Origin of the sequence: Candidatus Sulfotelmatobacter sp. (assembly GCA_035504415.1) — a bacterium.
Classification (GTDB): Bacteria; Vulcanimicrobiota; Vulcanimicrobiia; order Vulcanimicrobiales; family Vulcanimicrobiaceae; genus Vulcanimicrobium.
Window position 1 is genome coordinate 1 of record DATJRY010000005.1, and the last position, 225,060, is coordinate 225,060.

Annotated in this window: 216 protein-coding genes and 2 tRNA genes; 55 read left to right on the top strand and 163 right to left on the bottom strand. The window is 70.1% G+C overall.

Going from position 1 to position 225,060, the window contains the following annotated elements; all coding sequences use genetic code 11:
* The 5 genes from VMD91_01320 to glpX all read right to left on the bottom strand — a co-directional run.
* Positions 1–521: NAD(P)-dependent oxidoreductase (locus VMD91_01320; GenBank protein HTW82688.1), on the bottom strand; the 521-nt coding region annotated here is incomplete at its 3' end.
* Positions 522–743: 222 nt separating this feature from the next.
* The gene (locus VMD91_01325) at positions 744–1,595 is read right to left on the bottom strand and encodes an NAD+ synthase (GenBank protein HTW82689.1); all 852 of its coding nucleotides are present in this window, start codon (positions 1,593–1,595) and stop codon (positions 744–746) included.
* Positions 1,576–2,490: a nitrilase-related carbon-nitrogen hydrolase gene (locus VMD91_01330; GenBank protein ID HTW82690.1), complete on the bottom strand. Its 915-nt coding sequence runs from the start codon at positions 2,488–2,490 to the stop codon at positions 1,576–1,578. Before VMD91_01330 ends, VMD91_01325 begins: the two co-directional genes overlap by 20 nt.
* Positions 2,474–3,907: a dihydrolipoyl dehydrogenase gene (locus VMD91_01335; GenBank protein ID HTW82691.1), complete on the bottom strand. Its 1,434-nt coding sequence runs from the start codon at positions 3,905–3,907 to the stop codon at positions 2,474–2,476. Before VMD91_01335 ends, VMD91_01330 begins: the two co-directional genes overlap by 17 nt.
* A 19-nt stretch (positions 3,908–3,926) precedes the next feature.
* On the bottom strand, positions 3,927–4,910 hold the full coding sequence (gene glpX, locus VMD91_01340) for a class II fructose-bisphosphatase (GenBank protein ID HTW82692.1): 984 nt from the start codon (positions 4,908–4,910) through the stop codon (positions 3,927–3,929).
* Positions 4,911–4,965: 55 nt separating this feature from the next.
* Between glpX and VMD91_01345 the strand changes: the two genes are divergently transcribed.
* From VMD91_01345 to VMD91_01355, 3 genes are read left to right on the top strand one after another with little or no spacing between them, the layout of a single operon-like run.
* On the top strand, positions 4,966–6,480 hold the full coding sequence (locus VMD91_01345) for a mannosyltransferase family protein (protein ID HTW82693.1): 1,515 nt from the start codon (positions 4,966–4,968) through the stop codon (positions 6,478–6,480).
* A 1-nt stretch (position 6,481) separates the two neighbouring features.
* Positions 6,482–6,892: a GtrA family protein gene (locus VMD91_01350; GenBank protein ID HTW82694.1), complete on the top strand. Its 411-nt coding sequence runs from the start codon at positions 6,482–6,484 to the stop codon at positions 6,890–6,892.
* On the top strand, positions 6,868–8,595 hold the full coding sequence (locus VMD91_01355) for a glycosyltransferase family 39 protein (protein ID HTW82695.1): 1,728 nt from the start codon (positions 6,868–6,870) through the stop codon (positions 8,593–8,595). The genes VMD91_01350 and VMD91_01355 overlap by 25 nt, the downstream gene beginning before the upstream one ends.
* Here the strand turns inward: VMD91_01355 and VMD91_01360 are convergent.
* The 6 genes from VMD91_01360 to proS all read right to left on the bottom strand — a co-directional run bounded on the left by VMD91_01360 (position 8,514) and on the right by proS (position 14,112).
* Entirely contained in the window at positions 8,514–9,296 is a 783-nt protein-coding gene (locus VMD91_01360; protein ID HTW82696.1) for a DUF4239 domain-containing protein, read from the bottom strand. The two genes, VMD91_01355 and VMD91_01360, sit on opposite strands and share 82 nt — an antisense overlap.
* Entirely contained in the window at positions 9,293–9,862 is a 570-nt protein-coding gene (locus tag VMD91_01365) for a tetratricopeptide repeat protein (GenBank protein HTW82697.1), read from the bottom strand. The genes VMD91_01360 and VMD91_01365 overlap by 4 nt, the downstream gene beginning before the upstream one ends.
* A gap of 67 nt (positions 9,863–9,929) precedes the next feature.
* Positions 9,930–10,844, bottom strand: a complete 915-nt coding sequence (locus VMD91_01370) for a DUF2837 family protein (GenBank protein ID HTW82698.1) — start codon at positions 10,842–10,844, stop codon at positions 9,930–9,932.
* Positions 10,845–10,857: 13 nt separating this feature from the next.
* Positions 10,858–12,114 (bottom strand): pitrilysin family protein, encoded by a 1,257-nt coding sequence (locus VMD91_01375; protein ID HTW82699.1) that lies wholly within the window; start codon positions 12,112–12,114, stop codon positions 10,858–10,860.
* A complete protein-coding gene (locus VMD91_01380) occupies positions 12,111–12,650 on the bottom strand; it encodes a hypothetical protein (GenBank protein HTW82700.1) in 540 nt (179 codons plus the stop codon). The genes VMD91_01375 and VMD91_01380 overlap by 4 nt, the downstream gene beginning before the upstream one ends.
* Positions 12,651–12,678: 28 nt before the next feature.
* Positions 12,679–14,112 carry a proline--tRNA ligase gene (proS, locus tag VMD91_01385; GenBank protein ID HTW82701.1) on the bottom strand — a complete coding sequence of 478 codons (1,434 nt, stop codon included), beginning with the start codon at positions 14,110–14,112 and terminating at the stop codon, positions 12,679–12,681.
* Positions 14,113–14,171: 59 nt separating this feature from the next.
* Between proS and VMD91_01390 the strand changes: the two genes are divergently transcribed.
* Entirely contained in the window at positions 14,172–14,795 is a 624-nt protein-coding gene (locus VMD91_01390; protein ID HTW82702.1) for a cob(I)yrinic acid a,c-diamide adenosyltransferase, read from the top strand.
* 13 nt (positions 14,796–14,808) lie between these two features.
* Here the strand turns inward: VMD91_01390 and VMD91_01395 are convergent, their stop codons facing one another.
* Positions 14,809–15,348, bottom strand: a complete 540-nt coding sequence (locus tag VMD91_01395; protein ID HTW82703.1) for an NUDIX hydrolase — start codon at positions 15,346–15,348, stop codon at positions 14,809–14,811.
* On the opposite strand from VMD91_01395, the gene VMD91_01400 reads away from it, so the two are divergent.
* Positions 15,340–15,861 (top strand): STAS domain-containing protein, encoded by a 522-nt coding sequence (locus VMD91_01400; GenBank protein ID HTW82704.1) that lies wholly within the window; start codon positions 15,340–15,342, stop codon positions 15,859–15,861. The genes VMD91_01395 and VMD91_01400 overlap by 9 nt on opposite strands.
* Before the next feature lie 5 nt (positions 15,862–15,866).
* Here the strand turns inward: VMD91_01400 and VMD91_01405 are convergent, their stop codons facing one another.
* The 4 genes from VMD91_01405 to VMD91_01420 form a co-directional block, all read right to left on the bottom strand.
* Positions 15,867–16,787: a phosphoribulokinase gene (locus tag VMD91_01405; GenBank protein HTW82705.1), complete on the bottom strand. Its 921-nt coding sequence runs from the start codon at positions 16,785–16,787 to the stop codon at positions 15,867–15,869.
* A 96-nt stretch (positions 16,788–16,883) separates the two neighbouring features.
* Positions 16,884–18,401 (bottom strand): amino acid permease, encoded by a 1,518-nt coding sequence (locus VMD91_01410; GenBank protein HTW82706.1) that lies wholly within the window; start codon positions 18,399–18,401, stop codon positions 16,884–16,886.
* 40 nt (positions 18,402–18,441) lie between these two features.
* Positions 18,442–19,473 (bottom strand): class I fructose-bisphosphate aldolase, encoded by a 1,032-nt coding sequence (locus tag VMD91_01415; protein HTW82707.1) that lies wholly within the window; start codon positions 19,471–19,473, stop codon positions 18,442–18,444.
* Positions 19,470–19,814 (bottom strand): hypothetical protein, encoded by a 345-nt coding sequence (locus tag VMD91_01420; protein ID HTW82708.1) that lies wholly within the window; start codon positions 19,812–19,814, stop codon positions 19,470–19,472. Before VMD91_01420 ends, VMD91_01415 begins: the two co-directional genes overlap by 4 nt.
* A gap of 220 nt (positions 19,815–20,034) precedes the next feature.
* Here VMD91_01420 and VMD91_01425 point away from each other — a divergent pair, with 220 nt between their 5' ends.
* Complete coding sequence (locus tag VMD91_01425) at positions 20,035–20,697, top strand: hypothetical protein (GenBank protein ID HTW82709.1); 663 nt, start codon at positions 20,035–20,037, stop codon at positions 20,695–20,697.
* Positions 20,698–20,703: 6 nt separating this feature from the next.
* On the opposite strand, the gene VMD91_01430 is transcribed toward VMD91_01425, so the two are convergent.
* Both VMD91_01430 and VMD91_01435 read right to left on the bottom strand, forming a co-directional pair.
* Positions 20,704–21,423, bottom strand: coding sequence for a LytTR family DNA-binding domain-containing protein (locus VMD91_01430; protein ID HTW82710.1), 720 nt, complete (start codon positions 21,421–21,423; stop codon positions 20,704–20,706).
* Positions 21,423–22,490, bottom strand: coding sequence for a histidine kinase (locus VMD91_01435; GenBank protein ID HTW82711.1), 1,068 nt, complete (start codon positions 22,488–22,490; stop codon positions 21,423–21,425). Before VMD91_01435 ends, VMD91_01430 begins: the two co-directional genes overlap by 1 nt.
* 18 nt (positions 22,491–22,508) lie before the next feature.
* Here VMD91_01435 and VMD91_01440 point away from each other — a divergent pair, with 18 nt between their 5' ends.
* The gene (locus tag VMD91_01440) at positions 22,509–23,237 is read left to right on the top strand and encodes a 2-phosphosulfolactate phosphatase (protein HTW82712.1); all 729 of its coding nucleotides are present in this window, start codon (positions 22,509–22,511) and stop codon (positions 23,235–23,237) included.
* A gap of 348 nt (positions 23,238–23,585) precedes the next feature.
* On the opposite strand, the gene VMD91_01445 is transcribed toward VMD91_01440, so the two are convergent.
* From VMD91_01445 to VMD91_01530, 18 genes are all read right to left on the bottom strand, one after another.
* Entirely contained in the window at positions 23,586–23,708 is a 123-nt protein-coding gene (locus VMD91_01445; protein ID HTW82713.1) for a hypothetical protein, read from the bottom strand.
* Positions 23,705–23,881 carry a hypothetical protein gene (locus VMD91_01450; protein ID HTW82714.1) on the bottom strand — a complete coding sequence of 59 codons (177 nt, stop codon included), beginning with the start codon at positions 23,879–23,881 and terminating at the stop codon, positions 23,705–23,707. Before VMD91_01450 ends, VMD91_01445 begins: the two co-directional genes overlap by 4 nt.
* Before the next feature lie 199 nt (positions 23,882–24,080).
* Complete coding sequence (locus VMD91_01455; GenBank protein ID HTW82715.1) at positions 24,081–25,427, bottom strand: cupin domain-containing protein; 1,347 nt, start codon at positions 25,425–25,427, stop codon at positions 24,081–24,083.
* Between the two features lie 46 nt (positions 25,428–25,473).
* Positions 25,474–27,663: a xanthine dehydrogenase family protein molybdopterin-binding subunit gene (locus VMD91_01460; protein ID HTW82716.1), complete on the bottom strand. Its 2,190-nt coding sequence runs from the start codon at positions 27,661–27,663 to the stop codon at positions 25,474–25,476.
* Positions 27,660–28,646 (bottom strand): xanthine dehydrogenase family protein subunit M, encoded by a 987-nt coding sequence (locus VMD91_01465; GenBank protein ID HTW82717.1) that lies wholly within the window; start codon positions 28,644–28,646, stop codon positions 27,660–27,662. The genes VMD91_01460 and VMD91_01465 overlap by 4 nt, the downstream gene beginning before the upstream one ends.
* Positions 28,646–29,248 (bottom strand): 2Fe-2S iron-sulfur cluster-binding protein, encoded by a 603-nt coding sequence (locus VMD91_01470; GenBank protein HTW82718.1) that lies wholly within the window; start codon positions 29,246–29,248, stop codon positions 28,646–28,648. Before VMD91_01470 ends, VMD91_01465 begins: the two co-directional genes overlap by 1 nt.
* A 57-nt stretch (positions 29,249–29,305) precedes the next feature.
* Positions 29,306–29,644 (bottom strand): hypothetical protein, encoded by a 339-nt coding sequence (locus VMD91_01475; protein ID HTW82719.1) that lies wholly within the window; start codon positions 29,642–29,644, stop codon positions 29,306–29,308.
* Between the two features lie 34 nt (positions 29,645–29,678).
* Positions 29,679–30,122, bottom strand: a complete 444-nt coding sequence (locus VMD91_01480) for a copper amine oxidase N-terminal domain-containing protein (GenBank protein ID HTW82720.1) — start codon at positions 30,120–30,122, stop codon at positions 29,679–29,681.
* Between the two features lie 10 nt (positions 30,123–30,132).
* The gene (gene ispG / locus VMD91_01485; GenBank protein HTW82721.1) at positions 30,133–31,287 is read right to left on the bottom strand and encodes a flavodoxin-dependent (E)-4-hydroxy-3-methylbut-2-enyl-diphosphate synthase; all 1,155 of its coding nucleotides are present in this window, start codon (positions 31,285–31,287) and stop codon (positions 30,133–30,135) included.
* A gap of 159 nt (positions 31,288–31,446) precedes the next feature.
* Entirely contained in the window at positions 31,447–32,547 is a 1,101-nt protein-coding gene (locus VMD91_01490) for a M50 family metallopeptidase (GenBank protein HTW82722.1), read from the bottom strand.
* Complete coding sequence (gene dxr, locus VMD91_01495; protein ID HTW82723.1) at positions 32,544–33,698, bottom strand: 1-deoxy-D-xylulose-5-phosphate reductoisomerase; 1,155 nt, start codon at positions 33,696–33,698, stop codon at positions 32,544–32,546. Before dxr ends, VMD91_01490 begins: the two co-directional genes overlap by 4 nt.
* Positions 33,695–34,576: a phosphatidate cytidylyltransferase gene (locus tag VMD91_01500; protein ID HTW82724.1), complete on the bottom strand. Its 882-nt coding sequence runs from the start codon at positions 34,574–34,576 to the stop codon at positions 33,695–33,697. The genes dxr and VMD91_01500 overlap by 4 nt, the downstream gene beginning before the upstream one ends.
* Positions 34,573–35,307, bottom strand: a complete 735-nt coding sequence (gene uppS / locus VMD91_01505; GenBank protein HTW82725.1) for a polyprenyl diphosphate synthase — start codon at positions 35,305–35,307, stop codon at positions 34,573–34,575. Before uppS ends, VMD91_01500 begins: the two co-directional genes overlap by 4 nt.
* A gap of 328 nt (positions 35,308–35,635) precedes the next feature.
* Complete coding sequence (gene frr / locus VMD91_01510; GenBank protein ID HTW82726.1) at positions 35,636–36,193, bottom strand: ribosome recycling factor; 558 nt, start codon at positions 36,191–36,193, stop codon at positions 35,636–35,638.
* Positions 36,186–36,938 carry a UMP kinase gene (gene pyrH, locus VMD91_01515; protein ID HTW82727.1) on the bottom strand — a complete coding sequence of 251 codons (753 nt, stop codon included), beginning with the start codon at positions 36,936–36,938 and terminating at the stop codon, positions 36,186–36,188. The genes frr and pyrH overlap by 8 nt, the downstream gene beginning before the upstream one ends.
* Positions 36,939–36,941: 3 nt before the next feature.
* Positions 36,942–37,550 carry a translation elongation factor Ts gene (locus VMD91_01520; protein ID HTW82728.1) on the bottom strand — a complete coding sequence of 203 codons (609 nt, stop codon included), beginning with the start codon at positions 37,548–37,550 and terminating at the stop codon, positions 36,942–36,944.
* A 37-nt stretch (positions 37,551–37,587) separates the two neighbouring features.
* Positions 37,588–38,337, bottom strand: a complete 750-nt coding sequence (rpsB, locus tag VMD91_01525) for a 30S ribosomal protein S2 (GenBank protein ID HTW82729.1) — start codon at positions 38,335–38,337, stop codon at positions 37,588–37,590.
* Between the two features lie 230 nt (positions 38,338–38,567).
* Entirely contained in the window at positions 38,568–40,520 is a 1,953-nt protein-coding gene (locus VMD91_01530) for a LamG-like jellyroll fold domain-containing protein (protein HTW82730.1), read from the bottom strand.
* 201 nt (positions 40,521–40,721) lie between these two features.
* Here VMD91_01530 and VMD91_01535 point away from each other — a divergent pair, with 201 nt between their 5' ends.
* Entirely contained in the window at positions 40,722–42,098 is a 1,377-nt protein-coding gene (locus tag VMD91_01535; GenBank protein HTW82731.1) for a tetratricopeptide repeat protein, read from the top strand.
* Here the strand turns inward: VMD91_01535 and VMD91_01540 are convergent.
* From VMD91_01540 to VMD91_01595, 12 genes are read right to left on the bottom strand one after another with little or no spacing between them, the layout of a single operon-like run.
* Positions 42,095–42,787 carry a sulfotransferase family 2 domain-containing protein gene (locus VMD91_01540; GenBank protein HTW82732.1) on the bottom strand — a complete coding sequence of 231 codons (693 nt, stop codon included), beginning with the start codon at positions 42,785–42,787 and terminating at the stop codon, positions 42,095–42,097. The genes VMD91_01535 and VMD91_01540 overlap by 4 nt on opposite strands.
* The gene (locus VMD91_01545) at positions 42,787–43,479 is read right to left on the bottom strand and encodes a sulfotransferase family 2 domain-containing protein (GenBank protein ID HTW82733.1); all 693 of its coding nucleotides are present in this window, start codon (positions 43,477–43,479) and stop codon (positions 42,787–42,789) included. The genes VMD91_01540 and VMD91_01545 overlap by 1 nt, the downstream gene beginning before the upstream one ends.
* A gap of 6 nt (positions 43,480–43,485) precedes the next feature.
* Positions 43,486–44,307 carry an NAD-dependent epimerase/dehydratase family protein gene (locus VMD91_01550; GenBank protein ID HTW82734.1) on the bottom strand — a complete coding sequence of 274 codons (822 nt, stop codon included), beginning with the start codon at positions 44,305–44,307 and terminating at the stop codon, positions 43,486–43,488.
* On the bottom strand, positions 44,304–45,041 hold the full coding sequence (locus tag VMD91_01555) for a CmcI family methyltransferase (protein HTW82735.1): 738 nt from the start codon (positions 45,039–45,041) through the stop codon (positions 44,304–44,306). Before VMD91_01555 ends, VMD91_01550 begins: the two co-directional genes overlap by 4 nt.
* Positions 45,038–46,858: a glycosyltransferase gene (locus VMD91_01560; protein HTW82736.1), complete on the bottom strand. Its 1,821-nt coding sequence runs from the start codon at positions 46,856–46,858 to the stop codon at positions 45,038–45,040. Before VMD91_01560 ends, VMD91_01555 begins: the two co-directional genes overlap by 4 nt.
* A complete protein-coding gene (locus tag VMD91_01565; protein ID HTW82737.1) occupies positions 46,855–47,625 on the bottom strand; it encodes a TylF/MycF/NovP-related O-methyltransferase in 771 nt (256 codons plus the stop codon). Before VMD91_01565 ends, VMD91_01560 begins: the two co-directional genes overlap by 4 nt.
* Positions 47,622–48,131, bottom strand: coding sequence for an acyltransferase (locus tag VMD91_01570; protein HTW82738.1), 510 nt, complete (start codon positions 48,129–48,131; stop codon positions 47,622–47,624). The genes VMD91_01565 and VMD91_01570 overlap by 4 nt, the downstream gene beginning before the upstream one ends.
* Positions 48,124–48,666 carry a dTDP-4-dehydrorhamnose 3,5-epimerase family protein gene (locus VMD91_01575; protein HTW82739.1) on the bottom strand — a complete coding sequence of 181 codons (543 nt, stop codon included), beginning with the start codon at positions 48,664–48,666 and terminating at the stop codon, positions 48,124–48,126. Before VMD91_01575 ends, VMD91_01570 begins: the two co-directional genes overlap by 8 nt.
* Positions 48,663–49,721 (bottom strand): CDP-glucose 4,6-dehydratase, encoded by a 1,059-nt coding sequence (rfbG, locus tag VMD91_01580; GenBank protein HTW82740.1) that lies wholly within the window; start codon positions 49,719–49,721, stop codon positions 48,663–48,665. The genes VMD91_01575 and rfbG overlap by 4 nt, the downstream gene beginning before the upstream one ends.
* Complete coding sequence (rfbF, locus tag VMD91_01585) at positions 49,706–50,473, bottom strand: glucose-1-phosphate cytidylyltransferase (GenBank protein HTW82741.1); 768 nt, start codon at positions 50,471–50,473, stop codon at positions 49,706–49,708. Before rfbF ends, rfbG begins: the two co-directional genes overlap by 16 nt.
* Before the next feature lie 7 nt (positions 50,474–50,480).
* Positions 50,481–51,386, bottom strand: a complete 906-nt coding sequence (locus VMD91_01590) for a glycosyltransferase family 2 protein (protein ID HTW82742.1) — start codon at positions 51,384–51,386, stop codon at positions 50,481–50,483.
* Positions 51,386–53,680 carry a glycosyltransferase gene (locus tag VMD91_01595; GenBank protein HTW82743.1) on the bottom strand — a complete coding sequence of 765 codons (2,295 nt, stop codon included), beginning with the start codon at positions 53,678–53,680 and terminating at the stop codon, positions 51,386–51,388. The genes VMD91_01590 and VMD91_01595 overlap by 1 nt, the downstream gene beginning before the upstream one ends.
* A gap of 96 nt (positions 53,681–53,776) precedes the next feature.
* Here VMD91_01595 and VMD91_01600 point away from each other — a divergent pair, with 96 nt between their 5' ends.
* Positions 53,777–56,671, top strand: coding sequence for a glycosyltransferase (locus VMD91_01600; protein ID HTW82744.1), 2,895 nt, complete (start codon positions 53,777–53,779; stop codon positions 56,669–56,671).
* On the opposite strand, the gene VMD91_01605 is transcribed toward VMD91_01600, so the two are convergent.
* Genes VMD91_01605 through VMD91_01615 form a run of 3 tightly spaced genes read right to left on the bottom strand, consistent with a single transcriptional unit; the run spans position 56,641 to position 60,331 of the window.
* Positions 56,641–57,405, bottom strand: coding sequence for a TylF/MycF/NovP-related O-methyltransferase (locus VMD91_01605; GenBank protein HTW82745.1), 765 nt, complete (start codon positions 57,403–57,405; stop codon positions 56,641–56,643). The genes VMD91_01600 and VMD91_01605 overlap by 31 nt on opposite strands.
* Before the next feature lie 7 nt (positions 57,406–57,412).
* Positions 57,413–58,531, bottom strand: coding sequence for a glycosyltransferase family 4 protein (locus VMD91_01610; GenBank protein ID HTW82746.1), 1,119 nt, complete (start codon positions 58,529–58,531; stop codon positions 57,413–57,415).
* A gap of 9 nt (positions 58,532–58,540) precedes the next feature.
* Complete coding sequence (locus VMD91_01615; protein ID HTW82747.1) at positions 58,541–60,331, bottom strand: glycosyltransferase; 1,791 nt, start codon at positions 60,329–60,331, stop codon at positions 58,541–58,543.
* A 113-nt stretch (positions 60,332–60,444) separates the two neighbouring features.
* Between VMD91_01615 and VMD91_01620 the strand changes: the two genes are divergently transcribed.
* From VMD91_01620 to VMD91_01630, 3 genes are read left to right on the top strand one after another with little or no spacing between them, the layout of a single operon-like run.
* The gene (locus tag VMD91_01620; GenBank protein ID HTW82748.1) at positions 60,445–61,365 is read left to right on the top strand and encodes an AAA family ATPase; all 921 of its coding nucleotides are present in this window, start codon (positions 60,445–60,447) and stop codon (positions 61,363–61,365) included.
* Complete coding sequence (locus tag VMD91_01625) at positions 61,362–62,750, top strand: hypothetical protein (GenBank protein HTW82749.1); 1,389 nt, start codon at positions 61,362–61,364, stop codon at positions 62,748–62,750. The genes VMD91_01620 and VMD91_01625 overlap by 4 nt, the downstream gene beginning before the upstream one ends.
* A complete protein-coding gene (locus VMD91_01630) occupies positions 62,747–63,517 on the top strand; it encodes a glycosyltransferase (protein HTW82750.1) in 771 nt (256 codons plus the stop codon). Before VMD91_01625 ends, VMD91_01630 begins: the two co-directional genes overlap by 4 nt.
* Here VMD91_01630 and VMD91_01635 read toward each other — a convergent pair.
* From VMD91_01635 to VMD91_01760, 26 genes are all read right to left on the bottom strand, one after another.
* A complete protein-coding gene (locus VMD91_01635; protein ID HTW82751.1) occupies positions 63,514–63,894 on the bottom strand; it encodes a hypothetical protein in 381 nt (126 codons plus the stop codon). The two genes, VMD91_01630 and VMD91_01635, sit on opposite strands and share 4 nt — an antisense overlap.
* Complete coding sequence (gene fliS, locus VMD91_01640; GenBank protein HTW82752.1) at positions 63,878–64,303, bottom strand: flagellar export chaperone FliS; 426 nt, start codon at positions 64,301–64,303, stop codon at positions 63,878–63,880. The genes VMD91_01635 and fliS overlap by 17 nt, the downstream gene beginning before the upstream one ends.
* A gap of 12 nt (positions 64,304–64,315) precedes the next feature.
* Positions 64,316–66,394 (bottom strand): flagellar filament capping protein FliD, encoded by a 2,079-nt coding sequence (gene fliD, locus VMD91_01645; protein ID HTW82753.1) that lies wholly within the window; start codon positions 66,392–66,394, stop codon positions 64,316–64,318.
* A gap of 1 nt (position 66,395) precedes the next feature.
* Positions 66,396–66,734 carry a flagellar protein FlaG gene (locus VMD91_01650; protein ID HTW82754.1) on the bottom strand — a complete coding sequence of 113 codons (339 nt, stop codon included), beginning with the start codon at positions 66,732–66,734 and terminating at the stop codon, positions 66,396–66,398.
* 50 nt (positions 66,735–66,784) lie between these two features.
* Positions 66,785–68,722 (bottom strand): hypothetical protein, encoded by a 1,938-nt coding sequence (locus tag VMD91_01655; protein HTW82755.1) that lies wholly within the window; start codon positions 68,720–68,722, stop codon positions 66,785–66,787.
* The gene (locus VMD91_01660) at positions 68,719–70,983 is read right to left on the bottom strand and encodes a hypothetical protein (protein ID HTW82756.1); all 2,265 of its coding nucleotides are present in this window, start codon (positions 70,981–70,983) and stop codon (positions 68,719–68,721) included. Before VMD91_01660 ends, VMD91_01655 begins: the two co-directional genes overlap by 4 nt.
* 7 nt (positions 70,984–70,990) lie before the next feature.
* Positions 70,991–72,967: a glycosyltransferase gene (locus VMD91_01665; protein HTW82757.1), complete on the bottom strand. Its 1,977-nt coding sequence runs from the start codon at positions 72,965–72,967 to the stop codon at positions 70,991–70,993.
* A 95-nt stretch (positions 72,968–73,062) separates the two neighbouring features.
* Positions 73,063–74,295 carry a flagellin gene (locus VMD91_01670; protein HTW82758.1) on the bottom strand — a complete coding sequence of 411 codons (1,233 nt, stop codon included), beginning with the start codon at positions 74,293–74,295 and terminating at the stop codon, positions 73,063–73,065.
* An 87-nt stretch (positions 74,296–74,382) separates the two neighbouring features.
* Positions 74,383–74,664 carry a carbon storage regulator CsrA gene (csrA, locus tag VMD91_01675; GenBank protein HTW82759.1) on the bottom strand — a complete coding sequence of 94 codons (282 nt, stop codon included), beginning with the start codon at positions 74,662–74,664 and terminating at the stop codon, positions 74,383–74,385.
* A gap of 51 nt (positions 74,665–74,715) precedes the next feature.
* Complete coding sequence (locus tag VMD91_01680; GenBank protein HTW82760.1) at positions 74,716–75,210, bottom strand: flagellar assembly protein FliW; 495 nt, start codon at positions 75,208–75,210, stop codon at positions 74,716–74,718.
* Between the two features lie 23 nt (positions 75,211–75,233).
* The gene (gene flgL, locus VMD91_01685) at positions 75,234–76,541 is read right to left on the bottom strand and encodes a flagellar hook-associated protein FlgL (protein ID HTW82761.1); all 1,308 of its coding nucleotides are present in this window, start codon (positions 76,539–76,541) and stop codon (positions 75,234–75,236) included.
* Positions 76,542–76,545: 4 nt separating this feature from the next.
* On the bottom strand, positions 76,546–78,720 hold the full coding sequence (gene flgK, locus VMD91_01690; GenBank protein ID HTW82762.1) for a flagellar hook-associated protein FlgK: 2,175 nt from the start codon (positions 78,718–78,720) through the stop codon (positions 76,546–76,548).
* A gap of 79 nt (positions 78,721–78,799) precedes the next feature.
* Positions 78,800–79,276: a hypothetical protein gene (locus VMD91_01695; protein ID HTW82763.1), complete on the bottom strand. Its 477-nt coding sequence runs from the start codon at positions 79,274–79,276 to the stop codon at positions 78,800–78,802.
* 76 nt (positions 79,277–79,352) lie between these two features.
* Positions 79,353–79,652 carry a flagellar biosynthesis anti-sigma factor FlgM gene (locus tag VMD91_01700; protein HTW82764.1) on the bottom strand — a complete coding sequence of 100 codons (300 nt, stop codon included), beginning with the start codon at positions 79,650–79,652 and terminating at the stop codon, positions 79,353–79,355.
* 96 nt (positions 79,653–79,748) lie between these two features.
* Positions 79,749–80,105: a rod-binding protein gene (locus VMD91_01705; GenBank protein ID HTW82765.1), complete on the bottom strand. Its 357-nt coding sequence runs from the start codon at positions 80,103–80,105 to the stop codon at positions 79,749–79,751.
* Complete coding sequence (locus VMD91_01710; protein HTW82766.1) at positions 80,105–81,232, bottom strand: flagellar basal body P-ring protein FlgI; 1,128 nt, start codon at positions 81,230–81,232, stop codon at positions 80,105–80,107. The genes VMD91_01705 and VMD91_01710 overlap by 1 nt, the downstream gene beginning before the upstream one ends.
* A gap of 18 nt (positions 81,233–81,250) precedes the next feature.
* The gene (locus VMD91_01715; GenBank protein HTW82767.1) at positions 81,251–81,856 is read right to left on the bottom strand and encodes a flagellar basal body L-ring protein FlgH; all 606 of its coding nucleotides are present in this window, start codon (positions 81,854–81,856) and stop codon (positions 81,251–81,253) included.
* A gap of 2 nt (positions 81,857–81,858) precedes the next feature.
* Positions 81,859–82,599 (bottom strand): flagellar basal body P-ring formation chaperone FlgA, encoded by a 741-nt coding sequence (gene flgA, locus VMD91_01720; GenBank protein ID HTW82768.1) that lies wholly within the window; start codon positions 82,597–82,599, stop codon positions 81,859–81,861.
* The gene (flgG, locus tag VMD91_01725; GenBank protein ID HTW82769.1) at positions 82,599–83,387 is read right to left on the bottom strand and encodes a flagellar basal-body rod protein FlgG; all 789 of its coding nucleotides are present in this window, start codon (positions 83,385–83,387) and stop codon (positions 82,599–82,601) included. Before flgG ends, flgA begins: the two co-directional genes overlap by 1 nt.
* A gap of 18 nt (positions 83,388–83,405) precedes the next feature.
* Positions 83,406–84,221: a flagellar basal-body rod protein FlgF gene (flgF, locus tag VMD91_01730; GenBank protein ID HTW82770.1), complete on the bottom strand. Its 816-nt coding sequence runs from the start codon at positions 84,219–84,221 to the stop codon at positions 83,406–83,408.
* A gap of 164 nt (positions 84,222–84,385) precedes the next feature.
* Positions 84,386–85,375, bottom strand: coding sequence for a serine/threonine-protein kinase (locus VMD91_01735; GenBank protein ID HTW82771.1), 990 nt, complete (start codon positions 85,373–85,375; stop codon positions 84,386–84,388).
* 34 nt (positions 85,376–85,409) lie between these two features.
* On the bottom strand, positions 85,410–85,766 hold the full coding sequence (locus VMD91_01740) for a flagellar hook-basal body complex protein FliE (GenBank protein HTW82772.1): 357 nt from the start codon (positions 85,764–85,766) through the stop codon (positions 85,410–85,412).
* Positions 85,766–86,257, bottom strand: a complete 492-nt coding sequence (gene flgC, locus VMD91_01745) for a flagellar basal body rod protein FlgC (protein ID HTW82773.1) — start codon at positions 86,255–86,257, stop codon at positions 85,766–85,768. Before flgC ends, VMD91_01740 begins: the two co-directional genes overlap by 1 nt.
* Positions 86,258–86,264: 7 nt before the next feature.
* Positions 86,265–86,714, bottom strand: coding sequence for a flagellar basal body rod protein FlgB (gene flgB, locus VMD91_01750; GenBank protein HTW82774.1), 450 nt, complete (start codon positions 86,712–86,714; stop codon positions 86,265–86,267).
* An 83-nt stretch (positions 86,715–86,797) separates the two neighbouring features.
* Positions 86,798–87,427, bottom strand: a complete 630-nt coding sequence (locus tag VMD91_01755) for a TMEM175 family protein (GenBank protein ID HTW82775.1) — start codon at positions 87,425–87,427, stop codon at positions 86,798–86,800.
* A complete protein-coding gene (locus VMD91_01760) occupies positions 87,427–89,154 on the bottom strand; it encodes an ABC transporter ATP-binding protein (GenBank protein HTW82776.1) in 1,728 nt (575 codons plus the stop codon). The genes VMD91_01755 and VMD91_01760 overlap by 1 nt, the downstream gene beginning before the upstream one ends.
* Positions 89,155–89,334: 180 nt before the next feature.
* Here VMD91_01760 and VMD91_01765 point away from each other — a divergent pair, with 180 nt between their 5' ends.
* Entirely contained in the window at positions 89,335–89,829 is a 495-nt protein-coding gene (locus tag VMD91_01765) for a hypothetical protein (GenBank protein ID HTW82777.1), read from the top strand.
* Here the strand turns inward: VMD91_01765 and VMD91_01770 are convergent, their stop codons facing one another.
* Positions 89,830–91,245: an aminopeptidase P family protein gene (locus tag VMD91_01770; protein HTW82778.1), complete on the bottom strand. Its 1,416-nt coding sequence runs from the start codon at positions 91,243–91,245 to the stop codon at positions 89,830–89,832. It lies immediately after the preceding gene.
* Between the two features lie 115 nt (positions 91,246–91,360).
* On the opposite strand from VMD91_01770, the gene VMD91_01775 reads away from it, so the two are divergent.
* Positions 91,361–91,588: a hypothetical protein gene (locus VMD91_01775; protein HTW82779.1), complete on the top strand. Its 228-nt coding sequence runs from the start codon at positions 91,361–91,363 to the stop codon at positions 91,586–91,588.
* Positions 91,589–91,591: 3 nt separating this feature from the next.
* Here VMD91_01775 and VMD91_01780 read toward each other — a convergent pair whose 3' ends face one another.
* Together VMD91_01780 and VMD91_01785 are read right to left on the bottom strand one after the other, a co-directional pair.
* Entirely contained in the window at positions 91,592–93,007 is a 1,416-nt protein-coding gene (locus VMD91_01780) for a deoxyribodipyrimidine photo-lyase (GenBank protein HTW82780.1), read from the bottom strand.
* A gap of 90 nt (positions 93,008–93,097) precedes the next feature.
* Entirely contained in the window at positions 93,098–93,487 is a 390-nt protein-coding gene (locus tag VMD91_01785) for a cytochrome c (GenBank protein ID HTW82781.1), read from the bottom strand.
* 96 nt (positions 93,488–93,583) lie between these two features.
* Here VMD91_01785 and VMD91_01790 point away from each other — a divergent pair, with 96 nt between their 5' ends.
* On the top strand, positions 93,584–94,072 hold the full coding sequence (locus VMD91_01790; GenBank protein ID HTW82782.1) for a hypothetical protein: 489 nt from the start codon (positions 93,584–93,586) through the stop codon (positions 94,070–94,072).
* Positions 94,073–94,228: 156 nt separating this feature from the next.
* Here VMD91_01790 and moaA read toward each other — a convergent pair whose 3' ends face one another.
* The 11 genes from moaA to VMD91_01845 all read right to left on the bottom strand — a co-directional run bounded on the left by moaA (position 94,229) and on the right by VMD91_01845 (position 102,166).
* Positions 94,229–95,248: a GTP 3',8-cyclase MoaA gene (gene moaA, locus VMD91_01795; GenBank protein HTW82783.1), complete on the bottom strand. Its 1,020-nt coding sequence runs from the start codon at positions 95,246–95,248 to the stop codon at positions 94,229–94,231.
* 118 nt (positions 95,249–95,366) lie between these two features.
* Complete coding sequence (locus VMD91_01800) at positions 95,367–96,008, bottom strand: hypothetical protein (protein HTW82784.1); 642 nt, start codon at positions 96,006–96,008, stop codon at positions 95,367–95,369.
* Complete coding sequence (queG, locus tag VMD91_01805; GenBank protein ID HTW82785.1) at positions 95,963–97,129, bottom strand: tRNA epoxyqueuosine(34) reductase QueG; 1,167 nt, start codon at positions 97,127–97,129, stop codon at positions 95,963–95,965. Before queG ends, VMD91_01800 begins: the two co-directional genes overlap by 46 nt.
* A gap of 13 nt (positions 97,130–97,142) precedes the next feature.
* On the bottom strand, positions 97,143–97,991 hold the full coding sequence (locus VMD91_01810; protein ID HTW82786.1) for an aldo/keto reductase: 849 nt from the start codon (positions 97,989–97,991) through the stop codon (positions 97,143–97,145).
* Positions 97,988–98,515 carry a dTDP-4-dehydrorhamnose 3,5-epimerase gene (rfbC, locus tag VMD91_01815; protein HTW82787.1) on the bottom strand — a complete coding sequence of 176 codons (528 nt, stop codon included), beginning with the start codon at positions 98,513–98,515 and terminating at the stop codon, positions 97,988–97,990. Before rfbC ends, VMD91_01810 begins: the two co-directional genes overlap by 4 nt.
* Positions 98,516–99,634, bottom strand: a complete 1,119-nt coding sequence (moeB, locus tag VMD91_01820) for a molybdopterin-synthase adenylyltransferase MoeB (protein ID HTW82788.1) — start codon at positions 99,632–99,634, stop codon at positions 98,516–98,518.
* Positions 99,635–99,641: 7 nt separating this feature from the next.
* On the bottom strand, positions 99,642–100,403 hold the full coding sequence (locus VMD91_01825) for an alpha/beta fold hydrolase (GenBank protein HTW82789.1): 762 nt from the start codon (positions 100,401–100,403) through the stop codon (positions 99,642–99,644).
* Positions 100,400–100,849, bottom strand: a complete 450-nt coding sequence (locus VMD91_01830) for a molybdenum cofactor biosynthesis protein MoaE (protein ID HTW82790.1) — start codon at positions 100,847–100,849, stop codon at positions 100,400–100,402. The genes VMD91_01825 and VMD91_01830 overlap by 4 nt, the downstream gene beginning before the upstream one ends.
* Positions 100,849–101,094 carry a MoaD/ThiS family protein gene (locus VMD91_01835; GenBank protein HTW82791.1) on the bottom strand — a complete coding sequence of 82 codons (246 nt, stop codon included), beginning with the start codon at positions 101,092–101,094 and terminating at the stop codon, positions 100,849–100,851. Before VMD91_01835 ends, VMD91_01830 begins: the two co-directional genes overlap by 1 nt.
* Positions 101,095–101,096: 2 nt before the next feature.
* Positions 101,097–101,354, bottom strand: coding sequence for a hypothetical protein (locus tag VMD91_01840; GenBank protein ID HTW82792.1), 258 nt, complete (start codon positions 101,352–101,354; stop codon positions 101,097–101,099).
* A complete protein-coding gene (locus VMD91_01845; GenBank protein ID HTW82793.1) occupies positions 101,354–102,166 on the bottom strand; it encodes a Cof-type HAD-IIB family hydrolase in 813 nt (270 codons plus the stop codon). The genes VMD91_01840 and VMD91_01845 overlap by 1 nt, the downstream gene beginning before the upstream one ends.
* A 108-nt stretch (positions 102,167–102,274) precedes the next feature.
* Here VMD91_01845 and VMD91_01850 point away from each other — a divergent pair, with 108 nt between their 5' ends.
* The 3 genes from VMD91_01850 to VMD91_01860 are packed head-to-tail and all read left to right on the top strand — an operon-like array spanning position 102,275 to position 104,853.
* Entirely contained in the window at positions 102,275–102,646 is a 372-nt protein-coding gene (locus tag VMD91_01850; GenBank protein ID HTW82794.1) for a hypothetical protein, read from the top strand.
* A 60-nt stretch (positions 102,647–102,706) separates the two neighbouring features.
* Complete coding sequence (locus VMD91_01855) at positions 102,707–104,143, top strand: hypothetical protein (protein ID HTW82795.1); 1,437 nt, start codon at positions 102,707–102,709, stop codon at positions 104,141–104,143.
* Positions 104,144–104,193: 50 nt separating this feature from the next.
* Positions 104,194–104,853 (top strand): DUF1345 domain-containing protein, encoded by a 660-nt coding sequence (locus tag VMD91_01860; protein HTW82796.1) that lies wholly within the window; start codon positions 104,194–104,196, stop codon positions 104,851–104,853.
* Here the strand turns inward: VMD91_01860 and VMD91_01865 are convergent.
* Genes VMD91_01865 through phoU form a run of 3 tightly spaced genes read right to left on the bottom strand, consistent with a single transcriptional unit; the run spans position 104,850 to position 107,040 of the window.
* Entirely contained in the window at positions 104,850–105,989 is a 1,140-nt protein-coding gene (locus VMD91_01865; GenBank protein ID HTW82797.1) for an aminotransferase class V-fold PLP-dependent enzyme, read from the bottom strand. The two genes, VMD91_01860 and VMD91_01865, sit on opposite strands and share 4 nt — an antisense overlap.
* Positions 105,986–106,414 (bottom strand): stalk domain-containing protein, encoded by a 429-nt coding sequence (locus VMD91_01870; protein HTW82798.1) that lies wholly within the window; start codon positions 106,412–106,414, stop codon positions 105,986–105,988. Before VMD91_01870 ends, VMD91_01865 begins: the two co-directional genes overlap by 4 nt.
* Entirely contained in the window at positions 106,411–107,040 is a 630-nt protein-coding gene (gene phoU / locus VMD91_01875) for a phosphate signaling complex protein PhoU (GenBank protein ID HTW82799.1), read from the bottom strand. The genes VMD91_01870 and phoU overlap by 4 nt, the downstream gene beginning before the upstream one ends.
* A 59-nt stretch (positions 107,041–107,099) precedes the next feature.
* Between phoU and VMD91_01880 the strand changes: the two genes are divergently transcribed.
* On the top strand, positions 107,100–107,879 hold the full coding sequence (locus tag VMD91_01880; GenBank protein HTW82800.1) for an enoyl-CoA hydratase-related protein: 780 nt from the start codon (positions 107,100–107,102) through the stop codon (positions 107,877–107,879).
* A 44-nt stretch (positions 107,880–107,923) separates the two neighbouring features.
* A complete protein-coding gene (locus VMD91_01885) occupies positions 107,924–108,163 on the top strand; it encodes a type II toxin-antitoxin system HicB family antitoxin (protein ID HTW82801.1) in 240 nt (79 codons plus the stop codon).
* A 1,125-nt stretch (positions 108,164–109,288) separates the two neighbouring features.
* Here the strand turns inward: VMD91_01885 and VMD91_01890 are convergent.
* Positions 109,289–109,828 (bottom strand): TlpA disulfide reductase family protein, encoded by a 540-nt coding sequence (locus tag VMD91_01890; GenBank protein ID HTW82802.1) that lies wholly within the window; start codon positions 109,826–109,828, stop codon positions 109,289–109,291.
* 54 nt (positions 109,829–109,882) lie between these two features.
* Here VMD91_01890 and VMD91_01895 point away from each other — a divergent pair, with 54 nt between their 5' ends.
* Both VMD91_01895 and VMD91_01900 read left to right on the top strand, forming a co-directional pair.
* A complete protein-coding gene (locus VMD91_01895; protein ID HTW82803.1) occupies positions 109,883–110,830 on the top strand; it encodes a DUF2249 domain-containing protein in 948 nt (315 codons plus the stop codon).
* Between the two features lie 14 nt (positions 110,831–110,844).
* A complete protein-coding gene (locus tag VMD91_01900) occupies positions 110,845–112,962 on the top strand; it encodes a prolyl oligopeptidase family serine peptidase (protein ID HTW82804.1) in 2,118 nt (705 codons plus the stop codon).
* Between the two features lie 8 nt (positions 112,963–112,970).
* Here the strand turns inward: VMD91_01900 and VMD91_01905 are convergent, their stop codons facing one another.
* The 11 genes from VMD91_01905 to VMD91_01955 all read right to left on the bottom strand — a co-directional run bounded on the left by VMD91_01905 (position 112,971) and on the right by VMD91_01955 (position 120,925).
* The gene (locus VMD91_01905; protein ID HTW82805.1) at positions 112,971–113,507 is read right to left on the bottom strand and encodes a YbaK/EbsC family protein; all 537 of its coding nucleotides are present in this window, start codon (positions 113,505–113,507) and stop codon (positions 112,971–112,973) included.
* A 1-nt stretch (position 113,508) separates the two neighbouring features.
* Positions 113,509–114,060: a hypothetical protein gene (locus tag VMD91_01910; protein ID HTW82806.1), complete on the bottom strand. Its 552-nt coding sequence runs from the start codon at positions 114,058–114,060 to the stop codon at positions 113,509–113,511.
* 82 nt (positions 114,061–114,142) lie between these two features.
* Positions 114,143–114,661 carry a pantetheine-phosphate adenylyltransferase gene (coaD, locus tag VMD91_01915; GenBank protein ID HTW82807.1) on the bottom strand — a complete coding sequence of 173 codons (519 nt, stop codon included), beginning with the start codon at positions 114,659–114,661 and terminating at the stop codon, positions 114,143–114,145.
* Positions 114,658–115,215, bottom strand: coding sequence for a 16S rRNA (guanine(966)-N(2))-methyltransferase RsmD (gene rsmD, locus VMD91_01920; protein HTW82808.1), 558 nt, complete (start codon positions 115,213–115,215; stop codon positions 114,658–114,660). Before rsmD ends, coaD begins: the two co-directional genes overlap by 4 nt.
* Before the next feature lie 5 nt (positions 115,216–115,220).
* A complete protein-coding gene (locus tag VMD91_01925; GenBank protein ID HTW82809.1) occupies positions 115,221–115,934 on the bottom strand; it encodes an HAD family hydrolase in 714 nt (237 codons plus the stop codon).
* Positions 115,931–118,060 carry an ATP-dependent DNA helicase RecG gene (gene recG / locus VMD91_01930; protein HTW82810.1) on the bottom strand — a complete coding sequence of 710 codons (2,130 nt, stop codon included), beginning with the start codon at positions 118,058–118,060 and terminating at the stop codon, positions 115,931–115,933. The genes VMD91_01925 and recG overlap by 4 nt, the downstream gene beginning before the upstream one ends.
* A complete protein-coding gene (hisIE, locus tag VMD91_01935) occupies positions 117,946–118,593 on the bottom strand; it encodes a bifunctional phosphoribosyl-AMP cyclohydrolase/phosphoribosyl-ATP diphosphatase HisIE (GenBank protein HTW82811.1) in 648 nt (215 codons plus the stop codon). Before hisIE ends, recG begins: the two co-directional genes overlap by 115 nt.
* Positions 118,590–119,372, bottom strand: a complete 783-nt coding sequence (gene hisF / locus VMD91_01940) for an imidazole glycerol phosphate synthase subunit HisF (protein HTW82812.1) — start codon at positions 119,370–119,372, stop codon at positions 118,590–118,592. Before hisF ends, hisIE begins: the two co-directional genes overlap by 4 nt.
* 16 nt (positions 119,373–119,388) lie before the next feature.
* Positions 119,389–120,768 (bottom strand): SpoIIE family protein phosphatase, encoded by a 1,380-nt coding sequence (locus VMD91_01945; GenBank protein HTW82813.1) that lies wholly within the window; start codon positions 120,766–120,768, stop codon positions 119,389–119,391.
* Positions 120,769–120,842, bottom strand: a tRNA-Cys gene (locus tag VMD91_01950).
* Between the two features lie 9 nt (positions 120,843–120,851).
* A tRNA-Gly gene (locus VMD91_01955) sits at positions 120,852–120,925 on the bottom strand.
* 140 nt (positions 120,926–121,065) lie between these two features.
* On the opposite strand from VMD91_01955, the gene VMD91_01960 reads away from it, so the two are divergent.
* Both VMD91_01960 and VMD91_01965 read left to right on the top strand, forming a co-directional pair.
* Entirely contained in the window at positions 121,066–123,117 is a 2,052-nt protein-coding gene (locus VMD91_01960) for a M13 family metallopeptidase (protein ID HTW82814.1), read from the top strand.
* Positions 123,114–123,659, top strand: coding sequence for a peptidylprolyl isomerase (locus VMD91_01965; GenBank protein HTW82815.1), 546 nt, complete (start codon positions 123,114–123,116; stop codon positions 123,657–123,659). Before VMD91_01960 ends, VMD91_01965 begins: the two co-directional genes overlap by 4 nt.
* Here VMD91_01965 and VMD91_01970 read toward each other — a convergent pair.
* Positions 123,649–124,200 carry a MarR family transcriptional regulator gene (locus tag VMD91_01970; GenBank protein HTW82816.1) on the bottom strand — a complete coding sequence of 184 codons (552 nt, stop codon included), beginning with the start codon at positions 124,198–124,200 and terminating at the stop codon, positions 123,649–123,651. The genes VMD91_01965 and VMD91_01970 overlap by 11 nt on opposite strands.
* A 137-nt stretch (positions 124,201–124,337) precedes the next feature.
* On the opposite strand from VMD91_01970, the gene VMD91_01975 reads away from it, so the two are divergent.
* From VMD91_01975 to VMD91_01985, 3 genes are read left to right on the top strand one after another with little or no spacing between them, the layout of a single operon-like run.
* On the top strand, positions 124,338–124,805 hold the full coding sequence (locus VMD91_01975) for a sigma-70 family RNA polymerase sigma factor (protein ID HTW82817.1): 468 nt from the start codon (positions 124,338–124,340) through the stop codon (positions 124,803–124,805).
* Positions 124,802–128,068 carry an efflux RND transporter permease subunit gene (locus VMD91_01980; protein ID HTW82818.1) on the top strand — a complete coding sequence of 1,089 codons (3,267 nt, stop codon included), beginning with the start codon at positions 124,802–124,804 and terminating at the stop codon, positions 128,066–128,068. Before VMD91_01975 ends, VMD91_01980 begins: the two co-directional genes overlap by 4 nt.
* 25 nt (positions 128,069–128,093) lie before the next feature.
* Positions 128,094–128,606, top strand: coding sequence for a metallophosphoesterase family protein (locus VMD91_01985; protein ID HTW82819.1), 513 nt, complete (start codon positions 128,094–128,096; stop codon positions 128,604–128,606).
* Between the two features lie 5 nt (positions 128,607–128,611).
* Here VMD91_01985 and VMD91_01990 read toward each other — a convergent pair whose 3' ends face one another.
* Complete coding sequence (locus VMD91_01990) at positions 128,612–130,642, bottom strand: right-handed parallel beta-helix repeat-containing protein (GenBank protein HTW82820.1); 2,031 nt, start codon at positions 130,640–130,642, stop codon at positions 128,612–128,614.
* 145 nt (positions 130,643–130,787) lie between these two features.
* On the opposite strand from VMD91_01990, the gene VMD91_01995 reads away from it, so the two are divergent.
* On the top strand, positions 130,788–132,215 hold the full coding sequence (locus tag VMD91_01995) for an MFS transporter (GenBank protein HTW82821.1): 1,428 nt from the start codon (positions 130,788–130,790) through the stop codon (positions 132,213–132,215).
* Here the strand turns inward: VMD91_01995 and VMD91_02000 are convergent.
* The 4 genes from VMD91_02000 to VMD91_02015 all read right to left on the bottom strand — a co-directional run bounded on the left by VMD91_02000 (position 132,184) and on the right by VMD91_02015 (position 136,736).
* Positions 132,184–133,467: an MFS transporter gene (locus VMD91_02000; GenBank protein ID HTW82822.1), complete on the bottom strand. Its 1,284-nt coding sequence runs from the start codon at positions 133,465–133,467 to the stop codon at positions 132,184–132,186. The two genes, VMD91_01995 and VMD91_02000, sit on opposite strands and share 32 nt — an antisense overlap.
* 3 nt (positions 133,468–133,470) lie before the next feature.
* Positions 133,471–134,331: a TauD/TfdA family dioxygenase gene (locus VMD91_02005; protein ID HTW82823.1), complete on the bottom strand. Its 861-nt coding sequence runs from the start codon at positions 134,329–134,331 to the stop codon at positions 133,471–133,473.
* Entirely contained in the window at positions 134,328–136,424 is a 2,097-nt protein-coding gene (locus tag VMD91_02010; protein ID HTW82824.1) for a HAMP domain-containing methyl-accepting chemotaxis protein, read from the bottom strand. The genes VMD91_02005 and VMD91_02010 overlap by 4 nt, the downstream gene beginning before the upstream one ends.
* Before the next feature lie 111 nt (positions 136,425–136,535).
* The gene (locus VMD91_02015) at positions 136,536–136,736 is read right to left on the bottom strand and encodes a TOBE domain-containing protein (GenBank protein ID HTW82825.1); all 201 of its coding nucleotides are present in this window, start codon (positions 136,734–136,736) and stop codon (positions 136,536–136,538) included.
* Between the two features lie 168 nt (positions 136,737–136,904).
* Here VMD91_02015 and VMD91_02020 point away from each other — a divergent pair, with 168 nt between their 5' ends.
* Together VMD91_02020 and VMD91_02025 are read left to right on the top strand one after the other, a co-directional pair.
* Positions 136,905–137,594 (top strand): response regulator transcription factor, encoded by a 690-nt coding sequence (locus tag VMD91_02020; GenBank protein ID HTW82826.1) that lies wholly within the window; start codon positions 136,905–136,907, stop codon positions 137,592–137,594.
* A complete protein-coding gene (locus VMD91_02025) occupies positions 137,591–138,928 on the top strand; it encodes a HAMP domain-containing sensor histidine kinase (GenBank protein HTW82827.1) in 1,338 nt (445 codons plus the stop codon). Before VMD91_02020 ends, VMD91_02025 begins: the two co-directional genes overlap by 4 nt.
* Before the next feature lie 8 nt (positions 138,929–138,936).
* Here VMD91_02025 and VMD91_02030 read toward each other — a convergent pair whose 3' ends face one another.
* Positions 138,937–140,553 (bottom strand): hypothetical protein, encoded by a 1,617-nt coding sequence (locus tag VMD91_02030; protein HTW82828.1) that lies wholly within the window; start codon positions 140,551–140,553, stop codon positions 138,937–138,939.
* 108 nt (positions 140,554–140,661) lie between these two features.
* On the opposite strand from VMD91_02030, the gene VMD91_02035 reads away from it, so the two are divergent.
* The 5 genes from VMD91_02035 to VMD91_02055 are packed head-to-tail and all read left to right on the top strand — an operon-like array spanning position 140,662 to position 142,347.
* Positions 140,662–141,225 (top strand): Uma2 family endonuclease, encoded by a 564-nt coding sequence (locus tag VMD91_02035; GenBank protein HTW82829.1) that lies wholly within the window; start codon positions 140,662–140,664, stop codon positions 141,223–141,225.
* A 15-nt stretch (positions 141,226–141,240) separates the two neighbouring features.
* Positions 141,241–141,429 carry a hypothetical protein gene (locus tag VMD91_02040; protein ID HTW82830.1) on the top strand — a complete coding sequence of 63 codons (189 nt, stop codon included), beginning with the start codon at positions 141,241–141,243 and terminating at the stop codon, positions 141,427–141,429.
* 33 nt (positions 141,430–141,462) lie between these two features.
* A complete protein-coding gene (locus VMD91_02045) occupies positions 141,463–141,843 on the top strand; it encodes a hypothetical protein (protein ID HTW82831.1) in 381 nt (126 codons plus the stop codon).
* Entirely contained in the window at positions 141,833–142,096 is a 264-nt protein-coding gene (locus VMD91_02050; GenBank protein ID HTW82832.1) for a DUF5985 family protein, read from the top strand. Before VMD91_02045 ends, VMD91_02050 begins: the two co-directional genes overlap by 11 nt.
* Positions 142,093–142,347: a DUF5985 family protein gene (locus tag VMD91_02055; GenBank protein HTW82833.1), complete on the top strand. Its 255-nt coding sequence runs from the start codon at positions 142,093–142,095 to the stop codon at positions 142,345–142,347. Before VMD91_02050 ends, VMD91_02055 begins: the two co-directional genes overlap by 4 nt.
* An 82-nt stretch (positions 142,348–142,429) precedes the next feature.
* Here the strand turns inward: VMD91_02055 and rplL are convergent, their stop codons facing one another.
* Both rplL and rplJ read right to left on the bottom strand, forming a co-directional pair.
* Positions 142,430–142,801 (bottom strand): 50S ribosomal protein L7/L12, encoded by a 372-nt coding sequence (rplL, locus tag VMD91_02060; GenBank protein ID HTW82834.1) that lies wholly within the window; start codon positions 142,799–142,801, stop codon positions 142,430–142,432.
* Positions 142,802–142,822: 21 nt separating this feature from the next.
* Positions 142,823–143,359, bottom strand: a complete 537-nt coding sequence (gene rplJ, locus VMD91_02065; protein HTW82835.1) for a 50S ribosomal protein L10 — start codon at positions 143,357–143,359, stop codon at positions 142,823–142,825.
* Positions 143,360–143,811: 452 nt separating this feature from the next.
* Between rplJ and VMD91_02070 the strand changes: the two genes are divergently transcribed.
* Both VMD91_02070 and VMD91_02075 read left to right on the top strand, forming a co-directional pair.
* On the top strand, positions 143,812–144,594 hold the full coding sequence (locus VMD91_02070; GenBank protein ID HTW82836.1) for a GNAT family N-acetyltransferase: 783 nt from the start codon (positions 143,812–143,814) through the stop codon (positions 144,592–144,594).
* A 53-nt stretch (positions 144,595–144,647) separates the two neighbouring features.
* Positions 144,648–144,965 (top strand): STAS domain-containing protein, encoded by a 318-nt coding sequence (locus tag VMD91_02075; GenBank protein ID HTW82837.1) that lies wholly within the window; start codon positions 144,648–144,650, stop codon positions 144,963–144,965.
* A gap of 2 nt (positions 144,966–144,967) precedes the next feature.
* Here the strand turns inward: VMD91_02075 and VMD91_02080 are convergent, their stop codons facing one another.
* The 3 genes from VMD91_02080 to rplK all read right to left on the bottom strand — a co-directional run bounded on the left by VMD91_02080 (position 144,968) and on the right by rplK (position 147,977).
* A complete protein-coding gene (locus tag VMD91_02080) occupies positions 144,968–146,629 on the bottom strand; it encodes a hypothetical protein (protein HTW82838.1) in 1,662 nt (553 codons plus the stop codon).
* 211 nt (positions 146,630–146,840) lie between these two features.
* Entirely contained in the window at positions 146,841–147,548 is a 708-nt protein-coding gene (gene rplA / locus VMD91_02085) for a 50S ribosomal protein L1 (protein HTW82839.1), read from the bottom strand.
* Positions 147,549–147,977, bottom strand: a complete 429-nt coding sequence (gene rplK, locus VMD91_02090; protein HTW82840.1) for a 50S ribosomal protein L11 — start codon at positions 147,975–147,977, stop codon at positions 147,549–147,551.
* A gap of 365 nt (positions 147,978–148,342) precedes the next feature.
* Between rplK and VMD91_02095 the strand changes: the two genes are divergently transcribed.
* Positions 148,343–150,973: a TonB-dependent receptor gene (locus tag VMD91_02095; GenBank protein HTW82841.1), complete on the top strand. Its 2,631-nt coding sequence runs from the start codon at positions 148,343–148,345 to the stop codon at positions 150,971–150,973.
* Positions 150,970–152,997, top strand: coding sequence for a TonB-dependent receptor (locus tag VMD91_02100; GenBank protein HTW82842.1), 2,028 nt, complete (start codon positions 150,970–150,972; stop codon positions 152,995–152,997). Before VMD91_02095 ends, VMD91_02100 begins: the two co-directional genes overlap by 4 nt.
* A gap of 57 nt (positions 152,998–153,054) precedes the next feature.
* On the opposite strand, the gene VMD91_02105 is transcribed toward VMD91_02100, so the two are convergent.
* On the bottom strand, positions 153,055–153,291 hold the full coding sequence (locus VMD91_02105; GenBank protein HTW82843.1) for a hypothetical protein: 237 nt from the start codon (positions 153,289–153,291) through the stop codon (positions 153,055–153,057).
* A gap of 295 nt (positions 153,292–153,586) precedes the next feature.
* Positions 153,587–154,558 (bottom strand): NADP-dependent oxidoreductase, encoded by a 972-nt coding sequence (locus tag VMD91_02110; GenBank protein ID HTW82844.1) that lies wholly within the window; start codon positions 154,556–154,558, stop codon positions 153,587–153,589.
* A gap of 77 nt (positions 154,559–154,635) precedes the next feature.
* On the opposite strand from VMD91_02110, the gene VMD91_02115 reads away from it, so the two are divergent.
* Entirely contained in the window at positions 154,636–157,110 is a 2,475-nt protein-coding gene (locus VMD91_02115) for an excinuclease ABC subunit UvrA (protein HTW82845.1), read from the top strand.
* A 19-nt stretch (positions 157,111–157,129) separates the two neighbouring features.
* Here VMD91_02115 and VMD91_02120 read toward each other — a convergent pair whose 3' ends face one another.
* The gene (locus tag VMD91_02120) at positions 157,130–158,989 is read right to left on the bottom strand and encodes a hypothetical protein (protein ID HTW82846.1); all 1,860 of its coding nucleotides are present in this window, start codon (positions 158,987–158,989) and stop codon (positions 157,130–157,132) included.
* A gap of 145 nt (positions 158,990–159,134) precedes the next feature.
* Here VMD91_02120 and VMD91_02125 point away from each other — a divergent pair, with 145 nt between their 5' ends.
* Entirely contained in the window at positions 159,135–159,707 is a 573-nt protein-coding gene (locus tag VMD91_02125) for a hypothetical protein (protein ID HTW82847.1), read from the top strand.
* Between the two features lie 87 nt (positions 159,708–159,794).
* Positions 159,795–160,748, top strand: coding sequence for a hypothetical protein (locus VMD91_02130; GenBank protein HTW82848.1), 954 nt, complete (start codon positions 159,795–159,797; stop codon positions 160,746–160,748).
* Here VMD91_02130 and VMD91_02135 read toward each other — a convergent pair.
* The 9 genes from VMD91_02135 to VMD91_02175 all read right to left on the bottom strand — a co-directional run bounded on the left by VMD91_02135 (position 160,745) and on the right by VMD91_02175 (position 172,380).
* On the bottom strand, positions 160,745–162,604 hold the full coding sequence (locus tag VMD91_02135; protein ID HTW82849.1) for a feruloyl-CoA synthase: 1,860 nt from the start codon (positions 162,602–162,604) through the stop codon (positions 160,745–160,747). The two genes, VMD91_02130 and VMD91_02135, sit on opposite strands and share 4 nt — an antisense overlap.
* Positions 162,605–162,663: 59 nt before the next feature.
* The gene (locus VMD91_02140; protein HTW82850.1) at positions 162,664–164,574 is read right to left on the bottom strand and encodes a carboxypeptidase-like regulatory domain-containing protein; all 1,911 of its coding nucleotides are present in this window, start codon (positions 164,572–164,574) and stop codon (positions 162,664–162,666) included.
* A gap of 4 nt (positions 164,575–164,578) precedes the next feature.
* On the bottom strand, positions 164,579–166,120 hold the full coding sequence (locus VMD91_02145) for a PKD domain-containing protein (GenBank protein ID HTW82851.1): 1,542 nt from the start codon (positions 166,118–166,120) through the stop codon (positions 164,579–164,581).
* A gap of 207 nt (positions 166,121–166,327) precedes the next feature.
* Positions 166,328–167,911 carry a fused response regulator/phosphatase gene (locus VMD91_02150; protein ID HTW82852.1) on the bottom strand — a complete coding sequence of 528 codons (1,584 nt, stop codon included), beginning with the start codon at positions 167,909–167,911 and terminating at the stop codon, positions 166,328–166,330.
* Positions 167,908–169,680, bottom strand: coding sequence for a hybrid sensor histidine kinase/response regulator (locus VMD91_02155; protein HTW82853.1), 1,773 nt, complete (start codon positions 169,678–169,680; stop codon positions 167,908–167,910). The genes VMD91_02150 and VMD91_02155 overlap by 4 nt, the downstream gene beginning before the upstream one ends.
* Positions 169,677–170,693, bottom strand: coding sequence for a SpoIIE family protein phosphatase (locus VMD91_02160; GenBank protein HTW82854.1), 1,017 nt, complete (start codon positions 170,691–170,693; stop codon positions 169,677–169,679). The genes VMD91_02155 and VMD91_02160 overlap by 4 nt, the downstream gene beginning before the upstream one ends.
* Complete coding sequence (locus VMD91_02165; protein HTW82855.1) at positions 170,681–171,073, bottom strand: anti-sigma regulatory factor; 393 nt, start codon at positions 171,071–171,073, stop codon at positions 170,681–170,683. Before VMD91_02165 ends, VMD91_02160 begins: the two co-directional genes overlap by 13 nt.
* A 33-nt stretch (positions 171,074–171,106) precedes the next feature.
* Positions 171,107–171,529 (bottom strand): STAS domain-containing protein, encoded by a 423-nt coding sequence (locus tag VMD91_02170; protein ID HTW82856.1) that lies wholly within the window; start codon positions 171,527–171,529, stop codon positions 171,107–171,109.
* Positions 171,526–172,380, bottom strand: coding sequence for an STAS domain-containing protein (locus tag VMD91_02175; GenBank protein ID HTW82857.1), 855 nt, complete (start codon positions 172,378–172,380; stop codon positions 171,526–171,528). The genes VMD91_02170 and VMD91_02175 overlap by 4 nt, the downstream gene beginning before the upstream one ends.
* A gap of 176 nt (positions 172,381–172,556) precedes the next feature.
* On the opposite strand from VMD91_02175, the gene VMD91_02180 reads away from it, so the two are divergent.
* The gene (locus tag VMD91_02180) at positions 172,557–173,915 is read left to right on the top strand and encodes an MFS transporter (protein ID HTW82858.1); all 1,359 of its coding nucleotides are present in this window, start codon (positions 172,557–172,559) and stop codon (positions 173,913–173,915) included.
* 3 nt (positions 173,916–173,918) lie between these two features.
* Here VMD91_02180 and VMD91_02185 read toward each other — a convergent pair whose 3' ends face one another.
* A complete protein-coding gene (locus tag VMD91_02185) occupies positions 173,919–174,383 on the bottom strand; it encodes a MarR family transcriptional regulator (GenBank protein HTW82859.1) in 465 nt (154 codons plus the stop codon).
* Positions 174,384–174,425: 42 nt separating this feature from the next.
* On the opposite strand from VMD91_02185, the gene VMD91_02190 reads away from it, so the two are divergent.
* Together VMD91_02190 and VMD91_02195 are read left to right on the top strand one after the other, a co-directional pair.
* On the top strand, positions 174,426–175,673 hold the full coding sequence (locus VMD91_02190) for a flavin-dependent oxidoreductase (protein HTW82860.1): 1,248 nt from the start codon (positions 174,426–174,428) through the stop codon (positions 175,671–175,673).
* A gap of 31 nt (positions 175,674–175,704) precedes the next feature.
* A complete protein-coding gene (locus tag VMD91_02195) occupies positions 175,705–178,209 on the top strand; it encodes a SpoIIE family protein phosphatase (GenBank protein HTW82861.1) in 2,505 nt (834 codons plus the stop codon).
* Here the strand turns inward: VMD91_02195 and VMD91_02200 are convergent.
* From VMD91_02200 to VMD91_02215, 4 genes are read right to left on the bottom strand one after another with little or no spacing between them, the layout of a single operon-like run.
* On the bottom strand, positions 178,206–178,667 hold the full coding sequence (locus VMD91_02200; GenBank protein HTW82862.1) for a GAF domain-containing protein: 462 nt from the start codon (positions 178,665–178,667) through the stop codon (positions 178,206–178,208). The two genes, VMD91_02195 and VMD91_02200, sit on opposite strands and share 4 nt — an antisense overlap.
* Before the next feature lies 1 nt (position 178,668).
* Positions 178,669–180,828, bottom strand: coding sequence for a SulP family inorganic anion transporter (locus tag VMD91_02205; GenBank protein HTW82863.1), 2,160 nt, complete (start codon positions 180,826–180,828; stop codon positions 178,669–178,671).
* Positions 180,829–180,888: 60 nt separating this feature from the next.
* Positions 180,889–182,853, bottom strand: a complete 1,965-nt coding sequence (locus VMD91_02210) for an oligopeptide transporter, OPT family (protein HTW82864.1) — start codon at positions 182,851–182,853, stop codon at positions 180,889–180,891.
* Between the two features lie 43 nt (positions 182,854–182,896).
* Positions 182,897–183,865 (bottom strand): 2-dehydropantoate 2-reductase, encoded by a 969-nt coding sequence (locus VMD91_02215; GenBank protein ID HTW82865.1) that lies wholly within the window; start codon positions 183,863–183,865, stop codon positions 182,897–182,899.
* A gap of 84 nt (positions 183,866–183,949) precedes the next feature.
* Between VMD91_02215 and VMD91_02220 the strand changes: the two genes are divergently transcribed.
* Positions 183,950–184,600 (top strand): FMN-binding negative transcriptional regulator, encoded by a 651-nt coding sequence (locus VMD91_02220; GenBank protein ID HTW82866.1) that lies wholly within the window; start codon positions 183,950–183,952, stop codon positions 184,598–184,600.
* A 3-nt stretch (positions 184,601–184,603) separates the two neighbouring features.
* Here the strand turns inward: VMD91_02220 and VMD91_02225 are convergent, their stop codons facing one another.
* Positions 184,604–185,734 (bottom strand): FAD-dependent monooxygenase, encoded by a 1,131-nt coding sequence (locus VMD91_02225; GenBank protein ID HTW82867.1) that lies wholly within the window; start codon positions 185,732–185,734, stop codon positions 184,604–184,606.
* Between the two features lie 36 nt (positions 185,735–185,770).
* Positions 185,771–187,504 carry a serine hydrolase gene (locus VMD91_02230; GenBank protein HTW82868.1) on the bottom strand — a complete coding sequence of 578 codons (1,734 nt, stop codon included), beginning with the start codon at positions 187,502–187,504 and terminating at the stop codon, positions 185,771–185,773.
* On the opposite strand from VMD91_02230, the gene VMD91_02235 reads away from it, so the two are divergent.
* Together VMD91_02235 and VMD91_02240 are read left to right on the top strand one after the other, a co-directional pair.
* On the top strand, positions 187,503–187,937 hold the full coding sequence (locus tag VMD91_02235; protein HTW82869.1) for a winged helix-turn-helix domain-containing protein: 435 nt from the start codon (positions 187,503–187,505) through the stop codon (positions 187,935–187,937). The two genes, VMD91_02230 and VMD91_02235, sit on opposite strands and share 2 nt — an antisense overlap.
* Before the next feature lie 11 nt (positions 187,938–187,948).
* Positions 187,949–188,968: a tetratricopeptide repeat protein gene (locus VMD91_02240; protein ID HTW82870.1), complete on the top strand. Its 1,020-nt coding sequence runs from the start codon at positions 187,949–187,951 to the stop codon at positions 188,966–188,968.
* 5 nt (positions 188,969–188,973) lie between these two features.
* On the opposite strand, the gene VMD91_02245 is transcribed toward VMD91_02240, so the two are convergent.
* Genes VMD91_02245 through VMD91_02280 form a run of 8 tightly spaced genes read right to left on the bottom strand, consistent with a single transcriptional unit; the run spans position 188,974 to position 196,236 of the window.
* Positions 188,974–190,488: an AMP-binding protein gene (locus tag VMD91_02245; protein HTW82871.1), complete on the bottom strand. Its 1,515-nt coding sequence runs from the start codon at positions 190,486–190,488 to the stop codon at positions 188,974–188,976.
* Positions 190,489–190,498: 10 nt separating this feature from the next.
* Positions 190,499–190,912, bottom strand: a complete 414-nt coding sequence (locus VMD91_02250) for a Zn-ribbon domain-containing OB-fold protein (protein ID HTW82872.1) — start codon at positions 190,910–190,912, stop codon at positions 190,499–190,501.
* Positions 190,909–192,084 carry a thiolase family protein gene (locus tag VMD91_02255; GenBank protein HTW82873.1) on the bottom strand — a complete coding sequence of 392 codons (1,176 nt, stop codon included), beginning with the start codon at positions 192,082–192,084 and terminating at the stop codon, positions 190,909–190,911. The genes VMD91_02250 and VMD91_02255 overlap by 4 nt, the downstream gene beginning before the upstream one ends.
* Positions 192,081–192,884: an enoyl-CoA hydratase/isomerase family protein gene (locus VMD91_02260; GenBank protein ID HTW82874.1), complete on the bottom strand. Its 804-nt coding sequence runs from the start codon at positions 192,882–192,884 to the stop codon at positions 192,081–192,083. Before VMD91_02260 ends, VMD91_02255 begins: the two co-directional genes overlap by 4 nt.
* Positions 192,885–192,893: 9 nt before the next feature.
* Complete coding sequence (locus VMD91_02265) at positions 192,894–193,646, bottom strand: ABC transporter ATP-binding protein (protein ID HTW82875.1); 753 nt, start codon at positions 193,644–193,646, stop codon at positions 192,894–192,896.
* Positions 193,643–194,470 (bottom strand): ABC transporter permease subunit, encoded by an 828-nt coding sequence (locus VMD91_02270; protein ID HTW82876.1) that lies wholly within the window; start codon positions 194,468–194,470, stop codon positions 193,643–193,645. The genes VMD91_02265 and VMD91_02270 overlap by 4 nt, the downstream gene beginning before the upstream one ends.
* The gene (locus VMD91_02275) at positions 194,445–195,437 is read right to left on the bottom strand and encodes a hypothetical protein (GenBank protein ID HTW82877.1); all 993 of its coding nucleotides are present in this window, start codon (positions 195,435–195,437) and stop codon (positions 194,445–194,447) included. The genes VMD91_02270 and VMD91_02275 overlap by 26 nt, the downstream gene beginning before the upstream one ends.
* 31 nt (positions 195,438–195,468) lie before the next feature.
* Positions 195,469–196,236 carry an IclR family transcriptional regulator gene (locus VMD91_02280; protein ID HTW82878.1) on the bottom strand — a complete coding sequence of 256 codons (768 nt, stop codon included), beginning with the start codon at positions 196,234–196,236 and terminating at the stop codon, positions 195,469–195,471.
* 211 nt (positions 196,237–196,447) lie between these two features.
* On the opposite strand from VMD91_02280, the gene VMD91_02285 reads away from it, so the two are divergent.
* The 4 genes from VMD91_02285 (at position 196,448) to VMD91_02300 (ending at position 200,337) form a co-directional block, all read left to right on the top strand.
* The gene (locus VMD91_02285; protein HTW82879.1) at positions 196,448–198,931 is read left to right on the top strand and encodes a TonB-dependent receptor; all 2,484 of its coding nucleotides are present in this window, start codon (positions 196,448–196,450) and stop codon (positions 198,929–198,931) included.
* A gap of 82 nt (positions 198,932–199,013) precedes the next feature.
* The gene (locus VMD91_02290; protein HTW82880.1) at positions 199,014–199,220 is read left to right on the top strand and encodes a (2Fe-2S)-binding protein; all 207 of its coding nucleotides are present in this window, start codon (positions 199,014–199,016) and stop codon (positions 199,218–199,220) included.
* Between the two features lie 18 nt (positions 199,221–199,238).
* On the top strand, positions 199,239–199,736 hold the full coding sequence (gene bfr, locus VMD91_02295) for a bacterioferritin (GenBank protein HTW82881.1): 498 nt from the start codon (positions 199,239–199,241) through the stop codon (positions 199,734–199,736).
* A 19-nt stretch (positions 199,737–199,755) separates the two neighbouring features.
* Positions 199,756–200,337 carry a hypothetical protein gene (locus VMD91_02300; GenBank protein HTW82882.1) on the top strand — a complete coding sequence of 194 codons (582 nt, stop codon included), beginning with the start codon at positions 199,756–199,758 and terminating at the stop codon, positions 200,335–200,337.
* Here the strand turns inward: VMD91_02300 and VMD91_02305 are convergent.
* The 11 genes from VMD91_02305 to bluB form a co-directional block, all read right to left on the bottom strand.
* On the bottom strand, positions 200,306–201,982 hold the full coding sequence (locus tag VMD91_02305; protein HTW82883.1) for a thiamine pyrophosphate-binding protein: 1,677 nt from the start codon (positions 201,980–201,982) through the stop codon (positions 200,306–200,308). The genes VMD91_02300 and VMD91_02305 overlap by 32 nt on opposite strands.
* Entirely contained in the window at positions 201,979–203,325 is a 1,347-nt protein-coding gene (locus tag VMD91_02310; protein HTW82884.1) for an MFS transporter, read from the bottom strand. Before VMD91_02310 ends, VMD91_02305 begins: the two co-directional genes overlap by 4 nt.
* Positions 203,322–204,728, bottom strand: a complete 1,407-nt coding sequence (locus tag VMD91_02315) for an aldehyde dehydrogenase family protein (GenBank protein ID HTW82885.1) — start codon at positions 204,726–204,728, stop codon at positions 203,322–203,324. Before VMD91_02315 ends, VMD91_02310 begins: the two co-directional genes overlap by 4 nt.
* A complete protein-coding gene (locus tag VMD91_02320; protein HTW82886.1) occupies positions 204,725–205,564 on the bottom strand; it encodes an enoyl-CoA hydratase-related protein in 840 nt (279 codons plus the stop codon). Before VMD91_02320 ends, VMD91_02315 begins: the two co-directional genes overlap by 4 nt.
* Positions 205,561–207,084 (bottom strand): AMP-binding protein, encoded by a 1,524-nt coding sequence (locus VMD91_02325; GenBank protein HTW82887.1) that lies wholly within the window; start codon positions 207,082–207,084, stop codon positions 205,561–205,563. Before VMD91_02325 ends, VMD91_02320 begins: the two co-directional genes overlap by 4 nt.
* Positions 207,084–207,575, bottom strand: coding sequence for a (2Fe-2S)-binding protein (locus tag VMD91_02330; protein ID HTW82888.1), 492 nt, complete (start codon positions 207,573–207,575; stop codon positions 207,084–207,086). Before VMD91_02330 ends, VMD91_02325 begins: the two co-directional genes overlap by 1 nt.
* Positions 207,572–208,441 (bottom strand): FAD binding domain-containing protein, encoded by an 870-nt coding sequence (locus VMD91_02335; GenBank protein HTW82889.1) that lies wholly within the window; start codon positions 208,439–208,441, stop codon positions 207,572–207,574. The genes VMD91_02330 and VMD91_02335 overlap by 4 nt, the downstream gene beginning before the upstream one ends.
* Positions 208,438–210,882, bottom strand: coding sequence for a xanthine dehydrogenase family protein molybdopterin-binding subunit (locus tag VMD91_02340; protein HTW82890.1), 2,445 nt, complete (start codon positions 210,880–210,882; stop codon positions 208,438–208,440). Before VMD91_02340 ends, VMD91_02335 begins: the two co-directional genes overlap by 4 nt.
* Positions 210,879–211,667: an IclR family transcriptional regulator gene (locus VMD91_02345; GenBank protein HTW82891.1), complete on the bottom strand. Its 789-nt coding sequence runs from the start codon at positions 211,665–211,667 to the stop codon at positions 210,879–210,881. Before VMD91_02345 ends, VMD91_02340 begins: the two co-directional genes overlap by 4 nt.
* Positions 211,664–213,058, bottom strand: coding sequence for a UbiD family decarboxylase (locus tag VMD91_02350; protein HTW82892.1), 1,395 nt, complete (start codon positions 213,056–213,058; stop codon positions 211,664–211,666). The genes VMD91_02345 and VMD91_02350 overlap by 4 nt, the downstream gene beginning before the upstream one ends.
* A gap of 274 nt (positions 213,059–213,332) precedes the next feature.
* Positions 213,333–213,965, bottom strand: a complete 633-nt coding sequence (gene bluB / locus VMD91_02355; GenBank protein HTW82893.1) for a 5,6-dimethylbenzimidazole synthase — start codon at positions 213,963–213,965, stop codon at positions 213,333–213,335.
* A gap of 85 nt (positions 213,966–214,050) precedes the next feature.
* On the opposite strand from bluB, the gene VMD91_02360 reads away from it, so the two are divergent.
* Complete coding sequence (locus VMD91_02360) at positions 214,051–215,268, top strand: divalent metal cation transporter (GenBank protein ID HTW82894.1); 1,218 nt, start codon at positions 214,051–214,053, stop codon at positions 215,266–215,268.
* Between the two features lie 175 nt (positions 215,269–215,443).
* Positions 215,444–217,330: a hypothetical protein gene (locus tag VMD91_02365; protein HTW82895.1), complete on the top strand. Its 1,887-nt coding sequence runs from the start codon at positions 215,444–215,446 to the stop codon at positions 217,328–217,330.
* On the opposite strand, the gene urtE is transcribed toward VMD91_02365, so the two are convergent.
* The 7 genes from urtE to VMD91_02400 all read right to left on the bottom strand — a co-directional run bounded on the left by urtE (position 217,320) and on the right by VMD91_02400 (position 224,291).
* Positions 217,320–218,024 carry an urea ABC transporter ATP-binding subunit UrtE gene (gene urtE, locus VMD91_02370; protein ID HTW82896.1) on the bottom strand — a complete coding sequence of 235 codons (705 nt, stop codon included), beginning with the start codon at positions 218,022–218,024 and terminating at the stop codon, positions 217,320–217,322. The two genes, VMD91_02365 and urtE, sit on opposite strands and share 11 nt — an antisense overlap.
* The gene (gene urtD, locus VMD91_02375) at positions 218,011–218,769 is read right to left on the bottom strand and encodes an urea ABC transporter ATP-binding protein UrtD (protein HTW82897.1); all 759 of its coding nucleotides are present in this window, start codon (positions 218,767–218,769) and stop codon (positions 218,011–218,013) included. The genes urtE and urtD overlap by 14 nt, the downstream gene beginning before the upstream one ends.
* Positions 218,766–219,818, bottom strand: a complete 1,053-nt coding sequence (gene urtC, locus VMD91_02380) for an urea ABC transporter permease subunit UrtC (protein ID HTW82898.1) — start codon at positions 219,816–219,818, stop codon at positions 218,766–218,768. Before urtC ends, urtD begins: the two co-directional genes overlap by 4 nt.
* Positions 219,818–220,732 (bottom strand): urea ABC transporter permease subunit UrtB, encoded by a 915-nt coding sequence (urtB, locus tag VMD91_02385; GenBank protein ID HTW82899.1) that lies wholly within the window; start codon positions 220,730–220,732, stop codon positions 219,818–219,820. Before urtB ends, urtC begins: the two co-directional genes overlap by 1 nt.
* 1 nt (position 220,733) lies before the next feature.
* Positions 220,734–221,942 (bottom strand): urea ABC transporter substrate-binding protein, encoded by a 1,209-nt coding sequence (gene urtA, locus VMD91_02390; GenBank protein ID HTW82900.1) that lies wholly within the window; start codon positions 221,940–221,942, stop codon positions 220,734–220,736.
* A gap of 147 nt (positions 221,943–222,089) precedes the next feature.
* The gene (locus tag VMD91_02395; protein HTW82901.1) at positions 222,090–223,367 is read right to left on the bottom strand and encodes an ABC transporter substrate-binding protein; all 1,278 of its coding nucleotides are present in this window, start codon (positions 223,365–223,367) and stop codon (positions 222,090–222,092) included.
* Positions 223,368–223,637: 270 nt separating this feature from the next.
* Positions 223,638–224,291, bottom strand: a complete 654-nt coding sequence (locus tag VMD91_02400; GenBank protein HTW82902.1) for a hypothetical protein — start codon at positions 224,289–224,291, stop codon at positions 223,638–223,640.
* A 92-nt stretch (positions 224,292–224,383) separates the two neighbouring features.
* Here VMD91_02400 and VMD91_02405 point away from each other — a divergent pair, with 92 nt between their 5' ends.
* Complete coding sequence (locus VMD91_02405; protein HTW82903.1) at positions 224,384–224,956, top strand: hypothetical protein; 573 nt, start codon at positions 224,384–224,386, stop codon at positions 224,954–224,956.
* Positions 224,957–225,060: the final 104 nt, after the last annotated feature.

Here is a 225,060-nt window from a genome sequence, read left to right on the forward strand (position 1 = left end):
CCCTGCGCCGCCTCGATCATCGCCCGCCGCCGGATCCCCGACTCCTGCTCCGCCGGATGCTTCTCGCGAATCGCCTCGCGCTGCCGCGCAAGCTCCTCGACGAACCCGGCAAACCGCCCATCCATCGCCCGCTGCAACGCCTCCTTGAGCATCTTCCCAACCCGCGGCGCCAGCCCAGCCGTAGAAATCGCCACGCGCACCGGCCCCGCCTTCGCAATCGCCGCCATCGCCACGAAGCCGAAGCGCGGCTGATCGATGCAGCACAATAAAAAACGGTGCCGGTCCGCCCACTCTCGCAACCGCGCCGACAGCACCGCGTCCTGCGGCGTCGAGATCACGAAGAACGCATCCGCGACATCCTCCTCCTTAACCGAAGCAACGTCGGCGATCCACCGAACCTGGGCCCCGCTCTCGCGCAGCGCTGCCTCCTTCTCGATCGCCTCGCGGTCGTTCGCCTCTCCAATCACCACGCACGCCCGCCCGTCGAGATTGAGCGAAACGGGAAAAAACGGCTTCCTCATGACCGGTGGCGATGCGTCCGCCTGGAGTGGCCGGCGAACTTCGGGCTCGGCCGGAGTCGGGACACGCTCCGCGAACATCCTGTTCGCGGAGCTCTGCTCGTCTCGCGGGGAACAACGTTTTGAATTTGTCGCGCATCCTGCGCACCCCGGGCTCCTCGCCACGGTCCCGACCCCGGCCGAGCCCGAAGTTCGCCGGCCACACCAAGCGGACGCGCAAGCATGCTAATAGTCCACAGGGCGAAGATAGAATTCGTTGATCGCCGTGTTGGTCAGCATTGCGGTCGTGGGCAGGTGGCGTTTCCAGTGCGTCGAGTCGACGCGGCGGCGGACGAGCAGAACGTCGGAGGCCGCGAACCCGCGCTCGATCAGCTGTGCGTCGGAATAGCCGAGCAGCAGCAGCGATAGGATCGCGTCGGCTTTCGCATAGGTGATGCCGAGATCGCCTTCGTCGGTTTGGCCGGCTTCGAGGTCGGCGCTGGGCGCTTTATCGATGAGCTGCCCGGGAACGCCGAGGTAGCGCGCAAGATCCCAGACTTGCGTTTTGAAGAGATCGCCGAGGGGATTGAGTGGGGGCGTGTCGTCGGCGTGCCAGGTGAAGTAGCCCAGCATGCGTTCGGTTTTGTTGCCGGTGCCGATCGGCAGCGCGTCGAGCTTGGCGGATTGGTCGAAGAGGATCACCATGCGCGTGCGCGCCATCACGTTGCCGCGGCGGCGCGCATCGGCGTCGGGCTCGAACTGCAGGTAGCCGTCGACGGCGCCGGTGATCTCGATCGTGCGGCTGTTGATCCCCAGCGCATCGACGACCAGCTGCGCGTCGGCGAGGCTCGCCGGGCTCGACGTCGCATACGGGAGGCAAAACGCGTACACGTTGCTCGAGCCGAGCGCGCGCGCGCAGAGGTACGCGGTGACGGCGGAGTCGACGCCGCCGGAGAGGCCGACGACGGCGCGGGTGACGGCGCGGCGGCGAATCAGTTCGTCTTGCAGAAACGCCACGAGCCAATCGGTTGCGACCGCGGCGTCGATGCCGGGGGGGCTGGGCGCGCCGCTGGGAGCTTCAACGACCGGAAACGGCACCGGCACCTCGCGGGAGCGGCAGTTCGTCGTCGAGCAGCAGGTCGGCGAGCGCGGCGCCGAGATCGCCGAGCAGCGGCAGGCTCGCACGCGCGAGATCGATCTCGCGCAGGTCGATCGTGGCGCGGACGATGCAGGCCTCGGTCGCCGGGCCGACGACCACGACCTCGCCGCGCGGATCGATCACGCACGACGAGCCGGTCATCCCCTTGCCGCCTTCGAATCCCGTCAATCCCGCATACAAGACGTAGATGCCGTGCTCGGCCGCGATCGTGCGCAGGATGTCGCGCCAGCGTGCGATGCTGGTGAGCTCGCCGGCGCCGTCGATGCCGCGGCCCGGCGCGGCGCTGGGAACGATCAGCAGCCGCGCGCCTTTGATCGCGGCGATGGCGGGAACCAGCGTATGCCAGGCGTCTTCGCAGATCACGATCGCCGCGCGCCCGAAACGCGTCTCGAAGACGCCCAAGTGGCGCCCGCGCGAAAGGAAGCGCTCCTCGTCGAAGACGCCGTAGGTCGGCAGAAACATCTTGCGATGGCAGTGCACGATCCGTTCGCCCGACCGATCGACGTGCAGGTAGAGCGCGGAGTTGTAGTACGTGCCGCCGTCGTTCTCGTAGAACCCGGCGACGATGTCGGCGGGCGCGTCGCCGCAGGCGTCGCGCCACGTACGCGCCAGATCGGCGGCGAAGCGCGCCGCGGGGAGCGCAACGTCGTAGACGCCGCCCTCCAGAAAGTAGCCGGTCAGGCCGGCCTCGGGCAGGACCAGCAGGTCGGGCGCGTCGCCGGCGAGCTGCGCGAAGGCTTCGCCGGCATCGCGCAGGTTCTCGGCGTAGCGCCCCTTGTGCGGCTTGGTCTGCACCAGCGCGACCCGCACGGCCGGATCAGTCGCCGCGCGCACTGGTCGCAACCTCCAACGCTTCGTCGCCGGGCCGGCGCTGACCGCACCGTGCGGCGCACTCCTCGGCCGGATACGTCCAGATCTCCGCGAGGGTCGGATGCAGGTGCGGAATGCGCGTGAACTCGGCGGCCGTCGCACGGTAGGTCATCGCGACGATCACTTCGTGGATCAGCTCGGAGGCCTGCGGACCGAGAATCGACGCGCCCAAGATGCGCCCGCTCGCCGGATCGGCCATCATCTTCACGAAGCCCTTGGTTTGATTCAAGCAGATCGCCTTGCCGTGCTCTGCGAAGTCGTAACGCCCGGTGACGTACGGCTGGCCGCGCGCGCGCAGCGACTTCTCCGATTCCCCGACCGCCGCGTACTGCGGATCGCTGAAGACCGTGTGCGCGCTTGCGATGGTGTAATCCGCCTCCTCGGCGCCGTCCTGACAGGCGTTCCGGGCGGCGATCTCACCCTGGTAGATCGCGACGTGAACCAGCAGATACTCGCCGGTCACGTCGCCGACCGCGAAGACGTGCGGCACGTTGGTGCGCAGCGTCGCGTCGACGCCGATCCCGCGGCGCGCGTCGTAGGCTACGCCGGCTCGCTCGAGCTCGAGGCCGGCGACGTTGGGCACGCGCCCGAGCGCGAAGAAGATCTCGTCCGCGACGGCTTCGCGCTCTTCTCCCGCGACGCGGTAGCGAACGACCTTCTTGCCGCCGCTGCGGCGCGCATCGAGCAGCGTCGTGTGCGCGACGACCTCGATGCCCTCGTCGCGGTAGTACCCCGTGAGCGCTTCGCCGATATCGTCGTCGGTCTCGGTAAGCAGATGGCCGCTGCGGATGAGCATCGTCGTACGGGCGCCCATGCGCGCGAGAAACTGGCCGAGCTCGCAGGCGGTATAGCCGCCGCCCAGCACGATTGCGGATCCCGGAATCCGCTCGAGCTCGAGCACCGCGTCGGTATCCAGGTAGCCCGTCTCGCGAAGGCCCGGCAGCTCGGCCGGCTGGACGACGCTGCCCGTCGCGATCACGAACTTCTCGGCCTCCAGCACGACGTCGTCGCCGACCGCGAGCTCGCCGGGCGAGAGAAAGCGCGCCGGCCCGCGGAAGAGCGGAAACTTCTCGATGCCCTCGATGCGGTAGTCGGCGAACTCCTTGACGAGTTCGCGCTTCCGCCGCGCAATGAACGGCATATCGGTCGTGACGTCGCTCGCATGGACGCCGAGATGGCCGCCCTCGCGGACGGCCGCCAGCAGATCGCTGCTCGCGAGAAGCGCCTTGCTCGGCATGCAGCCGCGCAGGATGCACAGCCCGCCGAGCGGTCCGTGGTCGACCAGTGCGACCTTGCAGCCGAAATCGTGCACGGTGCGGGCGGCGGCGTACCCGCCCGATCCGGCGCCGACGACGACGACCGCGTATCGATGGCGCGCCATGGATGCCGCGCGAGCCACCCTAGCGCGCGGTCGGCCGCGCGCCCAGGCGATGGATCGATTCGATAAAGCGGACCGTCCCGCTCGAGTGCACGACGATCGAATGCGTGCGCGCCTGGTTGCCGTAGAAACGCACGCCGTGCACGAGATCGCCGTCGGTGATGCCGGTCGCCGTAAAGACGACATTGTCGCTCTTGACGAGATCGTCGATCGAGAGCACGCGATCGAGATCGCCGAAACCCATCGCCTTCGCCCGCTCGGCCTCGGCTTCGTTGCGCGGCTGCAGGCGGCCCATGAAGTTGCCGCCCAAACATTTGATCGCCGCCGCCGCCAGCACGCCCTCGGGCGCTCCGCCGGTGCCCATCGCGACGTGGATGCCGGTCGCCTCGATGGCGGTCGCGATGCAGGCGTCGACGTCGCCGTCCGAGATCAGCTTGATCCGCGCCCCCGCGTCGCGCACCTCGCGAATCAGCTCGGCGTGCCGCGGCCGGTCCAAGATGACGACGCAGACGTCGTTGATCGGCTTCTCGAGGGCGTTGGCCACGGCCTCGAGGTTCTCGCGCACCGGCGCGTCGATATGCACGTAGGGCGCGGCTTTGGGCCCGACCGCCAACTTCTTCATATAAGAGTCGGGCGCGTGCAAGAGGCCCCCTCGCTCCGAGATCGCCATCACCGCGATCGAGTTGGGCAGGCCGTTGGCGACGAGATTCGTCCCCTCGACCGGATCGACCGCGATGTCGACCTCGATCCCGCCTTGGCCGACCTCCTCGCCGATGTAGAGCATCGGCGCCTCGTCGCGCTCGCCCTCGCCGATGACGATCCGGCCGGAAATCTCCATCTCGCCCAGCCACTCGCGCATTTTCTCGACCGCAGCGCCGTCGGCCGCGTCGCGTTCCCCGCGGCCCATCCAGCGGGAGGCCGCCAGCGCCGCATGCTCGGTCACCTTCACGAAGTCGAGGGAATGGACCGGATGCGCGAACGTGCTGCGAGCCGTAGAGCGTACCATGGCGGTGGGCTACAAGGGAAGCGGCTCATTTCCTGTTAAAAAGGAGCGGCTACCGGTGTCCGCACGCATTCGCATCCCACCAACGTCGCAATCACTGCGCCTCGGCGAAATCGCCGGCGGCCGGGCTCCGCTTGCGGCCGTCGCCCTCGCCGGACTCAGCCTCGGCTTCTTCGCCTGGTACGCGGTCGTCATTCCGCGCCACCTCGGCCCGGCCGCGAACGAGCTCGCACTCATCGGCGCCGTCGCCGCCGGCCTTGCCGGTACGCTGCTCGCGTGGGTCGGCTACGCGCGCTACTTCTCGCGGCGCGCCGGCATCGCGCGCGCGCGCTCGCTGCAGTTCGACTCCCTGACGTGGGTGCCGTTCCTGCTGCTTTGGCTCACCTTCGTCCTGCCGCCCCAAGTCACGCACGGCGCCCGCATCTTCGTCGTCGCCGCGGGTCTCGCGTGCGTGGGCAAGCTCCTGATTGCGGCGCGCTTCAATCAGACCGTCCGAGAGGTCCTGGTCGATTTCGTCGCGACGCGCGCCGCGATCATCGTCATCGCGGAGCTGGCCGCCGTCATGATCGGCCAGCGCGCCGGAACCCACGTTCAAGAGTCGTCGCACGTGCTGCTCGCGGTATGGGGCCGCTGGGACGCCGTGCACTACCTCGACATCGCGACGCACGGCTACGCCGGCACCGACATGGCGTTCTTCCCGCTCTATCCGCTGCTGATCCGCATCGTGGGCGCCCTCGCCGGGAATCATCTCATCGCCGGCCTGCTCATCTCGAACGCTTCGTTCTTCTTCGGGCTGCTCTTCCTCTACAAGCTGCTCGAGAAGGAGTACGATCGCTCGGTCGCACGCCGCGCCATCTTCTACGTCTCGATCTTTCCTTCGGCGGTCTTCTTTTCGGCCGTCTACACCGAAGCGCTCTTCTTCATGCTGACCGTTGCGGCGTTCTACTACATGCGCGCGCGCAAGTGGTGGCTGGCCGGCGCGATCGGGCTCTTCGCCTCGATGACGCGGGTCGAAGGGGTTCTGCTCGTCATCCCCTTTGCGGTGGAATGGTATTCGCAGTATCGCGCCGCCCCGGGGCGCGGCCTAGCCAACTTGGCCGCGGGCGCCCTCATCCCGGTCGGCCTCGCCCTCTACATGGCATACCTCTGGGTGCTGCGCGCCGACCCGCTCTACTTCTCGCACGTGCAGATCCACTGGAACCGGCACTTCGCCATGCCCTGGGTGAGCGTCTGGAACGCTTTCGAGAAGATCGCTCACGCGACCGCCGGTCTCACGGTCGCCAATCAATCCCTCGAGCTCGCCTTTACCGCGCTGATGCTCGCGGTCCTCATCGGCGGATGGCGCAGCCTGCGGCCTTCGTACATCGCCTACATGGGGCTCTCGATCTTGGTACCGATGTGCACCTCGAGCTTGATGTCGATGCCGCGCTTTGCGCTCGTGCTCTTCCCGATGTTCGCCATCCTCGCGCGCTGGGGCGAAAGGCCGTGGGTCAACAACGTCATTCTGGCCTTCTCGCTCCCGCTGCTCGGGCTCTACACCGTCCTCTTCGCCAACTGGTATTGGGTTGCCTAAGATGAGTTCGCTCGGAGCGATCGCGCAGCGCCGCGGCGTGCGCCAGTTCGTCAAGTTCGGGATCGTGGGCGCCTCCGGGCTGGCCGTCAACTTCGTCATCGCCCACGCACTGCAAAAGACGACCAGCCTCTCCGGCTTCGAAGACTTCGCCATCGGCTTCATGGCCGGCGGCGTCTCGAACTACGTGCTCAACCGCATCTGGACGTTTCGCTCTCAGCGCAATCCATTCATCGAAGGCGTTCAGTTCCTGGTGGTCTCCGCGATCGCTCTCGTGCTCGGCAAGGTCGTCTTCGTGGCCGCGGACCACTACGGCTTCCACCACTTTACGCTGACGTGGTTCGCCGCAACGATGGCCGGCATCTTCGTCAACTTCTTCTTGAACAAATATTGGACGTTCAAGCACACCAACTGACGGCGCCGGATACCGCCGGCGACGGGCGCGCGAAGTGGTGGTGGATCGGCCTCGGGCTGATCCTGCTGCTCGGGCTGCTGCTGCGCCTCAAGGGCATCCACGACCCGATCCTGGATCATCCCGGCTGGCGGCAAGGCGACACGGCCAGCATCGCGCGCAACTTCGCGCGACTGCAGTTCAACGTCATGTATCCGCAGACGACCTACAACGGGCCGCCGCCCCATTACGTCGAGCTGGAGCTGCAGATCGTCCCGTTCTTGGCCGCGTCGCTCTACAAGCTCTTCGGCGTCCATCCGATCTTCGGGCGCCTGATCTCGATCGCGTTCGGCTTGGGAACGATCGGCGTCCTGGCGCTCTTCGGCCGCTGGCTCTTTAGCAGCCGCGCCGCCGGATTGATCGCCGCTTTCTTCTTCGCCGTCTTGCCCGGGAGCGTCTACTACGGGCGAACCTTCACGCCCGACGGCGCCATGGTCTTCTTCCTCACCGCCGCGCTCTACGCGTGCGCCCGCTTCCTCGACGAAGACCAGACGCTTGCGCCGCGCGCCTTGGCCCGCGTCACGGCGCTGCTGACGTTCGCCTACCTCGCCAAACCGGTCGCCGTCGTCGCGCTCCTGCCGCTGGCGACGATGGCCTGGGAGCGTGCCCGCTCGGGGAAACCGACGCGCGCGACCGCGATCGGCGTGCTGATCGTCGTTCCGCTGCTCGTTCTTTGGCTCTACGACCGGCGCGTCGCCTCTTACGCGGAGTGGCACTGGGCCAGCGGCATCACGCAACTGCACGTTCTGCCCTCGCTGCGAGCCGCGCTCACGCATCCGGGCGCGTTCTTCGACAAACTGCGCGACTTCGCCACCGCGCTCGGCTTGTTCCGCGATACGATCGCGGGTTCGCTCGCGTTCCTGCTCTCGATCCTCGCCTTCCTCGCGCTGCCGCGGATCGAGATGCGCAGCCGGACGCTGCTCTGGGCTTGGCTGGCCACGGGCATCGTCTACGCCTACGTCGTCGTGACGGTCGAACGCGTCGACTACTACCTGCTGCTCCTGCTGCCGCTCTGCACCCTCGCGCTCGGAGGCGCACTCGCGCGTTTCGTCGCCCTGGTGCTCGACGCCGAGGTGATGCCGCCGGCGCGGTACGCGGTTCTCGCCGCCGTCGCGGCCGTCGCGCTGGCGGTACTCGTGCAAAGCCGCAGCGCCGCCGCGCCCTACTATCGCTACAGTAAGGCGACGTACGCGAACGCCGTCCTGCTGGCGCGAACGCTGCCGCCCGGCGCGCTGGTCGTGATCGGCCACTACGGGCCCGACGTCCAGTACTACATCGATCGCTTCGGCTGGGAGGAGGATCCGGCCGTATGGACGCCCTTCGACGAGGAGAGTGCGATCGCCAAAGGCTCGCGCTACTTCATCTCGATCGAAGACGCGCGCCTGCACCGCGACAATCCCGAGCTCTGTGCCTGGCTCTCGCGCTTTGCGCTCCTGCCGTCGCGCTCGGCGTGGCCGGTCTATCTCACCGATCCGCGGCTCGTGCGCCCCGGCGCGCAGGCGTTTTGGCGCGGCTACCGCCGCGCCGAGCAAAACGGGGCCGGGCGCGCCTATCTCGACGCGCACCGCGTCTGCCTGCTGCCCGGTCAGCTCCCGACGACGCGGAAGGTTTCGAGCGCTTTCAAGAGAGCCTCCGGCGGCACGACGACGCCGCCGCGAAACGGATAGTCCAGCGCAACCGTCAGAAAGAGCACGAGCCCGATCAGCACGCCGAGCGAACCCGTCATCACGTAGCGCATCGCCTCGTGCCGAAAACCGAAGAGATAGGTAAAACCGACCGTCACCACCGCTCCGATCAACAGCACCAACCACATGACGCCGTCGATGCCCGTCGCGTCCATCGAGAGGCGCGTCTCCCGATCGGTCAGCGCCTCGTTCATAGCGGCGAGCATCTGCTGGTGCACGTCCGCTTGCGCCATCGTTCCAACCGGCAGCCCACGGATCGAGCGATCGATCCGTTCGATCAGCAGATTCGCCTCTTCAGACTGCTCGCCGCGCTGCATGGCCGGCCATTCCCGCCGGACGACGAGCGAGACGTAGCGCGTCAGCGAGGCGCGCAGCGCGGTCGTCTGCTGCGGAAAGTTCCCGACGTCGCGATAGACGATCGCAAGCGAACTCGCTTCATCGTACGCGCGCGCCTCGGCCTGGTTGAAGCGCTCCCACACGCTCACCGCGACGAAGGCCAGCAGCACGGCGTAGACGACGCCGATGACCGCCAAGATGAACCCGGCCAGATCGTTGTGCTCCACGCGAACCTCGTGGGGAAAGAGCACGTCGATCAGCCAGCCGATCCCGAGCGTGAGCACGAGAAAGCCGCCCACGACGATGACGCCCGTGCCGAAGATCGGCAACGATTCGAGCCAGGTCACGGGAGCGGCAGCAGCGACGTGGTCGTACCGCTCTCTTCGGGTTCGAGCGACGGCGTGCCCGACGTCACGACTTGGCGATAGGCGATCAGCCGGTTGGTGTTCTTGGCCAGATCCAGCTGCAGCTCGTAGCTGCGCTTGATGGCGTCGGTGAGATCGTCCGCGTCGAACGTGTAGCCGAAGCGGTGCAGGCTGCGCAGCAGCAGCTTGTTGATCGTGTCGAGCTGCGCGTAGGACTGCTGAATCTGCGCTCCCGTCTCCTTGTACGACGGATAGTTCGAGATGACGATCTCTCGTTTGAGTTTGGCCGTCTCGATCTCGGTACGCAGCGCGTCGAGCCGCACGCTCGACGGGTCGATGGCGAGGCCCTCGCGGATCGTCGCCAAGGCGTCGTCGAAGGTGCCGCGGCTATACTCGCTCTGCGCGAGGCCGGCGGCCGCCTCGACGAATCCGGTGCGCGCTTGCGGATTCTTCGGATCGACGCGCAGCGCCAGGCGATAGGCCAGCTCGGCGTCGCGCACGTCGCCCCGCTCGAGCGCCACGTCGCCCTGGTGAATCCGCGTATCCACGATCCAGCGCTCGATCGAACCCGCGCATCCCGCGGTAGAGATCAGCGCAACGATCGCGAGCGTTCTTTTAAGCCCGAACATGATTGAAGAACCTCGCCGCCTCCTCGATCAGCCACGCCGACGGATAGAAGATCGCCTGGGAGAGCAGCGTCCCGAGGATCGCCGTCAGCGAAAGATAGAACACCATCGACCGGACTTCCTCGATGCTGCGCTTGCCGTGAATCGCCTGGTCGGTGATCATCGACGACGTCGGGTCGACGAAGAGCGTAAAGGCGATCGTGCCGATGCCGTTGATGATGCCGGAGAGCCCGAGCGCCGTACGCGCCGCGTCGATGTCGAGCACGGAGGCATAGTACGAGGCTTGGACGCCGATCGCGTAGACTCCCGTAACGAGCACGTTGAAGATCAGCATGCGTTTGGGCAGCCCGCGCCAGTCGAAGCGCCGCAATGCGGCCGGCCCCGGAAGACGCTCGGCGCGGAGCACCTCCCACACGACGCGTGGATCCAGCAGGCGCGCCAGCGAGTGCGGAACCGAGCCGCGGTGCTCGAACGAGGCGATACCACGCCGGAAGAGATACGTGAACATCGGCAGCAGCAGCGCGAACGCCACCATTCCGGCGGTCCCCGCCAGGATCACGAAGCGCAGCTGTATCTCGAAGTTGTGCTGATAAGCCGCTACGCCGCTCGGATCGCCGGCGTCGCGCAGCACCCGAACGGCCTTCCCGGCGCCGTCCGAGAGCGGGCCGATCATCACCGCCGAGAAGAGGTTCGCGAGCCGCCCGCCGGTCATGAACAGGTTGAAGAGCGAGATCGAGGTCGCGATCCGCCGCGCCTGCACGCCGGCCAGGCGCGCGGCGTAGGCGCCGATCGTGACCCCTTGCACGACGAACGTAATCGCCATCGCGCCCACCACGCGCCACGTCCAGAGAACGGGCACGCCCACGCGCAGGGCCGCGGCGCCGTGCATCGAGGGCGGCAGCACTAGTGAGGGGCCACTACGCCGCGTCGCGATTCCAGGCGATCGCCGATTCGTCCACCGGACCGATGATGCACAAGCCGAGCTCTTCATCGCGCAGCAGCTCGTCAGCGAGCTCGCGCACTTCGTCGGCGGTCACGGCGTCGATGCGCTCCTCGATCTCCTCGGGCTCGACGTTCCGGCCGAGAGCGAACTCGTTGCGGCCCAGGCGAATCATGCGGCTCGAGGTCGACTCGAGCGAGAGCGTCAGGCTGCCTTTGATGTGTTCTTTTGCGAGCGCGAGCTCTTCGTCGCCGACCGGCGTCTCGCGCAGCGTGCGGAACTGCTCGCCGATCACGTCGATGCATTCCTGAACGTTCTCGGGCGAGGTTCCGGCGTAGACGCCGAAGAGGCCGGCACGGCGGTAGCCGGCTTGAAAGGAGTAGACGGTGTAGACGAGCCCGCGCTTTTCGCGAATCTCCTGAAAGAGCCGGCTCGACATCCCGCCGCCGAGCACGGTGTCGAGCAGCGAGAGCGCGTAGCGCCGCTCGTCGCGCAGCGAGAGCCCCGGCGTACCGAGCATGACGTACGCCTGTTCGGTCTCGTCGACGGTGACGTCGAGCGCCGGGGTGAAGCGCGGTCGCTCGGGCACCGGCGGCTGCGCCGGCCCCGCGAAGCCGGCGAAGGCCTCGGCGACCAGCGCGACGACGGCGTCGTGCTCCAGGTTGCCGGCGGCGGTGACGAACATCGTCGCCGGCGCGTAGCGGCTGGCGCGCCAGTCGAGCAGGTGCTCTCGCTCGAGCGCGCCGACGGTCTCGGCGAAGCCGATCGTCGGATCGCCCAGGTTCGCGCCGCGCCACAGCGTCCGGGTGAAGCGGTCGTGCAACACCTCGGAGGGCGCGTCGTCGTACATCCGGATCTCTTCGAGCACCACCTGACGCTCGCGCCGCACGTCTTCCGCGGCGAACAGCGCGCGCTGCAGCATGTCGGCCAGCACGTCCAGCGCCAGCGGCAGATGCCGGTCGACGACGTGAGCGTAGAAGCAGGTCGTCTCCTTGTCGGTCATCGCGTTGAGCTCGCCGCCGACCGCGTCCATCTGCTCGGCGATGTCGCGCGCCGTACGGCGCGGCGTTCCTTTGAAGACCATGTGCTCGAGCAGGTGCGAGACACCGCGCCGCTCGGCCGGCTCGGTCGCCGAGCCGACATCGCACCAGATGCCGATCGTCGCCGAGCGCACGTGCGGCATCGCTTCGGTCAGCACGGGCAGACCGCTCGGGAGGGTGGAAATCCGGATCATCCGTCGGTCCCCTTCGACAGCGACGCCCGGAAGGCCGGGTCCCAAAAGACGCCCTGCCCGGAGCGCAGCCGCGCCGCGACGGTGGCCCGCCCGGCGCGGGGGACGGTGATCGAGAAGACGTTGGCCGAGGTCGGCTGCGCGTAGTCGCCGCTGACGACCTCGCCGCGATGAGCCGTCAAGGGGACGGTCGCCCAACAGTCGATCTCGTCGGCGCTCGGCTCGGCGGCATAGGCGCCGGCCAGCAGCGCGCTCACCTCGGCGTCCCAGCTCGCCAGGTCCAAGCGCCGGTGGAACTTGACGCCGCTGAGGATCAGCCCGCAGTCCAGGTGCGGCCCGACCCGCTCGCAGCGTACTTCGAGCAGCTGCGCCGCCGGCGGACGAACCAGCAAGGCCGCGGCGATGCGGCGCGCCGCGCCCAGGTCGGTTCCCTTCGCGCGGGCCAGCACGCGCGGATCGTCGACCGCACGCGCCGCGCACGGCACGAGCGCCAGCAGCAGCGCTACCGCAAGCGCGGCGGAGCGCAGCGCAGCGAGCACCGCGACGGGTTCGCCGAAGGCGAAGCCACTAATACGATTGGGCGAAATAGGCCTGGTACCGGGCCGGCTCACCGCACGGAACGCACGTGGGCGCGCGCGCGGGCTCGCGCAGGTTGCGGGTGGTCGCGCCGGTGGCCTCCTTCACTGCCGCCTCGCAGGCCGGATCGCCGCACCACGGGACGTCGATCATCCCGGCGCGCTCGCGCAAGAGCCGGAAGAACTCGTCGCGGTCGAGCGTCGCGATCGTGTGATCCTGCAAGAACGTCTTGGCCTGCGCGAACAGGTTGTGCTGGATCTGCTCGAGCACGGTCGGGATGAAAGCGACGACCTGGTCGAGCGGAACCTGCTGCTTCTGCCCGTCTTCCTTGACCGCTTTGTCGCGGCGCACGAGGGTGACGACCCCCGCGTCGAGATCGCGATTGCCGAGCTCCAGGCGGATCGGTACGCCGCGCATGTCCCACTCGTTGAACTTGTACCCCGGCGACTGCCCCGGCCGATCGTCGAGCTTCACCCGCAAGCCCGCGTCCTTGCAGCGCCCGAACAGCTCGCGCGCGGCCGCGTCGAGCGCGGTCGTGTCGCCGCGCGGGATCGGCACGATGACGACTTCGGTCGGCGCCATCTTCGGCGGGATGCGCAGGCCGCGATCGTCGCCGTGCGTCATGATGAGCGCGCCGAGCATGCGCCACGACATCCCCCACGAGGTCGTCCAGCAGAACTGCTCGGTTTGGTCTTCGGCGCTGTACGTGATGTCGTACGCGCGCGCGAAGTTCTGTCCCAGCTCGTGCGAGGTCGCCGACTGGAGCGCGCGCCCGTCGGGCATCAGCGCCTCGATCGAGAACGTGTGGTTCGCGCCGGCGAAGCGTTCCGCCGCCGACTTCTCACCCTTGTAGACGGGGACGGCGCAAACGTCTTCGGCCACCTCACGGTACACCTCGAGCATGCGCGCCACTTCTTCCGCCGCTTCTTGCTCGCTGGCATGCGCGGTGTGGCCCTCCTGCCACAGGAACTCGGCGGTGCGCAAGAACGGGCGCGTGCGCTTCTCCCAGCGCATGACGTTGGCCCACTGGTTGATCAGCACCGGCAGGTCGCGGTACGACTGGATCCACTCCGCGTACATCACGCCGATGATGACTTCCGAGGTCGGCCGGATGGCGAGCCGCTCGGTCAGCTTCTCGTTGCCGCCTTCGGTGACCCAAGCGACTTCGGGCGCGAAGCCCTCGACGTGTTCCGCCTCGCGCACGAGCAAATGCTCGGGGATCAGCAGCGGGAAGTACGCGTTCTCGTGGCCCGTCTCTTTGAAGCGGCGATCGAGCTCGGCTTGCAGCCGCTCCCACAAGCCGTAGCCGTACGGTCGCAGGACCAGGCATCCGCGCACCGGCGCTTGGGAGACCAGCTCGGCACGGTAACAGGTGGCCTGATACCACTCGGAGAGATCGTCGGCTTTGGGCGGGATGCGTTCCATGACCAAACGCCCCGGGTTCGCGCAGGTCGGCGACCGTCCTCTCCGAAGCTCGCGGGGCGATGCCGAAGCTCACCCGGATCTACACCCGCACCGGCGACGACGGCACGACCGGCCTGGTCGGCGGACAGCGCGTCAAGAAGAGCGCGCCGCGCATCGAAGCCTACGGCACCATCGACGAGCTCTCGTCGGCGATCGGCCTCGCGCGCACGGCGCTGGCGGACGTGCGCCGCACGCGCCCGGTGCAGGACCTGGCGCGCGCGCACGCCGTGGCCGAGGAGCTTGACGGCTGGCTGGCCTGGACGCAGGACGCCCTCTTCAACCTCGGCAGCGACCTGGCGACGCTCCCGGCCGACCGCTGGGAAGGGATGCCGCTGATCGTCTCGTCCGACGCGCAGGCGCTCGAACGCGCCATCGATCGCGCCCAAACGGACCTCGAGCCCCTCGATACGTTCATCCTGCCCGGCGGCTCGTTGCCGGGCGCGTTCCTGCACCTGGCGCGCACCGTCTGCCGCCGCGCGGAGCGGCTGCTGGTGATGCTGCGCGAGGACGAGACGGTCTCGTCAGACGCGGTGCGCTACGTCAATCGCCTCTCGGACGCGCTGTTCGTGTGGTCGCGCTGGATCAACCACGCGCTCGACCAACCCGAGCACCGCTGGAATCCGAACACCGCGCCGCCGGGCTGACGAACCCGCGCGGTCAGCCGCGCAGCACGCGCGCCGCACGCAGCAGCGCCAGCGCCGTCACGGTGTCGTCGAGACGACCGTCGGCGCAGGCAGCGAGCGCATCGTCGAACGGCATGCGCACGATGGCGATCTGTTCAACCGCTTCCGGCGGCAGCGGCGCCGCCGTGAGCTCGCGCGCGAGAAACAGCGCGACGGGATCCTGCACGAGCGAGGGAATCTCGTAGGCCTCGCCGAGGACGTCCCAGCGCGCGGCGACGACGCCCGCCTCTTCGCGCACCTCGCGCACCGCACACGCCTGCGCGTCCTCGCCGGGGTGGCGGCCGCCTTTGATCACCTCGAGCACCTCGCGGTCGAGTGCGAAGCGCGCCTGTCGCGCCAGCAGCACGTCGGTGCCGTCGAGCACCACCACCGCGCACGCCGGCGGCGTGATGATGAGCCCGTGCTCGCCCGGCACGCCGGTCGGATGGACGATCGCGTGCGCTTCGAAGCGCACCCACGGATTTTCGTAGACCACGCGGTGCGCGGTGCGCCGGTAGCCGGTCGAATGGTTCACGACCGGCGTCTTCTTCGCGGTGCCATGTTCTTCGTTGTCGGCTCGAGCCGCGCGCTTGGCAACATTGCGCACGCTCGCTTATGCTCGGCTCGCGCGCACGAGGAGAACGTACGCTGGCGTACCGAAGGTCGGCGTAATCTCAGTATTCATGGCATGCACGCGGGTATGCAGACTTCCGACGAGACCGTGCACAACGACTTTCAAGTACTCTCCTTTCGCGGCGACCTCGACATCTCGCGCTACCCCGAGTTCCGAGCGGCCTTCACGGACGTCGGGCACGCGGCGCCGGTTCTCGTCGATCTCACCGAGGCGACGAGCGTCGACTCCACCTTCCTTTCCGAGCTGCTGCTGTTCAAGCGGCGCCGCCACGGATCGGTCGCGATCGTGATCGCGCCGGCCGGATCGGTTCCGCGCATCTTCGCGCTCGCCAACATCGGCGAGCGAGTCGGCGTGTTTCGCACGCGCGAAGAAGCGATCGACTTCCTGTTCGAGCGCTCCCCCGACGTGACGTAGCGGCGCTACGCGGCGATCGCGTCGGCCAGCTCGTCCAGCACCAGACAGATTCGGCGCGCGATCAACAGCTGCGCGAGCGCCAACGGGTGCGAGATGCGCTCGCGCGCGCCGTCGCTGAACCGGCCGACGCCGTCGACGTCCAAGCCGGCATGGCGCCACCCGAGATGGCCGACGATCTCGGCGCGGACGGCCCGCGCCGTCTCGTCGTCGATGTCGCCGTCGAGCTCGATGACGGTGGTCGGATAGGATCCTTCACCCTCGCTGGTCTGCCGCAGATGCGTCGAACGGCTGGCGAAGTGCGCGTAGTCGAGCGGACGAAAGCGCGGGCCCTTGACGATCTGCGCGTCGAGCCGCGCGTTGTCGACCTCGGGCGCGCAGCGCGAGAAGCGCACGCGCAGGTCCGCGTGCGCTTGCTGCGGACTGATGTGGGCGTCGATGTCCGCTTGGCGGCGGGCGATCTCGGCGCGCACGCCCGGTTCGGTGTAGCCGCGCTGCGCGAGGTCACGTTGGATCTTCCACGCGATCTTGAGCTCGAGCTGCGGATCGAGCCAGACCGAGACGTCGAACAACGAACGCAGGGTGCGCGTGTAGAGCGGGAAGAGTCCGTGCACGATCACGATCGGTTTGGCCTCCAACCGCTCGCGCGCCCCGAAGGTCCCGTCGCGATGGTCGTAGACCGGTTTCTCGATCGTCTGCCCGTGGGCGATCCGCCACAGATCTTCTTCCATCGTCGCGAAGTCGTTGGCGCGCGGGTTGAGCGCGGTCAAGCCGACGGCCGCCCGCTGGGCGCGATCGAGGCTGTGGTAGTCGTCCAAGCAGACCTCGGCGATCCGCTCGGGGCCGAAGATCGCGTGCAAGCCCGCGCAGAGCGTCGTCTTGCCGGTGCCGGAATCGCCGCCGACGGCGACCATGATCGGTCGGTGCATCACGAGCCTAGCCTACCGGCCGGCGCCGTGCTCGTCTCGCCGGCCACCCCGAACTGCGCGAAACGGCCCGCGACCTGCGCGGAATCCGCCGCGGACCTAGGCGTACTCCTCGAGGCCGGCCGGCTCGACGACGGCTTCGATCTGCTCGGGGTTCGACTTCCAGAACCCGTAGCTGAAAAAGAACACCAGCCCGACGACCAGCGCCAGCACGAACCAGATCCAGGTCGTGCGCGAGAGCCCGAAGATCGCCAGGAACAGCGAGAACACGATTCCCAGGATCGGGAAGAGCGGGACGAACGGGACGCGGAACGCGCGCGGAATGTCGGGCTTGCGCGCGCGCAAGTAGAGCACGCCCGCGCACACGACCGTGAACGCGATCAGCGTGCCGATGTTGACCAGGTTGAGCAGCTCGTTGAGCGGGACGATCAGCGCCAGGATCGCGACCGCGATCCCGGTCAGCGCGGTCGTCGCGACCGGCGTCTTGAAGCGCGGGCTGACGTGCGCGACCGCCGGCGGCAGCATCTTGTCACGCGCCATCACGTAGAAGATGCGCGACTGTCCCAGCAGCGAGGCCAAGGCGACGCTGGTCGTGCCGGCGAGCACGCCGATCGTGATCACCCAGGTCAGGATCGGGAGGTGCAGCGGCGCCAGCGCGTAGACCAGCGGGTCCTTGGCGGGGACGTGCGTCCACGGCACCGCGCCGACCAGCACGATCGCGGTCGCGCAGTAGATCACCGTCCCGATCGCGAGCGCGCCGATCACGCCCAGCGGCACGTCGACTTGCGGGTTCTTGCATTCCTCGGCCGTCGTCGTCGCGGTGTCGAAGCCGATGTAGCTGAAGAACACGAACGCGGCGATCGGGATGATGCCGTACGGCTGTGAAGACTCGACCGCCCCGCCGAACGGCACCAGCGCGCCCCAACCCTTGGGGTTGAATTGGGCGAGGTTGGCGCCGTGGAACAGGAAGAAGCCGGCGATGATGAAGACGATCAGCGCGGAGATCTTCAGCACGACGAAGACGTTGTTCGCGCTGGCGGACTCGCGAATCCCGATCGCCAGCAGCGCGCTGAGCGCGAGCACGAACGCCGCGCCGACCACGTCGCACTGCGAGTGGGCCAGGTCGTAGCTGCCGGGCAGCCACCACGGCCCGTTGATGACCAAGTTCGACTGCTGCGCCCAGGTCGGCAGCACCATGCCGATCCCCTTGCCCAGGTCCTGCACCGCGGCCGAGAACTGCTGCGCGACCGGCGCCGCGCTGATGCCGTACTCGAAGATCAGCGCGAAACCGATGATCCAGGCGAACAGCTTGCCCATCGTGGCGTACGCGTAGGTGTAGGCGCTGCCGGCCACCGGGACCATCGCACCGAGCTCCGCGTAGCACAGCGCGGCGAAGAACGAGGTCAGTCCGGCGATCAGATACGAGATGATCACCGAGGGGCCGGCGCCCTTGACGCCGGTCCCGATGGTGGTGAAGATGCCGCCGCCGATCATCGTGCCGAGCCCGATCGAGACCAGGTCCTTGGCCGTCAGCGCGCGCCGGAGCGTCTTGCTCTTGCTCTGCTCGCGCAGCTTCTCGACGGAACTGGTAGCAAACAGGCGGGAGGCAAACGACATTCCGGGGTGGCTTCGCAGGGGGCGCCCGTCCCCCTCCGGCTCAGGCTGCGAGTGGGAACGCGAGCGTCCGCGGGTCCTCGAGCTTCGCGCTGTACGCGCCGCACGCGGCAGCATTGGCGCAGTAGGCGCGGTGCAGCAGCAGCCGGCGCGCGTCGGCGACGCGCTCCTCGCGCCCGCGCCACGTCTCGAGCGCGGCGGTGCGCAGCGCGGCACCGTACGAGAACGTGAGCGGCCAGGGGCGCCGCCGCGGCATCGCGCGATTGAGCGCGCACAGCCGCTGCGCCGCCAGCGCCGGCGGTTGTCCGTCGATCAGAAACGCGATCCCCGCCACCGCGACCGGGACCGTCGCTCCGAGCACGCGCAGCGTCTCCGCCACGACCTCGGTGACGTCGTCGTTGGCCGGGGCGGACCGTCCGGCGGCCACCATGGTCGGTGCCAGCAGCAGCCCGTCGAACGCGACGCGTGCCGCGGCCAGCTCCGCAATCGTGCGGCGCAGGACGCGCTCGGCCGACGCCGCCGCGACGGTGACGTCGTGATCGCCCTCGTCGCGCAGCTCGAGCTCCAGCACCGGGACGAGCCCGTTCTCTTGCGCCAGCGCGGCGCAGCGCGCCAAGGCGTGCGCGTTGGCCGCGACGGCCTCGTCGGACGGTTCGGCGCGAAACACGGCGCGCCAGGTTCCGAAGCCCGCGCCGAGCAGCGCGTACTCGGTCAGCCGGCGGCGCAGCCCGTCGAGCCCTTCGGTGACCGGCTCGCCGAGCGTCCCCGGCAACGGCGCGGCGCCGGCGTCGAGCGCGACGCCCGGCACGATCCCCCGCGCGCGCAGCGCCGCGACGACGCTGCCACGCGCGCCGGTGCTGCGGATCGACTCGTCCGAGAGGATCGCGCCGCCGGCGAAGCGCTCCCAGCCGGGCGCCTCGAGGGCGACCTCACGCCAGGCGCGCCGCACCTCCGCCGTGTCGGGCAGCTCGAGTGCCGCGAAACGGCGGCTGCGCGCCGGTTCGTCCAGCGCGACCACGCCGCGCCCGCCCGCGACCAGCGCGGCGGCCAACGCCGCGACGCGATCGGCCCTCATGCCGCCGCTCCCGCCCGCGCGCCCAGCGCGCGAGCGCGGTCCGCGACGAAGCGCACCGCGTCGCGCGCGCCGACCACGGTGCCGTCGCGCGCGACGATCCACACGCCGCCGTCGTACCGCACCCGCAGGTCGGCCAGGCGCGCTTCCGGGGCGACGCCCTCACCCTCGAGCCAGACGGTCAGATCGAAGGCGGCGCGGAGCGTCCGCGAGACGACGCTCCCCGAGCCGCGCACCACGCGCGCGTGGACGCCGCGCAGCTCGGCACCCAGGTCGGCGGCGAACGCGTGGATCTGCTCGGAGACGTCGCCGGCGACGGCGATCAAGATCGGTCGTGTAGGCACGCCACCACGCTACCGTCGCCGGGCAGCCCCGTCTCGCCGCGGTGCGCGAAACGGCCGAATCGCGGCGCGAAATGCGCACCGCCGGCCCCGGGCTCGCTCGATCACCTCCCCGACCAAAGCGCAGAAACCGTGTTCGAGCGCACGCCGGGCGTCAAACTAAGGTCAAGTCGGGCCAAGATGGTAGTCAGGTGGAGGGTTGTTTGCCGATATCTCGTGTAGCATGGGAGCAGTGCAGCTCTTCGATCAGCTCTTCGGCAAGCGCGACTCGCTCTGGTTCGAAAACGGGGCTGCCGGCGCACGCCAAGGGAAGTTCCAAGCCATGGCCATCAGCGGCGGCCGTTCGGTCACCGTCATGGGCATGGCCCTGGCCCGCGAAGGGCTGGCGTTCGTCTCGCCGGTGCTCTTGGGCGAGCCCGAGCTGCAGATGACCTTGGCCGTCCGGGCCCGCCGGATCGCCACCCGCGTCCGCGTCGACCGGACCGAACCGATGAAGTCGCCCGACCGCATCGTGCACCGCTACTTCTGCAGCTTCATGGCGATCGCGGCCGACGATTGGGATGCGGTGGTCCGCTACGTCGAGAACAAGCCGGAACCGAAGACCGTCGAGTTCGCTCCGACCATCGACGACGATTTCCGCTCGCTGCCGATGTCGGTCCAGAACGACATCGTGCGCTACCTGGTGCGCCAAGGACGACTGCAGCCGCCGGGTCAGGGCCAAGCGCCGCTGATCCGCGTCGAGACCAGCGCCCCGCGCGACCTCGGCAACGGCCGCGTCGCGCGCGACGTGCTGATCCACAGCCGCATCACCAAGCACCAAGAGACGCACTCGTTCGACACGCGGTTCCGCGTCTTCTCGACCAACCAAGTCCAAGCGCTCGACTGACGATCCCTAGAGGCCGAGTGCCCTTCTGACCGCCGGGAGGTATCCGCGCGAGACGGGGACCTCGCTGCGCTGCTTGTCGTCGACGCGCAGCAGGTACGTGCCGCCGAAATAGGGCTCCACCTCGGTCACCCGCTCGGGGTTGACCAGGTAGGCGCGATGCACGCGCAGGAACCCGGCCGGCTCGAGCCGCCCGGCCGCGTCGGCCAGCGCGCCTTTCCAGCGCAGCTCGCCGTCGAACAAGCGCGCGGTCACGACGTGACCGTTGGCCTGCACGTAGCGGATCTCGGCGATCTTCACGAGGCGCGTGCGCTCGCCGTCCTCGAGCGCGACGCGCGAGAGCGGCTTGCCCGCGTCGCGCGCCACCGCGCCGCGCGAGGCGCGCAGCCGCTCGATGGTGCGCGCCAAACGTTCCTGCGAGACCGGCTTGACGACGTAGTCGGCCGCCGCCAACTCGAACGCGTCGACCGCGTGCGTATCGTGCGCGGTGACGAACACGACCTGCGGCGCGGCCGGCATCGCGTTGATGACCTTCGTCGCCTCCAAGCCGCTGAGCCCCGGCAAGTTGATGTCCAGGAAGACGACGTCGTACGGCTGGGCGGCCAACGCCGCCAGCGCTTCGACGGCGTCGCCGGCCTCGGCGATCTCGACGTCGTCGGCGACCGTGCCGAGCACGTAGACCAGCTCGCTGCGCACCAGCGGTTCGTCGTCGACGATCAGCGCGCGCATCAGCGCGCCGCTGCCGGCATCGACGCGGGCACGTAGAAGCGCACCGTCGTCCCCGCGCCCGGCCGGCTCGTCACCCGCAGCCCGCTGGCCGGACCGAACAGCTTGGTCAGGCGCTGGTTGACGTTGTCCATCCCGATGCCGTTGCCGCTCGGAACCGCCGTGCCGGGCGAGAAGCCGACGCCGTCGTCGCTGACGGTGATCTCCGTCCCCTCGCCTGCCGGACGCGCCCCGATGCGCACCGTGCCGCGGCCGCCCTTGGGCGCCAGGCCGTGTCCGATCGCGTTCTCGACCAGCGGCTGCACCGAGAGCACCGGTACGGGCGCGACGCGCGCGCGCGGATCGACCTCGAACGCGACGTGCAGTCCGGCGAAGCGCGCGTGCTCGAAGCGCAGGTACTGCTCGACGTGCTCGAGCTCCTCGTCGAGCGAGACGAACTCGCTGTGCGGCGCGAGCGAGTCGCGGAAGTACTCGGCGAAGTCGACCACGAGGTCGTGCGCGCGAACGGGATCGGTGCGGGTCAACGACGCGATCGTCGTCAGCGTGTTGAACAAGAAATGCGGCGAGACGCGCGCGCGCAGCGCGTCGAGCTCGGCCTTGGTGACCAGCGCCTCGCGCGCGTCGAGCTCCGCCGCTTCGAGCGAGACCGAGAACACGCGCGCCAAACCGATCGCGACCCGTTCGTCGTCGGCCTCGATCGGCGTGCCGGCGCGGTACAGCTTGAGCGCGCCGACGACGGTCCCGCGCACGACGAACGGCGCGATCGTCACCGACGTGAGCGGACAGGTCGCCTCCGGACACCCGATCTCCTCGCGCGCCCGTGCGGTGATGACCTCGCCGGTTGAAAGCGCGCGGTGGGTCAAGCCCGTCAACGAAGGGCCACCGACCAGATGATGGTCCTCGCCGCGTCCGACGTACGCCAACACGTGCTCGACGTCGACGACGGCGCACGCGTCCAGGCTCAAGTTCTCGTAGAGCAAGCGCGCGGTGAACCCGGCGGACTCCGGGCCCAGGCCGCCGCGCAGGTGCGGGATCGCTTCGACCACCAGGTCCAGGACGTTATGGCTCATGAGGCGCAGTAGCGCCGGATGCGCCGCTCGATCGACGTCCTCCTCGCACCGCCCTGGCCCCCGGAGAACCTGCGCGGTACGCAGACGGTCGTGTTCGACGTGCTGCGCGCGACCTCGACGATCGCCGCCGCGCTGGCCAACGGCGCGTCCGGGGTCATCCCGGTCGTCGAGCCCGACGAGGCCGTCGCGCTCGGCGCGCGGCTGGGCCGCGATCGCGTGCTGCTGTGCGGCGAACGCAACGTGACCCGCTTGGCGGGCTTCGACCTGGGCAACTCGCCGGCGGCGATGACGCCCGACGTCGTCACCGGCAAGACGATCGTGATGACGACGACCAACGGCACGCGCGCGATCCGCGCCGCCGCGAACGCGCAGGCCGCGTCGGTTCGAACCTGTGCGCTGCTCAACCGCACCGCCGTCGCGGACGCGCTCGCCGTCGACGACGGCCCGATCGCGATCGTCTGCTCGGGCGAGAAGGGTGCGTTCGCGTTCGAAGACGCCATCGGCGCCGGCGCGCTGGTCGACGCGCTGCTCTCGCTGATCGACGAACCGGAGCTGCACGACGGAGCGCGAGCCGCGGCGTTGCTGTACCGTTCGGTCGCGAGCCGTTTGGCCGACGCGATCGCCAGTTCCGACCATGCGCAAGAGATCGCCGCCAAGGGCTTCGCCGCCGACTTGACGCGCTGCGCGGCGCTCGACCGTCTCGCCGTGGTGCCGACGCTGCGCGAGGGCGTGCTGACGGCCGGCTGACGCCGGCTTCTCATCGAATTCTCTCGTGCGCACGCAGGCGCCGCACGGGGCGGCGCGGGAGTAGTCGCGATCGTGCTGCCCATCGTGTTGGCGCTCGCCGTCTCGAGCGCGGCGCCGTTGTCGGCGTTCGCCGCCTCAGACCCGGTCTACGCGACGGTCACCATCGGCGGAATGACGAGCAGCGGACGCGCGGGCTCGGCAGAGTTCGGTGCCGGCGAGATCGTCGCGCGGCGCGCCGACGGGACGCTGCTGGTGCTGACCGCGAAGCACGTCGTCGCCGACCTGGCGGCGCCGCGCGTGTACTTACGCGACGACGTGCCGACCGGCAGTTGGGTGCAGCGCTTCTTCTCACCGCGGACCGGACGCGCCGCGGCGATCGTCGCCGTCGCGCGCGCGCAGGATCTCGCCTTGCTCGCGGTGCGCCCGCTGCCTGGCGACCGGTACGCGATCGCGCGCTTCGGCGACGATCAACCGGCGGGCGGCACCGTGATCGGCGATCCGTACGGCGCCGCCTGGACGACCTCGACCTTCGCGCTGCTGGACGCGCCGCCCGGCGAGCTGCTCGTGCGCTGCGCGCGCTGCGGCCCGGGCGATTCCGGCGGCGGCGTCTTCGACGCCGACGGACGGCTGGCGGGGATCCTCATCCAGCGACAGACGCGCATCGTCGACGGCCGTTCCGACGCGACCGGCGTCTTCAAGGCGATCGCATTGGCGCCGGTGCGGCGTTTCGTCGCCGGCGTCGCGCCGCGACGGATCCCGGCACGCGCGCTCGCGAACGCCGGCGGCGTCGCGAACAGCGCGGCCTGGGCGCGCTTTCGCGCCGCTCGCGGCGGTCCGGAGCGCTCAATCCGCCGGCGCGTCCTCCAGCAGCCCCGCTTTCGCGAGGTTGGTGAGCAGCGTCTGCACGTCGTCCCACGCGTAGGCCGCACCGTTGTCGCTCCACTGCGCGGCGTCGGCGGCGCGGAACTCGCGCGCGGCCAGGACGCGGCGCACGAAGTGCACCGCCGGCCCGACCAGCTCCAGCTCGCGGTTCGTCCCGATCAAGAGGCACAGCGTCCGGCCGCCGTCGGCCAGCGTCGCGGTGAGGTTCCCGTCGGAGCGCACGCGCAGGCGCTGCTCCGGCTGCACCGGCGTCGTCACGTGCGCCTGCGCCAGCGGCATCGCGGCGGCGACGGTGCCGTTTTGCACGAACGACTGCCACAGCCGCACGACCGCGGCCGCGTCGCCGCTGAGCGATTGCAACACCTCGGCCGCGCGCGCCAGCTGCGCCGAGATCGCGGCGACGCCGTCGGCGTCGACCTCGCCCGGCGTCGCGCCGGGCAGCACCGGCGCGGGTCCGCGCCAACCCGCTTCGGGCAACAACGCCGCGTCGAGCAGCTTGCCGACCAGCTGCGTGTACGAAACCGGCGTGAACGAAAGGTTGAGCGCCAGTGAGCCGCCGCTGCCGCCGCACGCTTCGTGCCACACGCCGGCCGGCAAGATCAGCAGATCGCCCGGCTCCATCAGCACTTCGGTGACGTCGTCCTCGTCGAACGGCGTCAGTCGCTCCCACGGCTGCGCGCTGACCGATGGGTCGGCGTATTGCGGCGTGCCGTCGGCGCGGATGCTTCCGTTGGCGCGCGGCCACGTCAACGCGGGGTGATTCGAGAAGCGCCAGGTCTTGGTGCCTTCGATCTGCAGCGTGCTCGCGATGCGCCCGTCGAAGTGCCAGTTGTATCCCGAGCCCTCGGGCGAAAGATAGGCGTTGAACGAGACCTTGCCCGGAAACCCGAGCTGACGCTTGATCGCGGCGACGAACGGCGCGAGTTCGGTGACGCGGGTCTCGATCTGCGAGACGCACAGCGTCGCACCGGCGTCGAACAGCGGCACCGCTTGGTCGAGGCCGGCGCGAAACGCGCTCGAGCGCAGCTCGCCGGCGGCGCGCGGCGCGCCCGACGTGCCCGCCTCGGTCTTCTGGTCGAAGCTGGCGCGCAAATAGTCGGGTGCGACCGGGCCCGGCGCGAGCGCGCGACCGAAGGCCTCGCGGTCGAAGAAACCGGCATACTTGCCGGGAAAGCCCTTCACGTAGAGCGGCTTGCGCGCAAAGTACTCGCGCACGAACGTCTCGGGCGTGACCGGCGCCAGCCAGGCCCGCAGCTCCTCGCCGCTTTTCGCGGCCACCAGTGGGGTGGGGGAAACGCTCGTCGTCATCGCGGTGCGCTCACCGTTCGGCGCGACGAGCGCCCCTGCCCCTGCCCTAGGCCGTGAGCAGGGCCGCCGGCGTGATCGGCAGCACGCGCACGCGCACGCCGGTCGCATGGTAGACGGCGTTGGCCGTCGCCGCCGCGCTGCCGACGTTGCCGATCTCGCCGATCCCCTTGATGCCCAGCGGGTTGACCTGCGGGTCGGCTTCGTCGACCAACACGATCTCGACGCTGCCGATGTCGGCGTTGACCGGGACCAGGTAGTTCTCGAGCGTCGCGTTCATGATCCGGCCGCTGCGCAGGTCCTCCTGCGAACCCTCGTGGAGCGCCATCGAGACGCCCCAGACCGTGCCGCCCAGGAACTGGCTGGTCGCGGTGCGCGCGTTGACGATGCGGCCGGCGGCGAACGCGCTGACGACGCGCGCCACCTTGACCATCCCGAAGTCCGGGTCGACGTGCACCTCGACGAAGTGCGCGCCGAACGCGTGCGCCGCGTACGGCTTGGGCGTCGAGCGATCGGCGACGGTCTTCGCCGTCCCCGTGATCGACGTTCGGCCGGCGCGCTGCAAGATCGCCGGATACGTCTCGCTGCGGCCGGCGTCGTGCGCGAGCGCGACGCGGCCGTCGGCGAAGACCAAGTCGTCGTAGCTCGCGCCGTGCAGCGGCCCGTCGGCGCCCGAGACCAGCGCGGCGAGCTTGCGGCGCAGGTCTTCGCCCGCCGCGGCGACGGCGTTGGCGACGCTGGCCGTCAGCTGCGAGCCGCCGGCCACCGGCGCGTCCGGCAGCTCGGTGTCGCCCAGCACGAACCGCGCCCGGCTCACCGGCACGCCGGCCGACTCGGCCGCGATCTGCGTGAACGCGGTGTACGCGCCGGTGCCGATCTCCACGCCGGCGCTCGAACCGACCACGCTGCCGTCGGCGTTGAGGGTGACGTTCGCGGCCGCGGTCGACCGGTTCGACGGATACGTCGCGGTGCCCATGCCCATCCCGACCAGCAGCCCGTCCGGCGTGCGCATCGAGCGCGGCGCCGCCGTGCGACGCGACCAGCCGAACCGCTCGGCGCCCTGCAGATAGCACTGGCGCAGCGACTTCGAAGACCACGGTTTGCCGCTGTCCGGATCCGACTCGGCGTAGTTGCGCAGCCGCAGCTGCACCGGATCGACGCCGGTCGCGTAGGCCAGCTCGTCCATCGCCGACTCGAGCGCGAACGACCCGCTCGACTCGCCCGGCGCGCGCATGTAGGTCGGCGTGACCACGTCGTAGCGCACGCCACGGTGGGTGGTGACCTGATTGGGGACCGCGTACAGCATGCGCGTGATGACCGCGCAGTTCTCGATGAAGTCGTCGTAGCGCGAGACCGACGTGCGCACGTCGTGCGCCAGCGCGACCAGCGTGCCGTCGTGCCGCGCGCCGATGCGAATGCGCTGCTCGGTGTGCGGCCGGTTGCCGAAGCCGCCGAACATCTCGGGCCGCGTGAGCACGATCTTGACCGGGCGCCGCACGATCTTGGCCACCATCGCGGCCAGCAGCGTGTGCGGGTTCGTACCGCCCTTCGACCCGAACGCGCCGCCGACGAAGCGGGTGATGACGCGCACGTCGGCCGGCGCGATGCCGAGCACCTTCGCGATCGAGTCGCGCCGCGCATCGGGCCCCTGCGAGGCGTCGTAGACGGTCAGTCGCTCGCCGTTCCAGACGGCCTGCGTCGCATGCGGCTCCATCGGGTTGTGGAACTCGCGCGGCGTCACGTAGTGCAGGTCGAGCTGCACCGGCGCGCCCGCGAACGCGGCGGCGAAATCGCCACGGCTGGTGTCGGGCGGGTTGCGGTTGGCGCTCTTGGGCGTGAACTCGTCGGCGCCGCGGCCGTCGATCGTCGTCGTCGGCGGCTGTTCGACGTAGTGGACGCGCAGGCGCGAAGCGGCGTCGGTCGCGCGTTCGAACGTGTCGGCGACGACCAGCGCCACCGGTTGACGGTCGTACCACACGCGGTCGTCCTGCAGCAGCTTGAGCTTGCGATCCCCCGCGTCGGCGTTGACCTTGGGCGCGTTCTTGAAGGTGAGGATCTCGAGGACGCCCGGTACCGCGCGCGCTTCGCGCTCGTCGATCGCGACGATCCGGCCCAGCGTGATCGCGCTGGGGACGATGACGCCGTAGACGACGCCCGGCAGCGGCTCCTCGTACGAGTAGCGCGCCGCGCCGGTGACCTTGGCGACGCCGTCGACGCGCGGGACGCCCGGCCCGATCACGCCGCACCCCCGACCAGCGCCAGCGCGCGCACCATCGCGTTGCGCGCCAGCGTCGTCTTGAAGGCGTTGAGCCGCTGCGGTTTGGCGGCCGCCAACTCCGCCTGGGCGGCGGCCAGGTACGTCGCTCGGCTCGCCGGCTTGCCGATCAGCGCCGCCTCCGCCGCATGGGCCCGCCAGGGCTTCGCGGCCACGCCGCCGAGCGCGAGCCGCGCGGCGCGGATGACGCCGTGGCGCACGTCCAGCCCGGCCGCCACCGAGACGAGCGCGAAGGCGAACGAGTTGCGATCGCGCACCTTGAGGTACGCGCTGTTGCGCGTCAGCGCGGTGGGCACGAAGCTGATCGCTTCGATCAGCTCGTCGCGGCCGAGGATCGTGTCGCGCTCAGGGTCCTCGCCCGGCAGCCGGTGGAAGCCGTCGAACGAGAGGGTGCGCCGGCCGTGCGGGCCCAGCAGATGGATCGTCGCGTCGGCCGTCAGCAGCGCGACGGCCAGGTCCGAGGGATGGACGCAGATGCAGCGCGGGCTGGCCCCGAAGATCGCCATCTGCCGGTCGTCGCCGCCGATGGCGGTACAGCCCTCACCGTTGCGGCGCTTGTTGCACGCTTGGGTCACGTCGCGGAAGTACACGCAGCGCGTGCGCTGCATGACGTTGCCGCCGATGGTGGCCATGTTGCGGACCTGCGGCGAGGCGCTCAGCGCCAGCGCCCGCGCGATCGCCGGCGCCGCGGCGCGCACGTGCTCATCGTCGGCGACGTCGTTCATCTTGGCCAACGCGCCGATCCGCAGCGTCCCGTCGGATCGGGTCTCGATCTGCGCCAGCGGCAGCGCGCCGATGTCGATCAGCGTCGCCGGCGTCGCGCAGCCGATCTTCATCAGGTCGATCAGCGTCGTGCCGCCGGCCAAGAACGCGGCGTGCGGCTGCGTCGCGAGAGCGCGCTGCGCCTCGTCGGCGCCGGTGACGCGCACGTAGGCGAACGGCCGCATCAGCCGGCACCGCCGGCCGCGCGCACCGCCGCGACGATGTGCGGGTAGGCCCCGCAGCGGCAGATGTTGCCGCTCATCTGCTCGCGCACGCTGTCCGCGTCGAGCGGCCGTTTCTCGTTGAGCAGGCCGACCGCCGAGCAGATCTGTCCGGGCGTGCAGTAGCCGCACTGGAACGCGTCCTGGTCGATGAACGCCTGCTGCACCGGGTGCAGCGTGCCCTCGTGCGCCAAACCCTCGATCGTGGTGACGGCTTTGCCTTCGACCGCGATCGCCAGCGTCAAGCAGCTGTTGACGCGGCGGCCGTCGACCAGCACCGTGCAGGCGCCGCACTGGCCTTGATCGCAGCCCTTCTTCGTCCCGGTCAACCCGAGCCGTTCGCGCAACGCGTCGAGCAGCGTCACTCGCGGCTCGATGGTCAGCGCACGCCGCTGGCCGTTGACCGTGAGCGCGACCGCGACCGGGCGCGGGCCGCGCGGCGCGACGGTGACGGCGACGATTTGACGCGCAACGAGCAGCTGCGGTCGCAGCCCGATGCCGAACGCGACGGCCGGCAGCGCGGAAGCGACCAGAAACCGGCGGCGCGAGAGCTTGCCTGACGGCACGAGCGATCCTCCCTGACAGATCGCTGCTGGTATACCCCGCGCGGCGGGGCCTCGACGCTAAGGAGCCGTCGGCCGGCGCAGCTCGACGTTCCCGCGCGGCGGGAACGTGAGCGCATTTTTCCCCGGGATCCCGACCGAGGTGTAGGTGTCGCCGGTGCGCACCCCGACCGCGAACGCCGGCCGCACGTCCGGCCCCTCGTCGGCCCATCGCCGGGTGGGCCCGAAGCAGATCTCGACCCGATCGCCGGTGCGCACGTTCTTCAAGAACCCCTTGCCGTTGTCGTCGCCCCAGACCTCGAAGGCCGTGCCGTCGGCGAGCGTGACCTCGCCGACCTGATAGTGCGCCGGTCCGGTCGGCTGTCGAATCGCGGCCACCGGCCCCGCATCGCAGATCACGGCGTCATTCTAGCGACGAATCGTGTGGAGCGCGTTACGGTTCGTCGTCGGAGGCGCCGGCGACGAAGACGCCCGGCGAGCGGACGACTACGCGATCGCGGCGCGCGTCGAAGCGCACCGTCGAACCGAAGGCCGTCGCGATCGTCGCGCTGGCGACCATCGTGCGGCCGCGGACCGTGAACGGCGCGTGCGCCAAAACGATGCGGTGCCCGTTGAGGTTGGCGCGATCGGTCCCGGCACGCATCACGAGCACGTCGGTGCCCTTGCGCACCGTGATCGCGCCGCTGTGCGTATCGAAGCTCATCTGGGCGCCCGAGGCTTCGGCGACCGCGCGCAACGGCAAGAAGGCGCGGCCGTCCGCGGTGGTGACCGGCGAGACGTCCGAGGCGATCCGCTGCCCGTCGACGCTGACCGAGGCCGGGGTCGACAAGGCGACCGCCAGTGACGCGACCAGGGCGGTCACGGCGGTGGCGATCACTAGGCGGAGGCTAGGCAGTAGCTGGCTCACGATCGACCTCGTGGAGAAAGTCCGGGTATTGTTCCCGAATTACCTTCTCTATTTCTTCACGAAGCTTGGCCAGCAGTTCGACTTCTGGATAGGTGCCGACCAGCTCGCCTTTGCGGTAGATCGCTCCCTTGCCCTTGCCCCCGGCGATCCCGACGTCGGCCATCTTCGACTCGCCGGGGCCGTTGACGACGCAGCCCATGACCGCGACCTTGACCGGCGCAGTGTACTCCTTGGCGATCGCCTCGACCATCCGGGCCAGGTTGACGACTTCGATCTCGGCCCGGCCGCACGAGGGGCAGGCGGTGATCTCAAAGCCCTTCTCGCGGATCTGGAGCGCCTTGAGGATGCCCCAGGCCACCGGGACCTCTTCGACCGGGTCGGCCGCCAGCGAGACGCGCAGCGTGTCGCCGATCCCCTCGAACAGCAGCACCCCCAGGCCGATCGACGAGCGGATCGTCCCGTCGAACGGGAGCCCGGCCTCGGTCACGCCGAGGTGCAGCGGGTAGTGGGACCCGCGCGCGTCCAGCTCCTTGGCCAGCAGGCGGTACGCGTAGATCGTGTTGACGGCGTCATGGGCCTTGACCGAGATGATGACGTCGGTGTGGCCCAGGTCCTCGAGGATGTCGACGTGGCGCAGCGCCGAGGCGACCAGTGCCTCGGGCGTGTGGCCCATCGTCTCCTCGAGATCGCGCGCCAGCGAGCCCATGTTCACGCCGATGCGGATCGGGGTCTTGGTCGCGAGCGCGGCCTTGACGACTTCGACCGTCTTCTCGCGGCTGGTGATGTTGCCGGGGTTGAGGCGCAGCTTGGCCACGCCCGCGTCGAGCGCCGCCAGCGCCATCTTGTGGTCGAAGTGCACGTCGGCGACGATCGGGACCGGCGAGCGCGCGACGATGTGCGGCAGCCCGGCGGCGTCCTTGGGGTCCTGACAGGTGACCCGCACGACCTCGCAGCCGGCCATCGCCAGCGCGTAGACCTGCTCGAGCGTCTTCTCGTAATCGGCCGTGTCGGTGGTCGTCATCGACTGCACGACGACCGGGTGGTCGCCGCCGATCCAGACCTTCTTGGCGTCCTTCGACCAGCTCGACTTGTTCTCGAGCAGAATCGGCTTCGTCTTACGCCGCAAACGGATCACTTTAACGGCGCTCCGCCCCAGGCTCCGCGCCCCCCACGCCATGCGTGGGGCCCCCGAACCGCCCTCGCCGCGACGTGTCGAAGCGGGGACGATTCTTCTGCGCTCGGTCCATCACGGTAATCTCTACGAGAAACACGGGCTGTTCGACCTTCCCTGGCGTTAGAACGCCGTTTGGCCCGCCAGGGCCGAGGCGATGTCGTGGAACGAGACCAGCAGCATCAGCACGATCAGGACCGCGATGCCGCCGAAGTGCACCAGCGCCTCCTTCTCGGGGTCGACCGGTTTGCCGCGCAGCATCTCTACCACGATGAACGCACCGCGACCGCCGTCGAGTGCCGGGATCGGCAACAAGTTGAAGATGCCCAGCGAGGTCGAGATCATCGCCGCGATCGCGACGAAGAAGAACGGGCCGAACTCCTGTGCCTGACTGGCCGCGCGCGCCATCCCGATCGGGCCTTGCACTTGGCCGATGACCGACGCGGGGTGGACGATCAGACCGCCCAGCGCGCCGAGCGTCGCCGACCACACGAAGGCGAACTCGCGCCAGCTGTAGCTGAGCGCCTCGGCGATGCCGACCCGCTGCGTGGTGGGCAGCGGCGTGAAGCCCAGGTGCCCGTTCTTCGGATCCGCCGCCATGCCGACCGGCGTGAGCGTGAGCGCGTGGTCGACGCCGTTGCGCTGATAGACGACGCGCAGTGGCTTGCCGAGCGCGCCGTGGATCGTTCGCACCAGCACGGTTCCGTCGGTCATCGGCTTGCCGTCGATCGAGACGATCTTGTCGCCGGCTTGCAGGCCGGCGTTGGCGGCCGGCAGGTGCGGGACCAGCTCGTAGATCGTCGTCGTCGGCGCTTCGGCCGGAATCCCGAACGCGAGCGCGCCGCCGAACAGCAGCACCAGCGCGACGATGAAGTTGGCGATCGGCCCGGCCAGCACGATCCCCAGGCGCGTCAACGGCGTCTTGGCCTGGAAGTTGTCGGGATCGTGCTTGACGCCGGTGCGGAACTCGCGCTGCTGCTCGGCCTCGTTGGTCTTGCCGTCCTCGCCCTTCATCTGGCAGTAGCCGCCGATGGGGAGCAGGTTGAAGCGGTAGTTGGTCCCACTGCGCGGCGAGGTCCACTTGGCCAGCGTCGGCCCCATCCCGACCGCGAAGTCGGTGACCTTCACGCCGGAACGGCGGGCGACCAAGAAGTGGCCGTATTCGTGGAGCACCACGAGCACAGAGAGCATCAGCAGGTAGACGACCAGGCGTTCGAGGGTCATGAGCTCCGTACGGTTCCGGCCGCCCGCGCGTCCACGAACGCTCGCGCCGCTTCGCGAGCCGAGCGGTCTGCGACGCGCACCGCTGCCAGACTCAAGTCTTCATAGTCGACCCGTTCGAGCGCGGTTTCGATGCACGGGGCGATCTCACCGAAGCGTAACGTCCCCGCGACGAACGCGGCGACCGCCACCTCGTTGGCGGCCGAGACGACCGCCGGCGCGGTCCCGCCGCGGCGCAGCGCCTCGTAGGCCAGTCCCAGGCACGGGAACCGTTCGAGGTCGGGCCGTTCGAAGGCCAGCGTCGTGGCCGGCATCCCGCGCTCGCCGCCCAGCGCCGCCAGCGCGTCCGCGAAGGGACGGTCGGCGAGCCGGTCCGGATAGGCCAGGGCGTAGCCGATCGGTAGCCGCATGTCCGGCGCGGCCAGCTGGCCCAGCACGTTGCCGTCGGTGAAGACGACGAAGCCGTGGGCGACCGAGGTGCGGTGCACCAGGACCTGGACGCGCTCGCCGGGGACTCCGAACAGCTGCGAGGCTTCGATGACTTCGAGCCCCTTGTTCATCATCGTCGCGGAGTCGATGGTGTTCTTGACACCCATCTGCCAGGTCGGGTGGGCCAGCGCGTCGGCCACCGTCGCGTCGGCCATCTCCGCGCGGCTGCGCGTCCAGAACGGGCCGCCGGAGGCGGTCAGCACGATCGCGGCGACCCGCTCGGGCCGCGCGCCCTGCAGGCACTGGAAGATCGCCGAGTGCTCGCTGTCCACCGGCAGCAGCTTGGCCCCGCTGCGCGCCGCGTGCTCGACCAGCAAATGGCCGGCGGCGACGATCAGCTCCTTGTTGGCCAGCGCGACGTCGGTGCCCCGATCGACCGCCGCGAAGACGGCTTCGAAGGCGACCGCGCCGTCGGTGGCGGCCAGCACGACGTCGGCGCCGGTGCGCGTCGCGACCGCCATCAACCCGTCCGGCCCGTCGCCCGCGGTGGTGGCGATCCGCGGGCCATGCCGGGCAGCCTGCTGCGCCAGCAGCTCGGCGTTGCGCCCCGCCGCCAGCCCGACCACCTCGAAGCGCTCGGGGTGCCGTTCGATCACGTCCAGCGCCTGCCGCCCGATGCTCCCCGTCGAGCCGAGAATGGCGACGCGCTTGCGCGAGCCGGTCATGAATTGTCCCAACGGTACTGCGAGATCACGCCGATGAGATACAACGCGAAGTAGAACGCGATCCCGCCGAACAGGTAGGAATCGAAGCGGTCCAGGACGCCGCCGTGGCCGGCGATCAGCGAGCCCGCGTCCTTGACCTTGGCGTCGCGCTTGAGGGCGCTCTCGACCAGGTCGCCGGCTTGCGCCGCGATCGAGGTGATCGCCGCGACAATCATCCCCTGCCACCAGGAGACGTGCACCCACGGCACGAGCACGATCGCCGCACCCGCCGCCAGCGCCGCGACGAAGCCGCCCAGCGCGCCCTCGACGGTCTTCTTCGGCGAGAGGCGGGTGAGTTGGTGACGGCCGATCGCGCTGCCGACCAGCATCGCGAAGATGTCGGTGAAGGCGATGATCACGATGATCCACGACGTCCACACGATCCCGTCGTGCAGCGCGCGAATGGCGATGAAGTACGTGATCAGCTTGCCGACGTAGAGCACGCCGAGCAGCGTGAACGCGCTGCGCGCGAGGTAGCCGGAGTCGGCGGTGAAGGTCGCGACGCCGAGCGCGACGACGATCGTCGCGCCGAGCAGAATCCCCTCGTAACGATGAATGAGCCCGAAGTGCGTCAGCACGACGTACGCCCACGTCGCGGCCATCGCGACCGGCAGCTCGAGCTGCGCGCCCTTGCGGGCGGACAACCCGGCGAACTCGTACAGACAACCGGTCGCGATCAGCAGCACCAGCACGGTGAACGCCGGCGACCAGGCGACGCACGCGAAGCCGACGGCCGCGAGCAGCAGCCCGATCAGGATGCGCCGCGCGCCGATCCCGCCCGAACGGCGCGGTTCGTTGGCTGTGGTCGCGGCCGGCGCGGTCGTGGTCGTGGTCGTCACGATGCGGCCCGCCGGCGCTGGAACTCGGCGATCGCCTCGGCGAAGCGGTCGCGGTCGAAGTCGGGCCAGTACGTCTCGCGCAGGACCAGCTCCGCGTGCGCGACTTGGTAGAGCAAGAAGTTCGAGAGCCGCGACTCGCCGCCGGGCCGGATAACCAAGTCGGGGTCCGGCATCCCGGCGGTGGTCAGATAGCTCGCCAGCGTCTCTTCTTCGATCCCCTCGGGCGCCAGCCGGCCGGCGCGCACGTCGTCCATCATCCGGCGCACCGCGTCGCGCAGCTCGCTGCGCGCGCTGTAGTTGACCGCCAGGTTGAGCACCAGCCCGGTGTTGCCGGCCGTCGCCGCGGCCAGCTTCTCGAGCGCGTCACGCGAGGCGCGGGGGAACTGCTCCCAGCGGCCGATCAAATTGACCCGCACGCCGTTACGCGAGAGCTCCGCCAGCTCCGTTTGCGCGAAGTACACGCTCAGGTCGAGCAGCAATGAGATCTCGGTCGCCTCGCGCTTCCAGTTCTCGGTCGAAAAGCCGTACACGGTCAGCATCGGGATGCCCCAGTCGCTGGCCGCGCGCGTGACCTCGCGCAACGCGATGATGCCGCGCCGGTGGCCCTCGATGACGGGAAGCCGGCGGCGGCGCGCCCAGCGGCGGTTGCCGTCCATGATGATCGCGACGTGCGCTGGGAGCCGGCTGGGGTCGAGGGTCACGCCGCGCGGCGGCCGCAAGAGCGCGGGCATCAGAGACGTTCGTACCCGTCGTAGCCGACCGCGAGCTCGAAGGCGCCGTCGTGCGCCCCCGTCAGCGGGCGTACCCGCAGCAGACGGAGCACCCCCAGGCCCAGCGCCGGATACGGCGGGGCCACGACCCGGAGGCGAAGGGGGTGATCTCCGAGCGCAGCGCGAGCCTGCGTCCACGGGAGCATCGTGAGTGATTCGAGGTTCATGGGGTCATTTCATCGGCGGATCGGCCGCGGCCGAACGGCGACGGCGGATCGGCCGCAGGCCGAACGCGACGGCGGATCGGCCGCAGGCCGAACGCGACGGCTTCCGACGCAGTCGGAAGCCACTATACTTCCATGATCTCTTTTTCTTTGCCGGTGACCAGCTCGTCGATCTGTTTGGTGAACTTGTCGGTCAGCTTCTGGACCTGGTCCTGACCGCGTTTGATCTGATCGTCGGTGATCGTTCCGTCCTTGGCCAGCGCCTTGACGTCGTCGATCGCCTTGTGGCGCACGTTGCGCACCGCGACCTTGTGCTCTTCGGCCTTCTTTTTGACCAGCTTGACCAGCTCTTTGCGGCGGTCTTCGGTCAGCGGCGGAAACGAGAGGCGGATCGAGGCGCCGTCGACGTTCGGGTTGAGGCCCAAGTCGCTGGTCTCGATCGCCTTGCGGATCGCCCCGATGGTGCTCTTGTCGAACGCGGTCACCAGCAGCGAACGCCCGTCGGGCGAGTTGATGCTGGCCACCTGTTTGAGCGGCACGGCCGAACCGTAGGCTTCGACCTGCAAGCGGTCCAGCAGCGCGGGCGCGGCACGACCGGTGCGGATCGAGGCGAAATCGGCGCGCGTCGCCTCGAGCGCCTTGTTCATCTTCGCTTCCGTGTCGCGGTAGACGTCGTCAAGCATGCGTCACTCCTTCGGCGGCGGCGCGCCCGACACTCCGTCCGACGGTCGTCCCGATCGCCTCGCCCATCACGACGCGGCGGATGTTGCCGGGCACGTTCATGTCGAACACGATGATCGGCAGCGCGTTGTCCATACACAGCGTCAGCGCGGTCGAGTCCATGACTTCCAGACCCAGCTCGAGCACGCGCAGGTAATCGAGCTGGACGAAGCGCGTCGCCGAGGGGTCCTTGAACGGATCGGCGCTGTAGACGCCGTCGACCTTGGTGGCCTTGAGGATCGCGCTCGCCCCGACTTCGACCGCGCGCAGCGCGGCGGTCGTGTCGGTGGTGAAGTACGGGTTGCCGGTGCCGGCCGCGAAGATGACGACGCGGCCCTTCTCCAAGTGCCGCAGCGCGCGGCGGCGGATGTACGGCTCGGCGATCGCGTTCATCGCGATCGCGGTCTGCACGCGGCTGGGGACGCCGATCCGCTCGAGCGCGTCTTGCAGCGCCAGCGCGTTGATGACCGTCGCCAGCATCCCCATGTAGTCGGCGGTGGCGCGATCCATCCCGGCGGCTTCGTGCATCTTGCCGCGCCAGATATTGCCGCCGCCGACGACGACCGCGACCGAGACGCCTTCGGCGTGCACGGCCGCGACTTCGCGCGCCATGGCGACCGTCGTGTCGACGTCGACGGAGTTGCCGCTCCCGGCGAACGCCTCGCCCGACAGTTTCAGCAGGACGCGATCGTACGCCGGGCGTTGCAGATGCTAGTCCTCGCCCAGCCCGAACTTGGCGTAGCGGCGCACGGCGATCTTCTCGCCGAGCACGCCGCTGACCGACTTGACCAGCTCGCCGATGGTCTGCGCGTCGTCCTTCACGAACGGCTGCTCGAGCAGCGTGTGGTCCTCGTACCACTTGTTGAGCTTGCCTTCGAGGATCTTTTCGACCACGTTCGCCGGCTTGCCGGGCGGCACGGTCTTCTCGAGCTCGAGCTTGACTTCGGCCAGCACGTCGGAGGGCACCGAGTCCCGATCCAGGTAGGCCGGCGACATCGCCGCGATGTGCATCGCAACGTCGCGCACGAGCTCCTTGAAGCGCTCGTTGCGGGCGACGAAGTCGGTCTCGCAGTTGATCTCGACCAGCACGCCGATCTTCCCGCCGGAGTGGATGTACGAGCCCACCAGACCCTCGTTGGCGGTGCGCTCGGCGGCCTTCTTCTCGGCCTTCGACTGTCCGAGCTCGCCCAGGCGGGCCTTGGCCTTGTCCTGATCGCCCTCGGCCCACAGCAGGGCGTTGCGGACGTCGGACATCCCGGCGCCCGTCTCCTCGCGCAGGCGCTTGATCTCGTCGGCGGTCGGCTTGTATGCGGTATTCACGTGTTTCTCTTCGGCAGCTTGCGGTGGTCGGTGGTCGTCAGACGCCGGCCTCGACGGGCTCGGGCGCCGCTTCTTCGGCGTACTGCTGGTCGTACTCGGCGGCGTCGTAGGAAGACTCGGTCTCGGTCTTGCCTTCGATGATCGCGTTGGCGAGCGTCGAGACCATCAGGCGAACGCTGCGGATCGCGTCGTCGTTGCCCGGCACCGCGTAGTCGATCTCGTCGGGATCGCAGTTGGTGTCGATGACGGCGATGATCGGGATGTGCAGCTTACGCGCCTCGGCGACGGCGATGCGCTCCTTCTTCGGGTCGACGATGAAGATCGCGTCCGGCAGACGGTGCATGTCCTTGATGCCGCCCAGGAACTTCTCGAGCTTCTCAAGCTCGTCGGTCAGCCGCGCGACTTCTTTCTTGGGGAGCAGATCGAAGGTGCCTTGCTGGCGCATCCCCTCGAGCTCGCGCAGGCGCGAGATGCGCTTCTGAATCGTCGCGAAGTTGGTGAGCGTGCCGCCCAGCCAGCGCTGGTTGACGAAGAAGGTGCCGGCGCGCTCCGCCTCTTCCTTGACCACGTCCTGGGCCTGCTTCTTGGTGCCGACGAAGAGAATGACGCGACCTTCGCGCGAGAGCTGCTTGACCGCGTCGTAGACGTGGTTGAGCATCGTCAGCGTCTTGCCGAGGTCGATGATGTAGATACCGTTCCGCTCTTGGAAGATGTACGGCTTCATCTTCGGATTCCAGCGGCGGGTCTGGTGTCCGAAGTGGACGCCCGCCTCCAGAAGAGCGCGCATGGTAACGCCTGAGGCCATGATGGGATAGGGTCCTTTCTGAGCCCGCGTCGACCGTCCGTGGTCCCGTGGTGGGCGCATGCACCCCGGCCGCTCCGGGCCGGTGAAATGGTCGCCGCGAGCCGAGGGCCCGGGGCGCAACCGCTCGAGTATAGCACGAAGGCGCCCCCGGGCCCAATGGGTCCGAGGCCGCTCGGCAGGACGCTCGCTTGCTTTTGTCCGGGAGGGGGCGGCTAGTAGGTGCCGACCATCGTGAAGAGCTCACCGCCCGAGCCCTGGAGTTGGAACTCGCAGCTCAAGGCACCGCCGGCGTTCGCGTCGCCGAGGGCGTCGATGTCCCACTGCGCGGCCTGGTACGGCGGATTCACGCCGGGGGTGAAGTACTCGATCGGCATGTAGGCCGGCCCGGTACCATACCCGTTGTCCGCTGTGCCGGGCAGGTAGCAGGTATTGCCGAGGATCGTGAACGTGCCGTTGCTCTCGTCCGCGTTGATCGTGCCGAGCGGGGCGATCTGAGCGGTCACGTCGAGGTTGACGCTCTGGGTCACGGGGCTGCCGGCGACGACGTTCCAGGTCTGGCCGAGCATCGTGACGTTCAGCGGTCCCGGCGGAGCCGGCGTCGGCGAGGGGCTGGCTGTCGGCGTGGGGGCCGGAATGGGCGTGCCGGGTGCGGTCGGCTGATAGAGCGCCGCCACCTGCGCGGCGGTGAGGGCGCTGGCGAAAATCGCGTAACCGCCGATCTCGCCCGCCAGGCCCGCGCCGCCGGCCGAATACGACACGCGGCCGCTGATCGAGGCGTCGCTGGCGTACATGATGTCGTTGCTGCCGCCGCAGGGTTCGAGTTCGCTCAACGTCTGCACGCCGTCGACGTAGAGATACATTTGGCACCCGGCGGCGCCGGTGTAGTGCACGGTCTCGGCGATGAAGTGCGCGTTTCCGTCCGCGAACGTCGTGGCCGTGGAGGTCCAATTGTTGGTGGGGTAGAGCCCGATGAACGGCTGCGTCCCCGCGGTGGAACCGTTCTTCCACACGCCGATGTAGTAGTCGTTGATCTCACCGAACTCCGCGATCTGCGCGCCATTGGGCTTCGCCCAGAGCGCCACCGAGAAATCACTGGCCCACGCGCCGCTGCTTTGTTTCGCAAGCGGCATGGTCGGCAGCGCGACGCGTGGTGCGGCCGGACTGGGGAGCGCCGCGAAGCTCTCGAACGAATCGCTCAAACCCGGCACGATGCTGGTCTGACCGAGCAGGTAGTTCGTTCCGCTCTTGCCCTTGTAGGTGCCGTTGCGACCGTTGCCGGACGAGTCATAGGCGATGGTTCCGGTCGTCTCGTCGAGACGATAGTACGCATACGGCTGCAAGAACTGCACCGCGGCGTCGTAGCCGATGCCGGCCGGCGGAGTCGGTGCCGGCGTGGGCGTCGGCGTCGGCGTCGGCGGCCCGGCGCCGTACAAGCCTGCGATCTGCGAGGCCGTCAGTGCGCTCGCGAAGATCGCGACCCCGCCGATCTCACCCGCGAGCGGGTCGTAACCGGCTTGATAGGAGACGCGACCGCTGACACCGGCGTTCGAATTCGCATATCGGATCACGCCGGTTCCGCAGCTCGTCTCTTGCGTGCTGCCGGCGAGCGCGCCGTCGACGTAGAGCTGGTCCAAGCAGCCCGAGCCGCCGTTGTGCACGGTCATCGCGACGAAGTGGATGCCGCCGTCGGAGAACGTCGCCGAGGGCGCGGTGACGGTCGCGCTCGGATAGTCTTGCATCACCGGGGTCGTGCCCGACTCGCCCAGCCAGAAGTCGTTGACCTCGACGAATGACGCGGTCTGCGCCGTTGCGCCCGGAAGAACCCATGCGGCGACGGTGAAGTCGCTCTCCCACGTCCCGCCCGACATGCCCAGCGGCATCCACGCCAGCGCGATGCGCGGAGCGCTCAGCGCGCTCGACGTGGTCTTCACCGACCACGGCAATCCCGGCGCCACCGGGTTCTCTGCCAGCAGGTAGTTCGTACCGGCCGTGCCTTCATAGGTTCCGTTGAGGTTGTTGCCGGACGCGTCGTACGCGACCGTCCCGCTCGTCTCGTCGAGCCGGTAGTACGCATACGGTCCAAGCGCGAGTACCGCTGCGTCGTACGTGCTGCCGGGGACGGCCGAGGCGATCGCCGCTGCGTGTCGACGCGCATCGTCGGGCACGGCTTTGCCGGCCCCCGTGTGGCCGCCGGGGGAACACGCCGCAGCCAGGGCAAAAAGACCGAGGGTACCGGCCAACCACGACGCGCGCACCCGTGCTGACGGCTTCATAACGATACCGCCTTCGGCCCCGGCAAGGCTGGCCTTTGCCGAAAGCGACGTTTCCAGGTCCGTCCTAGCAATATTGGTAATCAAAGCCGCAACGTGCAGCTCGATATCCCGGCGCAGCTCGCAGCCGCGCGTGCCTGCGCCGAAAACGGACGACGCGCCGACGCCATCGCCGCCTATGCGCGCCTCCTGCGCGATGCACCGGGGACGCTCGACGCGATGCTGCCGCTGGCCGGGTTGTTCGTCGCCGAGCGGAACCTGGCGTTTGCGCGCTCGGTGCTCCTCGAGGCCGCTTCGCTCCACTCCGAGCGCGCCGACGTGTGGGCGCTGCTCGCCAACGTCCTGGTCGACCTCGACGAACCGGCGGCCGCGCGAACTGCCTACGAGCGCGCGCTGCAGGTCGATCCCGACCTGACGGTCGCGCACCTTGGCCTCGCGGTGCTTGGTGAGCGTGCCGGCGACGCGGAGGCGGCACGCCCCCATTGGCAGCGCGGCTATGCGCGCGGCGTCACCGCGGGCCCGAACTGGCATGCCCCGGGCGTGACGCGCATCCTGTTGGTCAGCTCGGCGGTCGGCGGCAACGTCCCGCTGCTGCCGATCCTCGACGATCGGCGCTTCGTGCGCGCCGAGATCTTCGCCGAGGGCTACACGCCTGCGATTCCGCTGCCGCACGACGCGCTGATCGTCAACGCGATCGGCGACGCCGAGCGGAGCGGGCGCGCGCTGGACGCCGCGGACCGCATCATCGCCGATCTGGCCGGCCACGTCGTGAACGCGCCCGGCCGCGTGCGCGCCACGACCCGCGTCGCCAACGCCGCGCGGCTGGCCACGATCGACGGAGTCGTCGCTCCGCGCGTGCGCGCGTTCGCGCACCAGCAGCTCACGGGCCCCGGCGGCGCCGAGCTGCTCGCAGCCGCGGGCTTCGCGTTCCCGTTGCTGTTGCGTGCGCCCGGCTTCCACACCGGGATGTACTTCGTGCAGGTCGAGAACGCCGACGCACTGGCCGGCGCGGCCGCGCAACTGCCGGGGCCCACGCTGCTGGCGATGGAGTTCGTCGACACCGCGGCAGCCGACGGTACCTACCGCAAGTACCGCGTGCTCGGGATCGACGGCGCGCTCTACCCGCTGCACCTGGCCGTTTCACGCAGCTGGAAGGTCCACTACTTCAGCGCGGCCATGGGCGAGAGCGAGCACTATCGCGAGGAAGAACGCGCGTTCCTCGACGCGCCGCGCGCGGCGATTGGTGCCGGCGCGTACGCCGCGCTCGAACGCGTCGTCGACGCGCTTGGGCTGGATTACGGCGGCGTCGACTTCGGCCTCGACGCCACCGGCCGCCTCGTGGTCTTCGAAGCCAACGCGACGATGCTCATCGCGCCGATCGACGCCGACCCGCGCTTCGCGTACCGGCGTCACGCCTTCGCCGCCGCGACCGAGGCGGCACGGGCCATGCTCGTGGCACGCCGACCCGCCTAGAACTCGTAGCCGAACATCTCGATCTCGCGGGCGAATTCCCGCGCCACCAGCTCGCGTGTGTGCGGCGTGTAGTACTCGCGATAGTTGGCCCGGGGCAGCCGGTTGAGATGGGGCAACGCGATCTCGCGGCCGATCCGCCGCCCGATCTCGGCCATGTCGGCGTCGACGGTCTCGACCCGTCCCACGAAGTCGACGATCAGCTCGCCGCGCTTGTCGGTGATGAACGGCAGGTACCCCGGCTCACTCGCGAAGTACGGCCGAGCCCGAACGTAGTTCGAGAAGTCGACGTTGGTGCTGATGAACGCGATGTCCGCAGCCGTCTTCGCCGTCTCGGGATACTGCTTGAAGATCTCGTGGAAGTACACGTACGTCGAGACGACCAGGTCCCACGGATTGCGCACGAAGGCGAACTTGAAGTAGTTCGACCAGACCTCGGCCGGAACCATCTGACGCAGGATGCGCGCCGGCAGGTGCTGCTCCATGAAATGCGAGATCTGGTTGAGCGCAAAGAATCCGCGCATGTCGCGGAACATCTCGACGCCGTTCGGGCTCTCGAAGAAGCGCGGCCACGCGTTCTGGTTGAGGAACTCCCACGCGGCGTCTTCGGTGTGCAGAGCCTGCAGCATCGAGCTGCCCGCGGTCTTCGGGATGTGAATGAAGATGAACTGGTAGCCGTGCGAGACCGGCATCAGAAGCGGTACCCGAAGCGTTCGATCTCCGGGGCGAAGTCGGCAGCGACGATCGCGCGGGTCTCGTCGGTGTAGTACTCGCGGTACTGCGCGTGCTCGGAGCGGTTGCGGTGCTCGAGCGGGATGTTCAGGCCGACTCGGCGGCAGATCTCGGCGAGGTCCGCCTCGATGTTCTCCACCTTGCCGACGAAGTCGACCAGCAAGTTGCCGCCCTGGTCGGTGACGTGCGGGAGCAGGCCGATGCTGTTCGCCATGAATTTCCGCGCCCGCACGAAATTCGTGAAGTCGACCGACGCCATGATGTACGCAACGTCGATCGCTTCCATCGCGACGCGCGGATCCTCGCTGAAGGTCTTCTTGAGAAAGAAATAGCTCGAGACGACGAAGTCCCATGGGTTGCGCACGAAGGTGAACTTGAAGTAGCTCGACCAGACCTCGGCCGGAACCATCTCGCGCAGCACGCGTGCCGGATAGTGCTGCTCAGGAAACAACGCCATCGGGTTGAGCGGATAAAAGACCCGAAGTTGCCGGAACAGCTCGGCGCCGCGCGGGTGCGCGAACAGCCGCGGCCAAGCGTTGCGCGCCATGAAATCCAGATTCGGCCGGACGGTCAAGAGCGACTCGACGATCGAGCTCCCCGCGGTCTTCGGGATGTGGATGAAGATGAACCGGTCGTCGTGCGAGATGGGCACCGTGATCTACTTTCCGATCGCGAGCGGCAGGGCCGCCTGGAAGGCCTTGAAGTAACCGGGCAGCTCTGCCAGCGGATCGCGCAGCGCGCGCGGGAAGGTCGCTTGCACCAAACCGGCGTCGATGGCGGTGACGACGATCTCGGGCGAGGCGTCGGCCACGACGACGCTGACCGGTGCGATGCGGGTGAGGACGCCCAGCAGCTCGCCGTGCGCGAGATTGCGGCCTGCCGCGAGGTTGAGGATGCGCGGGCCGCCGGTCAGCGCGAGATCGACCGTCCATGCGGCCACGTCCCGCACGTCGATGTAATCCTTCGACGAGGTCAGCGCACTGCGTACGCGCACGATGCCCTCGCTCGCGGCCTGCCGCAGGATATCGCTGAGGAACAGCTCGCTGCGCACCGACGGGCCGGCCACGTTCGAGAGGCGCGCGACGAACGCCCGCGGCGAGACCGCCAGGACCGCGCACTCGCCGGCGACCTTGGAACTCACGTAGGGATCGCTCCCGCCCGGGAGCACGCGGACACGCGCGTCTTCCCGGGTCGCGTCGGCCCCGTCGTAGACGCGCGTCGAGCTGAGGTAGACGAAGGAACGATGCGGCACCGCGGCCCAGCGCACGGCGTCGCCGACGTGGCGGCGGAACGCGAGCTGCGGATCGCGTGCGGCGCCCGACGCCACGCCGCCGGCGTAGACGATCGCGGCGTCGGCGTCGCCGGCGGCTTCGTCGTCGGTACGCCGCTCGAGTACCGCGAGCCCACGCGCGCGCGCTTCCGCGACGATCGCGCCGCCGACGAAGCCGCGCGCTCCGACGACGATGACGTGCGTGCTCACCGCAGGCGGCGCAGGTACCCGCCGGGGGCGTCGCTCAGGACGAGCCGATCGTCGACGTCGCGTGCCACGGCGAACTCGGGGTGCTTCGGCAGCCAGTCCGCCAGCGCCGTGCCGGGATTGCGCTCGGGCCCCCACGGGCGGTTCAGCGCGAGGTCTGCGGGCAGATCGGCGACCGAGGTACCGTAGACGATCAGGTAGCTGCCCGGCGTCACGAAGGGCGCGTAGAGGTCCAGCTCCTCGGCGACGTGCTCGTGCGTATGGTGCGAGTCGAGGATCACCAGCGTGCGGGCGGAGTCTCGCGCACGCGCCGCGACCTGCGCGACGATCGCCGGATCGGTCGACGAACCGTCGAGGATCGTGATTCCGGCGGCGAGGGGGTGAGCGTTCAGCCGCGCGCGGTTCGCATCGCGCATCGCGAGCTCGACGCCGACGACCTGCGGCTCGATCCCGGCCAGCCGCAGGATCGACGCGTACAGCACGAGCGCGCCGCCGAAGGCGACGCCGGTCTCGACCACCAGTGTCGGCTTCACTTCCCAGAGGATCTCGACCAGCGCGAGCACGTCTTGCGGCCACTGGATGATCGGGATGCCGAGCCATTCGAAGTTGCGGTGGTAACCGTACTCGAACCCTTTCGCCATCAAGGTGTGGCGGGCGTCGCCGACCGCTCGATCCTCGCGCATGGCGCGCAGCAGGTCGGGGTTGCGGGGATCGTTCGGCGAGCGGGGCGGTGTCACGGGTATTGCGATCCTCTCATCGTCGTCTCGAGCACGGGGGCATGCTGCAACCACGGTTTCATGGCCAGCCCGGCAAGTTGCACGGTCCCGTCCAAGACACGCGTCGGTTCGCGCAGCGACGGTACGCATGCGGCGAGGGCGGCGAGATAGGCCGCGCGTGCCGGCGCGAGCCGGCCGTCCTCGCCGGCCGCGCGCTGGTGGACCAGGCCGACGGACGCCGCGAGATGCGGCAAACGGCCGGCTTCGATCTGATCGTACACGGCCGGCCGCCAGTGCCGCTCCGCCGTGCGGGCATGCGTGAAGGCAGCCCGCGTCTGGGGAGCGATGCGCGCCAAAAAGTCCCAGCCTTCGTCGATCGCCAAGCCAGCGGCAAAGGGCCCGTACCGGTCGACCAAGCTGCGCCGGTGCGCGACCGCCACCAGCGGCACGCACGGCGCGACCGCGAGCGCCGCGCCCCACGTCTCGGTCGGATACTGCCACGCCACGCTCGCGAGCGGCACGAGCCGGCCCGAGAAGTGGCTCTCGCGCGCTTCGACGAGCAGGCTCACGTCTGCGAGCGCGACGTCGGCTCCCGCGACGATCGGAGTGACGAGCGTGGCCAAATGGGTGGGCGCGAACCGATCGTCATCGTCGAGATAGGCCACCACGGTGCCGGCCGCCAAACGAAGCGCGGCGTTGCGCGCGCTCGCCGGTCCGCCCCCACCCATCGCTCGCACGAAGCGCAAGCGCGGTTCGCCGACATACCGCGCGAAGACCGCGCTCAAGTCGGCGTCGCCGTCGTTGACGACGACGGCTTCCCAGTGCGCGTACGTCTGCGCTCGCACCGACTCGAGCGCCGTCAGCAGCTCTCCGATTCGTTTGCCCGCGGTCGGGATTACGACCGACACCAGCGGCTCGGTCGGAAACGGCCGCGCATCGGATGCTTGCAGCAGTGCGCCGATCTGCGCGATGGCCGGACCGCAATCGCGCGCGGTGGCGGCACGATGCTCGGGAGCGACGTTCCGCAGGTAACCCCGCAGCATCGCCGTGATGGCGAACTCCCGCTCGCGCACCAGGTCGGGGTGCGCCGCGATCACGCGCTCGTAGATCCGTGCGAAGTCGCGCACCAGGTCGCCGGACCGCATGAAATGCTCGCCGGACGGATTCGTCCCGTGGAACCGAATGCACACCAACGCACGGTTGAGAAACGCGACCTTCTTGCCCATCGCGATGAGCCGCAGCTGCAGGTCAAAGTCCGCGGCGACGTTCACGGATTCGTCGAAGCCGCCCGTCTCGTCCAGGAACGAACGCCGCAGCAGCATCGTCGGAAGCCACATCGAGCTGCTGCTGGCGAGCAGGTCGGCGAACTCGTTACGGCCCGGGCCGTACTCCTCGACCTCGATGACGCCGAGCAGCTCGTTGACTCGAATCGGCCGCCCCTCGGCATCCACCTCGACCGCTCGCGCGTAGGTGAGGTCGGCGCCGGGGTACCGGTGCACCAGGTCCTCGAGCGCGTCGAGGTGCCCGGGTAGCAGAAAATCGTCAGCCGAAAGGAAGACGACGTACTCCCCGCCGCTGTGGCGCCAGCCGATGTTGTGATTCGCGTTGCGCCCGACGTTCTCGGCGTTGAAGATCAGCCGGACGCGCGGATCGCTCGCGTACCGCTCCATGACCGCGCGTGAGCCGTCGGTCGACGCATTGTCGACCACGACGAGCTCCAGGGCCGGGTACTCCTGGGATAAGACGCTCTCGATCGCCTGGCCCAAGAAACGCTCGTAGTTGTACGATGTGATGACGACGCTGATCGTCGGTCGCACACGCACGGTATCGGCGCTCATGCCGGCGGCTTCAAGAGCAGCGCCTGCCCGGTCGGCATCGAGAGAATCACGCATCCCTTCTCGCGCGCGAACGCGTCGAGCGCGGCGCGCTGCGCCTCGTGTCCCGGAACGTACGCGTAGTCGTCGAACACGACCGGAGCGCCCGGCACGAGCTTGTCCCAGAAGTACTCGATCGCCGCTCGTTCCGGCACGACGGCGTTCATGTCGATCATCAGGTAGGCGACCTTCTCCGAGCGAACCTGCGTCAGCGTCTCGGGAACACGTCCCTTCACGAGCACGACGTTCGGGTAGGCCGCGAAATTGCGACGCACCAGCTCGTACGTGTCGCCGTAGTACGCGTCGTAGTACTCTTCCAGGCCAGCGGCCCGCTCGGCGTCGGTGAGCTGCTCGGCCGGAAACCCCGCGAACGTGTCGAGCAGGTAGAAGCGGCGATCCGAAAGCCGCTCGAAGCCGACGTACGAGCAGACTGCCCGGGATACCATCCCGGTGTCGACGCCGCACTCCACGAAGTCGCCTTCGAGCCGGCTAGCCAGTGTCGCGGCCCAGCACGGCAGGTAGATGCGCCACTCCACGTGCAGGTTCGCGCCGAAGCGGTGGCCGCTCGAAACGGCCGCTTCGTACGCCCGCACGAAGCGCGGATCGTGCATCCACTCGACCGAATGGCGCGTCGCCATCCCGTCGGTGTTGTAGCTCAACGGCCCACGCACCAGCGTGCGGCCGTCCGCCAACGGAAAGCTCAGCGTGATGTCGAGGCGGTCGAGGCTCATGCCGGGGTCCTTTCGTCCTGGCCGCGGACGCCGACCGGGACGGCGCGGTTGCCGGCGACGATCGTGAAGGGCGGGACTTCGCCGCGCACGACCGAGCCGGCCGCGACGACCGCACCGCGGCGCAGGATCGTACCGTCGAGCAGTACCGAGCCGGCACCCACCCAGACGTCGTCCTCGATCGTGATGCCGCCCCGGCTGGGGCGAAACCCTTGCAGCCGCACCGGAACCTCGCGGTCGCCGTATTCGTGATCGGTCGGCGCCAGCACGCAGTTCGCCGCAAGCAGCACGTCCCGCCCCATCGTGATCCCGTTGCCGGAGTAGAGCACGCAGCCGCTGTTGACGTAGCACCAGTCGCCGATGATGACGTCGCCGAGGCCGCCCGAGAAGACGACCTTGACGAACGCATCGATCATGACGTGCTCGCCGATGACCAGGCGCGACCCCTTCACGCTGTCCTCGAGATCGCACAGGGGCGAGATGCGCGCCGTGGCGGCGATGCTATGCACGCAAGAACTCCGCGAGGCTCGGCGCGGCGGCGTCGCGCGGCGAAACGATCGGATCGGCCAGCGGCCAGGCGATGCCGAGCGCGGGATCCGACCAGCGGATCGAGCGGGCCGCCTGCGGGGCATACCGGCTGCTCATCGCGTACAGCACGTCGGTCTCATCCTCCAGCGTTTGATAGCCGTGCGCGCAACCGGCCGGCACGAACACGGCGTCGCCGCGCAGCGCGTCGAGCACGACCGCGACACCCTGCAAGTACGTCGGCGATCCCGGCCGCAGATCGACGAACGCGTCGAAGATCGCGCCGGCGACGCAGCGCACGAACTTCGCCTCGGCGTGCGGTTCGACTTGCAGGTGCATTCCGCGCAACGTCCCGCGACGCGTGCTGCGCGCCAGCGACTGCTGGACGAAGTCGACCGCGATGCCGGCACCCGCGAGCTCGTCGGCGCACCACGTGCGGGCGAAGAAGCCGCGCTCGTCCGCGACCGGCTCGAGACGGGCCAGGAACGCCCCCGTGACGGCGAGCGGCTCGAAGATCACCGCGGCACCAGCGCGCCGAGCTGTTCGAGCGTCAGCGCGGTCAGGTCGTCGCGGCCGCCGCCGGCGGCGCGATACCACGCCGCCGTCGCCGCGGCCGCCGCGGCGACGTCGTAGCGCTGCCGCCAGCCGAGCTCGCGCTCGGCCAGCGCCGGGTCGAGCGCCAGCGTCGGCGCTTCTTCTTTCCCGTCGGCGCGGGGCACGATCTCGATTCCGACGCCACCGCCGAGGCCGTCGATGAGCGCGCGGGCCAAGTCGGCCACGCTGCGACGATCGCCGGGCGGCGGTCCGAAGTTGTACGCACCCGACGCGACACCCGTTCCGTCCAGCAGACGCTCCGCGATCAGCACGTAGCCCGACAAGGCGTCGGCGACGTGCTGCCAGGGGCGCACGGCGGTCGGATTCCGCAGCACGACCGGCTCGCCGCGCTCCCAGGCGCGCACGATGTCGGGGACGATCCGGTCCGCGCTGCGGTCGCCGCCGCCGATCACGTTGCCGGCCCGCGCCGCGACGACCGGCACGCCGAACGCCGCCCGGTACGATGCGGTCACGAGCTCGGCGCACGCCTTGCTGGCGGAATAGGCGTCGATCCCGCCCAGCGGATCGTCTTCGCGAAACGCGCGCCCGGCGCCGTCGTTGCGATACACCTTGTCGGTGGTGACCATTACCACGGCGCCCACGCCGGCCCGGCGCGCCGCTTCGAGCACGTTCAGCGAGCCGACGACGTTCGTCGTGTACGTTCCGAGCGGATCGTCGTACGAGGCACGCACGATCGGCTGCGCGGCGAGATGGAACACGATCTCGGGCCGTGCCGCCGCGAACGCGGCGGCAACCGTGGCGGGGTCGCGCACGTCGCCGATGCGCGAGTCGACGCGGCGGCCGATCGCGAGCTGTTCGAACACCGACGGATCGGTTGCCACCGGCAACGCCAGTCCGGTCACCCGCGCGCCGTGCTCGTGCAGCCAGAGCGCGAGCCAGCCGCCCTTGAATCCGGTGTGGCCGGTCAGCAGCACGCGCCGGCCGCGCCACAACGCGGTCCGGCTCACCAGGTCCGCCACGGAGCCTCGCCGCTCGCCCAGTGCTCTTCGAGGATCGTCTTGTCGCGCACGGTGTCGAGCGGGTGCCAGAAGCCTTCGTGCCGGTATGCGGCCAACCGCCCTTCGGCCGCGAGCCGCTCGAGCGGCTCGCGCTCGAAGTGCGTCTCGTCGCCGGCGATCACGTCGAACACCTCGGGCTCGAGCACGAAGAAGCCGCCGTTGATCCAGCCGCCGTCACCGTCGGGTTTCTCGCGGAAGCGCTCGACCAGCGACCCGTGGATCTCGATCGCGCCGAACCGGCCCGGCGGCTTGACCGCCGTCAACGTCGCCGATGCCCCGGCCGCCCGGTGGTGCGCGAGCAGCGCACCCAGGTCGACGTCCGACACGCCGTCACCGTAGGTCGCGTAGAACGTCTCACCGGCCACGTAGTCGCGAACGCGCTTGAGCCGTCCGCCCGTCATCGTCGTATCGCCGGTATCGACCAGCGTCACCCGCCACGGCTCCGAGGCGGTGCGATGGACGGTCACGTCGCTGTTCGAGAGGTCGACGGTGACGTCCGAGTTGTGCGCGTAGAAGTTGAGGAAGTACTCCTTGATCGCGAACCCCTTGTAGCCCAGGCACAGCACGAACTCGGTCACGCCTTGCTGCGCGAACCCTTTCATGATGTGCCACAGAATGGGCCGACCGCCGATCTCGACCATCGGCTTGGGACGCACGGTGGTCTCCTCGCTGATGCGCGTACCCAGCCCGCCCGCCAAGATGATCGCTTTCATAGCCCTTTCACGCGGCCTCGACGACGGTGCGGAGCAGCCGCAACCGCGCGAGGTCGTCCACTTCTCCGGGCACCAGACCGTGCTCGCGCAGGATCACGGTGCACAGCACGTTGTTTTCGAACGCGACCGTGCGCGCGAGCGTTCCGAGCACGTCGCGTTCCACCGCCACGCCGAGCGCGGCACGGCGCACCGCGGCGGCGACGCCGCGCAGCATATCCGTATGCGGTCGGGTCGGCGTCGTCGTTCCCGGGTCGAACTGCGCGATATAGGTCGCGGGGTCCTTACCGCCGCTGCGCTCACGAAAGATGAACAGCGGTTCGGGGACGCGCACGACGTCGCCGGCCAGCAGCCACTCCGCCGTCTTGACGACGTCGGCGCCGAACGCTTTGCCGAACGGGCCGCACGCCACCAGCTTCTCGCGCCGCGCGACGCCGTACGTCGCGTACCAGCCGAAGGTCGCGAGGTGGACGTGCATCCGCTGCTCGGACGTCAAGCCGACCATGTCCGGCTGCGCGATGATGCGCTTGGGCACGCCGCGCTCGTCGACGGCGCAGACGTCGGCCGCGGCGATGACGGCGTTCGGGTGCGCCAAGAGCGCCGCGCGCGTGCGTTCGAGGAACGTCGGCGCGCACAGGTCGTCGGCCGCGAACCACGTGAACAGCGGCGTGCGCGCCTGGGCCAGGACGTACTGGAAATTCTCGATCGCGCCGCGGTTGTGCGGCTGGCGCACGACGTGCACGCGCGGGTCGCGGCGGGCGTACTCGGCGAGGATCTCCGGCGTCTGGTCGGTCGAGGCGTTGTCGCTGACCAGGATCTCGAACGCCTCGTACGTCTGCGCCAAGAGCGCGTCGAGCGTCTCGCGCAGCGTGCCCGCCGCGTCGTAGACCGGGATGCCGACCGTCACGTCCGGCATCACGCCGACACCAGCCCCATCGCGCGTTCGCCGATCAGTCCGTGCACGGCCCGCGCGTCCAGCGGCCCCGCGCGCCGCGCCAAGCGCGCGCGCAAGCGCTCCGCCCCGAGCTCCGCTTCGAGCGGCTCGGCCAGTACGCGGCGCAGGCGCTCGGGCAGTTCGTCCGGCTCCGCGATCTCGGCCTCGAGGCGATCGGCGATTGCCCAACCGCGCGCCGCGCGCGGCGTGCACAGCAGCGGCAGACCCGCCCCGACGTAATCGGCGATCGCGTACGAGATACCGCTCGGCGCGGCGGACGGATGGACGGCCAGGTCGGCGATCGCGAACACGGTCGCGAGCGTGGCGGCGTCGTTGCCGGCGAACTGCACGTTGCCGGGCAGCTCCGCGCCGAGCGCGGTGCGCGCCGCCGGCGCCGCGGCCCCGACGACGACGAACAAGACGTGCGGCGTCTGCGCCGCGATTCGGCCGAGCGGCGCCAGCGCCGACGCGTCGCCCGGCGTGGCGAGCACGCACACCGCGACGGTCCGGCCCGCTAACGTCGAACCGGCCTTCGCGGCCTCGCGCTGCGCCCGGGAGGCATACGGCGGCGCGCCCGCCAGGCCGGGCGGCACCACGGTCACGCGGGCGGGATCGAGATCGTAGAGCGCGACCAGCAGCTGCGCATCCTCCTCGCACGCGCACAGCACCGCGGCGGCGTCGCGCGCGCACGCGCGCTCCGACTCGGCCACCCGCTGCAGCGACGCCGCCGGCGCGGCCGTCGCGAGCGCGGCGAGATACGCCACCTGCGGCGCGTCGTAGACCAACGGGCCAGGCCAGGTCGCGCGCAGCGCGCGATGGGCGAACGGGCCGACGCTGACCGCGAGCACCGCACCGAGCGAGGCGTGCGCCAGCGCGTCGGTGAACGCCGGGTTGAGCCACGGCACATCCGACCCCGCCGCACCGCGCGCCGTTTCGACGCTCGTCGGCGGCACCCGTCGCACCAGGACGTCGGACACCACGAGCTCGTCGGCCTCTTGGACCGCGTCGGTGCGGCTGCACACGACGACGTCGAGCGCGTCCTGCCGTGCCCCGTAGCGTGCGATCGCGCGCCCGGAGTCGGCGCCGGCCGCCACCACGACGCGGGGCACGGCCGCGCGCGAGCCTGGACCGGCGACGGCCACCAGCTCGCGCAGACAGCCGGCGAGGGCGCCGACGATCGGCCCGCGCCCGTGCACGCTCGCGAGCGCGCGCTGCGATGCGTGCACGCGCGCTTCGAGCTCGGCGTCCGGCGCCGCCAGGACGCGCTCGATCGCGGCCGGCCAGCCGTCGGGCGCCGCGACCTCGACGCTCGCGCGCAGCGCGCCGAGCGTATCGAGCACGGCCGGCGCGACCACCACGGCTGCGCCGCCGGCGACCGCGTCGAGCACGGTTCCGGTCTCTCCGGCCAGCGGGCAGAGCGCGACGTCGACGGTCGAGAGCATCCAACGGTAGCTCTCCTCGTCGTCGCCGTCGACCAGCGTGACGCCGGCCGGAACGCCCCTGCCGGCCAACGAGCGCGCCGCCTCACCGCCGACGATGAGCTGCACCGCGGGGAGTGCAGCGGCCGCGAACGCGAGCCGTTCGGCTGCCGCCCCGACGTCGGCGCCGGCGTCGGCGTCGGCGTAGAACAGCGCGACGGGTCCGCGGGCGTAGGACTGTCGCTTCAGCCGGCGCGGGGCGCGCTCGACGCTGCGAAATCCCGCCGGGTCGACCAGTATCGGAACGACCACGATCGCGTCGCGCGCGACCACACCGTGCGCCGCGAGCACATCCGCCTCGTCCGCCGACGCGGCGAGCACGAGCCCGGCGCGCCGCACGCCGCGCAGCTCGAGCGCGTGCAGCGCTCGCCCGTAGGTCGTTCGATCGCTCGACGATGCGCCCGCCGCATCGTAGACGAACGGACCGTCCCACGACGCCGCGACCGACTCGACGAGCGCGGGGCCGTTGACGATCGCGACGTCGGCGGCGCGGAGCGCGTCGCGCAGCACCGCACCGAAGCGCGGCGTCAGGCTCAGCGCGTCGACGGCGACCAGCTCCTCGCACGGGCGGCCGAGTTCCGCCGCGACCCGCGCGTCGGTGGCGGCGTGCTCGTCGCTGCGCGCGACCACGACCTGTCGAACGCCGTGCGCGAGGCGGGTCCAGCGCGTCCCGGTGCCGCTCGCGCCCAGCGCGACGACGGTGACGTCGATCCCCTGCTCCGCTAACGCGACGCACAGCGAGGCCATGCGGCGGCCGGAGCCCCCACGCAGCGGACCAACCGCTCGGGTCGTTACCACGACCACCCGCAGCGCCATATCCCTTGAGTGATCGGCAAAAGGGCACATCGCCCCTACAGCGGGTTCGCCCGACCGGCGAGCCAATAGGGCAGGCGCATGAACCGGCTCGACCTGCGCTTTCGGCTGCGCGACGGACCGCCGCGGTTGCGCACGCTGGCGGCGGCGCGGTTGCGTTCGCTCGGTCTTTCGCCTGCCGAGGCGGCCGCGGACGAGCCCGAGGTGCTCGCGACCATCGACCCGCGCGCGATCCTCGACGTCGACGACCTGCGCGCGGCGGCGGCCGCGGCGGTGGCCGGCCGCCGCACGATCGAGCACGCGGCGTACGACGTCGATCGGTCGGCACACGGCATCGCGGTCACGCTCGCACCGCGCGCGAGCGAGGGCGTCGTCCACGACGGTGTTCCGCTGGGTGTCTGGATGCCGGGACCCGATCCGTTGCAGCTTCCCGCGGGCCCCGCGCAAGCGACGATCTACGGCATCTTCGACGAAGCGACCGGATACGCGGCGGTGGGGCGCAATCTGGTCTTCGGGTTGGCCGCGCACGGGATGGCCGTCGCGGCAAAAGCGGTCTGGTGGCCCGAGGCGCGCAACGCCGGTCTGCCGCCGGGCGAACACGCGATGCTCGCGCACGCGGCCGCGCTTCCGGCCGACCGAGCCGGACCATCGGTGCTGCTGCGTCCCGCCGGCGATGCGAGCGGCAGCCCGTCGTTCAGCGAGTTCGCCGCCACCCGGCTGAGCGGGCTGACCTGCGCGTACACGATGTTCGAGTGCGACGACGTGCCGGGGCTGTGGGTGCGCACCCTGCGCGAGCTCGATCAGGTCTGGGTGCCGAGCACGTTCAACCTCGAGACGTTCGCGCAGGCCGGCGTCCCGGCGGAAAAGCTGCGCCTGATCCCGATCGGCATCGACACGCCGCTGTTCGCACCCGACGGTCCGCAGCTCGAGCTGCCGAACCGGCGTCGCACCGCGTTCCTCTCGGTCTTCGATTGGAACGAACGCAAGGGGCCCGACGTCCTGCTGCGCGCGTGGGCGCGCGCGTTCGGTCCCGACGACGACGTCGTGCTGTATCTGCGCACCGGGCGCAGCACCGTCGGCGCGCACGGCGGTCCGCTCGACGAGGTTCGCGGTCTGGGCCTGGACCCGGCGCGCATGGCGCCGGTCGAGATCATCACCGCGCCGTTGCCCGTCGACGCGTACGCGGCGCTGTTTCGCAGCGTCGATGCGTTCGTGCTCACCTCGCGGGGCGAGGCGTTCTGCATCCCGTTGCTCGAAGCGATGGCCAGCGGCTTGCCGGCGATCGGGACCGGCTACGGCGGCAGCGCCGACTTCCTCGACGAGGATACCGGCTATCCGATTCCGGCGCGGCTCGTCCCGGTCGCGCGCAGCCTGGCCGACCGTATCCCGTACTACGCCGGTCAGCGCTGGTCCGATCCATCGGTCGATGCGACCGCGCAGGCGATGCGCCGCATCGTCGACGATCCGCACGACGCGCAGGCCCGCGCGGCGGCCGGCTTCGCGCGCGCGCACGCCGCGTTCGATCGGCGCGCCACCGCCCGCTTCGCGCAGCGCGCGCTGCGCGAAGCGCCGCCGGCACGGACGGTGCGCACGGCCGGGCGGACGCTGCTCGCCGGTCCGGCTCTGGCCGACGCAAGCGCCGGGCGGGCAACGCGCGGGCTGTTCGCGGCGCTCGAAGCGACCGGCGCGATGCCCCGTCTGCTGACCGTGGGCGCACCGGGCGTCGAGCTGGACCCGGTGCAGGCGCGCCACCTGCGCCGCGGCGCGCGGTTGGCGCCGCATCCGAACGAGGCGCTCATCACCGTCGATCACGTGCGGCCGGGCGCGCGCGCCGTCTTCGTGAGCAGCGTGCCCGACGACGTGCGCGCGCTGGCCGGCGCGGAGCGGATCTGGACCGACGATCCGGCGGTGGCGCGCGCGCTGCACGCCGCCGGGATCCCACCGGCGCGCATCACGCACGTGCGGCTGCCCGTCGACGTGACCGCCTGGACGCCCGATGCGCACGGCGCGATCCCGCCGCAGCGGACGGTCTACGTCGCGCCGGAGCCCGATCGCATCGCGGCGCTGAGCGCGTTCGCCCGGCTCGTGCAGCCCGACGAGGACGTCGTCCTGTTCCTCGCTCCCGCCGCGGACCGGCCGCTCGTGCCCGCGCTGTTGGACGCCGAGCTGGACCGGGCGATGCGCGACGCCGGCGTCGCGCGCTGGAATCCGCGCGTCATGGCGCTGCCCTCGCCGCCTCACGCGCGCGAGAGCGTCGCGGCGCTGGCCGGCGCGACGCTCGCCATCGCCGCCGATCCGGCCTGGCGGGACCATGAGCTCGCCCGCGCGTGCGGCGTCCCCGTCCTCGGACTCGACGAGCTCGAGCGTGCGCGGCTGTTGCTCGCCGACGCCGGCGCGCGCGATCTCGCCGGCATCCAGACGCGGCGCGCCGCCGTCGCGCAGGCGCGCTCGGACGCCGCCGCGCTGCGGGCCGCCTTCGACGCGATCGCGCTGCTTGCGCCGGTCGAGCGCGCGGTACGCCCGATCCGCATCGCGGCCGTCTTCTCGCCGGAGGTCGCGGAGCCGGCGCGCGTGATGGCCGAGCTTTGCGCCCGGGCGATGCACGAGATCGTCGGCGTCGAGGGCGACTTGCGCGGGATCGACTACGTCGTGCGCGTCGAGCGCGCGGTCGAGACGGTCGACGGGTGGGACGAAGCACTGATCAACGCGTTGGAAGCACACGGCGTCAACGTCGCCGAGAGCTTCGATTGGGACGCGATCGCACCGAACTTCCCGGACACGAGCTTCGAGCAGCTACGCGAGAGCGCCTTGCTGGCGCGCAACTGCGAGGCCGGCGCCAGAGTGGCGCGGGCGTCGGGCGCGCTGCAGCTCGTGCGCGCGGTCGACGCGACCGCGGTCGGACCCGCCTGGCGCGCCGTGGCCGGCGCCGTTCGTCCGCTGGCCGCTCAGCGCGGCGGTTTGATCAGGAACGCCTGACCCGTCGGCATCGAAAAGATATCGACGCCGCGGCTCGCCGCGAACTCGCCGAGCACGTGACGCTGCTCGACGTGCTCGGCGAAGGCGAAATCGTCGAGCACCACCGGCGCACCGGGAACGAGCTTGTCCCAAAAGAACTCCAGCGCCGCGCGCTCCGGCACCGCCGCGTTCATGTCGATCAACAGGCAAGCCACCTTCGTCGCGGGCACGTCGGCGAGCGATTCGGGGATGCGCCCCTTGATCAGCTTGACGTTCGGGTAGTCGCGCATGTGTTCGCGCACCAGTTCGTACGTGTCGCCGTAGAGGTGCGTATAGCCGCCCAATCCCAGCGCGCGCTCCTTCTCCGTGAGCTGTTCGACGGGATACCCGGCGTAGGTGTCGAGCAGGTAGAGCGTGCGATCGGGGAAGCGCTCGAAGCCGACGTAGGAACAGATCGCGCGGGCGAACATTCCGGTGTCGACGCCGCACTCGACGAAATCACCTTCGAGCTTGATGCCCACGGCGGCCGCCCAGCACGGTAAGTAGACGCGCCACTCGATGTGCAGATCCGCGCCGAACCGGTGCCCGCTGCTCATCGCGAGCTGATAGGCCTTCGCGAACCGCTCTTCGCGCATCCAGTCGACGGCGTGCGTGGTGAACAGCCCGTCGGCGCTGTAGGTCAACGGGCCTTTGACCAGCGTGCGGCCGTCCGGCAGCGGAAAGTTGACCGTCAGGTTGAGCTTCTCGTCGTTCATCGCTTCCTCAGCGGGGGATGGCGGCGGCCAGCCGCGTGCGTTCGGCGGCAACCGCGGCGCCGCGCTCCCACGTCCACGCGGTTCGCGCGCGTCGCGCGGCCGCCGCGCCGAGCGCCGGCAGACGCCACCGCTCTTCGACCACCAGACGCATCACCCGGCTGAGCAAGGTGACGTCGACCTCGAGGGTCCATGGCGGTTCCACCGTCGCCGGCATGTCGCTCATCTCGATCGGCGTGCGCTTGGCGGGCAACAGTACGCCCACGCTGCCGTCGACGAAGTCGTCCGTCGCGCCGCCGGCGCTGACCAGCGGCGGCGTTCCGCAGGCCATCGCCTCGAGCGCCGTCAGCCCGAAGCCTTCGCCACGGTACGGCAGCACCAAGACGTCGGCGGTACGGTAGAGCGCCGCGAGCGAAACGTCGTCGAAGACGTCGTCGCTGTAGATGATCTCGGGCAAGTCGGCGCGCCCCAGCAGCGGCTCGATCGACGGCTTCATCGTCTGATCCTTGTAGACGGAAGAGCCGCCGACGTCCTTGACGATCAAGCTCACGTCGTCGCCGGGGCCGAACGCGTTCAAGAACGCGTTGATCGCGAGGTCCGCGCCTTTGCGCCAGATCGCGCCGCCGACGTAGAGGAAACGGAACGATCCGCGCGTGGGCAGCGCGGCGAGCGGGCCGTCGGGGCGGAACACCGCGGGATCGACGCCGAGCGGAACCGTGATCAATCGCTCCGGCGCGAAGCCGGCACGCTCGTACATCCCGCGCACGAAGCTGCCATAGCACCAGATCTCGTCGGCGCCCCGCAAGCCGTCGATCCACGCGCTGGGCAGCTCGCCCAACTCGTACGGCTGGACGTGCGCGTAACGCCCGTACTCGGGCCGCGCGAACTCGGGCGGCCAGCGGTGACGCACCGTCAGGTCGGGCGGCCGGTCGAGCGCGATACCGGTCAGCGCGACGAGCCGTTCGACCTCGGGCGTCGCGCGCTGCAGGTAACTGCCGAGCAGCGGCGCCGACAGCGCCAGGTCCACCTCGCCGCGGCGGAGGAGCGCCAGCACCAGTTCCCGGTTGACCCGCGCCAGCGAGATCTCGGAGAAGACCTCGCCGTCCAGGACCAGCAGCGGGCGTGCCAAGGCGCCGGGTCAGCCGGCCGCGACGGCTAAGCCGCGGCCCGCCAGCGCGCAGGCGAACTCGGCCAAGCCGCGCGTCGTCGCGGTGCGCTCGGTCAGTTCGCCGAGGAGCTGCGCGATCGCGGTACGGTGCCGCCGCCGCTCCTCCTCACGCGCGGCATCGACCGGATACGCGGCATGGATCGCGTCCATCGACGCCAGCAGCGCCGCACGGCGGTCGCCGACGCGCTGCGCGACCAAGCCGATGCGCGCGCTGACCGACAGCGTCGCCGCGCGCGTCGGGGCGACGCGCGTCCCGCGCGTGAGGCGCAAGGCGAAGTCCCAATCGTCGAACAACGGCGCACCCGGATTGAAGCGGCCGACGCGATCGAACAGACCTCGGTAGACGACCAGCGCGTCGAGCGGGACGCTATGCGCGATCTCGAGTGCCGCGAGGTCTTCTTCCCCGCCGCCGAAGGGCGCGATCACACCCAAGTCGTGCCAGACGATGCCGTCGCCGTCCGCCTGTTCGAAGACGAGGCGGGAGGTCGCGAGCACGGCTTGCGTCCGCTCGCGCGCGATCGTCTCGACCGCGCTCGCGAGGTGCTCGGGGGCGAACCGGTTGCCCGGCTCGAGGAAGGTGACGTACTCGCCGCGCGCCATGCGCAGGCCGAGGTTGCGGGCCGCGCCCGCCGGCTGCGTGGACTCGAAACGAATGTGGGACGTGCGCTCCCAGACCGGGTGCGCCCGCAGCAGGCCTTCCAGCGGGACGAACCCGTGGTCGACGACGACGAGCTCCCAGGCGGGCCACGTCTGCGCGACCAGCGTATCGAGCGATCGCGTCACCAGCGCCGGCGGCGCGCTCGTCTCCATGACGACGGTGATGGTCGACTCGTGCACGCGCGCCGGCTCGTAGACGACGGCGCGCGACAACAACCGCTCCTGCAAGTCGCGCACGCGAGCCTGCTGCTCCTCGTCCAGCCGCGTCGTGCCGCCGTTGCGGTCGGCGTTGTCGCGCAGCAGGGTCGCGAACAGTTGCGCGACGCCGATCTCGCGACCGCGCATGCGCCGCACGAACTCCGGGTGGTCCATGTAGCGCTCGACGAACGCGGCGAAGTCCAAGATGTTCGTCCCCGGACCGTGATACGCGGCGCCCGAGTGTTGGTCGTCGTGCAAACGCACGGCGACGCTCGGCTCCGCGACGTACGCGAAACGCCGCCCGGCGAGCGCCAGCCGGATGACGATGTCCCAGTCGGAGGCGATCACCGTGCTGCCGGACGTGCTGGCGAAAGCGTAGCCGCGAAGCGCCTCGCGGCGCACCAGCATGCACGGCATGCAGACCGGACAGGTGGTGGTGAAGTTCTCGACCAGCTCGTCGCGCGCGTCCGTGTAGCTGACGGGGAACTGGCCCGCCATGTTGCGCACTCGGAAGACCAGGCCGTCCGCCCGCGCGAAATAGGCGTTGCCGTACACGACGTCGAGGGTGGGGTTGGCGAGGAAGCGCGTCATCAGACGCTCGACGTGCGTCGGGTAGAGCACGTCGTCGGAGGAGAGCCACATGACGAACTCGCCGCGAGCCAGCTCCAGCACGCGGTCGAAATTCGGTCCGATGCCGAGGTTGCGCTCGTTGCGCGACAGCCGCACGCGCGGTTCCTGGCCGAACCGCTCGTTGAGCAGCTCCCAAGCGCCGTCGGTCGAGCAGTTGTCGCTCACCACGACCTCGACGTTCGGGTAGGTCTGACCCAGCGCGCTGGCGACGGCTTGCTCGACGTACTGCGCGTAGTTGTAGTTCGGGATCAGGATGCTGACCAGTGGGAGGTCCACCACAGTGATATCGGCCACTGGCCAGGGCCTCCTTACGGACACGCTTGGTCGCCGGCCCTCCCACGGCGGCCGCGAATGTCCGGTCGTGCGGGGCGTCGAAGCCAGCTTCCCGGATGACGCCTTATTTCCGGCACTTCGGGTTGGAGCGCGATCCGTTCCTCGACACGGCGGACCCGCACTTCTACCGGACGACGCCCGCGCTCGCCCGAGCCCGGACGCGGTTGATCGGCGGGGTGCTCGAATCGCGCGGGCTGCAGGTCGTCGTCGGCGATCCCGGGACCGGCAAGACCAGCCTGATGGCGCAGGTCGAACGCGAGCTGCTGGGCCGGGACGAGGTGCGGCTGGCGAAGATCCTGGACCCGTCCTTCGCGAGCGAGACCGAGTTCTTGCTCGGCGTCGCGCGCGCGTTCGGCTTGGCCCTCCCACCACGTTCGCCGGCCGCGCTGAAGAACGCGCTCAAGAACTATCTCTACGACGCGGCGGTGCTCGACGGGCTGACGTTGGCGCTGCTGATCGACGAGGCGCAGAACGCCAGTGATGAGATATTCGAAGTCATCCGTCTCTTGCTGAACTACGACGTGCCGCAGCGCAAGCTGCTCAACGTCGTGCTGTTCGGCCAAAGCGAACTGCGCGCGCGGGTCGAGAGCCGCCGCAACCTCGCCGATCGCGTCGACGGCTGGATCTCGCTCGATCCGCTCGATGCCAGCGAGTCGCGCGCGCTGTTGGCCTATCGACTCTCACGTGCGGGCGCTGGCGATCTGACCGCCTTGTTCGACGAGGACGCGGTCGAGGCGATCGTGGCCAGCGCGGGGGGGACGCCGCGGCGCCTGCTGACGCTGGCTCACGCCTCGTTGCGCGACGCCGCGACGCAGGGGCGACCACGGGCAACCCGGCTCGACGCGGACGCCGCGGCGCGAGCGCGCGGCTTGGCCGCCGGGGCGCAGCGGCGCGGAGGACGCCCCGCGGCGATGGCCGACGGCGCGGCCGTGCCGCAGCGGCGGCGCTTCCCCTGGCTGCCGCTGCGGGCGCGATGAGCGGTCGCGAGACCGACGTCGACGCGCTCTTCGAGCGCGACGCCGACGCGCGTCTGCTCGACCGCCGCCGCCGAGAAGAGCTCGGATTGCCCTCGACACCGCAGCCGCCCTCCGCCGCGTCGCCACGGTTCGGCGCCGAGTCGCTGGCCGAGGACGACGACTCGCCGCGGCTGGTACGGCCCGCTGCGTTGCGACTGGCGCTGGAGGCGCGGCCCGATCGCGAGCTGATCCCCGGCGCGCTCGTGACCGTCGTCGCGACGCTCCACGATGACGGTGACCGCGAGGTATCCGACGCGACGCTGCGGGTCACCGTCCCGCCCGAGGCCGAGCCCGTTCCGGGATCCTTCTCCCGCGACGAGGTGCAGATCGACGGCGAGGCACTGCTCGGAATCGGCTTGCGGCTGGGCACGATCCCGCCCAACGGCGCGGTCCGGCTGCGCTTCGCGCTGCGGATCCTACCGGGGACCGCGCCGCTCGACGTCTTGGCGACGGTCTGGGCAGAGGGCGTGCCGGCCGTCGCGCCGCCGGCGCTCCGCTTGCGCCGCCGCGCCGGCCACGCCGCTTACGAGCAGCCGCGACCGTTCTACGAGCTCGAGGAAGGCGAGGGGCTCGACCTCGGCGAGACGGCACCCGCGCCTTCCGTCGTCGACGCGCGCAGCGTCGCTCCCGCCGCCCCCGAACCGCCACCGACGCCCGAGCCCGTGCTGCCGCCGCCACCGCCCGAGCCCGTGCTGCCGCCGTCCGCGGCCCTGCCGGTGCTCTACCGGCGCATCGACGGCGACGAGGTACGAGCGCTCGAGCGCGTCTACACGGGCGCGCTGCCGCACGGCCTGGCTGCACTCGCGCTGCTTTCGTCGATCGCCGCTGCCGACGGCGCGGTCGGCGAAGCGCTGGGCCTGAGCACCTTCGCGCGCAGCGTCTCCGCCGCGCTGCCGCGCGCGCTGGTCGCCGCGCGGATGGGCCGCCCGACGCCGCCGGTGGTGACCGAGGAGGCTCTGGCGGTGCTCCGTCCCGCCGGCGCCCCGCCGCTCACGCCGTCACCGGCCCCGGAATCCCTCGGCCCGCACCTCGTGGTCGCGCTCGACGCGCATGGCCTCGAGGGACTGCGCGGCGTGCTCGGGCGGCAGTTGGCGGACCCGTTTCTGCGTGGCGTCCAGGTGCTCTTGGCGGTCGCGCCACGCCGCATCGACGGCGTCGGCGCGCCGACGGTGCGCTTCGAGGACGCCGTGGCGGCCTTTCGGGTCGCGGCCGGAGGCTGGCTGATGCGGGTGACGGTGCGGCGAACCGTCGACCGGCGCTTCGATCCGCTGACAGCCGACGATGCGGGCCTACACGCCGCCGGCCGCAGCGTCGTCGAAGCGCTGCGCGAGGTCATCCCGACATGAAGCTCCTCATCGGCATCCCGACCGGCGGTCAGCCGACACAGCCGTTCCTCGACGCGGTCCCGCACCTCGCGTTGCCGCCGGGCGCGCTTGCGGACCGGCTCATCTGGAGCGGCAACTCCGTCGCCGTGCAGCGCGAGATGATCGCGCGCCACGCAGTCGCAAGCGGCGCCGACATCCTGCTCATGATCGACGATGACGTCGTGCCGCCTCCGGACGCGCTCATCGCCCTCGTGCGCGCGCTCGAGAACGATGCGCGCGCGGCGGTCGCGGGCGCGCTCTACTACAGCCGCGACGGCGCCCGGCCGATGGCTGTCGCGCGCTGGAGCTCGACCGACACGACCGAGGGCGCGATTCCCGCCTTTCGCAACGGTGAAGTGACCGACGTCGACGGCGTCGGTTTCGGCTGCGTCGCGCTGCGGGTCTCGGCGCTGCGAGCGTTCTCGACGCCGTACTTCGCGGCGCACGTCTTCGTCAACGAGGCGACGCGCTCGGTCCGGCAGGCCGACGAGGACTACCTGTACTGCGAGCGCGTGCGCACCGCCGGGTGGCGGGTTCTGCTGCACGCCGGCGTCCGCGCCGGTCATTACGACCGTGCCACGAACCGGCTCTCCCCCGAGCGCTGGGAGGACGACGTCCAGACCGACCGCTTGCGCATGATCGTCCGCGACGCGGACGGGCGAACGCGCATGATTCCGTACGACGCGGCGCACCCGCGCGCGGACGAGCGCCAGGAACCGTTCCCGCTGACGCTGCTGTTCGGCGCCTAGTAGGTGCTGTTGACGACGTGCGCGGTCGGGGGACGTTTGCCCACCGCGCGCGAGAGCCGGCGCATCTTCCCGATCGACTGCAGACGCTCGGCCAGGTTGTCGCGATACGCCTGCAGCCGCCGCAGCTGGTCCTCGCGATAGGCGTACACGCCGCGCAGCCGCTGCGCGACTTTGGCGTCGGCGGCGGGCGCGACGTCGGGCACCGCGGCGAACAACGCGGCCAGTTCGTCCGTCAGCCGCCGCTGCGTGCCGAACGCCTTACGCACGTCCGGCCAACGCCGCTCGACCAGCGCCGCCTCGGCTTCGAGGCAGGCACGCTCGAGGGCGATGATCGTGCGAACGGCGATCGCGTGCGGAGTCTCAGCCGACGAGGGCATCGAGCTGCGGCGCGGTGGCGGCCTCGGTGCGATACCGCTTGACCGCTTCGGACCAGGTCTCGCGCAGTTCGGTGACCATCGGCAGCAGCTCGCGCACCCGCTGCGGATCGCCGTGCATGTTGGCGGCGACCAGCTGGTGGTGCCAGAACTCGTAGAGCCGGAACAGGTTGCGCGGCAGATCCCCACCGACCTCGAACCGCAGCGAACCCATCAGGAGCGCGCACGCGCGCTGCGCCTTGCGCAGCAGGCGATGGCGCGCTTCGATGTCGCGTGGGCTCGTCTCCATCACGTCGATGGCCTGCCGTGCGAAGAGCAGCAGCGCATCGTAGATCTTCACGATCAGCTCTTCGGGGCTGGCCGAGTTGATCGACGCTTCGAGATAACGCAGGTTGGGGTTCGCGATCGGCATGGTTGGTATCCGCTAACTGCTGGTGCTGAAGAGGTCACCGAGCGAGGACTGCATCTCTTGCAGCTGCGCGATCTGGACTTCGCTGTCGGTGAACTGCGCCCGCAGGATGTTCGCCTGCATGTTGGCTTGATTGGTCACCGACGAGATCGTCTGCTGCAACGACTGAATCTGATCCTGACCTTCGGTTTCGATCGTCTGGAACAGCGACTGCGGCGGCGCGGTTCCGACCACCGAGTTGGCGAGCTGCGTCGGCAGCCCGGTCACCGTCGCCAGGTAGGTCCCGACCGAGTTGAGCAGGCCGCCGCTGCTCGTGAAGATCGACGCGACGGCGCTCGGATCGTCTTGCAGCGCGGATTGCAGCGCCGTTACGTCGAGCGGCTCTAATTTTCCGTCGGTACCGGCGTAGGTCTGCGAACCGACTTGATTGGCGTCCGACGTGTTGGTCGCCGTCGTGTCGGTTGAGGAGGAGTCGGAATCCGACGCGCCGTTGGAGGCGGTGCCAACCGTGAACGAGCTGTCGAGCTGCAAGCCGATAGCCGAGAGCGAGTTGTACTTGCTGCTGCCGGTTTGAAACAGCCCCGTCACCATGTTGACGAGCTGCTGCTTGAGCCCCTCGACGTCGATGTTGTTGAACAAGATGCCGCCGGAGGTCAATTGCACGCCCTCCTGCGAGCCGGTCGCGCTATCGCTTTGCGACCCGATGACGGGGGCGGCGGTCGCGGTGTTGATCTCGCCGATCACCGCGTTGTAGCTCTTCACGAACGCGTTGAGCGCGGTCTGCAGCGCGCTGCTGCTCTCGGCGACGTCGACCGTTACCGGGGCGATGCCCGTCGCGCCGCCGATGGCTTCCTCCAGCGTCAGCGAGACGCCCGGCACGACGTTGTTCACGGCATTCGTATTCGAGTAGACCGTTTGGCTTTGGCCCGAGGCGTCGGTGTACGTGATCGCGGCGTCTTGGCCGATCGTTTGGTCGGCGCCGGCGTAGAGCTGACCCGGTGTCTGGTAGTTGGCGAGCAGTCCGACTGCCTGCAAGAAGTTCGAGGTGTCGCCGGCCGAGCCCAGTTCGATGCTCTGCGGTCCGTCGTTCTTCGACGTCAGCACCAGCTGCGAGGTGGTCTGATCGTAGGTCGCGACGACGCCCGCAGACGATTGATTGATCGCGTCGATGATGTCCGCGAGGTTGTTGCCCGACGCGTCGACTTTGAAGTTGACGCCGTTGATCGAGAACGAGCCGCTCGTGACCGCCGTCGCCAAGCCCGCGTTCTGACCGGTGTCGAAGGTCGCGCCCTCGTTGAGTCCACCGAGCGGACCCGAGCTGGTGATCGAATACGTGCCGGCGTTGTCCTGTTCTTGCGCGGTGTCGAGCTTGAGCATCGCGAGCGCGTTGCCGGTATCGTTGGCCGAGCCGACGCTGATCGGAGAGCTCGACGAGAGGCTGAACGTCTGAGTCGCCGCGTCGAAGTTCACCGTCACGCCGACGCCTGCGTTCGTCAGCGCGCTTTGCAGCTGCGAGGTGAAATCGGCCATCGTGATCGAGCTGGGATCGTACGTGAATGCGACCCCGTCGACGGTGATCTGCGCTTGGTTGCCGTTGCTCCCGCTCGTCCCGGCCTCGGGCGAAATCGCCAAACCCGCCTGATCGAGCGGCGAGGTCGTGCTGATCGTGCCGGCGGCCTGCGTCGAGCTGGCGATCTGCGTCGCGGTCGCGAGCGTCGCGGCGGTGATCGTGTACGCGCCCGGCGTCGCCGTCTCTCCCGAGATCGACGAGACGCCGACCGCCGAGGTGTTGCTCGAGCTCGGCGCGGTGGCGTTGAACAAATCGGGATTGCTGAGCGCCTGGAAGCTGTCTTGGAATTCCGTGACCAAGTTCTGGATCTTGATCAGCTCGGTCTGCTGTTCGTTGAGCTTGGTGATCGCGGTCTGATCGGGCTTCTCTTGCTCCAGCGTGAGGTTGACGTACTTGTCGATGATCGCGTTGTAGTTGATGCCCGACGCGATGCCCGGGAACGAGACGGGCGGGACGTTGGTCCCGTAGACGGTCGAGTCGGCGCTGCTCGAGCTCGACGTGCCGGTCGAAGAGACTCCACTCATGCTAGGCGCTGTGATCCAGAACGGCGCCGGCCAGTTTGTTGAAGAACTGAGCGATCAGCACCATCGACTCGGGCGGGAACTGCGTGATCACCTGTCCGGTCTGCGCGTTGGTGAAAACCGTGACGATCTCGTTGGGATCGTGCACGACCCGAAACTGCACGGAGACCTGCGAACCGTTGCCGACCAGCTGGGAGAGCGCGCTGTGCAGCGTCTCGTCCTGGGGCGCGTCGACAACGGGCGTGCCGCCCTGCGGGCCGGGGTCGGCCGGCTGCGCCAACTCGCTGGGCGGCGCCGGGGCCGCGGCGGCCGTCGCCGCAGCGTCGACTGAGAGAACGTCCATGTTCGTGCAGAATCCTCCACTTGCGATATCGGTCGGCCAGGCCGCCCGATTTAGGTGACCCCGGCGGCGGCTTCGGCGTAACCGCGAACGATGCCCCGGATGACCATCGCCGGCATCAAGGCCCCGGTCGCTTCCGCCGGAGGCACCGGCGGGAAGCGCCGCCCTTCGTCCCAGGCCTCCCCGAGGGCACGGGTGAGCGCGCCCAAGTCGCCGGGGTCGAACCGTTGGGGGACGATGCCGGGGATCGCGAACGAGCGCCGCTCCGCAACGGCCAGACGGGCTCCGGCGAGCACCGCCGCGGCCAGGCGCGCTGACCCCTCGCCCAGCCACGCCGCGTCGACGACGACCGCGGCGGCCATGCGCAACCCGGCGGCCTGGGCAGCCGAGGGCTCGGGCAACACGATCAGGTCGCGGCCGCCGAACTCGCGCACCCGTTCGAGATAGCTGGCATCGAGCACCGGTCCCGCCAGGACCAACGGGATGCCCGCCGCGGCGGCGCTGCGGGCAACCAGAAGCTGGTTGGCAGCCGGAGCGATCGGGGCGTGGACGAATGCGAACGGATCGGGACCGACCAGCTGCCCCACCGCGGCCGGTTCGTGGATCGCGACCAGCGGCGGAACCACGGCGAGCGTGGTGCGGCGGCCGCTCCGGCGCAACACGCGCTGCGCTTCCTCGTCGGAGGCGACGAAGACGATGGCGGCGTCGCGCAGCGCGGCCGCGCTCTCCTCGAGCTCGGCCTGCGGCGGCGCGTAGGGGGCGTCGGCCGTCGCCTCGCCGACGCTGACCGCGCGGCGCGCGAGCATGGCGAGGTACCGCTCGACCGACGCCTCGTCGGCGCCGTATTCGAAGCACAAGCGCGCGACCGTGGCACCCCACCACAATCCCGCCGCCGCATCTTCTTCGTACGCGTGGATCGCGCTGGGGATGCGCGCCCGGCGGGCGGCGTCGACGATGCCGCGGACGCGCCGGCCGTCGCGAACGCCGATGATGTGGACGAGGTCGGCGCCGGCGACCTCGTCCGGATGCACGCCGTACGCGACCTCGAAACCTTCGGCCGTCAGTCCGGCGGCCAGCGCCGCCGCCTCGTCGGTATCGGCTCCGGGTTCGTTCGCCGCGTCACTGCGCCCGAGCACGATCACGATGCGCCCGGCCGAGCCGCCCTGGACCCCGCCGGTAGGCGGGAGCGGGGCCCGCCGTTGCGGCTCGGCGACGCGCTCGACCACGAACGAGCGGCGCGGCGGTCCTTCGGCCGCGTCGTAGGCGAAGCCCACGTCGACCGGCAGCGGATCGACCACCCCGACGGCGCCGGGCCCCGCGGCATCCAGCCGCAAGACGGTCTCCGCCGAGCTCGGCGCGGCGAGACCGTCGCCCAGCACCACGACCGTCGCCGCCGACGAGGACGGCGGCTCGCCGTACCATGCCATGGCAGCCGCATCGCGGCTCCCCGGCGCGACGCCGACCGTGCCGAGATCTCGCAGCACCATCCAACCGCCGACCGCGTCGGGCGCGTCGAGCAGGACCTCGCGACCGCGCACGTACCGCCGCGCCCAATGATACGGGGCCAACCGTACGAGCGCGTCGCGCAGCGGGGCGGCGCCGAACGCACCGATGGCCCGCGCCGCCTCGAAGCGAGGCGCAGCCGCGAAGGCGACGACGTGCTCGCCGAACAGCATCCCGGAACGCATCAGGGCGTCGAGGTGCGGCAAGATCCGTTCGGCCAGCGCGGTCGCGAAGCCGTCGCCGCCACGGAATCCGGCCGGGAACAACAGGGGGTCGCGCTCGCGCTCGACGATCAGTTTCGGTTCGACGAAGACGCCGGGGACGACGGTGTCGCCGTGCTCGCCGGCAAGATAGAAGTCGAGCAGCAGCGCGTTGTGCCGTTGGCGCACGACCGGCTCGATGCGGACCGCGGCGAGCCGTTGCGGATCGTCGACGGGCGTGCCCGTGCTCCAGGGCGCGATGACGTCGAAGACGCGATGGGTTCTCATCGGGCCGCGCGCACCACGTCGTCCAGCGCCTTCGCCGCGCGGACCTCGGCTCCGGCGAAGGCCGCGCGTTCGTGCCCGGCCGCGACGATCAGACGCTCGTCGGGCGCCACCGCGGCGCGCCAGGCCGCCAAATCGCCGACCCGCTCGACGCGAACCGAAAGCGCCAGCGCCAGCGACTTGCCGCCGGCGACCAGGAGCGCCCGGACACGTGCCGCGACCACGGCCGTCGGGATCCCGCCCTCGAGCAGCAGGTCGAGCCGCACGGGGTCACTGGCGTCGAACGTGCCGGCCATCTCGGCGACGAACGCGAGCGCTCGCTCGAGCTCGGCGTCGTCGGCGACCGCGAGCACGATTGCGACCCGCGCCGGTGTCGCGACAACGGCCGGGACGACGAACGGCACGCGCGTGGCCGGATCGAAACCGCGCGCGCGCGCGCCGGCCCGGTCGGGGACCGCCACCAGCGGCTGCACGAGATCGGCCGCCGCGGCGGGATTGTGCGAAACGCCCGGATCGAAACGGTGGACCAACGTGTCGTCGCAACGCACGACGGTATACCCGGCGGCGCGCAGGCGCGTGACGAGATCCGCGATACCGCGCCGCGTCGGTCCGAGCGCCGGATCGATGCCGCCGACCGCGTCGAGCGCTTCGCGCGCGATCAGGATCGCGGGAGTCGCCGACAGCTCGATCGGGGTGCAGTCTCGCGCGTGGTCGCGCGCCCGGCGTTCCGCGACGTGCTGCAGCTCGTTCAGGTTTCCGTAGCTGACCTCTTTGACGCCCTCGCCGCTCAGGAGCGAAGCGGTCTGCGGCACCGAGGGTACCGCGGCACCGAGCGCCGGGACACGCGCAAACGCCGCGCGGAGGCGATCGAGCGTGTCGGCGGGGATCAACACGTCGTCGCTCAACAGGAAGGTCAGCTCGGGCCCCGCGCCCAGCGCGCGGTTCGCGGCGCCGACGAGCAACGGGTCGACCTCGTCCAACTCGATCGACGCGATCGCGTTGGCGCCGAGGATCCTGCGCGCGGTCTCGTTGCCGGCGGCGCACACCGCGACCAGCTCGTCGCCGGTGCGCGTCGCCGCCAGGGCGGCGTCGAGCGTCGTCCGCAGGACGTCGGGCGAGGACGACGCCAGGAAGACGCACCGCACGTGCTTGGTTCCGGCACCTGCCCGCGGACCCGCGGCACGGCCCGGCGCGCGCACCGCCCTGCCCGCTGCTTCGACGCCGGCGAACAGGGCGTGCAACGACGCGGCGAGCGGACCGTCGCCGGGCTGCACGTGTTGCGGAAAGCGACCGGCCGCGAGCAGGACGCAGTTCCCTTCGAGCGCCGCGACGCTCGGCGCGACCGCCGCGACGTAGGTGGCGTCTTCGAGCCGCTCGACCAGGAGCGCGAGGGCGTCGGCATCCGGCAATGCGGCCGACGCGGCGATCAGCACGTTACGCTCGCCGCGCACGCCGAGCTCACGGCGCAACGCCGCCACCGGCTCGTCGACGGCGCTCGCCGCGACGACCGCCGGCAACGCGCTTGCGCGACGAGCGGCGTCGCGTGCGTCGGGGCCGTGGACCAAGACCGTCAGCGGCGGCATCGGCATGCGCACGCGTCGTCGCAGGCCGCCTTCGAAGCGCGTCTCGCGCTCGATCGTGCGCCGCCGAACGGCGAGCGGCAAGCGCGAGCCGCCCACGAGGGCGGGATGGGCCTCGCTCACCGCGCGCAGCGCCGAGCGGCGCCCGCGATCGTCGGCGCTCTCGGTCGGGATCGCCCAGGCGAACGACGGCAAACAGGACACCTCGAGCCCGCGTTCGCGCGCGCGCGCCGCGACTTCGACGAGCGCCGCCACCGCATCGAACGGCAACGGCTCGAGCAGCAGCGAACGCTCGGCGAAGAACGCACCGGGCGCCGGCACGTCGATCGGACCGCGCAGCTGCGCCTCGATGCCGCCCTCACCGTGCCCGATGCGGATCGGCCACAGCTCGAAGGGCAGCGCACCGGCTTCCGACGGCCCGAGCATCCAGCCGTAGTGGCGCCAACTCTCCGAGTACGCCGCGCCTCCCAGCACGGCCGGACCGGCATCGAGCGCGGCGCGCACGCCGCCGAAGGCTCCCCCCAACGGCGCGGCACCGGGCAATACCACGAGCAGGTACGGATCGTTCGCCGCACGCGCCGCGAGCGCGAGAGCATCCGGATCGGCGACGGTCACGACCGCCGACGCCCGCGCGCGGGCCTCACGCAGATCGCTGCTCGGCGCCGCCAGGATCGTGAAGTGCACGGAGGACTTAGTCGAGCGCGAGCGCCGCGATCCCCTGCGCGTCGGCGACGCGGCCGGCCGCCAAGAGGTCGGTGGCCAATCCGACGGCCGTCGTCTTGAGCGTGGAAGCGTCCGCCAGCGGCAGCGCGCGCATGCGGCGCACGGTCGCGACCGCGGCGTCCAGATCGTTCGAGCGGCGTTCGATCTCGGCGCGCAACGCCAAGGCCGCGCCGGCGTGGCCGTCGGCATCCGGCACGTGTGCGAGGTGCGCGAGGGCGTCGGCATCGCGGTGCAGCCGTGCTGCCGCCAGCGCCGCGTTGAAACGCAGCACCGGGTCGAGCGGGGCGAAGGTCAGCGCGTCTTCGGCGACCGCGAGCGCGTCCTGGGGCCGCTTCTCCTCGAGCAGCCGATGCGAGCGGCGCGCGAAATCGCCGACCATCACCAGCGGCGCGTCCAACTCCTCGGCTCGCAGGCGCGCGCGCCGCTCCTGATCGCCCCGCCGCAGGCACAGCTCGTCGATCAGTCCGAGAATACGGCCGTCGCCCGGCGCGAGCGCCAGCGCGCGCTCCGCGTAGGGCAGCGGGTCCCCCAACGCCTCATCGCGCAGCACCTTGGCCGCCGAGAGCAGGAGCGTCGCGCGCGCCCGAGCGCCGACGATGTCGCTGCGCCGGTCGATCATCTCGAACGCCTCGTCGAAACGCCGGCGCCGAATGAGGAAGTTCGCGTAGTTGACGAAGCCGGTGCTGCCGTCGATCTGTGCGCCTTCGCGGAACAGCCGCTCCGCGTCGTAGACGCGGCCGACGCTTTCGTAGGCGTGCGCCGTCGTACTGCGCAGCAGCGGCGAATCCGGCTTGGACGCGAACGCGCGCTCGTACCATGGAAGCGCTTCTTCCCAGTTGTCTTCCTTGACGTAGGTCGACGCGATGTTCAAGCTCGCTTTCCAGCTCGCGATCTCGTCGTCGACCATGAAATACGCGCGCGCACCGGCCCCCAAGTGCATCGAGCGGCGATACGATTCGCGTGCCTCCTCGTAGCGCTTGCCCAGTGCGAGCAGATATCCACGTGTGAAGAGCAGGTTCGGATGATTGGGCGAGCCGGCCAGCCCGCGGTCGAGCAGCTCGATCCCGCGATCGATCTCGCCGCGCCCTTCGGCGTACGCCGTCGCGAGCATGACGTACGCGGTCCAGATGAAGCCGCGCACGGTCGTCTCCATCGCGAAGACCTTTTCGAGCGCCTCGATCCCGACGCCGATGTCGCCGGCGACGACGGCGTTGACGCCGAAATTGTACCAGGAGAAAGCGTCGTCGCCGTTCTCGCGGATCGCGCGCTCGAGCAGCGGCTTGTTGCGTAGGCCTTTCTCGCGCGAACCCAAGATCTCTTTGGTATAACCCTTGTGGAGAACGCGCACCGTGCTGACGATCCCGGGCAGGTGATCGGCGCCGTGCAGGACGACGTTCTCGTGGATGACGCCGTGATAGCGAATGCGCGGGGTGGTCGGAAAGATGCGCGGCAGGATGTGCGACATCGTCGATCCCGCGCCGGTCTCGTCGTCGACGAGGTTCTCGATCTTCAGGTAGACGGCGGTGTAGTCGGCCGGCGTCTCGCGCAGCGCGCGCAGCGTCGCCAGCGAGTCGGGCGTGATCTCTTCGTCGGCGTCGAGCACCAGCGTCCAGCGCCGAGTCGCCATCTCGAGCGCCTGGTTGCGAGCCCAAGCGAAGTCGTTGCGCCACTCACGGAAGATCACGTTCGCGCCGAACTCGCGCGCGATCTCGACGGTACGGTCCGTCGAGCCCGTATCAACGACGTTGAGCTCGTCGACGACGTCGCGGACGCTCGCCAGGCACTCGGCGAGGAAGCGCTCCTCGTTCTTGACGATCATACACAGGCTGATGCCGACCGGCAGCTGCTCGCGCTCGGGCGGCGGGACCGGCAGGTTGAGCAGCAGCCCCGTGTGGTTGCGGGCGAACGTGCTCTCCCGGTACTCGTCGACGATCGCTAGCGGCATCGCATCACCATCTCCCTGGGTATCGGCGCGACCGCAAAAAAAGAAGAGAGCCCGCCGGAGCGGGCTCTCTCTGGTTGGTGCGAGGGCTATTCCGCTTAGCGGAAGAGCGCCAGGACCGACTGGGCGTTGCTGTTCGACTGCGCCAGGACCGAGGTACCGACCTGGACCAGGATCTGGTCGCGGGTGTACTCGGTGGTCGCGCTGCCGATGTTGAGGTCGCGGATGTTCGACTCGGAGGCCTGCAGGTTGGTGGCCGCCGTGTTGTCGTTGTCCTGGTCCTCTTGGAGGCGGACGATGACCGCGCCGAGCTGCGAGCGCTGGCTGAGCAGCGTCTGCAGGGCGTTGTCGATCTGGCCGATCGCGTCCTCAGAGGCGAACGAACCGTAGTTCGTGTTGCCGATGAGGTTGATGTTCGCGATGCGCAGCGAGTTCGTCGAGGTGCTCACGAGCCCGATCTGGATCGTGTCGCCTTCCTCGGCGCCCGACTGGAAGTTGAACGCCGGCGCGTTCGGGTTCGAGTTGGCCGAGACGTACTGGCTGACCTTGATGTACGAGGTCACGCCGACGTCGAGCGTACCAGCCTGGCCGAAGGTCACGGTGACGCCGTCGACCGAGATCGCGGCGACCGTGCCGGCCGCCGGGACGGTCAGCGTCGTGACGACGTGGCCGGCCTGCGCCGCGCTCGAGAAGAACGAGACGACGAGGCCCTGCTGGTCCGAGTTGAGCTGCGCGACCTGAACTTCGATCGAACCGTCGACGATCGTGGTGCTGGTGCCGGACAGGGTGACCGATCCGACCAGCGTCTGCGTCTCGCCGTTCGCGCCCGGGGTCGCCAGGTCCGAGTTGGCCGTGATCGTCGCAAACGCGTCGACCTGCTGCTGGAAGCCGGCGTGCGAGCCGTCCAGCAGGTTCTGACCGTTGTAGCTCGTGTCCTGAGAGATGCGGTTGACTTCGAGGAGCAGCTGCTGCACCTCGGCCTGCAGGTTCGCACGATCGTCGGTCGAGGTCAGGTCGGACGACCCTTCGACGGCCAGCGTGCGGATGCGCTGCAGGATGTCGGTCGTGGTTCCGAGCGCGCCGTCGGCGATTTGCGCCGCGTTGGTCGCGTCCTGGACGTTCTGCGCGCCCTGGTCGAAGCCGTTGACCTGCGACTGCAGGGACTCGGCGATCGCCAGACCGGACGGATCGTCAGCGGCCGAGTTGATGCGGAGACCGCTGGAGAGACGCTGGACCGTCGTGGACAGGTCGGCTTGCGTCTTGTTGAGGTTCAGGCTCGCTTCGTTGGCCAACAGGTTGTTGGCGATTGAGAGCCCGCCGATGCCAGGCATGTAGTTCCTCCATGAATTACGTTCACACGTGTGATGGAAGGGGGCTTCCTACCCCACTCCCGCTATACGTACTTGGTGATCGTCAAATTAGGGTCTGGACTTTAGGTTCTTCACGTTTTTGGGGCCGGCGGCCTGCGCCCCCTTCCCCAGGTCGGCGATACGGGCCCGCTCGGCGGGCTTCGCCGGCTCTCCAGCAGCCGCTCGGTTGGTCCGTTGGATCTCGTCGTAGACCTCGGAACGGTGGACCGGGATCGAGCGCGGGGCTTCGATCCCCAGCTTGACGGTGTCCCGGTCGACGGAGACGACCACGATCCGGACGTCGTCCCCGATCATGATCGCTTGGTTGAGTTTACGACTGAGAACCAGCAACGTCCGGCGCCCTCCGTGGCGGAGAAAGTTGCGCGGTTCCCGGTCGGGCGGTCAGGCTCCCGCCGTAGCCGTCGTCGACGCCTGAGCGGGCGCCGGCGCCTTGCGCGGAACCGGAGTCCGCACCGAGTATCCGCTCCCCTCCAGCGTCACTTGACGGCCGGTCCGAGTGCGCAAGTTCACGATGACGGGAGCCAGCAGGTTCATCGTCATGTCGGACGCGTTCGGACCGACGATCACGATGCCGAGGAAGACGAATTCCTCGGGCCGTTTGAGGTCGAGGGAGCTCACCGCGTATTCCGGCAGCTTCACCTGGTAGTCCGGAAACATGTGGAACGGGTTGCAGGTCGGGAGAGCGACCGAGGGGTCGTCCAGGCTCTGCAGCCAGATGAAGTGTTCTTGCTCTTCGAGGTGCAGGGCCAGGAAGCGCCGGAGGTGGCCGAAGCCCGGGAGGCCCCAAGGGAACGTCAGGACCTCGTCCTCGCGGAAGGTGCACGACCCAAAGCGCGGCAGCTCCATGGTCGTCGTCTCGATCTGCGTGGTATCCACCATCGTCTCCGTCATGTTTTCGCTCACTGCAGGTAGTTGAAGAGCGTTTGTTGTTCGAGCCGCGTCGTCGTCGAGTAGGCGGCCTCGAGGGCGGTCTGCGTCTGGGTGAACGCCGTGGTCGTCGAGGCGACGTTGGTGTCCTCGATGCTCGACTCTACGTTCGTGTTATCGGTCACGTTGCTCTGAAGTTGACTCGCCAGCGAGGTGAGCGTCTGCAAGTTCGCGCCCACTTGCGCGCGCGCCGTCAGCACGACGTTCAAGGTATTGCTGATGTCGCCGAGCTGGGTCGAGATCGGCTGGATCGTATCGCCTTGACCCGCCAGTCCGAGCGCCTCGACCAGATTGCCGCCGTTCGGGGCGTCTTGGACGGTGAACGCGCTGCTGCTGCTCAGCGTGATCTTCTGCGTCTTCGCATCGTATTGCGCGGTCACGCCGCCGTCGGCGGCGGCAGCGTTGTTGATTTGCGCGACGACCGACGTTCCCGCCGGCGGCGGCACGCCGTCGTCGATCGGGGCGTTCGCCGCAATCGGGATGCTCGTGCCGTTGATCTCGATCGTGAAACCACCGCCGCCCGCCACGGGCGCGGTTGCGAAGCTCGAAGCCTGGCTGAGCGTCGTCGGCGCGGGCGCGCCGCCCGTCTGCGGCCCATAGACGACTTGACCCTCGGCGTTCATCGCCTCTTCGCTGGTGTCGGTGTACTGCGGGTTCTCGACCTGATTGCGCAGGTTGATCAGCGTCTGGAAGACGTCCGGCGAACCGTCCGCGGAGTTGTAGTTGAACGCCTGCTGGAACGTCGTCGAGAGCGTGATCACCTGACCGTTGAACAGGATCTGGCCCGAGGATTGCTCGTTCCCCGAGAACGTCACCGACGTCGGCGGATCGCCGACGGCCTGCACCGGCGGCAGCGTGCTGGCTGCGGTGCCGCTGAAGATGTACTGGCCCGAGTACTGGCTGTTCCCGTACGCGATCGCCTGCGAGATCAGGTTGTTGACCTGCGAGACGATCCCCGAGCGGTCGGTACTGGTGAGGCCCGAGTTCGCGGCTTCGACCGCCAGCGAGTTGGCGCTCTGCAAGATCGAGGTCAGCCCGTTGAGGACGCTGTCCGTCTGCGTGAGCTGGTTGGACGCCGCGCTGGCGTTGGTCGACTCGGTCGTCTGCGTCGTGATCGTCTGGTGCAGCTCCAGATCTTCGCCGATCTGCAGCGGATCGTCGCTGGGCTCGTTGAGCGAGATCCCGCTCGAGAGCTCGCCGCCGAGCTGCGCGTACTGCGCGGCCTGGTTGTCGATCGCGGCGGTCTGCTGGGCGTAGATGGTCGAGGTGGCGATGCGCATGCGGCTATCCTGTCGACGACGAGACCATGCCGAGCGCAGTCTGCAAGAGCGTCTCGAGAACGCTCATCGTCTTCGCGGCAGCCTCGTAGGCGTTTTGGTACTGGAGCAGGTTCTGGGTCTCTTCGTCGACGTTGATCCCGTCGACCGACTGGCGCTGTGCGTTGATGCTCGTCGCCAGGTTCGTCTGGGTGGTGGTTCCGGTGGTGGCAGTCGCGGTGTCGTTGCCGAGCTGGGTGACGAGCACGCCGTAGTACGCGCTGAGCGTCTGCGAGGGCGTGCTGGAGATCGAGTAGCCGTTACCGTGGGCGCCCGTCGCCACGAAGCTGATCGCTCCGGTGCTCGGATCGACGCCGGTGACCTGGACGGTCTCGGACGCCGCGACCGTCGGCGGCGCGCCGATCGCCGCGCCGCCGCTGATGGTGAGCAGCTGGCCGACCTGGACGTTCGCGAACTCGCCCGGCGTCGAGGGCAGGACGGTGACCGAACCGGCGGCCGTGATCGGCGACGTCGACTGCGCTTGGAGCGGCGGAATCCCGACCGGCGTCGAGAGCATGGTGATCATCGCGTTCGTCCCGGCGCTGTCGGCCGAGCCCAGCGCGTTGCCGGCACCCTGGGTGACGCCGCTGATCGCGCTCGCGCCCACGATCTGCAGGATCGAGTTGGTCGGTGTTCCGGCCGACCCGGCCTGCGGACCGTTCGAGTCGGTGATCGTGAAGGTCGGCGAGGTCGCGGCCCCGTTGGCGGCCTGTTGGGCCAGCAGCGACTGCCCTTCGTTGGTGGGGTCGCGCGCGAAGACGATGCTCTGGTTGGTGCTGTCCCACGAAGCCGTCACGCCGAGCTGCGCCGCGTTGAAGCTGGTGATGAAGCCGTTGATCGTCGACGAGTTCCCGGTCGCGCCGATGTCGTAGTCGAAGGTCTGGTTGACGCCGTCGACGGTGACGGTCAACTGCCCGGCGGTCGTGGGTGGCGCGCCGACCGCGCCGCCCGTGTACTCGAGCGTGGTGTTGCCAAGGATCGCCGAGGCCGTGTCGATGCTCTGGTTGGCGGCGTTGGCCGAGACGACCTCGCTGCCGGCGTCGGTCGAGGCCAGCGCGGTGGTGACCTGCGAGCCGGCGGTGAGACCGACGCTGATGTTCGAGGCCGTGATCGCCTCGCCGGCGGCGGCCGGCACGAAGAACGCCTGCCCGGGCGTGCCGGTGGTGTCGTACGAGGCCTCGCTCACGCTGTTGACCGTGTTCGCCAGCGCCGAGGCGAAGTTGTTGAGCTGCGTCGCGTACGAGCTCAGGTTGTCGTTGTAGACGTCGACGTACGCGCCGAGCTGCCCGCTCCCGACCGCGACCGGCGTGGGGTCGGCCGGGTCCGGATCGCTCTCCATCCCGATCACCATCTGCGGCTCGCCGTTCGAGCCGGTCGCGACGACCGGCGCGGCCAGATGGTAGACGTTGGTGTCGCTCACCACGGCGATTCCGCCGATCGTCACCAAGGTCGAGCCGTTGGCCTGCACCGAGGTCGACGTCGCCACGTACTGCGAGAGCTGGTCGATGTCGTTGTCGCGTTCGTCCTCGAACGTGTTGGCGTTGGCGCCCACGGCGCTGGCCGCGCGGATCTGCCCGTTGAGCGAGGCGATCTGGTCGAGCAGGCCGTTGACGGTCTGGACCGTCGTGGTCGCCTGCTGCAAGACCGACGACTGCGCGCTCGAGACCGCGGTGCCGACGTCGTTGAGCTTCGAGGTCAGCGCCTGGGCCGAGGTCAGCACGGCGGTTTGGTCGGAGGCCGTGGTCGGGCTCGCCGCCAGCGTCGAGAGCGCGGTCTGGAAGTTCGCGTAGGCCGTGTTGATGCCGCTACTCGGCTCGCCGAACGAAGACTGCACCGAGGTCAGCACCTGCTGCTCGATGGTGTAGTAGTTCTGCGAGGACGACGCCCCGCGGAAGAGCGAGTCGTACGAGTTCTGGTGGATCCGCGTGATCGAGTTGACCACCACGCCGTCGCCGGTCATGCCCGGCGCCGAATACGACGGAGCGCCCGGATTCGAGACGATCGGCGATTGCTGGGTGATGTTCGCGACCTGCCGCGAGGCACCGGTCGTGTCCTCGTTCGCGATGTTGTCGGACGTGACGTTCTCGGCGACCTGGAACGCGTTGAGCGCGCTCCCGGTAACGTTCAGTGCAAAGAAACTCATGCGGCCTCGCGCTCCTGCGGAGCCCGAGCCCACCTCGGCTTCGCCTCGTCAATCGAGATGCGGATCGGTAGTGAACGAATCATGCGCGGCGGCTCACGAGGACGCTCCCGGTGGGTGGGGGGATGATTCCGCGGCGCCGGTAGGTGCCGGTCTGCTCGGTCGAGGCCCGTTGCAGGACCTGAACCGTGCGCGCGAGCCGGTCCATCCCGGCGAGGATCAACGCTTTGTTGTTCTGCACCGTCAGACGCAGCGCGATGCCGCGCGTCGAGAGCGCGTAGACGGTCGCGTAGAGCTTGCGGCGCAGCGCGGGCGGCGCATATGCGCACACCTGGCGCAGGTTGAGCTGCCCGAAGCCGCGGCGCTGCATCGCGATGCGCTGCGCGTAGGCCATGCCGTGCAGGACGCGCTTGGACTCCAGTTGCCGCTCGGCACTGACGATGCGGGCCGGCACGTTCGCCACCAGCGCTTCGGTCAGCGTGAGCGCCGCGTCGCCCAGCTCGCCCAGGAGCCGGTTCTCCTCGAAGATCAGCTCCGAGAAGCGTTGCCACTGGCTCATGCTCGCCCCCCGTCGCGGTCGAAGGGCGGACGGCAGCGCGGCGAGGACCGCGACGGCTGCGCCGAAGGCGAAGCCTCTAGCCGGCCGCGGCCGCCGCCGCCTCGACGATGAGACGTCCTAACAATTTGTCGACGATCTCCTCGGCCGGGACGTAATACTTCCCCTCGGCGATGCGCCGCTGCAGATCGCTCACCAGCTCCGGCCGGTAGAACGGCTCCATCGTGGCGGCAAAGAACGATGCGGCCAGGGATTGCGCGGCTTCCGAACGCTCGAACGAGTCGGCCGTATCGAAGGCTACCGTCGCGACGGTGTTCTTCCGTTTCACCGCCCGATAGGCGGTCAGCGCGGAGCGGATCTCCGCCCGACTGATGATCATGGATCGATACGCCTCGCTTCGCTCGCGCTTCCTTGCTATAGGCCGTATCGTCGGCTGGTGAGCCGGACTTTAGGGCGAGCGCGAGCCAATCGGCGTTCACGGGTTCTCCTCCTGCACCGGAGCCTTGGCTTCGGTGCTGGAGTTGGCGAGGACGCTGCTGCGCAGCTGCTGCTCGAGCACCTTGGCGATGCCGAGCGACCCCGTCTTGGCCAGCTCGTCGGAGCGCTGCTGGTCGAGCATCTCCGTCCACGTTTGTTCGGCAGCGGACGTTTTGCCGGTCAGTGAGACCTCAGGCGCCGTTTTCCGCATCTCGGTGAAGAGCATGTTGACGAACAGCGACTCCATCTGCTGCGCGACCTTGTGCAGCTTCTGGAGCGCCTGCTGCTGCTGCGCCGTGAGCGGCGCCTGGGCGGCGAGGCTCTGGGCGGAGGGCGGCAGCTTCTCGAGCGACATCAGATGATCTCCACGTCGGCCTGCAGCGAGCCGGCGTCGCGCAGCGCCTGCACGATCGAGATGAGGTCGCGCGGTGAGACGCCGATCGTGTTGAGCGCCCGCACGACTTGCATCAGCGTCGGGGCGCCCGAGACGTAGATCAGCTTCCTGGTCCCGGTCTGGCTGGCGGTGACGGTCGTGTTCGTCTGCACCGGCGGCTGGGTGCGCGAGAACGGCGCGGCCGGCACGACGGTGTTGTTCGTCGCGATCGTGATCGAGAGGTTGCCGTGCGCGATCGCGCAGGGCGCCAGCGTGACGTCGCCGCCCATCACCACGGTGCCGGTACGCTCGTTGACGACGACCTTGGCCAGCTCGTCGGCGTCCAGCGGCAGCTCGCCGGCCTGGGCCAGGAAGTCCACGTCGTCGCCGGCATAGCGCGCAGGCAAGTTGACGCGGATCGTCTCGGCGTCGTTGGCGTGCGCGGTGCCCGGCCCGAACTTGGTGTTGAGGATCTGGGCGACGCGCGCCGCGGTCAAGTAGTCCGGCGTCGTGAGCACGTACGAGAAGCCGGACTGGTCCTGCTGAATGTTGGTGATCATGTCGCGCGCGATCACGGCGCCCTGCGGGATGCGCCCGGCCGTGACGTGGTTCTGCAGGATGCTGTTGGGGCCGCCGGCGCCGGTCGCCGAGGCGTAGAAACCGCCGACCGAGAGCGGGCCCTGGGCGGTCGCGTAGACCAGGTTGTTGGCCGCCTTGAGCTCGGTCAGCACGAGGGTGCCGCCCTGCAAGCTGGTGGCGTCGCCGAGCGTCGAGACGGTGACGTCGACGTTGTCGCCCGAGTGCGCGAACGGCGGCAGGTTGGCGGTGACGATGACCGCCGCGACGTCGCGCGTGCGCACGTTCTGCGAGCTGGTCGAGAGCCCGAAGGCCTGCAAGATGTTCTGAATCGTCTGCGAGGTGAAGACGACCGACGTCGAGTCACCGGTCTGGTTGAGGCCGGTCACGATCCCGTAGCCGACCAATTGGTTCGTGGTCACGCCCTGCACGCGCGCCACGTCCTTGAGCAGCACGCGCTGCGCCGACGCGTGCAGCGGCAGCGCGCTCAGCGTGAGCAGCAGGGCCAGGGCGGCGGTCAGCGTCTTCTTCATCTTCATCATCATCTTGCGTCAGAACAGGAAGTTGACGATCTTTTGCAAGATCCCCTGAGTCTTCTTGTCGGCGTCGCCCTTGAACTCGGCCTGGACGTTCGCGACGTTGCTCGAGGCGATCGTATCGGTGTTGTCGATGTCTTGCGGGCGGATGACGCCGGTGATGTGCAGCACTTGCTTCTGGCCGTTGATCAGCAGGTTCTGATCGCCGGCGATCTTCAGCGCTCCCGACGGTAGCACGTCGGTGACTTGCGCCTCCATCGTGCTGGTGAAGGTGCTCGAGCCGACCTGCGCGCGCGCTTCGGACGACTGCCGCGTCGCGCCCAAGCCGATCCCGTCCTTGAGCAGGAAGATGTTGGCCAAGCCCTGGCCCGGCGTCGCGCTGAGCGAGTAGCTGTTGTTGACGCTCTGCTGCATCGACTGCGAGTTCGCTTGCGAGAAGTTGAACACGACCGTCACCAGGTCGCCGACTTGCCCGGCACGGAAGTCCGGCCCCAGGCGCAGCGGGTGCCCCGGGCCGACCGGCGGCGGTGCGGCCTGATACAGCGTGTCGGCGAACGCCGGCGCGCCGAGCGCGGCGAAGGCCAACACGGCGAGCGTAACGCGAGAGAGGGCGCGATGCATGGCTATTCGCCTCCTGGGAGCGTGAGCTCGACGCGATTGGGGCCGGTCACGATGCCGGCGACCGCGCGTTGCGTCTGCGGGTTCACCACCGTGACCGTGTCGCCGATCGCGCCGCCGGTGCGGGCGATGACGTCGGCCATCAGCGAGACGGGGCCGTCGTGGATGACCAGGATCGCCGCCTGACCGGGCCGCACGAGCGTCTGCGGCGAGGTCTCCTCGACGTACAGCGGCAGCCCTTTGGAGAGGGCCAAGTTCATGCGGCGGCCCAGCAGCGCGTCGCGCTCGACCGCGGGCCGGCCGCTGGCCGGCACGCGCGCCAGCACGACGTCGTCCGGGCCGAGCACGGTGCCCGGCGTCAGATCGTGCGCCGCGACGGCGGTCTCGACGTAGGTCACGACGTGGTACCCGACCACGACGGTCCGGACCACCGCGCCGTCGACCACGATCGCGACCGGCACGCCGACGTAGGTCGGGTTGACGTACGGCGATCCGCCCGGCTCGATCGTGACCGCGCCGCTGGGCACGCGCTGGTCGGCGATCTGGAAGGCCGGGTTCAACGAGCGCTCGGGGCCGTCGCTCAAGCCGTGCGCGATGCGATCGGCGAGCGAGGCGATGCGGGCGCCGGCGACGATCTGCGTCGTCGCCGTGACCGTCACCGACGCGCGCACGCCCGCCGCCGGCACGCAAAGCGCGGCGGCGAGGGCGAGGGCGGCGGCAAGGGCGCGAGCCCGCGGAGCGATCATCAGGACGTCTTCATCTGGACCGCGGTCTGCAGCATCGAGTCCGCCGTCGTGACCGACTTGGAGTTCGCTTCGTACGCGCGCTGCGCGGTGATCAGGTTGACCATCTCGGTGACCACCGAGACGTTGCTCTGCTCGAGGTAGCCGCCCTGAAGGGTGCCGGCGCCGTTGAGACCCGGCTGCGAGATCGTCGGCGCGCCCGAGGCGCCGGTCTGCAGGTACAGGTTCTGGCCCTGCGGCGCGAGGCCGGCCGGGTTGATGAAGCGCACCAGCTGGATCTGGCCGAGCGTCTGCGGGAGCTGCTGACCGGGAACCTGCGCGGTCACGGTGCCGTCCGAACCGACCTGCACCTGCGTCGCCGTCGCCGGGATGGTGATCTGCGGGTTGAGGAAATAGCCGTCGGCGGTGGTGATCTGACCGTTCGAGTCGACCTTGAACGAGCCGTCGCGCGTGTACGCCGTCGTCCCGTCGGGGAGCGTGACCTGGAAGAACCCGTTCCCCTCGATCGCGATGTCGAGCGGATTGTCGGTCTCTTGCAGCGTCCCTTGCTGGAACATCTTCTCCGACGAACCGACCTTCACGCCCAGACCGACGTCTTGGCCGACCGGCACGATCGACGGGCCGACCGGCGTCCCCGGCGCGCGCAAGTTCTGATAGATCAGATCTTGGAACTTGGCCAGGTTCGCCTGGAAGCCCGTCGTGTTGACGTTGGCGATGTTGTTGGAGATCGTGTCGACGTTGTACTGCTGGGCCATCATGCCCGTGGCGGCCGTCGAGAGCGCTCGCATCATGATCGGGTTGCTCCTACACTACGTCGGGGTGCTGCGGCCGATCGACTGGATCGCCTGGCCGGTGGTGGTGTCCTGCGCTTGGATCATCTGGATGTTCATGTCGAACCAGCGCTCGTTGCTGATGAGCCCGACCATCGAGCTCACCACGTTGGCGTTGCTGGTCTCGACCGAGCCCTGCAGCGCCGTGGTGCGTGTCGCCGCGGCGGGCTGCGCGTTGCCGGTGTCGATGAAGCGCGAGTCGCCCTGCGGGCGCAGCGCGTTCGTGTTCGCGAACTCGACCAGCTGCAGCTGGCCGACGACCTGCGGCGTGTTGTCCTGGCCGGTGCCCTGCTGCGTCACCGTGACGGTGCCGTCGCGCGCGATCCCGACCTTGCCGGTGTCGGGCAGTTGGATCGCCGCCCCGTTGGCGCCCAGCACGCGGTCGCCGTTGCTCGCGACCAGATACCCGTTGGCGTCGCGCTGGAAGCTGCCGTCGCGCGTGTATGCACGCGTCCCGTCCCCGGCCTGCGTGGCGAAGAAGCCCGGACCCGAGAGCGCGACGTCGAGATCGTTGCCGGTCGCGGAGATCGAGCCTTGCTGGAAGTCGGAGGGCGTGTCGTAGATCTCCGAGCCGCTGCCGAGCGTGCCGATGGGCACCATCACCGGCACCCCGTCGAGGCGCGCGCCGGGCGAGCGACCGGGATCGGTCTGGATGCGGTACAGCTCGGTCTGAGGCTGCGCTTGCACTTGCAACAGCTTTTGCTTGAAGCCGGCCGTGTTCGCGTTCGCGAGGTTGTTCGCGATCGTGTCCACCGCCGATTGCGCGACGAGCGCCCCGGACGTCGCCGTGTACATGCCACGGACCAAAGTAAAGAACCCTCCGCACGGGAACCCGTCTCCGGAGTACCGGAGGCGGGGAACTGCAGATCCGTCAGTCGGTCGGGATCTGCTGCGGCCTCGACCGTGCGAGGGTCGTCCGGCCGCTTCCCACGGGTGATCGGCTTCCCGACGCCCCGACTTTAGTGTCCCCGCGGGTTGGGGTCGACGTCTCCGGGCGGCAGGAGCGAGCGATTGGGCATCGGGACGGCCGGCGCGGGCCCCGCGGCGGTGCCCAGCGCGGCGCCCGCGCCGGCCACGACGATGGCCGCGGGCGGCCCGCCGGCCTCGCCGCCGGTGCGCTGGAGCCGCAGCCGGGCCGCGATGTCCCCCAGCTGCTCGGCGACCTCGACGGCGCTCTGCGGACGCGCCTCGGGAGCGCGCGCCAAGAGTACCTGCACCAAGCCGGCCAGCTCGAGGTCGACCTCGGGCGCGCGGACCGGCAGCGCCGGCGGGTCCTCGTCGAAACGCCGCAGGGCCACCGCGAGCGCGCCGCCGCCCTCGAAGGGGGGCGCCCCGGCCAACGCGTGATAGAGCAGGCCGCCGAGCGCGTAGAGATCGACCAGCGGGCTCACCTCGCCCGAGCGCGCCTGCTCGGGCGCGACGTAGGCGGCGCTGCCGATCAGCGCCCCGGGCGCCGTCAGCCGCGCCTCGGCCGCATCGCCCGCCCAGGCCAAGCCGAAGTCCGTCAGGTGCGCCGAGCCCTGCGCGTCGATCAGCACGTTGGCCGGCTTGACGTCGCGGTGGACGATCCCCAGCGCGTGGGCCGCCGCCAGCGCCCGCGCCAGCTGCACGCCGACCAGCGCCGCCTCCTCGGAGGAGAGCACGCGTTCGGCAAGGATCGCCGAGAGCGGCCGTCCCTCGACGTAGTCCATGACGATGTACGGCCGGCCGTCCGCGTGCAGCCCGACGTCGTGGACCGCGACGACGTTGGGGTGGACGACCCGCGCCTCGGTCAGCGCCTCGCGGCGAAACCGCTCGTGGAGCACGCCGCCCTCGTCGCGCCCGCGGTGCAGCAGCTTGATCGCGACGGCGCGCTCGAGGACCGAGTCCCAGGCGACGAATACCGTCGCCATGCCGCCGTGCCCGGCGACATGGTCGAGCCGGTACCGCCCGCCAAGCAACTCCTCCATTGCGCCCGGTGTACCCGTTCCGAGCGCGGGGGGATCAAACTTGCATTTGCGAGATCGTGTTGTAGGCCGTGATCAGCTTCGAGCGGACGGAGAGCAGGTAGTTGGCGGCGAGGTTCGCCTCCTCGACCTTGCTGACGACCCCCTGGAGGTCGTTGGTCTTGCCGGTCGCGAGGTCGCGGGAGGCCGCATCGGACGTGTTGAGCTTGTCGTTGACGTCCGAGATCATCTTGCTCAGCGTGTCCTTGAACGACGCGCCGTCGCTGCTGCCGGTCGCGGCCGGGCCGCCCGGGATCGCGCTGACGTTCGGCGTCTCGTCGACCTTCGACGTCGTGCCCATGTCGGGGGCGAAGGTCCCCGGGATCACCTTGGAGATCGCGCTCGCGTAGTCCATCAGGATTTCAACAGTCCCAGCGTGGCGTTGCCTTGCGTGCGCGCTTCTTGAATCGCGGTGACGTTCGCCTCGTACGCGCGCGAAGCGGCCATCATGTCGACCATCTCCTTGACCACCTCGACGTTCGGGTAGTGCACGTACCCTTGGCCGTCGGCGTCGGGATTGCCGGGATCGTAGACCAGCCGGTCGGGCGACTGGTCCGGAACGATCTGCGTGACCTCGACGCCGGCCTGCGCGCTCGAGGAATCGTCGCTCATCACCGAGTCCGGCGTGCCCATCGCGCCGAAGCTGCTGAAGCCGTCGCTGCTGGTCATCGCGTTGTCGCGCGACGTCGACTCGGGCTTCTGCGCGAACACGACCAGTTGCCGCTTGAACGCGCCGCCCTCGGGCGTGCGGGTCGTGTTGGCGTTCGCGATGTTGTTCGCGATAGTGTCCATCGCGAGCCGCTCGGCGGACAGCGCGCTGGCGCTGACCTCGATCGAGTCGTACATTCCCACGCTAGGCCTGTTCCTCGATGGCTTGACGAACGCGCGTGTACTGCACTTGCAGCAGCTGGCTGATCGTCTGCTGATAGGACGAGTTGAGCGAGAGCTTCGCCATCTCCTGATCGATGTCGACGTTCGAGCCGTCGACCCGCATCTGCGTCGAGTGGTCGACGGTCGTGGTGATCTGGAACGGCTGCGGGTCTTGCGAGGGGCCCGTCGAGATCATCTGCGGGTCGGTCGTGACCAGCTGCAGCTCGTCGGGATCCGCGTCGTCGCCCGGCTCCATCGCCGCCAGCGCCTCTTTGAACGAGACGTCGGAGCGCTGGAAGTTCGGCGTGTTGACGTTCGCGATGTTGTTCGCGATGACGGTATGCGTCTGGCCTGCCCCGCGCACTGCGTCTTTGAGCATGTCGACGGTCGGGCTGAAAGAGATGCTGTCGCCCATCACCTTGACCTTCGGCACACTGTCCCTCCCACCTTAGTGGCTTCTGCCTGCGGGCCGAAGCCGTCGCGGTCCTCGCTGCGCTGCGGTCCGCCCGCGCGGGGTCACAAGCGGGAGAGCGGGCGGATTCTCGGGGCGAGGGCGTAGTTGAGCTGCAGCAAGTAGATGAAGGTGATGCTCCAGGCCGTGCCCGGCACGCACAGGGCGGCGCCGACCGCGTAGAGCGCTTGGGCCAGCACGATCCGCCGACGAACGGCCTGGCGGACGCTCGGCTCGACCTCGTCTTTGACCAAACCGGCATGTTCGGTGTAGGTCCAGGCGGCCAGCAGCACCAGGCCGAGCAGCAAGATGACCAGCCAGTAGGTAATCAAGGCCGTGCGGTAGCCGATGAACGTCCCCAGCAGCGCGGTCGAGAACGGGACCGCGGTCACCGCCAGCAAGAACGCGAGGTGGATCCAGGTCAGGCGCTGGTCGGTCCGCTCGAGCAGGTTGAGCTGCGCTTGCTGGCCGACCCAGAAGATCCCCAAGGTCAAGAAGCTCAGCACCACGGTGACGGCACGCGGACCCAGCGCGGCCAACGCGCCCAACAGGTCGCCCTCGCTGTGGACGTGCTCGACGGGCGGAACGCGCAGGTCGAGCACCAGCAGCGTCATGGCGAAGGCGAACACGCCGTCGCTGAGCGCGGCGAGACGGTCGACGTTCTTGCCGGCGACGCGAAGGTACTCGGCCCCCATCAGCGCCCGAACTGCGCCGCGTGCAGGGTCGCGTAGCGGCCGCCGGCCGCCAGCAGGCTCTCGTGCGTCCCGGTCTCGGAGACGCGCCCGTCTTCGATGTACAGGATCTTGGTCGCGCGCCGGATCGTCGAGAGGCGGTGGGCGATGATCAGCGTCGTGCGGCCCGGCAAGATCCGGTCCAGGGCCTGTTCGATCAGTGCCTCGGAGTGCGAGTCCAGCGCGCTGGTCGCCTCGTCGAGGATCAGGATGCGGGGGTCGCGCAGGATCGCGCGCGCGATCGCGATGCGTTGGCGCTGGCCGCCCGAGAGACGGATGCCCCGCTCGCCGACGACGGTCGCGTAGCCGTCGGAGAGCCGCTGCACGAACTCGTCGGCATTGGCCTCTCGGGCCGCCGCCAGCACTTCGTCGTCGCGCGCGTCGAGCCGTCCGTAGCGGATGTTGTCGGCGATCGTCCCGTTGAAGAGCTGCGTCTCCTGCGGCACGATCGCGATCGCGCCGCGCAGGTCGGCCAGCCGCAGCCGCGCCGTGTCGATCCCGTCGAGCGTGATCCGGCCGCGCTGCGGTTCGTAGAAGCGCGGCACGAGGTTGACGATCGTGCTCTTGCCGGCGCCCGACGGGCCGACCAGCGCGACCACTTCGCCGCGCAGCATCTCGGCCGAGAAGTCGTGCAGCACCCAGCGATCCTCGTCGTACGCGAAACCCACTCGCTCGAAGCGCACGTCGCCGCGCACGGCGGGCAGCGCGATCGCGTCGGGCGGATCGGCGTGTTCGGTCGGCATGTCGAGGATCTCGAACACGCGCCCCGCACCGACGAACGCGCGCGCGAAGTCGGCGAAGAAGATCGAGAAGCGGTTCATCGGGTTGATGAGCAAGCTCATCGCCGTCCAGAACTCGAACGCTTGTGAGGGAGTGAGCCGGCCGATCGTCACCTCGCGCGCGGTCAACGCGATGATGGCGCACAGGGCCAGCATGATGATCAGCGCCAGCACCGGGGCCTGCGTCTGGTTGAACTGCGTGACCTTCATGTAGGCGCCGAAGTAGCGCTCGTTGGCGTCGCTGAAGCGCTTGCGCTCGAAGTCCTCGCGGCCGAACGCCTTGACGACGCGCTCGTTGGCCAGCACCTCGATCAGGGTGCTGGAGAGGTCGGCTACCCGTTCTTGCGAGCGCCGCGTCCCAGCCACGATCAGCGCGTTGAAGCGGCCGACGACCCACGCGATGATCGGCGCGATGATGAACAGCAGCACCGAGAGGAACCAGTCGAGGTCGATCATGTAGATCAACGAGGCGACGAAGGTCACCGCCGTGGTGATGAACTGCGGCAGCGAGATCGAGATCGCGTCGATCAGCAACGTCAGATCGGACGCCAACCGCGCCTGCAGCTCGCCCGGGCGCCAGCGGTCGAAGTCGCGCAGCGGCATGCGGGTGATGCGCTCGAACATCCGGGCCCGGAAGTTCGCGACCATCCGCTGACCGCTGTAAGCCGTCAGGTACGCCTGCCCGTACGAGGCGGCGTTCCCGATGACTTGCGAGACCACGATCAGCGCGATGACCCACCCGACCACGTTCCAGTGCGGGGTCGGGATCAGGATGTCGCTGCGCAGATAGCCGGCGACCTTGGCGAGCGTGAGCGGCGCGACGCCGGCGACGATCCCCAGGAACGTGCCGACGGCCAGCCGCCCATAAAACGGCCGCGCCTCGCGGAGCAAGCGCCGAAGGGTCGGGTTCACCGCGAAACCTTCGCCGCCGACCGCCGGTACCTTCGACGCGAGTTCACCGCCAACGAGGTGGCCATCTCAACCGTGGATTGTTTCTTCCATCACGCCGTCCCGTCGGTCGCCCAATGCACGGGCTGCCGCAAACCCATCTGCGCGACTTGCCGCGATGCGCAAGGTCAATGCCCCAGCTGCGTGCTGGCGGCCAAGATCGACGCGGCCCGCCGGCCGACCATGATCAACGGCGGGGTCGGGCCGTCGCAGGGTGCCTGGCAAGCGGGCCAGGACCAGCCGGGCTGGGGCGCTCCGCCGCCGCAGCCGCCCCCGCCGCGCGTCTCGCCGGCGACCGCCGTCGCGACGGTCCGCCCGGAGACGCGCGCCTTCGTCGCGCTCAGCTACCCGTTCTGGCCGCTGGCGCTCCTGGCGCTGCTCGACGCCCGCGGCTCGCGCTTCGTGCGCCGTCAGGCCTGGCAAGCGCTGGGGTTCAACTTCGGGGGCTACGGCCTGGCCGCGTTCCTGACCGCGGTCTCGTCGCTGCCGATCATCGGCTGGAGCGCGTGGCCGCTGCTGCCGTTCATCGTCCCGGTGATGGTCGTGGCCAGCGTCGTCTACGCCTTCCGGGTCTGGCAAGGCGACGACGTCAGCGTCCCGATCGTCAGCGAGTGGGTCGACTCCCGCCTCCCGGCCTAGTCACGCGCGCACGCCGCGCGCCGTCGCGATCCAGGCTTCGACCTCGTCGACGGTGCGCGGAATCGCCGCCGAGAGCACCTCGTAGCCGGTCTCGGTGACGACGACGTCGTCCTCGATGCGCACGCCGATCCCGCGGTAGCGTGCCGGCACCGTCAGATCGTCGAGCTGGAAGTACAAACCCGGCTCGACGGTCAGCACCATTCCGGGCTCGAGCTTGCCGAACCGATACGTCTCGGCGCGCGCCTGCGCGCAGTCGTGGACGTCGAGCCCGAGCATGTGGCTCACGCCGTGCAGCGTGTAGCGCTTGTAGAACTGGTTCTCGTCGCGCAACGCTTCTTCCGCCGAGGCCAGGATGCCCAGCCGTTCGAGCCCGTGCGCCAGCACCTGCATCGCCGCGCGATTGGGCTCGAGGAAGTCGTTGCCGGGGACGCAGGCCGCGAAGCCCGCGTTCTGCGCTTCGAGCACCAGCTCGTAGATCGTCCGCTGCTCGGGCGAGAAGCGCCCGTCGATCGGCACGGTGCGGGTGATGTCGGCGGTGTAGAGCGTGTCGGCTTCGACGCCGGCGTCGAGCAGCAGCAGCTCACCGCTGCCGATGGTGCGGTCGTTGCGCGTCCAGTGCAGCGTGCAGGCGTTGGGGCCGCTGGCCGCGATCGTGCCGTAGCCGACGTCGTTGCCGTCGACCCGCGCGCGCAGGCCGAACACGCCTTCGACGACCCGTTCGGTGGTGGCCGTCGGCAGCGCGCGCACGACGTCGTCGAAGCCGCGCTGCGTCGCGGCGATCGCGCGCCGCAGCTGCTCGAGCTCGAAGGCGTCCTTGCGCAGCCGCATCTCCGAGAGGTGCGTCGCCAACTGCGCGTCGCGTTCGTCCTGCGCGGGGATCTGCGCGTCGAGCGCGGGATCGACGCCGCGCAGCACCCGGTGCGCGCCGGCGCGCGCCTGCGCGAGCGCGGCCTCCAGCTCGGCCAGCGGCTTGGTGGCGATGCCGAAGCGCTGCGCGGTCTGTACGAGCCCCAACCGCGGCCCGACCCACAGCTCGCCCTTGAAGCGGTCGGTGAAGAACGTCGCGTCGGTCTTGCCCGGATTCGGCTCGCAGTACAGCGTGGCCGCACCGTCGGGCCCGATCACCAGCACGTTGTCGGGCTCGACGTTGCCGCTGAGATAGTAGAACTCGGTGCCCGGCCGGAAGCGGTAGTGGGTGTCGTTGGCGCGGACTTTTTCGTGGCCGGTCGGCACGATCAGCGTCTCGTTCGCGAACGCGGCCGCCAGCGCGGCACGCCGTGCCGCGAACCGTTCCTGGCCGTCGACCGGCGAGGCGGGCGTCGCGGGCGGCGTCGCCCAGCCGGTGGTCATGAAGCTGACCAGGTTCTCCGGGGTGGTGGTGTCGTGGCTGGCACGCGCGGCGGGCTGATCGCTCATCGTATGTCACCTTCGGCGGCTCCCGGACGCGTCCCGGTCGCGCCGCCGCTTGACACGATAGACGAAGGAAGCAATCATTGGAGCAGATCGCAGCGCGACGAAAGGGTGGTGTCGGATGCCGCCGGTCTGCATCGTGCAAAAACGCTGGCTGTTGCCGGACACGTGCGTTCCGGTCGGACCCGGGTGTCCGAAGGGGAGCGTCTGCACCCCGACCGCTTGGCGGCCGTACATGATCTTCTGGAAGCAGGCGGCCGCCTGTGCTTGCATCGTGCCGGCGCCGCCCGCGCCGCCGCGGGGCGACGACATCGCTCCGGTGACGCCCGAGTCGCGCACCGACCACTGAGCGTTAGGCCGGCGTGCGGACCTCGCGCGCGTAGCGGGCCAAGAACGCGCGCGCCGCTTCTTCATGGTCCAGGACGGGCGCGGGATAACCGCGCTCGCCGAACAGCGGCAACGTCAGCTGCCGCTCGTAACCGGCCAGCAGCGGGTCGAGGATGACCACGTCGGGCGCGCCGGCGAGCTCGGGGATCCAGCGTCGCACGTAGGCCCCGGTCGGGTCGAACCGGCGCTGCTGCTTGAGCGGGTTGTAGATGCGCGGGTAGGCCGCCAGGTCCGCCCCGACCGCCGCCACCCACTGCCAATTGCCGGTCGCCAGCGCCGGGTCGTCCTCGATCAGGTAGTGGTCCCACTCGTCGCGGCCGACGCGCCAGTCGACTCCCAAGTCGAAGCACAGGAACGAAGCCGCGATCGCTCGCAGCCGCGGATGCATCCAGCCCGTCGCGCGCAGCTCGCGCACGCCCGCGTCGATCAGCGGAAAGCCGGTCCGCCCGCTGCGCCAGGCGTCCAGGTGCGCGTGCGAGCGCGCGAACGCGAAGGCGCGCATCTTCGGCTGCAACGGCTCTTCGGCCAACGACTCGTGGTACCACGCCAGTTGCAGAAAGAAGTCGCGTTGCGCCAGCGCGCGCAGGAAGAGCTTGAGCGAAGCGCGCTCCTCGGCCAACAGGAACGGATCGGCGGCGCGCTCGCAGGTGGCGCGCACCACCGTCCGCCCGGCGATCGTCCCGAAGCTCAGCTCGGCCGCCAGATGCGAGGTCTCGCCGGCCGCGGGCACGTTCCGCGCCACCCCGTAGTGCAGCACCGGCCCGGCCAGGAAGGCGGTGAGCTTCCCCAGCGCCGCCGCCTCGCCGACCGGCTCGGAGAGCCGGGCGCCGGCACCGAACTCCTCGGGGACCGGGAGCGGCTCGCTGGCGATCTCGGTGGCCGCGAAGGTCGCGCTGCCGGCGTCGGGCGGCGGGAGCAGCGTCCGCCAGCGCGCGTGATAGGGGACGAAGGCGCGATAGCCCTCACCGCGCTGCGTGCTGAGCAGCTCGTCTTCGGGCGGGATCGCCGGTGCGTCGTGCACGGGGACGGTGCGCAGCCCGGCCTCCTCGAGCACCGACTGGATGTCGCGGTCCAGCCGGACGGTCTTGGGGTCGTAGCCGCAGCTCCAGCCGACCGCGCCCGCCCCGACCGCGCGCGCCAGCGCGCGCAGCGCCGGTCCGGGCGCCCCGCGCCGCACGATCAGCCGGCTGCCGCGCTCGCGCAGACCGCGGTCGAGCGCCGCGACGGCGGCGCAGTAGTACGCCGCCCGGCGCGGGGAGCGACGCAGCCGCGCGGCGGCGACCGGATCGATCACGTGCACCGGCACGACCTCGCCGTGGCGCGCGACGGCGGCCAAGCCGGCGTGATCGCCGAGCCGGAGGTCCCGTGTGAATGCGAACACCGCCCGGGCCACGTCCCCCGCGCGGTTCACGACGCTCGTCCGGTGTCCCTCGCAACCGACCCGGCTCGGTCCGGCGGCGCGGGCGTCACGTTACAGGCTCTGGACGTAGGCGGCGACGTCGGCGACGTCTTTGTCGTTCAGCGGCGACGGCCACAACTTGGGCATCGGCGGTTGCGGGTTGTGAATCCAGGCGACGGTCTGATCGAAATCTTTCCGGCTCTTCTCGTTGGTCAGCGACGGGCCGATGCCGCCCTCACGCCCGGTTGCGCCGTGGCAGGACGCGCAGTTCGCGCTGAAGATCGTCTTGCCGCGCGAGACGTCGCCGAGCGGCGCGGCGCTGGCGGCGACGCTCGTCGCGACCACGAGCGGCGAGCCGGTGGCGGCCGCCTGCGAGGACTGAGCGCCGTTCTTGGAGCAACCCGCGGCGAGCACGATGACGACGGCTCCTCCCGCCAGGAGCGCGAAAGGTTTGAAGGGCATGTGGCTCTTTTCCCGGGCTGTGGTCTCATCCCCACTCGCGCGCGGGCCGATACCAAACGACGGGAGATCGAGCCTGATGCTACGTAATCGGGGCCTGTGAGTCGGGTCTTCATCCGCTACGCTTTGGCACGCGACGCCGAACGGCTGGTCAGCGACGGCGTCGTGGGCGGGAACACGACGTCGGGCGAACCGTGGGTCGCGCGCATCCAGAAGTGGCTCGGCGAACAACAAGCCGGACGCCGCCTGATTCTCGTTGCGGAAGACGCGTCGGGTCTGCTCGGCACCGTGCAGTTGGTCTTCAGCTTCCCGAAAGGCTACGCCGATCCCGAAGCGGCCAACGGCAACGACGTCGCGATGGTCGAGGCGCTGCGCACGCGCTCCGACGCTCCGCACGGCGTCGCGACGCAGCTGATCACCGACGTCCAGAGCATCGCTCGCAAGCGAAACGTCCGGACGCTGACGTTTCTCATCCAGCTCGGCGACAACCGCGGTATCGCGCAGGCGAAATCCTGGGGCTTCGAAGAGTTCCGCATCATGCCCGAGCAGGGCCGCATGCTCGCATTTTTTCGCAAGTCTATCGAATAGCTGGTTTAACGGCGCTCCGCTTTAACGGCGCTCCGCCCCGGGCTGCGCGCCCCCCACCGCGTTGCGGCGGGCCCCCCGGACGCGACCTCGCAACGACCCGACGGACCGGGCGCGATCGTCCTGCGCTCGGTCTGCCAACGTGCCGCTGCTCCCCTGCTAGCCGCCTATTTCGCTGAAGGCTCGCATTTGCGAGGCGATTTCGCCGAGGGCGAGGTGATGGCGTTCGGGTTTGACGTGCATCGAGGCGCGCAAGAGACGCTCGATCTCGGCTTGACCGCCACCGGCGCGCAGCGGGGTGCGCAAGTCGATGAGGTGATCGCCGAACAGGCACAGCTTGAGCTTGCCGTCGGCCGACAAGCGCACGCGGTTGCAGGTCTCGCAGTAGTCGTGCGCGAGCGGTGAGATGACCCCGACCGTTCCGGGTGCGCCGTCGTACGCGAACGTGCGCGCTGGACCGTTGCCGTGCGGGTTGGGCACCGGTCGAATCTCGCCCAGCGCGCGCAGGCGCGTGAGCACCTCGTCCGACGACACCCACGCGTCGCGCTGTAGTCCGACGTTCTCGGCGACCGGCATCACCTCGATGAAGCGCACGTGCACCGCGCGCTCGCGCGTCAGCGCGGCGAACGCCTCCAGCTCGTCGTCGTTCTGCCCGCGCATGACCACGCAGTTCAGCTTTACCGGGCCCAGGCCGTGCGCCAGCGCGGCGTCGATGCCGGCCAGCACGCGCTCGAGGCCGAGTCGGCGCGCGATCGCGAAGAAGCGGTCCTCGCGCAACGTGTCGAGCGAGACGTTGACGCGCCGCAGACCGGCCGCGCGCAGCGCGGGTGCCTGGTCCGCCAGCAGCAAACCGTTGGTCGAGAGCGCGATGTCGTCGATCCCCGGGATGGCGGCGATGCGCGCGACGAGCTTGTGCAGCTCGCGGCGGATCAGCGGCTCGCCGCCGGTCAGGCGGATGCTGCGCACGCCGACGTGCGCGGCCGCCCGTACGATCTCCTCGATCTCCTCGTAGGAGAGCACGTCCGGTTTGGCGATCCACGGCAGCCCCGCCTCGGGCATGCAATAGACGCAGCGCAGATTGCACCGATCCGTCACCGACACGCGCAAATACGTGATCGGCCGCCGAAAGGCGTCGACCAAAGGCTCGGCGATGGTCTCGATGAGGTCAACTAGTTGCACGGCGCTCCGCCCCAGGCTCCGCGCCCCCCAGGCTGCGCCTGGGGCCCCCGGTCCGAGCTCGCAACAAACATGTCACTAGCGCCACCATACCACGGCGCTCGCTCCATCACCCTTAACTTCAGTCCTTAAATACGGCGTCGGGGACGTCGACGTTGACCTTGTAGTTGGTGAACCTCGAGGTGACGTCGGCGTTGTAGTGCGGGATGTCGACCTTGCCGGTCTGCTGCGCGATGACGTAGTTGCCGTCGATGTCGTCGTAGGACTGGCGGAAGGCGATCGTCCCGCCGTCGTCCTTGTAGTAGTAGGTCATCGCCGAGACGGTGGCGGTCTTGTCGTCGACCTGGACGTCGACGTGGTCGATGCGGCCGTTCTTCTTGCGCACCAGGCGGAAGCTCGCGGTCGCGCCGTCGTCGCCGGTCGGCGTGACGACGTAGAGACTGGGCCACTCGTCGGGCGGCTCGATCTGGCCCACGACCTTCTTCAGCTGCCCGGCGAGTGCCGGTACGGACTGGAAGTCGACCGCCGTCTTGTCGGGCCGCTTGTAGTACGCGGTGCCGGCCAGCGTCGGACTGATGAACGGGAAACTGTGCAGCTGAATCGCGACCGTGACGTCCGCCCGGTACGAGCGAAGGCCGGCGTTGACTTGCTGCATGCGCGCGTAGAGATCGTCGGACGCGGCGGACGCGCGTTGGCCGCTGCCGACCGGAAGACCGATCAGCAGGGCGAGGGTGAGGACGGCGAGCGAACGGCGGTTGCGCATGGTGTCTCGGTCTGGAACGCCCGCAGCGACGCGGACGGTTCCAGGGCCGCGATCACTTCCTCGCGCACGCCCGGATCGGCCTCCGCCGCCAGGGCCGCGCGCAAGGTGGCGCGCGCTCGCGGCGAGCCGATCCGCCCCAGCGCCCAGGCGGCATGCCCGCGCACCAGTGGGCTGGGATCCGCGTCCAGCGCCTCGGCCAGCGCCGGCACGTCGGCCCGGTCGAGCTCGTTCCCGAGCGCGACCGCCGCGTTGCGCCGCAGCACGACCGGCCCCCGCCAGCCCATCCCGCTGCGCCGGACCTGACGGGCGGCGCCGCCTTTGAGCCGCAGCAACGCCTGCAAGCCCGGCGCCGCCAGCTCCGCGCTGCGCGGCCGGAAGCGCGCGTCGCCGCCGGGGCCCGCCAGGCGCGTCGGCGGGCAGGCGTCGTTGCACAGATCGCAGCCCCACACCCAGTTGCCCAGCAGCGGCCGCAGCGCGCGTGGGATCGGGTCGCGCCGCTGGGTGAGATCGCTGATGCAGCGCGTCGCGTCGATCGTGTGGTCGCCGCGCAGCGCGCGGGTCGGACAGACCTCCAGGCAGATCGCGCAGCTGCCGCACGACGTGCGCAGCGGCGCGTCGGGGCGCAGCGGAAGCGTGGTCACGATCTCGCCCAAGAACACCGTCGAACCGAGTCCTTTGACGATCAGCGAGGTGTGCTTGCCGATCCACCCCAGCCCCGCCCGTTCGGCGAATGCGCGCTCCGCCAGCGGCGCGGTGTCGCACGCGACTTTGGTGACGCGCGCGCCGGCCAACGCGTCGATGCGCGCCGCGATCGCATCGAGCGTCGCGCGCATCGTCTTGTGGTAGTCGTTCGACCACGCGTACGCCGAAACGCGGCCGTGTCCGCGGCGCGGCGGCGGTGCCGGCGTCGCGTAGGGCACCGCGACGCAGACGATCGCGCGCGCGCCCGGCAACACCGTCGCCGGGTCGCTGGCCGCGGCCGCGTAGCCGGCGTCGTACGACCACGTCGCGTGATCGCCGCGCCCGAAGGCCACCCGCATCCGCGCGGCGGTCGCCGCGTCGGGCTCGGCCGAGGCGATCCGCACCGCCGCGGCGCCGCACTCGCGCGCCGCGGCTTTCACCGCGGCGGCGAGGTCAGAGGGTGGGGATGCCTCCACGCCGCGCACGCACGGGGAAGGCGCGTTCGATCGCGATGATGTCGTCGCCGTCGAGCTCGAGCTCGCCGGCCGCCGCGTTCTCCTCGACGTGCGGGATCGTCGACGCCTTGGGGACGGCGAACACGATCGGGTCGCGGGTCAGGAACGCCAAGATCACCGCCCGCGGCGAGGTGTGGTGCTTGCGCGCGATCGTGTCGAGCGTGTGCACGCCCGGCGCGTCGGTCCAATCGCCTCGGCCGAAGGGCGTGTAGGCAACGATCGCGACGTTGTGCGCGCGGCACCACGGCAACTCGTGCGCTTCGATCGTGCGCTCGCCCAAGTGGTAGAGCACCTGGTTGCAGGCGATCCGCTCGCGCGTGAGCGCGGCCTGCGCCTCCTCGAGGTCGTCGACGTCGAAGTTGCTCACCCCCAGCGAGAGGATCTTGCCGTCGGCGACGAGCTGCTCGAACGCACCCAAGGTCTCGGCCAGCGGGACCGAGCCGCGCCAGTGCAAGAGGTAGCAGTCCAGGTAGTCGGTGCCCAGCCGTTGCAGCGACTGCTCGCAATGCTGAATGGCCGTGCTGAAGCGCGCGTGCGTCGGCAGCAGCTTGGAGACCAGGAACAGCTGGTCGCGCGGGACGCCGCGGATCGCCTCGCCGATCAGCCGCTCGGACGCCCCGTCGCCGTACATCTCGGCGGTGTCGATGTGGACCATCCCCAGCTCGATGCCGCGCCGGAGCGCGCGCTTCGCTTCCTCGGCGCCGGCGCCGCGGGTGGGCACGTTCCACGTCCCTTGGCCGATGACGGGGACCTCGCGTTCGAGAAAGCCGAAGCGGCGCTCGATCATGGTAGTGCGTCCTCGGGAACGGCGGCGTCTTTGAGCGACAGGCGCGGTTCGCCGGTCAATGGCCAGCGTACCCCGATGCGCGGGTTGCGCCACGACACGGCGCCCTCGCGGGCCGGGTCGTAGGCCACGCTGTTCTTGTAGTAGACGACGACTTCGTCGTCCAGCGCGAGAAAGCCGTGCCCGAAGCCGGCCGGCACGTAGAGCTGGCGATGGTTGGCGGCGGTGAGGACGAAGCCTTCCCACTGCAAGTACGTCGGCGAGTCGCGGCGCAGGTCGACGATCACGTCCCAGATTCGCCCGGCCAGGCACTGCACGAACTTGGCCATCGCGAAGTCGTAGTGCAAGCCGCGAATGACGTTGCGGGTCGACCAGGAGCACGAGTCCTGCTCCCAGCGCAGGTCGAGGCCGAGCGCGGCGTACTTCGGGTCGGACCACGTCTCTTTGAAGAAGCCGCGGTCGTCCTCGAAGACGTCGGGGACGAACACCTTCGCCTCGGCGAAGCGGGTCGGCAGGACCTGGAGCACTCAGAATACCTCGAACGATGCGTCGCGAGCAGCCAGGGCCAACAGGCCCTCGCGCAGATGATAGACGCGACCGAACCCGGCTTCCTTGAGGCGGGCGGCGGCCCAGCGCGATTTCGAGCCGACGCGGCACGCCACCACGTAGGTGCGCGCCGTGTCGAGCTCGTGCAGCCGCGCCTCGAGCTGGCTGGCCGGGATGGCGAGCGCGCCGGGGATCTCGCCCAGCGCGCGCTCGTGGGGCTCGCGCACGTCGAGCAAGATCGTGCCGCCGTCGCGCGCGTCGGCGAGCGCGTCGAGCTCGAGCTCGGGGACCCCGGCGGGCAGCGCGGTGGACGCGAACGACGCGCCGACCTCGCGGATCGTCGGCCGCTCGCCGCACAGCGGACACGCCGGGTCGCGCCCGACGCGGATCTCGCGCACCCGCGCGTCGAGCGCGTCGATCAACAACAGCCGGCCGATCAGCGGGGTGCCGATCCCGAGCAGCAGCTTGAGGGCCTCGGTGGCCTGGAACGAGCCGACGATGCCGGCCAACACGCCGAGCACGCCGCCCTCCGCGCACGTCGGTACCAGGTGCTCCGGCGGCGGCTCGGGATACAGGCAGCGATAGCACGGGCCGCCCGCCGCGCCGAACACCGAGACCTGTCCGTCGAATCGGAAGATCGCGCCGTGCACGTCGGGCTTGCCCTCGAGCACGCACGCGTCGTTGACCAGATAGCGCGTGCCGAACGTATCGCTGCCGTCGACGACGACGTCGACCAGCCGCACCAGCTCGCGCGCGTTGCCGGCGTCGAAGCGCGCTTCGAGCGGATCGATCGCGATCTGCGGGTTGAGCGCGCGCAGCCGCTCGGCCGCGCGCCGCGCCTTCGACGCGCCGACGTCGGCGGTGTCGTAGAGGATCTGCCGCTGCAGGTTGGTCACGTCGACCGCGTCGTCGTCGATGACCAGGATGCGACCGACTCCGGCCGCCGCCAAGTACGCCAGCACCGGCGAGCCCAGACCGCCCGCGCCGATCACCAGCACGCGCGAGGCCGCCAGCTTCTCCTGGCCCGCCAAGCCGACTTCGGGGATCAGCAGGTGGCGGCTGTAACGGCGCAGCTCGCCGCGCCCGGCCATCGTGCTCATGCCGCCGTTAGAGCGGGGCGTCGACGAGCGGGGTTTCGCCGCCGGCGGCGCGCGCTCGCGGATGGAGGACGTTCAGCCACTGCAGGACGGCCGTGCGGCTGTTGTCGCCGGCGAAGGTGTGATCGCTGGCGATCTCGACCAGCGTCTTGGGCTCGTAGGCGTGCTTGGCCAGCTCGGCGACCGAGGCCCGCGAGACCATCGCGTCGCGGTCGGCGGCCACGAACAGCACCGGCCGCCCGGCCAGTTGCAGCAAGGCGTCTCCGAGGTATGGCTGCCACTGCTGCGCGATCTCGGGCAGCGCGAGCCCGTCGACGTACGAGGAGCGCAAGTCGACCACGCCGCGCGCCGCCAACGCGTCGAGCGCCGTCGGCCGGCCGTAGCCGGTCGCGATCGAGATCGCGCCGCTGACCGTCGGCTCGCGCCCGGCGACGCACAGCGCCGCCGCGGCGCCCATGCTGTGGCCCAGCGTGTAGACCGTGTGGTGACCGTGCGCGTGCGCGAAGCGGACGACGCTCTCCATCGCATCGAACAGATCGTCGGCCGAGCGCAACGTTCCCCCGCTCGCGCCCAGCTTGTGCCCGGGAAAATCGAGCGAGTACACCGCGAAGCCGTGACTGGCCAGGAACGCGCACAAACCGTCGAGGTTCTGCTTCGAGCTCGAGTACCCGTGGCCGGCGACGATCGCGACCTCGCGCGCCCGCCGCGCCTCGTACTCGAGCACCGCAACGGAGTTGAACCCCGCATCCACACGATGCAGAAAGACGTTCACGAGCCGGTGTTCGGCACCCAGGCGCCGCCGCCGTCGGCGTAGAGCTCTTTTTTCCAGATGGCGGCGCGTGCTTTGAGCGCGTCGATCGCGAAACGGCAGGCGTCGAAGGCATGGGCGCGGTGCGGCGAGGCGACCACGACCACCACCGAGGGTTCACCGAGCGCGACGACGCCGGTACGGTGCACCATCGCGATCCCGAGCGGACCGTACGTCGCTTCCGCTTCGCGTGCGATCGCCTCCATCTCCGCGATCGCGGCCAACGGGTAGGCTTCGTACTCGAGCGCGGCGACTGGCCGCGGATCGTCGGGCGACGTCTCGCGGGTGACCCCGAGAAAGGTGACGACGGCGCCGTGCGCGTCGGTGCGCACCGCCTGCACCAGCGCGTCGACGTCGAGCGGCTCGGCGCTCAGGCCGATCTGCCGTTCGCCTTCGGCTCGGGTCGCCATCAGCCGCCACCGACCGGCGGCATCAGTGCGACCTCGTCACCGTCGTGCAAGCGCGCCGCGCCGTCGACCAGCGCACCGTTGCGCGCGAAGCGCGTCGACGCGCGGTGCGCGCGCAGCTCGGGTGCCTGGCCGGCCAGGTGCGCCCACAGCGTCTCGAGCGTCGCGCCGTCGGTCAGCTCCAGCTCGCGCGAGCCGCCGCCGAGCAGCTCGCGCAGGCGCGCGAACGCCAGCACGCGCACGCGCACGGTCAGAACCCGCCCAGGCCGGTCGAGTAGTCGCGCTCGCGCAGCCACGCGCGCGACTCGTCGTGCAGGCCGAGCAGGTCGAGGCGATTGCAGGTCAGCTTGTGCAGCAGCACTTCCCAGAAGTGCTGCCCCTGCGCGTAGACGTCGTCGGGGATCTCGTTCTGCTCGCGGGTGAAGTCGCGCAGCGCTTCCCAATCGCGCTGCGCGAGGATCGTCCGGAGCCGAGCTTCGTACTCCGGACTCGGGGCGGCCGGTTGCATCAGGCCGATTTCTTCTTCGCGGGCAGGCAAAAACGCTCGATCGCCAAGGCGACGCCGTCCTCGGCGTTGCTGGTCGTCACGTAGCGGACCGACTGGCGCACCTCGGGCAGGGCGTTCGCCATGGCCACGCCGATCTTCGCCCAGCGCAGCATCGGCACGTCGTTGCGCGAGTCGCCGACGGCCATGACGCGGTCGGGCGAGACCTGGAAGTCGGCGCACAGCTTGGCCAGCGCATTGCGCTTGCTGGCTTCGCGGCTGAGCACCGCGCACTCGACCAGCTCGCCCCAGGTCTCGTAGCGGAAGCTCAGCGGCAGATCCCCGAAGCTCGCTTCCATCCGCCGGACCGACTCGGTGCCCAGGAAACGGATGAAGGTCGGCGCTTCGGTCATCACCGCGACCAGCGAGGGGACCTCGTGCCAGCCGGCGCCGCGCATGTCGTCCATGACGATCGGCGTCCCGGCGAGCCGGTAGAACGCCTCGTCGATGTAGGCGGCGACGGCCAGCCCTTCGCGGTCGGCCAGCTCGAGCATCGGCTTCGCGTGCACCAGCGGCACCGGGATGTGCACCAGTGTCCGGTTGGCGCCGAAGTCTTTGGTCAGCGCCCCGTGGCAGCAGATGACCGGCAGGTTCAGGCCGAGCTCGCGGGAGACGCGGATCGGCGTGTCGACGCCGCGTCCGGTCACCAGGACCACGCGAATGCCGGCGGCCAGCGCCTCGCCGATGGCGGCGCGGTTCCGCGGGCTGATGGTCTCGTCGGGCGCCAGCAGCGTCCCGTCCAGATCGAGGGCGATGAGATCGATAGCGGTGGGCATGTTTATGGGCTGTCTTCGGAACGGGACGGAACGGTGGTCGTCTCGGCGACGAGGGGGCTCCTCGCCCGCTTCCTGCAACGGCGGTCTCCTTCGATACGTTTCGCGAGCATGCGGACCTTCGTCCTCACCCTCGGCGTGCTGGCCGCGGGCACGGCGCCGGCCGGCGCACAGCCGAGCCAGGGTTGTTCCCACGACACCTTCACCATCGGCGGGCAGCGGGTCGGCGTGAGCGTCTGCGCCCCGACGGCACCCGACGACGGGACGGTTCCGGTTGCCGAGACGGTCAGCGGGGCGACCTCGATCGCCCGGACGACGACGATCCAGGTCCTGGCCGGCGCGAAGGTCTCGCGCACCGTCGACGACGTCGCCCTCGGTCCGCTCGGACTCTCCTCAACCCTCCATCTCACGCTGGCGTATGCGGACGGCAAGGTGTGGGTCGAGCACGCGCTGCTGTTGCCCGGTGCGGTTCCGCTCAAGTAGCTGAAACCAAGCGGCCGGGCTGCGGTTCTTGGGCACAGACATGCGGTGTCGAGCGATCTGATGTCCTGTACCAGCGTGGCGCCGGAGCTCGATGCGGCCGGACGCGCGCACTACGTCTCCGAGCACCTTCCCCGCGGGCTCTTCCGCCTGCCGGATGACGTCACCGACGGCGTTGCGTGGCGGGTCAGTCCCGATCCCTTCCCGCTCGCACCGCACACGCTCAACGCGATCGAAACGCTCGGCAACGATCTGCTGGCGTTCTACAAGGCGCTCAACGCGCTCTACCTGCGCAGCGCGCGCGGGACCGCACCGGCCTTCATCGCCGAGGAGCTCGACCGCGGCAAGTCCGAGCAGATCGTCAAGCTCGCGCGGCAGAACCGCTTCAAGCAAGACGTTCCGCGCGTCATCCGGCCCGATCTGATCCTCACCGACGACGGCTACATCGCCAGCGAGCTCGACAGCGTGCCGGGCGGGATGGGCTTCGTCGGCGCGATGGCGCGCACGTACTGCGAGCTGGGCGTCGAGAGCGTCGGCGGCGCCGACGGGATGCCGCAACGCTTCGCGGCGATGGCCGCGGCGACGGCGGGCACCGCGCACCCGCGCATCGCGATCGTCGTCAGCGAAGAGTCCGGCGACTATCGCGGCGAGCTCGCCTGGCTGGCGGCGCGCGTCAACGCGCTCGACCTGGCCGACGTGGTCGTGTGCGCCCCGCAAGACATCGTCTTCACCGAAGAGGCGCTGTTCGTGCGCCGCGACGACGGCCGCGAAGAGACGATCGACGTCCTCTACCGCAACTTCGAGCTGTTCGATCTGCTCAACGTTCCCAAGCAAGAGCTGATCCTGTACGCAGCCCGGCACAATCGCGTCAAGCTCACGCCGCCTCCCAAGGCCCCGCTCGAAGAGAAGGCCTCGTTCGCGCTCTTCCACCATCCGGCGCTGCGCGCGCTGTGGCGCGCCGAGCTCGGTGCCGCCATCGACGAACGGCTGCTGGGGATCTTCCCGCGTACCTGGATCGTCGATCCGCGCCCGCTGCCGCCGCAAGCGGCGATCGTCGACCTGACCGCCGCCGGCGTGCCGGTCCGCGAATGGTCGCAGCTCGACGAGCTCGGCAAGAGCGAGCGCGACTACGTCCTCAAGCCGTCCGGCTTCAGCGAGCTGGCGTGGGGCTCGCGCGGCGTCAAGGTCGCCAACGATCTTACCAAAGAAGGCTGGCACGACGCGCTGCGCGAGGCGCTCGACTCGTTCGAGCACACGCCCTACGTGCTGCAGCGCTTCCACAAAGGCCGGCGCGTGCGCGTGCCGTACGTCGATCCCGCCACCGGCGCCGTGCGCGAGATGGACGGTCGCGTCCGGCTGTGCCCGTACTACTTCGTCGTCGGCGAAGGCACCGAGCTGGGCGGCATCCTCGCGACGGTCGCGCCCGCCGACAAGCGCGTCATCCACGGCATGAGCGATGCCATCATGGCGCCGTGCCGGCTGGCCGAGGACGGGTTCTGAGCACAGCTGCCGAGCAACGCGCGAAGACGTGGATCCTCGCGCGCCATCGGTTGTTCTCGATCGGAACGGGGGCGCTGGTCGCGCTGCTCGTCTACCTCGTCGGCGCGCACTGGCTGCACCACGCGACTCGCTTCGCGGCGGCCTACGACGCCGGCGTGGCGACGATCTTGTTCTTCCTCAAGCATAGCGGTCTGCACGCCGATCCACGCTTGACGCGCGCCCGCGCCGCGCTCGACGATCCCGGTCGCAACGGCGTGCTCACGCTGGTACTGATTGCCGTCATCGCCGGGCTGGTCGCGGCCGTGCTCGAGATCGGCCGCGGACCGCAGATCAAGGACGTCGTCGAGCGCTGGGAGGCGTACGCGTTCGGCGTCGGTGCGGTCGTGCTCGGCTGGCTGTGGGTGCACTTGGTGTACACCTTCCGGTACGCGCATCTGTACTATTACGACGACGACGGCGACGGCACGGCGTGCGGCGGGATCAAGTTCCCCGGCACCGACGAACCGTCGGACTGGGACTTCGCCTACTTCGCGTTCTGCATCGGCGCGTCGTTCGCCGTCTCCGACCCGCAGGTGACGGAGACGCGCGTGCGGCGCGAGATCCTGGCCCACTCGATCATCTCGTTCGCGTACAACTCGGTCATCATCGGGATGGTGATCAACCTGTTCGCCGGCATCTTCGGCAGCTCGGGCGGGAGCGGCGGCTCTTAGCGGTCGGCGGCCAGGGCCGCCAAGAACGCGTCGATCTGCGCGGCGGTGTTGTGGCCGTGCGGCGAGACGCGAATGCCGTTGGCGCGATAGGTGACGCAGAAGCCGAGCGCCCCCAGACGCCGGCCGAGCGCGATCGGATCGACGTTCTGCCGTCGGAACGTCACGATCCCCGACTTGACGTCCTCGCGCGAGCGGTCACCCAAGACCTGCCAGCCCTGCTGCAGCAAGCCGTCGACGAGCCGGTCGGTCAGCGCCAGCACGTGCGCGCCGATGCGCTCGACGCCGGCCTCGGTCAGCACGCCGATCGAGGCGGCCAGCGAGAGCGCGCCCAGGATGTTGACGGTCCCGCCCTCGTAGCGCGTCGCGCCGGGCGCCGGCGGCTGCGCGTAGTCCAAGAAGTTCCAGATGTCGGCGACGGAACGCCAGCCGGGCAGCCGCAGCGCGACGCGGTCGAGCAGCTCCGCGCGCAGCCACAAGAAGCCCACCCCCTGCAGCGCCATCAGCCACTTGGCGCCGCCGGCATAGACGGCGTCGACGCCGGCCGCGCTCACGTCGAGCGGAAACGCGCCCAGCCCCTGCATCACGTCGACGACGAACAGCGCGCCGGCGGCGTGCGCGACCTCGGCCAACGCGGCCAGATCGTGGCGGTAACCGTCGTCGAACGTCACCCACGAGACGCTCACGACGCGCGTGCGCGAGGAGATCGTGCGCCGCAGAACGTCGGGCGTCATCCGCTCGCGCGGCGCATCGATCAGCGTGACCGCGACGCCGCGCTGCTGCAGCGCCATCCACGGATAGGCGTTGGCGCCGAACTCGTTGGCGCCGGTAATCACCTCGTCGCCGGGGCCCAGGTCCAGGCCTTGCGCCAGGATCGTCGCACCCTCCGAGGTGTTGCGCAGCAGCGCGACCTCGTCGCGCCGGCCGCCCACGAACTCGGCGATGGCCAGGCGATACGCCGGCAGCTCGAGCTCGCGCGGCGCGGTGCCGATCACGCCGTGGGCGGCATGATCTTCGATCATCGCCCGCAGCGCGTCGCGCGTCGCGACCGGCAGCACGCCGGCCGCCGCATGGTTGAAGTACGTGAGGCCCGAGTCCAGCGCGAAACTCGAGGCCGCCAGCGGCGCCTCGGCGTTCAACTCAGCGGGTTCGCGTTGACTTGGATCAGCGCGCGTCGGTGGCGCGCGTCGAAGCGCAGGCGCGCGCCGGCGACCCGCTGCACGAACGCGCCGAGCGGCACGTAGAGGTCGCCGTTACGGCGGAACGGTACGCCGCGCAGCGCGAGCGGCGTGCGCTGCACGGTCGCCTGGCGGCTGCCCTCGGTGAACGTCGCGGTCGTCGACTTGACGGTGACGACGACCGATCGCCCGTGGACGGTCAGCAGCCCGTCGAAGGCTTTGGAGAGGTCGACCACGTCGGCGTAGATCACCCCGCCGCGGTTGACGGCGATCCCACCGCCGCGGTCGACGGGCCGGCCGTCGAAGCTGAGGTGCACGATCGCGTCCGCCGCCGGCGCGGGTGCCGTCAGGCTCAGCGCCAGCGCGACGATCGCGGCTCGAATCACCCGTAGGCTTCCTTCGTATGCCAGGCGATGTTCTGCGCGCGGTCGCCGACGCGCTCGACGATCGAGACGACGAACAGCAGCAACGTGCCGGCCGGCACGGTGGCCGGATCCTGCTGCATCTCCTTCTGCAGCGAATCGATGCTCGAGCGATACAACGAGTCGACTTGATCGTCGCGCTCGATGACCGCGTCGGCCAGTGCGCTGTCGCCCTCGCGATAGGCGCGCATCACGTCGACCAGCATCTCGTACGCCAGCGCGGCGATGCGGCCGACCTCGATCGACGCCGGCCGCACGGCCACGTCGGAGAGCTTGATCGCGTTCTTGGCGATATCGACGGCATAGTCGCCGATCCGCTCGAGGTCGGTCACGATCTGCAGCATACCCGCGATCTGCCGCAGCTCACCGGCGACGGGCTGTTGCTTCCAGATCAGCTCGATGCACGCCGCTTCGACCCGGCGGCGCGTCTCGTCGATCTCGTCGTCGCCGGCGACGACGCGCCCCGCGAGCACGACGTCGCGTCGTTCGAGCGCTTGCGTCGCCGCCCGAATGGCGTCGCAGACAAGGGCTCCGAGCCGGACGACGTCGAGGCGCGTATTCTCCAGCGCCTGATGATAGGCCGTACGCATGACCGTTCCACCATAGCAGGGGAAGGGCACGAACGGAACCCCGTGGTAGCGCCGCGCCCATGCAAACGATCGAGCTGACCCGCGACGGGGCCGTCGCGACGGTGACGCTGAACCGGCCGCAGGTTCTTAATGCTCTTAACCTTCAGCTGCTCGGTGAGCTCACCGAGGTGCTCGACGAGCTCGCGAACGACGTCACCGTGCGCGCGGTGATCCTGACCGGCGCGGGGCCGAAGGCGTTCGCGGCCGGCGCCGACATCGGCGAGCTCAACGCGCTCGCCGACGCGCGAGCCGGCGAGGCGCAAGCGCGCCGCGGCCAAGCGCTGACCCGCGCGTTCGAGCGCATGCGTCCGCCCGTCATCGCGGCCGTCAACGGCTTCGCGCTGGGCGGCGGGTGCGAGCTGGCGATGGCGTGCGACATGCGCATCGCGAGCGAGAACGCGAAGTTCGGTCAGCCCGAGGTCAACCTCGGCATCCTGCCCGGCTACGGCGGGACGCAGCGCCTCACGCGCCTGGTCGGCGAGGGGATGGCGATGTACATGTGCCTGTCCGCCGAGATGATCGACGCGGCGACGGCGCTGCGGGTGGGCCTGGTCCACAAGGTCGTCGCGCCGGACGAGCTGCTGCCCGAAGCGACCCGCCTGGCCACGGTCATCGCCGGCAAGGCCCCGTTGGCCGTCGCCGCCGCCAAGCGAGCGATCGTCGAAGGCGCCGACCTGGGACTCGACGCCGCGCTCGCGCTCGAAGCCTTCCTGTTCGGCCAGACCGTCGCGACGCAGGACTTCCGGGAAGGCTCGCGCGCCTTCCTCGACAAGCGCCCCGCCACGTTCACCGGGAACTAGCTCCCGGGCCGGGGATGATGAGCGGGCCGCCGAAATCCGGCTCCATGTCGGCGCGCGCGTATCGCGTGATCTTGGAGCCGGACGGAGACACGCTCCGCTGCATCATCCCGGCCTTCCCGGGCATCTTCACCTTCGGTACCGATCGTGAGGATGCGTTGCGCATGGCCGCCGACGCCATCGCCCTCGAAATCGAGCACGCGACCGAGTGTGGCCTCCCCGTCCCGGAACCCGACGCGGACACGCCGATGCTCATCGAACGCGTCGCCGTCGAACCCGCCGCCTAAGCGAAATGGCAGAGAAACTCCCGGTCGTCACAGGCGGCCAGCTTCGTCGCGCACTCCGCCGTGCCGGCTGGACCGAGGTACGCCAGCGCGGGTCCCACGTGCGCCTCGAAAAGGGTGCGTCAGCCTCACCGTACCCGAAGCTGGGACGGCTGCTGTTCAAGGCTTAGCGCTACTCGGACGGTTGGCGCCTAAGCGATGACGGAAGCACGCTACGTCAGCGAAGGCGACCGAGTTTTGCTCAAGGCCCGGTCTGTGGGACCGACTATCCAGAACTATCGGAGGGCATTCCCCGGCCTAGAATTGGAGGCAGAGCAAACGCGGCAAGAGAACCAACCGCTTTGTTTGCTGCCCCGGGGGCTTGGCGTGATCGATGACCCCTGTTGCGAGTCCAGTTCCACAGGTTCTAGCGCCTGCCTATAATCCGACGCATGACCTCTTAGCGTTGGTGCCCGCCTTGATCTGGCCACTGGCGCTCTTGATCCTAGTATTAGCTTTCCGCGAGACCATAGCCCAGTTGACGCAGCTTATCATGAACCGCGTGCGGGATGGCGGCGCCGTGAAGCTTTGGCAGTTTGAACTAGGACAGACGTACGTCTCAAGTGGAGGTGTCACACAAAACGCAAACGCGATACATGAGCGTGATGACGTCGACCGTAGCAGACGTCATGAGCGAGCTGAGCTTGCAATGGCAAGTCGCCGTGTCTATATTGTGCACCGCCTTCAGACATCGCGCGACCCAACGCAACTTTACGACATTGTGCTGTACGCGATTCCGGCGAAGGAAGGCACCCTCGCGTCCGTGCGCCATATAGAATATTTCTTCGGACGGTCATGGGGGCACCGCATCTTCACGTCCGATGACCGAGCTAAAGGGTTTCCGGTAACTTTGTCTGCCTGGGGTCCATTCTTATGCACGGCCAAGATAGTTTTTACGGACGACGAATCCTACACTATGTATCGCTTTATTGACTTTGAAATGGGACCCGTAGGGGCGGCGAGTGGCGAGCGAAACGCGAGCCCAACTGAGAGGCCTGTCCCTGGAGTACCTCCGCCACGAAGCCAATAACTCAAAGGCTCATCGGCTTGGATCGACCCATCTGAGGGCACGCCAATCTGTGATGCCGGTCAGCGGCTGGCGGTGGTGCGGACGGGGGTCAGGCGGGCGGTGACGGTCGCCATGGCCCGCTCGATGTCGGGGTCGTAGCCGATCCAGCGGGCACGGATGCGGCCGCTCGGGTCGATCGCGACCAGCGTCGGGTAGCCTTCGACGCCGAAGGCGTGGGCGACGGTCTGATCGGGGTCCAGGGCAACCGCCGCCATCGCAAAACGGTGCGCGAACGGGCGGACCACGCCGTTCGGCTCGCCGACGTCGACCGAGACGACCCGCACGCCCGGGTGCGTGCGCCGGAAGTGCTGCACGAGCGGAATCGAGGCGCGGCACGGGTCGCACCAGGTCGCCCAGAAGTCGAGGAACACGACCTGGCCGCGCGCGTGGGTGAGGTCGAAGCGGCCGCCGTCGAGCGTCGCCAGCGAGACCGGCGGTGCCTGCGTCGGCGCGGGATGCAGGCGGGGGAGGACGACGAAGCGCAGGGCGGCCGCGAGGACGATCAACGCAGCCAGGACGTCGAGCCCGCGCGCCAGCCACCGGCGCGGCGGCTGCGGCACGGCTACCCGCTTCCGCGCAGGGGAAATGCCCCCTGCGACGCATCCAACCACCCGATGCCAACGACCCGCGCGCCGGCGGTTACGATCGATGCCCGCACGCTGCCCGCCCAGAACCGCAGTGCCCGGATCTTCGACGCCTTCGACAAGCTCGCGCTGGGCGGCGTCCTCGAGCTGCACGAGGAGAGCGACCCGCGGGCGCTGCGCAACGAGTTCCAGCAGCAGCGCCCCGGCCGCTTCTCGTGGGATGCCCGCAATCTGGGCAGCGGGCGCTGGACGATTCGGGTCGAGCGGATCGACGAGCGCGCCGACGCCGCGACCTTCCTCTCGCACACGCCGCCGTTCGCGAACGCGAAGCAGTCGACGATCGCCGAGCTGGCCGCCGTCGCGACCGAGCGCCAATACCGCACCGGCGAAACGATCTTCGACGAGGGCGAGCTGTGGCCGTACCTCGGGTTCGTGCGCAGCGGCAAGGTCGTCTACACGCTGCTCTCGCCCGACGGCAAGACGCACTCGCTCGGTGAGCGGCTGACGCACGACCCGATCAACGAGTCGGGGACGTTCGACGGCGGCGGCGCGACGACGCGCGCCGAGGCACTGACGGACTGCACGCTGGTGCTGGTGCCCTCCGAGGCCGTGCTGCACGCCGTACGCAACGACAGCGAGCTCGCACTGGGCTTCCTCGCCGCCGCCTCGCAGGCGCGCCGCCGCTCGATCGACACGATCGCCGACCTGGCGTTCGCGCACGTGCTGCAGCGGGTCGCGAAGTTCTTGATGTCCTACGCGCCGGCGACGGTCGGGATGGCGTCCGGTCTGCCGGGCGTCGAAAACCTCTCGCAGGCGCAGATCGCGGCGGCCGCGGGCACCGTGCGCGACATGGCTGCCCGCGCCCTCATCCGCCTGAAGAACGCCCACGCGGTGGAGCTCGATCGCGGCCGCGTCCGCGCCATCGATCGCGCGCGGCTCGAAGCCTTCGCCCACGGCGTGCAAGCGCCGCCCGTCTGACGAAAGTAGTGCCCGTGCGTCGTCTCGCCCTCGCGATCGCGGCCCTGATGGCCGCGACGCCGCTGCTTGCCGCCGGTGCGCGGCTGACCTATCCGCCCGCCCCGCGCGGCACCGTCACCGACACGTACTTCGGAACCGTCGTCGCCGACCCGTACCGCTGGCTCGAGGACGTCGACTCGCCGCAGACGACGGCCTGGGTGCGGGCGGAAGGCGCGCTGACCCGTTCGTATCTCGATGCGATCCCGCAACGCGATGCGATCAAGGCGAAGTACCGCACGCTGCTCGACTACGATCGGCTCTCGGCGCCGTTCCGCGAGGGCACGCACTGGTTCTACTTCCACAACAGCGGACTGCAGAACCAGGCCGTGCTCTACATCCGCGACAGCGAGGCCGGCCCGGCGCGCGTCTTCCTCGACCCCAACACGCTGGCCGCCGACGGCACCGTCGCGCTGGCCGGTCAAGAGTTCACCCGCGACGGCAAGTACATGGCCTACTCGACGCAGGCCTCGGGCTCCGACTGGCAGACCTGGCACGTGCGCGACGTCGCGACCGACCGCGACTTGCCCGACACGATCCAGTGGAGCAAGTTCTCCGACGCGACCTGGGTCGGCGACGCGGGCTTCTACTACAGCGCGTACGACCCGCCGACCGCCGCCAACGCGACGCTCTCGGCGCTGGGCGTGCAAAAGGTCTTCTTCCACCGCTTGGGGACGCCGCAGTCGGCCGACGCGCTCGTCTACGCCTCGAGCGCGCATCCCGACGAGTTCGTCGGCGTCGGTTCGACCGAGGACGAACGCTACGTCTTCCTGCAGCGCTCGAAAGGCGACGGCACCTCGCTGCAGTGGAAGCGCGCGGGCGAGCCCGATACCGCCTTCAAGACCATCTTCGCGCTCGATCCGACCGTCTCGTACAACGTGATCGGCGACGACGGCAACCGAATCTACATTCAGACCAACGCCGGCGCGCCACGCTGGCGGCTGTGCTGGCTGGACGTCACCGATCCGGCGCACACGCTGCACGACATCGCCCCGCAGGCCGCCGACAAGCTCGAGAACGTCTCGCTGATCGGCAACCGCTTCTACCTCGAGTACCTGCACGACGCGCATTCCGCCGTGCGGATCGTCGGCCTGGACGGCAGCGATCTCGGCGCGATCGACCTGCCGGGGATCGGCAGCGGCGGCTTGCCGACCGGCAAGCGCGGCGATCGCATCGCCTACTACACCTTCACCTCGTTCACGTTCCCGACCACCGTCTACCGCTTCGACACCGCGACCGCGACCAGCACGGTCGCGGTGCAGCCCAAGATCGCCTTCGACAGCGCGCAGTACGTGACCGAGCAGATGTTCGCGACCTCGAAGGACGGCACGCGGGTGCCGGTCTTCGTCGTGCACCGCAAGGGGATGCCGCTCGACGGCACGACGCCGACGATCCTGTACGGCTACGGCGGCTTCGACATCTCGATCACGCCGTATTTCGCCTCCAGCGTCGCCATGTGGCTGCAGATGGGCGGGGCATACGCGGTCGCGACGCTGCGTGGCGGCGGCGAGTACGGCGAGGACTGGCACCACGCCGGCTGGCGCGGCAACAAGCAGCACGTCTTCGACGACTTCATCGCCGCCGCGCAGATGCTGATCGACCGCAAGATCACCTCGACGCCGCGCCTGGCCATCAACGGCGGCTCGAACGGCGGTCTGCTGGTCGGGGCGTGCCTGACGCAGCGGCCGGACCTGTTCGGCGCGGCGATCCCCGAAGTCGGCGTGCTCGACATGCTGCGCTATCAGCGGTTCACCGTCGGCAAGGCGTGGATCCCCGAGTACGGCGACGCGACCGCGTCGGCCGACGCCTTCAAGTGGCTCTACGCGTACTCGCCCGATCACAACGTGCACGTCGGGACGCACTATCCGCCGACGCTGGTGATGACCTCGGATCACGACGACCGCGTCTATCCGGCGCACTCGTTCAAGTTCGCGGCCGCGCTGCAGTACGCGCAAGGCGGCGACGCGCCGATCTTGCTGCGCGTCGAGTCGAAAGCCGGCCACGGCGCCGGCCGCCCGACGGACAAGATCATCGACGAACTCGCCGACCGCTACGCGTTCCTGGTCAAGAACCTGGCCTTCGTTCCGACCCTGTAGCGGGTTCGTCAGTTCGCGATCGCGAGGACCTGCGCGCCGGGCAGCTGCGCCAGCAGCGCGCCCGGCAACAGCAGTTTCGAGCGGCGCACGCCGCTGCCGATGACGACGTCGCCCGCGGCGGTCACGCGCTCGTCGATCAGCAGCGGCCAATCGGCGGAGAGCCCGAGCGGCGTGATGCCGCCGTACTCCATCCCGGTCGCTTCGACCGCGGCGTCCATCGCCGCGAACGAGAGCTTGCTCGCGCCGAGCGTCTTCTTCACCACCCCGTTGACGTCGGCGCGGGTGGTCGCCAGGATCACGCAGGCGGCAAACCACGCGCGGCCTTCGCGCCGCGCCGCCAGCACCACGCAGTTCGCCGACTGGTCCAGCCGCACGGCGTAACGCTCGCAGAACGCGGCCGTATCGGCCAGCGCGGGGTCGATCTCGGCAAGCGCGATCTGCGCGCGCTGCGCCGACGCGAGCCCGTCGAGCGCCGCGCGGACCGGTGCCGCGAGCAGCTCGGGCGCTTCGCTCGCCGGTCGGGCGTCCAGGGTGCCGAGCCGGATGCTAGACGGTCTCGAGCTCGGCGGTGTCGTGCTGCGCGTCGAACGCGACGCGCTTCGATTGCGCGGCCGCGTCGGCCAGCGTCGGGACGCTCGCCGGCGCCACGCTGGCGGCCTTCGCGTTCACCAGCGCTTCGAGGCCCTTCTTCACCGAGCCCAGCGCGGTGGAGAGCCGCGCGTCGAGATCGGCCAGCACCTGCGCCGCGTAGGCGTCCGCGCCGTCGCGCACGCGCGCGGCCTTCTGTTCCGCTTCGCGCAGGACCGTCTCGGCGGTGATTCGCGCACGCTTGGCGATCTCGTGATCGTCGACCAGCTGCGTCTGCGCGCTCGACGCCTCCTCGACGATCGCCTGCGCCTTCTCTTGCGCGTCGCGCACGAGCTTCTCGCCGCTGCGGGCGATCGTGCGCGCGCGCCCGACCTCTTCGGGCAGCGAGGCGCGCAGCTTCTCGATCAGCTCGAGCAGTTTCTCCTCGCTCACCACGCGGTAGCCCAGCGGCAGGATCTGGCCTTGTTTGATGGACGCTTCGAGCTTGTCGATGACGCGATAGACGGACATTGTTACGGGACCTCCTCGGAGCTTGCGACGAGGGCGGCTCGGGCGAAGCCCGAACGCGACGGGTTGCGCAACGCGTAACCCACTAGCGGGCGGTCTGGCGTTTGGCTTGCATCAAGCGCAGAACGGAGGGCGGGACGAACTCGGTGACGTCGCCGCCGAGGTTGTAGACCTCTTTGACGAGCGTCGAGCTGACGAACGACCAGCGCGGATCGCTGGGCAGGAAACAGGTGTCGACGCCGGACAGCGAGCGGTTCATCAGCGCGGTCGACATCTCGCTCTCGAAATCCGAGACGACACGCAGCCCCTTGACGATGACGTTCGCGCCCAGCGAGCGGACGAAGTCGGCCAACAGGCCGCGAAAGTGGGCCACCTCGACGTTGGGGACGTGGGCGATCGCCTCGCGGATCATCTGCTCGCGCTCGTCGAGGGTGAACAGCGGCTCGCGCTTCTGCGGGTTGACGACCACCGCGACCAGCACGCGATCGAAGATCTGCGCCGCGCGCTCGATGACGTCGAGGTGCCCGACGGTCAGCGGGTCGAACGAGCCCGGATACACCGCCGCATGGCCGTTAGCCGGAACGCCGGGGCTGCGTCCGTTCACGCCGCCACCTGCGGCCGCAAGAAGCTCAGGGCGACCTCACCGTACCGTTCGCCGCGCTCGACGCGCATGGCCGGGTCGACCGGCGCGGCACCACGTGCCGTGTGCTCGTAGACGACCGTCGTGTCCGGATCGATCGCGCCGCGTCGCCGCAGCGTGGCGAAGACGGCGGCCGGATACGGCTGCGCATAGGGCGGGTCGGCGAACACGAGATCGAACCGTCCTTCCACGACCTGCGCGGCACGTTCGGCCGGCACGGCGATCACCGCCACCTGCTCGGCGACGCCCAACCGCAGCGCGTTGGCGCGCAGCGCATCGGCGGTCGGACGGTGGCGCTCGACGAATGTGACGTGGCTCGCACCACGCGAGAGCGACTCGAACCCCAGCGCGCCGCTCCCGGCGAACAAATCCAAGACGCGTGCCCGTTCGACCCGGGTCGAGAGGATCGAGAACAGCGCTTCCTTGACGCGGGCGGGGGTTGGTCGGACCTCGCGGCCGGCCGGTGTGGTCACGCGGCGGCTGCGCAGGGTTCCCCCGGTAATCGTGAGCGTCCCCATAGATTCTATGGGGCGAACGTGTTCTCGATCAGCGCCTGCAGCTCCCGCAACGTCGTAACCCGTACGGTCGGTCTGGGGACGTCCTGTGGATAACTCGCGCCGTGCTCGTCCAGCCAGATCGCACGCAGGCCGGCCGCCAGCGCGCCGCCGACGTCGGCCTGCGGGTTGTCGCCGACATACCAGCAGCGCTCGCGCTCCATCCCCAGCTCGTCGGTCAGCGCCGCGAAGGCGCCCGGCGCCGGCTTCGCGACGCCGAGCAGGTCGCTGACCAGCACGCTGGTGCCGACGACGCTCTCGCCGAGCGCGCGGGCGATCTTCTTCTCTTGCAGCGGCGACCAGCCGTTGGTGAGAATCGCGTGCGGTACGCCGCGCGCGCGCAGCGCCGTCAACAGCTCGCGCGCGCCGGCCAGCGGCCGCACCAACTGGTCGACCAGCGCGAAACAGTGGGCCTGCCAACGTTCGGCGCGCAGCGGCAGCACGCCGAGCGCGGCCGAGAACCGCGCCAGCATCGCATCCAGCGTGATGCGCTCGCTGCGAAACAGCTCGAGCAGCTCGTCGAGCCGCGCTTGCCAGCCCGGATCGTCGGGATCGATCGGCACGCCCGCTTCAACCGCCAGCTCGTAGAAGGCCCGGCGCTCGAGACCCTGATCGCTGCCCAGCGTGTGATCGAAGTCGAAGCCCAGCGCGAAGGGCCGGGGCAAGAGTGCGTCGTCGCTCACGCCGTCACCAACACGGCGCGGGCCGAGGTGTTGGCGTCGACGAGGGCCAGCAAGCCCGCGTGGTCGGGATCCGCCAGCGCCGGATCGCGCGCCACGATCTCGTCGGCGGCGGCCTTGGCTTTCATGTAGAGCCCGAAGTCGTCGACGATGCTGCCGATCGTCCCCATCTCGCCGGCCTGCGCGGTACCGGCCAGCTCCCCGGCGTTGCGCAGCCGCAGATCGGCCTCGGCGATCGCGAAACCGTCGTTCGTCTCTTCCAGCACGTGCAGCCGCTCGACCTCGAGCGCGTCGGTCGGCGCGATCAGCAGGCAGAACGACTCGGCGACGCCGCGGCCGACGCGGCCGCGCAGCTGGTGCAGCTGCGCGAGGCCGTAGCGCTGCGCGTCGAGCACGACCATCACCGAGGCGTTGGGAACGTCGACGCCGACCTCGACGACGGTGGTCGCCACCAGCACGTCCGACTCGTGGCGCTTGAAGCGGTCCATGACGGCGTCCTTCTCGCGCGGCGGCAGCTTGCCGTGCAGCACGTCGACCCGCAGGTCCGGAAAGACGCGCGTGCGCAGCGCTTCGGCCTCGGCCAGCGCGCTGGTCAACGCGCTCTCGGTCGCGTCGATGGCCGGCGCGACGACGTACGCCTGGCGGCCGAGCTCGACGTTCTTGCGCACGAACTCGTAGACCATCGTCTTGCGCGGCGCACCGATGACGAAGGTGCGCACCGGCGTGCGTCCCGGCGGCAGCTCGTCGATGATCGAGACGTCCATGTCGGCGAACTTCGTCTGCGCCAGCGTGCGCGGGATCGGCGTCGCCGTCATCGCCAGCGTGTGCGGCGCGCCGCTCTTGGCGCGCAGCGCGGCCCGCTGGCGCACGCCGAAGCGGTGCTGCTCGTCGATCACCACCAGGCCGAGATCGGCGAAGCTCACGCTCTCGGTCAGCAGCGCGTGCGTGCCGACGGCCAAGCCCGCCGCGCCGGAAGCGATGCGCTCCTCGGCGCGCCGGCGCTCGCGCGCGCCCATCGAGCCGAACACCGCTTCGACCCCGATCCCGAACGGCAGCAGCATCGGTGCCAGCTTGGCGGCGTGCTGTGCGGCCAGGATCTCGGTCGGCGCCATCAGCGCCGACTGCGCGCCGCTGCGGTGCGCCAACACGATCGCGGCGGCGGCGACCAGCGTCTTGCCGCTGCCGACGTCGCCTTGCAAGAGCCGGTTCATCGGCGCGGTGCGGCCCATGTCGGTCCAAATGCGTTCGATGACGCGCGCCTGCGCGCCGGTCGGCGCGAACGGCAGCTGCGCGACGAACGCGTCCCAGAAGCCGTCGGGCATCTCGCAGACGCGCGCGCCGCCCTCGGCTTCACGGCGCGCGCGCTTGAGCGCGGCCGCCAGCGCGATGGCGAAGAACTCGTCGAACACGATGCGCTCACGCGCCGGTCCGAGCGCGTCGAGGTCGCGCGGCGCATGGACGGTGCGCCACGCTTGCGCCAGCGGCGGGAATCCGAACTGCCGCACCAGCGCCGCCGGCAGCGCGTCGACGTGCTGCGCGATCAGCCGCTCGAGGTTCTTGCCGATCAGGGTGCGGATCTGACGGTCGGGCAGCTCCTTGGTCGCCGGATAGACGGGGACGATCTCGCCGACGTAGCGCTCGCCCTCGCGCAGCACGCGATGGCTGGTCACGTTCAGCTCGGGCAGCAGCTTCGTGCGCGCGACGCGGCCCGCGACGAACAGCCGCTCGCCGACGGTGAACTTGCCGAACAGATGGCGGCGGCCGAACCACTTCGCCTGCACGACCCCGGTCTCGTCGGCGAGGTCGACGGTGACGAGCGGGAAGCGTCCCTGGCGCTCCTTCACCCGCGCGGCGCGACCGACGACGATCGCCTCGCCTTCGGGCAGGTTCGCGATCGGTTGCGGCTCGCGCCAATCACGATAGGCGCGCGGGATGTAGGCCAGCAGGTCGTCGGGCGTGCGGACGCCGACCTCGGCGAACTTCGCCGCGGTCTCCGGGCCGATCCCCGCCAGCCCTACGAGTCCGCCGGCCGGGCGCGTCGCGATAGTTCCGTCCCCACCTCGTCGAGCGCGACGCCGCGCTCGGCGAGCAGCACCAGCGTGTGATAGAGCAGGTCCGCCGTCTCCCACACGAGCTCGCCGCGATCGTCGTTCTTGGCGGCGATGACGACCTCGGTCGCCTCTTCGCCGATCTTCTTGCCGATGCGGTCGACGCCGCCGGCGAACAGCTTGGCGGTGTACGAGCCGGGCGGGGGGTTCGCTTTGCGCGCCGCGATCGTGCGCGCCAGGTTGGCCAGCGCGCCGGCGAAGGCCGCGCCGTCCGGCGCGTCGCCGGCGCCGGGCAGCGGCACCGTCGTCGCGAAGCACGAGGGCGCGCCGGTGTGGCACGCCGGCCCGGCCGGCACGACGCGGTAGAGCAGCGCGTCGGCGTCGCAGTCGACCGAGATCGAGACGACGCGCTGCGTGTTGCCCGAGCTCTCTCCCTTGTTCCACAGCGCTCGGCGCGAGCGGCTCCACAGCCACGTCGAGCCGGTCGCGATCGTTCGTTCGAGCGCTTCGCGGTTGGCGTACGCCAGCGTCAGCACCGCGCCCGTACTCGCGTCGGCGATCACGACCGGCACCAGACCGTCGGCGCCCCACGCGATCTCGGGCAGCGCGCTCATCGCACCCCGACCGGTTCGCGGCGCACGACGATCTCGGCGTCGGCCAACGCGTCCTTGAGCGTCGCGATCTCGAGCTCGGCATAGTGGAAGAGCGAGGCCGCCAGCGCGGCGTCGGCGTCGGCCTGGACGAAGACGTCGACGAAGTCGCGAGTCGCGCCGGCGCCGCCCGACGCGATGACGGGCAGATCGCAGGCGTCGCGGATCGCGCGCGTGAGCACCAGGTCGTAACCGTCGCGCGTCCCGTCGGCGTCGATCGAGGTCACCAGCAGCTCCCCCGCGCCCAGCCGCTCGCACTCGCGCGCCCACGCGACCGCGTCCAGACCGGTCGGCGTGCGGCCGCCGTCGACGACGACCTCGAAGCCCGACGGCACCCCCTCGCTGCGGCGCGCGTCGATCGCGACGACGATGCACTGCGCGCCGAAACGCTCCGCGGCGGCGGTGACGAGGGCGGGATCGCGCACCGCGGCGGAGTTGATGCTGACCTTGTCGCAGCCGGCGCGCAGCAGCGCGTTGACGTCCGCCAGGGTGCGCACGCCGCCGCCGACCGCGAACGGGATGGTCAGCTCGTGCGCGACCGCGCGCACCACCGCCAGGGTCGCCTGCCGCCCTTCGACGGTCGCGGTGATGTCGAGGAAGACCAGCTCGTCGGCGCCTTCCTCTTCATAGCGGCGGGCCAAGGCGACCGGGTCGCCGGCGTCGCTGAGGTCGACGAACTTGACGCCCTTGACGACGCGGCCGTCCTTGATGTCCAGACAGGGGATGATGCGGCGGGCCAACACGACCTGCGCACCTTCGTCACTTCGGCGAAACGGCCCCACTCGGGAGCCCGATCGCGCTGAACGGCGTGGTCGCGTCCTCGTCGGCGGCGACGACCCGCAGCGCGGCGATCGCCAGATCGTCTTGGATCCCGCCGCTGAAGTCGTCGGCCGAGGCGACGAGCAGATCGCACAGCGCCTGCGGATCGGCCGGCCCGTCGCGCAGGATGGCGGCGATGCGCTCGTCGCCCAGCAACTCGCCGGCCGCGTCGCGCGCCTCGCTCAACCCGTCCGTCGCCAGCAGCACGACGTCGCCGATCTCCAGCCGCAAGGTGGCGGTGGTGAAGATCTCGTCGCGCCCCAAGCCGACGATCGGGCCGGTCGGCGCCAACGGCTCGACCGTGCTGCCCCGCCGCACGAAGGCCGTCCCGTGGCCGGCACTGGCGTAGCGCAGCGTCTGCGCGCGCGCGTCGAACGCGCCCAAGAACAGCACCACGAAGATGCCCGGGTCCTCGAACGTGTCGAGGAACAGCCGGTTGAAGCGGGTGACGACGTCGGCCGGATCGTCGGCTTCGGCGGCGATCGCGCGCACGGCGTACTGCGCGAAGGCGGCCTGCCGCGCCGAGGTGATCCCCTTGCCGCTCACGTCGCCGATCAAGATCCAGCCCGCGTCGGGCCCGGCATGCCAGACGTCGAGCAGGTCGCCGCCGACCAGCGCCTCGCGCGTCGCGGAGGCGTAGGCGGCGCCCAGCTGCGTGCGCGGCAAGCGCCGCCCGGGAACGCGCAGCGTGCGCTGCAGCGCGTCGACCAGCGTGCGCTCGCGATCCAAGCGCTCCTGGACCGACGAGCGGGCCAGCGCGTACCAGAGCGCGACGATCGCGAACAGCGTGACGATGCCGTCGCTGATGGCGACGGTCGAGTTGATGCGATGCCGCATCGTCTGCTGGACGCCGGTGACGGCGGTCGCCAGCGCCTGCTCGACCGCGGCGACGTCCTCGACCAGCCGATCGGTGAGGACCTTGCCTTGCGCCTGACGCCGATACGCGTCCCCCGCGCCGGGATCGCGGGTCAGCGGGATCGCGACCTCGTTCTCCCACGTCTCGTGCGCGGCGCGCAGATCCTCGATCTTGGGGACCGCGACGGTGATGCCGTCGCGGGACAGGCGCTGCTCGAGGTCGACCGCTTGCCGGTCGAACTCGCCGCTGGGTTGCCCTTCGGCGGAGAGGAACTGCGGGTCGCGCGTCGCGACGTAGCCGCGCAGTCCCGTCTCCTCGCCGAGCTGCATCTGCACCAGGCCGTCGAGGTCGGTGCGCGCGTTGCTCAGCCGCGTCTGGGCGTTGGCGGCGGCGTCGAGCTGCCGGATGCCGATCAGCGGACCGGCGATCGTGGTCGCGACGAAGACCGCGATCAGCAGAACGATTGGAGGCGACGCCCAGAATCGAACTGGGGGTGGAGCTTTTGCAGAGCTCTGCCTTACCACTTGGCTACGTCGCCCGGAGCGTTTGGAGCGGGTGGCGGGAATCGAACCCGCGCGTCGACCTTGGGAAGGTCACAGGCTACCATTACATCACACCCGCGCCGGACGAATCGCGCCCATTCAGCACATCCCAAAGCGACACCTCGTCGCCTTCGGCGTGCTCGTCCGAAAGTCTGGTCAGGAGGCCGCCGCCGCGAGCGGCGTGAAACGGGGGCGGTCCTAGTTCCTACGGAGTTGTGCGTGCATCCAATTCGACTCGCCGTGCGCGGCCTGGGAGCCGTCGCGCTGGTCGCGCTCCTCGCGACGACCGTACCCTTGCACTCGGCCGGCGCGGCCGACGCTCCCGCTCTCGACCTGAGCAACCTCGACCGCACCTGTGCCCCGTGCGACGACTTCTACAAGTTCGCGACCGGCGGCTGGAGCGCGCGGACGACCATTCCGGCCGGACATCCGAGCTGGGGCGGCTTCGACGAGCTCGTGCAGCACAACCGTGAAGCGTTGCACGCGATCCTCGAGGACGACGCCAAGGACGTCGCGGCGGCGCCGGGCAGCGACGCCCAGAAGCTAGGGACGTTCTACCGCGCGTGCATGGACGAGGACGCGATCGAGAAGGCCGGCACGACGCCGATCGATCCGCTGCTGGCGGCGGTCGCCGCCGTGCACGACCAGACCGCGCTGGTCGCCGAGCTGGGCCGGCTGCAAGTCGTCGGCGTCGGCGACGGGCTGGACTTCGGCTCGGAGCCGGACACCAAGGACTCCTCGAAGACGATCGCGTCGATCGGCCTGGGCGGCTTGGGCATGCCCGACCGCGACTACTACGTCAAAGACGACGCCAACACGCTCAAGATCAAGGCCGCCTATCGCGACTACGTCGCGCAGCAGCTGCACAACCTGGGCGAGGACCAGGCCGCCGCGAACGCCGACGCCGACGCCATCCTGGCGCTCGAGACGGCGCTGGCCGTGGGCACGCCGACGCGCGCCGACCTGCGCGACCCGAAGGCCACCTATCATCCGATGCCGACCAGCGAGCTGGCCACCATCGGGCCGCACGTGCCCTGGCACGTCTTCTTCACCGCCATGGACGCGCCGGCGTTCACCTCGCTCGACGTCAACGTCCCCGGCTACGTCACCGCCTACGACGCGCAGCTCGCCAAGACGCCGCTCTCGACGTGGAAGGCGTACCTGCGCTTCCACGTCGCCGACGCCTTCGCCAACACGCTGCCCAAGCGCTTCGCCGACGCCGCCTTCGGATTCCACAGCACCGTGCTGTACGGCGTCAAAGAGCAGCTGCCGCGTTGGCAGCGCTGCACCCGCGCCGCCGACGCGTCGCTGGGCACGCCGCTGGGCAAGGCCTACGTCGCGCGCGACTTCCCGCCCGCCGCCAAGGCACGCGCGGTGCAGATGGTCGACAACCTGCAGGCGGTGCTGCGCGACGACATCAGCACGCTGGCCTGGATGAGCCCGCCGACGCGCACGATCGCGATTCAGAAGCTCAACGCGTACACCAAGAAGATCGGCTATCCGGATCGCTGGGAAGACTATTCGACGCTGACGATCCCCGCCGGCACCGCGTACGGCACGATCGTCGCCGACGTGCGCGCCTGGGACCACCAGCGCGACATGGCGCGCATCGACAAGCCGACGGAGCGCTGGGAGTGGGGGATGACCCCGCCGACCGTCAACGCCTACTACGATCCCTCGAACAACGAGATCGTCTTCCCGGCCGGCATCCTGCAGCCGCCCTTCTTCAACGCGGATGCCGACGACGCGGTCAACTACGGCGCGATCGGCGCCGTGATCGGCCACGAGATGACGCACGGCTTCGACGACCAAGGGCGGCAGTTCGACCTGCACGGGAACCTGGCCGACTGGTGGACGCCGCAGGACGCCGCCGCGTTCGCCAAGCGCGCGCAGTGCATCGTCGACCAGTTCGACGCGCTCGAGCCGGTGCCGGGCGTGCACGAGAACGGCCGGCTCGTCCAGGGCGAAGCGATCGCGGATCTGGGCGGCACGACGATCGCCTTCCGCGCCTTCACCCACACGGCCGAGTACAAGGCCAACAAGCCGATCGACGGCTTCACGCCGGCGCAGCGCTTCTTCATCGCCTACGCGCAGGTGTGGCGCAGCATCCAGACCGAGCAGTACACCCGTCAGCTCGTGACCATCGACCCGCACCCGTTCGACAAGCTGCGCGTGATCGCGACGCTCTCGAACATGCCGGAGTTCCAAGCGGCGTTCCATTGCGCGGCTACCGCGCCGATGGTGCGCAAGGACCGGTGCCAGATCTGGTGATCCACGCAGTCTTGCTGGCGGCCGCGATGGCGGCCGTCAAGCCGGTCGACGTTGCGCTCGACACCAGCGACGGCACGATCGTCGTCCGGCTCGATCCCGCGCACGCCCCGCTGACCACGCAAAACTTCCTGCGCAACGCCGCGCGCGGGGCGTACGCGCACGGGAGCTTCTACCGGACGGTGAACAAGCGGACGGAGCCCGCCGCCTTCGAGGTCATCCAAGGCGGCGCGGGCCCCACCGGGGACCCGGGCGCGGCGCCGATCGCGCTCGAGCCGACCAGCAAGACCGGGCTGCACAACGTCGACGGCGCGATCGCGATGGCGCGCACCGCAGATCCGAACTCGGCGACCACCGAGTTCTTCATCGACGTGGGCGACGCGCGCTATCTCGACGCCGGCGGACCGCTAGGCCCCGGCTACGCGGTGTTCGGTCACGTGATCCGCGGGATGGACGTCGTGCGCAAGATCCACGACGCCCCCGCCAGCGGCGAGCAGCTCACCCCGCCCGTCCGCATCCTGCGCATCCGCGTCCTCAAGACGTAGCGGCGCGCCGCGAACGCGGCGCGGCATATTCCTCGCGCGCGCGGTCCGCGATCGGGCCGCGCTCCGCGAGCAGCCGCGTCGCGAGCGACTGCAGATCCTGTTTCTCCTGCTCGGAGAGCGGGCCGAACATCGTCGCCTCGGCGGCCGAGACACGGCCGATCGCGTTCAACGCCAGCCGCTTGCCCTTCGCGGTCAGGACGATGTCGTACGAGCGCCGGTCGTGCGGATCGCGCTCGCGCTTGACCGCGCCCGGCGCTTCGAGCTCGTCGACCAGCGCGACGACGGTCGTGCGATCGATCCCCAGCGCGGCGCCGATCGCGCTCTGGCGCTGGCGGCCGTCGACCAGCAGCATCCGTAACAGACGGTAGGCCCGCACGCTCAGGCCGAGCGGCGAGATCGCTCGTTCGACCAGCTGGTTGACCGAGAGGGCAAGCGTGGAGAGGACGAAGTCCGGACAGGCGATCAGCGCTCCCGAGTACCCCTCGGCGATGCAGCTCTCGATGCTCTCCTCGTCTCTCGCCTCCGCGCGCCGTTGCGCCATCGTCAGGCCGTTCCCCGTCTGCAAGAAAATTCCCCAGTCGCTTGCAACCCACCCCTGACCATCAGAGTTTCTGACCGTCAGGAATGCTGACAATACGACGGACTGATGACGGCGCGCCCCCGGCGACGCTGGACTTTTTGACCGACCCCGGCCTGCGCGCGTCGGCGATGCGCCGTGCATTACGGGTGGTGCGCGTTCGCGCCGATGCGGAGGACGTCGTCCAAGAGGCGGCCGCGCGCGCGCTGCGCTTCCGCGGCCACCTGCGGCCGGGCGCGCCGGGCGAACCGTGGTTCTTGCAGATCGTCTCGCGCCTCGCGCTCGACACGGTTTTGCGCCGGGCACGCTTTCCGTCGTTGCCGCCGCCGCTGCCCGCGGCCTCGGCCGTCGCCTCGGTCGTCGATCGGGAGCGCACGCACGCCGTCCGCAACGCCATCGACGCGCTCCCGCCGTTCCAGCGCCGCGCCGTCGTCCTGCACGACGTCGACGGCTTGACGACCCGCGAGATCGCGGCGCTGGACGGCGTCCCGCACAGCACGGTCCGCACGCGCCTGCGGCGCGGCCGGCTCACTTTGCGCACCGCACTGGCCGACGAGGTCGCACCGTGATTCGCTTCTTCCTCCACCGCCCGATCTTCGCGGCGGTCTGCTCGCTCGTCATCCTCACGGCCGGGGTCGTCGCGATCCCGACGCTGCCGATCTCCGAATACCCGAAGATCGCGCCGCCCGTCGTCACGGTCACCGCGCAAGACCTCGGTGCCGACGCCGAAGACGTCGAAGCCGCCGTCACGACGCCGCTCGAGGAAGCGATCAACGGCGTCCCGGGGCTGCGCTACATCTCCTCGTCCAGCAACTCCGACGGCTCGGTGACCATCACCGCGACCTTCGAGCTGGGCAAGAACCTCGACGTCGCGCAAGCCGACGTGCAGAACGCCGTCCTGGGCGCGAGCGGCGCGTTGCCGGCCGAGGTCCAGCGCACCGGCGTCATCGTCAAGAAGAGCAGCGCCGCGTACATCCTGGGGATCGGGATGGTCTCGGACAACCCGCAGTACGGCTACGCCTGGCTGAGCAACTTCACCGATGTCCACGTCGTCGACGCGATCAAGCGCGTGCAGGGTGTGGGCGACGTGCAGGTCTTCGGCGAGCGCACCTACGCGATGCGCCTATGGCTCGATCCGCGCAAGCTGGCGCAGAACGACTTGACCGCGACCGACGTCGTCAACGCGCTGACGGACCAAAACGTGCAGGTCGACGCGGGCGCGATCGGCGCCGCGCCGAGTCGCCCCGATCAGCCCGATCAGATCGGCTTGAGCGCCAGTGGACGGCTGGCCGACCCGGCCGAGTTCGCCGCCATCGTGCTGCGCTCGAACCCCGACGGCGGCGCGGTCCGCGTGCGCGACGTCGGCCGGGTCGAGCTCGGGGCCGCCGACTACTCGTCGTCGACGCACTGGAGCGGCACCACGGCGATCGGGATGGGCGTCACCCAGCTCCCCGACGCGAACGCGCTCGAGACGGCCAAGGCCGTGCGCGCGCAGCTGGCCGAGCTCTCGAAGAGCTTCCCGCCGGGCGTGCACTACGTGATTCCGTTCGACCCGACCCTGTTCGTCAAGGAGTCGATCAGGGAGGTCACGCTGACGCTGTTCATCGCGATCCTGTTGGTCGTGCTCGTCATCTGGCTGTTCTTGCAGAACTGGCGGATGACGCTCATCCCGCTGGCGACGATCCCGATCTCGCTGATCGGCACCTTCGCGCTGATGAAGCTGCTCGGCTTTTCGATCAACACGCTCACGCTGTTCGGGCTGACCCTCGCGACGGGACTGGTCGTCGACGACGCCATCGTCGTGATCGAGAACATCACCCGCTTCGTGCAAGAGAACCGCATGGGCGCCTACGAGGGCGCCGCCGCGGCGATGCGCGAGATCACCGGCGCGGTCATCGCGACCTCGCTGGTGCTGCTGGCGGTGTTCGTCCCGGTCGCGTTCTTCCCGGGCTCGACCGGCCTGCTCTACAAGCAGTTCGCGCTCACCATCGCCTGCTCGATCACGATCTCGCTGTTCGTCGCGCTGACGCTGACGCCGACGCTCTCGGCGCTCCTGCTCTCGCGGCCGGTCGGACCGCCGCCGCGGTTCCTGCGGCCGGTCAACGACGCGATCGAAGCGGTGCGGCGCTTCTACCGCGCCGCGCTGGCGAACATCGTGCGCTGGCGGTTCGCCGTGCTGGCGGCCTTCGCCGTGCTGCTGGTCGTCACCGGGATCACCTTCCGCACCACGCCGACCGGCTTCATCCCCGACGAAGACCAAGGTTATCTGGTCGTCATGCTGCAGACGCCCGAAGGCACCTCGCTGGTCGGCGACGAGCGCTTCGCCAACCGCATCGCACGGCTGATCGAGGCCAGCGCTCCCGAAGTCGCGGGCACGTTCCAGATCGACGGCTTCAACTTCTTCGGGCCGGCGCCGAACCACTCGCTGATCTTCTTGCCGCTGCGCCCGTGGAGCGAGCGGGTCGGCCCGCAGCACACCTACTCCGCCATCGTCGCGCGCTTGCAGCCGCTGCTGTTCGAGGTTCCCGGCGGGACCGCGTACGTCTTCAACCCGCCGGCCATCCAAGGCATCGGCAACTTCGGCGGCTTCCAGTTCGAGGTGCTCGACACGGCGAACATCCCGCTGCCGCAGCTGACCGCGGCGACCTATGCCGGCCTGCTGCCGGCCGCGAACGCCGACCCGGCCCTCTCCTCGGTGTTCACCACCTTCCGCACCGACGCGCCGCAGCTGCACCTGCAGGTCGACCGCAACAAGATCCAAGCGCTGCAGATCCCGATCTCCGACGTGTTCGGGACGCTGGGCGCCTACTTCGGATCGGAGTACGTCAACGATTTCGACTACAACGACCGCGCCTACCGCGTCTACGTCGAGGCCGACGCGCCGTTCCGCTCGCGGCCGGCCGACCTCTCGCGCGCGTACGTCCACGCGCCCAACGGCGCGATGGTGCCGCTCAGCTCGCTGGTGACGGTGCAGCCGCGCCAGGTGCCGCCGTCGATCACGCACTACGACCTGTTCCGCTCGATCGAGATCGACGGTCAGCCCAAGCCCGGCGTCGGGTCCGGCGACGCGATCGCGGCGATGGAGCGGGAGGCGCGCGCGCACTTGCCGGCCGGCGTCTCGTTCGCGTGGACCGGGCTCTCGCTCGACCAGATCGAGGGCGGCAGCGCGGCGGCGCTGATCTTCGGCCTGGGCATCTTCATGGTCTTCCTGGTGCTAGCCGCGCAGTACGAGAGCTTCCTCGATCCGCTGGTCATCCTGCTGGCGGTGCCGCTGGCGATCCTGGGCGCGCTGTGGGCCGTGCAGCTGCGGCATCTGCCCAGCGACGTCTTCGTGCAGATCGGGTTCGTCATGCTGATCGGGCTGGCCAGCAAGAACGCGATCCTGATCGTCGAGTTCGCCAACCAGCTGCGCGCCACCGGACTCGAGGCGGCCGCGGCCGTGCAGCGCGCGGCGCGCACGCGACTGCGGCCGATCCTGATGACCTCGCTGGCGTTCGTGTTCGGGATCTTCCCGCTCGTGATCGCGACCGGCGCCGGCAGCAACAGCCGCAACTCGCTCGGGACGGCGCTGTTCGGCGGGATGGTGCTCTCGACGGTGCTCAACCTGGTCGTCGTGCCGGTGCTCTACATCGTGGTCGAACGGCTGCGCGAACGGGTCCACCGGTCGGCCGTCGTCCACGACACGGTGCCGACCTATGCCGACGACACGCTGCGCGCCGCCTCGCTCGCCGTCGCGGCCGACGGCACGCTCGTCGCCGTCACCGACGGCACCGCCGGCGACCGGCGCGCGGTCCGCATCGCCACCCTCGGCGAGCATCCGCGAGGAGAGTGACGCCCGCCACGGGTACGTGCGTGAGGTGACCCGCGTCGGCGTCGTCAGCGACACGCACTTCCCGCGCTTCGGGCGCGCTCTGCCGCGCGCGCTCGTGCGCGGGTTGCAGCGCGCCCAGGTCGGCCGGATCCTGCACTGCGGCGACCTCACCGATCTGCTGGCCGTCCCGCTGTTCGAAGCGATCGCCCCGTTCGACGCGGTCGCCGGCAACAACGACGGCGACGCGATCCGCGAACGCTTCGGGCGCCGAAAGGTGGTGGCGATCGAAGGCGTGCGGGTCGGCATCGTGCACGGCGACGGCAAGCGCGGCACGACGTACGCGCGTGCCCGTGCCGCGTTCGACGACGACGAGGTCGAGGTCATCCTGTTCGGCCACAGCCATCGCCCGGTCGTCAAGCGCGACGGGCGGATCCTCGTCGCCAACCCGGGTTCGCCGACCGACAAGCGGCTCAACCCGCTCTACTCGTACGCGATCCTCACCGTCGACGGGCACACGGCGCGGGTCGATCTGAAGTTCTACGCCTCGCGCGCGGTGTGACGACGCTACATCGGTAGCGTGGTGACGTTGCCGGTGACGGTGTCGGACGTGCTCGCCGGGTCGACGTCGACCGGCACGCCCGCGTTGGGGAGCAGCATCGTCGTGAGGCGATCCAAGCCGATCACGTTCCCGACCACGCTGATCGAGCTCGTTCCGGCCGCCAACGTCACGCCGTTGCCGGCGTTCCCGCTGATGACGTTTCGCACGGGCTGGCTCGGATCGGTGGCGACGCCGCCGATGAGATCGCTCGTCGCGGTGCCCCCGACGTAGATGCCGCCCAGCTTGTTACCTTGATACGAGAGCGTCGCCAGGACGGCTTCGCCGACGACGTTCGTTCCGATGAAGCTGTTGATGATCTGATTGTCGTAGGCCTGGCCGACGATCGCGATGCCGTAGCCGCCGTTGCCGGAGATCACGTTCTGCGGGATGACCGAGAGCGTGTAACCGCCGACGACGTTCGCGTGCGCGGTGCCGCCGATCAGAATCCCGTCGTTGCCGTTGGGCAGCGCCGCCATACCGACGGTGTTGGCGCCGACGATGTCGGGCTCGATCGTCACCCCCGAGGCGTTGCCGGCCAGCTCGATCCCGTTGTTGAGGTTGCCCGACACGACGTTCGTTTGGAGGGTCTGGTTGCCGCCGGTCGCGGAGACGAGAATGCCGTCGTTGGCGTTCGGAACCGGTCCGCCGAAGGCTGCCAGCCCGGCGAACGTGTTGAACGAGGTGAACCCCGACGTCGCGCCGGCGACCTCGATGCCGTTGGTGCCGTTTCCCGCCGCGACGTTGCCCAGCGGGATCACGCCGCCGACCAAGACGTTGCTCGAGGTTCCGTCGACGAGAATCCCGTCGCCGGCGTTGCGCAGAGCGGCCGCGTTGTTCGCGCCGATGCCGAAGAAATTCCCTTGCACGGTGGTGTTGGCGGCGTTGGTCACGTGCAGCCCGTTGGCGCCGTTGCCGTCGACGACGTTGTAGTACACGAACGGGTTGTTGACGAATTGACAGCCGATCATTGAGTTGGCGGACGCGCCGTTGATCTGCACGCCGTCGGCGCCGTTTCCGAGCGCTCCGTCGCCGCTGGCCGTCGTGCCGACGAAGTTGCCGTTGAGCATGTTGGCCTGCGAGCTCGTATCGATCAGGATCCCGTCCTGCGCGTTGCCGGAGACGAGATTGCCCTGCGGCGGGACGACGAACACCGGCGTCGCGGTTCCTTTGTCGCCGGTGGGATCGTTCGCGTGTCCGCTCGCGGCGTCGACGAAGGCGGTGCCGCCGATCTCGTTGTTGCTCGAACCCGCTGTTATCCAGATGCCGTTCGCACCGTTGCCGATCGCGACGGTGCCGGCGGCGTCGGTGCCGATGCGGTTGGCGGCGATGGTGTTCCCGGAGGCGTGATGCAAGCTCACGCCGTTGCCGGCGTTGCCCGAGATGACGTTCGCGACGACGCCGGCGACCGAGGACGCGTTGGAGCCGATCGCGTCGTTCGACGAGGTCGCGGCAACGTACACGCCGTCGCCGGCGTTGCCGAACGCCGCTCCGGCCAGGTTCAACCCGATATAGTCGTGGTTCAGCGCGATCGAGCCCGCCTCGAGCGTCACGCCGTTGCCGCTCGCATCGTCGACGGCTAGGCCCAGCAGCCGCGAGCCGGCCGAGCCGGCGGCGAACACCAGGCCGCCGTTCCGGTTGGCGTCGAGCTCGACCACCGGAGCGCCGCCGGCATAGGTGGGCGCGGTCGTTCCGTCGATGATCACCTTCGCGCTGATCGGCGGCAGGCCGGAGGCGAGCGTGATCGTGCCGTTCACCGCGAAGGTGATGGATGCGGACGTCCCGGCGGGGAGCGTGTTCGCCGACTGGATGGCGGCCCGCAGCGAGCCCGGGCCGGAATCGCTCAGGGTCGTGACGGTGGTCGAGACGACGCCCGTCGGGCCGGGAGCGCTCGGCACCGGTCGCGCGCCCGGCGGCGCCGTGGTGCTGCCGCAGCCCCAGGCTGCGATGAGGGCGACCGCAGCGAGCGACGCTCGCAGGGCAATCAGCGGAAATCGCATCGCGAAACACCTCCTCGCGCGCGCTCGTCCCGGGGCGCGTTTCGGCGGTGTCGAGCCGCCGCTCCTGCCCTGCAGCGCGGGCGGCCCCGTCCTGCGACCTCGGTCGCAAGCCGAACCTCGACCCCGCCGAAGCGGTTGTACGAAGGTGGATTCGACACGACGGGCTTCGATCGTCGCGTTGGTGGTCTCGTGTGCGCTGTTCATGGAGCTGCTCGACGGGACCGTCATCGCGACGGCGTTGCCGCAGATGGCACGCTCGTTCGGCGTGAGCGCGGTGGACGTCGGCGTGGGCATCTCGGCGTATCTGGTCACGCTGGCGGTCTGCATCCCGGTCAGCGGCTGGGCCGCCGACCGGTTCGGCGGCCGGCGCGTCTTCCTGACCGCGATCGTCGTCTTCACGCTGGCCTCGGCGCTGTGCGGCCTCGCACACAGCTTGCCGCAGTTCGTGCTGGCGCGCATCTTGCAAGGCGTCGGCGGCGCGATGATGGTGCCGGTCGGCCGGCTCGTCGTCCTGCGCACCACCGCCAAGCACGAGCTGGTGCGGGCGACCGCGCTGATCACGACGCCGGGCCTGGTCGCGACCGTGCTCGGTCCGCCGGTCGGCGGCGTGATCACGACCTACGCGTCGTGGCGCTGGATCTTCTACTTGAACGTCCCGATCGGCATCCTGGGCATCCTGCTCACGCTGCTCTATCTGCCGCAGGACGACGACGCGGAGTCGCGGCCGTTCGACACCAGCGGGTTCGTGCTCTCCGGTGTCGCGCTGGCCGTGCTGATGCTCGGGCTCGACGACGTCGGCAGCGGCGAGCATCTGGCGTGGGCGGCGCCGCTGATCGCGCTCGGGGTCGCACTCGCGGTCGTGGCGATTCGGCACGCCCGCCGCGCGGCGCACCCGCTGCTCGACTACCAGCTGCTGCGCGTCCCGACGTTTGCGGCCTCGGTGTGGGGCGGCACCTGCATTCGCCTCATCGTAGGAACGACGCCGTTCTTATGGGGGCTGCTGTTCCAGGTCGGCTTCGGGCGCACGCCGTTCGTCTCGGGGCTGCTGGTGCTGGCCTGCGCGGTCGGCGACGTCGGGACGAAAGCGTTCACCACCCGCGCGGTGCGTACGCTCGGCTTTCGCACGCTGCTGGTCGGCGCGTCGCTGCTGCTCGCGCTCGGCATCCTCGCCTGCGCGCTGTTCGCGCCGACCACGCCGACGCTGGTCATCCTCGTGGTGCTGTTCTACATCGGCGTCGTGCGCTCGTTCGCGTTCACCGGCATCAACACGCTGGCCTACGCCGACATCCCGCCGGCCCAGATGAGCGCGGCGACGTCGTTCGCCAGCACCCTCCAGCAGCTCTCGTTCGGCATCGCGATCGCGCTGGCCGCCATCGTCCTGCACGTGGCCGCGCTCGCGCACCGCGGGAGCACGGCGGAGTACACGGTCGGCGACTTCCGCGTCGCGTTCGTCGTCGTGGCGGCGATCGGCGTCCTGGCGGCGCTGAACTTCTCCAAGCTGCATCCGGACGCCGGGCATACGGTCAGCGGACGCCGCCGCTTCACCGCGCGCGAGGCGCCGACGCCGGCATGACGAACGGTTCGCCCGCGCGGATCGCGAACGCGACGGCCGCACCGATCGGCAACAACAGCACCGAGGCCGCGAACGGCAGCGTCCAGCTGTGCGTTACGTCGATGACCGCGCCGAAGACGACCGGCGAGAGGATGCCCGCGATGCCGAAGCCGAGGTTCATCATCCCGCTGGCCGTCCCGGCATAGTCGGGTGCGATGCTCATCGCCGCGGACCAGATCGGAGCGACCACCAGCTCGGCACAGAAGAACGCGCAGCCCAGCGCGACCGTGACGGCCGTGAAGTCGTGCACGAACACGACGGGCACGAGAAAGACCGCCGCGCCGAGCAACCCGCCGACGATGACGTCGCGGCGCGCGCGCGTCACGTTCCCCGTGCGCACCAAGAGCAGGTCGCTCAGCGTCCCGCCGGCGACGTCGCCCAGCACCCCCGCCAACAGCACCGCGGACGCGAAGAGCGCCGCGTGCTGCACGTCGAGGTGGAAGTGCTTGAAAAAGAACGACGGCAGCCAGCTCAGGAAGACCCACAGCGTCCAGCCGTAGCAGAAGTCGACGACGGTCGCAGGCAGAATGCGGCGCGCGAGGCGCAGCCACGGCAGCTTCGGCCGTGCTTCACCCGACGCCGTCACGTTCGCATCCCGGCCCGGCCGCCGGAAGAACACGACCGCCAGGAGGGTCCAACTCAGGCTCAGGAGCGCGAAGCCGACGAACGTGAGCCGCCAGGAGACGAACAGGATCGCGAACGCCACCAGCGGCGGGGTCAGCGCGTTGGCGATGCGCGCGCACGCGTGCGTCGCGCCCTGCGCGAATCCCCACTGCTCGCGCGGCAGGTTCTCCGCCAGCGCTCGCGCCGCGGTCGGGAACACGGCACCCTCCCCGAAGCCCAGGCCGAAGCGTGCCAGCGCGAGAGCGGCCCCGGAGGTCACCAGGCCCGTCATCGCGGTCGCGAGCGAGACGATCGTGCCGGCGAAACCGAAGGTGCGGCGCACGCCGAACCGGTCGCCGAACCACCCGCCGAAGACCTGGAACAGCGCGTACGGATACGCGAAGGCCGAGAAGGCCAGCCCCAGCACGACGTTGCTGAGCTTGAGGTCGTGCTGGATTAGCGGGGCCGCGGCGGCGATGTTGACCCGGTCGACGTAGAAGACCAGGTACATCGCGCACAGCACCAGCAGCACGCGATTGCCGCGCAGCGCGCCCTGCAGCGCACGCGCCGGCGCGAGCGGAACGGCCGCGTGCGATGCGAGCAGCCGCATCGCTCAGGCCGCCGGACGCGTCGTGCCGCTGATCTGCGTGCGACGCAGCAGCCGGCGCGCGTTCGCGTCGAACGGCTCGCGGCGGTGCATCGTACAGCGGTTGTCCCACAGCACGACGTCGCCGACGCGCCAGCGGTGGCGCCAGGCGTGCGCGGTCGCGTTCGCCCAGAGCGCATCGAGCAGCGCCTCGGACTCGTCGACCGAGAGGTCGTCGATGTAGGCGTTCCGCCGTCGTCCGAGATACAGCACCGGCCGACCGGTCTCCGGATGCGTGCAGATGACCGGGTGGCTCGCTCCCGGGGAACGCCGCGGATCGTCGGTCGCCGCCACGCCCAACCGCACGTCGCCGGCGCTGGTGTACGTGCCGTCGTGCTTGATGGTGCGCCCGCGCACCAGTTCGCGCAGCGCGGGCGAGAGCTCGTCGTATGCCGCGTACATCGAGCAGAACGAGGTGTCGCCGCCGGCCGGCGGGACCTCGAGCGCGTACAGGATGCTCGCCTTCGGGGGCATCGGCAGGTACGACATGTCCGTATGCCAGGCCGCTTCGCCGGCGCCCAGGCTGCCGATCGGCTTCCCGTCGTCACCCAGGATGTTCGAGACGACGTAGATCTCGGGGTAGCCGTCGACGAAACGCCGCCCGGTTTCGAGCACCGGCGCCTCGTCGAGCGAGCCCAGCCGCCGGCTGAACGCCGCGAACTCCGCGTCGCTGAGGTGCTGATCGCGAACGAGCAGCACTTGATGCCGCAGCCACGCGTCGTGGATCACCGCGAACGACGCGTCGTCGAGCCGAGCCAGATCGACGCCGCGCACCTGCGCGCCCAGCGCCGCGCCGGTGGGCTCGATCGCCAGCACCGCGGTGCTCACAGCGAGGCCGCCAGCGAGAGCTTGGCGAGGGCCGAGACCGGACGCCGTTCGACGACCGGCAACGGTGCCGGCGGCTCGGCCGGAGCGGAGCCGACCGTGAACTGCGCGAGCAGCGCGTCGAGCCGCTCGGCCTGGTCGCGGAGCGCGCGCGCCGTCGCGTCGATCTCCTGGATGCCCGCCGCGAGTTCGTTGGTCGCGTTCGCCGCCTGGCGCGCGGCCGCGGCGTTCTCTTCCGCCGTCACCGCGACCGGGACCATCGCCTCGGTGATCTCCTTGGTCGAGGACTTCATCTGGCTCGCCGCCGCCGCGCTCTCCTCGACCGCGAGCGACGTATCGCTGATGTTCTCGGCCGCCACGCTCGACGCCGAGCGCATCTCCATGGCCTTCCCGGCCAGATCGCCGGCGACGTCGTTCGCCGCCGCGATCGCGGCGCCGAGCGAGAGCAACGCCGATTCGGCGCGGTCGGCGACGTCGAGCCCGCGCCCCATCGACTCGCCCGAGGTCTCCATCGCGCTCGACGCGGCGACCGTCTCGCGCCGGATCGCGCCGAGGATGTCGCTGATCTCCTTGGTCGCACGCGAGCTGCGCTCGGCCAGCTTGCGCACCTCGTCGGCGACGACTGCGAAGCCGCGGCCTTGCTCCCCGGCACGGGCCGCTTCGATCGCCGCGTTGAGCGCGAGCAAGTTGGTCTGGTCCGCGATCTCCTCGATCGTCCGCACGATCGTCTCGACTTCCAGCGAACGTTCTTCGAGCGCGGCGATCGCGCTCGCGGCGCGTCCGGAGACGTCGCGCAAGTGGTGCATCGCCGTCCGCGTTTCGCCGACCGAGTCGCTGCCCGTGCGCGCCTCGCCCGCCGCCTCGCGAGTCGAGGACTCCAGCGCGACGCCATGGTTGCTGAGCGCTTCGATGCCGGCGTCGAGCACGGTGATGGATCCCGCGATGCGCTGGATTGAGGCAGCCTGGTCGCCGGCGCCAGCGGCGACGCCTTCGGCCGCGCGCGAGATCTGCTCGACGGCCGAGGTCGCCCGCGCGATGCGTTCGGCCTGGTCCTTCGCGCCGGTCGCGACGTTGTCGACGGCGTGTGCGATCTGCTCGACCGCCATCGCCGCCTGGTTCGCCGAGCTCGACGCCTGATCGCTCGCGAGCGCGAGGTTCTTCGAGGCGAGGCTCACCCCGCCGATCAGCGTGCTCAGACGGCCCAGACCCGTGCCGAGCTCCGCCTCGATCGACGAGAGACCGTCCGCGAGGTCGTTGTAGCTGCGCACCAGGTCGCCGATCTCGTCGTCGCCGGCGCGATCGAGATGCGCGGCGCTCATCGCGAACACCGAGCGGAAATCGCCGCCCGCCATCCGTGAGAGCGCGTTCGCGAGGGCGCGGAAATCGCTGGCGACCATCTGCCGCAGCGCCGCCGAGACGTTCCCCAGCCGACGTGTGACGCGGCGCACCAACGCGGTCGTGACCGCGACCGTGATTCCGATCGTGACCAGTCCGACCGCGATCATCAGCAGCGTCAGCGTGCGGATGAGCGTCTCGAACGACGTGGCGGCCTGCTGGCGCGCCGCATCGGCGTCGGCGATCAAGTTCGTCACGCGCTTGTCCAGATCGTTGCCGGTGGCGACGTTGGCCTTCACCGAGTAGAACGGCGCTTTCGCCGCGCCGGTCTTCACGCCGTGATACGAGTCGAGCACGGCCTGCGCGTTCTGCTTGACCATGCGCATCAAGTTGTTGCTGCGCCAGTCCATGGTATGGACTTCCTGGTCGATGATCCGCACGTGCTCGGCCCCGCCGGGCACGACGGCGGCGTGATCGGCGAGGTATTGCAAATCACGGTACGCGGCCCGCATCGCCTTGTGCTGGACGGCGATGTGCGCCGGCTTGACGATCAGGACATAGCCGCGCACGCCGTACCGCGAGAGCACGACGTTGTACTCGACGTCGCGGACGGTCGTGTAGAAGCGCGACGTCTCCATGATCTGCTGCTCGGAGGCACGCAGGCTCGCGAAACCCGCGATGACCGCGCACGAGACAATCGCCAGAGCGACGATCGGGATCGCGGCGCTGGCCGCGATCTGGAATCCAAGACGAATTTTCATCGGGGCACACCCACAGGCCGTCCGAGGCGAGTCCACTGTGCCTCGGTTACCTAGGGTGTCGTCCGGATGATTCGTAAAGTTTAGGTCATCCCCACGACCGGGCCGGGCCCCCTACTTGCCGACGACCACCGACGTCGGATTCACGCTCAGCGTGACCGTATCGCCCTCGCCGATCTTCAGGCGCTCGAACGCCGAGGTCGGGATCGCGGCGGCCGCGGTCGCGGGCTCGATCGCGACTTCGATCTCCGTCATGACGGAGCCGACGCGAACGGAGAGGACCTTGCCCTTCAGGCTGCGCGCACTCGTGTCCATTCCACCACCCTCACAAGAGAACCAGAGCGTTGAGTCCCGCCGGTTCGCTGGACCGGCCGCGCGCCCTTCTGACTCCTTTCCGGAGCCCGCGCTAGCCTGGACGCGGTGCAGGACGACGCTCGAGCACCGGCGGCAGGCGATTCGGCAGCCGAACGGGGAGAAAACGCGGTGCTGTGTCCGCGCATCGCCGTCATCGACGACGAGGGCAATTTGCGCGCCGCGCTCGAGAGCGGTCTGCGCACGCGCGGCTTCGAGGTCCGCTCCGCGCCGGACGCCGCCCGAGGCGCCGAGCTGGTGCGCGCCTGGCGTCCCGACGCGATCGTGCTGGACGTCATGATGCCGGGCACCGACGGGCTCTCCCTCATCCCCGCGCTGCGCCGCATCACCGAGGCGCCGATCCTGCTCTTGAGCGCTCGCGGGGACGTCGAGACCCGGGTGGAGGGGCTCGAGCGCGGCGCCGACGATTATCTCGGCAAGCCGTTCGCCTTCGACGAGCTGGTGGCGCGGCTCCGCGGCGCGCTGCGACGGCCGCGCCTGGAGCTGCCCGAGCGCATCGCCTACGCGGACGTCGAGGTCGACCTGACGCTGCGCACGGTCGTGCGCGGGGGGCACCCGATCCCGCAGCTCTCGCGCTACGAGTTCGACCTGTTCGTCACGCTGCTGCGCCAGCCGCGCCGCGTCTTCACCCGCGAGCAGCTGCTCGACCTGGTCTGGGGAACGCAGAGCGAGACGACCGTCGCCAGCGTCGAGCGCTTCGTCTCGTATCTGCGCGCGAAGGTCGACGCCGGCTTCGCCGAGCCGTTGATCCACACGGTGCGCGGGGTCGGGTACTGCGTGCGCGCCGCGTCGGCGACGTGACCGGCTTCGCCCGCCTCTTCGCCCGCTACTATCTGCGGCTCGCGCTGCTGCTGGTGGCGGTCTTCGGCGCCGTCTCGTTCGGCGGCTCGGTCCTCTTTCGCGAGCATGACATCAGCGCCGAGATCGCCTGGACCTCGCAGCGCGCCGCTGCGCGGATGAGCGAGGAGCTGGCGCGTGGCGTCCCGTTCCGCACCGCCGCCGCACGGATCGTCGCCGACTACACGCACCCGCCGGTCACGATCGGCGTCTACGGCCGCGACGGTTCACTCGTCGCCGGCAACGTCGCGGCGCCGACCCTTCCCGGCGCCTATTCGAACGTCATGCAGACCACGGCGGCGGGTGGCACGGTCGTCGTCAGCGTCGATCGCGCGCATCTCGTGCACGACGCGCGGATCTACTTTGCCGTGCTCGTGCCGACGTTGGCGCTGACGGTCGCGCTCTGCTACGTGCTCGCCGGCGCGCTGGCGCGCCGGGCAGTGCGTCCGCTCGACGCCTTGCGCGGTCGCCTGCTCCAGCTGGCAGCGGGCGAAGCCGCGCCCGCACCGGTCGAGACCTGGGGCAGCGCGCGCGAGATCGCCGAGGTCGGCCAAGCCTACAACGCGGCGGCGGAAACGATCCGCCGTGCGCGCGACGTCGAAGCGCACGGCGAAGAACGCATGCGGCGCTTCGTCGCCGACGCCGGACACGAGCTGCGCACGCCGCTGACCGTCATCATGGCGTACGCCGAGATCCTCGGCGGCTCGGCCGCCGGCGACCCGACCGCCGCCCAGGCCGTCGCCGCGATTCGCGACGAGGGTGCGCGCATGCGCGCCCTCGTCGACAAGCTGATCCTGCTCGCGCGCCTGGAGACGCCGGTCGCGCCGGCGCCGACGCGCCCCGTCAACCTGACGCTGCTCGCCGAACAGCTGCGCGACGGGCTACGACCGCTCGCCGGCGAGCGTCTGCGCGTGCGTGCGACGGCCGACCATCTCGTCGACGGCGATGAGGACGAGCTGCGCGACGCGCTCGGCGCGATCGTCGAGAACGCGCTCGTCTACGCGCCCAAAGGCCCGGTCGAGATCGCGCTCGACCGCGAGGGAGAGAACGGCGGCACGATCGTGGTCACCGTCCGGGACCGCGGCCCCGGCTTCGCGCCCGACGAGACCGAACGCGTCTTCCAACGCTTCTACCGCGGCCGCGACCACGGCCGCGCCCCCGACGGCTCGGGCCTCGGCCTCGCGATCGCGCGCCGCGCCGTCGAGCGTGCGGGCGGCACGATCGCCGCGCGCACGCGACCCGAAGGCGGCGCCGCCGTCGAGCTGCGTCTCACCGCACTCGGCGCCGCGATCGACTGACGGCGCCGCTACGGCACGACAGCGATGCCGGTCGCTGCGGCGGTGTCGGCGCTGGGAAACGATCGAACGAGGTTGCCGTTCTCGTCGAACACGTGCATGATCGCATCTACTGGGTCGGCCTCGTAGAGCAACCCGTTGTCGGGGTCGTACGCCAGCTTGACGTATTGTGCCGGAAGTCCCGGGAACGTACCCGACAGGGTTTGACGGTTGCCTTCCGCGTCGAAGGCCCAGAGCGTCTGCGCGTCGGGGGCGTCGACGTAGATGAAGCCGTTGGCGGAGTCATACGCGATCCCGCCTGGTCTGTAGGGGATCGTGAAGCCGGGGAAACCGCCGGTGAGGGTCTGCTTGTTGCCCTGCCCGTCGTACGCGGTCACGGCATTCGCAGTCGCCACATTCGCCGCCACGTACAGGAAGCCGTTCGCGGCGTCGTACGTCATCCCGGTGACGTCGCCCGTCACGGTGATCGGCGATGCCAGCGTCTGCTGATTCCCGTTCAGGTCGTATGCCGTCACCTCCGCGCTGTTGGCGATGTAGAGCCAACCATCGGCTGGATCGTCGATGATCGCGGTCGGGTTATTCGTGATACCGCCGAAGCTACCGGAGAGCGGGACGGCCAGCCCACCGAGCGTCGACGCGACGACGGCGGGCGGTCCGCCTTCGTACGTTGTCGCGTAGATCGTTCCGGCGCCGCTCGCGTAGGCGACGCCTTCGAGGCTGCCGCCGATGAGTCCGTCGACGGTCGACTTCAGGTTGCCGAACTCGTCGTACGCAGTGGCGCCGTTGACGGTGGAGATGACGATCGTCGCGCCGCCGGGTGGTGCGAGCGCGGCGGTCGTCGTGACGGCGCTCGCGCCGCTGGTCGCGGTCGGGGTCGCCGTCGCGGTCAGCGTGACCGACGCCGACTGCGCGTTCGACGTCAAGGTGAAGGCATTGGGGTTCGCGGTCGCCGGCCCGGTGACGGAGACTTGTGCCGGGGTGCTGCTCGTCAGCCCGACGGTCGGCGCGCCCGCGCCGAGGATCAGGTTCCCGTCGGCGTCGATCCCGTACACCGAGACCACCGCGCTCGCGTCGATCTTCAGCGTGAACCCGCCGGTCGCGGTCGTCGTCAGCGCGGTGCTGCCGGAGAGGATCGCGACGCTGCTCGGCAGGCCGCCGAGCGTGAGCGAGATGCTGTTGGCCTGCCCTTCGACGATCGTCAGTGGCACGCTCTGTGCCGCCGAGAGCGCGTTCCCCGCGCCGCCGGTCTGGTCGTACGTCGTCAGCGTGAGATCGTAGCTGCCCGGCCCGAGCACCAGCGAGATGGTGCACACCGTGGAGGCCAACGTCGAACTGCAGCCGGTCGACGTCGGCGTCAAGTCGACGGTCATCGGATAGCCGCTCACCTGCGTCCCGGTGCCTTGCACGGTGACGTCGATCGTCGCGCTCTGCGTCGCCGCCGACACGTACGCGGGCCGTTTCCGGCTCGCAGCGGTGCCGCTGTTCGCGTGCGGAATCGTGATCGTGACGCGCGCTTTCGCCGACGGCAGCGCGTGCGCGGGCGCAGGGACGCTACCGGAGCGGCCTGCGCATGCGGTCAGGACGGCGGCGGCCACGGCGAGCGCGGCGAGAGAACCCGGCTTCTTCACGCCCCGACCCTACCGGGCCAGCCAGAAAAGAACCCGAAAGCCGCCGCCGGCGTCACGGGACGCTCACGCCGCGGTCACGAAGCCGCAACCTCCCCGAGGTAGCGTGGCATGAGTGACATGGCCGACCTGGCACCGCGTCTTTTCACCGTCGACGAATACCACCGCATCGCCGATGCCGGTCTGTTCGCCGACGAGCGGGTCGAGCTGCTCGACGGCCTGATCGTCTCGATGAGCCCGATCGGCCAGCGCCACTGGCGACGCCACGCGACCATCTCGGCGTACCTCAACGAGGCAGTACGCGGCGCGGCGTTGATCGTTCCGCAAGGCTCGTTCCCACTCGGCAACCGCAACGAGCCCGAACCCGATATCGCGGTCCTCTCGCCGCACATCGACGAGTCGACGAAGGTCGAGCCGCGGCAAGACATCTACGCGATGATCGAGCTCTCCGAGACGTCGCTCGCCGTCGACCTCGGCTTCAAGCTGCGTCTCTACGCGCGCTTCGGCGTGCGAGACTATCTCGTCGTCGACCTCGCGGCGAACGTGCTGCTCCATCACAGCCAACCCGATGACCTCGGCTACCGCGACGTCGAACGTCTCGGCCCCGGCGCGACGTTCGCGCTGGCGCGCGTGCCCGAAATCGTGCTGCGCGCCGATCCGTTCCTCGCTCCCTGAGAACAGGACACGATCATGAGCGACACCGCGAACCCCGAGATTCCCAACGACCGCGATCCGCTCGCGGAGATCGAGGACGACGACGACACCGTCGAGGGCGACGACGTCGCGCCACCGGTCGCGGGACCAGAGCTGCACCTCAACACGAACGACACCGATCCGACCGCGGGCGCGTCGGACATCGGCGGCCGCGCCGGCGATTGACGACCGGCGTCCGGCCCCGGTAGAACCACCGACGTGGCGCGACTTCCCGAGGACGTCCGACGCTTCATCCGCGAGCGCATCGACTCCGTGGAGTTGCTCGACGTCCTGGCCTTGTTCCGAGCCGCGCCGGGTCGACCGTGGACGATCGACGAGCTGAGCGCGGAGCTGCGCAGCTCGCCGAACTCCATCGACCGCCGGATTGCACACCTGCGCCGTCATCGCTTGATCGTGTCGGCCGACGACCTGCACCGCTACCGGGCCTCGCCTGCCACCGACGCGATCGTGGGACGGTTGCTCGCGCTCTACGTCGAACGGCGCACGAGCGTGATCGACGCGATCTTCTCGGCGCCGGCCGACCCGCTGCAATCCTTCTCCGACGCCTTCAAAGTGGGAGATCACGACGATGATCGCTGAGACCATCTACGTGCTCTGCGCGCTCACGAGCTTGGCGTGCGCGTTCCTGCTGCTGCGCGGCTATGCGCGATCGCGACACCGTCTGCTGCTGTGGTGCGGCCTGGGCTTCGTCGGCCTGTTCCTCAACAACGTCCTGCTGTTCCTCGACCTGATCGTATTCCCATCGGTCGACCTCTCGGCGTGGCGGCTGGTGCCGGCGGTGCTCGGGCTGGCCGTGCTCTGCTACGGGCTGATCTGGGACGTGGAACCGTGATCGCCGCGCTGCTCGGCGGCGTCGTCCTCGCGCTGGCGGCAGTCGCGGCGCTGCTCTTCTTCCGCGCCTATCGGCGCACGAGCGATCGGCTGTTCTTGCTGTTCGGCATCGCGTTCGTCGTGATCGCCGCCGAGCGCGCGCTGCTGGCGTTCGTCGGGCGGCCCGAGGCGAACGAGCCGATCGACTTCCTGCCGCGGCTGATCGCATTCGGCATCATTCTCTACGCGATCGTCGACCGCAACCGCCGTTGACGGCGCGGTTGCCGCCGCGAGCGAAGACGAAAAGAGCCGCATCGTGACGATGCGGCTCTTCTGCGCCGGAGCGAAGCGGAGGTTACTTGACGGTGACCTTCGCGCCGGCTTCCTGGAGCTTCTTGGCGACGGCGTCGGCTTCGTCTTTGGTGACGCCTTCCTTGACCGCCTTGGGCGCGCTCTCGACGAACGCCTTGGCCTCGGTCAGACCGAGCGAGGTGACTTCGCGAACGGCCTTGATGACCTTGATCTTCTCGGCGCCCGCATCTTCGAGGATGACGTCGAATTCGGTCTTGGCTTCGGCCGGAGCGGCGGCTCCGGCGGCCGGGGCGGCCGCGACGGCGACCGGCGCGGCGGCGCTCACGCCGTACTTCTCTTCGAGCTGCTTGACGAGGTCCGCCAGCTCGAGCACGGTGAGCTTGTCGATTTGATCGATGAGTTCGGCAACTGCCATGATACGTGGTGACTCCTGCGCTTACGACGCGGCGGATTGACCCGCGGCATCACGCTGCTCGCGGATCGCATTGAGGACGCGGACGAGGCCGCTCTGGTTGCCGCTGAGGACGCGAACGAGTCCCGACAGCGGCGAGGCGAGCGACCCGACGAGTTTCGCGAGCAGCTCCTGCTTGGGAGGAAGGGCCGCGAGCATCGCGACCTGCGCCCCGTCGACGAGCTTCCCGTCGATGTAGGCGGCTTTGACGGCGACGGGCTTGGTGCCGTCCGAGAACGTCTTGAGCGCCTTGGCGGGCGCCACGGGATCTTCACCGGCGAAGATGACGCCGGTCGGGCCCGCGAGGATCGCGTCGAGCTGCGAGCCGAGGTCGCCCGCCGCACGCTTGAAGAGCGTGTTCTTCACGACGCCGTAGGTGCTGCCGTCCTTACGCAGCTCCGTGCGGAGCTTCGTGATCTCTTCGACGGTCAGGCCCTGGAAGTTGGTGAAGATCAGATTCTTCGAGCTCGCGATCTGCTCGCGGAGCTGGTCGATCGTCGCTTCCTTTTTCGCGGTCGGCATCGTGCACTCCGAGAGAGAAAGAAAAACGCCTCCGCCGACGGGCGAGGCGCACGGGCCGACCGGCGCCTGCGCGCCCGCCGGGAGATCTCTCTCGATTCCGCGTCCTCGGTAGGCCTGCACCCCGGGTGGAGCGCCGATTACCGACCCGAAGGTCGACCTACGGTCATTGGAGCCAACGGCATTTATATCACGGCGGGAGGGTTCGCGTCAAACGCCCGCCGCGCCTAACGATAGTGCTAGCGAGGACCTTCCTGCCCGCACCGGCGCCTTGCAGCAAGCAACCGTGTCTCTCGTCAAGTTGCGGAAAACGGCCTAGACAACCTCCGCAATTTGTGGGAAGTAAGTAGCGGGACGGCGGCGCGCGTCGACCGCGAGGAAGACGCCCACACCCGGCGTCGCCGTCCCACCCTTCCGCCACGACGGCAGGCGCAGCTCCGCCGAGCGCCGCAGAGATGACCTCCGTGAGCGTCGAGCGAGCTGAAGCCGCGTTCTGGGCGAGCTTCTTGCGCAACCGCAACCTCGACGTGACGACCGTCGACGACGGTGCCGTCTCCGTCGCGGGCGGCTATGCCGTGTACGCGACCGGCACGTTCTTGCAGTACGCCATCGGCGCCGGCACGACGCGCTCGCTGCGCGCGGACGACCTCGCGATCGTCGAAGAGTTTTACGCGGAGCGCGGCGCCCCGAGCCGGCTCGAGCTGACCGACGCGGCGATCGCGCGCGACCGCGCGCTGCTCGACGCACGCGGCTACGCCGACGACGGTCTCACGCTCGCGGTGCTCGAAGCTCCGCTCCCGCTCGCGGGCGAGCCGAGCACGGCGGTCGGCACGCGCGTGGTCGGCGATCGCCGCGCGTGGAGCGCGCTCTCCTTGCGCGCGTTCGCCGATACGGTCGCCGGCGACGATGCGGCCGAGACGCTGCGACGCAGTACGCTGCTCTCCGCCGCCGCGGCCAGCGCGCTCGTCGTCGCCACGCTCGACGGCGTCGACGTCGGTGCCGCGGCGGTGCGGCTCGTCGACGACGTCGCGCTCCTGTACGCGGCCGCGGTGCTCCCGGAAGCGCGCGGCCACGGCGTTCACGGCGCGCTGCTCGCGGCGCGCACCGCGTTCGCGCGCACGCGCGGCGCGACGCGTGCCGCGCTCAAGACCGCGGCCGGCGAACCCGCCGAGCGTTCCGCCCTGCGTCACGGCTTTGCACGAACCGCGCTCTTGCGGCACGTCACGCGCGCGCGCTGACGCGCCGCATCAAGGAACGTGGTCGCGGTGCGCGAAGGCCCGCCAGCAGGGTGATGGAGCGCCGAGAACCGATCGTCATTCGCCTGGTCGGCGAGCACGATATCGCGAGCCGCAGCGACGTGACCGCCGCGCTGCAAGCCGCCGGCGACAACCCCGCCGTCATCGTCGATCTGACGAGCGTCGACTATGTCGATTCGACGACGATCGAGGAGCTGTTCCGAGCGATCCGGCGCGCGGGCGCGCTGGGCGGCAAGCTCGCGCTCGTCGCGCCCAACGAACGGCTCGTGCGCATCCTGAGCATTGCCGGCGTCACCCGGCTGGCGCGCATCGTCGACACCCTCGACGAAGCGCGCGCGGCCTTTCTCGCCTAGCGCTACGGCGTGAGCGCGGCGGCGAACGCGCCGCCGGCGCCCGAGCCGCCCGTCGCGATCGTCACCGGCGTGCCGCGATAGGGCGGCGCGAAGATCTCGAGGCTCGGCATGCCGCTGTTCGGGACGAACACGTCGTTCGCGCCGTCGAGGACCAGCGAGACCGGCGTCGAGAGACCGCTGGTCATGGTCACGACCGGCGCGCCGCTGTAGGGCGGCGCGTACTCGGTCACCGTGCTGGCGCCGGCGTTGGCGACGAAGAGGTCGTTCGCCCCGTCGAGCACGACCGACGAGGGTGAAGAGACGCCGCCGCTGATGACGGCCGGCGCGCCGCTGTACGGCGGCGCGTACTCCGCCACGGTGCTGCCGCCCGAGTTGGCGACGAAGAGGTCGCCGACCGGGTCGAGCGCGAGCGCCAGCGGCTCGTTGGTGTTCACGTCCGAAATCGTGGCGACGGGCGCGCTGGTGTAGGGCGGCGCGAACTCCAGCACCGCGTTCTGGCCGATGTCGGCGACGAACAGATCGCCTTGCGCGTCCATCGCCAGTGCGACCGGAGCGGACAGTCCGCTGCTGATCGTGATCGGAGCGCCTCCGTACGGCGGTGCGTACACGGTAACCGTTCCGATGCCGTAGTTGGCGACGAAGAGGTTGCCGTGCGCATCCAGCAAGAGCGCCGCAGGCGCGTTCACCCCGTTGGTGATCGTCGCGCTCGGGGCGCCCGTGTAGGGCGCCGCATACTCGGTCACGGTGGACGCGTTCGCGACGAACAGGTCGTTCGCGGCGTCGACCGCGAGCGCGTCGGGGAACCCGACGCCGTTCGAGATCGTCGCGCTGGGCGCACCCGTGTACGGCGGCGCGTACACCGTGACGGTGTCGGTCGGGTCGTAGTTGGCGATGAACAGCGTCTGGACGTCGTTTTTCACCGCGAACGTCGCGCTGCAGACGGCGCCGGTCGTCGAGCAGGTGCCGTCGGCGTAGCTGGCAGCGAGCGTGAAGGTCTCGCTCTGGCCGTTCGCGCCGGGCGGCGTCAGCACCAGCGTGTTCGGCGCGGCCGCGGTCGGGTTGGTGATGGTGAAACCGCTGCCGCTCTGTGCGCCGGCCGTGAAGGTTGGTGAACCCGGGCCGACGATGACGTTGCCGTCGACGTCGAGCGCTTCGACCACCAGCTTCTGCGCACTGATGCCGTAGAGCGTGAAGCCCGCGTCCTGCGAGCCGTGGACCGCCGGCGCACCGGAGGCGACCTGCAGCGAGGCCGGGATGCCCGAGAGCGTCAGGGCCAGCGTGTTCGCCTGTCCTTGACTGACGGTGAAGCCGACCGTTTGGCCGGCCGAGAGCTCGTTCCCGGTCGCGTTCGGTCCGTCGTAGGTCGCCAGAGCGGCGTCGTACGTCCCGGGCGAGAGCGAGATCGTCAGCGTGCAGATCGTCGTCGCGAGCGACGAGCTGCAGCCGGTCGCGGTCGGCGTCAGGCCGACGGTCTGGTTCAGCACCGTCGCGCCGCCGCTATGCTGCGTCACCTGGAGCGTCATGCTCTGCGTCGCCGGCGAGAGGTAACGCGCCCGGCGAACACCGCCGGTCGTCGTGCTCGCCTTCGGTACGCGGATCGTCACGGTGACCGCGGCGCGTCCGTGTGCCGCCGGTGCGGCACTCGTCGGGGGAGTCGTCGTCACGCTTCGCGCGCCGCACCCGACCAGCACGCACAGAAGCGGCCAGGCGATATGACGCCCGGCAGCGGAGAGATTCACGCCGTCCACGTTAGCGAAACAACGCCAAGATGCCGTGTGCGACGCCGTCAAAATCCCGTTAAGCAGTGCTCCGAAAATGCTGAGGGCGAGCGCGTTTGCGCTCGCCCTCGGCGACCGGTTGGAGGTACGTGCGGCGTTACGCCGTCGCGGCGGTCGACTTGATGCGGGTCGGATCGACCTTCACGCCGGGCCCCATCGTCGAGGTCAGCGTGATCGATTTGAGGTAGGTGCCCTTCGCGGCGGACGGCTTCGCGCGCACGATGGCGTCGAGCAACGTCGCCAGGTTCTCGGTCAGCTGCGCCTCGTCGAACGAAGCCTTGCCGACGATCGTGTGCACGATGCCGGTCTTGTCGAGGCGGTACTCGACCTTACCGGCCTTGATGTCGCGCACCGCGGCCGCGACGTTCGGCGTCACCGTGCCGGCCTTGGGGTTCGGCATCTTCTGCGCGAGGATACGGCCGAGCTCCTTACCGATCGAGGGCATCATGTCGGGCGTCGCCACCGCGACGTCGAAGTCGGCGAAGCCGCCCTTGACGCGCTCGATCAGATCCGCTTCGCCGACCACGTCGGCGCCGGCGGCTTCGGCCGCCTTCGCCGCGTCGCCGCGCGCGAACGCGATCACGCGCACGGTGCGACCGGTGCCGTGCGGCAGGTTGACGGTGCCGCGCACGTTCTGATCGGACTTCTTGGGATCGACGCCCAACCGGACGTGGATCTCGATCGTCTCGTTGAACTTCGCGGTCGCGTTCTTCTTCACGAGCGCCGCCGCTTCGGAGGGATCGTAGAGCCGCTCGCTGTCGAACGCGGCCACCAGGTTGCGGAACCGCTTGCCGGGCTTACGCATCTACTTGGCCTCCACGTTGACGCCCATCGAGCGGGCGGTGCCGGCGATGATCAGTGCGGCGGCGTCGATGTCGTTGGCGTTGAGGTCGGGCATCTTGGTCTGCGCGATCTCACGGACTTGCGCTTGCGTCAGCGTCCCGACCTTGTTGCGGTTGGGTTCCTTCGAGCCCGATTCGAGCCCGAGCGCGCGCTTGATCAAGAACGACGCCGGCGGCGTCTTCGTGATGAACGTGAACGTACGGTCTTCGTAGACCGTGATCACGACCGGGATGATGAAGCCTTCTTGGGCCTTCGTGCGGTCGTTGTACTGCTTGCAGAAGTCCATGATGTTGAGCGAATAGGGGCCCAACGCCGGACCGACGGGCGGCGCAGGTGTCGCCTTCCCGGCGGGAAGAGCAAGTCCGATCTTCCCGACGACTCGTTTTGCCATGAGTTGTCCTTTCGAAGGGCTCGAGCGCAGCTCGAGGCCATCTCCCCCGCTGGTGAACACGCCGGCCGCCGGGGTGCCTCGGCCGGGCGCAACGCTTCAGTCTATCACGCGCGCAGGAGGGTGGGCAAGGCACCTGTCGCGCCCCGATCGAAGCGCGGGACACGCAGCACCTGCTTGCTCCGCTCGTGGCCATCTCACTCGCCGCTCGAGTCAGGTGAGGTTCCTCATTCCGCATTCCTGCGGATGGGAACTCGGGCGTCTGGACCGAAGGGCGGCCCATGGCGGGAAAACGTTCGTTCCTGGCAGCGCTTGGCTGCTTTCTTTTCGCTCTCTGCGCTCGTGCTGGTGCACAGAGTGGCCAGGCAATGCTCAACGGCGTCGTCGCCGCGAGCGACGGTGCGCCGGTCGCCCGGGCGATCGTCTCGGGCGGGGGTGCCAGCACGCGCACCGACGCGAACGGACGCTTCACGCTGGGATGTCCCGCCGCGACGCTCGACGTGCGGGTCGAGCACGGCGGGTTCCGGCCGACGCGCATCCTCGGCGTGCCGTGCACGCGGCCGCTGACCGTTCGGCTCGCGGCGGCGACGCTGACGTCGATCGGCGAGGTCTCGACGAGCGCCGATCGCGTGCCGATGAACCTCTCGCCGGAGTCGATCGTGGTCGTCGACCGCGCGCGCATCGACGATCAAGGCGCGATCCAGTGGAACCAGCTGCTCGACCAGACGCCGGGCGCGGTCTCGGCACACACCGGCACCGCGAATCCCGCCGATCCGGGCGCGCAGACCTCACCGAACTTGCGCGGCACGCTCGACTACGAGAAAACGACGCTGATCGACGGACACCCGGTCGCCAACGGCAGCCACGGCGACTACGTCACCACCTTCCTGACCACGTACCTGATCGAGGACGTCGAGATCGCCAAGGGTCCGGGCGCCGACGCGCCGCTGGTCGTCAACGGCATCGGCGGCTCGATCAACTTCCGCACCTTCGATCCGACGCGCACGCTGACGACCAACTTCGACGTCGGTTACGACGGCTACGGCGGGACGATCTTGCACGGCGCGATCTCGAACACGATCGGCAAGCTCGGCTTCTATCTCGGGTACGTCGACTGGACGACGTCGGGACCGCTGGACAACGAGCCGACCGACATCACGCTGCCCAACGGCTCGACGATCGCGGGGATCGGCACCGTCGGCGGGACGACCTCGGCCAAGACCGCGCCGGGCGGCGCCTATCCGGTGCCCGGTTCGATCGGCGGCCCCGGCTCGCCGTACCCGAAGCTCGTCGCCTGCTGTGAGGACGTCGGCTCGTGGTACGACGCGCGCGGCGAGTTGGCGAAGCTGCGCTACGGCTTCTCCTCCTCCAGCTCGCTGACGGTCGCGTTCCTGGGCACGCACGCCGGGTTCGACAACGACGGCGCACAGCTGCAGCAATTCCAAACGGTCACCGCGGCCGGTGTGCCGGTCGACCTCAACCCGACCTCGCACGCACCAGAGAACGTCACCGAGTACGAGAACGAGCCGATGTTCGAAGGCGAGTTCCGCACCGCACCCTCGCCGAACGACACGCTGATCGCGCGCTACTACACGCTCGACATCGATCGTCTCTCCGGGAACTACGCCGATCCGTCGCCGACCGTGCCGTACAGCGGCACCTTCTTCCTGAGCGGCAGCGCGCCGCTGACCAACGGCACCAGCGTTCCCGTCGCCGGCCCCTACAGCGTCACGATTCCCAACATCTACACGCGCACGGCCGAAGAGGACAAGCTGCACGGCGGCTCGTTCGAAGAGGACCACGTCGCGGGCCCGGTGACGCTGACGCTCGCGATCGACCGTTGGAGCGCGACGACCGACGCCTACTCGATCGGGACCAGCAGCAGCGGCAAGCCGACGTACACGCCGACCATCGCGGCCGGCTCCTCGCAGACGATCACCTCGTACTTGCTGCGCGGCGCGTGGACGCTCGACCCGCGTGACGACCTGACGCTGGCGAACTACCTGACGACCTACGCCGACCACGTGCCGACCGCGTTCACCGTCAGCGGGCCGGTCTTCGCGACCGAGACGGTCGGTCACGACGACCCGCGCTTGGGCTTCACCCACCGCTTCACCCAGAACGCGATCGGGCGCTTCGCGATGGGCTCGACGATCACGGTCCCCAACATGGGGCTGGTCAGCGTGCCGAACTCCGCGCCGGTCTTCACCAGCTCGTCGTCCGGCTCGTACTACACCGACACCCGCAACGCCGGCAACCTATTGCCCGAAACGGCGTGGGGGTACGATCTGGGCAGCGACGTCCGGCTGCACACCGACGCGGTTCTCTCGTTCGACGCCTACGAGACGACGCTGCGCAACCAGTTCGTCTCCGCCGTCGCGCAGACGGGGACGCTGGCGCCGCCGGGCGGCGGTACGCCGGTCCCGGTCTACACGACCATCAACGAGAACCTCGCGCACGCGCGCTTCGACGGGCTCGAAGCATCGTACCGCCAGGATCCGCGCGTCGGCTTCGGCTACGTCGCGCAGGGCGCGCTGGTGCGCTCGTACACCTACGACGTCTCGCCGGCGACGTATTTGGCGGCCGGCAAGCTGCAGAACCAAGCCGTCATCCCGAACATCAACTACACCTCGACCGGTACCGGCTACAACGGCATCTCGAACAAGGGGATCCCGTACGCCGACGGCTACGGCGAAGTGCACTACCGCGCCGCCGACGGGAAACTGGCGCTGCTCGGGCTCACCTACTACGGCAACAACAACTCGTGGAACGAGCGCGCGTTCACCGTCGGCACCGCGGCGTTGCGCGTGCCGATCGCGCGCGCCGCCTCGCTGCAGCTGACGATCGACAACCTCTGGAACACCTATCCGGGGACGGCGATCCTCTCCTATCAAGGCGTGGCGGTCCCGGTCATCGGCGCGCAGGTGGGGCTGACCAACGCGCTGCCGTACGGGCCGCGCGTGGTCCGGCTCGACCTGCATCTCGGCAACGCGCGGTGATCGCCGGTGCCGTGACGGCCGGCCTATTGACCGTCATCGTCGCCGCCGATCCGGGGACGAGCGCGCGCGGCGCGGTCGTTCGCGCCGGCACCGCGCGCGCCGTCGTCGGCGAGGGCGGACGCGCGCGGCTGGGTCTGGCGCCCGGGACGTACGACCTCACGGTGACCAAGCCGGGCTTCGCGCCCGCGCACGCGCGCGTGGTGGTGCGGACCGACGGCGACCGCGTGCGCGTCGCGCTGCACCTCGCGCCCAGCTCGGCGCTGCGCACGATCGGCGCCGTCTCCGCCGCCGAGCGCGGCGCGTCGAATACCTCGCCGGTCCCCGAGACCACGGTGCCGCGCGAAGCCTACCGTGACATGAGCCAGCCCGGCCTGGACGACGTGCTCACGCAGAAGCCGGCGCTGGCGATCGATCGCGCCGGCCGCGGATTGAGCGCCGACGACGCGCCGCCGGTCGCGCTGGTGCGCGGCGGGACGCCGCTCGAGACGCAGACGCTGATCAACGGCGTCCCGGTCGAGCCCGCGACCACGCGCGCGCTGGCGCTGACCGCGATCCCGACCTTCGTGCTGCAAGAGCTCGAGGTCGAACCCGGCGCGAGCGCGCCGCTGCCGACGATCGACGGCGCGGTGAACGGCAGCCTGAACCTCCGTTTCGCGGAGCCGGTGCCGGTGTTGCGCGCGCTGCCCGAGCAAGGCTTCGACGGACGCGGCGGCAGCTTCAGCGACCTGACCGGCGGCGGCGCGCTCGACGGCGGTCAGGTCGCGTTCGGCCTCGCCGCGGCGATCGACGGCGAGAACGGCGACGTGGCGGCGACGAACGTCCTGCAGCGCGCGGCGCTGCTCACGACGCGCGCGGCGCTCTCGCCGAGCGGCACGCTCACCCTGACGGGCTACGACGAGTCCGACACCGACGAGCTCGACCAGAACCATTTCGCGTTCAGCGAGGCCGAGTACCGGCTCGACGGCGCGCAGAGCGCGCTGCTCGCGCGTGCGTGGCACGTCGAGGACGAACGCGACGGCGTGGCGGCCGGCGATCCGCTCGAGATCGCGACCGACGATCGCCTCACCGGCGGCCAGCTCGAGCTCGACCGCACCGTGGGCGGCAGCTTGTTTTCGGCCGGCGTCACGACCACCGGCGACGAGGGGACCGCCGCGGGCGCGATCGTCGTTCCCGCCGGCTCCTCGCAGACGGTGACGACCGCGTTTCTGCGCGCCATCCTGCACGCGGGCACGCGCTGGAACGTGCAGCTGACGGGCTACGACGTCGACGCGCGTACCGTGGTGCCCGGCCGCGTCGACGACATCTCCGGCCTGGCGGGCCGCGCCGGCCTCGCGTACCGCCTCACCGATCGGCTGACGCTGCGCGCGTCGAGCGGCGCCGGCTTCACGCCACCCTCACTGGTCGCGCTGGCCGGCGTGCGCGGACCGCTCGGCGTCGAGGCCGCGCTCACCGACGACGTCGGGCTCGACGCCCACGTCATCGACGCGCATACGACGCTCTCCGCCGACGTCTTCACCCAGACGGGCAACGACCGGCTGGTCGAAGAGCTCGGCCCCGATCCCTGGGTCGACGCCGGCCCGTTCACCCGGCACGGCGCCGAGTTCTCGCTGGCGCGTTTCGTGCCGGCCGGCTTCGGCTACGTGCTGCAAGCCTGGACGGCGAGCGAGACGCCCAGCCTGGCCGGCTCGATCGGCGACGTCGCCTCCGGCAACACGCACGGCTACGCGGAGGCCTCGTACCATTGGCGCAACGGCTCGCGCTTCTCGTTCGGCGCGACGTACTACGGCGCCGACCCGCTGCTGGCGCAGCGCGCGGCGGTGCTGCTCAACAGCAACCTGGAGATCCAGCTCGGCCGGCGCGGCAAGATCCAGTTCGATCTCGAGAACCTCAACAACCAGCGCCTCGCAATCACGTCGCTCGCCGTCCCGGTGCTCGCGGCTCGCAACGCGTTCGCGCCGGCGCCGCGCACGTTTCGCATCGTCATCCGCCGCTCCGTGGGCCGAACCGGCACCGACAACGGATAAACTCGCAGCACGAAGCATCACGCGCGATCGATCCCGAGCTTACTCCGGCATGAGCACCTACTCAGGCGCTTCGTATTCCCAGCGCCCAACTTCGTGATATTGGCGAACGTCGTCAGCTGCAGCGGGATCGCCATAGTAACGCTCGACGATGCTAACGATCGCGTCGACCTGCTCCGCATCCAGTCGCCCGAGCGTGCGAGTAAGATCTCCTTGATCGACGGCCCGCGCCGAGTCGAGCTTCATCAACACGAGATACGCGAGCGGAATTACGCGTTCACCGTTCCGGTCGCGCACCGCGGGCGCTTCGAATGCCGCTCGTACCCACGGCTGCGGCGAAGTGATGAGCCCCAACGAGCATCATGGAAGCGTCTCCGAAGACCGACGCGATCATGTCGACTCCTCGCGAAGGCGGCTGTTCCAAAAGGAAGCGGAGATCGCTGCCGGAACCGCGCGTCGCCTTCCGGAACGCGCGCTCGATGTACCACCGGCGCCGGGCAGCCGCGCTGGTGACCTCGATCCGCGTGCGAGCGTGCGGAGCGGTCGTGAGTCGATGCTTCGACGCGAACACCTGCGCCCCCGGCAAGCGCGGCTATGGAAGCGGGGCGTTCTTCGGCGGCCGGAGCGGCGCGGTGATGGCGGCGTCGAACGCGAGCACGATCTTGCCCCGAGCTTTCCGCCGCGCGAGCTCGACATAGGCGTCGCGGAGCATGCCAAACGGATAGATCGCCGAGAGCGGCATGACGATCTCGCCCCAAGCGATCGCGTCGGCGGCGCTCGCCAACGTCTCACGCGACGCCGCGGCGGCCGACCCGTCGGTCTTGGCCCCCACCCGCGCCGCCGCTGTATGATCGATGATCGTGTCGATCCGCTCCGGCGCGACACCGAGGGTGACGGCGAGGTCGACGTACCCGCCGCCGAAGAGATCGATGAACGCGTTGATTCCGTGCGGAGCAGCGGCTCGCAACCGCTCCGCAAGGCCGTCGCCGTACGCGACCTGCTCGACGCCCACGGAACGGAGAAACGCTCCGTTCTCGTCGCCGGCGATGCCGATCACCCGCGCGCCCGCCCGTCGTGCGAGCTGCACCGCGAGCGATCCGACGCCGCCCGCGGCACCACTGATCGCAACGACGTCGCCCGGCTTCAACGCGACCGCGCGCACAGCGGCGACGGCGGTCGTCGCCACCACGAACAAGCTGCCCGCCCGAAACCAATCGAGTGCCGGCGGCTTGGCGATCAGCTGCGCCGCGCTGCTCTTGACGTACTCGGCTTGCGCCGAGCGCTCTTCTGACCAACCGAGGACCTCGTCGCCCGCTTTGAACGCGGTGACGCCGGCTCCGACCGCATCGACGTGCCCGGCAAAATCGGTACCCTGACCGAAGGGGAACGCCTTCGGAAACACGTCCTTGAGAAAGCCTTCGCGTATCGCGATCTCGCCGGGGTTCGTGCCTGCGGCAACGACGCGCACGACGATCTCGCCCGGCCCGGGCACCGGCTTTGCGACCTCGACGATCGCGAGCTGATCGACTCCGCCGTAGGCGGAGAGCTGCACCGCTTTGGGCATGACATGCTGCCCTTCTGGCGCGTGCCGCGCGCCCCTCTTTCGATTTCCGGCGCGCGCATCTGGGTATCCGCCACGGTATGAACGGTCGCGCGGGCTTCGTGCGTGTGCGAGGCGCGCGCGAGCACAACCTCAAGAACGTCGACGTCGTCATTCCGCGTGACGCGCTGGTCGTCTTCACCGGCGTCTCCGGCTCCGGGAAATCGTCGCTTGCATTCAGCACGCTGTATGCTGAAGCGCAGCGGCGGTACCTCGAGTCGGTCTCGCCGTACGCGCGCCGGCTCTTCCACCAGATGGCGGTCCCGGAGGTCGACGAGATCGACGGCCTGCCGCCGGCCGTCGCGCTGCAGCAGCAACGCGGTTCACCGACGACGCGTTCATCGGTCGGCAGCGTGACGACCGTCTCGAACCTGCTGCGCATGCTCTATTCGCGGGCGGGCGAGTACCCGCGCAAGCAGCCGCATCTCGCGGCGGAAGCCTTCTCACCGAACACGCCCGCCGGCGCGTGTCCGCGCTGTCACGGTCTGGGTCGCATCTACGATGCGACTGAGCGCTCGATGGTCCCCGACGACACGCTGACGATCCGCGAGCGCGCGATCGCGGCGTGGCCGACGGCCTGGCACGGGCAGAACCTCCGCGACATCGCGACGACGCTCGGCTACGACGTGGATCGCCCGTGGCGCCAGCTGCCGAAGAAAGATCGCGACTGGCTGCTGTTCACCGATGAGCAGCCGACGGTTCCGGTTTACGCGGGCTACACGCCGAGCGAAGTGCGCCGCGCACTCAAGCGCCGAGAAGAGCCCAGCTACCAAGGCACCTTCACCGGCGCCCGGCGGTACGTGCTGCAAACGTTCGCGACCACCCAGAGCGCGCTGATGAAAAAACGGGTCGCGCGATACCTCGTGAGCGGCGAGTGCCCGCTCTGTCACGGCAAACGGCTGCGCCGCGAAGCGCTCTCGGTGCGCTTCGCCGGTCGCGACATCGCCGAGACGGCGCGGCTGCCGCTGGCGGAGCTGCACGCGATCATGCGGCCGTACGCCGCCGCCGACGACGCCGTCGTACGGCGGATCGCGGAGGACCTCGTCGCGCGGCTCGCGGTGATGCTCGATCTCGGGCTCGGCTATCTGACCGTCGAGCGCAGCACTCCGACGCTCTCGCCCGGCGAGCTGCAGCGCCTTCGTCTCGCAACCCAGGTGCGCTCCAACCTCTTCGGCGTCGTCTACGTGCTCGACGAACCATCCGCCGGGCTTCATCCGGCCGACACCGAGGCACTCCTCACGGCGCTCGACAGCCTCAAAGCGGCGGGGAACTCGCTCTTCGTCGTCGAGCACGACCTCGACGTGATTCGCCACGCCGATTGGATCGTCGACGTCGGTCCTGCCGCGGGCCAGCACGGCGGCAGCATCCTCTACAGCGGTCCGCTCGAGGGTCTGCGCGCGATCGAGGCGTCGCACACGCGGCGCTACCTCTTCGGCCACGACGCCGGCGCGCGCCGCAGCCCGCGCGTCGCGCGCGCGTGGCTCGAGCTGGCCGGCGTCACGCGCCATAACCTGCGCAATCTCGAGGTCGCCTTCCCACTGGGCACATTCACGACCGTGACCGGCGTCTCGGGCTCCGGCAAGTCCAGCCTCGTGAGCCAAGCGCTGGTCGACCTGGTCGAGGCGCGGCTCGGGCATCAGCCGGCATCCGACGAGTTCGAAGACGCGGCAGACTTCTTGCGTGTGCCGGACGCGCCCAGCGGAGGCCGCATCGTGCGCGGCATGGAGCACGTCAAACGACTCGTGTGCGTCGATCAGAAGCCGATCGGCCGAACGCCGCGCTCCAACCTCGCTACCTACACCGGTCTCTTCGACGGCGTCCGCAAGCTGTTCGCAGCGACGAAGCTCGCTCGCTCACGGCGCTACGATGCTGGCCGCTTCTCCTTCAACATTCCAAAGGGTCGCTGCGCGACCTGCGAGGGGGAAGGCTTCGTCATGGTCGAGCTGCTGTTTCTGCCGAGCGTCTACGCACCGTGTCCAACCTGTCACGGCGAGCGCTACAACGCGGCGACGCTCGAGGTTCGCTATCGCGACAAGTCGATCGCCGACGTGCTCGCGTTGACGGTCGACGCCGCCTGGGACTTCTTCGCCGACGCGCCGCAGGTGTGCCGCTCGCTCGCGGTCCTACGCGAGGTCGGTCTGGGGTATCTGCGACTCGGCCAACCCGCGACCGAACTGTCCGGCGGGGAGGCGCAACGAATCAAGCTCGCAGCCGAGCTGCAGCGCACCCAGCGCGGCGACACCCTCTACGTGCTCGACGAGCCGACGACCGGCTTGCATCCCGCCGACGTGGAGAGGCTGATGACGCAGTTGAACGGGCTGGTCGAGGCCGGTAACACGATCGTCGTCGTCGAGCACGACCTGCGCGTCATTGCCGGCAGCGACTGGATCATCGATATCGGTCCGGGCGCGGGCGCAGAGGGTGGACGCGTGGTGGCGGCGGGACCGCCGGCGACCCTCGCCGCCGCCGCAGCCAGCCGCACCGCCCCGTATCTCGTGCGCTATCTCGGTTCGTGAACGGCCCAGCCGGCAGACGTCAGCTCCGCAAATCCGGTCGCAGCACGAGCACCGGTGAGGGATGGGGCAGCTCGTCGTCGAGCGTCGGCTGCGTATGCAGGCCGTCGGCCAGCACGGCGGCCTGCTGTGCCAAGCCGGCGACGGCCGCACCCGCACCCGGCGCGATCGGGTAGCTCCACGTCGGACGGCCCTCGGTCGCGCGAATGAGATCGTCGTACGGTACGTCGGGCGCTTGCGGCGTGCGCAGGCCCAGCGCGTAGTGGGCGAGATAGTTCTTCAGCGCGCCCATCGTCGAGCGGAACCGCAGCCAGCGCTGGTTCTCCCAGTCGATCCCCGGAGGCAGCGGCGGCCGCTGCGGTGAGAGGACGCTGGGGTTCTCGAAGTGCTGGACCATCAGCGCGCCCGCGGCCGAGCCGCGCTTCTCGAGCCGCTCGAGGATCGCCGGCGGCATGTCGAGGTTGAGCCCGCCTTCGTCGGCCGCGAGGAACACGGTCGCGATGCGGTCGCGGAAGCCGGGCAGCACGCTCTGCGTGTTGTCGCCCCAGTTCTGCGCGGCGCCGAAGACCGCGCCCAGAAACTGCGGCACGGTGGCGAAGCGGTTGAAGACCGGCAAACGGCCCGCACTGTTGCGGGCGATCATGTACACGTTCTCGGCCTCGTTGGGGCGCTGCGGATGGTTGGGCGGAAACGCGGCCAGTGAGATGCCGAACGTCGGCCAGCGCGGCAACGGCGAGTCGAACAGCGTGATCGGGAAGTTGCTCGAAATGCCGCCGTCCGAGAACCAGACGCGTTCGAGGTCGCGAGTCACACCCGGCTGGGCTTGCGAGAAGTCGGCGGCCCACAGTGGGACGGCGCTGAGCAAGACCGGGAACGCCAGGCTCATCCGCGTCGCGAAGACGACCGGCAGATCGCCCATCAGCGGCAACGCCAGCTTGGGTGCGTAATGCGCGAAATTCGCCGCCTCTTGCGGCGTCGCCGGCGGCCGCGAGCGCTTCACCATCCAATCGACGACGTAGTCGGGAAAGTACGGCTTGAGCTCGGCGGGGTCGAAGAAAAAGACCCGCGTCGTCACCGGGAAGTTGTACGGACGCCCCCACGTGAGGTTGGTGGTGATCATCTCGAGGTTGACGTCGGGATCGTCCGGGAGCTGCGTCAGCCCGTCGGCGACGACGTCGCGCTTCGCGTCCCAGAGCATGCCGAACGTCAGCGGGATCGTCGGGTCCGCGATGCCGGCCGTCCGGTCGAGCTCGTTCGCGAGCCACGTGCTCAGCGCGATGGGGTTCGCGCGATTCGCTTCGTCGACGCCCGTCACGATGCCGAAGCCGTTGGCCTGCAGCTTGCGCAGCACGTCGCGCACCAGCGCGACGGCGACGGCAATCGTGATCCCGGCGACGACGGCGAGCGTGGCGACGATCAGCCCGATCACCCACGCCCAGGTCGCCAACGCGTTTTGCGTGCGCAGCACCACGGCCAACAGGACGACGCCCGGCACCGCGCCGAGCAGCGAGGCCAACGGATACGCCCACAGGAGCCCGAGCCATTTCGCCACGACGGCCGGCTGAAAGCGCGGACGGCCGGCGAGCGCGGTCAGGATCTTGAACAGCGACGCCGTGCTGGTGCTGGGCACGAACAGCCGGAACAACCGGTTGTCTTGCATCAACCAGCCGGGAATGGCGCCGATCCGCTCGAAGCCCGCCGTTGAACCGCCGGCGGCGCGGCAGCGTTCGGCCGCGGCGGTCAATGCCGCCGCGATCGCCCCCGCCGACGTGCCGCCGACGTTCTTGAAGACGAACGTCTTGGCGATCTCGACGACGGCCGCGGGATAGATGATCCCGCTGGTGATCCCGCCCTTCATCACGATGTCGCAGAACCGTGGCATAGGCACACCCCTTCACCCCGTACGCGAGTTCGAACGCAGGCTTGCACGGGCGAACCGAGCTGCCCTGCCCTCGTTCGCATGTGCGATCGCGGTACTGGCGTGTGGCGCGGCCGCGCCGTCGCCGAGCGTACGCGCCGTCGCGGTCGTGGCTCGGCTGGACTACGTCGACGACGAGACGCGCACGTTCGTCGCGTCGGCGTACGACCTCGCGCAGACGCGGCGGATCCACGTCCACGTCGAGATGCACTTCCGCACGACGTCAGCGCAGCGAACGACCGTCGCGAGCCCCGGCGGCTACGCCCTCGCGGCTACCGGGACGTTGAGCTGGAGCGCGTCGGGCTTTCCCAACCTGTACGGCACGAGCCACGCCGAAGCGGGTTCCTGCGACAACACCAGCGGTTCTGTGCCGGCCGTGCTGCACGTCAGCCGCGGTGGCGGCGTGGGCGCGATCGACGTCCAGCCGGCGCAGACGAACGTTCCCGACGGCTTGCACGCATGCCCGCCCTTCGTCGTCAACTACGACGGCGGGGCATCGGCCGGCAGCGCCGTGTACGGCAGCGTGACCGAGACCGAACGGTACGGCGATCCGCCACCGGTCCTCACGCCGGACCAGGCCGGCCCGCTGCTCGTGCTGCTCGAACGCACGCGCTCGAGCGTGGGGCCGAACGCCCTCGACGAGCGGCTCACGATTCGCGGGACGATCGAGTTCGCTCAGTAACCACCCTGTAACCACCGCCGGGTACCGTCGAGTCGTGCCCAGGCCTGGCGGCCGCCACGGTCACTACCTCATCCAACGGAGTGCGACATGCAACAGATCCTCACGGTTGCGGGCGGCCTCATCGCCGTCTACATCATCCTCGCCTTGATCGTCTCGCAGGTCGTCGAGTGGATCAACACCACCTGGAACATGCGCGGAAAGCTCTTGTACAAGGGCATTCTCGAGATGCTCTCGGCACGCCGCAACGCGGGTGGTTCCGGGCAAACGCTCGTCACCGAGATCTACGCGCACCCGCTGGTCGGCAATCTCGGTCTCAAGCAGAAACCCAGCTACATCGGAGCGCGCACCTTCACGGTCTCGCTGATCGCCGCGCTGCGCACGCTGCCGGCCCAGCCCGGGAAACAACTGCCGCCGGTACCGAATCTGAGCGCGGACGGGGTGGCGCTGTTGAACGACCTCCAAGCACGCGTCGCCGCCGTCTTCGCACCGAACGATCCGGTCGGCAAGAGCTTGGGCCTGGTCATCGAGCAGACCGAAAACGTCTACGAGAGCGTCCTGGGGTCGATCGACGCCTGGTTCAACGCGCAGATGGACCGGATCACCGGGACCTTCAAGCGCTACTCGGCCTACTTTCAGATCGGCCTCGCGGCGATCATCGTCTACGTGCTGCGGGTCGACACGCTCGCACTCGTCGGCCAGCTGAACACATCGTCCGCGGCCCAGAGCGCGATCGCGGTGGCGCAAGGCCTGCAGAACGGCACGACCTCGCTCGACGCCGCGCTTCAAGCCCTGGCGAAATACGACGTCATCCCCTCGAACCTCACCTTTCCCGCCGCATGGCAGCCGCCGCACGACGTGAAGGTGTGGGTCGGGATGGCGATCACCTGGTTCGCGATCCTGCTCGGCGCGCCGTTCTGGTTCGACGTGCTCAAGCGGTTCACGCCGGTCCGGCTGACGGGTCCGAAGATCGATCCGCAAGCCGCGGCCCAAGGCGACCAGCAAGCCGTGCCCTCGCCGCTGGCCGGACCGGCGGCCCCCTAAGTCGCCGCCCCCGCCGCCCGGCGCGCGACGATCACCGCGTCGCCGGGATGGGGCTCGTGGGCGGCGTCGGCCAGCTGCGCACGGCGCGCCAGCACCGTGCGCGCGTTGAGCGAGCCCTTATCGGTGATCTCGCCCGCGTCGAGCGCGGGCGGTTCGACCAACAGCAGCAGCCGCGCGATGCGCGTCGCGCTTCCGGTCGCTTCGGCGGCGAGCGCGTCGAGCATCGCGGCCAGCTGTGCGCGCAGCGCGGGGCTGGCGCACACGGCGGCCAGCGGCGCGTCGGCCGGCACGTCGGTCGCCAGCGCGCGCGCGCGAGCCGGATCGACGAACGCCAGCGCCACGATCTCGTCGCGATTCGGACCCGAGAGCACCGCGTCGGTCAGCAGTCCACCGAAGCGCGCGACCAGCCGCGTGCGCAGCGGCCCTGCGCTCACCCACGTCCCGGTCGCGAGCTTGAAATCCTCGGCGATCCGCCCGTCGAAGAAAAAGCCCTCCTCCGGCCGCGCCTCGTCGACGAAGCGCAGCGCGTCGCCGATGCGATAGAACCCGTCCTCGTCGAAGGCTTCGCGCGTGCGGACCGGATCGCGAAAGTAGCCGGGCGTGATGTTGTCGCCGCGCAAGCGCAGCTCGAGCTTGCCGTCGACCGGGACCAGCTTTGCCGTCACGCCCGGGATCGGCACGCCGACGTAGCCGGGTCCCGGTGCGAACCACGGCGCGGCCAGCGCCGCCGGCGCCGTCTCGGTCGAGCCCAAGCTGGTCGTCATCAGGATGCGCTCGCCGGTCGTCGCGACCGCCAGCTCCTGCAGCGCGTCCCACAGGTGCGGCGAAAGCCCCGCGCCGGAGTAGAACAGCACGCGCAGCCGCGAGAAGAATCGCTGCGCCAACGCCGGGTCGCGGCGCAGCGCGTCGATCAGCAGCTCGTAGCCTTTGGGGACGTCGAAGTAGATGGTCGGCGCCACCTCGCGCAGCGCGCGCACCGTCTCGCCGAACAGCGCCGGCGCGGGCTTGCCGGGGTTGACGTAGAGCGTCCCGCCGTTGGCCAGCACGATGCCCACGTTGTGATTGCCGCCGAAGGTATGGTTCCACGGCAGCCAGTCCAGGATCACCGGCGGCTCGTCGGTCAGGAACGCGAGGAAGCCTTGGATCATACGCTGATTCGCGCACAGCATCCGGTGCGTGTTGACGACGCCTTTCGGCGTCCCGGTCGAGCCCGACGTGAAGAGGATCTTCGCGATCGTGTCGGGGCCGACGGCAGCGTGCGCGCGGGCCAGCGCCGCGCCGGGCTCGGCCGCCAGCAGCGCGGCGAACGGCGTCGTCGCGCGCGCCGGATGCGGGGCCCGCGAGGTGACCAACTCCGCGTCGGGCGGCACGGCAGCGTCGATCGCGGCCGCGTAGGCCGCGCCGTCGCTCGCGTAGACCAGCCCCGGCGTCACCACCGCGAGCACCTCACGCAGCTTGCGGTGATCGGTCGAGACCAGCGAGTACGCGGTCGAGATCGGCGCGTACGGAACGCCGGCGTAGAGCGCGCCCAAGCCCAGCAGCGCGTGATCGACGGCGTTCTCCGAGAGGATGGCGACGCCGCGCTCGGCGGTGAGACCACGGTCGATCAACGCGGCGCCGATCGCGCGCGCCGCCGCCAGTGCCTGCGCGTACGTGACCCGCCGCCAGCCCTCGCCGTCGCGCTCGGCGACGAAGGCGCGCTCGGGCGCCCGGGCGGCCCAGTGCTCGAGGTGATCGGTCAGCCGGGCCGCGTAGGGACCCAGCGGCTCGCGGTTGCGCACGATGCGCGTGCCGTCGGAACGCCGCTCGACCTCGACCGCGCGCGAACCCAGCCGAACCGAGCGCACCTGGTGCATGCCGCGACTATCCGGCGCGAGCACGAGCACTTCCCGCTCGCGCTCGCGCCGGGGCGCCGTCAGTCGTCCTGGCTGTTCTTGGCCGTGAAGCTGAAGGTGGCCGGCCCGTCGTCCCAGGTCGTCGACGAGTGGTCGAGCCACATCGAGCCACCGACCGTCCCGCCCATCGGAACGTTGAAGGTGTACGGCCCGAACTGACAGTTCTGACTCGACTGGTCGTCGTTGTCGTACTGCGTCTGCGTGATCGAGAACTCGATCGAGAGGTCCTGGGCCAGCGTCGCGTCGACCGTGTACATGACGTTGTACTTGCCCGGGTTGTCGCAATCGATCCCCAGCGAGTTGAACACCTGACCGGGGCTGAGCGGGATCGACTGCTGGTCCGGTCCGATGCTGACGTTCTGCGTGCTCTCGAACCACGCGCTGTGCTGTCCGTTGTAGGTGTAGAGGATGTCGAGCCGCCGGAAGATGTCGGATGGCGGCTGCAGCGCGAGGTCGACGACGATGTTCGCGTTCGACGCCGTCAACGTGACCGTCTTCGACGTCGAGTACTCGTAGTTCTCGTAGAGAACCTGAGCGCTGATGTTGTACGAACCGATCCCGACGTGCTGGAGCTTGTAGGCGCCGTTGCCGTCGGTGTAGGCGTCCATCCCGTCGTACAGCTTGACGTAGGCGTTCTTGACGGCCTGGCCGTTGACCGTCACCTTGCCCGAGACGCTGCCCCAGGTGATGACCTGCTTCCAGCGCGAGACCGTGTACTGCTCGGGGTGCGCGTCGAGGAACTGCAGCGGCTCGGCGTACCCGAGCACGCCGAAGGGCGGCGCCTTCCACCAGCGGATGTTGTCGGGGCTGACGGCGTTGGCGTTGCCCGGCGTCTGCCAGGCGTTCGAGCCGTAGCCGTTGGCGGCGTTGTCGAAGGCGAAGGTGTTGAGCAGCTGATCGGTGATGTCGCTCGCGATCGCGGTCGAGATGAACGGGATCTCGGAGATCCAGCCTTCCGCGTCGAGCACGTCCTGCTGGAAGATCCCGTTGAGGATGTTACCGCCGGTCGCGCGCTCGTCTTGCGTGTAGAAGAACAGCCCGTCGAGCATCTCCGGCCCGACCAGCGCGCCTTGCGCGACCGCGCTCGGCGTGAGGTCGCCTTCGGTGACGTATTGGTTGGTCGTCTCTTGGTGCACGCCGTTCTGGTGCATGCAGTACCAGACGAACGACGAGCAGACCGCCGGGATCGTCCCGGCCGCCCAGCCGGCGTCGGCCGGCGCGGTGTAGGTGAGCGCCATCTCGGGCTTGGTGTAGCAGTAGAACCGGTAGTGCGCTTTCGGCGCGACGACGACGTTGCCGTTGGCGTCGACCTGTCCGCCGTGGCTGCGCGCGTAATCGGCGACGGTCATCAGCTTGGCGCGGGTCGCCGCGCTCTCGGGATCCGGCTTGACGACCAGCGGCGGCGTCAGCACGAACTGATCGTTGTCGGTGTTGCCGATCGCCTCGGCGTCGAAGCCGGCGATGCTGTACTTCTTCCCGTTGGGGTCGATCCAGGTCTCGCCGTTGAGCGCCGCGTCGATCGTCTGGGTGACCGAACCCGGCCACAAGTAGGTCAGCACGTCGGGTTGGATGCCGCCCGCGCCGGCCAGACCCTGGGTGTAGTCGGGCAGCCGGTCCTCCGAGGCCGTGCAGTGGGTGACCTCGACGAAGTTCTTCGACATGATCCCGGAGTGCGAGTGATACTGCGGCGGAGACATCGCGCGCAGGAGCTGCGAGATGATCGAGGTGCCGCCCGGCGCGAGGATGACGTCGCCCTTGAGCGCGTTCTGGAACTCGGCCGGCATCATCACCGTCTCGGTGACGTCGGTCAGCTGGCAGACGAGTTGGTGCGCGGCGGCGGTCGACGCGTCGCTGGTCGAGATGTTGTCGGGATCGCAGATTTGGCCGGCCGCGACGGGACCCGGCACGGGTGGTGGTGGCAGTCCTGCCATGATCTTAGGCCCCCTTCTGGCTGGCGGAGAGAATTCCGGAACGGATCGCGGCGCGTGCCTGCGACTTGGCCGCGACGGTATGCGGCGGCGTCGAGAGCGCGATCGCGACGGTGTTGGTCGCCTCGTCGGCGGAGATCGCGCCGGCGTCGGCCGCGAGCTTGAGCTTCGGGTCGGTCGCGACCGTCAGCGCGGCCTTGCTGAAGTTCGCCAGGTCGAGGGTGATCTTCGGCGCGCTCGCCGCTTGCGTCAGCCACGCGCCGCCGCTCTGCGTGAGCGGGATGCGGAAGGTGCGCGAGAACAGCACGGGCGTCGTCGTGTTGCCCGACTTGAAGCTGCCCTTGTAGTACACGATGAAGCCGGGGACGGCGCTGCCGAGCTTGGTGGCCGCGCTCAGCTCCGAGATCGGGATGACGATCCCGAAAGCGCTGGCGCCGTTGGCCTTGATCGTGATCGGCGTCTTCATGGTGGTGAAGGTCGGCGCCGGGAGCTGCGCGTCGACGTTGTCGCTGGTCGGCGTGAAGCCCATCGACGTCAGCGTGATCGGCTCGGCCTCGACGTTGTAGACGGTCATCGAAGCCGTGAAGCCGACACCCTTTTGGAAGTTCGCATAGACGTCGGAGTCGACGTTGGGGACGATCGTCCCGAACTGCTTGCACATCTCGTACGCCGAGTTGAGCACCAGCGTGCGGGTCACGGTGACGTTGTCGTGCACGGAGGTGCAGGTCACGTCGAAGGGCTGCGAGACCATCCCCACCTTGATGGCCGGGAAGTAGTCGTGGGTGACGGTCGGCGACTGCGTCGTCGCCGTCGTCCCGTCGCCGAAGTTCCACTTGTAGCTGGTCTGCTGCGGCGTCACCGTCAGGTTCAGCGATGGCACCACGGTGTACGCCGCGGTCGCCTTGACGTCGTTCGCGAGCGCTTGCGTCTGCGTCGCGTGCACGGTGCGCTGCGCGGCGGGCACGGCGGAGATGGCCTTGTCGAGCACGGTCGGCGGCGCCGGCACCACGGCCGGGCGGGTCGTGGTCGACGTGACCTCGGGCTTCGCCGCGGCCGCGGCGGCAGCAGCCGCCGCCGCGGGCGTGGCGGGCGGCGGGACGGGCAGCTCGGCGCCCAACGAGAACGTCGCGACGTAGTGCGCACCGATCGTCTGGGTGAGCTGCAGCTTGGCGACGGGCGTGATGATCGGCGCCGTCAGCGTGCGCCGGAAGGTGACCGCGTCGCCGGCGACGGTGACCGTCGCCGTCGCCGTTTCGCTCTGCGTGCCGTGCACGGCGCGAATCAGCAGCGTGCGGGTGCCGGCGCCCAGATACTGCACGTACCTGTGCGCGGTGGGAACGCCGTCGATCGTCACCGTGACGGGCGAGTTCGCCGCGTACGGCTTCCCGGAGCCGTCGAGAACTTCGATCAGCACCGACTGTCCCGGACGAGCCGTGCTCGGCGAGACCGTCACCGACCCGATCAGCTTCTCGGCGAGGATGATCGGTGATTTGAGCAGCACGTCACCGCTGACGACGGATGCCGTCGCCGGTGTGGTGGTTTCAGCCATGGAGCGCCTCCGAATGGGGCGAGAAGCGTGAGGCGCATCCGGCGCACGGAGCATCGCTCCGGCGGAAGACCTCACTGACCGATGGACTGCCGGGCCACTATAGCGCATCGCGAGCGCGTCCACAAGGGGCGCGCGTCAACTGGTCGCGATGTGCGCCGACGCACCGACGCTCGCCCGTCCTGCGCACGAGCGATCCCGCGCGGGTGATCAGCGCGTGCGGCGCATGGCGACGATCGCGATGTCGTCGGTCACGTTCGTGGGCCCGGCGTCGCGCACGACGCGATCGCACAGCGCGTCCAGCTCGCCGCGGCCGTCGGCCACCGCGCGCGCGAGCCGCTCGAGGCCCTCTTCGATCGTCTCGCGGCGCCGTTCGATCAGCCCGTCGGTGAACAGAAGGAACAGATCGTCGCGCTCGAGCGCGAAGTCGTGCTCGGGCGCGGCTGCCGCTTCCACGCCGAGCAGCGGACCGCCGATCGGCAAGAAGCTCACGCCGCCGCGCGTCTGCAGCAGCGGCGGCGGATGCCCGGCGTTGGCCAAGGTGCCGCGGCCGTCGGTCGGATCGTAGACCGCGCAGCAGACCGTCGCGGTGACGTCGGGATGGAAGCGCAGCAGCAACCGGTTCAAGCGGACCAGCATGGCGCCCGGGCCGTGTCCCTCGAGCATGTACGAGCGAATCGCGGTCCGCAGCTGCGCCATCACCGCCGCGGCCTCCAGCGAGTGGCCGACCACGTCGCCGATCGCCACCACGATCCGGCCGTCCTCGAGGGTGAAGATCTCGTAGAAGTCGCCGCCGACCTCGGCGTGCTCGGCGCTGGCTTGGTAGCGCACGGCGATATCGACGCCCGGAATCGCGGGCACGACGTCCGGCAACAGGTTCCTCTGCAGCGTCAGCGCGATCTGCCGCTCGACGTCGAACGAACGCGCGTTGCGCAGCGCGATTCCGGCGGCGCGCGCGTACTGCTTGAGCACGACCTCCGCCTCGTCGCCGAAGGTGCGGATCGACGGCGACGCCGCGTGGCCGACCAGCAGAAAGCCGTGCACGCCCACCGGATCGCTGAACTCGGCGACCAGGAACGCGGGGACGCGCGCGACCGGCAGGACGCCCGCCAGCGCCGCCGCGCCGATCGAGGCGCGACCGGCCAGGACGCGCCGCGCGGCGTGCAGCACGGTCGCGTCGTGATCGTACAGCACCGGCTCGTCGCCCGGCGCGGCGCCCGCCAGGAAGCTGCGTTCGCCGACCACGGCGGTTGCGATGGCGGTCGTCTCGAACAGCGCGGCCGCCTCGCCCGCGATCGCGATCAAAAGGTGCTCGAGCGTCGGCGCCTCGTTGAGCGCGTGGGTCGCATCGTTGAGCGCGCGCAGCCGGCGCGCCAACAGCGTGGCCGTGCGCTCGGCGGTCGCACCGCGCAACAGCGCTTCGACGCTGGCCAACAGCTCTTCGCGCTCGAGCGGCTCGACCAAATACCCCTCGGCGCCGCGGCGCAGTCCCTCGGAACGATCGGCCGGCTGGATCGCCGTCGCCGAGACGTGCAGCACCGGAATCGCGCCCGTCTCCGCGCCGGCCTTGACCCGCTCGCAGACCTCGTACCCGGTCATGTCGGGCAGGTTGATGTCGAGCACGAGCAGGTCGGGCTGCTCGGAGAGGACGAGGTCGAGCGCCTCGGCGCCGGTCTTCCCTTCGATCACGTCGTAGCCGGCGCGGCGCAGCCACGTCGCCAAGACGTACCGGTTGCTCTCGCTGTCGTCGACGACGAGGATGCGGGTCCCCTCCGGGTTGGATGCGTACGTCACGTCGGCAATACCGCGTGGTCGAGCGCATCGGCGATCGCGCCCTGCACGACCTCGCGGCTGATGTTGCTCTTCGCCAGCAGCGCCGCGGCAGACCCCAGCGTGGTGCGGACGTTCGGCGAGAGCTCGACGGAGGTCACGATCACGACCGGGATCGCGCGCAGAGCCGGGTCGCCGCTCATCTCGGCGAGGACGGCGGCGCCGTCCAGGTCGGGCATGCACAAGTCGAGGAAGGCCAGCGTCGGGGCGCGCTCGCGCAGCAGCTTGAGTCCCTCGATCCCGCCGCGCGCCTCGAGCACCTGTCCCGCCACGCCTTGCAGCATCCCGCGCAGCGCGGTCCGGAAGCCGTCGTCGTCGTCGACGATCAGCACGGTCGGCACCGACACCGCGCGGGCCGGCTGCTGCCCCGGCGTCCGCACCGCGCGCAACAGCGGCTGCCAGAGCAGCGGCAAGCGGATCGTGAACGTGCTGCCGCGGCCGGGATCGCTCTCGACCGCCATCTCGCCGCCCAGCGTCTGCGTGAGCCGGCGCGCGTAGGGTAAGCCCAGGCCGGTCCCCTTCTGCTCCGCCTGCAACGGACCGCGCACCTGATAGAACTCTTCGAAGATCCGCTCGATGTCCTCGCGCGCGATCCCGATTCCGCTGTCGCTGACGGTGATCTCGACGCTGTGCGACGAGTCGGCGCGCGCGTGCAGCCGAACCGTCCCGTCCGGGGTGAACTTCAACGCGTTGGTCAGCAGGTTGCGCAGCACCTGACCGAGCAGCTGCGGGTCGGTCTCGACCGGCGGCAAATCGGGCTCGACCGCGACCTGGAGGCTCACGCCCGCGCGCGCCAGCGGACGCAGCGCGCCGCGCAGCTCGCCGAAGAGCTGACCGAGGTCGACGGATTGCACGTCGGGCTCGATGCGTCCCGACTCCGCCTTGGCCAAATCGAGCAGCTGGTTGACCAGCAGCAGCAGCTCGGAACCGGACACGCGGATGAGCGCCAACTGTTGGCGCTGCGCGCTGGTGAGCTGCTCCGAGGCCGGATCGAGCAGCAGCCGCGCCAGCGCGAGGACCGAGTTGACCGGGCTGCGCAGCTCGTGACTGACGTTGGCGAGAAAACGGCTCTTGGCTTCGTTCGCCTGGTTGAGACGCACGGTCTTGTCGTCGATCTCGGCGTACAGTGCGACGACGCCGCGATTGGTCTCCTCGAGCTCGTCGGCCAACTGCGCGTACATCGCCATCACGCCGCGGTTGGTCTCCTCGAGCTCGCCGTTGAGCTGCTCGAGCTGGTCTTGCCGTTCGCGCAAGGCCGAGAGCGTCGCGATCAAGTCGCGGTTCTCCAGCCGCAGCTCGTCCAGCGCGCTCGGCGAGGTGATGCCCGCGAGCGCGGTGCGCAGCTCCTCTTCGCTCTGCCGGCGCGGCGCGCCCGGCCGCGGGCGCATCAGCACGCCGATCGCGCTGGTGCGCGCACCGTCGCTCACCTCGACGTCCTCGACCAGCCGGCGCGCGGCTTGCAGCCCGACGATCCCGGTGTCGACCCGTGCGCCGCTGCGCGGGAAGTTCTCGAACGCGACGTGCAGCGCGCCGTCGCCGCGCAAGGTGAAGATCGCCCGCGCTTTGCGACTGCCGCCGGCCAACGATTCGCGTCCCAGCTCGCTCAGCGCGGTGGCGAAGCGGACCTGGTCCGCTTCGTCGCAGCCGATTCCGGCGGCGGCGACGCGCGCCGCCTGCCGGAGGGCGAAGACGTCCTCGGCACGCTCGATCGGGAGCGTCGCGACGTCGCTCACGAGGCGCGCGCCACCGCGATCGACGCGTCGTCGCGCCGCACCCCGGCGTCGCGCATCAGCGTCGCCGCCACCAGGTGCGGATCGCGCGCGCGCAAGCCGGGATACGCGTCCAGGTCCCACTTCGAAGAGAGCCCGTCGGAGTGCAGCAGCACCAGCGATCGCGGCGCCAGCGGCACCGTCACCTCGCGGATCGTGCGCGCGTTGTTGCCGACGATGCCGGCCGAGGACACCAACGCGCGACGGCGCTCGCCGTCGTCGATCCAGGCCGCGACGTTGCCGACGCCGGCGAACGTCAGCGACGCGCTGCTCGGGTCGATCCGCACGATCGCGACGGCCGCGCCGCGCGTGCCGCGCAACGCCTGGTCGAGCCGTTTGAGCGTGCTCGCGGGGTTCGGATCGGACTCGCCCGCGGTGAAGGCCCGCACCGCGGCGCGCGCGGCGATCGCCGCGATCTCGCCGTGGCCGAGCCCGTCGACCAGGGCGACGCTGGTCGCCTCACCGTCGAGGCGGTACGCGCAGGCGTCGCCGCAGACCGCCTCGCCGTTCATCGGGCGCGTGATCGCGGCGATCCGCGGCGGCCGCTGCGCGGTCGGCTGGCGCCAGAACGTCGCGATCGTGACCGTGCCGCGCCCGACGACCGAGTGACTGTCGAACCAGCTGGCGAGCCGCATCGCGGCGCCCAGGCCGATGCCGAGCGTTCCGGACGTCGAATGGTGGTCGATCGACGACGCGGCGAGATCGGCCATCCCGGGACCGGCGTCGACGACGACCAGCTCGACGGCGGCGTCGTTCGGAATGCGGCGCAGGCGAACCAAGATCGCGCCCGCGACCGCGTGCCGGTAAAGGTTGGTGGCCAGCTCGGTCGCCGCGATGGCGACCTCGCCTGCACGGTGTTCGTCGAAGCCCAGCCGCCGGGCCAACGCGCTGGCCGCGCGTCGCACGCTTCCCGGTGCGCTCTCGTCCTCGACGGGAATCCAGGCGATGTCCTCGACCGGCTCGTTCAGCGCTTCCACTTGGTCACCGTGACCCTCGTTCCACGGCCGGGTCCCGTTTCGATGTCGAACGCGTCGACCAACCGGCGACTGCCGGACAATCCGAGTCCCAGGCCGCCGGCGGTCGTGTAGCCGCCGGCAAGCGCCAGGTCGAGGTTCTGGATACCCGGACCCTGATCGACGAAAGCCGCCCGCAGTCCCGTCCGCGACCCCTCGTGCAGCAGCTCGAGCTGCGCGCGGCCCCCGCCGCCGTGGATCAGCGTGTTGCGCGCCAGCTCGCTCGCGGCGGTGACGATCTTGGTTTGATCGACGATCGAGAGCGCCACTTGCGCGGCCATCGCACGGACGGCCTGACGTACGCGAACCACGTCGGCGTCGTTGTTGATCTCCAGTTCTTCCACGATGGTGTCAGCCGCCTCGCCGGCCCGACGGCATCACGAGATGCGCTCGCCCCCATCGGCCGCGTCGTCCGGCTCGTCACCGTCGTTGTCGGTCGCACCGCGGCCGGCTTCGCGCAGCAGCGTGAAGGCTCGCTCGGCGTTGAGGGCCGTGCGCACGCCGCCCAGCGAGAGGCCCAGCTCCGCCAGGGTGATCGCGACCGCCGGACGCATCCCGCACACGACCGTCTCCGCGTCGAGCACGCGCGCCATCGAGGCGATCGTCGCCAACATGCGCCCGATGAACGTGTCGACGATCTCGAGCGCCGAGATCTCGATGATCACGCCCGTGGCGCCGGTCTCGACGATGCGATTGGAGAGGTCCTCTTGCAGTGCCAGCGTCGTCTGATCGCTGACGTCGACCTGGATCGAGACCATCAAGACCTGCCCGATCTTGACGATCGGGACGCGCTCGATCATGCGCGCTTTTCGATCTTGCGGACCTCGAGGCCGGCGCGCTGCAAGGTGATCTTCAACGCGTCGGCGAGGCTCGATTTGGTGACGATGTCGCCGAACTCGACGCCCAGCGCGACGATCGTCTGGGCGATCTGCGGGCGGATCCCCGAGATCACGCAGTCGGCGCCCATCAGCCGTGCGGCGAAGACGGTCTTGAGCAAGTGCTGCGCGACCTGCGTGTCGACGGCCGGCACGCCGGTGATGTCGATGATGGCGTGGGCGCTGCCGGTCGAGAGGAGCGTCTGCAGGAGCTGCTCCATCACGACCTGCGTGCGCTCGGAGTCGAGCGTGCCGACCAGCGGCAGCGCGACGATGCCGTCCCACAGCTTGACCACCGGCGTCGAGAGCTCGAGCAGCTGCTCGGCCTGATTGGTGATGACCGCTTCGCGCGTCTGCACGAAGGCTTCGAACGTCTGCAGGCCGAGCGCGTCGATGAACGACGAGAAGGTCGCGAACTCGGCGAACGAGTATGGCGGCGTCTTCTCCTCGCGCGCGACCTGCAGCACCGCGTCGCGCAGGGCGAAGACGGCGACCGCGGTCTCGCTCGGGGTGAAGCCTTGGCGCGCTCGCGTACGCGAGTACTCGGTCAGCATCGCGCGCACTTCCGCGAAGTCCGGCGCGTCCAAGCTCAGCGATCCCTGTTGCGCGGCGGCGATCAGCGCGTCGAGCAACGGGGTCAGCTCGCGTTCGGCCTCGTCCGGGGTCATGCGCCCCCGCGAAGCGCTCAGGACCGTCTGGATCCAAGCTTTGGCGATGCGCTCGCGCTCGCGAGCGAGGTAGGTGATGACGAGGTTCGTCGTTTGCTGCGGTGCCATCGGGCGGCTTCCATTAGGTGCGCGGGCGCGACGTTCCGCTCGATCACGCCCGATCGTACGCCAACGTACCGAACGTCTTGACGGTTTGCGAACCAGCGGGCGAGCGGCCCCTTCCAGGAAATCGGCAGAGTACTGTCGATTCGTTTCGCAGCGAAGCCTTCACGAAAGGTGCCCCCATGACCGTGTCCGCCGCCGAGGAGATCGAGAGCTCGCGCTTCGGCCTCTTCCACCGCCTGATCATCGGCCTGATCGGCCTGACCGTCGTTTTCGACGGCTACGACACGTTCGTGCCGGCGTACGTCATCTCGGCGGTCGCCGGTCCCAAGGGAGCCTGGCACCTCAGCCACACGCAAGCCGGATTTCTCGTCTCTTCCGGCCTGTTCGGGTTCATGATCGGCGCCCTCGTACACGGCTCGATCGCCGACCGGATCGGACGCCGCGCCACGCTGCTGGGCGGGATGTGGATCTCCGGCGTCTTCTCGCTGGCGACGGCGATCTTCGCCAACGACGACGGGACGTTTCTCATCCTGCGCGTCCTCACCGGTCTGGGTCTGGGCACGCTGCTGCCGCTGTGCACGACGTACATCACCGAGTTCTCGCCGGCGCGCGGGCGCAACGCCTTCGTCGTGTGGGGGGCCGCCGTCGGGTGGGCGAGCGGCGCGATCGTCGCCTCGCTGGTCGGCATCTGGCTCACGCCGCGGTTCGGCTGGCACGCGCTGTTCTGGTTCGCCTCGCTCTCGCTGATCGTCGCCGCGATCTCGCAGGTCTGGCTGCCCGAGTCGCCGCGCTTCCTGGCGCTGCGCGCGCGCTTCGGCGAGCTGGCGCTGCTGTTGGCGCGCATTCGTCCCGAACGTGCGGAGATCTACCGCGGCGCGACCTTCGTCATCCCGGCCGTGCTGGCCGGGAGCGGCTCGCCGCTGGCGCTGTTGGCGCCGGCGTTCCGGCGCAACACGATCATCATCTGGGTGTGCGCCTTCTTCGTGCTGTTCGACATCTACGGCTTGGGCGGCTGGCTGCCGCCGGTGATGATGACGCGCGGCGAGACCCCGTCGGCGAGCTTCGGCTACGGTGCGCTGCTCCAGATCGCCTCGCTGCTGGGCGCGTTCGCGTGCGGCGCGATCGCCGACCGGCGCGGCGGCCGCCGCATGCCGCTGGCCGTCTGGTGGCTGCTCGGCGCGGCGTCGGTGCTGCTGCTGGCCGTCGTCAACACGCACGTCACCAACGCGCTGCTGATCTTCGCGGCCGGATTCTTCGTCATCGGCGGCCAGTTCATCCTCAACAACTTCACCGCCGTCGCGTATCCGACCGAGCTGCGCGCGACCGGCGTCGGCATGGAGCTGGGCATCGGACGCGTCGGCGGCATCCTGGGGCCGTACATCGGCGGCGCGATCCAGGACGCGTTCGGCGGCGCCAACGGCTTCTTCGCGGCGATGGCGCTGGCGTCGCTGCTAAGCGCGTTGGCGATCTGGTTCTCGCGTCCGGTCGCCGGCGACATCAGCGCGGCGCCGACGATGCCGCAGGATGCGGTCGCCTGACCGCTACGCGCCGACGTCGGTGAGATGCGGGACGCGCGATGCGGCGTTGTGCGCGTCGACGAAGCGCTGCAGGAGCGCCAGGAACTGGGCCGCTTCGTCCGCGCTGAACGGCGAGAGCAGGCGCGCGCGCTCGGCGGCGACCGGCGCGGCCAGCTGCGCCAGCCGCTCGCGCCCGCTGCGGGTGATGCGCAGCCGGTAACGCCGCTGATCGCCGGCATCGGTCTGACGCGCCACCAAGCCGGCGTCGACGAGCTTGCCGACGACCAGGCCGGCGGTCGAGCGGTCGAGTCCCAACCGTCGCGCGATCCCGATCTGGTCGATGCGCGCGACGCCGCCGATCAAGGTGAGCACGCCGTACTGCGTGGGCGTCATCCCGTCGCTGTACTCCATGAACGTCGAGACCGCCATCTGATGCGCCCGGCGGATCAGGTACCCGGGGCGCAGATAGAGCTCGTCCAGGACGTCCATGCGAGCGGATTCGTCAGACGTCTGCCGAATTCCGCCGGCACCATGGAACCGATCATCGTCGTCGGCGGCGGCATCGGCGGTCTGACGCTGGCGCTCAGCCTGCATCGGGCCGGCCTGCCGTGCCGGGTCTACGAAGCCGTGCCGGAGATCAAGGCGATCGGCGTCGGCATCAATTTGTTGCCGCACGCGATGCGCCAGCTCGACGCGCTGGGCGTACTCGAGCCGTTGGCCGCGGTCGCGGTCGAGACGAAGGAGGCGGCGTTCTACAACCGCTTCGGCCAGCACATCTACACCGAACCGCTCGGACGCGCGGCCGGCTACGACTGGCCGCAGCTCTCGATCCATCGCGGCGACCTGCACCTGGTGCTGCTGCGCGCCGCGCGCGAACGGCTCGGCGAGCAGAACGTTCTGTGCGGCTGGCAGTGCACCGGTGTCGAGCAGGACGATCGCGGCGTGCGCGCGCGATTCGTCGACCCGGTCTCGCACGCCGAACGTCCGGTACAGCACGGAGCGCTCGCGATCGGCTGCGACGGCATTCACTCCGCGATTCGCAAGCAGCTCCACCCGCACGAGGGGCCGCCGCGGTACTCCGGCGTCAACATGTGGCGCGGCGTCACCGTCGGCGCGCCGTTCCTCTCCGGCGCGACGTTCGCGCGCGTGGGCTGGCTGACGCCGGCGAAGCTCGTCCTCTACCCGATCCGCGACGACGTCGACGGGCGCGGGAACCAGCTGCTGAACTGGGTCGTCGAGATCCAGACGCCGCACCACGCCGTGCGCGACTGGAACCGGCGCGGCGCGCTCGAGGACTTCTTGCCGGCGCTCGCCGATTGGCACTTCGATTGGTGTGACGTGCCGGCGCTGATCCGCGGCGCGCAGACGGTCCTCGAATACCCGATGGTCGACCAGGACCCGTTGCCGTGGTGGACGCAGGGCCGCATCACGCTGCTCGGCGATGCGGCGCACCCGATGGTGCCGCGCGGCTCCAACGGCGCGGGCCAAGCGATCGTCGACGCGCACGTCTTGGCCGACCTGTTGCAGCGCAGCGCCGACCCGTCGGCTGCGCTGCGCGCCTACGAGGAACTGCGCTTGCCGGCGACGGCCGCCGTCGTGCTGGCGAATCGCGCCAATCCGCCCGATGCGATCTTGCGCGAAGTCTACGAGCGCACCGGCGACCGGCCGTTCACCGACATCGACGCGGTCATCTCGCACGCCGAGCTGGTCGGGCTGACCGACGCCTACAAGCGGGTCGCGGGGTACGACCGCGAGACGCTCACGCGCACCGAGCGGTAAACCCGGGGACCCGCCACGAAAGGCGGGACCAGTGGACGAGCAGCGATCGGACGGTCTCGATCGAAGCAGCGCCGCGCGCGCCTTGGCCGACGCCATGCCCCACGTGGTCTGGGTCTCGGCCGCCGACGGCCGCTTCGAATGGTTCAACGCGCGGTGGTATACCTACACCGGCCTGGGTTTCGAGCAGACGGTCGCAGCCTTCCACAACGAGCGCAGCGCCGTCTTCCACGCCGACGACGTCGACGCGTTCCTGGCCGGCTGGTACGACGCGCTGCGCAAAGGCCGGCCGTTCGAGATCGAGACGCGGCTGCGCGGCGTCGACGGCGTCTACCGGTGGTTTCTCGCGCGCTCCTCGCCGGTCGTCGACCAAGCCGGGCGCATCGTGCAGTGGCTCGGTACCTTCACCGACATCGACGACCGCAAGCACGCGGAAGCCCAGAGCTTGTACTTGGCCGCCGCCAGCGAGGTGCTCGGCTCGTCGCTCGACCTGACGGCGACGTTGCGCGAGCTGGCCGAGCTGGCCGTCCCGGCGATGGCCGACTGGTGCTCGGTGCTGCTGCTGCAGCGCGACGGCGCGCTGACCCCGGTCGCGTACGCACCCGACGACGCCGACCGCCGCCAGCTGGCCGCGATTTTCACCGAGCCGAGCGTCGAAGGGCTCAGTGCGGCCGACGTCGCGCACACCGGCAAGTCGCTGCTGATCTCGCAGGCGCCCGCGCCCGCGCGCTCGCTGATCACGGTGGCGCTGGTCGGGCGCTCGCGCATCTACGGCGCACTGCAGCTGGCGACCGGGCCGTCGGGGCGGGTGCTCGACGCGCGCGACCTGCGCACCGCCGAGACGTTGGCCGCGCGCGCCGCGACCGCGATCGAGAACGCGCGACTCTACCAGCAGGTGCAGTTCGCGGCGCGCGCGGGCGAAGCGCTGGCCGAGTCGCTCGACTCCGAGACGACCATGCGGCGCGTGCTGGACTTGATCGTCCCGGCGTTGGCCGATTGGGCCGTCATCGACCTGTTCGACGAGCAAGGCCGCGTCTACATCGGCGCGATGGTCCATGCCGATCCGGCCATGGCACCGCTGGTGGCGCGCTTGACCGGCGCCTCGACCGCGCGCCCCGAGTTCTCCGAGCTGGTCGCGACCGCGGTGCGCGCGCCGGCTACCACGGTCACGCCGCAGATCGATCCCAACGTCGTCGCGACGCTGGTGCTGCCCGAGTACCGCGACGCGATGCTGGCGCTCGACGGGCGCTCGTCGATCCTCGTGCCGCTGCGCTCCGGCGGGCGCGCGCTGGGCGCGCTGGTCGCGTACTTCACCGCCTCGACGCGCCGCTTCAGCGACGAGGACGTGCCGATGTTCGAAGAGGTCGCGCGCCGCGCCGCGGTCGCGATCGAGAACGCGCAGCTCTACGAATCGGAGCGGCACGTCGCCAACGCCTTTCAGCGCGCCGCGCTGCCCAGCTCGCTGCCCGTGCTCGAGGGGGTCACCTTCGACGCCGTCTACGTCGCGGCGCGCAACGAGGCGCAGGTCGGCGGCGACTGGTACGACGCGGTCCGATTGCCCGATGGCCGCATCGTCGTCTCGATCGGCGACGTCGCCGGCAGCGGACTCGAGGCCGCCGTCATCATGGCCGCGATGCGCCAGATCCTGCGCGGCGTCGCGCACGTCTACGCCGATCCGGCGACGATGATCGACGCCGCCGACCGCACCTTGAAGGCCGAGCATCCCGGCCGCATCGTGACCGCCGTGGCGGCCGTTTTCGACCCGATCGCCAACACGCTCTCGTACGCGAATGCCGGCCATCCGCGGCCGCTGGTCCGCGCCGCCGACGGCCGCGTGCACGAGCTCCCCTCCGAAGGGTTGCCGTTGGGACTGCGCGACCGCGGCGACGCCGAGACGCGCGTCGTCCCGCTCGAGCGCGACGCGCTGTTCGTCTTCTTCACCGACGGGCTGACCGAGTCGACCCGCGACCCGATCGAAGGCGAACGGCTGCTGCGCACGGCGCTGGCCAGCCCGGCGATCGTCGCGCGCCGCGACGCCGCCGTCGCGCTCTACGACACGCTGCTGGCCGCCGGAACGCACGACGACGTCGTCGTGCTGACGATGCACGTCGCCGGCGAGCCCGAACACGTCTCGCGCTGGCACTTCGAGACCGGCGACGCAGGCGCGGCGCGCGCGACCCGCGAGTCGTTCGCGCAGACGCTGGCGCGCATGGGCGTGAACGGCGAGAGCGCGTTCACCGCCGAGCTGATCTTCAGCGAGCTGCTCGGCAACGTCGTGCGCTACGCGCCCGGCGCGGTCGAGGTCGCGCTCGAGTGCGCCGGCCGGCTGCCGCCGGTGCTGCACTTCTTCGACCGCGGTCCCGGCTTCGACGTCGTCCCGCGACTGCCGACCGACCGGCTCAGCGAGCGCGGACGCGGTCTGTTCCTGGTGTGGTCGATGGCCGAGGACTTCAGCGTCGCCAAGCGCCCCGGCGGCGGCTCGCACGCGCGCGCCGTGCTGCCGGTGCGTTCCGAGGCGCGTCAGCCGCTGCGCAGCTAGCGGTCGGAGCCCTCGACCAGCGCCTGCGCGAGCGTCTCGAATAGCTGCCGCTCCTGATCGTGGAAGCGATCCTCGCGCGGGCTGTCGACGTCGAGCACCCCGACCACCTCGCCGTCGGCCAGCAGCGGCACGACGATCTCCGAGCGGGATGCCGCATCGCAGGCGATGTGGCCGGGAAAGGCGTGTACGTCCGGGACGACCAGCGTACGGCGTTCGCGGGCCGCGCTGCCGCACACGCCGGCACCCAGCGCGATGCGCGTGCACGCCGGCCGGCCTTGGAACGGCCCCAGCACCAGCTCGTCGCCGCGGCGCAGGTACACGCCGACCCAGTTGACGTCCGGCAACGCTTGATACAGCAAGGCCGAGAGGTTGGCGGCGTTCGCGATCAGGTCGCGCTCCCCGTCGAGCAGCGCGCGCCCCTGCGCGATCACGAGCTCGGCGTCGATCGTTTCGTTCATCTCACCGTTGCAGGTTGGCGACCAGACCGCTCTGATACTCCAACCGTTCCCCGAGCGAGCGGATGATGGCGGCCGTCAGCGACGCGGCCAGCGCCGGGTCACCGACCTCCATCGCCGTCAGCGCGCCCGCGGTGAGGACGTGCACGACGCTGGGCCGGTCGGCCAGCGCGGTCGCGCTGCGCCGCGTGTCGCGATAGAGGCCGATCTCGCCCAGGATCGTGCGATCGCCCAGGCTGCGCAGCCGCAGATGCGAGCCGTCGTCGTTCTCGAGCACGACCCGCACGCGGCCCGACTCGATGAAGAACATCGACTCGGCGTGCTCGTTCTGGCGGCACAGCGCCTCGCCGACGCCGAACGTGCGCGGCTGCAGATAGGCCAGCAGCCGTTGCGCAAGGTCCGCCGAGCGCAGCTCGTATTCCAGCCAGTCCCCCAGCGGCACGTGCGGCAGGTCGGGCTGGTCGTCGGGGACGATCAGCTGGTCCTCGCACCACTCCAGCGCGTGATCGAGGCCGCCGAAATGCTCGATCCCGTCGTGCACGCCGGCCGCGCCGCTGACCCAGTCGTTCGCGACCCGCTCGTTCATCCCGCTGAACACGAGGCGCACACCGCGCGCCTCGGCGGCGCGGTAGGCCTTGACGAAGCTCGACACGCCCGAGGCGTCCATCCCGACCACCATGCGGAAATCGAACACGCAGAAGCGCGTGTTCGGGCGTTCGATCTCGGCCTTGGCGTTGCGGAACAAGCGGTCGGCCATCCCGAAGAACACGAATCCTTGCAGCTCGAAGATGCGAATCGACCAACCGTCGTCGGCCAGGATCGCCAGCTCTTCGAGCGGTCGCACCAAACTGCTGCGGCGCTGCGCGCCGGTCATCGAATGCTTGACGACGTCGATGCGGCTGTAGTTGAAGGCGAACAGCAGCGCGCCGGCGACGACGCCGACGATCAGTCCGGTCAGGAACCCCCACACGACGATGACGCCGAAGATCAGCAGCAGCGCGCCGTACTCGAGCGGCGCGAGCTGTCCGCGCGCCGCGATCAGCCAGCGGTAGAGGAGCTGCACGCCCAAGCTGAGCAGCAAGCCGGCCAGCACGAAGGTCGGCACGACCGCGATCGCGCGCCAGCCGCCGAGCAGTAAGAGCGCGCTGGCCGCCGCCAGCGCCACGCCGGCGACGCGGTCGCTGCCCCCGAAGCGCCGCAGCAGCAGCGTGCGGTTGAGGGAGAGGTAGCCCACGAAACCGCCGACCAGCGCCGAAGCCAAGTTCGCGATGCCCTCGGCGCGCAGCTCGTGGTCGAGGTCGACGTCGTCCTCGGTCTCCAGCTCCAAGCCGGTCGCGTTGAACAAGATCGTCACTACCGCGACGATGACGACCGTGAGCAGCTCGCCCGAGGCGCGCCCGAACGCCGGCCACACGACGGCATTCAGATCGTGGCTGGTCCAGGGCGTCCAGATGTGCAACCGCTCCGGCGCTTTGACGAGCCAGCCGGCCTGCTGCGCGGCGAGCGGCGCGACGTGCAGCGCCCACAGCGCCAGCGCGAACAGGACGACGACGCCGACCAGCAGCACCGGCACGCCGAGTGCCTTCTTCACGTAACGCGCCTCGGCCGCGACCAGCGCGGCGAACGCGACGGCGGCGCCGAGCCGCGCGAGCACGAGCGGATCGGCGTAGGCGCGCGCGTGCGCGAGGTCGGGCGGAATGCCGGCCGCGACTTTGATGGCGCCGACCGTCAGCACCCATGCGGTGCCGGCGACGAAACCGCCGACGACCGGGAACGGGACGTAGCGAATCCACCCCCCGCCGCGCACCGAGCCCAGCGCGATCAGCGCCAGCGCGGTCACCGCGGTGACCAGCACCATCATCCACAGCACGGTGGCGACGATCGCGTGCGGTGAGGCGCCGGCGCTCGCGAGCTGGGGTTGCATGGTCGCCGCCGTCACGGCCAACAGCGCGACCGCGTTGCCTTCCGGGCCGGCGACGACGGTGCGGAACGGGCTGAGGATCGCGACCAGCAGCGCGACGCAGGTCATGCTCAGCATCGCCGCGGTGACGCCCAGCGGCAACGCGAACGCGAGCGGGCCCGAGAAGATCAGCGCGGCGTACGACAAATTGAAGACGAGGCAGACCACGGCGGTCAGCACGCCTGCCGAGACGTTCCGAACCATCGCCCGTACTTCCGCGTACCTGCGAGCCACCTCTGCAAGTAGCGCCGGAGTACGGTTAGACTACGGCGCCTCGATCGTCCCGTTCGCGCGCCGCGCCATGCCGCCGACCCAGCGGTACAACGCGACCACCACGATCGCGAACACGATCGTCCCCAGCCAGTTCGCGACCGGTTGGAACGAATCGCCCACCAGCGCCAGCGGCGCTTCCTTCCGCGTGACCACGATCAGTCCGGCCAGCACCACGCCGAACAGGCTCTCGCCGACGATCAGCCCCGACGCCAGCAGCACGCCCAACCGCTGCCCGGCCTCGCCGAATCCGCTGCGCGTGACCCAGCGCTCGTATGCGCGCCCCACCAGCGCGCCCAGCACGATCGGGGTGATCGTCGCGGCCGGCAGATAGATGCCCAGCCCCACCGCCAGCGGCGGGAGGCGCATGCGATGGAACAGTCCCAGCGTCTGATCGAGCGCGATCATCACGACGCCCAGCAGCGCGCCGATGCCGATCATCCCCCAATCGATCTGCCCCTCGATCACGCCCTTGGCCAGCGCCGAGATCAGCGTCGCCTGCGGCGCCGGCAGCGCGTGCGGACCGGTGAAACCGTAGGCCGCCTGCAGCAGCCCGAGAATCGGCGGGATGATCGCCGCGCCGACGATGACGCCGATGACGAGCGCCACCTGCTGCCGCCAGGGCGTCGCGTCGACCAGCTGACCGGTCTTGAGGTCCTGCAAGTTGTCGTTGGCGATCGTCGCCACGCACAGCACGACGGCGGTGACGAACAGCGCGAACGCGACCAGCGCCGCGGCGCCGTGCGGATCGGTGCGGTGCGCGACCGCGAGCAGCAGCAGCGCGGCGCCGACGACGGTCAAGATCGCCAGGCCCGAGACCGGGCTGTTCGACGACCCGATCAGTCCCGCCATGTAACCGCACGCCGCGGCGACCAGGAAGCCGGCGATGACGACGTACACGACCGCGCCGATCGTCAGCGGGACGATCAGATCGCCGAGCGCGCCGCCGGCCAAGAAGCTCACCAGCAGCGCGGCCAGCGGCAGCACCATCACCAGGCTGACCAGCGCGACGGTACCGATCGGAATGTCTTGCTCGGTGCGCGGCAAGTCGGCGCCCTCGCCGGCCGCGACGCGGCGCGCGGTCGCGAGCGCCGACGCGACGCCGCGCGTCACCGGACCGGCCAGCTTCGCCAGCGCCCAGATGGCGGCGATACCGATCTCGCCCGCGCCGATGAAGCGTACTTGGTGGCGCCAGACGCCGACGGCGATCGTCGCCGCGTCGCCGACCGCCGGGTGCAGCGCGGTCAGGATCGGGGTCGCCGCGCCCCAGGCGATGACGACGCCGACCAGCATCGCGACGCCGACCGAGAGTCCGACCAGATGGCCGACGCCGAGCAGCGCCAGCGAGTATTGGATGCCGTTGCCGGTCGCGACCGCGCCGGCGCGAAAGAAGCCGTCGATCTCGCCCGCCACGACCTGCGTCGCCGTCGCGGCCGCGAAGCCGGCCGACGCGATCGCGCCCCAGACGACCGACCACAGCCCGGCGCGGTTCTCCGCCGCGGCACCCTCGGAGCTGCCGACGCGCAGCACCTCCGCCGCGGCGACGCCTTCGGGATACGGTAAGTCGCTCTCGACCACCAGCGCGCGGCGCAGCGGGACCGAGTACATCACGCCCAGCACGCCGCCGATCGCGCACACGCCGAACGACTGCCAGAACGGGAAGCCGGTCCACCACCCGACCATCACCAGCCCGGGCAAGACGAAGATGATCGACGAGAGCGTGCCCGCCGCCGACGCGATCGTCTGCACGATGTTGTTCTCGTAGATCGTCGCGTTGCGCAGCCAGCGCAGCACCGCCATCGAGATCACCGCCGCCGGAATCGACGAGGCGAAGGTCAGGCCGACTTTCAGCCCGAGGTAGACGTTGGCGGCCGTGAAGACGAGCGTGATCGCGGCACCCAGAACGATCCCGCGCCACGTGAGCTCGGCTCCCCGGCCCAAACCGGCCTGGGAACGCATCCCGGCCTCTGCGCCGCCCCCGACGGGTGCCCCTTCGCCCGCCTCAGCGGGTGCGGAGCGAGGCGTTCACCAGCGACGCCAAACCGTAGACCGCCGAGCTGAACGGGACCGCGACCCCGCAGCGCTCGCCCAACTCGACGACCGCCCCAAGCAGCGGATCGAGCTCGAGCGGACGGCCCGCTTCGAGGTCCTGCAGCATCGAGGTCTTGGTGTCGTCGCGCGGGCTCTGCGCGATGCGACGCTCGACGTCGACCGCCGGCTCGTCGCCGAGCGCGCTCGCGACCGCGAGGCACTCGCTCATGACGGCGCGCGCGAGCTGCAACGCGCGCGGCTGCGCCATGATCGTGCCCATCGTCGAACGCGTCAGCGCGCTGATCGGGTTGAAGGCGGCGTTGCCGAGCAGCTTCGCCCACACCTCGCGCCGCGGCTCGTCGCTCGTCTCGGCGCGAAAACCCGCCCGCGCCAAGACCTCGGCAACCGGCGCGAGCAGCTCGTCGCCGGCCGGTGCGGCCGCGCCGAGCACGATGCGATCGCCGTGCGTGTGGCGCACCACTCCCGGCTCCGGTACCGTCGCCGCGATGTAGAGCGAGGCCGCCAGCACGCGCTCGACCGGAATCGCGCGCGCGAGCGCACCGCGGGGATCGACCGACGCGAGCTGCCAGCCGCCGGCGCGGGGATGGCCGAGCGTGTACCACCACGGGATGCCGTTCTGCATCGAGACGATCGTCGTCGCCGGGCCGCTCATCGCCGCGATCGCGGGCAGCGCGTCGCGCAGCTGGTGCGCCTTCACGCTCAGCACCAGCACGTCGACGACCCCGATCCGCGCCGGATCGCTCTCGACGGCGACCTCGGCCGCGGTCGACCCCGAGCCGTCGCGCAGCGTCAGACCGCGTTCGCGCAGCACGTCGGCCTGCGTGGCGCGCGCCAGCAGGACGACCTCCTTGTGCGCCATCGCCAGCCGCGCTCCGACGTACGTGCCGATCGCGCCGGCGCCGACGATCCCCCACCGCATCGGGTGGGGAGTCGTGCCGACGATCGCCGTCCTCCTGCCGCGAGCGGGCGGGGACGGCAGGCCGGGCGCCGGAACACCAGCCACATGTACGTGCCGAAGCACTTCGCCGAGCAGGACGCGACGCTGCTGCGCGAGGCGATCGCACGCTATCCGCTCGCGACGCTCGTCACCGCGTACGAGGCGGCGCCGGTCGCGAACCACCTGCCGATGCTGGTCGACCCGGAGCGGCCCGACGTGCTGTTGTGCCACGTCGCCCGCGCCAACGCGCTGTGGCGCACCGTCGACCAACGAAGCGAGGCGCTCGCGATCTTCACCGGTCCCGACGCCTACGTCTCGCCCGCGTTCTATCCCGCCAAACGCGAGCACGGCCGCGTCGTGCCGACGTGGAACTACATCGCCGTCCACGTCTACGGCACGCTGCACGTGCTCGACGACCTCGCGGCGACGCGACGCATCGTCACGCTGCTGACGGACGCGCACGAGGCGCCGCGGGCGCAGCCCTGGCACGTCGACGACGCGCCCGAGACGTTCGTCGAACAGCAGCTCGGCGCCATCGTCGGCCTCGAGCTGCACGTCGCGCGCGCGATCGGGAAATGGAAGCTGGGCCAGAACCGTTCGACCGCGGACCGGCTGGGCGTCGAGGATGCGCTCTCGGCCTCCGATCGCCCGAGCGACCGCGCGACCGCCGACGCGATGGCCGAGCGTGCGGCGCGCGATGCGAAGCCGGCGGACTGACGCCTAGGAGTCGCGCACCCGCGCCGTCCGCAGCAGATCACGGGTCGCGTCCATGCTGACCTGAACCTGTTCGCGGTCCTCGTCCAAGCGCGCCGTCTGGTAGCGTCGCAGCGCGCGCGCGCCGGCGGCGCCCCGCACGCCGCCTTCGTCGTCGACGTACGTCGCGATGGCCAGCGCGTCGAGCAGCCCGGTTATCAAGCCCGCTCCGACCATCGGCGAGGAGACGTGCGCGGCATCGCCGAGCATCGCGACGCGCCCGCTCGCGAGACGTTCGGGAAGATACTCCGCCAGCGGCGTCCCGAAGGCGACGTTTCGATCGAGTGCCGCCACGATCGCCGCGGCAGCCGGCGTACCGGGCCAGCGCGCCGGCGCGATCGCGCGCAGCTCGGCGCGCAGCGTGTCGTCGAGCGTCACCGAGCTGCGCACCTCGTCGCCGACCAGCAAGCCGCGCTCGCGCAGCCACGCCGTCCGGCTGCCGTCGTACCACGCGAAGGTGATCTGGCGCGATCCGGGCGCCGTCTCGCCGTGTGGTCCGGGGACGTGATAGGCGACCAGGCGCGCCGTCTCGGGAATCGGTTGGCGGCCGCCGCCGAGCTGGCGCGCGCGCCACATCGCTTCCGGCAGCCACGCCTCGTGCGGCAGACCGCGCCACAGCACGAAGCCGCCGTAGCGCGCGTGCTGACGGGCCGGATCGACGGCGGCGCGCACGACGCTGCGATAGCCGTCGGCGCCCAGCACGACGTCCGCCTCGAACGTCGTGCCGTCGAGGGTGCGGGCGACGGCGCGCTGCGCGCCGTCGCGCACCTCGACCACCCGCCGACCCGCGTGAATCTCGATGCCCGGCGTGCGCGCGACGACGGCCAGCAGCCAGCTCCGGATCGCGTACCAGGTCGAGGTCTCGCGCGAGGTGCGGATGACCGGCATCGCCGGAACGAGCTCGCTGGTGCGCGGGTCGACGCCGGCGAGTCGCGCGTACAGGTCGCGCTCGACGCCGAGCCCCGCACCCCCGCGCTCGTCGCCGACCGTCTGCTCGAGCACGGTCACGGCGATGCCGCGCCGCGCGAGCGCGATCGCGAGCGGCAAGCCGACCAGCGACCCGCCGACGACGATCGCGGCACCCCGATTTGCCGGCACGCCGACGACTATGCGGCCGCTGCCGCGATCACCTGGCTACGGTGCGCTCGCGGCGAGGATGTCCTGGGCGATGAGGTCGCGAAACCGCTTCCAGACCGGATACTGCATGTAGTTCGCCGCGGTGACGAGCACGACCAGATCGAGCTGCGGCACGACCTCGAGCAGCTGGCCGCCGTTCCCGCCGGCTTCGTAACTGCGATAGGTGCGACGCCCGACGCGCAGCGTCAGCCGATGCCAAGAGTACCCGTAGTCGCCCGGCGTCTGCAGGCTCGCATGCGGGCGCAGCGCGTCGGTCACCCACGCGTGCGGGAGCAGCCGCACACCGTGCCACCTCCCGCCGTCGAGGAAGAGTTGGCCGAGCTTGAGGAAGTCGCGCGGAAGCAGATACTCGCCGCCGCCCAGATACATCGTCCCGGTCGGCGTGATCGGGATGTAGTAGCGGCCGAACTGCAACGGCCGCGCGATCGTTCGATCGAACCACAGCGGCAGCCAGACGGCGGTCGCGTGCGAGACGACGCCGCCGACCAGATTGATCCCCTCGCTGCAGTAGACGGCGCGCACGCCGGGCGCGCTTGCCATCGGCAGGTCGAGCATGTAGCGGTACCAGTCGGGCTGGCCGGCTTGGCTCTGCACGACGCCTTCGTTGCCCGGCGACGCGTCGTCGTTGTCATCGCAGCGCAAGCCGCTCGACATGTCGAGGACGTCGCCGAGCGTGATGTGCGCCTTGCGCGGATCGGGGTGCCGCAGCGCGCCGAACCGGTAGAACGGCAGGATCGGCGTATCGGCGCGCAGAGCAGCGCCATGCGCGATCGCCGTCCCGACCAACGCCGCATCGAAGCTCTTACCGGCCGAACGCAAATCGTGCGGACGATCGGCGGAGAAGCCGTCGAAATACGCGTCGACGACCAACCGGCCGTGGCGCGCGACCAGCAGCCCTTGGATCACCGGCGCGCGCAGCGAGTCGTCGGGGGTGCGCAGGATGTGGTCGAGCAGCGCCTCGACGGGCGCCGGCCGCATTCCGACTTGCGCCAAGGTCCCGACCGGCCAGCCGTCCGCGCGCGGCAGCGGCCGCTCGTAGGCGAGGTGCGAGCGCATCGGCGTGCGCGGAAAGAACCCGCTCGCCGCGCTCGGCGCGACGCGCGTGAAGATCGCCGGTGGATACGGCGCGATCGTCAGCGCGATCGTTTGCGTCGCCGGATCGTAGGCACCGGCGAAGCCGCCGTGGGCTCCGGTGAAGCGGAGCGTCGTGCCGTCGAGCCGCGCCGACGCGAAGCTCGGCCCGAAGTTCGCCAGCGGATCGCGGACGAAACCGCGCAGTCCGCCCTGCGGCCCCGGTTGCAAGACGAGGTAGAGCTCGAGACGCGAGGGGAGCGTGACGACCTGGCCGACCCAGGTGTCCGGCTCCCGCAGCCGCAGATCGGCCGGCGAGCCGTAGCGGTTCCCGAACGTCGCTCCCGCGGGCTGGATCCAGAACGCGCGCATCGAGGCACCGGGGCTCACCGGAGCGTGCAGCTCGCCGAACCCGGCGGGAAAGCGGAACGTTCGGATGGTGCCGGCCGTCCTGCCGGTCGCCTCGAGGCCGTCGATGCTCGCCGTCCAGCGTCCCGCATGCGCTCGCACGACGAGCTCGCCGTCGACCGGCGGACCGACGGTTCCCACCGCACGCCACAGCCCGGCGAGCGCGCGCGAGCCGTCGACGCCTTGCGCGCCGGCGGCGACCGCGGCGAACGGCAGGGCCGCCGTCAGCAACAACGAGAGTACGGATCGCATGACTCCATCGTGGCGAACGAGCGGCGGCGCGTCTTCACGGATCTCTCACGGCGAGCGCGTCTATCGCATCGGAGCCCTCTCCCTCGACGCCGATCGGCTCGTCGTGTTGGCGAACGGCACACCGGTCGCGCTGGCGCCGAAGGCGGTTGCAACGCTTGCGTTGCTCGTCGAGCGCGCCGGTACGCCGGTCGCCAAAGACGAGTTCCTCGACACGATCTGGAGCGACGCCGACGTCGGCGAGGCGACGCTGGCGCAGAACGTCTACCTGTTGCGGCGCACGTTGCGGCTGCACGGTTTGGACGGTGCCATCCGTACGCTCCGCGCCGCGGGTACGTCTTTACCGCACCGGTCGCGCGCGACGCGTCGCCGCCGGCGTCACGTCGGCCGGCACCGCCGGCGGCTCCGGCGCGGCGGTGGCCGACCCTCGCGCTGACACTGCTCGCGTTGCTGGTGATGGGCGGCGGCGGCCCGGCGCCGGTACGCGGCACGCCCGCTCGGGCGAGCGCGCTCGCGCCGGAAGCCGATCGCCTGTACCGGTTGGGTCGCTACTATTGGCAGTTGCGAACGCTCGAGGGGATGACGCGCAGCATCGGCTACTTCCGCGCCGTCGTCGCCGCCGCACCGGACGACGTGCTCGGCTTCGCCGGGCTGGCCGATGCGTACGCGGAGCTGGCGGAGTATCGCTGCGACGGCGGGCCGCCGTGCGCTCGCGAAACGGCGCTGGCGGCCCGCTATGCCGCCGCGGCGCTGACCCGCGATCCGAACGCTGCCGCCGCGCTGACCTCGCAAGCACGGATCATCGATCTCGCCGACGGCGATCCCGACCGTGCCGACGCGTGGTACCGACGCGCGATCGCCGCCGACCCGCGCTACGCGATCGCCCACGAATGGCGCGGGCTCGAACTGCTCTCCCGGGGACGGCTGACCGCGGCGCGCGCGGAGCTGACGCACGCCGCGCAGCTCGAACCGGTCGCGACCGTGATCTATGCCGGGCTCGCGCGTGCTGCGTTCTACCAGCGCGACTACCGCGTCGCGCTCGCGTACGCGCGCGAAGCGATCGCCCTCAATCCGCGCCGCGTCGAGTCGCTCGTGGTGATCGGCCTCGCGTCCGAGGAGCTTGGCCGGGCGAGTGCGGCGCGGACGGCGTTTCGTCGCCTCGCCGCCGTCGACGCGGACGTGCCCGACGAGCGCGCGCTCGAAGCGGCGTTGTCGGTGCGCGCCGGACGCCGGACGCCGGGGCTGCGCGCGCTCGACGCGATCGTGCGCAGCCACCCGCGGGGCGACTATGCGCTGCTCGATGCCGCGCTGGGCTACGTCGCCGCCGGCCGGCCCGCGACCGCGCTGCGGCTGCTACCGCGCGTGCGCTTCGGCTACGGTCTCTCGCGCACGTGGCTCGCGCTCGATCCGCGGCTCGACCCGGTGCGGCGCGATCGCCGGTTCGCGTCCTGGACGCGTGCGGACTGAAGACGCTACGCGCGCGCAGCCGTGCGTGCGCGCAGCTCGGTCTTGATCACCTTGCCCACGCTGGTGCGGGGCAGCGCGTCGACGAACGTGATCGTGCGTGGCTTCTTGTAGCCCGCGATCAGCGTGCGGCAGTGCTCGATCAGCGCCGCCTCGTCGGCCCGGGCGCCCGGCGCCAGCTCGACGAACGCGGCGACCGCTTCGCCGTACACCGCGTCGGGGACGCCGATCACGGCCGCGTCGGCGACGGCCGGGTGCGCGAGCAGCGCGCGCTCGACTTCCTTCGAATAGATGTTCAGGCCGCCGCTGAGGATCATGTCCTTCTTGCGGTCGACGACGTAGAGGTAGCCCGCGTCGTCGAAGCGGCCCAGATCGCCCGTGTGCAGCCAGCCGTCGCGCAGCGTCTGCGCCGTCTCCTCGGGACGCCCGTAGTAGGCGCGCATCGCAAGGCCCGTGCCGGGCTCGCCGCAGCGCACGATGATCTCGCCGACCTTGCCGGCCGGGACGTCGGCGCCGGCCTCGTCGATCAGCCGAATCTCGACGCCCACCGTCGGGCGCCCGACCGAGCCCGCGTGCGCGACCTGCTCGTGCGGCAGCAGCGTGGTGATGCTGCCGGCCTCGGTCATCGCCAAGAACGAGTACAGCTGCAGCCGCGGCAGCGCGCGCAGCAGCTTCTCCTTGACCGCGATCGGGAACGCCTCGCCGGTCGCCAGCACCACGCGCAGGGTCGCGCAGCGCGACGCGTCGCGCTCGAGCTCGGGGAGCAGCAGCCGCGCGATGGTCGGCACGATCCCGGCCACGGTGATGCGTTCGCGCGCGATCGTCTCGAGGACGTCGGCGGCGTCGAAGCGCGGCATCACCACCAGCGTCGCGCCCAAGCTGACCGCGTTGAGCAGCCGTGCGATCGCGGTGCGGTGCGCCAGCGGCGTCGTCACCAAAATGCGGTCCGCCTCGCTCAGACGCCAATCGACGTCGTTGATGAACGCCATCACGACCAGGTTGGCATGGGTGACGATCGCGCCTTTGGGCGCGCCGGTCGTCCCGGAGGTGTAGCAGATCAGCGCGTCGTCGAGCTCGCCGGGGATCGGCGGCAGCGGCTCCTCGCCGCCTTCGGCGACCAGGTCGTCGAGACCGCGCGCCGGATCGCAGGCCAGCCAGATCGTCGTGCCCGTCCCGATCGCCAGCGCGACGGTGGCCGCGTGCGAGGGCGCGCCGAGCGCCACCAACGGCGCGCAGTCGGCGATCACGTGCGCCAGCTCGTGCGCCGTCAGCCGGACGTTGACCGGCACGACGATCGCCCCGCACTTGACGACGGCATAGAACGCCTCGACCCACGCCGGCCCGTTGTCGAGCACGACCAGCACGCGCTCGCCCGGGCCGACGCCGCGCCGCCGCAGCGCCCGTGCCGCGGCATCGGTGCGCGCGTGCAGCGCGCCGTAGCTCAGGCGGAGATCGCCGCACACGACCGCTTCGCGCTCGGGATGGCGCAGCGCCATCCCCGCTAGGAAGCTGCCGATCTTCATCGCGCGGCGCTCACTCCGCGGGGACGAAGACCGGGTAGTGCTGGTCGGCGAGCTGCTCGAAGGCCACTCGCACCCGCATCCCGATCCGCACCTGCTCGGGCGGGACGTCGATGACGCGCGCGATGATCCGCACGCCCTCGTCGAGCTGCACGGTCGCCACCGCGTACGGCACGAGCGGCGCGAAGTCGGGCGGCGCGACGCGCGCGATCGTGCACGCGAAGACCTCGCCCGTCCCCTTCACCGCGCGCCATTCGAGGTTACGGCTGCCGGTGTAGATGCTGACCGGACGCGGATAGTGCTGGAAGCGGCCGCTGTCGCGGCAGAACTGCAGCACCAGCTTCCCCTCGCGGGCACCGTCCCAGAACGGCTGCGAGTCGACGTAGGTGCCGATCTTCGGCGCGCGCCGCGCTTTGGGCTCGCTCATCGTGACGTCTCCAGGATCAGCACGTTGCTGACCGACCAATTGCGCGCGTAGGGGATGACGCCGATCCCGGTGACCATCGCGTTGCGCGGGTCGGGGACTTGGCGTTCGCCGGCCTCGCCGAACAGCTGGCGCACTGCCTCGACCAGGTTGAGGCCGCCGCTGGCCAAGCCCGGCTGACCGCACGAGATCTGTCCGCCGCCGGTGTTGAGCGGCAACGTGCCGGTCGGCGAAAGGTCGGTCTCGAGCACGTAGCGCGAACCCTCGCCGCGCGCGCAGAAACCGATCTGCTCGAGCTGCAGCAGCACCGCGATGGTGAAGTCGTCGTACGGCTGGAACATCCGCACGTCGGCGTGCGTCATCCCGGCCTGCGCCAGCGCGCGCGGACCGACGCGAGTGAAGCCGCTCTCGGTCACGTCGGCTTCGGGCTCCGTGCCGAGGTGGTTCGTCAGCTCGGCGTAACCGACCGGGAACGCGCGCTGCCGCAGCCCCAGCCGGTCGGCGTTCTCCACGCTCGTCACCAGCACGGCGTTGGCCCCGTCGGCCCACATCACCGAGTCCAGCAGCCGCAGCGGATCGAAGACCATCCGCGAGGCGCGATAGTCGTCGAGCGTGAGCGGCTTACGCAGCTTGCCGCACGCGTTCTCGTTGCGCAGCGCGCCCGCGCGCTGCGTGATCGCGATCTTGCCCAGCGCGTCGGGATCGAGCGCGTGGTCGCGCACGTAGCGGCTCATCATGAGCCCGAACATCCCCGGCGGTCCTTGGATCCCGGTCGGGTCCTGGAACTCGTCCTTGTAGGCGGCGTAGTTCGCGGCCCAGTGCGTGCTGGGCGCGTCGCCGCCGATGACCAGCGCCGTCGTGCACAGGCCGTCGCGGATCGCGCCCGCCGCGCGGGCGACGCCGCCGATGCTCGAGGCGCCGCCGAGTCCGCCCAGCTGCAGCCAGGTCGGGCTCAAGCCCAGCGCGTCGGCCATGTAGACGGCGTAGAACGGGTTGGCGGCTTCGCTCAGCGCGACGGCGACGTTCATTCCGTCGATCTCGCGCTTGTCGATGCCGGTGCGTTCGAGCAGCTGCGCGAGCGCTTCGCCGCACAGGTCGTAGGCGCTGCGGCCCGTCTTGACGTCGATCTTCGTCTCGGCGTAGCCGACGATCGCGATGTCGCGTGCCACGCTCATTGGCCCTTGAACGCGGGCGTGCGCTTTTCGCGGAAGGCCGCCAGGCCTTCGTCGCGATCGTCGGTGAGGTAGAGGAAGAACGACGCGTCGCCTTCGTACGCCATCCCGTTGGCCAGCGAGAGGTCGGCGCCGCGCTCGATCGCGAGCTTGCTCATCATGACCGAGATCGGCGCGCCGGCGGCGATCGTCTCGGCCAGCTCGCGCGCTTTGGTCATCGCTTCGCCGGCGGGCGCGACGTGGTTGACGATGCGGTACCCCAGCGCGTCCTGCGCGGAGAGCCGGCGCCCGGTCCAGATCAGCTCCTTCGCCAGCGGCTTGCCGACCAGCCGCGCCAGCGTCTGCGTTCCGCCGCCGCCCGGCATCATCCCCAGCTTGACTTCGGGCAGGCCGAACGTCGCCCGTTCGCCGGCGACGATGAAGTCGGCGCACAGCGCCAGCTCGAAGCCGCCGCCCAGCGCGTAGCCTTCGACGACCGCGATGACCGGCTTGCTGTACTCGGGCAGTGCGCGGAACAGCTGGCCGGTCTTGCGCACGCGGCGGCGTTTGCGGTAGAAGTCGAACTTCTCGCGCGGCCCGATCGCGAACTCGCTGGTGTCGATCCCGGTGCAGAACGCCTTGTCGGTCCCCGACAACAGCACCGCGGCGATCGCGCGATCGCTCTCCGCGTCGGCCAACAGCTCGAGGATCTCCGCGGCGGTCTGCTCGCGGATCGCGTTCATCTTCTCGGGGCGCTGGATCTGGATCTCCAGCCAACGCTCCCTCCGCACGACGACGACGTCCTGCGGATCGGTGGTACTCACGGTGGTGGTTTACTCCTGACGGGACGAGATCGCGTCGCCGAGCATCGCGGCCGCGATGCGGTCGACGAGCGCGCGCGGATCGGGGTGATCGGCCGGACGCAGCTCGAGCACGACGTGCGCCGGAGCCGCGAGGACGACGACGCGGTCGGCCATCTCGATCGCGTCCTCGATGCGGTGGGTGATGAACAGGCACGTCTTGCCCAGGTCGTGGACGAGCGCGCGGAAGTCGCGGCGCAGCTCCGCCGAGGTCACCTGGTCGAGCTGGCTGAACGACTCGTCGAGCAGCACGATCTCGGGATCGACGGCCAGCGCGCGCGCCAGCGAGACGCGCTGCCGCATCCCGCCCGACAGCTCGTGCGGATACTTCTCCTCGGCGCCGGTCATCTTCACCCGGGCCAGCCACGTGCGCGCGCGCTCGAGCGCCTGCGTACGCGGCGTGCCGCCGATCTGCAAGCCCAGCGCGACGTTCTCGAGCGTCGTGCGCCACGGCAACAGCCGGTCGGTCTGGAAGCTGATGGCGAGCTTGCCGCGCAGCGCGCGAAACTCGCGGAACGGATCGCAGCCCGCCACCAGCGCGTGGCCGGACGATGGTGCCAGCGCGCCGAGGATGACGTTGATCGCGGTGCTCTTGCCGGCGCCGGTCCGCCCGACCAGCGCGACGATCTCGCCGCGCTCGACGATCAGGCTCAGGTTCTCGACCGCCGTCACCCCGTTGAAGCTGCAGGTGACGCGATCGAGCACGATCTCGGGCTGCACGCTCATCGCACGGCCACCTCGCCGCGCCAGTGCAAGAGCCGTCGCTCGATCGCACCGATCAGGGCCTGCAGGATCAGATTGAACGCGACCAGCAGCACGGTCCACGCCAGGATGTCGTCCATCTCGAAGGCCGACTCGGCGACGGCCATCTTCGCGCCGATGCCCACCGCCGCGCCGATCAGCTCGGCAAAGACCACCATGCGAATCGCGTAGCCGATCGCCGACTTGGTCGTCAGGATGACGTACGGGATCAGGTGCGGGAAGAGCAGGTAGCGAAACGTCTGCAACGGCCTGGGCCGAAAGCTCTCGACCATCTCGAGCAGCTCTTTGGGCAACGCCTGCAGTCCGTCGTAGACGTTGATCGCGTAGAATGGCAGTATGATCAAGAACAGGATGAAAAAGATCCGCTCTTCCGTGTTCCGGAACCAGAAGACGGCGATCAGCATCCACGAGAGCGCCGGGACGCCGGTGACGACGACCAGCAGCACGCGGATATACGGCCGCAGCCAGGTCGCACCCAGCATCACGACGCCCAGCGCCGAGCCGACGACCAGCGAAGCGAGCACCGCGGCGAACAGACGCAGCAGCGTCGCGACGACGTCGCCGGTATCGTGGGTCAGCTCGTTCCAGAGCGCGCGCAGGATGACCAGCGGCGCCGGCATGATGTAGGCCGGCACGAAGAAGCTGGCGATCTGAATCGCGGCGACGATCGCGACGATGACGACCACGCCGGCGATCGCGTCGGCGCGCTGCCCGCGCCCGCGCGCGCCGCGTGCCGGCGCGTCGACCGCGCCGACGCCGAGCTCAGCGGACGGCGAAGAAACCATCATCCAGCTTGCGCGGGAGCTGTCCGTTCTTGAGCAGGTACGCGGCGGCCGTGGCGACGTTCTTGCGGCCCTCGGGATCACTCATCGGCCACGCTTCGAAGGTGAAGCGCCCGGCCGAGAAGCCCAGCTTGAGCGCCGCCGGCGGAATGTCCATCTTGGGCGCCGAGTCGGCGATGGCCGCATCTTGATTGGTTGTGATCCAATGGATCGCGTCGGCGAACGCGGCGGCGACCTTGCCGCCGATGCCCGGGGCCGCGTCGAGCGCCGGCTTGCGCCCGGCCAGCCCGAAGAACGGCATCGGCGAACCCAGGTGGCGCCGGAAGTCCTCGCCGGCATCGTAGATGACGCGCAGCGACGGGTCACGCGCGATCCCCACGCTGACGCTGGGCTCCCACGAGACCGCCGCGTCGGCGCGGTTGGCAGAGACCAGCGTGACCGCGGTCGCCGGACTCTCGACGTTCTGCACCGTCGCGTCGTGTTCGAGGTCGACGTGATGGAAGTCGCGCAGCGCGGCCGCCGCCAGCCGGTACGTCCCCGACGAGAGGACGCCGGCGACCGTCTTGCCTTTCAATTCTTCGGGATTCGCCGGGCCGTGCGCGCCCGCGACGACGCTGACCATCCCGGCCGTCGTCAGCGTCGCCAGCAGCGCGACCGGCGCGCCGGCGAGATAACGCTGCGCGAACGCGTCCCAGCCGCCGATCGCGATGTCGGTCGTGCCGGCGATGAAGTCGTTGTAGTACGCGCTCAGCGAGGGCTGAATGCCCAGCACGTCGAGCTGGAAGCCGTGCTTGACGTCGAAGTGGTTGCGCAGCACCGCGTCGTTGAGGATGACGCCGAACCCGGTCGAGAGCGTCTGGCACTTGACGTGCGGGAGGTCGGCGGCCCGCGCGATCCGGGGGACGGCGATCGCCGTGCCGGCCAGAGCGGCTCCTCCCGCGATGAACGTTGCGCGACCGATGCTCGTGCTCATGCCTTCGTCTCCTTTGTTGGTCTATCGGCCCTTATGCGCCGAGCGCTTCGCGGCGCCGGTGGCCGCCGAAGATCGGCGGCAGGTCGATCGGTGCCGCGGCGATCCGGTGCAGCACGGGCAGGATGCGATCGCGCACTTCGGCCGGCGCGAACGAGGCGGTCGGGCCGACCGCGTTGAGGGCGGCGACGACGCGGCCTTCCGCATCGCGCAGCGGCACCGCCGCGCTGGCGATCCCGGTCTCGATCATCCGCAGCGCGACCGCATAGCCGTCGCGGCGCACCTGCGCGAGATCGGTCAGCAGCGTCGGCAGATCGGCGATCGTGTTCTCGGTATAGACGGCGAACGCGCCCTCACCGTAGAGCGCGCGCACGCGCGCTTCGGGCAAGTGCGCCAGCAAGACGCGGCCGATCGCCGTCGCGTGCGCCGGCAGCGCCGAGCCGGCATGGACTTCGAACGGCAGCAGCTGGCGCACCGCGCTGCGCGCGACGTGCACGACGACGCGCCCTTCGAGGATGCCGACGTTGGCGGTGTGGCCCAGCTCGTCGGAGACGAGCGTGACCCGCGCTTGCAGATCGGGATCGTTGAGCGCGGTGCGCACCTTGGCGCCGACCCACATCAGCTTCGGTCCCGCTCGATACACCTTGGTCTCGGGATTGAACGAGAGGTACTCGAGCGCCGTCCAGGTCTGCAAGATGCGGTGCGCGACCGAGTGCCCGAGGCCCAGGCGGCGCTGCACGTCGCGCAGCGTGAGTGCTCCCTCACCGACCAGCAGCTCGAGGACCTCGGCCGAGCGGCCCACGGTCCGTAATTGCTCGTCGTTCTTCCCGTTTCTCGGGAAGCTTTTCCCGTTTTCCACCTGCATCCGACTGTACGGCAACGCGTTGCGCCGGTCAACGCTCGCGGCGGACCGTTTCTCCAAGCGAAACCAAGCCCCAGTCCACGGGGAGGCTTGGATTTAGATTTTCCTCAGACAAGGATTAGGACTACCTAACTCATGAATGAGCCGCCCCATGATCGCTTGGAGCCGGCGGCTGTCCGCCCTTGTCGCGTTGGTCGCCTTCGTCGCCGCGGGGGTGCCTGCGCGGGCGCAAGGCCCCGCGCCCGGCGGTGCCGCCAGCGGCACCGTCCGCGCGTCCGACGGAACGCCGATCGCGAAAGCCGTCGTCGCGCTGCGCGGCAACGGCCCGCTTCGCAGCGCCCGCAGCGACGCCGCCGGCCGCTTTCAGATCGACGGCCTGCGCGCCGGCACGTATCTGGTCGACGTGCACGCCGACGGGTACACGCCGCTGACCGGCCAGACGGTACAGATCACCGACGGTCGGAACGCCGTGCTCGACGTCGCGCTGCCGCGCGCGCAAGTCGCCTCGCTGGTCACGATCGGCGCGGTGACGGCCAACGGCACCCGCGCGCTCTCGACCTCGCCGGCGCCGACGCTCGAGATCAGCGCGCAGCCGTACGCGCAGCAGGGCGTCACCCGCGTGAGCGACATCCTGACCGACCAGCTCTCGACGACGGTGTACCCGATCCTGGGCGGCGGCCTCAACGCGCCGGCCGTCGTCGCGCTGCGCGGTCCGGATCCCAGCGAGACCCTGGTCGACGTCGACGGGCACCAGGTCAACAACGGCAGCACTGGTGATTTCGACCTCTCGCTGCTCGATCCGGCCGACCTGCAGAGCATTCAGGTCGTCTACGGCATCGCGCCCTCGGCGCTCTACGGCCCGAACACGCTGGGCGGCGCGCTCAACGTGCGCACGCTCGAACCGACGACGACGCCGCAGACGACCGTGCGTTTCTCCGACGGCTCGTACGACACGTTCGCCGACACGTTCGACACGACCGGAACGGTCGGCCGGCTCGGCTACGCCTTCTCCTACCACCGCGTCACCTCGGGCGGTCAGCTCGACGACTACCTGATCCCGACCACCAGCGGCAACGGGGTGGCGCCGATCTCGAACGCGCTCGATGCCGGCACGGTGCTCGGCAAGCTGCGCTACGCGCTCCCCGCGGGCGGCTTCGTCGGGCTGACGTTCAGCGATCAGTCGGTCTTCCGCGACCTCTCGGCGACGCTCTCGGCGGTGCAGCTCGGACCGACCGGCACGCTGAACGGCGCAACCTACACCAACGAATCGGGCACGACGCTGAACGACTCCACCATCGCCTACGGCCTGGACGCCGAGGTTCCGCTCGGACCGAAGAACGCCGAGGGCAGCGCGCTGACGACGGCCATCTTCCGCCAGCAGAACGGCACCGCGTTTCAGTCGGTCGGCGGCCCCGGCACCGGCAGCTCGCCGTATCTGTACGACGACCACGATCGCATCGTCGACGACACGCTCGAGATCGTCCACGAGCTGCCGCACGGCTCGCTGACGCTCAAGTACGCGCTGACCGACGAAGGGCTGCTGACGGACTACATCCCCGGCGTGATCTTCGCCGACGCGTATCTGCGTCAGCCGATCGGGACGACGGTGCTGCCGTTCGACGTCGCGCGCGCCGACGCGACCTCGATCCCGGGCATCCCCGACTCGACGACGCAGTTCCTCAGCCAGACGGAACGTTCGCTCGGGCTCCTCTACCAGATCGAGCCGACCGCGAAGTTGCACTATGCGTTCGCCGCGTACGACAGCGACTACAGCACGTTCGGCCACAGCCTCGATCCGCGCGTCGGCTTCACCTGGACGCCGACCGCGGACGTGGGCTATCGCGCCTCGGTCGGCACGACGTTCCAGTCGCCGCAGCTGCCGGGTCTGCTGATTCCGCCGGTGCTGCCCGCGCCGGCGCCGAGCGACACCGTCCCCGGCTTCTACTCGAGCATCGGCAACCCGCACCTGACCGCCGAGCACGCGACCTCGTACGACCTGGGCGCCGATCACGTGTTCGGCGGCGCGCAACCGGTCACCGCGTCGCTCGACGTCTACCGCACCGACTTGCACAACGGCGTCGCGACGTACTACTCGCCGACGCCGTGCACGAGCGTGCTGGACGACCCGGCGACGTGCTTGAGCTACCCGGTCAACGTGACGCGCGAAGTCTACGAGGGGATCGAGCTGCGCGCGGCGCGTCCGCTCGCGCCGCACACGACGCTGCGCTTCAGCTACGACGTCGACAGCGTCTTCACCAAGGACGTCCCGGCGGGGTCGGCCGACAACTTCCCCAACTTCCAGCAGTCGGCCGGGGTGCCGCTGCACAAGGCGACGCTGGACCTCGCGCACGATGGCCGGAGCATCGCCTACTACGCCGGCGTCCTCTACGAGGGCGAGTACAACGAGCTGAACCTACCGCCGTACGCGACGCTGCGCGCCGGCGTCACCTGGCACGCCGGCAAGACGCTCGACCTCGGCCTGTACGGCACCAACCTGACCAACGTCTACAACTTCAAGCTCACGGAACTCGGGCAGGGCATTCTCTACGGGACCATCGTAGGCGGCCCGCAGGCGGCCGACGCGCTGCCGCTGGCCGGCCCGCAGATCACCTTCACCGCCGCCCTCCACACCTAGGGGGCGACCTCTTGTCGCTCATCCCAAAGTCGCGCCTCACGGGGAGGTTAGGCGCTCCTAACAAGAGAATGTGGGCTGCCTCATGATCGTTTGCATCTGCAACGCGCTCCGCGAGCGTGAGATCGAGCGGAACGTCTCGACCGGCGGCGTCCAGACCGTCGACGACGTCTTCTCGGCCGCGGGCTGCGAAGCGCGCTGCGGCACGTGCGTCCCCGAGATCGAGGGAATGCTGTTGCGGAAGCGCCCGGCGTCCTCGGCGACGAACGAGGGCCGAAACGCCCCGCTCTGACCGTTCGGAGGTGAACCGGTGCGGGCACCCGCCGCGATCATCGATCAGCTCAACAAGATGCTCTTCAACGAGCTGACCGCGATCAACCAATACTTCCTTCACGCGCGCATGTTCCGCAACTGGGGCTACGTCGAGCTCGGCGAGCGCGTCTATCACGAGTCGATCGGGGAGATGCGCCACGCCGATTGGCTGATCGAGCGCATCCTGTTCCTCGACGGCTTGCCCAACCTGCAAGACCTCGGGAAGCTGCGCATCGGCGAGAACGTCCCCGAGGCGCTCGAGAGCGACCTGCGGCTGGAGATGACGGCGCGCGACGACACCGCGGCGTCGATCGCGCTGTTCGAGCGCGAAGGCGACTACGTCAGCCGCGAGATCTCGGCCAAGATCCTGATCGACTCCGAAGAGCACGTCGACTTCCTCGAGACGCAGATCCGTCTGCTGGGCGCGCTGGGCGAGCAGAACTACTTGCAGACCGCGGCCGGCAAGCTGCGTTCGCCCGACAGCCCCGCCGACTGAGCTGGCGCGCCGTCGGATCGTGTCGCACCACGGCGGCGTCATCGGCGTGTCGGATCACGGCGGCTGGGCGGTGCTGGTGACGGCCACGCGCGACGGCACGCTCCTCGACCGCCGCCGCGTCGAGCTCGTCGACGACGACTTGCCGGCCATCCCCCATCACCACGAATGTCAGCTGCTCCCGATGGACCAGGCGGTAGCGCTGGTCGAGCGCGTGCGCGCTTCGGCGGAACGGCACGCCGTCAGCGCGCTGGACGCCGTGGCGACGGCGGTGCCGGACGTGCGCGGCATCGCGCTGCGCACCCGTCCGCCGCTACCGGCCTCCGTCGCCGAACGCATCACCGACTACCGCGCGCGCAACGTCGCGGACTGGGTCATGTACCGCGAGGCGCTGGCTGGCGCCGCTGCGGCGCGCGGCTGGTCCGTCCAATGGTACGACGCGAAAACCGTGTTCGCGCTCGCCGGCCAGGCGTTGCAGATCGAGGACTTCGACACGCATTGCTCGCGGTTGCGCCGAACGTTCGGGCCGCCGTGGAATCAGGATCACAAGCTCGCGCTGGCGGCCGCCCTCGTCACCGCGACGACGCTCGAGCGCGCGCGGTAGCGACGTCGAGGTCGGGCGTGAGCTGGTCGCGCTCGACGACGAGCTCGAGCAGCGCGGCGCGGCCGGCGGCGCGGGCGCGCGCGAACGCGGCCGGAAACTCCGCCGTCGCGGCGACCCGCTCGGCGTGCGCGCCGAAGGCTCGCGCGTAGGCGACGAAGTCGGGGTTCTGCAGCTCGGTCGCGATGACGCGGGCGGGGAACTCGCGCTCTTGGTGCGCACGGATGCTGCCGTACGAACCGTTGTCGACGACGATGACGATCGGATCGAGACCGTACTGCGCGGCGGTGACCAACTCTTGCGCCGTCATCAAGAAGCAGCCGTCGCCGGCGAAGTCGATCACCACGCGCTCGGGGTGGACGAGCTTGGCGGCGATCGCCGCCGGCAGGCCGTAGCCCATCGTGCCGCTGGTCGGCGCGAGCTGCGTGTGCAACGGCCGGTAGCGGTAGAAGCGCTGCACCCAGATCGCGTAGTTGCCGGCGCCGTTGCAGACGATCGCGTCGCGCGGCAGCGTGTCGCGCAGATGTACCATGACCGCGCCCAGGTCGAGCGCGCCGGCACTCGGCGGCGGCTGCAGCCGCTTCTCGTAGTCCGCGTGCGCGGCGGTCGCCCAGGCGTCCCAGGGTCGCACCGGCAGCGGCGCGAGCGCGGCGAGCGCGCGCGCCATCGGCGCCACGCCGGCGTTGATCGGCAGCGTCGCGGTGTAGACGCGACCCAGCTCTTCGCTGCCGGGGTGAACGTGGATCAGCGTCTGCACCGGGCGCGGGATCGTCAGCAGCGTGTAGCCGTCGGTCGAGGTTTCGCCCAGGCGCGGACCGAGCGCGAGCAGCAGGTCGGCGTCGCGGATGCGCTGCGCCAGCGCCCGATCCATTCCCAAGCCGGCGTGCCCGGCGTAGAGCGGGTGCGCGTTGTCGAACACGTCCTGCCGCCGGAACGTGAGCGCGACCGGGAGTCCGAACGCGTCGGCGAACGTCTGCAGGTCCGCGCACGCCTCCGCGGTCCAACCACCGCCGCCGGCCAGCACCAACGGCCGCTGCGCGCCGGCAAGCAGCGCGCGCAGCTGCGCCAGCTGCTCGGGCGCGGGGCTCGGCGGCGCGACCGTCACCGGCGGCGCGTCGGCGACGGCGGTCTGCTCGTCGAGCACGTCCTCGGGGATGCCGAGCACGACCGGGCCCGGACGCCCGTTGCACGCGGTCGCGAACGCGCGCGCGATCGCTTCGGGGATGCGGGCGGCCTCGTCGACCTGCTCGGCGTGCTTCGCCAGCGTCGCGAAGGTCGCGCGCACGTCGATCTCTTGCCATGCTTCGCGGCCGAGGTGTTCGCGCCCCGGCAAGCCGACGATCAGCACCAGCGGCGTCGAGTCCTGCTTGGCGGTGTGGACGCCGATCGACGCGTGCGTCGCGCCCGGCGCGCGCGTCACCATCACGACGCCGGGCCTGCCGGTCAGCTTCCCGTACGCCTCGCCCATGTGCGCGGCCGCGCCTTCGTGGCGGCAGACGATGAACCGCATCGCATCGCGCCGATCGTACAGCGCGTCGAGCGCGCGAAGATAGCTCTCGCCGGGCACCCCGAAGATCAGATCGACGCCGTGCAGCGCGAGCGCCGCGACGAGCACCTCGCCGCCGCTGCGCCGCGGCGCCGCGCTCACGCCGTCACCGCGTCCAGTCGTTCGTCGCCTCCCTCGGGCACCAGCCAGTTCAGGACCAAGAAGACGATCATGGCGGCGCCGACGAAGACGCCGAGCCAGGTCGCGATCTCACTGGTCCGATGCGTCGCCAGCGTCACCAGCGTCGGCATGAAGCCGCCGATCGCGTAGCCGATGTTCCACGACAGGGCCGTTCCCGACGCGCGGATCGCGGTCGGAAAACGGCGGTTGAGGAACAGCACGATCGGCGCGGTGGCGAGCGGCGAGACCATCGTGAGCAGCAGCGACCAGGTGCGCAGCGCACCGACCTGCGTCGGCTGCAAGGTTCCGAGCACGTGATAGAGGAGCGGCACGCACACCAGGCCCAGCACGCCGCCGAGCAGCATCGTGCGGCGCACCCCGAGCGCCCGGGTCACCAGGCCCGCGACGAACGCGGCGGCGATCGTCGCGATGCTGCTGACGATCAGGATGCTCCCGGCGACCGGCTTGGGCACGCCCACGACGGTCGTCAGGAAGGTCGGGATGTAGCCCGACGTGAGATAATACAGGGTCGCGCCGCCGCCGACGACCAGCGCGTTGGTCACGAAGACGCGACGGTACGCGCTTCCGAAGAGCACGTGCAGCGGCCGAGCCCGAGTCGCCTTCGCCGCCGCCGCACGCCGCCACGCCGGCGTCTCGACCGTCGTCGCGTAGATGACGAGTCCCACCAGCGCGCTGAGCAGCCCCGAAAAGAACATCCAGCGCCAACCCCACACCGCGTAGGCCGGGCCGGGAAACGCGTGCGCGGTGATCGCGAACGCGATCGAGGCGAGCAGCGCGCCCGTCCCCGAACCACCGCCGCCGCTGGTCAGCCCCGAGACCACCGCGCGCCAGCGCGACGGTACCGTTTCGAGCCCGATCGTGTGCGTCGCGGCGACGACCCCGCCGACGAACACGCCTTGCACCAGCCGCAGCACCAGGAACAGGATCGGCGCCAGCAAGCCGACTTCTTGCAGCGTCGGCAGCGTGCCGAGCAGCGCCGTCACCACGCCGACGCCGATGAACGCCACCAACAGCGCCGGGCGGCGTCCGCGCCGGTCGGCGAACGGCCCGAACAGCACCGAGCCCACCGGCCGCATCACCAGCGTGACGCCGAACGCGGCATACACGGCGGCTAGCGACACGAGCGGGTTGTGCGCCTTGAAGAACAGCGGGCCGATGGTCGGCGCGACGTACAGGATGATGAACAGATCGAACAGGTCGAGCGCCCAGCCGAGCACCGACGCGGCGGCCGCGCCGAACGCGCCGGTCGTGACCTGGACGCCGCTCGCCTCGACCAGCTCGCCGGCCGCGATGCCGCTGCTCACGCCTCGAGCCCCTGCCAGTTGATGTGCTTGAGTTCGGTGAACAGCTCGAGCCCCTCGACCCCGCGCGTCCGGTTGAGGCCGGAGTGCTTGGTGCCGCCCGAAGGCATCTCGGCGAACGAGGCGTTGTAGCCGTTGACCCACACGGTCCCGGCGCGAATCGCGCGCGCCATGCGCCACGCGCGGCGCACGTCGGCCGTCCACACGCCGGCACTCAAGCCGTAGTCGGTCGCGTTGGCGAGCGCGATCGCGTCGTCGTCGCCCTCGAACGGCTCGACGGTCACCACCGGGCCGAAGACTTCCTCGCGCACGATCGTCGCGCCGCGCGCGGGGCCGGCGACCACCGTCGCCTCCATGAACGTTCCGCTCAGGCCGGCCGGGCGCGCGCGCTTGCCGCCGGCCTCGATCGTCCCGGTCCGCTGCGGATCCTCGACGAAGCCGAGCACGCGCGCGAGGTGCTGCTCGGTGATCAGCGCGCCCAGATCGGTCGCTTCGTCGAACGGATCGCCGACGCGCAGCGCGCGCACGCGCGCGACGATCGCCGCCAACACGTCGGCGTACACGCTGCGCTCGACCAGCACGCGGGTGCAGGCCATGCACATCTGCCCCGCCGTGACGAAGGCGTTGCGGACGACCGCGCTGACCGCGCGGTCCAGCTCGGCGTCGGCGAAGAGGACGTTGGAAGCCTTGCCGCCCAGCTCCAGCAGCACGGTCTTGAAGGTCGCGGCCGCGTCGCGCGCGATGATCGCGCCGGTCGCGGAGGAGCCCGTGAACGCGACCGCGCGCACGTCGGGATGGCGCACGAGTGCCGCGCCGACGCTCGGCCCGACGCCGTGCACGACCTGGACGACGTCCTCGGGCACGCCGGCGCCGTAACCGATGTCCAGCATGCGCTGCACGACCAGCGGCGTCTGCTCGGCCGGCTTGAGCACCGCCGTCACCCCGGCGGCCAACGCCGGCGCCAGATCGCGCAGCACCAGCAGCAGCGGCCAGTTCCAGGGCGTGATGAAGCCGGTCACGCCGAGCGGCGTGCGTTCCAAGTGCGCGACCGAGCCGTCGGGCAGCGTCCCGGCGCGACCCCCGACATAGCGCGCGAGCCCGGCGTTGTAGCGCAACGCGTCGACGCTGCCGGCCACTTCCGCGCGCGCCTCGCGCACGATCTTGCCCGTCTCGCGCACGATCAGCGGCACCAGCTCGCCGGCCTGTGCTTCGAGCGCGTCGGCCCACGCCAGCAGCACGCGCGCACGCAGCTTGGCGTCGCGCGACCACAGCCCGCGCTCGAACGCGGCGTGCGCCCGCGCGACCGCGCGCTGCACGTCCGCGGCCGACGCGAGCGGGACGCCGCCCAGCTCCGCCCCGGTCGACGGATCGAACGAGCGCAGCACGTCGCCGGCGAGCGCCGTCATCGGCTCACGCCGTTGGCCGGACCGCGTTCCGCGTCGTGGCTGGGAAACCGCGGCTTGCGCTTCTCGCCGAACGCCGCCACGCCTTCGGCGAAGTCGGGCGTCATCCGCAGCCGGCCGTACTCGCGCCCCTCCAGCTCCATCGCGACGCTGAGCGGCGCTTCGGCGTTGGCGTCCAGGACGCGCTTGGCGGCGCGCAGCGCCGGCGCCGGCAGCGCGATCAGCTCGTCGACCAGCGACTGCACCGCGTCATCCAGCTCTGCCACCGGATGGACGCTGGTGAGCAGACCCCACGAGAGCGCCTCGGCCGCCGCGACGCGGCGGCCGCGCATCACCATGTCCTTGGCGCGCCCGACGCCGGCCATGCGCGCGATGCGCTGCGAGCCGCCGCTGCCCGGAATCATCCCCAGCGTGATCTCGGGCAGCCCGATCAGCGTCGTGTCGCTCGCGACGCGGAAGTCGCACGCCAGCGAGAGCTCCAGCCCGACGCCGAACGTGTAGCCGGTCAGGCGCGCGATGACGGGCTTGGGGCAGCGCTCCGGCGCGGCGACGTTCCACGCCAGATCGGAGAGGTGCTCGGCGTCGGTCTCCATGAACTGCGCGATGTTGCCGCCGGCGCTGAACGCTTTCTCGCCGGCGCCGCGCACGACGATCACGCGCACCGCCGGGTCCTCGCTCAGCTCGTCGAAGAGCTTGGCCAGCACGGCCCGGCCGGGATACGGCAGGCGGTTGAAGTGCGGCTCGTCGTCGAGCATGACGGTCGCCACGCGGCGAGCCGAATCGATCTCGGCGTGCAGCGCGTGCGCGCGCAACAGCTCGACGTTCTGCGAGGTCTTCACGAGGGAATCTCCTGCGGGAGCGTGGTGTAGTTACCGGCGCGCAGCTCGGTGCGCAGCACCTTGCCCGAGGCCGACTGGGGGATCGCGGCGACGAACACGTATTCGCGCGGCCGTTTGAACTGGGTCATCCCGCTGCCGCGGGCGTAGGCGTCGAGCTCGGCGGCACTGACCGCCGCCAGCGGCTCGACGAAGGCGACGATCTTCTCGCCCAGCCGCTCGTCGCGCACGCCGATGATCGCGCAGCGTCCGACCGCGGGGTGCGCGGCGATGACGTCCTCGACCTCGGCCGGATAGACGTTCTCGCCGCCGGTGATGATCATGTCGTCGACGCGGCCCAGGACGAACAGGTCGCCGTCGTCGTCCTTCATCCCGAGATCGCCGTTGAAGTACCAGCCCGAGCGGATCGCCTTCGCGTCGGCGTCGGGCCGCCGCCAGTACCCCGCGAACGCCTCCTCCGAATCGAGCCGCGCAATGATCTGGCCCGACTCGCCGGGCACGCACACGTCGTCCGGGTCGTCCGAGCCGAGCCGCACGACGCGCACGCACTCGTTGAGCCCGGCCTTGCCGGCGCAGGCCGGCTTGCGGTCGAGCTGGTCGTAGATGGTGAACGTGTAGATCTCGGTCGAACCGTAGTGGTTGACGAAGATCTCGGGCGCGAACAGCGCGAAGCAGCGCTCGACCAGCGAGGGCGTCATCGGCGCGCCGGCGTAGCCGAGCTTCGTCAACGAGCGCAGATCGCGCGCCTCGATCCCCGGCACGTGCACCAGATCGTAGTACAGCGTGGGCGCCAGGTAGAGGTTCGTGATCCGCTCGCACTCGATCAGGTCGAGCGCGCCGGCGGCGTCGAACTTCGGCATCGACACGAAGGTGCCGTTGGTCAGCGCCATCGCGACCAGCGAACGCACCCCCATCGTGTGGTAGAGCGGCATCGACCCGAGGGTGACCTCGCCGCGACGGTAGCGGTTCTGCGCGACGTGCGCCAGCGCGGCCGCCCGTTCGGCGCGATGCGTGCGCGGCACGCCCTTGGGGCGGCCGGTCGTTCCGGACGTGTACAGGAGGATCGCCGTCGCCGTCTCGGCGACCGGCGGCAGCGTCGCGGGCGGCGTCCGCACCAGCGCGGCCCAGCTGGTCGCGGCGCCCACGACCGTTCCGACGCCCACGGTGGGAACGGCGTGCGCGACGCGCGCGATCTGCGGCCCGACGTCCTCGACCACCGCGCAGCGCGGCTCGGCGTCGCCCACGATATAGGCCAGCTCGCCGTCCGCCAGCCGCCAGTTGACCGGCGTGATCGCGGCGCCGAGCAGCGCGCACGCCCAGTACAGCGTGCACAGCGGCTCGCCGTTGCGCAGCACCGCCAGCACGCGGTCGCCCTCGCCGACGCCCAGCGCGCGCAAGCCGGTCGCGACCGACGCGATCCGCGCCAGCCATTGCGCGTAGGTCAGCCGCAGCGTGCCGTCGACCAGCGCCGGTGCGTCCGGCTCGCGTTCGACCGCGTCGCGGAAGCTCGTCGCCAGATCCATCAGCGCGCGTCCGCCGCGGCGACGTCGAGCACGGCCTCGACGATCGGCGCGTACCCCGTGCAGCGGCACAGGTGGCCCGAGAGCATCTCGCGCACGCCGCGCTCGCTGACCTCCTCGCCGCTCTCCAGGTACGCCTGGGCCGACACCAGGATCCCGGGCGTGCAGAAGCCGCACTGCAGCGCGTGCCGCTCGCGGAACGCTTCTTGCAGCGGCGAGAGCGCCTCGCGCGTGCCCTGCGAGGCGACGGTCCGCACGTCGGCGCCGTCGGCCTGCACCGCGAACAGCAAGCACGAGCGCGTGACGCGGCCGTCGAGCCGGATGGTGCACGCGCCGCACACGCCGTGCTCGCAGCCGACGTGCACGCCGGTCGCGCCGCACTCGGTGCGCAGGAAATCGTGCAGCAGCGTGCGCGGCGCGACCTCGCGGCGCAGCCGGCGCCCGTCGACCGTCACCTCGACGGTCAGCCGCTGGTCGCTCTCGCAGGACGTCATCCTTCTTCTCCTCGGGCATCGTGCAAGGCGGCGCGCAGCACCCGCCGCGCCAAGACGCCGGCCAGCTGGCGGCGGTACGCGGCGCTGGCCCGGTGATCGCCGAACGGCTCGATCTCGCGCGCGGCGCGCGCCGCCAGCGCGTCGATCGCCGCCGCGTCGAGCGTTCGGCCGACGTGCTCCGCCGTGCCGAGCACGACCGGAACGTCGCCCACGCCGCCGAGCACCAGCCGCAGCGCGTCGAGCGCGTCGTCGTCGCGCAGCCGCAGCGCGCAGGCGGCCGAGACGATCGCGAAGTCGCCGTGTCGTTCCGCGAACTCGTCGAACGCGTAACCGTCGCGGCCGCGCCGAACCGGAAAACGCGCCCGGACCAGCAGCTCGTCGGGCTCCAGCGCGGTGGTGAAGTGCGCGACGAAGAACGCCGCCGCGTCGAGCGTGCGCGTCCCACGCCGCGAGGCGCACTCCAACCGCGCGCCCAACGTCGCCGCGACGACCGGCAGCTCCGCGCTGGGGTCGGCGTGCGCGAGGGAGCCGCACAGCGTGCCGCGGCTGCGCGTCTGCCAATGGCCGACGAACGGCAGCGCGCGCGCCAACAACGGAACGTGCTCGCGCACGAGCGCGCCGCTCAGCACGTCGCTCTGGCGCACCAGCGCGCCCACGGCCAGCTCGTCGCCGTCGAGCGCCAGCGTCGACTCGTCGAGCCGGTTGACGTCGACCAGCCGCGCCGGGCGCGCGAACCGCATGTTCATCGCCGGCACCAGCGACTGGCCGCCGGCCAAGACCTTCGCCTCGTCGCCGTGCGTCGCCAACACCTCGAGCGCCTCGGCGCGCGTGGCGGGCCGATGGTACGCGAACGCGGCCGGCTTCACGGCGCCCCCTGCGCGCGCTGCGCCAACAGCGACCACACGCGCCCGGGCGTCAGCGGCAAGGTGACGTCCTCGACGCCGAGCGCGTCGGCGACGGCGTTGGCGATCACGACCGGAACGCTCATCGAGTTCCCCTCGCCGACGCCTTTCGCGCCCAGCGGCGTGAACGGCGAGGGGACGTTCTCGTGGCCGATCCGCAGCGCCGGCATCTCGGTCGCGGTCGGGATCAGATAGTCGGCCAGCGTGCCGGAGAGCAGCGCGCCGTCCTCGCCGTAGGCCATCTCCTCGAACAGCGCGCCACCCAATCCGTGCGCGAAGCCGCCGTGGATCTGGCCGTCGACGAGCTTGGGGTTGAGGATCGTGCCGCAATCGTGCACGGTGACGTACTGCTCGACGGTGACCTGCCCGGTCTGCGCGTCGACGCGCACGTAGCAGACGTCGGCGATGAAGCCGTAGACGGCCGACGAGTCGACGGTGTCGTCGTCGGACGGCGGCGCGAGCATCGGGAGCGAGAAGTAGGCCGTCTCGAACACGCCCGGCTCCATCCCGGCCGGCAGCGCGACGGGATTCCAGTGCGCCAAGCCCGCCAGCCGTTTGACCGGGACGCGCTTGCGCGAATCGCCCAGCGCGACCGCGTTGCCGCCGGTCAGCACGACGTCCTCGACGGCCACGCCGAGCTCGCGCGCCGCCAGGGTGCGCAGCTTGGTCGCGACCTTGCGCGCCGCTTGTTGGATGGCCGCGGAGGCGACCGGCGCGAAGCGGCTCGAGTACGAACCCGATGCGATCGACCACGGGCTGGTCTGGGTGTCCATCTCCGCGACGACCTCGATGCCCTCGTACGGCACGCCCAGCTCGTCGGCGACGATCTGCGCCGCCACCGTCTGATGGCCTTGCCCTTGCGGCGTCGTGCCGAGGCGCACGGTGACCGCGCCGAGCGGATCCATCGCGACGGTCGCCGCCTCGGTGCAGCCCGACTTGGGCAGCGACCCTTCGCGCATCTCGCGCGTCAGCGCGATCGAGACGTAGCCCATGTTCGAGCCCGACGGCTCGACGATGCAGCCGATGCCGATCCCGGCCAACGTGCCGGCGGCGCGATCGGCGTCGCGGCGCGCGAGCAGCGCGTCGTAGTCGGCCATCGCCAGCGCGCGGTCGAGCGCGCGGTGGTAGTCGCCCGCGTCGTAGATCGAACCCGGCGGCGCGTGATAGGGAAACTCGTCCGCGCGCAGCAGATTGCGCCGGATCACCTCGAGCACCGGCAGACCCAGCCGTTGCGCGACGCGCACGACCAGCCGTTCGAGCGTGAAGTACTGCTCTTGTCCGCCGTAGCCGCGATTGAGGCCGGTCGGGAGCTTGTTGGTGACGACGATGCGGTTGTCGATCTTGACCGCGGGGATGCGGTACGCGCCGGTGACGGAACCGTGCATGCGGTACAGGCAGGCGGGCTCGGGCGCGCGCACGTAGGCGCCGCAGTTGTCGACCTGGTCGAGCGCGAGCGCGAGGATCGTGCCGTCGCGTTTGACGGCTGCCTGAGCCCGGGTCAGCCGGTCGGTCGAGCTCGAGGCGGCCTGCAGGTGCTCGAGCCGGTCTTCGATCCAGCGCACCGGCACGCCGGCGACGCGCGCCGCCACCGCGAGCAGCACGATGTACGGGTAGACCAGCGCCTTGATGCCGTAGCTGCCGCCGATGTCGGGCGGCACGTGGATGCGCAGGTGATTGCCGGCCACGCCGAGCGCGCCGGCCATCACCGCGTGCAGGACGAACGGGCCGTGGAAGTTGGCGTGCACGACGTAGGTGCCCGCGCCCAGGTCGTAGTTCGCGATCACGCCGTACGTCTCGATCGGCGTCGAGCCGTACTTGGGGAACGAGACGTCCAGCTCGACGACCTCGTCGGCCTGCGCGAAGGCGCCCGCGACGTCGCCGTACACGAACGAGCGCTGGTGGACGACGTTGCTTCCGACGCTCTCGTGCAGCGGCGCCGAGTCGCCTCGCAGCGCATCCTCGATCCGCACCACCGGCGGCAGCTCGTCGTACGCGACGACGATCGCTTCGAGCGCGTCCTCGGCCAGATAGCGGTCGCGCGCGACCACGACCGCGACCGGCTCGCCGACGTAGTGGACCTTGTCGATCGCGCAGCTGTAGAACGGGAGCTTGGTCTCGATCCCGACGCTGAACGGTTTGGTGTAGCGCTCGACGTCGCGACCGGTGACGACGGCCAACACGCCCTCCATCGCCAGCGCGTCGGCGACGTCGATCGAGACGATGCGCGCGTGCGGATACGGGCTGCGCAAGATCGCCGCGTGGTGCGTGTTGGGGAACGGCGAGAGATCGTCGATGAAGCGCCCGGCGCCGGTCAAGAGCGCCGGGTCCTCCTTGCGCGGCACGCCGGTGCCGACCAGCGTCGGGCGCGGCTCATCGGTCGTCGTGCGCGGCGGGCGGGTGATCACGACGGATCGTCTCCGCTGCCCAGCTCGCGCTCGATCTTCGCGCGCGCCGGACGCAGCAGCGCGACCAGCTCGGCGTGGTCGAGCTGCTCGAACCGGAAGCGCGGGATGCAGAAACCGAACGCCGCGATGGTCGTCCCGTCGGCCAGCCGCAGCGGCATCGCGATCCCGCCGACCTCGCCGCGGTACTCGCCGCGGTTGATCGCGTAGCCGTCGCGGCGGATGGCGGCCAGCTCGTCGAGCAGCACGGCCGGTTCGACCAGCGTCTGATCGGTGTAGCGCCGCAGCGCGCGCGCCACCCGCTGCTGCTCGGCCTCGGGCTGCATCGCCAGCAGTGCCTTCCCGGTCGAGGTCGCCGCGGCGGGGAAGCGCAGCCCGATCGGCGAGACGCTGCGCACCGCATGCGTCCCTTCGATCACGTTGACGTACGTGCCGTAGCCCTTGCCGCTGTAGATCGCCAGCTGCGTCGTCTCGCCGGTCCGGTCGCGCAGCGCGCGCATGTGCGGCGCGGCGACGTCGACGACGTTGCCGCCGCCCAGCGTCGCGCGCCCGATCCGCCACCAGTGCTGGGTGAGTCCGTAGCGGCCGGTGTCGGCGTTCTGCCGTGCGTATCCGCGCCGCTCGAAGGTCGCCAGGATGCGATACACGGTGCTCTTGTTGATCCCCGCCAACGCCGCGCACTCGCTGATGCCCAGATCCCGCTGTCCGTCGGAGGCGAACGCTTCGAGCACGTCGAGCACGCGATCGACCGACTGCAGCGAGGTCGCGCCCGGCTCGGGGGCGGTCACCCGCGGTCCTCGGCGCCGGCGAAGGTCCGGCCTGCGCTCGGCACCGCCACGGCGGCCGGATCGATCGCGTCCTCGCCCGGAATGCGAATGCGCAGATACCGGAAGCGGTCGGCGTCCAGCGGAATCGTGCAGTCGAAGCCGACCTTCGTCCCCAAGCCGTCCTCGGTCGAGGGGTCGAGCTTGGAGCCCTGCGCGGCGTTGACGACGATCAGGTCGCGATCGGCCTGGAAGCGGGTCGCGAACGCCCACTCGACGTCGGCCGGATCGGAGATGTCGACGTCGGGATCGACGACGTAGACGTGCTTGACGTCGAAGCTGTTGGCGAACGCGGCCAGGATCGCGTTCTTCCCCTGACCTTTGACCCGCTTGTCGATCTGCACGACGGCGTGGTAGCGGCAGAACGCGCCGACCGACATGCGCACGTCGCGCACGGTCGGCACCGCTTGCCGCACGGTCTGCAGCAAGCTGGCTTCGCGCGGGATCCCGCCGAGCAGCAGATGTTCCATCGCCGCCGGCACGATGGTGTGGAAGATCGGGTTGGTGCGGTGCGTGATCGCGCTGACCTCGACCACTTCTTTGTCGCTGCGCGGCCCGTAGTACTTGGGGAACTCGCCGAACGGCCCTTCGGGCTCGCGTACGCCCGGTAGGATCTTTCCTTCGATCACGAACTCGGCGTGCGCGGGAACGTCGACGTCGACGGTGGTGCAGCGCACGACCGGAAGCGGCTCCCCGCGCAACGCACCGGCGATCTCCAGCTCGTCGACGCCGAAGGGCGTCGAGGCCTGCGAGGCCAGCAGCGTCACCGGATCGATCCCGACTACGATCGCGCACTCGAGCGGCGCGCCCCGGCGTTCGGCCGCGACCTGCAGGTGGTGCGTGTGGCGCGGCAGGATCAGCGCGCCGAAGCGGTTCTTGCCCGAGACCTGCAAGCGATGGATCGACACGTTCTGCTTGCGCGTGACCGGATCGCGCACGATGAACAGTCCCGCCGTCACGTAGTCGCCCGCGTCGTGCTCGTGGTGCACCGGCATCGGCAGGGTCGCGCGCAGATCGACGGCCGCGCCGGCGAGGACGTGCTGCTGGCAGGTCGCCTCGGCGTGCTCGACGCGCCGCACCGGCAGCGGCGCCGCGACGGCGGCGGTGAACGTCGCCAGCAGGTCGGCCTCGGCGACGCCGCAGGCTTCGGCGATCATCGCGCGCGTCGAGACGATCCCGCTCACGACCGGCGTCGTGTGCCCGGTCACGGCGGTGAACAGCACCGCTCGCCCGTCGAGCCGCTTGGCGATCGCGGCCAGCTCGAACCGCAAGTCCACCGGCCGTTCGACCACGTCGAGGCGGTGGGTGGCTTGGAGATGGTCGAGCCAAGTGCGCAGGGTCGCGGCGGGGATCACCCAGCGCCCTTCACGCCGCCGCCGCGAGCGCCCCTCCCAGAGCGAACGATCGTTTCGCTGAACGAAACACGGGCCGGGAAGGAGCAGTGTCCGTTACCGTACCGGCGGCGACGGGGGACTTCGCGTACACTCAGGATCGAGCGGTACCACCGTGCGGCGGCACCATTTCACGTTCAGGAGAGCCCTGATGGTCCTCGAACGTCTCCCTCTCTGGATCACCGCGTGGCTGCACGCCGGTGACGACGATCCGAGCGAAGCGCGCCGGACGGCGGCGCTAGCGGCGCATGAGGACGAGCTCGCGCCGGGTCTCCCAGCCGGCTCGCTCGAGCTCCGGCGTGCCGGAGAGCTCGATCGGATACCCGATACAAAGGTACGCCGTCAAGCGCCACGCCGGCGGAACGTCGAGCGCGCTCGTCACTGACGCCGGGTCGAGAATCGAGACCCACCCGACGCCGAGCCCGCGCGCCCGGGCCGCCAGCCAGAGGTTCTGCACGGCGGCGACCGTCGAGTAGGCCAGCGTCTCGGGCATCGTCGCGCGGCCCAGTCCGCGGCCGACCGCGGTCGCCTCGTCGGTGAAGACGGCCAGCTGCACCGGCGCATCGTCGAGCCCGGCGAGCTTGAGTCCGGCGTACCGCCGGGCGTCCTCGCCCGCGTAGCCGCTCAGCGCGTCGGCGTTCGCCGCGCGAAAGCTCGCCGCCACGGCCGCTCGCGCCGCCTCGCCTTCGACCAGCACGAACCGCCACGGCTGACTGTAACCGACCGACGGGGCGCAGCGGGCGGCTTCGAGCAGCTCGTCGATCGCGCCCGGCGCGAGGGGATCGCGCGCGAAACGGCGGACGTCGCGACGGAGGTGCAGCAAGCGGTCGAGGTCGCGCACGAAGCTCGTTTCGAAGGCGCCGGGTTCCATCGCCGACTCCTTCGCCGTTGCGGCCGCGCTCCCGGTCGCGGCTGCGAACGCTTCGAGCGTTCGCCCGCCGGGTAGGGGACGGGGAGTGAAGGCCGCGCAGCGGGCGACGACGTTCGGATCGGGGATCGTCGCCGGCGCCTCGGACAACGACCCGACCACGGTCGCGACGCTGGCGGTGATCGGCTCAACGACGACCTACGAGCTGGGCTGGCTCACGCTGCTGATCATCCCGATGCTGGCGGTGATCCAAGCGATCGCCGCACAGGTCGGCGCGGTCTCCAAGAAGGGGCTCGAGGACTGCGTTCGCGCGCAGTACGGCCGCGGCTGGGCGCTGCTCACGCTCGGGCTGCTGCTGTCGGTCAACCTGCTGACGCTGGCGGCCGATCTCGAAGGCGGCGGCGCCGCGCTCGGCATGCTCACCGGCATCGAGTACCATTGGTGGCTGATCCCGCTGGGCGCGCTGACGGTCGGCGTGCTCGTGTTCAGCAACTACACGGCGATCTCGCGCGTGCTGCGCTATGTCAGCTTGGTGTTCCTGACGTACGTCGGCGCGGCGATCCTCGCGCACCCGGACTGGCGGGCGGTCTTGGTCGACTCGTTCGTCCCGCACTTCCGCTTCGACGAGAACACCGTCGCCGGCGCGCTCGCGCTGCTCGGCACCACGCTGACCGCGTACGCGTACGTCTGGGAGACGATCTCGCAGAGCGAGGAGAAGCCGCGCCTGGCGCGGCTGGGTTTGGTGCAGGTCGACGCGGCGCTCGGCATCGTCGCCGCCGGCATCACCTTCTGGTTCATCCTGATCGCGACCGGCGCGACCCTCGGCGTCCATCACCGGGCGGTGCAGACGGCCGAAGAGGCCGCGCAAGCGCTCGCGCCGATCGCGGGGCCGCTCGCCAAGTACATCTTCGCGGTCGGGCTGCTCGGCTCGGCGCTGATCGCCGTCCCCGTCATCGCCGGAACCTGCGCGTACGTCGCAGCCGAGATGTTCGGCTGGCGCCACAGCCTCGACGCCAAGTTCTCGGCCGCGAAGAGCTTCTACCGCGTGCTGATCGCGTGCATGGCGATCGGGGTCGCGATCGGCTTCGCCGGCGTCAAGCCGATCACGCTCCTGTTCTTCTCCGGCATCGCGGGCGGCATCGCGACCCCGTTCACGCTGGTCATGATGCTGCTGATCGGCCGCAACGACAAGGTGATGCACCGTCACCGCATCGCGCCCTGGCTCGCGGTCGGCGGCTGGTGCGTGACGGCGATCGTCACCTGCGCCACCGGCATCTATCTCGTCCAAACGATCCGCGGAAGCTGACGCCGTCGTGGGTCAGGCGCCCGCACCTTAACGAAGCCCTAACGTCCCCGGTAGAGGACGCCGCGAGCTGCTGTGGTACCGACCGGAAGGCCGGCTCGTACCGGCGTTTTGCCGCGTCGTTTTTCGACGCGGCGCTTCTTTGCGTGGCCGCGGGTGCGGCCGAGGGACTCACTGGATGCGTCGTTTTCTCTTGATCGGCTTGGCACTCGCGGCAACCACCGTCGCGGCGTGCAACACGGGCGGCGGCACGACGCCCCCGGGACAGTTCCGCAGCACCCCCTCCCCGGTCCCGACCGCGACGCCCGTCCCGACCGCGACGCCGCTGGCGGCGGCCGTCGCGACCAGCGTTCCGGTGGCGATCAGCTCGAGCGGGAACGCCATCGCCACGCCGCTCCCGGCGCCGAGCGGCTACACCTCGAACCTCACCATCCCGATCGCCAGCGCCCCGGCGGGAACGACCATCGCGATCACCAGCAGCACGACGATTCCAGCCTCCCTGCCGGTGCTCTCGCACCACCGCGTCATCGCGTCGGTGCGGCTGCCGAAGGCCGCGACCGGTAACACCGCGATCTTCTTCGACTCGCTCACGCCGAGCGCGCCGATCACCGTCGCCGGCACGATCAGCGCCTCGCAGGCGTTCCCGAGCGGCGTGCTGACCAGCGGCACGCAGTACTACCTGGGCTTCTACGACAGCACGCAGCCCTCGCCGGCGTGGGAGACCATCGCCGGTCCGGTCACGACGTCCGACGGCCGCACGCTGACCTTCAGCGGCTCGACCAAGTCGTTCACCATGCAGGCCAACGCGCTGTACGGCATCGCGATCTTCTCGCTCGCCAGCCCGACGACGACGCCGCCGCCCGCACCGCAGACGCTCGCGTACTTGGGCGCCAACACCAGCATCACGGTCGTCAACGCCGCGGGCGTCGTCGCCACCACGCTGCCGATCCCGGCCAACGGCCTGGGACTCGACGACGCCGGCAACGTCTACTCGATGGCCTATCCGCCCACCCCGGCCCCGGTCGGCTCGGGCAGCCCGACCCCCGCGCCGCTGCCGCCGACGATCGCCAAATACGACGCCGGCAGCACCAGCGTCGCGACCAGCTACACGCCCTCGAACACCTCCGGCGTGTTCCTGATCAGCGCCGGCACCGGCGCGTTCTCGACCTTCGGCGCACCCAACGCGCAGAACGGGAACGGCAGCGGCGCGGTCGACGAAGTCTTCGACGTCTGGGATGCCGGCTCGACCGGCGGCGCACCGAGCCGCACCATCACCGAGCCGTTCACCGGCGTCTACTTCGGCATCATGGCCCATGACGGCACCCTCTACACGCCGCACCTCAACGGCGACGGCACGTTCCAGTACGACGTCTACGCGCCGGGCGCGTCGACCCCCACCCGCACGATCAGCGAGACGATCGTCCCGGCCGACCAGCAGGCCAACTTCTCGCCGAACTACGCGGCGATCGGTCCCGACGGCACGCTCTACGTGACCGAGTACACCTTCCTGCAGCCCGATCCGCTGGCCGGCCTGTACATCTACAAGCCGGACGGCACCGAGGCGTTCGCCCCGACCACCAGCGACGCGAACGGCGCGGGTCCCGAGGGCGTCGACGTCGACGCCGGCGGCAACGTCTACGTGGTCAACAACAACGCCGGCTATCAGGTGAACAACGACTACGCGCCGCAGGACGACTCGCTGCACGACATCGAGGTGTTCGCGCCGGGGAGCACGACCGCGGCGCGCCACATCACCGGGTCGTTCAACGCCTACCCGATCGCCGCCGCCTCGGACGGGACGCTCTTCATCTCGAGCTTCACCTTCAACAACGACGGCGTCGGCGAGAACGAGACCGACTCGATCGCGGCCGGAACCTCGACGATCACCACCATCTCGTCGAGCGGCGTGAGCGGGATCGTGCTCTACGACGGCAACCGCGAGACGACCGGCAAGGTTCGCGTCGCGGCGAGCCGTTCGAGCGCCTCGCTCGGTCACGGCGGCGGCGGTCTCGCCGCGCACCGGCTGGCCATCCGCCGCCGCATGGCGGCGGCGCTCAAACGCTGAGCAGCGGCGCGACTTCCTCAGGAGCATCGGTGGCGGTCGTGCCGGAGCGCACGACCGTCCCGCGCTGCATGACGTAATACCGGTCCGCGACGGACCAGGCGAAATCGAGGTGCTGCTCGACCAGCAGCACCGCGATGCCGCGCTCGCGCCGAATCTCGCGCAGCGCCTCCTCGATCTCGGCGACGATCGAGGGCTGAATCCCTTCGGTGGGTTCGTCGAGCAGCAGCACCTGCGGCTCGCCCAGCAGCGCGCGACCCAGCGCGACCTGCTGCTGCTCGCCGCCGCTGAGCACCCCGCCGGCGCGGGCGCGCAGACGCTCGAGGGCCGGGAAGAGCAGGTACACCTCGTCGAGCGTCACCGAACGCGGCGCGCCGCGTCCGGTGCGCGCCGTCGCGCCCAGACGCAGGTTCTCTTCGACCGTCAAGTGCGGAAAGATGCCGCGTCCCTGCGGCACGTACCCGATCCCCGCTCGCGCGCGCCGAAACGACGGCACGCGCGTCAGCTCGCGCGCACCCAGCCGCACGTGGCCGGAGCTGGCCGGGTGCAAGCCGACGATCGTGCGCAACAGCGTCGTCTTGCCGACGCCGTTGCGTCCCAGCAGCGCGACCGCTTCGCCGGCCTCGACCTGCAGCGCGACGTCGCTGAGCACCTGGCTGAGCCCGTAGGCCGCGCCGACGCCCTCAAGCGCGAGCATGCAACTCGTTGGCGCGGCCGAGATAAACGGCCGCGACGCGTGGATCGGCACGGACCGTGTCGATCGTGCCGCTGGTGAGCAGCTGCCCTTGGTGCAGCACCGCGACCGGCGAGGCCAGTTGCGCGATGAAGTCCATGTCGTGGTCGATCACGATCAGCGCGTGCCGCCCGGCGAGCGAGCGGATCAGCGTCGCCGTCGCCTCCGCTTCGCGGTGCGTCATGCCGGCGGCCGGCTCGTCGAGCAGCAGCAGCTCCGCGCCGGAGGCGACGACCATTCCGATCTCCAGCCACTGCTTCTCGCCGTGCGCGAGGTACGCGGCCGGCAGCGCGCGCTTGGCGCTCAAGCCGATGATCTCGAGCACCTCGTCGACGCGCGCGCGTTCGGCCGCGCTCGGTCGCGCGCGCAGGGCGCGCCACGAGCGCCGGTCGCGCGTCGCCGCGACGACGAGATTGTCCTCGATCGTGAGCGCGTCGAGCACGCCCGGCGTCTGGAACTTGCGGCAGATACCGTGGCGCACGATCTCGAACTCGGGCAGCGCGCGCAGATCCTCGCCCTTGAACGTGATGCGTCCGGCGCTCGGGCGCACCCGGCCGATGATCGCGTCGAGCAAGGTCGACTTGCCCGCGCCGTTGGGACCGATCAGCGATTGGATCGCGCCGGCCTGCACCGTCAGGCTGATCCCGTCCAGCGCGCGATAGCCCTCGTAGCTGACGACGACGTCCTCGACGGCGAGCAGCGCGCTCACGGGCCCTCGACGACGACGGCCGTCGACACGCGGCGGCGCGCCGCGCGCGGACGCCAGTCGCGCAGCACGCCGGCGATGCCCTGCGGCATGACGGTCACGACGACGACGAACAGCGCGCCGACGACGTACAGCCACAGGTCGGGGAAGGCGCTGCTGATCCAATCTTTGCCGAAGTTGACGAGCAGCGTCCCCAGGATCGCGCCGACCAGCGCGTCGCGCCCGCCGACCGCGACCCAGATGACCATCTCGATCGAGGGCACGACACCGAACATCGCCGGCGAGACCACGCCCAAATCGAGCGTCACCAGCGCGCCGGCGATCCCGGCCAGAACGCCGGCGATCGCGAAGGCGATGACCTTGAACGGCAGCGGATCGTAGCCGAGAAAGCGCACCCGGTTCTCGCCGTCGCGCATCGCCAGCAGCAGCTTGCCGAACTGCGAACCCTTGAGCCAGCGCATCGCCAAGAACGTGAGTACCAGCACCGTCAGCGAGATCCAGTACAGCCCCAATTGGGTCGACGGATCCGTCAGCGCGTGCCCGAACGCGTCGCTGAAGTTCGTCAACCCGTTGAAGCCGCCCGTGTAGGGCTGCTGGCTGATGATGAAGGTCGTCGTCGCCAGCACCAGCGCTTGGGTGATGATGGCGAAGTACGGTCCGCTGATGCGCCGCCGGAAGACCAGGAACGCCAGCAGCGCCGCGGCCAAGCCCGGCAGCACCAGCGCGGCGGCGATTGCGACGGTGCCGCTGCGAAACGGCGCCCACCACCACGGCAGCGCCGTCAAGCCGCTCCACTGCATGAAGTCGGGCAAGCCGCCGGCGTCCGCGCCGGCCAGCTTGAGGTGCATCGCGATCGCGTAGCCGCCCAAGCCGAAGAACACGCCTTGGCCGAGCGTGAGGATGCCGCCCGTTCCCCACACGAACGAGATGCCCAGCGCCAGGATCGCCATCGCGATGAACCGGCCCAGCAGCGAGAGCTCGTACGGCGGCAGGTAGAACGGTGCGGTGGCACCCGCCGCCACCACCACTACGAACAGGAGCGCTCCGCGCATCAACCCTCCGCCTCGAGTGCGCGCGAGCTGCGCGTGACGATCCCGCGCGGCCGGAACTGGATGAAGGCGATCACCGCCACCAGGAGCAGCACGTCGGCGAAGCTCACGCTGGTGAAGATCTGCGCCAGCGCCGAGAACAAGCCGACCAGCAGCGCGGCCAGCAACGTTCCGGTCAAGCTTCCCAAGCCGCCCACGATCACGACCAGGAACGCATAGACGATGTAGCTCTGCCCGACCGTCGGCGTGACCGGTGCGATCAGCGCCAGCGCCGCACCGGCCAAACCGGCGATCCCGGTGCCCAGCGAGAACACCGCGAGGTCCACCAGTCGCGTGTTGGTCCCGAGCGCTTCGGCCATGGCCCGGTTCTGGTGCACGGCGCGCACGTACAGGCCGGCCGGCGTGCGAGCGAACACGTACGCCACCCCGCCCAGCACGAGCGCGGCCAGCACGATGATGAACACGCGCACAGCCGGGATCGCGAAGCCCGTCAAGGCGCTGCCGCCGACGGCCAACGAGCCCGAGAGCCAATCCGGCGCGGTCACCTCGACCCCGACCGGACCGAAGATGCTGCGCGCCGCTTGCTGCAGCACCAGGCTGACGCCCCACGTGGCCAGCAGCGTGTCCAGCGGGCGACCGTAGAGGCGGCGGATCAACGTCACCTCGAGGAACGCGCCCACCAGGGCGGTGACGACGAACGCGCCGAGCAAGCCGACGGGAAACCCGACGGTCTTGCCCAGCCCGCTCATCGCCAAGTAGCTGACGTAGCCGCCCATCATCAACATCTCGCCGTGCGCCATGTTGATCACCCGCATCAGCCCGAAGCTGAGCGCGAGACCGAGCGCCGCCAACAGCAGGATCGAAGCGACGCTGATCCCGTTGAAGATTTGGCCGGCGACGAGTGTCGATTCGGTCACGTCAGTGGATGCAGGTCTTTCCGGGGAACGAGAGCGGATCGTAGGGGACCGGCTCGACCGGTTGTTTCGAGCTCCACAGGATCTTGAACTGACCGTCCGGCTCGAGCTCGCCGACGTACGCCGTCTGCATCAAGCTCAAGTTGTTGACGAACTTCGTCTGGCCCAGACCGACGTCGGCCAGCGTGAGCGTCGAAGCGGCCTTGGCGACCTTGGCCGGATCGAACGTGCCGGCTTTCTTCACCGCCGCGGCCCAGGCGTAGACGTCCAGGTAGCCGTGCGCCATCGGATCGTCGACCGGCTGGCCCGGGTACTTGGCCTGATACGCCGCGACGAACTTCTTGTTGGCCGGATCGGGCAGGCTCTCGAAGTAGTTCCAGGCCGCGTAGCTGCCGGCCAAGAGCGACGGTCCGATCGCCTTCGCCTCCTGCTCCGCGATGCTGAACGACATCACCGGCAGCTTCGACGAGGGCAGGCCGGCCGCGGCCATCTGCTTGAAGAACGAGACGTTGCTGTCGCCGTTGAGCGTGTTGAACACGATCTGCGGCTTGGCCAGCTTGATCTTGCTGATGACGGCGCTGAAGTCGGTCCCGCCCAGCGGCACGTACTCTTCACCGGCGACGGTCCCGCCGTCGTGCACGATGTGCTTGCGCAAGATCAGGTTCGCGGTGCGCGGGAAGACGTAGTCCGAGCCCAACAGGAAGATGCTCTTGTAGCCCTTCTCCTCGGCCCACTGGAGCGCCGGCAGAATCTGCTGGTTGGGCTGCGCGCCGGAGTACATGATGTCGGGCGAGCACTCGTTGCCCTCGAACTGCACCGGATACCACAGCAGCGAGTGGAACCGCTCGAAGACCGGCAGCATCGCCTTGCGGCTGGCCGACGTCCATCCGCCGAAGACGGTCACCACGTCGTCCTGCTGGATCAGCTTCTGCGCCTTTTGGGCGAACATCGCGGGGTCGGAGGCGCCGTCCTCCACGACCGGGACGATCTTCTTCCCCAGCACGCCGCCCTGCGCGTTGATCTGGTCGATCGCCAGCAGCTCGGCGTTCTTGACGGTCACCTCGGAGATCGCCATGGTTCCGGTCAGCGATTGTAAGACGCCGACCTTCACGGTGTCGCCGGCCGCGACGGTCGTCGCCGGCAGGCTCGAGAGCACGATCGCCAGCGCTGCGCCAACGGCGCCGCTGCGAGCGATGGAAGCACGTGTGAGCACGGACCCTCCCTATCGTCGTTCGATGAATGCGGAAGCGCGTACGTTCGCCTCGCGGCGAGGCCACCGATTCGACGTTTGGGACAGCGTGCGCGCACAACGTTGGCGATGCGTCAGGACGACGACCGCCGCATGCGTGCTAGTCTGGGGTCATACGCGGCTCACGCGCACCGGCGTGTAGTTCTCGCGTGGAACGACGGGCTCTCCCCCGATGATCGCTGCCGCGCGACCGCTGTCGGCGTCGTCGCACGCGCCGGCGGCGAACTCGCCGCCGACCGCCGAGACGATGCGAAAGTAGTCGTCGGGCGCGCGGCGTTTCGCGCGCGGCAGCATCTCGGCACAGTACGTCTCCTGCGCGGCCTGGTGGTCGCAAGCGCGGAAGATCCCCGGCTGCGCCTTGGCGGCGTCGTAGCGGTAGCCTTCGAAGGCGTGGACGAGCGCGGCGGTCTCGCTGGTGCCGCACGCGTGCATCCGGTCGACGACGTTGCGGACCGCCATGTAGCCCAGATACTGGCGCCAGTTGGGTGGAAACCCCTGGGCGCTCGCGACGAAGCGACGGTACAGCGCCGCCGCGTCGCCGCCCGCGTCCGGTCCCCACACGTAGCCCCACAGCGAGCCGGCCAGGTCTTCCGCCGGGAAACCGGCCGCGAGCTCGTTCTCGCCGGTGACGCCGGCCGCCAGCATGCGTTTGTTCAGGCCGAACTGCACGAACGCGGTGGCCGCGTTCTGGGTGTCGGTCCCGCCGTTGAGCAGCAAGAACGCGTCGGCGTCGGTGGCGCGCGCCTTGAGCATGTACGACGAGAAGTCGTTGGTGCCGATCGGGTGGACGTCCATCCCGGCGACCGCGCCGCCGTGGGCGAGCAAGATCGTGCGCAGCCGGTCGCGCGCGTCCGTGCCGAAGGCGTAGTCGGCGACCAGAAAATACCAGCGACGCGCGCGCCGCACCAACTCGGCGCCCAACGCCGTCGTCAGCATCGCCAGCGAACAGGTCTGGCGAAAGCAGACGCGGTTCGCCTTCGCGCCGGTCATCGCGGTGTCGTGCGTTCCGATGGCCACGTACAGCACGCCGGCCTCCTGTGCGTACGCGGAGAGCGCGTTGCCGACCGCCGACGAGGTGCCCCCGACGAGCACGTCGACCTTCTCGATCTCCACCAGCCGGCGCGCTTCGGTCAGCGCGACGGCGGGCTTGGTCTGATCGTCGCCGTAGACCAGCTCCCAGCGCACGCGGCCGCGCGCGTTCGCGTCGCCCAGCGCCAGCTGCGCGCCGTTGCGCTGCGGGAGGCCGCCGACGGCGAACGGTCCGGAGAACGAGTCGACGTAGCCGATGCGCACCGTCGGCGTCGCCGCAGCGGCTCGCCGCGGCAGCGTGCCGGCAGCGCCGGCGGCGAGCGCGCCGCCCAGAAACGACGATCGCGAGAACTGCGTCATGGGCCCCTCTGCGCGCAGACGCACGAGCGGCCCTGCCCGCCGAGGCGAAACCCCGGCCGTTCGGCTCGCGTAGGAACAGATGATGAGGGATCGCATCGCACTCGGTCTGGCCGCGGCGACGTTCGTGCTGCACGCGGCCGTTGCCGGCCGCTACGATCTCATGCGCGACGAGCTGTACTTCATCGTCTGCGGCCAGCACCCGGCGTTCGGCTACGCCGACCAGCCGCCGCTGGTGCCGCTGCTCGACGCCGGCCTCTACGCGCTCGGCCATCACGTGTGGGTCGTGCGAATCCCGGCCGTGCTCGCCGCCGCGGCGCTGGTCTGGCTGACCGTTCGCTTCGCGCGCGTGCTGGGCGGCGGTGACGGCGCCGCCTGGGCCGCCGGCATCGCGGCCGCGATCGCGCCGTTCTTCCTCGGCATCCCGGCGACGATGAACACGACGGTGTTCGAGCCGCTGGTCTGGACCGCGGTCGCATACGGCCTCTCCCGCGCCGCGATCCTCAACGACCGCCGCGCACCGATCTGGGCCGGGATCGTGGCCGGCATCGGTCTCGAGGCGAAGTACGCCGGCCTTTCGTGGCTGATCGCGCTCGGCGTCGGCGCGCTGCTGACCCGCGAGCGGCGACTGCTGGCGTGGCCCCAGCTCTGGCTCGGCATCGGCCTGGCGTTCGTCATCGCGGTACCGTCGGTGCTCTGGCAAGCCGCGAACCACTGGCCGTTCCTCGAGCTGCTGGCCGCGACGAAAGCCAAGAACATCGCGACGAGCCCGGCCGCGTTCCTGTTGCACCAAGTCTTCGTGATGGACCCGCTGCTGGCGCCGATTTGGATCGCCGGCATCATCGCGCCGTTCGTCGATCGCACCTTGGCCCGCGCGCGCTTCCTGGCGCTCGCGTTCGTCGTCGTCACGATCACGCTGCTGGTCACGCCGAGCAAAGACTACTATCTCGCCGCCGCCTACCCGACGGTGCTGGCGATCGGCAGCGTCGCCCTTCGAGCGCGTCATCCGCAACGCGATCGTGCGCGGCGCATACCTGGCGGCGGCCATCGCCCTGGCCGCGCTCGGTGCGCCCCTCGCGCTCCCGCTGCTCTCGCCGCCGGCGCTGATCGAGTACGAACAGCGCACACATCTCGCGCAGCGCCCGCAAGAGAAATCCGGCGTCGGCGCGCTGCTCCCGCAAGTGTTCGCCGACGAGCTGGGCTGGCGCGACATGGCCCGCCAAGTCGCGGCAGCGTGGGCCACGCTGCCGCCGGACGTGCGCGCGCACACGTCGATCGTGACGCAGAACTACGGCGAGGCCGGCGCGCTCGAGCTCTACGGCGAACCGCTCGGCCTGCCACCCCCACTCAGCGGCCACGATCAATTCTATCTCTGGGGCCTACGCGGCCAGAACCCCGATTCGGTACTCCTCATCGACGCGCCGGGCAACATGCTTCCCGACCCCGCCGCGCACTGCGCGCACTGGCGCGTCCTCGGCAAGCTCTTCTCCCCCTACGCCATGCCCTACGAAAACGAGCGCACGATGCTCTTGTGCGAGCACGCCCACCCCTCGCTAGCAACAGCCTGGCCGAAGCTCAAACATTTCGAGTAGCGAAGACGCCCCATAACCATCATGCCGGGCGAGCGGCGCCGCACCACCCACGCCGGGGCCTTTTCCGCGAGCGAAGGCCCGGAAGGCCGAGAGCGACGCGGAAA

What these genes read in the sequence shown, in the direction of transcription:
- VMD91_02120 (HTW82846.1), bottom strand. Translation starts at nt 158,989, where the DNA reads ATGCCACGGTTCTGCGACATCGTGATGAAGGGCGGGATCACCAGCGGG.
- frr (HTW82726.1), bottom strand. Translation starts at nt 36,193, where the DNA reads ATGCTTGACGACGTCTACCGCGACACGGAAGCGAAGATGAACAAGGCG.
- VMD91_01775 (HTW82779.1), top strand. Translation starts at nt 91,361, where the DNA reads ATGCCGCCGGTCTGCATCGTGCAAAAACGCTGGCTGTTGCCGGACACG.
- rplJ (HTW82835.1), bottom strand. Translation starts at nt 143,359, where the DNA reads ATGCCGACCGCGAAAAAGGAAGCGACGATCGACCAGCTCCGCGAGCAG.
- VMD91_01735 (HTW82771.1), bottom strand. Translation starts at nt 85,375, where the DNA reads ATGGAGGAGTTGCTTGGCGGGCGGTACCGGCTCGACCATGTCGCCGGG.
- VMD91_01375 (HTW82699.1), bottom strand. Translation starts at nt 12,114, where the DNA reads ATGATCCGGATTTCCACCCTCCCGAGCGGTCTGCCCGTGCTGACCGAA.
- VMD91_01540 (HTW82732.1), bottom strand. Translation starts at nt 42,787, where the DNA reads ATGCCGGTCTCGCACGGCTACCAGTTCATCTTCATTCACATCCCGAAG.
- flgL (HTW82761.1), bottom strand. Translation starts at nt 76,541, where the DNA reads ATGCGCATCGCCACCTCGACCATCTACGCCCAGCAGACCGCCGCGATC.
- VMD91_01335 (HTW82691.1), bottom strand. Translation starts at nt 3,907, where the DNA reads ATGGCGCGCCATCGATACGCGGTCGTCGTCGTCGGCGCCGGATCGGGC.
- VMD91_02170 (HTW82856.1), bottom strand. Translation starts at nt 171,529, where the DNA reads ATGATCGAGCGCGTCCCGATCGTCAAGATCGGGCAGGTCTTGATGGTC.
- VMD91_01715 (HTW82767.1), bottom strand. Translation starts at nt 81,856, where the DNA reads ATGCATCGCGCCCTCTCTCGCGTTACGCTCGCCGTGTTGGCCTTCGCC.
- VMD91_02135 (HTW82849.1), bottom strand. Translation starts at nt 162,604, where the DNA reads ATGCACCAGGTGCGCTCGGTTCGGCTGGGTTCGCGCGCGGTCGAGGTC.
- rpsB (HTW82729.1), bottom strand. Translation starts at nt 38,337, where the DNA reads ATGCGCGCTCTTCTGGAGGCGGGCGTCCACTTCGGACACCAGACCCGC.
- bluB (HTW82893.1), bottom strand. Translation starts at nt 213,965, where the DNA reads ATGGAACCCGGCGCCTTCGAAACGAGCTTCGTGCGCGACCTCGACCGC.
- VMD91_02070 (HTW82836.1), top strand. Translation starts at nt 143,812, where the DNA reads ATGACCTCCGTGAGCGTCGAGCGAGCTGAAGCCGCGTTCTGGGCGAGC.
- VMD91_02040 (HTW82830.1), top strand. Translation starts at nt 141,241, where the DNA reads ATGAGCGACACCGCGAACCCCGAGATTCCCAACGACCGCGATCCGCTC.
- VMD91_02200 (HTW82862.1), bottom strand. Translation starts at nt 178,667, where the DNA reads ATGAACGAAACGATCGACGCCGAGCTCGTGATCGCGCAGGGGCGCGCG.
- VMD91_01990 (HTW82820.1), bottom strand. Translation starts at nt 130,642, where the DNA reads ATGCGATTTCCGCTGATTGCCCTGCGAGCGTCGCTCGCTGCGGTCGCC.
- VMD91_02035 (HTW82829.1), top strand. Translation starts at nt 140,662, where the DNA reads ATGAGTGACATGGCCGACCTGGCACCGCGTCTTTTCACCGTCGACGAA.
- VMD91_01435 (HTW82711.1), bottom strand. Translation starts at nt 22,490, where the DNA reads ATGAGCCATAACGTCCTGGACCTGGTGGTCGAAGCGATCCCGCACCTG.
- VMD91_01710 (HTW82766.1), bottom strand. Translation starts at nt 81,232, where the DNA reads ATGAAGAAGACGCTGACCGCCGCCCTGGCCCTGCTGCTCACGCTGAGC.
- VMD91_01830 (HTW82790.1), bottom strand. Translation starts at nt 100,849, where the DNA reads ATGGCGACCCGAGCCGAAGGCGAACGGCAGATCGGCCTGAGCGCCGAG.
- VMD91_02290 (HTW82880.1), top strand. Translation starts at nt 199,014, where the DNA reads ATGATCGTTTGCATCTGCAACGCGCTCCGCGAGCGTGAGATCGAGCGG.
- VMD91_01440 (HTW82712.1), top strand. Translation starts at nt 22,509, where the DNA reads ATGCGCCGCTCGATCGACGTCCTCCTCGCACCGCCCTGGCCCCCGGAG.
- VMD91_01705 (HTW82765.1), bottom strand. Translation starts at nt 80,105, where the DNA reads ATGTCGCTCGAGAAGCTGCCGCCCTCCGCCCAGAGCCTCGCCGCCCAG.
- VMD91_01650 (HTW82754.1), bottom strand. Translation starts at nt 66,734, where the DNA reads ATGGACGTTCTCTCAGTCGACGCTGCGGCGACGGCCGCCGCGGCCCCG.
- VMD91_02395 (HTW82901.1), bottom strand. Translation starts at nt 223,367, where the DNA reads ATGACGCAGTTCTCGCGATCGTCGTTTCTGGGCGGCGCGCTCGCCGCC.
- VMD91_01605 (HTW82745.1), bottom strand. Translation starts at nt 57,405, where the DNA reads ATGAACGACGAGAAGCTCAACCTGACGGTCAACTTTCCGCTGCCGGAC.
- fliS (HTW82752.1), bottom strand. Translation starts at nt 64,303, where the DNA reads ATGCCGATCGCGAACCCCAACCTGCGTTATCTCGAAGCGTCGATCAAC.
- VMD91_02255 (HTW82873.1), bottom strand. Translation starts at nt 192,084, where the DNA reads ATGAGCGTGGCACGCGACATCGCGATCGTCGGCTACGCCGAGACGAAG.
- VMD91_01600 (HTW82744.1), top strand. Translation starts at nt 53,777, where the DNA reads ATGAACCGGCTCGACCTGCGCTTTCGGCTGCGCGACGGACCGCCGCGG.
- flgA (HTW82768.1), bottom strand. Translation starts at nt 82,599, where the DNA reads ATGATCGCTCCGCGGGCTCGCGCCCTTGCCGCCGCCCTCGCCCTCGCC.
- VMD91_01350 (HTW82694.1), top strand. Translation starts at nt 6,482, where the DNA reads ATGAGTTCGCTCGGAGCGATCGCGCAGCGCCGCGGCGTGCGCCAGTTC.
- VMD91_01415 (HTW82707.1), bottom strand. Translation starts at nt 19,473, where the DNA reads ATGAGGGCCGATCGCGTCGCGGCGTTGGCCGCCGCGCTGGTCGCGGGC.
- VMD91_01465 (HTW82717.1), bottom strand. Translation starts at nt 28,646, where the DNA reads ATGCGGCCGTTCGCCTACGTGCGCGTCACCGGCGCCGACGAGGCGCAG.
- VMD91_01565 (HTW82737.1), bottom strand. Translation starts at nt 47,625, where the DNA reads ATGAGCCTCGACCGCCTCGACATCACGCTGAGCTTTCCGTTGGCGGAC.
- VMD91_01490 (HTW82722.1), bottom strand. Translation starts at nt 32,547, where the DNA reads ATGACCCTCGAACGCCTGGTCGTCTACCTGCTGATGCTCTCTGTGCTC.
- VMD91_01455 (HTW82715.1), bottom strand. Translation starts at nt 25,427, where the DNA reads ATGACGACGAGCGTTTCCCCCACCCCACTGGTGGCCGCGAAAAGCGGC.
- VMD91_01785 (HTW82781.1), bottom strand. Translation starts at nt 93,487, where the DNA reads ATGCCCTTCAAACCTTTCGCGCTCCTGGCGGGAGGAGCCGTCGTCATC.
- VMD91_01450 (HTW82714.1), bottom strand. Translation starts at nt 23,881, where the DNA reads ATGAGGATCCCCGCCAGCCGTCCGTCGGCGTCGAAGACGCCGCCGCCG.
- uppS (HTW82725.1), bottom strand. Translation starts at nt 35,307, where the DNA reads ATGCCCGCGCTCTTGCGGCCGCCGCGCGGCGTGACCCTCGACCCCAGC.
- VMD91_01590 (HTW82742.1), bottom strand. Translation starts at nt 51,386, where the DNA reads ATGCCGGACGTGACGGTCGGCATCCCGGTCTACGACGCGGCGGGCACG.
- moeB (HTW82788.1), bottom strand. Translation starts at nt 99,634, where the DNA reads ATGAGCACGATGGCCGGGCGCGGCGAGCTGCGCCGTTACAGCCGCCAC.
- VMD91_01405 (HTW82705.1), bottom strand. Translation starts at nt 16,787, where the DNA reads ATGCACCGACCGATCATGGTCGCCGTCGGCGGCGATTCCGGCACCGGC.
- VMD91_01560 (HTW82736.1), bottom strand. Translation starts at nt 46,858, where the DNA reads ATGAGCGCCGATACCGTGCGTGTGCGACCGACGATCAGCGTCGTCATC.
- VMD91_02205 (HTW82863.1), bottom strand. Translation starts at nt 180,828, where the DNA reads ATGGTTCGGAACGTCTCGGCAGGCGTGCTGACCGCCGTGGTCTGCCTC.
- VMD91_02010 (HTW82824.1), bottom strand. Translation starts at nt 136,424, where the DNA reads ATGAAAATTCGTCTTGGATTCCAGATCGCGGCCAGCGCCGCGATCCCG.
- hisIE (HTW82811.1), bottom strand. Translation starts at nt 118,593, where the DNA reads ATGAGCGCGCTGCCCGAGATCGCGTGGGGCGCCGACGGTCTGGTGCCG.
- VMD91_01850 (HTW82794.1), top strand. Translation starts at nt 102,275, where the DNA reads ATGCGGACCTTCGTCCTCACCCTCGGCGTGCTGGCCGCGGGCACGGCG.
- VMD91_01810 (HTW82786.1), bottom strand. Translation starts at nt 97,991, where the DNA reads ATGATCGAGCGCCGCTTCGGCTTTCTCGAACGCGAGGTCCCCGTCATC.
- VMD91_01845 (HTW82793.1), bottom strand. Translation starts at nt 102,166, where the DNA reads ATGCCCACCGCTATCGATCTCATCGCCCTCGATCTGGACGGGACGCTG.
- VMD91_01885 (HTW82801.1), top strand. Translation starts at nt 107,924, where the DNA reads ATGTCGGCGCGCGCGTATCGCGTGATCTTGGAGCCGGACGGAGACACG.
- VMD91_01895 (HTW82803.1), top strand. Translation starts at nt 109,883, where the DNA reads ATGCCAACGACCCGCGCGCCGGCGGTTACGATCGATGCCCGCACGCTG.
- VMD91_02365 (HTW82895.1), top strand. Translation starts at nt 215,444, where the DNA reads ATGCGTCGTTTTCTCTTGATCGGCTTGGCACTCGCGGCAACCACCGTC.
- VMD91_01410 (HTW82706.1), bottom strand. Translation starts at nt 18,401, where the DNA reads ATGTCGTTTGCCTCCCGCCTGTTTGCTACCAGTTCCGTCGAGAAGCTG.
- glpX (HTW82692.1), bottom strand. Translation starts at nt 4,910, where the DNA reads ATGGTACGCTCTACGGCTCGCAGCACGTTCGCGCATCCGGTCCATTCC.
- dxr (HTW82723.1), bottom strand. Translation starts at nt 33,698, where the DNA reads ATGACCGGCTCGCGCAAGCGCGTCGCCATTCTCGGCTCGACGGGGAGC.
- VMD91_01670 (HTW82758.1), bottom strand. Translation starts at nt 74,295, where the DNA reads ATGCCTGGCATCGGCGGGCTCTCAATCGCCAACAACCTGTTGGCCAAC.
- VMD91_01910 (HTW82806.1), bottom strand. Translation starts at nt 114,060, where the DNA reads ATGTCCGTCTATCGCGTCATCGACAAGCTCGAAGCGTCCATCAAACAA.
- VMD91_02000 (HTW82822.1), bottom strand. Translation starts at nt 133,467, where the DNA reads ATGCGGCTGCTCGCATCGCACGCGGCCGTTCCGCTCGCGCCGGCGCGT.
- VMD91_02325 (HTW82887.1), bottom strand. Translation starts at nt 207,084, where the DNA reads ATGGATCTGGCGACGAGCTTCCGCGACGCGGTCGAACGCGAGCCGGAC.
- VMD91_02235 (HTW82869.1), top strand. Translation starts at nt 187,503, where the DNA reads ATGACTCCATCGTGGCGAACGAGCGGCGGCGCGTCTTCACGGATCTCT.
- VMD91_01425 (HTW82709.1), top strand. Translation starts at nt 20,035, where the DNA reads ATGGGAGCAGTGCAGCTCTTCGATCAGCTCTTCGGCAAGCGCGACTCG.
- VMD91_02245 (HTW82871.1), bottom strand. Translation starts at nt 190,488, where the DNA reads ATGAAGATCGGCAGCTTCCTAGCGGGGATGGCGCTGCGCCATCCCGAG.
- flgG (HTW82769.1), bottom strand. Translation starts at nt 83,387, where the DNA reads ATGATGCGAGCGCTCTCGACGGCCGCCACGGGCATGATGGCCCAGCAG.
- VMD91_02050 (HTW82832.1), top strand. Translation starts at nt 141,833, where the DNA reads ATGATCGCTGAGACCATCTACGTGCTCTGCGCGCTCACGAGCTTGGCG.
- flgK (HTW82762.1), bottom strand. Translation starts at nt 78,720, where the DNA reads ATGAGTTTCTTTGCACTGAACGTTACCGGGAGCGCGCTCAACGCGTTC.
- VMD91_02175 (HTW82857.1), bottom strand. Translation starts at nt 172,380, where the DNA reads ATGGCACCGCAGCAAACGACGAACCTCGTCATCACCTACCTCGCTCGC.
- VMD91_02315 (HTW82885.1), bottom strand. Translation starts at nt 204,728, where the DNA reads ATGACGGCGCTCGCCGGCGACGTGCTGCGCTCGTTCGATCCGTCGACC.
- flgF (HTW82770.1), bottom strand. Translation starts at nt 84,221, where the DNA reads ATGTACACGGCGACGTCCGGGGCGCTCGTCGCGCAATCGGCGGTGGAC.
- VMD91_02095 (HTW82841.1), top strand. Translation starts at nt 148,343, where the DNA reads ATGCTCAACGGCGTCGTCGCCGCGAGCGACGGTGCGCCGGTCGCCCGG.
- VMD91_02015 (HTW82825.1), bottom strand. Translation starts at nt 136,736, where the DNA reads ATGGACACGAGTGCGCGCAGCCTGAAGGGCAAGGTCCTCTCCGTTCGC.
- proS (HTW82701.1), bottom strand. Translation starts at nt 14,112, where the DNA reads ATGGAACGCATCCCGCCCAAAGCCGACGATCTCTCCGAGTGGTATCAG.
- VMD91_01800 (HTW82784.1), bottom strand. Translation starts at nt 96,008, where the DNA reads ATGCGCAACCGCCGTTCGCTCGCCGTCCTCACCCTCGCCCTGCTGATC.
- VMD91_02220 (HTW82866.1), top strand. Translation starts at nt 183,950, where the DNA reads ATGTACGTGCCGAAGCACTTCGCCGAGCAGGACGCGACGCTGCTGCGC.
- rplA (HTW82839.1), bottom strand. Translation starts at nt 147,548, where the DNA reads ATGCGTAAGCCCGGCAAGCGGTTCCGCAACCTGGTGGCCGCGTTCGAC.
- VMD91_01390 (HTW82702.1), top strand. Translation starts at nt 14,172, where the DNA reads ATGCCGAAGCTCACCCGGATCTACACCCGCACCGGCGACGACGGCACG.
- VMD91_02140 (HTW82850.1), bottom strand. Translation starts at nt 164,574, where the DNA reads ATGGCAGGACTGCCACCACCACCCGTGCCGGGTCCCGTCGCGGCCGGC.
- VMD91_01655 (HTW82755.1), bottom strand. Translation starts at nt 68,722, where the DNA reads ATGAGAACCCATCGCGTCTTCGACGTCATCGCGCCCTGGAGCACGGGC.
- rplL (HTW82834.1), bottom strand. Translation starts at nt 142,801, where the DNA reads ATGGCAGTTGCCGAACTCATCGATCAAATCGACAAGCTCACCGTGCTC.
- VMD91_02130 (HTW82848.1), top strand. Translation starts at nt 159,795, where the DNA reads ATGCAACAGATCCTCACGGTTGCGGGCGGCCTCATCGCCGTCTACATC.
- VMD91_01630 (HTW82750.1), top strand. Translation starts at nt 62,747, where the DNA reads ATGAAGCTCCTCATCGGCATCCCGACCGGCGGTCAGCCGACACAGCCG.
- VMD91_02180 (HTW82858.1), top strand. Translation starts at nt 172,557, where the DNA reads ATGACCGTGTCCGCCGCCGAGGAGATCGAGAGCTCGCGCTTCGGCCTC.
- VMD91_02075 (HTW82837.1), top strand. Translation starts at nt 144,648, where the DNA reads ATGGAGCGCCGAGAACCGATCGTCATTCGCCTGGTCGGCGAGCACGAT.
- VMD91_02230 (HTW82868.1), bottom strand. Translation starts at nt 187,504, where the DNA reads ATGCGATCCGTACTCTCGTTGTTGCTGACGGCGGCCCTGCCGTTCGCC.
- VMD91_02250 (HTW82872.1), bottom strand. Translation starts at nt 190,912, where the DNA reads ATGAGCGAGCCCAAAGCGCGGCGCGCGCCGAAGATCGGCACCTACGTC.
- VMD91_01880 (HTW82800.1), top strand. Translation starts at nt 107,100, where the DNA reads ATGCAAACGATCGAGCTGACCCGCGACGGGGCCGTCGCGACGGTGACG.
- rfbF (HTW82741.1), bottom strand. Translation starts at nt 50,473, where the DNA reads ATGAAAGCGATCATCTTGGCGGGCGGGCTGGGTACGCGCATCAGCGAG.
- VMD91_02275 (HTW82877.1), bottom strand. Translation starts at nt 195,437, where the DNA reads ATGAGCACGAGCATCGGTCGCGCAACGTTCATCGCGGGAGGAGCCGCT.
- VMD91_01665 (HTW82757.1), bottom strand. Translation starts at nt 72,967, where the DNA reads ATGCCGCTAGCGATCGTCGACGAGTACCGGGAGAGCACGTTCGCCCGC.
- VMD91_01770 (HTW82778.1), bottom strand. Translation starts at nt 91,245, where the DNA reads ATGAGCGATCAGCCCGCCGCGCGTGCCAGCCACGACACCACCACCCCG.
- VMD91_02210 (HTW82864.1), bottom strand. Translation starts at nt 182,853, where the DNA reads ATGCGTTCCCAGGCCGGTTTGGGCCGGGGAGCCGAGCTCACGTGGCGC.
- VMD91_01635 (HTW82751.1), bottom strand. Translation starts at nt 63,894, where the DNA reads ATGCCCTCGTCGGCTGAGACTCCGCACGCGATCGCCGTTCGCACGATC.
- VMD91_01970 (HTW82816.1), bottom strand. Translation starts at nt 124,200, where the DNA reads ATGGCGCAACGGCGCGCGGAGGCGAGAGACGAGGAGAGCATCGAGAGC.
- VMD91_02285 (HTW82879.1), top strand. Translation starts at nt 196,448, where the DNA reads ATGATCGCTTGGAGCCGGCGGCTGTCCGCCCTTGTCGCGTTGGTCGCC.
- VMD91_02270 (HTW82876.1), bottom strand. Translation starts at nt 194,470, where the DNA reads ATGATGGTTTCTTCGCCGTCCGCTGAGCTCGGCGTCGGCGCGGTCGAC.
- VMD91_01740 (HTW82772.1), bottom strand. Translation starts at nt 85,766, where the DNA reads ATGGACTACGCGAGCGCGATCTCCAAGGTGATCCCGGGGACCTTCGCC.
- rsmD (HTW82808.1), bottom strand. Translation starts at nt 115,215, where the DNA reads ATGGGGACGCTCACGATTACCGGGGGAACCCTGCGCAGCCGCCGCGTG.
- VMD91_01700 (HTW82764.1), bottom strand. Translation starts at nt 79,652, where the DNA reads ATGATCATCAGTCGGGCGGAGATCCGCTCCGCGCTGACCGCCTATCGG.
- fliD (HTW82753.1), bottom strand. Translation starts at nt 66,394, where the DNA reads ATGAGTGGAGTCTCTTCGACCGGCACGTCGAGCTCGAGCAGCGCCGAC.
- urtE (HTW82896.1), bottom strand. Translation starts at nt 218,024, where the DNA reads ATGCTCGCGCTTGAGGGCGTCGGCGCGGCCTACGGGCTCAGCCAGGTG.
- VMD91_02330 (HTW82888.1), bottom strand. Translation starts at nt 207,575, where the DNA reads ATGACGTCCTGCGAGAGCGACCAGCGGCTGACCGTCGAGGTGACGGTC.
- VMD91_02185 (HTW82859.1), bottom strand. Translation starts at nt 174,383, where the DNA reads ATGGACGTCCTGGACGAGCTCTATCTGCGCCCCGGGTACCTGATCCGC.
- VMD91_01695 (HTW82763.1), bottom strand. Translation starts at nt 79,276, where the DNA reads ATGAGCCAGTGGCAACGCTTCTCGGAGCTGATCTTCGAGGAGAACCGG.
- VMD91_02115 (HTW82845.1), top strand. Translation starts at nt 154,636, where the DNA reads ATGAACGGTCGCGCGGGCTTCGTGCGTGTGCGAGGCGCGCGCGAGCAC.
- VMD91_01430 (HTW82710.1), bottom strand. Translation starts at nt 21,423, where the DNA reads ATGCGCGCGCTGATCGTCGACGACGAACCGCTGGTGCGCAGCGAGCTG.
- VMD91_02110 (HTW82844.1), bottom strand. Translation starts at nt 154,558, where the DNA reads ATGCCCAAAGCGGTGCAGCTCTCCGCCTACGGCGGAGTCGATCAGCTC.
- VMD91_01620 (HTW82748.1), top strand. Translation starts at nt 60,445, where the DNA reads ATGACGCCTTATTTCCGGCACTTCGGGTTGGAGCGCGATCCGTTCCTC.
- VMD91_02215 (HTW82865.1), bottom strand. Translation starts at nt 183,865, where the DNA reads ATGCGGTGGGGGATCGTCGGCGCCGGCGCGATCGGCACGTACGTCGGA.
- VMD91_02145 (HTW82851.1), bottom strand. Translation starts at nt 166,120, where the DNA reads ATGGCTGAAACCACCACACCGGCGACGGCATCCGTCGTCAGCGGTGAC.
- phoU (HTW82799.1), bottom strand. Translation starts at nt 107,040, where the DNA reads ATGCGTACGGCCTATCATCAGGCGCTGGAGAATACGCGCCTCGACGTC.
- rplK (HTW82840.1), bottom strand. Translation starts at nt 147,977, where the DNA reads ATGGCAAAACGAGTCGTCGGGAAGATCGGACTTGCTCTTCCCGCCGGG.
- VMD91_02265 (HTW82875.1), bottom strand. Translation starts at nt 193,646, where the DNA reads ATGAGCGTGCAGCCCGAGATCGTGCTCGATCGCGTCACCTGCAGCTTC.
- urtC (HTW82898.1), bottom strand. Translation starts at nt 219,818, where the DNA reads ATGCGCGGAGCGCTCCTGTTCGTAGTGGTGGTGGCGGCGGGTGCCACC.
- VMD91_01625 (HTW82749.1), top strand. Translation starts at nt 61,362, where the DNA reads ATGAGCGGTCGCGAGACCGACGTCGACGCGCTCTTCGAGCGCGACGCC.
- flgC (HTW82773.1), bottom strand. Translation starts at nt 86,257, where the DNA reads ATGTACGACTCGATCGAGGTCAGCGCCAGCGCGCTGTCCGCCGAGCGG.
- VMD91_01840 (HTW82792.1), bottom strand. Translation starts at nt 101,354, where the DNA reads ATGCAACCGGCCGCCCCGAGTCCGGAGTACGAAGCTCGGCTCCGGACG.
- VMD91_01755 (HTW82775.1), bottom strand. Translation starts at nt 87,427, where the DNA reads ATGGGGGCCGAGTACCTTCGCGTCGCCGGCAAGAACGTCGACCGTCTC.
- VMD91_01400 (HTW82704.1), top strand. Translation starts at nt 15,340, where the DNA reads ATGGTTCACGACCGGCGTCTTCTTCGCGGTGCCATGTTCTTCGTTGTC.
- VMD91_01855 (HTW82795.1), top strand. Translation starts at nt 102,707, where the DNA reads ATGTCCTGTACCAGCGTGGCGCCGGAGCTCGATGCGGCCGGACGCGCG.
- VMD91_02190 (HTW82860.1), top strand. Translation starts at nt 174,426, where the DNA reads ATGGAACCGATCATCGTCGTCGGCGGCGGCATCGGCGGTCTGACGCTG.